This is a genomic window from Sphingobium sp. SA2 (assembly GCF_032227065.1).
Lineage (GTDB): Bacteria > Pseudomonadota > Alphaproteobacteria > Sphingomonadales > Sphingomonadaceae > Sphingobium.
In genome coordinates, this window is the sequence record NZ_JAPMXX010000006.1 from 900,001 (window position 1) to 1,124,503 (window position 224,503).

Here is a 224,503-nt window from a genome sequence, read left to right on the forward strand (position 1 = left end):
GAGCACGTGAAACTCTGTCTGAACATGGGGGGACCACCCTCCAAGCCTAAATACTCGTACATGACCGATAGTGAACCAGTACCGTGAGGGAAAGGTGAAAAGCACCCCGATGAGGGGAGTGAAACAGTACCTGAAACCGGATGCCTACAAGCAGTGGGAGGGTCCTTGAGACCTGACCGCGTACCTCTTGCATAATGGGTCTGTGACTTAGTGTATCAAGCAAGCTTAAGCCGTTAGGTGTAGGCGCAGCGAAAGCGAGTCTGAATAGGGCGACTTCAGTTTGATGCATTAGACCCGAAACCCGGCGATCTATGCATGACCAGGTTGAAGGTGCGGTAACACGCACTGGAGGACCGAACCGTTCAATGTTGAAAAATTGTCGGATGAGTTGTGCTTAGGGGTGAAAGGCCAATCAAGCCGGGAAATAGCTGGTTCTCCGCGAAATCTATTGAGGTAGAGCGTCGGATGATTGCCGTTGGGGGTAGAGCACTGGATGGTTGCGGGGGTCGCGAGATCTACCAACACTAACCAAACTCCGAATACCAACGAGTCTAGTCCGGCAGACAGACGGCGGGTGCTAAGGTCCGTCGTCAAAAGGGAAACAGCCCTAACCTACAGCTAAGGTCCCCAAGTCATCACTAAGTGGGAAAGCATGTGGGATTTCCAAAACAACCAGGAGGTTGGCTTAGAAGCAGCCATCCTTTAAAGAAAGCGTAACAGCTCACTGGTCTAAATAAGAGATCCTGCGGCGAAGATGTAACGGGGCTAAAGTGATGCACCGAAGCTTAGGGTGTGATCGTTTACGATCACGCGGTAGCGGAGCGTTCCGTAGGCCGTTGAAGCGATCTGGTAATGGGTCGTGGAGGTATCGGAAGTGCGAATGCAGACATGAGTAGCGATTAACAGTGTGAGATGCACTGTCGCCGAAATTCCAAGGGTTCCTGCTTAAAGCTAATCTGAGCAGGGTAAGCCGGCCCCTAAGACGAGCCCGAAGGGGGTAGTCGATGGGAACCACGTTAATATTCGTGGGCCTGGAGGTGTGTGACGGATGGTGTAAATGGTCTGGGCTTATTGGATTGCTCCAGGCTGTGAAATCGTCCCAGGAAATAGCCCCTCCGTATAGACCGTACCCTAAACCGACACAGGTGGAATGGTAGAGTATACCAAGGCGTTTGAGAGAAGTATCCTGAAGGAACTCGGCAAATTGCCTCCGTACCTTCGGAAGAAGGAGGCCCCATATAAGCGCAAGCTCTTATGGGGGGCACAGGCCAGGGGGTAGCGACTGTTTAGCAAAAACACAGGGCTCTGCTAAGTCGGCTTCAAGACGACGTATAGGGCCTGACGCCTGCCCGGTGCCTGAAGGTTAAGAGGAGGTGTGCAAGCACTGAATTGAAGCCCAGGTAAACGGCGGCCGTAACTATAACGGTCCTAAGGTAGCGAAATTCCTTGTCGGGTAAGTTCCGACCTGCACGAATGGCGTAACGACTTCCCCACTGTCTCCAGGATATGCTCAGCGAAATTGAATTCTCCGTGAAGATGCGGAGTACCCGCGGTTAGACGGAAAGACCCCGTGCACCTTTACTGCAACTTCAGAGTGGCATTAGGAAAGAGCTGTGTAGCATAGGTGGGAGGCTTTGAAGCATCGACGCCAGTTGATGTGGAGCCATAGGTGAAATACCACCCTGCTGTTTTCTGATGTCTAACCTCGTACCGTTATCCGGTACAGGGACCCTCTGTGGTGGGTAGTTTGACTGGGGCGGTCGCCTCCTAAAGAGTAACGGAGGCGCGCGATGGTGGGCTCAGGACGGTTGGAAACCGTCTGTTAGAGTGCAATGGCATAAGCCCGCCTGACTGCGAGACTGACAAGTCGAGCAGAGACGAAAGTCGGTCATAGTGATCCGGTGGTCCCTCGTGGAAGGGCCATCGCTCAACGGATAAAAGGTACGCCGGGGATAACAGGCTGATGATTCCCAAGAGCTCATATCGACGGAATCGTTTGGCACCTCGATGTCGGCTCATCACATCCTGGGGCTGGAGCAGGTCCCAAGGGTTTGGCTGTTCGCCAATTAAAGTGGTACGTGAGCTGGGTTCAGAACGTCGCGAGACAGTTTGGTCCCTATCTGCCGTGGGCGTCGAAATTTGAGAGGAGTTGACCCTAGTACGAGAGGACCGGGTTGAACATACCTCTGGTGTACCAGTCGTTCCGCCAGGAGCGCAGCTGGGTAGCTATGTATGGACGGGATAACCGCTGAAAGCATCTAAGCGGGAAGCCTCCCTCGAGATAAGATTTCATCGAGCCGTCGTAGACCACGACGTTGATAGGCTGGATGTGGAAGTGGAGTAATCCATGAAGCTAACCAGTCCTAATTGCTCTGTTCGCGCTTAAACGGTTCATTCGTGAATCGCAGAGTCCCACCATCAATGACAGCACTGGCAACAGGTAGCTTGAATGAGATGGCGTGGTTCTTAAGCCAGCCAGAAATCACGACACACGCAAAACACCGTGCACGGTATCGATTATAAACCCTGATTTTGCGCCAGCTTCATTGCTTGGTGACCATAGCGTCTGTGACCCACCCGATCCCATCCCGAACTCGGCCGTGAAACCAGTCTGCGCCGATGGTACTATTGCTCAAGCACTGGAAGAGTAGGGCGTCGCCAGGCATTGAAGCTCGCGCAAAATCAGCAAAAACCCATTCACATTGTCAAAAAAGGCGGCCCCAAAGCCGCCTTTTTTGCGTTACCCCAAAACCATGGGGCAACCAGTGTCGCGGGATGGAGCAGCCCGGTAGCTCGTCAGGCTCATAACCTGAAGGTCGTAGGTTCAAATCCTACTCCCGCAACCACACCAACGCACACAATACGCCCGCCCCTCAAAGGCGGGCTTTTTGTCGTCCAAACCACCTCACAACCCCAAACCAATCACCGATAGCTGACGGCCGTAATCCCCCTCACCGAGATGGCACGACCGCCGATAGCTGAAAAAACGATCAGCCTGGCTGTACGTATCCTCATCGAGCAGTTCGACCCGACCAACGCCTGCCGCCGCCACGCGCGCCGCAACATAGGCCGCAATGTCGAACTGGAGATGCCCCGCACGCCCTTCCGAAAAGAAACGCTCGTTCGCCCCGTCCTCCGCCTCGAACCGCAGCGCAAAGGCATCGGTCACTTCATAGGACGCACGGCCAATGCACGGCCCGATCGCCGCAACGATCGCGCCCCTGCCCGCGCCCAACGCCTCCATCGCCGCAATCGTCCGGTCGGTTACGCCGCCAATGGCGCCCTTCCATCCGGCATGCGCGGCCCCCACGACTCCCGCGTCAGGATCGGCAAACAGCACTGGCACGCAATCCGCGGTCAATATGCCCAGCAACAGCCCAGGCCTGTCGGTCACAAGCGCATCGGCTGCAGGCCGAGCGTCATCTGCTACCCCCGCGTCAACCGTCACTACGTCCGCCGAATGAACCTGATGCACCGTCATCAGCGTCGATCCCGGCAGAACGGCGTCGCGCACGAGATCGCGATTGCGCCGCACCAGGGCAGGATCATCCTCGGACCCAAGCCCGACATTCGCGCCGGCATAGAGCCCGGTCGAACAGCCGCCGCGCCGACCAGCGAAGCCGTGCGGCATGTCTGCCAAACTCCGCGCCCGGATCAATTCAACCACGCTGTTCCCCTTATTCACTGCCGACATTCATGTCATCGCCACGCAACATACTTGCGCGGGACGATTTAGGCGATAGTCTCCCCTATCAGAGCATAGGGGGACGGGGCCACCGACCGCCCAGGCAAGATATCGATAAAAGGGTTTCATTGATGATATTCGGGCGGGTAAAATCTCTCGACGCCATATTGGCGACGGCCGAGAAGAAATCGCTGCATCGGTCGCTGGGTGCATTCCAGCTGACGATGTTGGGCATCGGCGCCGTGATCGGCACCGGCATTTTCGTGCTGACGGCCGAAGCCGCGCAAAAGGCGGGACCGGGCATGATGCTCAGCTTCGTCATCGCTGGTTTCGTCTGCGCCGTGGCAGCGCTCTGCTATGCCGAAATGGCCGCCATGGTGCCGGTCTCCGGTTCCGCCTACACCTATAGCTATGCTGTCATGGGCGAGTTGATCGCCTGGATGGTTGGTTGGGCCTTGATCCTCGAATATGCCGTTGCGGCAGGCGCAGTATCGGTGGGCTGGTCCGGCTATGTCGTCGGCCTGATCGAACATACATTCGCGATGGATATCCCCGATCTCCTGACGCGCGGGCCCTTTGATGGCGGCATGGTCAACCTGCCTGCCATGCTGATCGCTGGCCTCGTCACCTGGCTGCTGGTCATCGGCACCAAGGAAAGCGCGTCGGTCAATGCCGTTCTGGTGCTGATCAAGGTCGCCGCACTGACCCTGTTCATCGTCCTGGCTCTGCCGGTCATGAACATGGAAAAATTCACCCCATTCGCCCCGCTTGGCTTCTCCGGCATATCGGCGGCGGCCGCGTCGATCTTCTTCGCCTATGTCGGTTTCGACGCCGTCTCTACCGCCGCAGAAGAAACCAAGAACCCGCAGCGCAACATGCCGATCGGCCTGATCGGCTCGCTCGCCATCTGCACCATCTTCTACATGTTGGTCGCCGCTGGCGTCATCGGCACGGTGGGCGCGCAGCCCGTCACCGAAGCAGGCATTCCGATCGCCCAGGGCGGCATCGCCCTTGCGCCCGGATCGACCGCCCTGTCGCAGCAATGCGCCGCCCTGGCCGCCGCTGGCACGGAAGCGGTCACCTGCTCGAAGGAAGCGCTCGCCTGGACCTTGCGTGAAATCGGTTGGCCGCAAATCGGCAACCTGCTCGGCCTGGCCGCCGGCCTCGCTTTGCCGTCCGTCATCCTGATGATGATGTTCGGCCAGACCCGCATCTTCTTCGTCATGAGCCGTGACGGCCTCTTGCCTGGAATGTTCTCGAAGGTTCACCCGACCTACAAGACGCCCTATGTCATCACGATCATGACCGGTGTCTTCGTGGCGCTGTTCGCGGCCTTCTTCCCGGTCGGCATATTGGCGGACATCTCCAACTCCGGCACACTCTTCGCCTTCGCCGCCGTGTCGATCGCGGTGATGATGCTGCGCCGGACCGACCCCAATCGTGCCCGCCCGTTCCGCACCCCGGCGATCCTGTTCACGGCGCCGGTAGCAATCGCAGGCTGCATGTATCTGTTCTGGAGCCTGGGCGTCGAAACCAAGCTGATGTTCGTTGGCTGGGCCACCCTCGGCCTCATCGTCTATTTCGCCTATAGCCGCAGCCGCAGTCATGTCGGACGCGGTAATGATGGGGATGTGCCGGAGCATGATGCGGGCATCCCGCCCCAACCCGTGCCGCCGCTACCCGGCGCGCATACGCCGGGTGGGCAGGACGCCTGATCGACCAACGAAAAGGGGCGGGAAACCGCCCCTTTTTTTATGCCTGTCCGTCCATGTGCTGTTGGCTTCAAAGATTCAATGCAGCGCCTTGAACTCGATGTCGCGCAGGCTGCTCATATTGGGCCGCGTGAACATCTTGCCGCGCTCGGCCCAGACGACGATCAGGAAGGACAGGCTGCCGAACACCAGCAGGCCCAGCGTCAGCGGCAAGGTGGTACCATTGAACGCCTGGCCGACGATCGTGCCCAGCGCGCTCGACAAGGCCGTCGTGAGGAATGCCTGAAAGGAGGAAGCGATGCCCGCGCCCCTGGAGAAGGGCTCCATCGAAATGGCGCTGAAATTGGACGCGGTGAAGGCGACCGTCATCATCGTCATCGCCTGCAGCACCATGAAGGTGACCAAGGTTTCACGCCCCGCCCAGATCACGCCGCTATGCACGAGGGCGATCAGGATGAAGATGATCAGCGCGCCTTGGCTCAGCCGCCGGGCACCGAACCGCGACACCAGGCGGCTGTTGATCAGGCTACCAACCCCCATTGATCCGGCAATCAGCGCGAAACCGATAGGGAAAAAGCCCTGCGCATCGAAAATGTCGAAGAAAATCTGCTGCACCGACAGGATGAAGCCGATCAGCCCACCCATCACCACGCCGCTGGCCAGCATATAGCCGATCGAACTGCGCGTCCGCATCACGGTGCCGACCGTGGTCCATAGCGTGCGCGGCGTGATCCGCATCCGGTTATCGGGGTGCAGCGTTTCAGGCATGCGGATCAGCATCCACAACAGGATCAGGCTCGCCTGGATCGCCAGTGCCCAGAAGATCCAGCGCCATGGCGCAATCCACAAGATCGCCTGACCGAAACTCGGCGCCATCACCGGGATCAGCATGAACACCGCAAAGATCAACGACATGACCCGCGCCATGGCGTCGCCCTTGAACCGGTCGCGCACGATGCCGACGGTGACGACTCGACTGGCGCCTGCAAAAAAGCCAGCGCAGGTGCGGCCGATGAGCAGCATGGTGAAACTCGGTGCCACCGCGCACGCGATCGATGCCATGATGAACAGCGCCATCGACCATCCCAACACGCTTTTGCGCCCGAATCGGTCGGACAGGACGCCGAACAGCAGGGAGCCAAGGCCCAACCCCAGAAAATAGAGGCTGATGATCAATTGCCGGTCGTTGGGCTGCGGGATCGCCAGATCGAGACTGATCGCGGGCAAAGCGGGCAGCATCGGGTCGGTCGACAGCGCGTTCATCGCCATCAGGCACGCGCACAGCAGCACGAACTCGCGGAAACCGATCTGCTTTTCGCCCGGCGTTGCGGGCTGGGGGGACGATTGGGCCATGGCATGGCTATGGGGATGAAGGCCAAACGACGCCACCCCTTATCTGTCTCTTCCTGACGCTCGCCTCCGGCCGCATTAACCCTACTACGCCCGGTTCCTTGGGCCATTCGCAGGAAATCACGCCGTAGGCATTAACCATTTTTTATCGGATGCTGGTCCAACCTGCCCGCAATGAAAAACCGCAGGGTCGATCCATTGAATTAGCTGGGCAAGGGGAAGAACATTATGGGCAATAGTAGCAAGAGCGCGCAGTTTCTGATGGAAAGCCGCCTGTCGCACGCGACGAGCGGATCGGCAGAAGCCTGTTTCGATCTGGGTGTCGCCTATAGCTGCGGCACTGGCGGCATGCCGGTCGACCTTGTCGAAGCCCATAAATGGTTCAACCTGGCCGCCCTGCGCGGCAGCGAGGAAGGCCAATCGATGCGCGCCGAAATCGCCGAAGAAATGACCGCGCGCCAGATTGCCGAAGCGCAGCGTCAGGCCCGCGCCTGGATGGTGACGACGCAGATCGGCGTCGCCTGACCGCTATCCCTTCCTGAACGGCGTCCGCTCTGCCAGCCATTGGCGATCCTGCTGCACGCCCGCCCGCTCTGCGGCCAGAAAATCCGCGACCGCGCGGCGGAAACCGGCATTGGGGATATGATGGGCCGACCAAGTGGGTTCCGGCGCATAGCCCCGCGCCAGCTTGTGCCCGCCCTGCGCACCTGCCTCGACGCGCTTCAGGCCGCGCGCGATGGCGATGTCGATCGCCTGATAATAGCAAAGCTCGAAATGCAGGTTGGGCACATCCTCGCTGCACCCCCAATAGCGGCCATAGAGCGCATCGCCGCCGATCAGGTTGAGCGCGCCCGCAATCGCCCGCCCCTCGCGCAACGCCAGCACCAGCAGCACCTTGTCGGCCATCGTTTCGCTCAGCAGCGAGAAGAAGGATCGCGTGAGATAGGGCGTCCCCCATTTGCGCGCGCCGGTATCCTGATAGAAATCCCAGAATATGTCCCAATGGGCTTCGGTGAGCGCACCGCCGGTCAGATGGACGATCTCCAGCCCCGCGACCGCCCGCGCCCGCTCCTTGCGGATATTCTTGCGCTTCTCGCTCGACAGGTCGGCCAGGAAATCGCCGAAATCACCATAGCCGCGATTGGTCCAATGAAACTGGCTGTCTTCGCGAATCAACCACCCCGCCGCTTCGAACAGCGGCAGCTGATCGGCCTCCACAAAGGTCGCATGCGCCGACGACAGACTGTTGCGTTCCACCAGCGTCTTGATCCCCGCGATCAACGCCGGGGCAAAGGCCTCGTCGCGCAGCAGCAACCGGGGGCCGGGCACGGGCGAGAAAGGCGCGGCGATCTGGATCTTGGGATAATAGCGTCCACCGGCCCGCTCCCAGGCATCGGCCCAGCCATGGTCGAACACATATTCGCCCTGGCTATGGCTTTTGCCATAGGCTGGCACGGCGGCGGCGATCCGCCCATCCGGTCCATCGATCACCAGTGGCAGGGGCTGCCACCCGGTCCCTTCCCCCACGCTGCCCGATCGTTCCAGCGCGGTCAGGAAATCCCAACTGACGAAGGGGTTGGCCGATCCGGCGCAGGCATCCCATTGGTCGCGCGGCAATTCGGCGACGCCCGCGGCGATGCGCGCCACCCACTCAGTCACGGGGCGTCTCGAAGATGATCTGGTCGGCATGCCGCGCCGCGCGCGCCTGCTCATCGTCGCTGCGCACCGTCCAGGTCAGCACGGGCCGCCCTTTGGCGCGGGCGTGGCTGGCAAAGGGGGAGGGGAGGTCACGAATATCACAGGCGAGAAAGTCGGGTTTCCCCAACCAAAGTGCAAGGGCGCGAGCGATCTTGCCCCGTATCATTCCGTTGCCCTGCTCAGTCACGACCAATCCGCGCACCACCTGCGGCAAATATTGTCTGAACCAGCGCAGCACCAGGGGATTGAAGGACATGATCGCCAAGGGGGCGTCGGTCCATGCGGCTATATCGCGCGCAACAGCCGCGCAGAGCGGCGCAACGGTACGCCCCTGCACCTTGATCTCGACCAACAGCGGCACGCCACTGCCGCACCGCTTCAGCAACGCCGCTAATCGGGGGATGCCACCGCTATCGGGCAAGGCCATAGCATCCAGATCGGCCGCATCCCGCGCGCCCAGACATCCCGCCACGCCGGTCATCCGCGCCAGCATCGCATCATGAAAGACAAAGGCGACGCCATCCCGGCTCGCCCGGACATCGCATTCGATGCCGCACCCGGCGGCGATGGCGGCGTCAAACGCCGCCATGCCATTTTCGCTGATGCCCGCCCCGTGCAGCCCGCGATGGGCAAAGGGGCGGGCGGTCAGCCAGGACAGCCGATCAGGCCGCCCGGACAAGGACGATCGCGTCGATTTCCACGACTGCGCCGAGCGGCAGCACCGGCACGCCCACGGCGCTGCGTGCATGCTTGCCCGCGTCGCCGAACACATCGACCATCAGTTCGGACGCGCCATTGGCGACCTTGGGCTGATCCGTGAAGGACGGCGCGCTGCTGATGAAGGCACCGAGCTTCACGACCCGCTCGACCCGGTCGAGGCTGCCGAGCGCTGCCTTCATCTGGGCGATCAGGTTGAGGCCACAGATACGCGCCGCGGCGACACCATAGTCGAGGTCGCGATCCTCGCCCAGCCGTCCGGTCATCAGGCCGTCGGGTGCCAGCGAAATCTGCCCGGAAATATGCAACATGCCGCCCGCTTCCACGCTCGACACATAGGCGGCGACCGGGGTGGCGGCCTGGGGCAGGGTGATGCCGAGTTCGGCAAGGCGGGCGTCGATGCTCATGATAGGGCTCCATCAGTGGGGATAAGGGGAAGGGGGGCCGGACCCTGGGCCAGCCGGTCCATGATCCAGGCTTCGGCCGCGACCCAATTGTCGATCCGGGCATGGGCATGGGGGGCGTCGGGCACGTCGGCGGCGATATCCGGCTCGCCGACAAAGTGCAGCCGCCACACGTCGGGCGCATGGCGCGCGACCGATTCATGATGTTCGGCCAGGTCGTCGATGAACAGCGCGACGCTGGGCGCACGCGCCGCCACGATGCGGGCGAGCGGGCGACCTTTCGGCCCGTTATTCCAGTGGACCGGCATGTCCAGGCCATAGGCGGCGAGCTGTTCGACCCGCTGGCGGTGATGGCGTTCGCCGATATTGGTCAACACCTCGATGTCGGCGACTTGCGCCAGTCGCCCCAATGCCTCGACCGCGCCCGCGATCGGCGATTGCCGATGCATCTCCGTATCGAAAAAGGCGATCAGCAATTGCCAGACATGCTCGCGCTCCAGCACGACACCGCTATCCTTGTGGCGCAGCGCCTCTGCAAAGCCACGTTCGCGCATGTCGAAATCGACCGCATGGGTCTCATCCAGCCAGGCGCGCAGCGGCACGACCATGTGCAACAGCACCTCGTCGCAATCGGTGATTATCAGGGGGCGGGTCATCGGCTCAAAATCTCCTGCGCCGCGATCAGCGCGGCGGGTGTGGTGTCGATCGCCTGGGCACAGGCGATCAGGTCCGGCTCATGATTGGCCAGAAAGGCGAGGATGGCGCCCATGATCGCCGGATCGCCCACGCCCGCGCGCAAGGTTTCCACGTCGATCCCGGTCAGCGCCAGCAACCGGTCTGCTCGCGATTCCTCTGCCAGCGTCCAGCCCAGCGCCATCAGCGCCAGCGTCATCGCGTCGTTAACGCTATCCTGCTTGCCATTCGGTTGGTCGGGTCGCATGGGTGTTTCTCTGCGGGGAAGTGGTGCCGTTAGCGCGCTTGCCGTGGGGTGATCGGTAAAAATCGTGGGTGACTGGTGGCAAAGCGCGTGCTCGTTGTCGAGGACAACGAACTCAATCTCAAACTTTTTTGCGATCTGCTGCGGGCGCATGACTATGACGTGCTGCCGCTGCGCGACGGGCGCAACGTCCTGGCACAGGCGCAGGCCTTCCTCCCCGACCTCGTCATCACCGACATTCATTTGCCGCATGTCAGCGGTCTGGATCTGATCATTTCCCTGAAAGCCGACGCGCGCCTCGCCGCTGTGCCGATCATGGCGGTGACCGCCTATGCCGGAAAGGGCGACGAGGACCGGATTCGCGCGGCGGGCGCGCAGGCCTATGTGTCCAAGCCGATCTCGGTGCTGCGTTTCATCGCGCAGGTCAGCGCGCTATTGTAACAAACGGGTCCGACACGTCGCTGTTTTGTCACACAAATTTCATCACCGCTACTTCGTCACGCCCCCGACACGTCATCCTTCTCTGCCAATTCCCTGGGTCAAGGGCGCGGCCGCCGGCCGACAGCCTGTCACAGCACAGGGGTAAATTCCTAATGTCTCATCTGACTGACGAAGCGCGCGCGCCTTTCCGCGACGCGCAGCCGACCATCGCCATGGGCGACAACAGCCTGGAGGCGATCGTCGCCGCCAATCCGGCCCGCCGCACGATCCTCAAGAACGGCCTGATGGGCCTGTCGATCCTGCCGATGCTGGGCACGCTGGCGGCCTGCGGCGATGACGACAATGATTCGGCGACGCCAACCCCGACGCCCACCCCGACCCCAACGCCCACCCCGACCGACAGCTACGCCATCACCTTCGCGGGTGTTGCCGCCAATCAGAATGACACCGTCACGGTGCCCACGGGCTACACCGTCGACGTGCTGCTGAAGGCTGGCGATTCGGTCGAAACCGGCACCCCCTATTCGGGCAATTTCCCCACGCCTGCCGATGCCGAGAAATGGGCTGGCGGCAACCATGACGGCATGGAATATTTCGAACTGTCCGGCACCGATGCTAACGCAGGCGGCCTGCTGGCGCTGAACCACGAATATCCCGACTTCAACATCCTGATGGGCGGCAGCTATGATGCCGCGACCGCAACCGCTGACCAGAAGGCGCTCGCTCTGTCGGCCGTCGGTATTTCGGTCGTTGAAATCGCCAAGGGCAGCGACGGCAAATGGTCGGTCAAGGCAGGCTCGCGCTTCAACAAGCGCTACACCGGCAATGACCTTTACCGCGTGAGCGGTCCTGCGTCTGGTCTGCTGTCGGGTCAGGTCAAGGGCATGTTAAACAACTGCGCGTCGGGCCGCACCCCCTGGGCCACCTACCTGACCTGCGAAGAAACCACCGACAATTATCTTGATCCGACCCAGCCCGAAAATGACTATGGCTGGATCGTCGAAATCGATCCCTATCAGGAACTGGCCGCCCCAACGAAGCGCACCGCGCTTGGTCGTTTCAGCCATGAAAACACGGCCTATATGGCCAATAGCGACAGCCGCGTCGCCATCTACATGGGCGACGATTCGACGCCGGGCTGCATCTATAAATTCATCCCCGACCGCGCCTTTTCCACGGCCAACCGGGCCAACAATGTCGACCTGCTGGACAATGGCACGCTCTATGTCGCGCGCTTCAACGCCGACGGTTCGGGTGAATGGCGCGCGCTGACCTGGGGCCAGAACGGCCTGGTCGTCGGCGCGTCTGACCCTGGCGACGTCAGCCAGTTTGCTACTCCCCCGGCCCCATCCACCGTCAATTTCGCCAATCAGGCGCAGGTGCTGGTCAACTGCCAGTCGGCGGCGCGCGTTGCGGGCGGTACGGTCATGGATCGTCCCGAATGGATCACCGTTGCCCCCGACAACAGCGCCGTCTTCGTCACGCTGACCAACAATAGCCGCCGTGTCACCACCGATGCCGCCAATCCGCGCGCGACCAATCGCCACGGCCATATCGTCAAGTTCAAGGAAGAGGGCAATTCGCCGCTCGCCATGAAGTTCACCTGGGAAATCTTCCTGCTGGCGGGCAGCCCGACCCTGGCCGAGGCCAATCTGAAGGGCGACATCAACGGCGATCCCTTCTCCAGCCCCGACGGCCTGCGCATCGACCCCCAGGGTCGCTTGTGGGTACAGACCGACGCCAGCACCAGCAGTTCGACGACATCGGTCTTCGGCAACAACGCGATGTATTATGTCGATCAGACCACGAAGAAGTCGACCCGCTTCCTGGTGGGGCCAACCGGTTGCGAAATCACCGGCCTCGCCTACACGCCGGACCTCAAGACCTTCTTCGTGAACATCCAGCATCCGACCGGCAATTGGCCGGTGGCCGGGCAGCAGCCACGCTCCTCGACCATCGTCGTGCGCCGCACCGACGCTAAGCCCGTCGGCAACTAAGATCGGACAAGCCCCTTCCCCTTCGGGGGGAGGGGCTATCGTATATGAAACGGATCTCACTTTTCTTCGTCATGCTGAACTTGTTTCAGCATCCATCGTGCCCCAAAAGCGGCGGCTCGTGAGGAGAAATGGACCCTGAGCCGCAGGCCAGCGCAGCTAAACAAGTTCAGGGTGACGACTTTGGATAGGTTGGGTGCCATATGCGATAGCCGCTGCCCGTCGAGGGTAGGGGCTTTAGACTGGGGGCCTATCGATTACGCCTTCTCCACTCGCTCACCAAACCAAACAGCAAAAGGCCCGTTCCCCTAAGGGACGGGCCTTTTGCTGTGTCGAAAACCGATCAGGCGTGCGGACGAAAAGCCCGCGACGGCTTACTTGATCTTGGCTTCCTTGAACTCGACATGCTTACGCACGACGGGGTCATATTTCTTGAAGCTGAACTTCTCGGTCTTGGTGCGCGGGTTCTTCTTGGTGACGTAGAAGAAGCCGGTGTCAGCCGTGCTGACGAGGCGAATCTTGACAGTTGCTGGCTTGGCCATGGCCCAAAATCCCTGGTCGAATCATGTAAAAGAAAAAGCGTCCCCCCAAGCGTGTCGAGGAGGGCTGCCCCGTTTCAGCGCCCGCCCTTGGGGCAGATTCGGGTTGATGTCAAGGCTGGGCCATGATCATCGGCCGCCGTCATGCCGGTTTACGCGGCCTTAACCCCATAAGCGCATGATCGCCATCGGGGCAAGAAGAGGGAAGGCTTCCCATGCGACATGATCCGATGCTGGCCATATTGGCGGACCTGATGCGCCGGGTCGACGGGATTGCGGGCGAACGCGGCCATGTGTCCGTGGTGCGCCTGCATGACGAAGTCGACCAGATCCGGCATATCGCTCGCGCCTTTCACCTCGATGCAGTCGAAGGGCTGGCGGGCACGCTCGAGTCGGCCCTCTCACTCCATGGCCTCGGCCCGGTGGTGCTGTCCTATCTCGACCTGATGCGCGACGCGATCGCGACGGAGAGGCCGGTCGCCACCATGATGCCGCCCGTCGCCCGCGCCACGCCGCCTATCGCGCTACGCGCCTGACCGCGCGCCGCTGATGGACGCCCTGCTGCTCGCCCTTCTCGGCTGCCTGCTCGGCGAAATCGGCGACAAGAGCCAGTTGCTCATTCTCGCGCTCGCGACGCGCTATGACCGCAATGGCGCAGTCATCGCCGGAATCATCGTCGCCGCGACCGCCAATGCGCTGATCTCCGCCTTTGCCGGGGCCTGGATCGGCCCGATGCTGGGCGCGGATGCCCGGCTGCTCTTCCTCGCGCTGTCGGTCCTGTTCCTGGGCGCCGGGCTGCTCTGGCGGGTCAAGATGCCCGACACGCTCACCGGCTGGCCGACCGGCGCGTTCCTGACGACCGCGCTTGGCCTTTTCATTCTAGGGTTCGGCGATGGTCCGCAATTTCTCATCCTGGGCATCGCCACCCGCACGGGCGACCCGGCGCTGGCCGCCATCGGCGGCGCGATCGGCGTCATCGCGGCGCTGGTGCCCGTTGTGCTGCTACGCGACGGCCTGCTGGCGTCCATCCCCGTGCGCCTCATTCGCGGCGCGGGGGCGGCGATCCTGCTGCTGACCGGCGGCATCATGGCGATTACGGCGCTCGGCCTTCTCTGATCGCTTTCTTTCATAAGGCTGATCGCGTTTTTTGGTGGCACCTTCTGGAGCGCCGATCATTATATGTTCGAAACCATTTCGCGAAACAGGAGCACATCCATGACAGCCCCCGATCTCAAGACCCCGACCGACCTTAAGAGCAACGAGACCAAGTCCGTCGCGCAGGCGCTGAACGGTGCGCTCGCGGACAGCTATGCGCTCTACCTCAAGACCAAGAATTTCCACTGGCACGTCTCCGGCCCGCATTTCCGCGACTATCATCTGATGTTCGACGAGCAGGCCGCCGAAATCCTGGCCACGACCGACCTGATCGCCGAGCGCGTGCGCAAGACCGGCAATGTCACCCTGCGCTCGATCGGCGACATTTCCCGGCATCAGAGCCTCAAGGACAATGACACCGATTTCGTCAGCCCGGCCGACATGCTCAAGGAATTGCGCGACGACAATCTGGCGCTGGTCGAAGCCTTCCGCGTCGTGAAGGCAGCGGCGGCGGAGGCAGGTGACAATGCCACCGAAGGCGTTGTCGATGACTGGACCGACCAAGCCGAACAGCGCGCCTGGTTCCTGTTCGAAGCAGGCCGCGGCGCGTAATAGCAGGCATATCGAAGCGCGCACGGGGCATGTCCCCTGCGCGTTTCGCCCTTATTCTTCGGTAATCGGCGCGATCGCGACGATCTCGACCGCATCCGCCTTGCCGGCAAAATCGACCGTCTCGCCAACGCCCGCGTCCATCATCGCGCGCGCCAGCGGCGAGGAGAAACTGATCCGCCCCTCGGCAGGATCAGCCTCGTCATCGCCCACGATCATGACACTCTTGTCCCGCCCATTCAGCCGATAGGTCACACGGCACCCAAAGCCCACCGCTTCGCCATCAGCCACCGGCTGCAATTGCGCCGTCGCCCGCCTTGTCCGCCAATAGCGCAACAGCCGCTTATGCTTCTTGGCGGCCTCTTCCTCCATGGTGCCGGTATCGACCGCCTCCAGCGTCGCCGCCATCTCCTGCGTCAGCCGCAGCCCCCGCGCCGTCACCCAATTGGGGCCGGGCGGCAGCGGCAGCTCGAACTTGGGCTCCATATGCTCATCATCGCCCTCACGGCGAAAGGCGACGCTCACGCCTCAATCCTCATCGAACAACCCGGCGAGTTGCTCCACCATGGTCCCGCCCAATTGCTCGGCGTCCATGATCGTCACCGCCCGCTTATAATAGCGCGTCACATCATGGCCGATGCCGATCGCGACCAGCTGCACCGGCGAGCGGTTCTCGATCCAGTCGATCACCTGGCGCAAATGCCGCTCCAGATAGGTGCCGCTATTGACCGACAGGGTCGAATCATCGACCGGCGCGCCATCCGAAATCACCATCAGGATGCGCCGTTCCTCCTGGCGCGCGATCAACCGGCTATGCGCCCACAACAGCGCCTCGCCGTCGATATTTTCCTTGAGCAACCCTTCGCGCATCATCAGGCCCAGATTCTTGCGCGCCCGCCGCCACGGATCATCCGCCTTCTTGTAGACGATATGGCGCAGATCGTTGAGCCGCCCCGGCATCGGCGGACGCCCGGCCGCCAGCCATTCCTCGCGCGCCTGCCCGCCCTTCCACGCCCGCGTGGTAAAGCCCAATATCTCGGTCTTGACCCCGCACCGCTCCAGCGTGCGCGCCATGATGTCGGCGCTGATCGCCGCGATGCTGATCGGCCGCCCGCGCATCGAACCTGAATTGTCGATCAGCAGCGTCACCACCGTATCGCGAAACTCGGTATCGCGCTCGATCTTGTAGGTCAGCGACCGCGTAGGATCGATGATGACCCGCGCCAGCCGCGCCGCGTCCAGCATCCCCTCGTCCTGATCGAAATCCCATGACCGCGACTGCTGCGCCATCAACCGCCGTTGCAGCCGGTTGGCGAGCTTCGTCACCGCCCCCTGCAAACTGACCAATTGCTGGTCGAGGAAGCCGCGCAACCGCACCAGTTCATCCTCGTCGCACAATTCGTCGGGCGTGACGATCTCGTCATGCTTGAGCGTATAGGCCTTGTAATCGAACCCCGGCGGCAGGTCGGACATGGGCCGATTGGGGCGGACCGGCATCATGCCTTCCTCGCCCATATCGTCCGCGCCCGCATCGCTGTCGGCCTCGAACTCGTCGCTATAGTCGGTCTCACCCTCTTCGGTGTCGCCGCCCTGATCCTCGGCGCGCGCCTCGGCATTCACATCGCTGTCGCCGGACTCGTCCTGCCCGCTATCGCCGTCCTCGGACTGATCCTCCTGATCCTCGCCCTCATCCTGCGCTTCGGGCTCGTCCAGATCGGGCGGCACATCGGCATCGATCAGTTGCAGATGTTCCAGCATCGCCGTGGTCAGCTTCTGGAACGCGCGCTGATCATCGATCGCCAGCGCCAGCGCATCCAGGTCATGCCCGGCCTTGTCCTCGATCCACTGATCGACCATCGCCACGCCCGCCGCGACATCCTTGGGGATCGCCTGTCCGGTCAGCCGTTCGCGCACCTTGAGCGCCAGCGCGGTGGACAAGGGCACCTCGTCCGCCGACCGCGCCCGGCGGATCGCATCGGATTTCAGCCGCATGTCGAGCGCATGGTTGAGGTTGGCACGCACCCCCGCCATCGCCCGCGACCCGATCGCCTCGACCCGTGCCTGCTCGACCGCATCGAACACCGCGCGCGCCACCGCCTCGCCCGGCGCTGAAGACCCGTGAATCTTCGCATTATGATAGCGCAGCTTCAGCGCATTGGCGTCGGCAAAACCCCGTGCCAGCGCCACCTGATCAGCGGGCAGATTCCGCCCCGGCGTCGGCACCTTGATCGCCTTGCCCGCCACATGCGGCGCATCGGCGGTAAAGCCCACCTCCACCTCGGCATCACGCGCAATCGACCGCGCCGTGCCCGACAGCACATCCTTGAAAGCATCGATGGGGGAGCGTTCGGTCATGGCAGATCCTTGAGCGCCGCGACGCAGGCTGCGCGAAGCGGCGGAAGGTCTCGCCGGATCGTCGTGAAAATATAGGTCGGATTGATGTCGTCATAGGCATGGCGAAGCATATTGCCCAGCCCACGGACGGCGCGCGCCGGAATGGTGGGGGCAATCTCCTGCATCCGCGCCTCGCCGATCTTCACAGTCGCTTCGATGATGTCGGTCAGCCTTTGCGACTCCCGCCTAGAAGACACGAAGGCGATCCCGGTCGATCTCAGCCTGAAACCGCGCCTTACGCGCAGGCTCGCTCACAAAATCGACGGCCACACCCAGCAGTTCGCGGACCCGCTCGCTGATCCCGGCCAATTCGAACAGGCCGATCCGCCCGTCATCCACCAGTCGCGCGGCAATATCGACGTCCGAATCCGGCCGCTGCTCGCCCCGCGCCGTCGATCCGAACAGCGACAGGCTCACTACGCCCATGGCGCGCAATTCGGCTTCATGGGCTTTCAACCGGGCAATGGCGGTGCTGCTGTCCATCATTCTTATATAGCCTCAAGCCATACCGGGAACCAGCGTCCCACCATCAGCCTTCCGGGTCGCCGGTGCGCGGCACGGCGATCGTCTCGATCTGCGTTTCTACGTCGCTCATCAACTTGTGGATCGGGCATTTCGCCGCGACCGCGATCAGTTTCTCATGCTGCTCGTCAGTCAACGGCCCGGTCAGCGCGATGCGCGTGGTCAGCTTATAGAGGCCCTTGCGCTCCTCGCTCGCATCGCGGATCACGCCGACATGGATGCCCTCGACCGGAATGGCATTGCGCTGCGCATACCATAGCATCGTCATCGCCTTGCAGGTGCCGAGCGCCGCATCATAGAGGTCATGCGGATCCGGGCCGTCATCCCCGCCATCGGGCGCGGCCATGTCGGCGACGATCTCATGCCCCCTGATGCTGATCTTGTGCGCGGTGCCGTCCGCTGCGATCCGCTCGACGACGATCATCAGGCGGCCCGACCGGCCACGCTTTCGGGCAGATCCTTGCCGAATACGCGCTGATAATATTCCGCCACCAGCGCCCGCTCCGCCTCGTCGCATTTGTTGAGGAAGCTCAGGCGGAAGGCGAAACCGACATTCTTGAAGATCAGCGCATTCTGCGCCCAGCTGATCACGGTGCGCGGCGACATCACCGTCGAAATATCGCCGTTGATGAAGCCCTGCCGCGTCAATTCGGCGACCTTGATCATATTCTCGACTTCCTTGCGGCCGCCCTCATGATCATATTCGCCGGACTTGGCCAACACCACCTGCGCCTCGGTCGCGGCGGGCAGATAGTTGAGCGCCACGACCAGGTTCCAGCGGTCCATCTGACCCTGGTTGATCTGCTGCGTGCCATGATAGAGGCCGGTCGTATCGCCCAGGCCCACCGTATTGGCGGTCGCGAACAGGCGGAAATAGGGGTTGGGCCGGATCACGCGATTCTGGTCGAGCAGCGTCATCTTGCCATCGGTTTCCAGCACGCGCTGGATCACGAACATCACGTCGGGGCGCCCCGCATCATATTCGTCGAACACCAAAGCGACCGGCCGCTGCAAGGCCCAGGGCAGCAGCCCTTCCTTGAACTCGGTCACCTGCTGCCCTTCTTTCAGGACGATGGCGTCGCGCCCGACCAGGTCGATACGGCTGATATGCGCGTCCAGGTTGATGCGGATGCACGGCCATTTCAGGCGCGCGGCGACCTGCTCGATATGGCTCGACTTGCCGGTGCCATGATAGCCCTGCACCATGACGCGGCGATTGAACGCAAAGCCCGCCAGGATCGCCAGCGTGGTGTCGGGATCGAACACATAAGCGGGGTCGAGGTCGGGCACGCGCTCGTCGGCCTGCGAAAAGGCCGGGATCTGCATGTCGACGTCGATGCCGAACATATCGCGCGCGTTCACAAACCGATCGGGGGCATCCAGCAGCGTTTCGGCGCGGGTATCGGGCTGGACGTTGGAAATATCGTTCATCGGGTCATCATCTTCCTGCGAGTCATGCCAGCCCTAACCGATCCAGGAAGGCTATGTCGAGACAATGGGGTCTGGACCTACGCGGATCAAGCGGCCCATTCGGCCAGATTGGCTTCCTGTCCGATCAACGCCAGCCCATGGGCGATGGAGGTCAGCTCGCCGCCGCTGGCAATCCGTTCCTCGCCAAAGCGCTTGCGGAAGATCGCGCGAATGGCCGGGATCAGCGACGATCCGCCGGTCAGGAACAGCCGATCGATCGCATCGGGCGTCACCCCCGCCTTGGCCAGCGCCGCGTCCACCGTCGCCTCGATCCGCGCAATATCGGGCGCGATCCACGCCTCGAAATCGCGCCGCTGCACCTGCTGCTCTATCTCCAACCCCCCGCCCGAAAAGCGGAACGTCGCGCTGTCCGCGTCGGACAAGGCGCGCTTGAGCGACCCCACCGCATCATAAAGCGGATAGCCCAGTTCCTTTTCGATCACGGTGATCATCCGGCCGATCGCCGCCGGGTCGGTCGCCGCCTTCTTCAGCCGCGCCAGTTCGTCCATCGTCCGCCGGTTGCGCATCAGCGCCAGCCGCGACCAGTCGGCGAAATCGGCGAAATGGCTGCGCGGTATCTCCAGCGTCTTGCCAAACGACTGATAACTGCCGCCCTTGCCCAGCATCGGCAGCACCAGATGGTCCATGATCCGATAATCGAACCGGTCGCCCGCTATGCCGATGCCCGCCGACCCCAGCGGCACGCAGCGTCGCGCGGCACCGGGGGCTTCGACCCGCACGATCGAAAAATCGCTGGTGCCGCCGCCGAAATCGGCGACCAATATCGTCGCGGGTTCGGTCAGGCGGCTGGCATAGCTGAACGCCGCGCCCAGCGGTTCATAGACATAATGGATGTCGGTGCCGAACCCGGCGAACATTGCGTCATAGCGTTTGCGCGCCAGCGCTTCGTCGGGACGCGATCCGGCATATTCGACAGGCCGCCCCACCACGATCCGCTCCGGCCGCGTCGCCAGCGCGCCACCTGCATGGCCGACCATCCGGTCCAGAAACATCGCGCCCAGTTCCTCGAACCGGAACCGCTTTTCAAACACATTGGCGGTTTCGAAGATCGGGCTGGCGGCCACTGACTTGAACGACTGGAGAAAACGGCTGTCTTCGGGATATTCCATATATTCGGCGATCGCCCACGGCCCCGCCTCATGCGCCAATCCGCCCTTAGCCCCTTCCTCATGCCAGAAGCACAAGGCCGATCGAAACACCGCCCCGGTCGCTTGATCGCCGACAAAGTCCACCAGATCGGACTGCTGGCCGGTCGCGATGGCAACGACGCTGTTGGTCGTGCCGAAATCTAGGCCCAGCGCGCGCGGCACATCCTGCATGATTCATCTCCGGGGAAGGGGGCTGCGCGCTATGACAGCCGCGCCGTGTGCCCGCAAGGCTAGCCTCTGTCCTACAAGGCCGCCGATCGCTATAAGCATAGAGTGTCGAGGCCAGAGGTGGCGTAATAAAATTATGAGACGGCGAACGAAAATATCGAAAACAGCGGGAAATATGCGAAGCTAAGCGAAAACCGCCGCCTTGCGCAAATGGGCATAGGCCTGGATCACGCCCTGCAACGCGCCCTCATGGCTGCGGTCGCCGCCATTATGGTCGGGGTGATAGCGGCGCAGCAACTGGGTATAGCGCGTCCGCAGCGCCTTGCGGTCGGTGTCGATGCCCAGCCCCATGACGCCCAAGGCCTTGCGATCCTCGGCCGACAGAAATTGGCCATCCTGCCGCACCTGCGCATCAGCACGCGCCTTGGCCATCCGTTCCTTGAACTTCGCGCCGATCGCATCAAGCGGATCGACGAAATCGGCCCATTTGGGCGAAGGACTATGCGCATTGGCGGAAAAGGCGCGCGTCTCCCGCTCCCACCCGGCATAGGGGCGCTGCGCCGCCGCGATCTCGTCGGGTGTCATGCCGGTGAAGAAATTATAGCCCTGGTTGAACGCCTTCACATGGTCGAGGCAGAACCAGCGCCAGCGCGGCCCCTCGTCGCCCGGCCGCGCGGCGCCTTCGGCCGGGGGCGCGCGGAACTCGCCGGGTTCCGGGCATCCGGGCGCCGCGCAGGGGCGGTCGCCTTCCACCCGGCCATGAAAGCGGTTGAAACGACGGTTCGAGAAAGGGTCGGTCGACAAACTTGTCCTGATGCATGACGCGGCAAAGCGTTTATATAGGGGCCATGACCCAGATTCTGAAAGGCCCCGTGGCCACCGAAATCGAAGCGCGGCTGCGCGACGCCCTGAACCCGCAACAGCTCGCCGTGATCGACGACAGCGAAAAGCATCGCGGCCATGCCGGGCATGACGGGTCGGGCGAAAGCCATTTCACCGTCGACATCGTCGCTGATCGCTTCGCCGGGCAAAGCCGCGTCGCGCGTCAGCGTCTCGTCAACACCGCGCTGGCCGATCTGCTGCGCGACAAGGTCCACGCGCTGGCGATCAAGGCCCGCGCCCCCGGAGAAGCCTGATGACCCTGGACGATCTCATCCTGCAAAGCATCGCGCCCACCACCCATAATCTGGGCGATTTCAAGGTCCACCGCTCGCTCCCGACCAAGGGACGCACGATGGTCGGCCCCTTCATCTTCTTCGACCAGGCTGGCCCGGCAAAGCTGGATGCAGGCCATGGCATCGACGTGCGCCCCCATCCGCACATCAACCTGTCGACCGTCACCTATATGTATGAAGGCGCCTTCCTCCACCGCGATTCGCTGGGCACCGAACAGCTGATCGAAGCAGGCGCGATCAACCTGATGACGGCAGGCAAGGGCATCGTCCATAGCGAACGCTCGCCCGACGACGAACGGGCCAAAGCCTCCAAATTGTCCGCGATCCAGACCTGGCTGGCTTTGCCCGACGCGCTGGAAGAAATGGACCCGGCCTTCGAGCATGTCAGCGAAGCCGGCTTGCCGGTGATCGAGGACGGGCTGGTCCGCGCCCGCGTCATCATGGGCTCGCTCTGGGGCGAAACCTCGCCGGTCACGACTTATGCGCAGACCATCTATGCCGACATCCAGCTTTCGCCCGGTGGCCGCATCCCGATCGACCCGTCGGCCGATGAACGCGCCATCTATGTCTCCGGCGGCGATGCCGCACTCGACGGCATGATGCTGACGCCACAGACGCTCTACGTCCTGCGCCCCGGCACCCGCGCCACGTTGATGAGCGTCGATGGCGGCCGCGTGATGCTGTGCGGCGGCGAAGCCTTCACCTCGCCCCGCCATGTCTGGTGGAATTTCGTCTCGTCCCGCCCCGACCGTTTGATGCAGGCGCGCGAAGACTGGGAAGCCCTCCGCTTCCCCCTCATCCCCGGCGACGATGTGGAGTTCATCCCGATCCCGCAAGGCCGACCCAAGACGGTCAGCTACCCCTGAAAACCTCGTCATCCCCGCGAAGGCGGGGACCCATCTCCCGACATCAAATCTGCCGATAGGTTAGGAGATGGATTGCCGCCTGCGCGGCAATGACGGTCTATGGTAGGACGGCCTTACTGCACAAAAGTCAGCGACAAATTCTCGGCATTTTTGGGAATGTCGATCCGGCTCTCATTGATCGACGCTTCTTCGCCCGGCTTCAACCGGGCCTTGTCCGCCTTGGTGGTCCAACTGAACACCAACCTATTCTGCCGGTCGCGCAACTGCACCAGCACCGGCGGCACCGGCAACGCCTGCGTCCCGCTGTTCACGATCCGCGCGCCAAAGGCGAAATATTCCTCGCCCGTCGGCAGCTTGCGCCGCTCGGCGGGTTTGGAAAGGTAGAATAGCAGGTCGGGATCGCCCTCTTCAGCGACCAGTCCCATGCTGACCGCCCATCCCGGCGGCCCGAAATAATAGAGCGCGCCGCCCGCCGCTGCCACGACCAGGGCAAAGGCGACGGCGGCATAGGTCCATAATTTCAGGACATTGCGGCGGCGCTTGACCGGCGTGGCAGGCGCGGGTTCGCTTTCCTCCGCCCGGCCGACGGGCGCACCGGCATAAATGTCGTCGAAGCGGTTGTTCGCTGGCGCCGAAGGCTCCGGCGCAACCGGCTCGGCGGCTTGCGTGTCTGGAACCGCCTCGACCGGCGGGGCCACGGGCGCTGGTTCCGGCGATGGCGGCACTGCCACCGGCGGCGGCGCGGCGTCCGCTGGCTCGTCCGCCCGTCCGGGCAGGATGGCAGGCTCCTGGAACCAGCTATGCTTGCAGGCGGCACATCGCACCTGGCGGCCATTCGGGCCGACGGCGCTGTCCGGCACGACATAGCGTGTCGCGCAATGGGGACATAGCAGGATCATGACGCTTCATAGGCATGGCAGGGACTCGCGCGCAAGCGGCAAGCATCGGGCACGTCACACCACTGTCATCCAGTCTCGCGACTCGCCCCTTTTCCCGGCGCGGGCTTTACGGCGACCTGCCCGCTGTGCCATGGCGGGGCCTCCGGGGAAGCAGGGAGCGCATGACGCGCCATCAATCTGACATGACGGCCATCGTCCAGTTCGAAAATGTCGGCCTGCGCTATGGTCTGGACAGTGAAACCCTGTCGGACGTCAGCTTTTCGCTGGCGGCCGGTGGATTTTATTTCCTGACCGGCGCGTCCGGCGCGGGCAAGACGTCGCTGCTCAAACTCCTCTATCTCGCCCAGCGGCCCAGCCGCGGCGTCATCCGCCTGTTCGGCGAAGATGTCGTCACCCTGCCGCGCACCCGCCTGCCCGGCTTCCGCCGTCGCATCGGCGTGGTGTTTCAGGATTTCCGCCTCGTCCCGCATCTGTCGGCCTATGACAATATCGCCCTCCCGCTCCGCGTGGCGGGGATGGAGGAGAAGGAGATCGACGCACCGGTCGCCGAAATGTTGAGCTGGGTCGGCCTTGGTAATCGCGGCCAGGCGCGCCCCGCCACCCTGTCGGGCGGAGAGCAGCAGCGGGTCGCCATCGCCCGCGCCGTGATCGGCCGTCCCGAAATCCTGGTCGCTGACGAACCGACCGGCAACGTCGATGCCGATATGGCGCGGCGGCTGCTGACCCTGTTCGAAGCGCTCAATCGCCTGGGCACCACCATCGTCGTCGCCACCCACGACCTCCCGCTGATGAGCCAGGTCACCGGCGCGCAGATGATGCGGCTGGACAAGGGGCGGCTTGCCGATCCCACCGGGTCGCTGCGCTATCCGGCCCGGTCCCGGCAGGCCGAATGAGCAGTTCGCGCGCCAGCCGCCGCGCCGCCGCCGCCGCGCGCCATCGCCTGCTGCCGGGCGGGCGGCTCGCCGGACCCATGCCGTGGATCATCGCCATCATGATGTTCCTGACCGTCCTGTCGGCCGCCGCCGGGCTGGCGCTGGGTGCAGCCGTCCAGGCGATGAGCGCGGACCTCGCCGGACGCGCCAGCGTGCAGGTAGTAGAGGCCGATGCCGCCGTGCGCGACCAGCTCGCCGCCCGCACGCTCCAGGCGTTGCGCCAGGCCAGCGAAGTGCGCGCCGCAACCCCGGTCGATCCCGCCGCGCTCGCCGACCAGTTGCGCCCTTGGCTGGGCGAGGATGCCGCCAGTGCCGACCTGCCGGTGCCCGCGCTCATCGATGTGACGCTCACCCCCGGCGCGACGGAGGCAAAGGTCGATCGGTTGCGCCGCCTGCTCGGCAGCATCGCGCCCAGCCTGCGGATCGAACCCCATGCGGCGTTCCTGCTCCCGCTCGCCGGACTGCTCACCGCGCTCGGCTGGCTGGCGGTCGGCGTCGTCGTGCTGATGACGGTCGCAACCGGCGCAGTCGTCGTGCTGGCGGCGCGCGCCGCGCATGACAGCCATCGCGGGACGATCGACGTGCTGCATCTGATGGGATCGACCGATGTGCAGATCGCCCGGCTGTTCCAATGGCGCATCGGCCTCGACGCGCTGTTGGGCGGCGTGCTCGGCTTCGCCTTTGCGGTTGCCACCCTTCTCGTCATCGGCCTGCGCCTCGATGCGACCGGCTCCGATCTGCTGGGGGCGGTGGCGCTCGACGGGACCGGCTGGGCGCTGCTCGCGCTGCTGCCGGTGGCGGGCGTGCTCCTCGCTGTCCTCACCGCGCGCTGGACCGTGCTGCGCGCGCTGGGCCGCGCGCTGTGATCGTCCGCCTGTTCGCCGTCAGCCTGCTGGGCTGGATGCTGGGCTTCATCTGGTTCGCGGTCCTGCTACCCCAGCCGCTCGACAGCCGCCCCACCGACGCGATCGTCGTCCTGACCGGCGGAGCGGGGCGGATCGACCGGGGCATCGCCTTGCTGGAAGCCGATACCGCCAAGCGGATGCTGATCTCCGGGGTCGACCGCTCCGTGCGTCCGGGCGAACTGGCCGCCGAATATGATACGCCCGAAGCGCTGTTCGCCTGCTGCATCACGCTTGGCCGCGAAGCGATCGACACCCGCTCCAACGCGATCGAGACCGCCCGCTGGCTGGAGCGGCGCGATTACAAGACCGTGCGGTTGATCACCACGGACTGGCATATGCGCCGCGCCGCGCTGGAGTTGCGGCAGGCGTTGCCGGAGCGGGTCGCGATCGTCTATGACGCGGTGCCCAGCCGCCCTAGCCTCACGATATTGGTGCGCGAATATAATAAATATCTGCTGCGGCGCGGGGCTGCGCTGCTCGGCATCTGACAAAGGCGCATATCTGCTCATGCTCACCGCGATCCGCTCGCTCGCCTTCACGCTGGTCTTCTATTCCGGCAGCCTGTTCTTCGTGCTGGCGGCCCTGCTGCTGGGGTCGTTCAGTACCGAGGCAGTGCTGCGGATCGGGACGGGGTGGAGCCGCTTCCATCGCCTGTGCGCGCATTGGCTGCTGGGGCAGAAGGTCAAGGTCGTCGGCGACCTGCCGCTTGGTCCCTATCTCTATATCGTCAAGCATGAATCGATGTTCGAAACGATCGACATGCTCTGCCTGTTCGATCGTCCGGCTGTCGTCGCCAAGCGGGAATTGCTCGACATTCCGCTGTGGGGCCGCGTCGCCCAGCGCTATGGCCTCATCCCCATCGAGCGTAGTGGCGGGGCGAGCGCCATGCGGGTGCTGCGCGCCGCCGCCCGCGACGCCAATGCGCAGGGGCGGGCGGTGTGCGTTTTCCCCGAAGGCACCCGCGTCCCCCATGGCGAAGCGCCACCGCTCAAGGCCGGTTTTGCGGGCCTCTATGTCCTGCTCGGCCTGCCGGTCGTGCCGATCGCGATCGACAGCGGCCGGGTGTCGCCGCGCGGCAAATTCCTCAAACGGTCGGGCACCATCACCTATAAGGTGGGGGAGATCGTCCCCACCGGCCTCGACCGGCGCGAAGCGGAAACCCGTGTCCACGCCGCGATCAACGCGCTGAACCCGCCATCCGCCTTGCCTCAGTGAGCGCGGCCGAAATCCGGCTTAGCGTCATCCTGCCCCTGTTCGATGATCGAACGGCGAATATCGCGGGTGTGGGTAAAGAGGTTGAAAAGCGCGTCGCCGTCATTCCAGCGGATCGCCCTTTGCAGCGCAGATAGATCCTCCGAAAAACGCTGCAGCATTTCCAGCACCGCATCCTTGTTCGCCAGGAACACGTCGCGCCACATGGTCGGGTCCGACGCCGCAATGCGGGTGAAGTCGCGAAAACCGCCGGCCGAATATTTGATCACTTCGGACTGGGTGACATTTTCCAAATCGCTCGCCGTCCCAACGATGGTGTAGGCGATTAGGTGGGGCAAATGGCTGGTCACCGCCAGCACCAGGTCATGATGTGCCGGGTCCATCAATTCGACGTCCGCGCCGATCCGCCGCCACAATTCGGCGACCCGCTCGACCGCGGCCGGATCGGCATCGGCGGGGGGCGTGACGATGCACCAGCGGCCCTTGAACAGCGTGGCGAAGCCCGCTTCCGGCCCGCTATTTTCGGTTCCCGCAACGGGATGCGCCGGGATGATCGTCCGCCCCGGCAGCGCCGCGGCAAGCTGCGCCAGCACGTCGGCCTTGCACGACCCCACATCGCTGACGATCGCATCGGCGGGCAGATCGTCGGCGATCTCGGTGGCGACCGCGCCCATCGCGCGGACGGGCACGCATAATATCACCAGATCCGCGTCGGTCACGGACGCCCCCGCCGTATCGGTCACATCGTCGCACAGGTCGATCCGCCGTGCGGTCTCGCGCACCTGCGGGTCGGCGTCATGGCCCGTCACCCGCACCGTGGGCATGTTCGCCCGGATCGCGCGGGCGAGCGAGGAGCCGATCAGCCCCAGGCCGATGATGGTGACGCGAGCGAAAGGCAGCATCCTATCAGGCCGCTTCCGCCATGGCGCGCAGCTTGGCGGCGACCGCGCGGGTCTGCGCCTTGGTGCCGATGGTGATGCGCAGGCCGTTGGGCAGCCCCTGGCCGGGCAGCCAGCGGGTCGCATAGCCTTCGTCCCACAACCCCTTCATCGCGGCTTCGGCGGTCAATTTGCCGTCGAACAGGATCAGCAGGAAATTGGTCTTGCTCGGCACGACGCGCAGGCCGTGGTTGGACAAGGCACCGACTTCGCCCGCCAGCCATTCGCGCCAACGCGCATTATGCGTGCGGCTCGATTCGACCCAGGCACTGTCGTTGATCGCGGCGATGGCGGCGGCCTGTCCCGCCGTCGTCACATTGAACGGCGCGCGGATGCGGTGGAGAATTTCGATGATCGCCGGGCAGGCATAGCCCCAGCCGATCCGCTCGGCCGCCAGGCCATAGATTTTCGAAAAGGTGCGCGTGACCAATATGTTGGTGGCATTCTTCGCCAGGTCCAGGCCGCCATCATCCTCGCCCGCGTCGAGATATTCGGCATAGGCCTGGTCCAGCACCAGCAATATGTCGGGGCGCAGGCCCGCATGCAGCCGGGCAATTTCTTCGCGGCCGGTCATCGTGCCGGTGGGGTTGTTGGGGTTGGCGAGGAACACGACCTTGGTCTTGTCGGTCACGGCAGCCAGCAGCGCGTCCACGTCGGTCGCATAGTCCTTGTCGGGCGCGATCACGGGCGTCGCGCCGACCCGGCGGGCCGCAATGTCGTAGACCGCAAAGCCATAGCGCACATAGAGGATTTCATCGCCCGGACCCGCATAGGCACTGGCCGCGATGTGCAGCAGTTCGTCGGAGCCTGTGCCATAGATGATCTGCGCCGGGTCCAACCCATGCACCGCGCCGATCGCCTCGCGCAACCGGGTCGCGGCGGGATCGGGATAGCTGGCAAGATCGGCGGTCGCCGCAACCAGCGCGGCCCGCGCGGCAGCGCCAGTGCCCAGCGGATTTTCATTGGCCGACAGCTTGATCAGCGGGCGGCCATCGTCGGCGGCGGATTTACCGGGGATATAGGGCGAAATGCCCAGGATCCAGTCCTTGGGAGCGGGATATGTCATGGCCGCGCTTTAACGCCTTCCGCGCCAAAGGCAAAGCGGCAGACCGCGCGGGGATTTGGGGTGTTTAGGGTCACAGGATGAAATTCACACCGTTGCAGGGTCGATTTTCGGGGCGGATTGGTCCGAATTGTACCGGGAAAGCCATGGCAAGGTCCGGGCGACGCGACACGGACGCGATAGCGACGCGCCATGCATGCGACACCGACGCGACGGGGGCGGGTCGGGGGTCGGTAGAAGGCGGTGTGGAACGGGTGGAGGACTGGCGCATCGCAGAGGATAGACCAGAGAAAATCCTACATTGGAAGGGGGTTGGTTGGGGACGGCGACTGGCCTTAAGGGTGTGGTGTCGAGGCGGGCAGTCGGCCTTTTTCGACCGTTGCGCTGGCCCACCCCCTGCCGATCTGCAGCGCGGTGGGTTTTTGGTATATCCGTTGACGACCAAAATCGGCCATACTTTCTCGATAGCGGACATCCATTCACCGCCATAAGATGGAACAATGCAGATCATCCTCATCTGGAATGCTGACGTTTAATGACAACTGCCGATCACCAATGGGGTTTGAGCAATCCGGGGCCTGACAGACTGATTGTCTGGCTTGAGCCGTGGTGTGACGAGTTCGAGGTTCCAGTTCGATCAACCATCACCTTGAAAACTTCCGGAGGATTTGAGGAAGGAAATCCGGGCGATATAGAATGGACCCCCGATAACCTCGTCATATGGGGAAACGGACGAACGTTGGAGGTGTTCATTGACGGCGTGCTTCAGGTATCTAGTTCTGCAGCCATTCCTATTCCGGACGGCTTGACCAAGCAAATGCTCAGCATCGTCTTTTCGGGTTATCCTGCTGCGCGTCTTGGAGGCGAGCCTTTCGACCCGGTCAAGTCGTCATCTTGGTAGCAGCGAGTTAGACGCCGTTTTGGCCTTTAGATCGTGTTGCCACGGGTCAGACGGATTGTCGGCGACAGCGGCTTCCTAATCCTGATCGCCGATCCTCGCGCCTATCGAGCACAGCCCGCCGGATAACTGCCTGTTCGGTTCTTCAGCGTAGAGCCGCCCAGCCCAGAACGACCAAGCTCCGACGCTTATCGTCTTGCTGGCACTTACTAATATTGGACGTTAGTGTGCAGCTATGCTGACGCGATACGAGCATCTAAGGGGAGCGACCTGCCACTTGGCAGCGCCCGCCGAGGAGCAACAGGCCTACTTGGACGACTTGCTGCTTCCGCTTGCCGTGGAAGGTGATTCGTCAGCCTATGAGTGTGATGAACTTGCCCTACAGTTTGAGGATTACTTCATCTCGGTGGAAAACATGCTGGGAGCGGGTGAACTTTCTGTCGAGCAAGTGGAAGCCCTTTACGCACTGAACGATGCTCTGGAAGGGTTAAGTGGCGAGAAACATGCTGACTTCTGGCAGCGCGATGCTCTACGATCCGATCCGAGGTCAGCCGACGTAAGGGCACTTGCTCAAGAAGCCATGAAACTATTGCCGCCGAGGATAGAGCGAGAGGCAGCTAACCCGTAATCCTCGCCTGAAAGCTGACAGTCCACCATCCACCCCTTTCCGTCATGCCATCATGCTTTCAAACTCACGCGGCGGCCCTCGCGGGCGGAGCGGTAGATGGCTTCGATGACTCGGAGGTCAGCCAGGCCCTCTTCGCCGGGCACGATGACGGGCGTGCCGTTCAGCACCGCTTGCGCGAGATGGTCGAGCTGGCCTGCAAATTGCGTTTTGGGCGATGGCGGCAGGGTGCGGTCGGTGACTTTGCCGTCCTTGCGGATGCGCATCGCATGGCCGCTATAAGGGGTGGCGGGTTCCATATCGATCCATCCCTGCGTCCCGATCACGCGATAGCTGTTATGCGCCGAGCTGTAGCTGGACACGCAGGTCGCCTCGATCCCCGACGGGAAGCGCAGCAGGAAGGTGATGCGGTCTTCCACGGTGCGGAAGCGCGGGTCGGTGCGGTCGGTCGATTCGATCGCCATGACGTCCACCGGCTCCTCACCGGTCAGATAGCGCACGGCATTGAGGCTGTAGATGCCGATATCCATCAATGATCCACCGCCCGACAGGGGCTTGTCCACCCGCCATTGGCCCGGCTGTATAGGGAAGCCATGTTCGGCGGTGATGATCCGCGTCGGCCCGACATGGCCGCCGCGCGCCAGTTCGATCGCCAGCTGATTATGGGGTTCGAAGCGCGATCGATAGCCGATCATCAGCTTCTTGCCCGCCGTTCGGCAGGCCGCGATCATCGCCTCGCATTCGGCGACCGATATCGCCATCGGCTTTTCGCACATCACATGCTTGCCCGCCCGCGCCGCGCGGATCGTATATTCGGCGTGCATGCTGTTGGGGAGGATCACGTAGACCGCGTCGATATCGGGATTGTCGGCGATACGGTCGAACGTCTCATAGCTGTAGTGATGCGTCTTGGGCACGCCATATTGCGCGCCATATTGTTCCAGCTTGGCCGGGGTGCCGCTGACCAAAGCGCTGATCCGGGCATGGTCGCATCCGGCGAAGGCGGGCATGATCTGCTTGGTGGCGTAAGAACCCAGCCCGACGATCGCATAGCCGAGCTTGCGGCCGGGCGTGGCCGCCAGCGCGGGCATGCCCGCCGCTGCAATGCCAAGGCCGACCCCGGCCATCAAGGTCCGTCGCGTCACGATGCCTTCGTCCGTCATGCTCATCTCCCAAGGGTCGGTTTGCCGATTTGCGTCAATAATAACCCATACAAATGGCAAAGCCCACCCTTTTGCTGATCAGTCCGGCCGAGAGTCGGCGCGATCGCGTGCCGGATAATCCTCCGGTGTTACCGTGCCGACATTTGGCCGATCCTCGACATCTTCCTGCGGCTTGCCGCCGTGGGTCCGGGGATCGGGATCGTCGTCATTGGGAATGACGTCGCCCATCGGACCCCGGCGGGGCATTTCTTCATCCTGGGCGGCGGCGGGATCGCGCCCGTTTTCATTGTTTGGCATGTCGGGTCTCCAATATGTTTCGGCTATTCGGTCGCGATGTTTGACGAAGGCGCAAAATCGGGTTTCAGGACGATCTTGGTCACTTCATTCTGATTGTCGTGAAACATCTTGTAGCCTTTGGGCGCGTCTTCCAGGCTCATGCGATGGGAGATCAGGAAGGTCGTGTCGATCTGGCCTTCGACGATCGCGTTGAGCAGCGCGGGCATATAATGTTGCACGCTGGTCTGGCCGGTCTTGAGCGTCAGCCCCTTTTCCATGAACGCGCCCAAGGGGAATTTATCGACGAAGCCGCCATAGACGGCGGGCATCGAGACGCGGCCGCCCTTGCGGCAGGCGTGGATCGCCTGGCGGATCGAATGGATGCGGTCGGTGCCCAGGAACAGGGACGCCTTGATCTGATCGACGACATTATCGACGAAGAAACCATGGGCTTCGAGGCCTACCGCGTCGATCACGGCATCGGGGCCGATGCCGCCGGTCATTTCCATCAGCGCTTCATAGGTTTTCGATTCCTCGAAATTGATCGTCTCGGCGCCGAAGCGTCTGGCCAGTTCCAGCCTGTGCGGGAAGTGATCGATGGCGATGACGCGATGCGCGCCCATGAGGAAAGCCGATTGCACCGCGAAAAGGCCGACCGGGCCGCAGCCCCAGACGGCGACGGTATCGCCGGGTTCGATGTCGGCATTTTCCGCCGCCTGCCATCCGGTGGGCAGGATGTCCGACAGGAACAGGACTTGCTCATCGGTGAGGCCGTCCGGCACGACGATCGGGCCGACGTCGCTGAACGGCACGCGGACATATTCGGCCTGGCCCCCGGCATAGCCGCCGGTCAGATGGCTGTAGCCGAACAGGCCGGACATGGGCTGGCCGTACATCTCCTGGCCGATGTCCTGATTGTCGGCCGGATTGCCATTGTCGCACGCGGAATATTGATGCTTGCCGCAATGATAGCAACTGCCACAGGCGATAGTGAAGGGGACGACGACGCGCTGGCCTTTCTTGAGCGTCGATCCGGGGCCGGTTTCGACCACTTCGCCCATGAATTCATGGCCGAGGATATCGCCCGCTTTCATGGTGGGGATATAGCCGTCATAGAGATGCAGGTCGGAGCCGCAGATGGCGGTGGACGTGATCTTGATGATCGCGTCGCGCGGGTTGAGGATTTCGGGATCGTCGACGGTATCGACGCGCACGTCATGTTTGCCGTGCCAAGTGAGCGCGCGCATCAGGCTTTCTCCTCTTGCAATTGCTTTTGGGTCCAGGCGGCCGTGGCGATTTCGCCGGTTTCCATCAGTTGTTTGAACCGGCGAAGGTCGCGCCGTGCCTGAATGGCGGGTTCGCGCTGGAACAATTTGGCGACGACCTTGCCGATGATGCCGGCGGGCGGGTCATAGGCGATCGTCGCGGTGACGATGGTGCCCCGGTCGCCCGCGTCGCGAAATTCGATGCGGCCGCTATTGGGGACGTCGGCGTCGTCGGTCGAGGCCCAGGCGATCAGTTCGCCTTCGCGCTTGTCGGTGATGACGGCATCCCACTCGACGGTCTTGCCCGCCGGTGCCTTGACCACCCAATGGGAGCGGGTGTCGGACAGCATGTCGATGCGTTCGACATTGTCCATGAAGGTGGGCAGGTTGGTGAGGTCCGCCCAATAGGCGAACAATTCGGCACGCGGGCGATTGATGGTGACCGTTCGGCCGAGCAGCGTGTCGCCTTTGGGTTGGGGCAGCGTATCCACCTCCTGCGCGCGCACCTCTTTGTCTTTGGAGGTTGTCGCGGGGGCGTCATCCTGTGCGATCGTCATGGCTGTTCTCCTGTCGTCATGTGCAGACGGGAAGGGGCCATCCGCCCGGACGGGCCGGGCGGACGGCGCGCGATCAGGCGTCTTCGGCCTCAAGATTGACCGAGGTTTCCGCGAGTTTGGTCATGAAGGCGTCGCTTGCGTAGATATCCTTGGTCGCGTCGCGCAGCTTCTTATTGTCGTCCTTGAGGCCGAGGGCCTTGGCGAAGGCGGCGGCGGTGCCGAACCCGGCGATGCCATAATGGGTCATGCGCTGATATTGCGCGATGATGAGGACATCGAGGACGGGGCCTTTGTCCGGCCCTTCTTCGATCACATGCTTGATCGCTTCGGCGGCGAGGCCTTCCATGCCCTTGCAATGGTCCTTGGAGACTTTCTCATCCTGCCCGGCGATCAATTCTTTCAGGATAGCCGTATGGCTGGCGATGCCGTCCTGGCTCTTCGTCAGCATGTCTTTCAACGAGGCGTCACTGGCTTTGGCGGTGATTTTCTTGATGACCTTGAGCATCTGGTCATTCGCGGACCAGAGGTCTTTCAGTTCGTCGATATAGACGTCTTGCAGGCTTTCAGGGGTCGACATCGCTGTTCTCCACATCGCCGGACGGCATGTCCAACATGGGCGTGGAGCGCGTGGGGGCGAAGCGCGGTTCCTGCAAAACCGCCCAACATGATCTGGATCAATGCGTTTGTTGCAGAGGGGATCGACGCTTTGGGCGCATCGATCGGGTAAACCGACCGGCTATGGGGGGGGTGGTGCGGTCGAGAAGACTCGAACTTCCACGGCCTTTCGGCCACAACGACCTCAACGTTGCGCGTCTACCAGTTCCGCCACGACCGCACACTCAAAGGGAAACCGGCAGGGCCGGCATCTGGTAGGCGGTGGCCATTAGCAAAGGCTTTTGCCCCATGCAACAACCTATCTGCATCTGCGTTATGATTGATGAGATTGGGTCGATATAATGATCGTGGGAAGGTGAGGCGCGCGATGCCAGGGCAATGGTGGATGATGTCGGGCATGACCCTGGCGGCATCGGTTGCGATGGGACTGGGGCTTGGAAGCTATGTCACCAGCCCGCAGAAAACAGCCGTTTCCGCCGAGGAATGGAGCCCAGACGAGGATAATTCCTATGTCGAGGCGGGACGTACCGCGTCGATGTTCGGAGACAGCGGCACAGGCGACCGGGGACCAGCGGTGATTCGCTGCACCGGTTGCGGCCCGACTTTGACGGAACGGCGCTTTGCCGCCGACATGGCGGGGATGGACAGTGATGGCCTGATCGAAGGCAGCAGCGACCCGTACGTACAGGACTATCTGGCACAGGACCATCCAGCGACCGATGACTCGCTGATGCACGATGCGGCATCGGAACAGCCGGTCAGCCATCCGCAATTGGATCGGTTGAGTCGGTCGAAAGTCGCTGTGGCCGACCCTATGGTGAAACCGGTGACGATATCACCAGAGGCGGTGGTGCAGCCGATCATCGTGCCGACGATCGACCACAACCACCCCTGACCGCTTACTCCGCAGCAACGACTTCCGCGGCCATGTCGCTGAGCGGGTGGGCGAGGCGCGTGATCATTTCCTTCGGGCACACCTGCCAGAAATAGCGACGCCAGCGATCCCAATCATCCAATATGGTATTCGACCATTTGCTGTCGGTCGACACCGCATGCTGGGCGATCAGCGCTTTCAGCTCGGCCTCCCAATGCGCGCTTTCCAGCCGCTGCCAGACGATGCCTTCGGGGTTGGCGCGCGACGGGAAGCTGCCATCTTCGTCGAGGATGAAGGCCATGCCGCCGGTCATGCCCGCGCCGAAATTGGCCCCGGTCTTGCCCAGAATGACCGCCGTGCCGCCGGTCATATATTCGCAGCCATTGGCACCGCAGCCTTCGACCACGACCTGCGCGCCCGAATTGCGGACAGCGAAGCGTTCACCGGCTTGCCCCGCCGCGAACAGCTTGCCGCTGGTCGCGCCATAGAGGACGGTATTGCCCAATATGGTGTTGTCCTTGCTCGTCAGCGGGCTGGAGACGGTCGTGCGCACGACGATGATGCCGCCCGACAGGCCCTTGCCGACATAGTCATTGGCGTCGCCAAATACTTCGAGCGTGATGCCCTTGCACAGAAACGCGCCCAACGACTGGCCCGCCGACCCGCGCAGCCGCACGGTCAGATGCCCGTCGGCCAGCGTCGACATGCCGAACTTGTCGGTCACCGCCGAGGAGAGCCGCGTGCCGACCGCGCGGTGCGTGTTGCGCACCGTATAGGTCAGCTGCATCTTCTCGCCACGCTCGAACACCGCCTTGGCATCGCGCATCATCTGCGCGTCCAGGCTGTCGGGCACGTCGTTGCGCCATTGGGTCAGCGAAAAACGGCGCTGGTCATCGGGGGCATCGACCTTGGCCAGGATCGGGTTGAGATCCAGATCATCGAGATGCTCGGCCCCGCGATTGACCTGCTTGAGCAACTCCGTCCGCCCGATCACTTCGTCCAGGCTGCGGAAGCCCAGCCGCGCCAGCACTTCGCGTACCTCTTCGGCGATGAAGGTCATCAGGTTGATGACCTTTTCGGGCGTCCCGGTGAATTTCTGCCGCAGCTTTTCATCCTGCACGCACACGCCCACGGGGCAGGTGTTGCTGTGGCATTGGCGCACCATGATGCAGCCCATCGCGACGAGGCTGAGCGTGCCGATGCCGAACTCTTCCGCACCCAGGATCGCCGCGATCACGATGTCGCGCCCGGTCTTGAGCCCGCCATCTGTGCGCAGCTTTACGCGGTGCCGCAACCCGTTGAGGGTCAACACCTGATTGGCTTCCGACAGGCCCATTTCCCAGGGCGTACCGGCATATTTGATGCTGGTCTGCGGGCTGGCACCTGTGCCGCCGACATGGCCCGCGATCAGGATGACGTCGGCATGCGCCTTCGCCACGCCCGCCGCGACCGTGCCGATGCCCGCCTGGCTCACCAGCTTGACGCAGACCCGCGCGCGCGGATTGATCATCTTGCAGTCGTAGATAAGCTGAGCCAGATCCTCGATCGAATAGATGTCGTGATGCGGCGGCGGCGAGATGAGCGTCACGCCGGGCGTCGAATGGCGCAGCTTGGCGATGAACTCGGTCACCTTGAAGCCGGGCAACTGCCCGCCTTCGCCGGGCTTGGCCCCTTGGGCGACCTTGATCTCGATTTCCTCGGCCGATGCCAGATATTCGGCATGGACGCCGAACCTACCGCTAGCGATCTGCTTGATCACCGAATTGGCGTTGTCGCCATTTTCATAGGGCTTGAAGCGGTTGGCATCCTCGCCGCCTTCGCCGGACACGGCCTTGGCCCCGATCCGGTTCATGGCGATGGCCAGCGTCTCATGCGCTTCGGGCGAGAGCGCGCCGAGCGACATGCCGGGCGTTACGAAGCGCTTGCGGATCTCGGTAGTGGCTTCCACCTCGTCGATCGGCACGGCTTCGCGGGCGAAATTGAACTCCATCAGGTCGCGCAGATAGACGGGCGGCAAATCGCGGACGCCGCGCGAAAATTGCAGATAGGTCGAATAGCTGTCGGTCCCGACCGCGGTCTGCAACAAGTGCATCAGCTGCGCCGAATAGGCATGCGCCTCGCCGCCGTCGCGCTGGCGGTAGAAGCCGCCGATCGGCAGGCGGACGACCGCGCTGTCGAAGGCTTTTTCGTGCCGCAGCATCGCGCTGTAGTGGAGCGAGGCATAGCCTTCGCCCGAAATCTTCGCCGGCATGCCGGGGAAGAGATCATTGACGAGCGCGCGCGAAAGCCCGACCGCTTCGAAATTATAGCCGCCACGATAGCTGCTGATGACCGCGATGCCCATTTTGGACATGATCTTGAGCAGGCCTTCGTTGATGGCCGTGCGATAGCGTTCGAAACAGGCGTCGAGCGAGAGGTCGCCGAATAGGCCGCGCGCATGGCGGTCGGCAATGCTGGCTTCGGCCAGATAGGCATTCACCGTGGTCGCGCCGACACCGATCAGCACGGCGAAATAATGGGTGTCGACCGCTTCGGCACAGCGCACGTTGATCGACGCATAGGAACGCAGCCCCTTGCGCACCAGATGGGTGTGGACCGCCGCCGCCGCCAGCACGCCTGCTATCGCGGCACGATCGGCATCGACATTTTCGTCGGTCAGGAAGATTTCGGTGCGGCCTTCGCGGACCGCCTGCTCGGCTTCCTCGCGGATGCGGGCGATCGCCGCGCGCAACTGCTCCTGCCCGCCGCTGGCGGGGAAGGTGCAGTCGATCTGCGCCACGGCCGGGCCGAAATGCGCCTTCAACCGCGCCCATTCGGCGCTGGTGAGCACTGGCGATTCCAGCACCAGCACATGGCTGTTCTGCGCATCCTGCTCCAAAATATTGTGCAGGTTGGAAAAGCGCGTTTTCAGGCTCATCACATGCCGTTCGCGCAGCGGGTCGATCGGGGGGTTGGTGACCTGACTGAAATTCTGGCGGAAGAAATGGCTGATCGTGCGCGGCTTGTCGGAAATGACGGCAAGCGGCGTGTCGTCGCCCATCGATCCGATGGCTTCCTTTGAATCCTCGACCATGGGGGCCAGGATCAGTTCCAGATCCTCCAGCGTCAGATTGGCCGCCACCTGCCGCCGCGTCAGTTCCGCCTTGTCCCAGCCGGGCAGGGCGGTCGGCGCGTCGGTCAGATCGCCGATCGCCATGAAATCCTTGATCAGCTCGCCATAGGGGCGCTCACCGGCGATGCGGTCCTTGATCGCGGCGTCGTCATACAGCTCGCCTTCCTGCAGGTCGATCGCGATCATCTGGCCCGGACCCATGCGGCCCTTGCGCACGATGGTCGTTTCGGGAACCACGACCATGCCGGTTTCGGACCCAACGATCAGCAGATTGTCGCCGGTCAGCGTGTAGCGCAGCGGGCGCAGCGCGTTGCGATCGACGCCTGCCACGACCCAGCGGCCGTCGGTCATCGCCAGCGCGGCGGGGCCGTCCCACGGCTCCATGACGGAGGCGAGATATTCATACATGTCGGCATGGGGCTTGGGCAGTTCGGCACTTTCGCTCTGCCAGGCTTCGGGCACCAGCATCAGCTTGGCGGTCGGCGCATCGCGGCCAGAGCGGCAGATCGCCTCGAACACGGCGTCGAGCGCAGCGGTGTCGGACGCGCCCGCCGGGATCACCGGCTTGATGTCCTCCGACTGCTCGCCAAAGGCGAGGCTCGCCATCTTGATCTCGTGGCTCTTCATCCAGTTCTTGTTGCCGCGGATCGTGTTGATCTCGCCATTATGGGCAAGCGTGCGGAACGGCTGGGCCAGCCACCATTGCGGGAAGGTGTTGGTCGAATAGCGCTGATGGAAGATCGCGACGCGGCTTTCGAACCGCTCATCCTGCAGGTCGGGATAGAAGACCGATAGCGATTCCGCGAGGAACAGCCCCTTGTAGATGATCGACCGGCACGACAGCGAACAGACGTAAAAGTCGTTGATCTGCGCCGCGATCACCTGCTTCTCGATCCGGCGGCGGATGAGGTACAGATCCTTTTCGAACTCGGCCTGGTCGCGCTCTTCGGGCATCGGCCCGGCGATCATGATCTGCTCGATTTCGGGGCGCGTGCGCTGCGCCTTCTCGCCGATGACGGATACGTCCACTGGCACCTGGCGCCAGCCATAGATGGTGTAGCCCGCGTCGATGATCTCGCTCTCGACGATGGTGCGGCAGGTTTCCTGCGCGGACAGATCCGTGCGCGGCAGGAAGATCATGCCGACGGCAAGGCGGTTGGGCAGTGGCTTGTGGCCGGAGTCCGCAATGGCGTCGTCAAAGAAGCGCACCGGCAGATCGACATGGATGCCCGCGCCATCGCCGGTTTTGCCATCGGCATCGACCGCGCCCCGATGCCACACGGCTTTCAGCGCATCGATCGCGGAGGCGACCACGCGGCGGCTGGGACGGCCATCAGTGGCGGCGACGAGGCCGACGCCGCAGGCATCGCCTTCCAGGTCGGGATGATACATGCCCTCGGCGGCGATCCGCGCGCGTTCTTCGGGGCTTGCCATGAAGGGAGTGTCAGTCATGATCGCCATCCTATTTTTCCGTTCGGTTCGAGCTTGTCGAGAACCCCCGCGCCTCGTTCTCGACAAGCTCGAACCGAACGGGCTGGGGTGGAATGAGGGGGCTTAGGCCGCGACGCTCTCGCGGGTTTTTGCCTTCGCCTTGAGATATTTGTGCATATGTTCGGTCACATCGCGGCCATCACGGATCGCCCACACCACCAGCGATGCGCCGCGCACGATGTCGCCCGCTGCGAACACGCCGTCCACGCTGGTCATCATCGTCTTGTGATCGACGCGCAGCGTGCCCCAGCGGGTGACCGACAGGTCGTCCGCGCCGAACAGCTTGGGCAGTTCTTCGGGATCGTAGCCCAGCGCCTTGATGACCAGGTCGGCCTCCAGCGTATGTTCGCTGCCGGGATCGGGTTCGGGTGCGCGGCGGCCGGAGGCGTCGGGGGCGCCAAGACGCATCTTGGTGACCTTGACGCCGGTCACATGATCGGTGCCTTCGAACGCGATCGGCGCGGTCAGCCAGACGAATTCGACGCCTTCTTCCTCGGCATTGGCGACTTCGCGCTGTGACCCTGGCATATTGTCGCGGTCGCGGCGATAGAGGCACTTCACCGACTTGGCCCCCTGGCGGATCGCGGTGCGGACGCAGTCCATCGCGGTGTCGCCACCGCCGATGACGACGACATTCTTGCCCGTCGCCAGCAGCGTGCCGTCTTCATGCTCCGGCACGGCATCGCCGAACCCGGCTTTGTTGGAGGCGGTGAGATAATCGAGCGCCTTGACCACGCCCGGCGCGCCGACACCCGGCGCGCGGATGTCGCGCGGCTTGTAGACGCCGGTCGCGATCAGGATCGCGTCATGCTTCTCGCGCAGGGCTTCGAGCGTCGCGTCGCGGCCGACTTCGAAATTCTCGTGAAAGACGATGCCGCCATCCTTCAACCGCTGGACGCGGCGCATGACGATGTCCTTTTCCAGCTTGAAGCCGGGGATGCCATAGGTCAGCAGGCCGCCAGCACGATCATGCCGGTCATAGACATGCACCTCATGCCCCGCCGCACAGAGATACTCCGCTGTGGTGAGACCCGCAGGCCCCGCACCGATGACGCCGATCGACTGGCCGGTGGGCTTGCCCGCGACCAAGGGTTCGACCCAGCCTTCCTTCCAGGCAGTGTCGGTGATGTATTTTTCGACCGAGCCGATGGTGACGGCGCCGTGCCCTGAAAATTCGATGACGCAATTGCCCTCGCACAAGCGATCCTGCGGGCAGATGCGGCCGCAGATTTCGGGCATGGTGCTGGTCAGGTTCGACAGTTCATAGGCTTCGCGCAGGCGGCCTTCGGCGGTCAGGCGCAGCCAGTCGGGGATATGGTTGTGCAGCGGGCAATGGGTCGAGCAATAAGGCACGCCGCATTGCGAACAGCGCGACGCCTGCTCCTCCGCCTTGTCGAGAATGAAGCTGCGGCTGATTTCCAGAAAATCATCGGCGCGGTCATCGGCTGCGCGCTTTTCCGGGTAGGCTTGTCCCTTGCCCACGAATTTCAGCATCGGATTGTCGGCCATCGCTCGCCCCTGACTAAAGTTTCAGCGGCGCGCATAGCATAAAAACCCGCGGAGTCACGCGGATTCTGGCATTTAGGACAGCAATGCTGACTATAAAATCGCAGTTAACTAGGTTAATTGCGAAATGATCGCAACAAACCGCATGATAAATAGACCGTTTCGGTCCTATCTTGCGCCCAGCCAGATTAGGGCCGCAATCCCGGCGATGATTCGATACCAGGCGAAGGGGGCGAAGCCATGTTTTGACACCAGCCCGACGAACCAGCGAATGACCAGCAAGGCGACGATGAACGAGACGACAAAGCCCAGCGCGATGCTGTCCCAGCCCACCGCGGCGCTGGTGATCCGGTCGCCCTTCTTGATCAGTTCCAGCGCAGTCGCGCCCAACATCGTCGGGATGGCGAGGAAAAAGCTGAACTCGGCCGCCGTGCGCCGTTCCACGCCCAGCATCAACGCGCCCATGATCGTCGCGCCCGACCGGCTGACGCCGGGCACCATCGCCAGGCACTGGATGAAGCCGATCGCCAGCACGCGCACCATGGGAATATCGGCGATGCCGTGAAAACGCTGGTCCTTGACCGCGCGCTCGATCAACAGGATCGCGATGCCGCCGACGATCAAGGCCCAGGCGACGACCTGCGGCGCGCCCAGCATGATCTCGATATAGTCATGCAGCGCCAGGCCGATGACGGCCGAGGGGATAAAGGCGATCAGCAGATTGCGCAGGAAGCGCCAGCTGACCGGCTCGCGCCGCAATAGTCCCATACCCACCGCCCAGAAGGTGCGCCAATAGAGTACCACCACCGCCAGGATCGCCCCCAGCTGGATCACGACGTTGAACATCGCCCAGGTCGCGGAATCATAGCCGAGCAATTCGCTGGCGAGGATAAGATGCCCGGTGGAGGACACCGGCAGAAACTCGGTCAGCCCCTCGACGATGCCGAGCAGGATGACGGTCAGATAATGCAGGTCCATGGGTAGGCAGGCTCCAGTTTGATCCTCCCCTGCAAGGGGAGGGGGACCGCCGCGAAGCGGCGGTGGAGGGGTGTCCTGCTATCGACAGGGTGACACCCCTCCGTCAGGGCTTCGCCCTGCCACCTCCCCTTGCAGGGGAGGATTTTGTGGGTTCAGGCGCTGGCGCGACCGGCGAAGCGGCCATGTTTGCGGTAGCGGACCATCCACTTGTCGGCGACGCCGTCCATCGGCGTGGCGACGACGCCGAGCGCGTCGAGTCCCTTGGCACCCTCTGCCACGACATTGTCACGGCCGAGCATCGCCAGTTGATCGCCGGTGATCGGGCCGCCCGGCAACATCGCCAGCATTTTGGCGACGCCGTTTGGCACCTCTACCAGCGCCTTCTCGCGGCCGACCGCCTTGGCGATCCACTGGTTGATCTCGCGCATGGTCCTGACCTGCGGGCCGCCCAGCTCATAGGTCTGACCACCATGGACGCCGGGCTGCTCCGCCGCATTGGCGATGGCGTGGGCGACATCGGCGACATAGACCGGCTGGAACTTCGTTGCCGCGCCGATCACCGGGATGACCGGCAGCATGCCGATGATTTCGGCAAAGCGGTTGAGGAACTGGTCTTCCGCGCCGAAGATGATCGACGGGCGGATGATGGTCGCGGTCGGGAAGGCCGCCTTGACCGCCGTTTCGCCCGCTGCCTTGGAGCGGCCATAGGCGGACGGGCTTTCCGGGTCCGCGCCGATCGCCGACATATGCACGAGCGCGGTGACGCCAGCGTCCGCCGCAGCCTGGGCGACATTGGCCGCGCCGCGATGGTGGAAGGCGTCGAAGTCGCCCTTCAATATGCCGACCAGGTTGATGACGACATCGCTGCCCGCGATGGCGCGCGCCACGCTGGCGGGGTTGCGGATGTCGGCGGCGATGAACTGGACCTGGCCAAGGCCCCCCAACGGTTTGACCCGCAGCGCCGTGGAGGGATCGCGCTGTGCGATCCGCACCCGCGCGCCGCGCGCCAACAGCGCCTGTGCCACCTGGCGACCGACAAAGCCGCCGCCGCCGAACACCGTTACCAGACTGTCTTTCATCACCTGTCCCACGTCCGTTCGAAAAGGAATATGCTGGCTTTTCCCTTGCCCCAGCCGCGCGGCGCTGACAACCGCTTAGCGCGTGTTTGGAAATGCGCAAAAGGGCGCATTTCGAAGTCCGCACCGGCCCTCACCCCCACCCGGCCACCCATATGATACTGCCGTTGGGTGGCCGGGTGGGGGCAAGGACCGGTGCGAACGCCTCACCCGATCCAGCCCTGAAGATCGGCGATCATCCATAGGCCAAGGATCAGGAACAGCAGCGCTGCGCCGACCTGGAGCGCGCGCATCGGGACTTTTTTCGCCAGCGCTTCGCCGAACAATACGGCCGGGACATTGGCGGCCATCATGCCCAGCGTCGTGCCCATCGTTACGGCAAGCAGATTGTCGAACCGTGCGCCGAGCGCGATCGTCGCCACCTGCGTCTTGTCGCCCATCTCGACCAGGAAGAAGGCGATCAGCGTGGTCATGAACACGCCTGCGCCCGATGGTGCCTTGAGTGGCGCATCTTCGTCGATCTTGTCCGGCACCAATGTCCAGGCGGCCATGGCGATGAAGCTGATCGCGACCGCATAGCGGAACCAGCCCTGCGTCAATATGCCAGCGATCGAATGGCCAAGCAGCGCGGCGAGGAAATGATTGGCCAGCGTCGCGAACAATATGCCCAGGATGATCGGCACCGGCTTGCGAAAGCGGGTGGCGAGCAGCATGGCGAGCAATTGCGTCTTGTCGCCCATTTCGGCGAGCGCGACGAGGGCGGAGGAGGTGAGCAGGGCTTCCATCAGGCATGTCCGGGGCCGGGCGGGGGTGAAGAACGCAATGCCATCGTCGCTCCCCGCCCGGCCGGGCATGGAACGTCGATGCCATTGGTCTCGCCTTACGCGGACATGTCCGCGTCCCTTATGCCATGACCTCTCGGCCAAATATGTTGACATAAGGCCCGTTCCGTAGCGCGGAACGGCTGGCTACTCCCCAGATGACGGGTCGTGCTTAGGTCAAAGACGCCATGGGCGCAAGACGCTCAGGGTTCGCCACGGCTTTGCTGCATCCGCCGCTCGGCAAACCATTGTTCCAGCATCTTGGCGGTGCAGCCGGTGGCGCCACTGGCCCCATTGACCGAGCAGCTGTTGGGCAGATTCTGCCGCTGGACGCTTTCCATGGTGGCGACCTGACTGCCCCAGCCGGGGCCGCCCGATACGGCGGGCTTTTCGCGCAGCTTCTTGGGGATGCGATAGCGCTCCGCCTCCGGCCTGCGCGCGCACACCACGATTTCGTCGCCTTCGCCTTGCGGGCAGGGATCATCGCCATAGACGAGCAGGTTGATGGTGCGTTCCGGTGGCGGTTCCGCCTGGGCGAAGGCCGGGGAAGATAGCAGCGGGGTCAGCAGCAGGCCGACCAGGGGAAGAACGACATGATGTCGCATGGGATCATATTCCTTCATGCCCCTGTAGGAACCGGGGGTGCCCAAATCCCCGGCTGGTCGGTTTTGAGACGCCGACCGATGCGTAAAACCGTCAGGGTTGCGTTGGACTATTGCTCTGTTGCTGTGCGGCCTTTTCCTCGGCCTTCACCCGTGCTTCGATCTCTTCGCTGTCCGCATCGATCGTCGACAGGCGCTTGGCGCGTTCGGCCTCGACCAGATCCTTCCAACTGGCATTGTCGAGCGCCTGACGCTCGGCCTTGGCGAGCCGGGCGAGTTGAGCAAAACAACCGGTCGCCCCGCCGCCGCCCGATGGTGAGCAGCTTTCCGTGCCGGAGCGTCCGACATATTCCATCGAGCGTACCCGTTCGCCCCAGGCCTGGTTGCTCGGCTTGTTGGGGTCGCCGCGGAGCGGTTCGGGGATGCGATAGCGTTCCGCTTCGCCCTTGCGCGCGCAGACAACGATTTCGTCGCCCTGACTGGGCGGGCAAGCATCCTCGCCATAGACGATGACGATATTGACCTTCTCATTGTTCGGGTCGGTTACGGCGGTTGGCGCGGTCGGCTGTTGCGCCATGGCGGGGACGGCGGCGGCCAGCAGCGCCAGGGCTGCGATCATCGGGGTCTTGGTCATTTGTCCGTCCTTTTCAGATGCGCTTCGACAGCGCGATGGCGGCCCGGCATCCCAGACGGATCGCGCCGGATAACAGGGGGTAGGCCGGTGCCTGTTCCGCGCCATGCGCCAGCGCGGCGTCACGATGCTCGACTTCCTCTGCCTGGAAATCCGCGATGGCCTCGGAGAGTTCCGCATCATCGGTGCCGATCTGCTCCAACTGCTCGGCATAATGGCGGTCGATCTCGGTTTCGATGGCCGCGGTACAGGCCATGGCGGCTTTCGGGCCGATCGCGGCAGTGACGGCACCAAGCGCGAAGCCCGCGACATTCCAGATCGGCGACAAGGCCGTGGGGCGCACGCCGCGCCGGGCGATCATGGCGTCGAACGTCGCGCGATGCCGTTCCTCCTGCGCCGCCATGCCCGCGATGATACGGGCATAGGGGTGGCGGTCGCCCATCACCGCCAACTGCCCGGCATAGATGCGGGTCGCGCCATATTCCCCTGCCTGGTCGACGCGCAGCATGGAGTCGCGCGCGCCATCGGGCAAGCGCTGGCCGGGGCGGGGAAAGTCGTTCGATCCGCTCATGCGTGACGTCCCTTATTGCTTAGCAGTGCCAAGATGGCGACCGCGCCACCCAGCGACAAGAGGCCATTATAGCCCGCGAGCGAGATGCCCAGCAGGCTCCATGGCGCAACGTCGCATCGCGTGATCGGCGTCGCCATGATCTGGGTCAATATGTCCGACGCGCTGCCGCCGGTCGGGGTGGTGGAGCAGGCGGTCAGCCCCTCCCACCAGCCATATTCGACGCCGGCATGAAACAGGCCGATGCCGCCGCTGATGGCGATCGCAATGGCGGCCAGTGCGGTGAAGGCCGCGCTGGTCTTCGGCGTTGCCTTCGTCGCGAAGGCCAACACAGCCAGCGGGATCGCCGCCATATGCGGATAACGCTGCCACCAGCACATTTCGCACGGGTGCAGACCGCCAATATATTGAGAGGCGTAGGCCCCGCCCAACAGGGCGACCGGCAGCAACAGCGCGAGGGCGCGGGCAAGGGGGAGTCTGCTCATCACCCCCACTTAGACACACCCGCACCTTTCGTCATGCTGAACTTGCGGGATAGGCATCGCCCAGCCAGGCGCGCGTTACTTCGCCCCCGGCTTGCGCGCCGCGACCTGCGCCTGGGCGATCGTCGCGCCTGGCGTGCTGGCAAGGCGCGCGATCGTTTTAAGCGCATAGTCGAGCTGGAAATCCTCGATGCCCTGCTTTTTCAGCTCCTCGGCCGTCATGGTGAAGCGCGGGTCGTCCTTCGCATCCTCTTCCAGCGCCTTGTCGTCGCTCTTGATCTCGTTGATCAGATGACGGCGCAGGTCGCTTTCGCGATATTTCGGCCGGTTCTTATAATCGGGGTCGGACAATTGCGGCACGCGGATGTCGGGCTGGATGCCCCCTTCCTGCACGCTGCGACCCGACGGGGTATAATAGCGCGCGGTGGTCAGTTTGAGCGCGCTGGTGTTGCTGAGCGGCAGCATTGTCTGCACGCTGCCTTTGCCGAAGCTGCGTTCGCCCATCACCAGGCCGCGATGTTGGTCTTGCAAGGCGCCTGCAACGATTTCGGAGGCGGAGGCCGAGCCTGCGTCCACCAACACGATCACCGGCAAGCCCTTGGCGTCGTCACCGGGCTTGGCATAATAGCGCTCGACATCGCCCTTGGCCCGGCCGCGTTGCGACACGATTTCGCCGCGTTCCAGGAAGATGTCGCTGACCGTCACGGCTTCGTCCAGCAGGCCGCCGGGATTGGAGCGCATGTCGAGGACATAGCCGGTGGGCTTGTGACCGAGCGATTTGTCGATGCTGCGGATCGCCTGGCGCACGTCGGCCCCGGTATTGGCCGAGAAGCTGACGATGTTGATGACGCCGATATTCTTCTTCACTTCCCATTTGACGGGCTTCAGCTGAATGATCTCGCGCGTCAGCGTCAGGTCGATCGGCTTGTCGCGACCCGCGCGCACGATGGTCAGCTTGAGCGCCGTGCCCGGTGCGCCGCGCATCTTGTCGACCGCCTCGTCCAGCGTGCCGCCATAGATGAGTTGCCCGTCGATATGGGTGATATAGTCGCCTGCCTTGATCCCCGCGCGCCAGGCCGGGGTGTCCTGCGTCGGTGCGATGACCTTGACCGCGCCATCTTCCTGCGTGACCGACAGGCCGAGGCCGCCATAGCTGCCCTCGGTCTGGGTGCGCAGATTCTGGAAATCGCGCGCATCGAGGAAGCTGCTGTGCGGATCGAGGCTGGCCAGCATCCCGTCGATCGCGCCCTTGATCAGCTTTTCGTCATCGACCTTCTCGACATAGTCGCTGCGGACCTTCTGGAACACGTCCATAAATTCATCGAGCGCCTTGTAGCTCGATGCTTCCCCCGCCGCGAAGGTCGCGGTGGCGGCAGGAATGAGCGCAAGCGCCCCAAGCGCAAGCGCGCCATGGAGGAAGGTCGATTTCATGGGCATCCTTGATTCCGGCATCATCGTCCCGTCATAAGCCGATTCGCGTCCCGACGCAAAAGCGCGCTTCGACCAATGTCGCGCAGTGTCGATGAGCGTCGGGTTAATGGGCAGATTTAGAAGAAGCGGCGGCGTGGTGGCAACTTGGCATCCGGGTCGCTGCCACCTAATTTGGCAAGGCACCGGGCATCATCCTGACTTTGTTGCACCGTTGGATCGCCCATGAGCCAGCCAAGGAAAAAGCGACATGCTTCATCTTCGGTTCGGAAGGATCGCAATCCTGACGGAATTCCCCGTTCAGCATAATATGTGATCCACATATCGATCAGCGGCAGATTGTCGGCCAAGCGGACCGGTTGTCTTTTTATGACGTAAGTTTCGGAAAGATCCCCATCTTTGCCAATAGCATAGGATGTCGGATCGATACCTGCGGCCTGCAGTGCCAATATGAGCTCAGAAAAAGTCATGACTTCACCCCAACCCCACTAGCGGCACGATGTCCACCGGACGGCCATTGCGGCGCAGTTCGATCGTCACCGTTGGGCGACCCTGGCCGGTGATGCCGACGGGGTCGCCCTGACGCACCGTATCGCCCACTTGCGCCGTCACGCGATGGAGGCCGGTGATCAGCGTGGTCCAGCCCTGACCATGGTCGATGATCAATATCTGGCCATAGCCGCGATAGGGTCCGGCAAAGGCAACACGTCCTGCGGTCGGCGCGACGGTCTGCGCGCCGGGTTGCGTCACGAGGCTGAGGCCGCGTGATCGCACGCCGCCGTCATTCACTTCTCCCATGCCGGTAACGAGTTGGCCGATGACGGGCAGGCGGTAGGGTGGGGGTCCACCTGTTGCGCGGACTGTTTCGGGCGCCGGTGCGCCGGTCTGATCCGGCCGGGCGGGGCGGATCAGCGGGCCGGGGAGGGCGGCGAGCCGTTCGCGCAGGTCGCCCGCATCCTCCAACCGGTCCATCAGGTCGACAATGTCGCGCGCCCGTTCGCCCAGCGCCAGCGCGCGTTCGCTCTCCAGCCCCGCATTGGCGCGATAGTCGCGCGCGGCGAGGCGCTTTTGCGTTTCCAGCGCGGCGAGTGCCGCCTGGCGTTCGCGGCGGTCGGCCTGCGCCTGGGTCAGCGCACTGGCGGCCTGCTGCGCGGTGGCGCGCAGCGCGCGGCTGCGGGCGAGTTCGGCGCGCAGCCCGGCTGTGCGTTGCTGGATGACCGGCAAGATCTGCCCCAGCACCGCGCGCATATGCACGGCGTCGGTCACCGATCCGGGCTGCACCAGCGCCAGCGCCATGGGGCGGCGGGCCATCATCTGCAGCGCGGCGGTCAGGCGCACCACCGGCTCCTGCCGAGCGGCCAGCCGCGCCGCCTGGGCTCGCTGCATCCGCGCGATGATGGCGATGCGGGCCTGCGCCGCCTGAATATCGGCTTCGGCCTGCTGGATGCGCGCGGCGGTGGCGGCGGCGCGACGGCGGGCCTGCTCGGCGTCGTCGCGCGCGACACTGGCCTGCTGCTCCAGCCGGGCGGAGCGATCGCGCGCTTCGTCCGACTGGCGGCGGGCGGCCTTGAGCGCGGCCTGTTCCTGCGCCAGCGTGGTGCCAGCCGTGCCGGGCAGGATGATCGCGGCATCATCGGCCGCGGGCAGGCGCGTGGCGGCCAGCGCCACAAGGGCGAGCAGCCCGCCGGTGATGATCGCCCCCCGTTTCACGCGGCTATCCTTCGCGATGATAGGGGTGGTTGGCAAGGATGGAGCAGGCGCGCCACAATTGTTCGGCCAGCATCGCGCGGGCCATCATATGCGGCCAGGTCATTGCGCCGAATGCGATCAGCAGGTCGGCATTGGCCCGTTCGGCGTCGTCGAAGCCATCAGCGGCACCGATCAGGAAGCGACATTCGCGGGTGCCCGCGTCGCGCCAGCCTTCCAGCCGTCGCGCGAATTCCATCGAGCCAAGCTGTCGCCCTTTTTCATCGAGCATCACCGTCACGGTGCCAGGTGCGGCAGGCGGCAGCTTGCCGCCCCGGTCGGGCATTTCGGTGATCTTGTGCGGCATGGTCAACCGCTTGGCATAGCGGTCGACCAGATCGGCTTCAGGGGAGCGCCCGATTTTCCCGCGCGCGATGATGTGGAGGAGCATGGCGCTCCTCCTAGCCCGTCATTACTCGGCTGTCGAAGGGTTCAGGCTGTCCCTGCAACCGGTGCATCGACAAAGCCCCACATGCGTTCCAGATTGTAGAAGCTGCGCACTTCGGGCTTGAAGAGATGGACGATCACGTCGCCCGCGTCGATCAGCACCCAGTCTGCGACCGGCAGCCCTTCGACCCGTGCCGAACGGCCGGTTTCCTTCTTGATCCGTTCGGCGAGATGCTGGGCGATCGCCGCGACCTGACGCGACGAACGGCCGCTGGCGATCACCATATAATCGGCGATGCTGCTCTTGCCTTCCAGGGGGATGGAGATGGTTTCCTGCGCCTGGTCGTCGTCGAGCGACTGCATGACGAGGGCGTGCAGGGCGGCCACGCTATCGGCCGATGCGGCCGTGTCGTTGGCGGGGTGGGGTCTGGTCAAAAAGGCTCCATTCTAGATCACTAACCGGCGCGTGAGCGGATCTCGCGCACACGATGTTTCATATTCGCGATGCCAGAGGGGGTCCGCCTGCCGAAGCAGGGTCGCCGATCTTGGATCAGGGCGAAAGCGCAAAAGCACGAGCGCCGGTGGTCTCCAATTCGTCCAGTCTGCACTCTGGCGCGGGGACCGGACGAAGCGCCGCAGCCAGCTCATGGCCGCAGAGCCATAGGCATCGCTATCATAGCCTGGACGGGCGATCACGGCAATGGGCATTTGCCGGGCGATGCCGCGCCAGTCGCGCCAATCGCCAAATTGCGCCAGATTATCGGCTCCCATCAGCCAGATGAAGCGGTTTTTGGGGTAGTGGCGGGTGACGGCGCGCAGCGTGTCGATGGTATAGCGGGTGCCAAGCTGCGCCTCGATCACGGTCGCGCGAATCGGCGCGCGGCGGGCGATCTGCCGGGCGTGGGCCAGCCGGGCGGGGAGGGGGGCCATGCCCGCGCGCGGCTTGAGGGGATTGCCAGGCGAAACGAGCCACCAGACTTCGTCCAGGCTAAGCGCCTTGGCCGCGAACAGCGATATGGCGCGATGGCCGCCATGGGCGGGATTGAAGGAGCCGCCCAGCAGGCCGATCTTTGTCATGGCTCTTGCCATGCCAGCCGGGAAGCGAGGGAGCAAGAGATGGGCAGCGCGCCTTAGCGGCTGAGCGCCGCCTTATGCGGCATGGGATAGGGGATGCGATCCAGTTTGGCGATGAGGTCGGCAAAGGGATGATCGGCTTCAACCTGTCTCGGCCGACGTGGCATGTCCGGTTCGACAGGCACCGCGCGCGACGGCGGCGCACGCCTAAAGATCAATCGCTTCCACATGGATAGTCTCCGACCCTTGTCTCTCAACCCTTACGGCTTTGATTTTCAAGGCTTCATACAGAGGAGACGCAGGCGGAGGCCGGTTGGTTCCGCAGCGCTATTCCGCAGCGTCGGACAGGGCGCGCAGGGCTTCGGGCGATGCGGGCTCGCGGACCAGCGCCTCGACCGGGCCAAGCTCGTCCAATTCCTTGCCGCCGGTCTCGATATTGAGGTCGCGCAGTTTACGGCCCGTCACCAGCACCCGACCCTCGAAACTGCCGACGAAGGCGTTATAATCCCCGACCGCGCCATGGAGCCGATTGCCGAGCTTCTTGAGCGATCCCGCGGCGGCGGCGAGGCGTTCATAAAGCTGCTTGCCCAATTCAGCGACTTCGCGCGCCTGATCCTGCAATTTCGCTTGCCGCCACTGGCTGGCGAGCGTTCGGGCGAGCGGCAGGAAGGTGGAAGGACCGCAGATGATGACGCGATTGCGCGCGGCGCGCTCCCACAGGTCCATGTCCGCTTCGAGGGCGGCGGTGACGAAATTGTCGCCCGGCACATACATGATGACGAAGTCTGGCGCCTTGTCGAACTGTTCCCAATAGGCCTTGCGTCCCAGCGCGTCGGCATGGGTCCGCATCGCGCGGGCATGGTCGGCCATATGGGCGTCGCGCAGCGCCGAATCGACCTGATCGACGGCGTTCAGATAGGCGACGAGCGAGCATTTGACGTCGACCACCATCTGCTGATCGCCGGGCAGGTTGATGATGAAGTCGGGGCGCAACCGGCCATCTTCGACCGTAACCGATACTTCCTCGCTGAAATCGACATGGGCGGACAGGCCGGCTGCCTCGATCAGATTCTTGAACTGCTGTTCGCCCCAGCGACCACGCGTCTTGGGCGCGGCACGCAGCGCGTTGACCAGCTTGGCGGTCTCTTCGCGCACCTGCCCCTGGCCGACATGCACCTGCTGCACCGCTTCGCGCAGCTCGGCATAGCTGCCGACACGGTCCTTTTCGACCCGCTGCAACCCCTCCTCATAGCGTTTGAGCGTGGTTTCGACGGGCGAGAGCAGGGTCTTCAATTGCGCCTCGCTCTTTTCGTTCGCCTGCGCAAAACGCTGGTCGGCACGGTCGAGAAACGTCTTTTGCGCTTCACCCAGCAGCTTGCCGCCAATCTCACTGAACTGGGCGGAAAGCTGCTCCTTGGCGTCCTTGAGCGCGGCGATCTGCGCTTCAAAGGCTTCGGCGCGCGCCTGCGTGTCGGACTGAAGTGCGGCCAGTTCGCGCAGCGCCGCCTCGCGCTCGGCCTGCGCGGCCTCGAAACGCTGCTGTGCGCTGGTCTGGATCGTGTCGAGGCGCTGCGCCGAGGCGACCTGCGCGGCGTCGAGCCGGGCAATCTGCGCATGGGCCTGCGCCACACGCTCCTGCTCCACCGCCAATTCGGCGATCGCCCCGTTACGTTGCGTGCTGGCCACCTCCAGCCGCGCGGCAAGGTCCGCCTTCTCGGCCACGAGCGGCGCCAGCATCCGCCCACGCAACAGCCACCCCGCCGCCAGCCCGACAAGCAATGCGACCAGAATCAGGAGGGCGGAAAGGCTGTCCATAAATTTCCCTTTTGCAGAACGAAAAGGGAACTTAGCGGGGGGAGGGGGTGGGGGCAAGGGGTGATGGGGAACGTCACGGCCAATTGACTTTGTGGTCAAATATGACTACCGGAAATCATGCCACGTCCGACCTTTCGAACTATCTCATGGATAAAGGCGGCGCGGAAGGATTTTGAATCGTTTCCACCGCGTGCCATCGATCGGGCATTGGATGCGCTGACGGTGGTTGCCGATGGTGGAGCGCCGGACATAGCCAAGCCACTCGCCGGACTGGGTGTGGGAGTCTGGGAATTGGCGATCAAGGAGCGCGGCGACGCCTATCGCGTCGTTTACGCTCTTCAACTGGGCGACGATATATGGGTGGTTCATGCCTTCCAGAAAAAATCGACCAGAGGGATTTCGACACCGCGTCATGAAATCGACCTGGTGCGTGAGCGCATAAAGCGATTGAAGGAAATGCTGGATGACTAAGGAAGCAGATGATTTCGGACTGGTGCGTGGCTCCGGTGACGTCTTCGCTGATTTTGACATGGCCGATGCAAGCCTTCGCCAATTTCGCGCCATCCTTGCCGCCGAAATCGTGAAGGCGCTTGATGCCGAACAGATGACGGTACGTGAAGCGGAAGCCCGCACAGGCATTGCGGCCGCCGACTTCTCGCGTCTGCGTCAGGTCAAGCTGGACCGTTTTACCATCGACCGCCTTATGCGAATACTCGACCGGCTGAATCAGGATGTGCGGGTGAAAATTTCCGTGGCACCTCGTGCGAAGACATCCAGGCGACCTCTGCCGTCGTCGGCTGCGGCTTAAAGTAGGCGCAACTTAACCGTGCGGAATCGAGAGGGGCAAGGCAGTTCATTCTGACAGCCTTGGTAAGAATATTTGTTCAAGAATGCAGCGCGCGTAGGCAAATCGCGCAGCCTTCGCCGCCCGAGCCATTCGCTACCAATGCTGAATATCGCCTCCCGCGCTTGCGCTTGGGAGATTTTCGGGCGTCCGTCCCCCGGACGGCCGCACTTTCCGAAAATCTTGGTCGGGACGAGAGGATTCGAACCTCCGACCCCCACACCCCCAGTGTGATGCGCTACCAGGCTGCGCTACGTCCCGACCGGAGGGCGCGCTTTAGAAGGGGTTTTGGGAAGTTGCAAGGGTTTCGATGCGACCATTCGCGCCCCATGTACGATTCCCTAATCATATTGCCTCCGCCCTTGCATCTGTGGTAGCCGCCCGGCCTTGATAGGCGGGCGCTGCCATGCGTTGCGCGGCCGACAGACACCAAGACGAAAGTCCCACCCATGTTCATATCGACAGCCTTTGCCCAGACCGCTGGCGGGGAAGCCTCCGGCGCCGGAATCCTGGTGCAGATGGCCCCGCTGGTCCTGATCTTCGTCGTCTTCTATTTTCTGCTGATCCGTCCGCAGCAAAAGAAGATGAAGGAGCATAAGGCCAAGATCGACGCGGTGAAGAAGGGCGACCAGGTCGTCACCGGCGGCGGCTTGATCGGCAAGGTCGTGCGCGTCGATGACATTTATGCCGACGTCGAACTGGCGCCGAACATGAAGGTCAAGGCGGTCAAGTCGACCCTGACCGACGTGATCGACCCGACCACTGCCAAGCCCGCGAACGACTGACCCTAACGATGCTCAATTTCTCGCGTGCGGCGGTGATCGCGATCATCCTGCCTCTGTTGATCGGCGTGCTGTGCGCGGTGCCGAGCTTCCTGCCCGATGCCGCCGTGGCCCGGCTGCCCGGCTTCATGCAGACGCGGGTGAATCTTGGCCTCGACCTGTCGGGCGGCAGTCACCTGCTGCTCGAAGCGTCAACCCAGGATGTCGCCAAGCAGCGGCTGGTCAATATGGAGGAGCAGGTTCGCACCGAACTGCGCCGGGCTGAGCCGCGCATCGCGATCGGCGATATCTCCAGCCGCGACGGGAAGCTGAGCTTCATGGTGCGCGATCCGGCGCAGGTGGATGCCGCCGTCGAGCGCATCCGCCCGCTGACGCAGGGCGCGGGGCTGACCGGCCAGCGGGATTTCGACGTGGCGGTGGTGAACAGCCAGACCGTGACGATCACCCCGACCAATGCGGGCATCGACAATGCGGTCAAGAGCGCGATGGAAGTCGCGACCGAGGTGATCCGCAAGCGCATCGACGAAATGGGCACGCGCGAACCAACGATCCAGCAGCAGGGCAGCAATCGCATCGTCGTGCAGGTGCCTGGCCTGCAAGATCCCAAGGCGCTCAAGGATCTGCTGGGCCAGACCGCCAAGCTGGAATTCAAGCTGGTCGATACGACCGCCAACCCGTCCGAAGTGGCGCAGGGCCGCGCGCCGGTGGGCAGCGAAGTATTGCCTTATCTCGATAATCCGTCGGGCGTGCCGCTGATCGCGGTCAAGCGCCAGGTGATGGTGTCGGGCGAGGATTTGACCGACGCGACGCAGGGCTATGACCAGAATAACCAGGCGATCGTCAACATCCGCTTCAACAGTTCAGGTGGCCGCAAATTCGGGCAGGTGACGTCGCAGAATGTCAATCGCCCGTTCGCGATCATTCTCGACGGCAAGGTGCTGTCGGCGCCCAATATCAACGAACCGATCCTGGGCGGCAGCGCGCAGATCAGCGGCAATTTCACGGTCGAAAGCGCCAACCAGCTGGCGATCGCGCTGCGGTCCGGCAAGCTGCCAGTCGCGCTGGCGGTGGTCGAGGAACGCACGGTCGGACCGGGCTTGGGCGCGGATTCGATTCGCGCGGGCCTGATCGCGTCGATCATCGCGGTGGTTGCCGTGGCGATCTTCATGTTCCTGAGCTATGGCCGCTTTGGCATGTATGCCAATCTGGCGGTCGCCATCAATGTCGCGGTCATCCTGGGCGTGATGGGCATATTGGGGGCGACGCTGACGCTGCCCGGCATTGCCGGGTTCGTGCTGACGATCGGCACCGCGGTCGACGCCAACGTGCTGATCTATGAACGGATTCGCGAAGAGCGGCGGCGTGGGCGCAATGTCGTCCAGGCAATCGAACATGGCTATAAGGAAGCCAGCCGCACCATTTTCGAGGCGAATGTGACCCATGCCATTGCGGGTGGGATCATGCTGGCGCTGGGGTCGGGGCCGGTCAAGGGCTTTGCCATCGTGCTGCTGATCGGCATCGCGACCAGCGTGTTCACCGCCGTTACCTTCACCCGCGTCATCGTCGCCAACTGGGTGCGCCGCACCCGGCCGACGGACATCCATATATGATCGAGGTGACACCCCTCCTTCCGTTCGCCCTGAGCTTGTCGAAGGGCACCACCGAGCATAGCGAGGTGTCTTCGCCTCCGCTCAGACAGGGGCTTCGACTTCGCTCAGCCCGAACGGTATTAGGTCTTAGCGCATGAAACTTCTAAAGCTCGTCCCCGACAATACGAATATCGGCTTCGTCGCGATGCGGAAGTGGGCGTTCGCGCTCACGGCCTTGCTGACGGTGCTGGCGGTCGGCGCTACGGCCTATAAGGGCCTCAACATGGGCGTCGATTTCGTCGGCGGCCTGATGATCGAAGCGAAATTCCCGCAAAATGTCGAAACCGACAAGGTGCGCGCGACCATCGCCTCGCTCAATGTCGGCGAAAGTTCGCTGCAGCAATTCGGCGATCCCAAGACGGTGCAGATCCGCCTGCCCCTGCCCGAACAGGGCGGGGCCGGGGCGGCCAATGCGGTGGTCGAAAAGACCCGCAATGCCATGACCGGGCAATTCCCCGGCGTCACCTTCTCCCGCTACGACACGGTGTCGGGCAAGGTGTCGGGCGAGCTGATCCAGAACGGCATATTGGCGGTCGTGCTTGCGATCCTGGGCATCGCGATCTTCAGCTGGTTCCGTTATGAATGGCAGTTCGGCGTGTCGACTTTCGTCGCGATCGTCCACGACGTGCTGATGACGCTCGGCTTCTTCGCGGTGACGCAGCTTGAGTTCGACCTTAATATCGTTGCCGCCGTGCTGACGATCGTGGGCTATTCGATCAACGACAAGATGGTGATCGACGACCGTATCCGCGAAAATATGCGCAAATATCGCAAGATGGACATGAAGGCGCTGATCGACCTGTCGGTCAATGAAACGCTGCCGCGCACGGTGATGACGTCGGTGACGATCATGCTCGCGCTCGGCGCGTTGCTGCTGTTCGGCGGCCATGTGCTGCGTGGCTTTACCGCGGCGATGATGCTCGGCATCATCGTCGGCACCTATTCGTCGGTCTATGTGTCGTCCTCGCTGCTGATCTCGCTGGGCCTCTCGCCCATGTCTTCGGAGAAGAAGGCGGCCAAGGCGAACCTTGCTTCGCAGGCCGAGCGGGTCGGGCCGCGCGATGACGGGGCCAAGCCCTGAGCGGCGAACGACGCACCGGGATAGAGCTGCGCCGCGACGATAGCGGGCAGGGGCCGATCGTCACCGGTTTTGCCGGGCGCGGTTTCCGGGTGCGTGACGATCTGTTTCCCAACGGCCTGTTGCTCAGCCCGGTGCGGGCGATGGCTTGGGACGATGCACCGACGGTCGATGCGCTGACGCTGGCGGCGCTGGGCGACCTGCTGGATGGGAATCCGCGTCCCGAATTCCTGTTGCTCGGCACGGGGACTGGACTGCGCCAGCCACCACGCGCCTTCGTGCGCGATCTGGAGGCCAAGGGGATCGGCGTGGAGGCGATGGACAGCCGCGCCGCAGCGCGCGCCTGGGGTGTGTTGCGGGCCGAGGAACGGTCGATTGTCGCGGCGCTGCTGCCGCTCTGAACCGCGCAGTTGCGGACATAAAAAAAGGGCCGCCCGGTGGGGCGGCCCTTTTTCGTTAGCGGGGGGTGTGAATCAGAAGTGAATCTTCACGCCCGCACGATAGCTTTGATAGCTGATGTCCTTGCGCCAGACCGTCGTATCGGCGGTCAGGTTGAGGTCTACAGAGCCAGCCCGGATGGTCAGGCCACCGCCGACTTCACCCCAATTCTTGTCCGATCCGCCCAGCGCGAAGGGCGCGAGGCTGCCGGTGCCACCCACAAGATTGGCCAGGAAGAAAGCGGGCTGGTCGTTGAACTCATGGACATAATTGGCGGTGAGATAGGGTTTGAACCCGCCCGTATTCGCCTTGACCGTCGCGCCCAGGCGACCCTGTGCGCTGCGGATCGCATGGCGCTTGATCACCAGCGCGGCATCGCCGCCATATTCGGACAGGTTGCCAGAGCTGATATAGGCACCACGCAGCGCCGCGCGGGGCACGATGCTGAACGCATCGCTGCCGAGTGCCTTGCTGAGGCCCAGCTCACCCGACAGCGCCAGTTCCTGGTCGCTGCCATAGAGGGTGTAGGGCGTGATGCCGACTGCGAAGGAGCGACGCGAGCGAGTCGCCATCGTACCCGCGCTGCCGACCGCATCCAGCTTCAGGCCACCCAGGTCGAACGCCCCATAGACCGTGCCCTGATAGAGGCGGGCGCGGCCCCAGTCATTGGCCCCCGTATTGCCCTTCAACTCGCTGAAGGAGGCAGCCAGGCCGATGACGCCGGTGTCGCCGAACGCCTTTTCGATGCCGGCGGCCATGTACCAGCCGTCGAACTGGTCGCGGCCAAGCGGTGTGGCGGTCCGCATCGGCGCGCTGTCGCCATCGATATAGCCGCCCGCCAGGAAGGCGCTGACGTCATCGGGCAACACGCCTTCGCGCGTCATCGTGTCGTTGCTGCCGCCCTGCGCCATGCCCAGGTCGATATTGTTGAGGCTGGCCGCGGCCAGTTGCAGCGGCTGGCCAGTCATGGTCAGCGTGCCGCCCATCGCCCCGCCATCGAGCTTCGTCAGGCGGTCACGATAGAAGCGGGCCATATTGTCGTTCAGCACTTCAGACATCGACGTCTTGAGCGTCTCGGTGCGCGGTGCCATCGCCTCGAAGGTCGCTTGGACCCCGGCCACACTCAGCAGATCGGCCTCGCCATAGAGATTGGCATAGTTGGCATAGAGCGGCCGGTTCTGGTCGAGCAGCTGGGCGAAGCTGGTCTGGTTGGGCGCGGCGCGGTTGACGACATCGGCATAGAGGCCCGCGTCGATCCGCACGCTGACACTGTTGGGGCCGTAGAATAGCACGGGCTTCAACACGGCCGACAGATTGGTCGGCGTCGCAAAGCTGCCATCCACGCCACCTTCGGCGGTCAGGAAGGTATAGCTGTTGCCATAGCGGATCTTGGTGCCGCTCGCTGCACCGAAGACGACGCGCCCGCCGACCGCGGCGATGCCGTCGATGGGATCACCAACCGCGAGCAGCGACGCATCGCCATCGGCCTGCGCCGCAGTGATCGCTGCAGCGGCCGAAGCCTGCTCCTGGCTACCGCCACCATCGCCGCCGCCATTGCCGGTATCGGGGATTTCGCCCTCGCCGTCGCCATCGGCTTCGACGAATTGCGTCGCCCGAACCGCCAGCAGGTCCGACACGCCATTGGCGCCAAGGTCGATCTGCAGCGTGCTACCCGATGAGAGCAGCGCATTGCCTTCGATACCAAGCGTGCCGATCGTGCCGACGCCGCCGGGCGCGATCGTGCCGAGGACGTTGGTGAAATAGGGCGCGCGGAGCGTTCCCTTGCCGGACAACAGCCCGGTCATCAGGAAATAGTCGCCCGGTGTTTCGACCGTGCCATCGATATTCACGACACCGGCAAGGTGGGCAATGTCCATCAGGCTGGTCAGCGATCCGGTGGCCGTGACATCGAGCGCGGCGCCTGCGCCCGAAATGGTGAAGCGATCGACCGTGGCGTCCATGTCCAGCGTCGTCTTGCCATTGGCGCTGAGCGTCACGTCATAATAGCGGCCGATCACCCCTTGCGACGCGAGCGGATCGATATTGTCGGGCACGAAGCTGGTCGCGCCGGGCAGGCCGTTGGCCAGCGTCGGCGTTGGCAGGACCGCGGCGCTGACTTCGCCTTCCTGCGCCTCGTGAATCGCGCCGGTCAGCAGCGTGGCGTTGTCGGCATTGGGGCTGCGCTCGGCAATCTCCACCTTGCCCTTATTGTTGCTGACGACGGTCGAGCCCGTGGTCGCGCCTGTCGTTTCCGCAACGACCGGTTCGCCATCGACGATCAGCGTGTCGGTGCCGACATCATAGCAGACATCGTCCGGCCCATCATTGGGCTGGTAGCAGATCTGACCGAATTTCTGCGTGCTGTCCTGGCCGAACGCGCCTGCGCCAGGCGAGGTGGGAATGCCGTTCACCAGTGCGCCATTGCTGTCGATCACCCGGTAATTGGGGTCGAGCGCGGTCACCCAATGGTCAGCATCGCTCCACAAGCCGTCGCCTGCCTTTGCGGTGGCGTAGCGATAGGGGTTGTTCTGCGCGATCCAGTCCCAGAATAGGTAGAGGGGCTGGTAGAAGGACGAGCCGCCATAGGAGCTTTGCGGCTGTTCGAGGAAATAGCGGCTGCCGCCCGACAGGACGCCGATGATCGTCTGTTCGTTGAACGCCTGGTCCAGGATCAGCGGACCTCCCGAATCGCCGCCAGCGGTGCTGCCTTCATTGGCGAGCGCATCATCCTTGAACAGGTTGAAGTCGAACGGATTTTCACGCTCCGGATCGTCGAAATCGGTGTGATAGAGATTTTGCGTATAGCCGCCGGGCGCCCCGAACAGGAAGGCGTCGATGTCATCGAGCGAGCCGAGCATCCCAAGGAAGTTTTCCGCCGTCTTGCGCCGGAAGTCGATCCCCAGATTATTGCCGGTCGTCCCGCTGCCGGTTCGGCCATAGCCAGTGATCGTCACATGATAGCCGGTGCCCGACGTCTCGCTGATCGCCGATGGCGCGGACAGGGCGGAAAAGAGCATCGTCCAGGTCGGCACGTCCGACGCGGGCGTGTCGAGCGTCGCCATCGCCACGTCGCCATAGAGGAAGCTCAACGCCGGTGGATCGAGCGAGTCGGGATGATAGGCGATATTGTTGACGTTATAGACGCTGAGTGACGTGTTGGTCTGAAAGCCGTTGCTCAGCCAGTCGATCAGGCCCGGACGGGCGTCGTTCTGGAAGGCGAAGGCGACCGGCACGCCGCCGTTGACGGTGCTATAGTCCGGCGTGTCGAGGTCGTTGACGCAGTGGGCGGCAAAGATGACCGTCCGCGGATTGATCAGCGAACCGGTGCAGACGAAACCATCGGCGCGGTACATGATGCCGACGCCATTGACGTCGCTGCCATCGATAATGTCGGACGGGCTTTTGCTGTCGTTGGGCACGACCGCGTGGGCCAGCGGCGCGAAGCCCAGAGCGGCGACCGCTGCGGATGCCAGAAGACTGGTACGACCGGCGCGCGCAAGTAAGCGCGCACCATTCTTACGAATGTGCATGATGTGAACTCCCCAAAGACCTGAAGGGAAGCTATGTCAGCAACAAGGTGAACACAATGCGGCAATTTGCGAAACTTTCCTTATGTTTCAAAAAGGTCACAGACTGTTGGGGTGCGCGCAAAAATCCGAAGTGGAATGGCGCAAATCCGGCATTTTCGGCATAGCGCTATTCGCCGACGCCTACGCGCTACTTCATGACAAAGGCCGTTAACTTTAACCTGGCGCAGCTTTTTGGCGCAGGACGGCCGTCCCTTGCACAACCGCGCTGATCCGCTTAAGCATGAGGGCAAGTTCCGGCTTCCCCACGAAGCTGGCGAAAAACAGAAGTGAGTTTCGGCATGGTGCAGCAAAGCCGCCCATCGCCGCAGAGTTCCGGTCCGACCGGCGGTTTTTCGGGCAAGCGTGTCCGATCCGGTCAGGGCAATGGGAGCAAGGCTGCGGCCATTCCTCCCCCGTCACCATCGCGGGGTCTTGCGCCGCATGGCGCGCGTGAGCGGCGATCCTATGCCGCGATCGACCTTGGCACCAATAATTGCCGCCTGCTGATCGCCAAGCCATCCGCCGATGGCTTCATTGTCGTCGATGCCTTTTCGCGGATCGTGCGGCTCGGCGAAGGGCTGGCATCGACCGGGCGGATCAGCGACGCCGCCATCGATCGCGCCATCGCCGCGCTCTCCGTCTGTGCCGACAAGCTGCGCCGCCGCCATGTGACGCTGGCGCGCTCGGTTGCGACCGAAGCCTGTCGCAGGGCGTCCAACGGCAATGACTTCATCCAGCGCGTCTATCGAGAAACCGGGATCGCACTCGACATCATCAGCGCGCAGGAAGAGGCGCGGCTGGCGGTGTTGGGCTGCCACGCGCTGCTGGAACCCGGCAATGGCCCGGCCCTGATCTTCGACATTGGCGGGGGATCAACCGAACTGGTGCTGGTCGATTCGAACGGATCGGCAGGGGCTCCCCGTATCGTAGATTGGGTGAGTGCGCCGTGGGGCGTGGTGTCGCTGACCGAAAGCGAAGCGTTCGACCATGGCGACCGCGAGGCGCGGCTGGCCGCCTATGACCGGATGCGCGCGCGGGTCAGCGAAGCCTTCGCGCCGCTGGCCCGCCGCTTGCCGCAAGGAGCGGAGGATATCCGCCTTCTCGGCACATCGGGGACGGTGACGACATTGGCGAGCGTGCATCTGAACTTGCCGCGCTATGACCGGCAGGTGATCGACGGGTTGATCGTGCCATGCGAATCGATGCGGTCGATTTCCGAGCGATTATCGACCATGACCCTGATGGAGCGGCAGAAGCTGCCCTGCATCGGCACCGAGCGGGCCGATCTGGTGGTGGCGGGGTGCGCCATATTGGAAGCGATCCTCGACATCTGGCCCGCCGAGCGGCTGGGCGTGGCGGATCGCGGCATTCGCGAAGGCATATTGCGCGGGCTGATGGACCGCGACGGGAGAGTGATGTGAGGGGCGCAGGCGTAGGCAAGGTGCGCGTCAAAAGCGCCAAGGGCAGGACCGCGCAGTCGGTTCGCTGGCTCGAACGCCATCTGAACGACCCCTATGTCCGCAAGGCGAAGGCGGAAGGCTGGCGCAGCCGTGCCGCGTTCAAGCTGATCGAACTGGACGAAAAATTCCATTTCGTGAAGGGATCGCGCGCGGTGGTCGATCTGGGCGTGGCACCGGGCGGCTGGTCGCAGGTCGTGCGCAAGCTAGCTCCGAAGGCCACCATCGTCGGCATTGACCTGCTGCCGGTCGATGCGATCGAGGGGGTGACCCTGTTCGAAATGGACTTCATGGACGACAAGGCGCCCGACCTGTTGCGCGAGGCGCTGGGCGATGCGCCCGACCTCATCATTTCCGACATGGCCGCCAATACGGTGGGCCATGCCCAGACCGATCATCTCCGCACGATGGGACTGGTCGAGGCGGCTGCTTGGTTTGCAGTCGAAAATCTGCGCAAGGGCGGGACGTTCGTCGCCAAGGTGTTTGCCGGCGGCACCGATGGGGAACTGCTGGTCCTGCTCAAGAAGAATTTCACGACGATCAAGCACGCAAAGCCGCCGGCCAGCCGCAAGGGCAGCGTGGAATGGTATGTCGTGGCGCAGGGGTTCAAGGGGCGACCTGATGAACCCGCGCGCGACCGGGCGGGCGATCCCGTAGCAGAATAGCCGCCGGAAGGCTGGCGGGCGGGATAGGAAGCGGGGGTCACTTGGTCGCAACGGTATCGACGGTCGCCTATCTGGGGCTGGAAGCGCGAGCCGTCGAGGTGCAGTGCCAGCTCGTCCCCGGCCTTCCCAATTTCATCGTCGTGGGATTGCCTGACAAGGCGGTGGCCGAAAGCCGCGAGCGGGTGCGCAATGCAATCGCCGCCATCGGCCTGTCGCTGCCGCCCAAGCGGATCACCGTCAACCTCTCGCCTGCTGACCTGCCCAAGGAAGGATCGCATTTCGATCTGCCGATCGCCCTCGCATTGCTGGGGGCGATGGGCGTGATCGATGCCGAAACGCTGTCGGGCTATTTGGTAGTCGGCGAACTGGGGCTGGACGGGCGCACCGCGCCATCGCCCGGCGTGCTGCTGGCGGCGCTGCATGCGGGCGGGCAGGATATGGGGCTGGTCTGCCCGGTCGCGCAGGGGGCCGAAGCTGCCTGGGCGGGGCAGGTCGAAGTCGTCGCCGCGCCCGATCTTTTAAGCCTGCTCAACCATTTCAAGGGCACGTCGGCGCTGTCGCCGCCCCAGCCGGGCGCGGTCGAGGCACCCGTGCGGACGCTGGACCTCAAACAGGTCAAGGGGCAGGAAGTCGCCAAGCGCGCGATCGAGATCGCGGCGGCGGGCGGGCATAATCTGCTGATGGTCGGGCCGCCGGGCGCGGGCAAATCGCTGATGGCCGGGTGCTTGCCAGGGATTTTGCCCGAACTCACCCCATCCGAGGTGCTGGAAACATCCATGGTCGCGAGCGTAGCCGGGACGCTAGATGGCGGGCGGATCAGCCGGGCGCGGCCTTTCCGCCACCCCCATCATAGCGCGTCTATGGCGGCGCTGGTCGGGGGCGGCTTGAAGGCGCGGCCGGGCGAGGTCAGCATGGCGCATCTGGGCGTCTTGTTCCTCGATGAATTGCCGGAATTTCAGCGGGCGGTGCTGGATTCGTTGCGCCAGCCGTTGGAAACCGGTGAAGTGACGGTCGCCCGCGCCAATGCGCATGTCACCTTCCCGGCGCGGGTGCAGTTGATCGCGGCGATGAATCCATGTCGCTGCGGCCATCTGGGCGATCCCGCCTTGGCCTGCTCCCGTGCGCCGCGTTGCGCCGCTGACTATCAGGCGAAAGTGTCGGGGCCGTTGCTCGACCGGATCGACCTGCATGTCGAGGTGCAGGCGGTGAGTGCTGCCGATCTGGTGCTGCCGCCCCCCGCCGAAGGATCGACCGAGGTCGCCGCGCGCGTCGCGGCGGCGCGCGATGTGCAGACGACGCGCTATGCCGGGACGAAAGTGCGGACCAATGCCGAAGTCGATGGCGACGCGCTGGAGGCTTTTGCAGGCCCGGACGAAGCGGGTCGGCAATTGCTGGCCCAGGCGGCCGCCGCGATGAAGCTGTCGGCGCGGGGCTATACCCGCGTGTTGCGCGTCGCCCGAACGATCGCCGATCTGGCCGGCGCCGAGCGGGTCGGGCGGGTGCATGTCGCCGAAGCGCTCAGCTACCGGCGCCGCGCGCCGGTGAATTGAGAAGGGCTCAGGGGATCGGCTGGACCGTCAGCAGCGTATAGAGACCGATGGCCGCACCGCTCGCGATGAAAGCGATCAGAAAGCGGCATATATCGGGCCAGAAATCGGGGCGTTCCATGTCGGTCGTCTCCTTCTCGGTGACGATGCGACGGATAAAATGGTGCCGAACCCGTATCCAGTGACAAATGACGTTAGGCGCCGTCGTTCGCGATCAGCTTGAGTTCGGCGGCAGGCGCATTGTCCTTATGCGCAAAATGGCCGTCGATCCGGCTGCCCGCCTCGATCGTGATGCGCTCATAACGAACATCACCGGTAATCCGCGCGCTGCGCTCGACCACCAGTTCCTCCGCCGTGATTGATCCATCGACAAGGCCTGCTAGGCGCGCGCTTTGCGCGGTGACATGACCGATGATGCGGCTCTCGGCCCCCTGGACCAGCGCGGCGCAGCTAATATCGCCTTCCACCACGCCATCGACATGTAGATCGACCGACGCGGTGACGTTGCCGCTTATCGTGACGTCGCCGCCGATCAGCGAGAAGGGGGTATTTTTAGCCCCGGTTGCCGACATCGGCGAAACGGGCCTTGGCGATTTGCTGGACTTGGAGAACATCCTGGGCAGCCTCCAGAAAACGGCGAGGGTTGATGGGCCGGTCATTTTGCCGGACCTCGAAATGGAGATGGGTGCCGGTCGAACGGCCGGTCGACCCCATGCCGCCGATCGTGTCGCCCCGCGCCACCGCCTGGCCTACCTTGGCGGCAAAGCGTGACAAATGGGCGTAACGAGTCATCAGGCCGTTGCCATGATCGACCTCGACCACATTGCCATAGCCCTGCCGCTGGCCGACATAGCGCACCTTGCCTGGCGCGGCCGCGACGATCGGCTGGCCATGACGGCCGGGGAAATCCATGCCGGCGTGGAAAGCGGCGTGGCCGTTGAACGGATCGCGGCGATAGCCGTAGGAACTGGTTTCCATCGGCGCCATGGTCGGCCTGCCCGACGGGATCGACAGCAGGCTGCGTTCCAGAAACTCCATTCGCGTTAGGGCATCGGCCAGATGTTCCAACTCGCCGGTCATGGCGCCCTTGCTGCCCTTCCACGGAACGAAGGGGCCACCCTGGGCGCGCGCGGCGGTGCGAGCGAGCTGGTCGGGGTTGAGGCCGAAGCTGCGAATCGCCGCCGCTGCCTTGTCCGCGCGACGTTCTACAGCAGCGGTCAGCAGCAGGGCGAAACGGCGCTGGCGCTCTTCCAGCCGCACGAGCGGCGCGGCTTCCGGGGCCATGCTGATCTTGGCGGTCAGCGTCTCCGCCTTGCCGGATGTGTCGGCGGCGGTCGGCGCGACCATGTCCGCGTCCTTGTCACCCTCGGCCCCGAAATGGGTCTTGTAGAGCGTGTCCATGAAGTCCTGCCGGGCTTCCAGATCCTGCGCCAATTCATCGACCGACTGGCGATAGCCTTCGACCTTGGTGGCGGCGGTCGCGATGGATTTGCTCTTGGCGGCCAGCGCTGCGCGCTCCTGCGTCACTGAGGCGCTGTCGGCGATCATCGCCAGCGTCATGCCGCCCCAGCCGACCAGCGCGATCGTCAGCAGGCTGAGCGTCGTGAGTTGCAGGCGGCGGGAAATCCTCAGGAACCGGACCTGGCCGCCCGATCGCAGGAAAATCTCCCGCTCTGGGCATAAGGCGGCAAGCCGTGCCCGGAGAGCGGCTGCCCTCGATTTTCGATGATGCGACAATGACGACCCCGTAGCTCTTTTCGAGTCGGGCCGATAGCAAAGCCGGGCCACCCGCGCGAATCCACCGTTACGTAGACGTGACGAGTCGAGTGATGCGCGCGACTAAATGATCCCTGCGATCGTTTGTTCCCTCATAAATGCGATTTTTTGAACTCGCGCCTTAGCCGAGATCGGCCTGCGCTGTCGTCGCGAGCAGGCGGGTGACGGCGGCGGCGGGTATGGCCGGGCTGAAATGATAGCCCTGCCCATAATGACATCCGCCCGCCCGCAGATAATCGACCTGGCGACTATTCTCGACCCCTTCCGCCACCGTGCGGATGCCCAGGCTGAAGGCGAGGTTGAGGACGGTGCGGACGATGGCGGCGTCATCCGGGTCGGTTTCCAGATCGCGCACGAAACGCTGGTCGATCTTGATGATGTCGATCGGAAACTGTTTGAGGTGGGAGAGAGAGGCATAGCCCGTCCCGAAATCATCGAGGGCGATGCTGACCCCGGCATCGCTCAGTCGGTTGAGGGCGCGCCCGACCCGTTCGGCGTTGCGGCCCAGAAAGACCGATTCGGTCACTTCCAGTTCCACCGTCGAAGGCGGCAGGCCTGCATCTGCCAGCCGTTGCAGCAGGCGATCGGCAAAGGCATCGTCGTTCAGGTCCGCGCCGGACCCGTTGAACGCAATGGGGCCGACCGTCACGCCCGTGTCGCGCCAGCGCACGCAATCGGCGATGATGCGGTCGATCATCATCATGGTGATCATGGGGCCAAGTTCAGGATGTTCGAAGGCGGACGCGATCTCGCCAGGCATGATGACCTTGCCGTCCGCGGTCGGGCAGCGAAACAGCGCTTCGAACCCGACGATCGCCCCGCTATCGAGCGCGATCTTGGGCTGATACCAGGGGCAGGGCCGTTCATGCGCCAGGATATGGCGTGCCCGGTCCAGCATCGCGGCCTCACGCTCCCAGCTTTCCAGCAATTCAGGACCGAACAGGGTTGCGCGGCCCCGCCCGCTATTCTTGGCATGATAGAGCGCGATGTCGGCATGTTTGACCAGGGCGGTGACATCGTCGCCATGGTCGGGGAACAGCGCGACGCCGATGCTCACCCGGCATTCCATCGGCCGCCCACGATAGCTGAGCGGGGCATGAAGATGCTCGGTGATACGCCGCAATATCGGCTGCACCGACTCGGCGTCGGGCAGGCGGGTCAGCAGCACGGCAAATTCATCCCCGCCCATGCGCGCCACCAGATCGCCGGGGCGCAGCGCATGCCGCAAGCGTCCGGCCACGGCGCACAGCAGGGCATCGCCAGCGTCATGACCGGCCGTATCATTGACGCGCTTGAACTCGTCCAGGTCGATCAACAGCACGGCCAGTTGCGCCCGCTTGGTCGGCGCAGCGGTCGCCTGCGTCACCGCTGCCATGAAATGCGCGCGGTTTGCCAGGCCCGTCAGCGCATCCGACATCGCCAGCCGTTCCAGATTCTGTTCGATTTCCTTGCGTTCGGTGATGTCGACCACGCTGGTCATGAAGCAGGCTTCATCGTCGATCACGATGGGCCGGGACGACAGCAAAGCATTGCGAATGGCACCATCACCACGGCGCAGACGGCATTCGAAATTATCGATCGCCTCCCCCTGTCGCAGCCGGGCGAACAGATCGTCGCGCACCGGCAAGTCGACATAGGTTTGCTCGACATTGGTCAGCGACACGGGGCCACCAGCCGCATGCGCTTCCAGCGCGGCGCGGTTGATCCGCACGATGCTGCCGTCATAGCGTGTCACCAGCAGCGGCAGGGGGACGGCCATGAACATATGTTCCAGCGTATCCCGGCTGTTGGCGAGCGCAGCCTGGGCTTCGCGCGCGGCGAGACCGGCCTTCCATTCCTTGCGCTGGAGCCGATTGCCGCGCGCGATCGCGATCCACATGCCGAAATGCAGCATCACCATCGCCAGGATCATGCCAGGCACGGTGGCCGACAGCGGGGCGGGCGCGAGATAGCCGATCAACAGCGCGATGCCGCAGGCCAGTCCGCCACCGACATTGCCGCGAAAGCTGGTCGGCACGACGAGGTAGAAGACCAGCGGAAGCATCACCAGCACGAAGACGGCGATGTCGCTACGCGAACTAACGAGGAAGGCGACACCGACGGCGATGACCGCCTGCCAGGCAAAGCAGATGCGTTCGACCGCGCGGAAACTGGTCATGCGATGGCTGACCGACAGGCAGGCCAGTGACCAGAGGATGACGACGATGCGCGCTGGCACCGCAACCCAGAAATGATCGGTTCCGGCAAAGCGCCAGTCGCTCATCAGGAACAGAGTATTGAGGACGGCCGATAGCGCGAACAGAATCTGGGCGTGCCCGCGCGATTCGCGCAAGCGCCCTTCCTGAAAGAGGCGTTCGCGGGCAGGGTCGCAAAATTCACCGGTATAGGGGGAGATGTCCGTCACATTTTGTCCATAGAAACACCATATTGGTGGTTGGCCCGAAAAATAGGCGCGACAGGGTTATCAAAACCCTAACCACGTCGGCGCGAGGCACGGAAAATCACGGGTGTAGCGCCGCCCTGTCGCGACGCTTGACCCTTTGCCCGCGCAGGGCTATAGGCCCGGCTGCCCAGCGACCTGTCGCGTCGAGACTCGTCTTTTCTCGCCATTGCTGGGTGCTATTAGAGCTGAACATTGCCGGGTGCTCTTGCGGCTCCAGGGGGGTTTTATGCCCACCGGGGCCTTTGCTGTTTGGATGACGTCTGTTTTCCAAGCGGCTCGCAACACGGGGATGCCACGGTAAAGTAACTGAAAAAGGTGAAGGGCTTCATGCCAACAATCAACCAGCTGGTCCGCAAGGGCCGCGAACCGCAGAAGGCCAAGTCCAAGGTCCCTGCCATGGATGCGAACCCGCAAAAGCGTGGCGTTTGCACCCGCGTCTACACGACGACTCCGAAGAAGCCGAACTCGGCGCTCCGCAAGGTGGCGAAGGTGCGTCTGGTCAACCAGCGCGAAGTCATCACCTACATCCCCGGTGAAGGCCATAACCTTCAGGAACATAGCGTTGTTCTGATCCGTGGCGGTCGTGTCCGCGATCTTCCCGGCGTGCGCTATCACGTTCTTCGCGGCGTTCTGGATACCCAGGGCGTCAAGGATCGTAAGCAGAGCCGTTCGAAGTACGGCGCGAAGCGTCCGAAGTAAGGGGAGACCAAGAATATGTCACGTCGTCGTCGCCCCGAAAAGCGCATCATCCTGCCCGATCCCAAATATGGCGATATCGTGCTGTCCAAGTTCATGAACTCGATCATGCAGGACGGTAAGAAAGCCGTTGCTGAGTCCATCGTCTATGGCGCTCTCGAAACTGTCGAGACCCGCGCCAAGAAGGACCCGATCGGCATGTTCCATGACGCGCTGAACAACATCAAGCCGGGCATCGAAGTTCGCAGCCGCCGCGTTGGCGGTGCGACCTATCAGGTTCCCGTCGAAGTGCGTCCCGAACGCTCGCAGGCGTTGGCCATCCGTTGGCTGATCACCGCCGCGCGCAACCGCAGCGAAACCACGATGGCCGCGCGCCTGTCGGGTGAGCTGATGGACGCCGCCAACAATCGCGGCAATGCCGTCAAGAAGCGCGAAGATACGCACCGGATGGCAGAAGCCAACCGTGCCTTCTCGCACTATCGCTGGTAACATACCGCTACTGGTAAAAGGCAGGCGGGCGTTTCCAATGTCCGCTTCGCTGTCCGGTTTCAAAAATTGGTCCGTTCGTCAGGGGTCTCTACCCATGGCGGACGGATTGGTTTAGGGGCCACCCAAGAACTCGAATCCCCAACCGCCGGTGCGCCGGCAACGGAGAAGCATCATGGCCCGCAGCCATCCGCTCGAACGCTATCGTAATTTTGGTATCATGGCGCATATTGACGCCGGCAAAACCACGACGACCGAGCGTATCCTTTACTACACCGGCAAGTCCTACAAGATCGGCGAAGTCCATGACGGCGCCGCCACGATGGACTGGATGGAACAGGAGCAGGAGCGTGGTATCACCATCACGTCGGCTGCGACCACCTGCATCTGGAACGACCACCGCCTGAACATCATCGACACCCCCGGCCACGTCGACTTCACCATCGAAGTCGAGCGTTCGCTGCGCGTGCTCGATGGCGCGGTCGCCGCGTTCGACGGCGTTGCGGGCGTTGAGCCGCAGTCGGAAACGGTGTGGCGTCAGGCGGACAAGTATAAGGTTCCGCGGATGTGCTTCATCAACAAGCTCGACCGTACCGGCGCCAATTTCTATTATTGCGTGCAGACGATCATCGATCGCCTGGGTGCCATCCCCGCCGTTCTGTATCTCCCCATCGGTGCGGAGAGCGAGTTCAAGGGTCTGGTCGATCTGGTCGAAAACCGTGCGATCATCTGGAAGGATGAGAATCTCGGCGCTGAATTCTCCTATGAGGAAATTCCCGACGACCTCGCCGACAAGGCTGCCGAATATCGCGAAAAGCTGATCGAACTGGCCGTCGAGCAGGACGACGAGGCGATGGAAGCCTATCTCGAAGGCAATCTGCCCGACGTTGCGACGCTCAAGAAGCTGATCCGCAAGGGCACGCTGGCCCAGTCGTTCGTCCCCGTGCTGTGTGGTTCGGCGTTCAAGAACAAGGGCGTTCAGCCCCTGCTCGACGCGGTTGTCGACTATCTGCCTTCGCCGCTCGACATCGAAGACGTACAGGGCATCAACCCCGACAACGACCAGCCCGACAGCCGTGCGACCGCAGATGATGCGCCGTTCGCTGGCCTGGCGTTCAAGATCATGAACGATCCGTTCGTCGGCTCGCTCACCTTCCTGCGCGTCTATTCCGGCACCCTGACCAAGGGCACCTATCTGAACTCGGTCAAGGACAAGAAGGAAAAGATCGGCCGCATGCTATTGATGCATGCCAACAGCCGTGAAGATATCGATGCAGCCTATGCCGGCGACATCGTTGCGCTGGCCGGCATGAAGGAAACCACCACCGGGGATACGCTGTGCGCCGAGCGCCAGCCGATCATCTTGGAGCGGATGGAATTCCCTGAGCCGGTCATCGAATTGTCGGTGGAACCCAAGACCAAGGCCGACCAGGAAAAGATGGGCGTCGCGCTCAACCGCCTGGCCGCCGAGGATCCGTCCTTCCGCGTTTCGACCGATCACGAATCGGGCCAGACCATCATCAAGGGCATGGGCGAGCTTCACCTCGAAATCCTGGTCGATCGCATGAAGCGTGAGTTCAAGGTCGAGGCGAATGTCGGTGCGCCGCAGGTGGCCTATCGCGAATATCTCAAGAAGGCCGTCGACGTCGACTATACCCATAAGAAGCAGTCGGGCGGCACCGGCCAGTTCGGCCGCATCAAGGTGAAGGTCACGCCGGGCGAGCGCGGTGCGGGCATCATCTTCAAGGATGAGATCAAGGGCGGTAATATTCCCAAGGAATATATCCCGGCGATCGAAAAGGGCATGCGCGAAACGGCCGCTACCGGCTCGCTCATCGGCTTCCCGATCATCGATTTCGAGATCAACCTGTATGACGGCGCCTATCATGACGTCGACTCGTCGGCTCTGGCGTTCGAAATCACTGGTCGCGCAGCGATGCGTGAAGTCGCGCAGAAGTCGGGCATCACGCTGCTCGAACCGATCATGAAGGTCGAAGTCGTCAGCCCCGAAGAATATCTGGGCGACGTGATCGGCGACATGAACAGCCGCCGTGGCCAGATCCAGGGCACCGACACCCGTGGTAATGCACAGGTCGTCGAAGCGATGGTCCCGCTGGCCAACATGTTCGGCTATGTGAACTCGCTGCGTTCGTTCACCCAGGGGCGTGCGAACTATTCGATGACCTTCTCGCACTATGATGAAGTGCCGCAGAATGTCGCGGACGAAGTCAAGGCGAAGATGGCCTGATGAATTTCCCCGGCCGAGCCGTGCAAGCGGCTCGGTTAGGGGCTGGTAATCTGCAAATTTGCTGCTATGGACGCGCCTTCGCGAGGCGCGGCCGAGCGGTCAGACCCAAGCTGATTTTGATTAGAAGGTAGGATAAAATGGCTAAGGCTAAGTTTGAGCGGAATAAGCCGCACTGCAACATCGGCACCATCGGTCACGTCGACCATGGCAAGACCTCGCTGACCGCAGCGATCACCAAGGTGCTGGCCGAAACCGGCGGCGCCACGTTCACCAGCTACGACAACATCGACAAGGCGCCCGAAGAGCGCGAGCGCGGCATCACCATTTCGACCGCGCACGTCGAATATGAAACCGAAGCGCGCCACTATGCGCACGTCGACTGCCCCGGTCACGCTGACTATGTGAAGAACATGATCACCGGTGCGGCGCAGATGGACGGCGCGATCCTGGTCGTGTCGGCCACCGACGGCCCGATGCCGCAGACCCGTGAGCACATCCTGCTCGCCAAGCAGGTCGGTGTTCCTCAGCTCGTCGTGTTCATGAACAAGGTCGATCTCGTTGACGACGCCGAAATTCTGGAACTGGTCGAGCTGGAAATCCGCGAGCTGCTGAGCAGCTATGATTTCGACGGCGACAACATCCCCGTCATCCCCGGTTCGGCTGTTGCCGCGCTGCAGGACAAGACCCCCGAAATCGGCCATGACGCCGTGCTGAAGCTGATGGCTGCCGTTGACAGCTGGATCCCGCAGCCTGAGCGTCCGATCGACAAGCCCTTCCTGATGCCGATCGAAGACGTGTTCTCGATCTCGGGTCGCGGCACCGTCGTCACCGGTCGCGTCGAAACCGGCATCGTCAAGGTTGGCGAAGAAGTCGAAATCGTCGGCATCCGCGACACCCGCAAGACCACGGTCACGGGCGTTGAAATGTTCCGCAAGCTGCTCGACGAAGGTCGTGCAGGCGACAATATCGGCGCACTGGTTCGTGGCGTTGGTCGTGAAGACGTCGAGCGTGGCCAGGTTCTGGCCAAGCCCGGTTCGGTCATGCCGCACACCGAGTTTGACGCTGAAGTGTACGTGCTGTCGAAGGAAGAGGGTGGCCGTCACACGCCGTTCTTCGCCAACTATCGCCCGCAGTTCTACTTCCGCACCACGGACGTCACCGGCGAAGTCATCCTGCCTGAGGGCACGGAAATGGTCATGCCTGGCGACAACGTGAAGCTCGGCGTCAAGCTGATCGCGCCCATCGCGATGGACCCAGGTCTGCGCTTTGCCATCCGTGAAGGCGGTCGTACCGTCGGCGCAGGGGTTGTCGGCACGATCTCGAAGTAATATAGGCACCGCAGCGGCGCGAATCGCCTGATTCGCGCCGCTCGGATTTTTACCGCCTCGGATCGTCTTTCTCCGGCTCTTGCGAGCTAGAAGGACAGATTAAGAGGCGGTTGTTTTTTGGCTCTTTCGCATCGGTACAGGAATATGGACAGCAACATCCGCATTCGCCTTAAGGCGTTCGATCATCGCGTGCTTGATCAGGCGACCGGCGACATCGCCGACACCGCACGCCGCACTGGCGCTCTCATCCGCGGTCCCATTCCCCTTCCGACGCGCATCGAAAAGTTCACGGTCAACCGTGGTCCGCACATCGACAAGAAGTCGCGCGAGCAGTTTGAGGTTCGCACCTACAAGCGTATGCTTGACATTGTGCAGCCGACGCCGCAGACGGTCGACGCGCTGATGAAGCTGGACCTGGCTGCCGGCGTGAACGTAGAAATCAAGCTGGCCTAAGGCGAGCAAGTCCCTGCCTTCTGTAACAAGTCGGCAGGGTATCGGGTATTCCGGGAAACCGGAAGCTCACACGACACAAGGGATACCGCACAGCGCCGGGCAACTGGCAAGTCTGTGGTTCTGGTCCCCCGTCGCTGGTCCCGAGAGGGGTTGGCATCCAACCCGGACGGGGTGATCTGCATATTTGGGTTGGCCGCTAGGGAATGATCCCGAGCGGTTTTTTTCGTTGGATACGCCCGCCGGCGTCAGTTTCTTTTAAGGCTTAGGCGGGCCTCTATTGGGAGTATGGATCATGCGCACTGGCGTGATCGCTAAGAAAGTCGGGATGACCCGCCTGTTCCAAGAGGACGGGCGTCACGTGCCGGTTACGGTTCTGGCCCTTGAAGGCAACCAGGTCGTGGCTCGCAAGGATGTGGACAGCGACGGCTATATTGCCGTGCAGCTGGGTGCCGGCGTAGCGAAGGTTAAGAATGTCGCCAAGCCGCAGCGCGGTCACTTCGCCAAGGCGGAAGTGGAGCCGAAGGCGCGTCTGGTAGAATTCCGTGTCGCCGAGGATGCACTCCTCGATGTCGGCGTGGAAATCGCCGCGGATCATTTCATCGACGGCCAGCTCGTCGATGTGTCGGGTCACACCCAGGGTAAGGGCTTTGCCGGCGCCATGAAGCGTTGGGGCTTCGGCGGTATGCGCGCCACCCACGGCGTGTCGATCAGTCACCGTGCCCATGGTTCGACGGGTAACCGTCAGGATCCAGGCCGCGTCTTCAAGAACAAGAAGATGGCCGGTCATATGGGTGATCGTGAACGCACGCAGCAGAACCTCGAAATCGTCCGCACGGACGTCGAGCGCGGTCTGCTGTTCGTCAAGGGCAGCGTGCCTGGTGCCAAGGGCACCTGGCTGACCGTCAAGGATGCCGTCAAGGTGCCCCGTCCGGCCGACGTTCCCTATCCCGCCAGCCTGAAAAAGGCTGACAACAGCAACGACAGCGCTCCCGCTGATACCCCGGCTGAAGAAGTCGCGGCAGTGGAAGCGACCGAAGGCCAGGAGGGCTAAACCATGAAGGTCAAGGTACAGACCCTCGACGCAGCGGAAGCTGGCGATCTGGAGCTGAACGATGCCGTATTCGGTGTCGAGCCCCGCGCCGACATCCTGCACCGTGTCGTCACCTGGCAGCTCGAAAAGCGTCGCGGTACGGCCCGTGGCACCCGCGAGCGTAGCGATGTTGCCCGCACGGGTAAGAAGTTCGGTCGCCAGAAGGGCGGCGGTACGGCTCGTCACGGCGATCGCCGCGCGCCTGTGTTCATCGGTGGTGGTAAAGCCCACGGTGCCCGCGTTCGTGACTTCAATCCCTCGCTGAACAAGAAGGTTCGCGCGCTGGGCCTGAAGATGGCGCTCTCGTCGAAGGTGAAGGACGGTTCGCTGTTCATCATCGACAGCCTCGACGTCGCCGAAGGTAAGACCAAGGCGCTGGTCGCCAATCTTGCCAAGCTGAACCTGACCAAGGTGCTGTTCATCGACGGCGACGCGGTCAACATCAGCTTCGCCAAGGCGTCGGCCAACATCATCGGCGTGGACTTGCTGCCGGCCGTCGGTGCCAATGTCTACGACATCCTGAAAGCCGACTCGCTGGTGCTCACCCGCGCCGCGGTCGAAAAGCTGGAGGCCCGTTTCAATGGCTAAAAAGCAAGCCGCAACGGTCGACAACCGTCATTATGACGTGGTTGTCGCCCCGCACATCACTGAGAAGTCGACTCTTCTCAGCGAATTCAACGCTGTGGTCTTCAAGGTGGCGGGCGATGCCTCCAAGCCTGAGATCAAGGCCGCTGTCGAAGCGATCTGGGGTGTCGACGTCAAGAGCGTGAATACGCTCGTGACGAAGGGCAAGACCAAGAAGTGGAAGGGCAAGCCCTACACCCGCTCCGACGTCAAGAAGGCGATCGTCCGCCTGGCCGAAGGCCAGTCGATCGACATCACCGAGGGAGTGCGCTAACTATGGCGCTGAAGCATTATAACCCGACGAGCCCCGCCCAGCGCGGCCTCATTCTGGTCGACAAGTCCAGCCTGCACAAGGGCAAGCCCGTCAAGGCGCTGACCGAAGGCAAGCGCAAGACCGGTGGCCGCAACAACAAGGGTCATGTGACCTCGCGCGGTATCGGCGGCGGTCACAAGCAGCGCTATCGTATCATCGATTTCAAGCGTCGCTTGTGGGATGTCGAAGGTACGGTCGAGCGTCTGGAATATGACCCCAACCGCACCGCGTTCATCGCTCTGGTCAACTATCCCGACGGTACGCAGGCTTATATCATCGCGCCGCAGCGCCTCGCTCCTGGTGACAAGGTCATCGCGGGCAAGAAGACCGACGTGAAGCCGGGCAACGCGATGGAACTGGGTCAGATGCCGGTCGGCACGATCATCCACAATATCGAGATGAAGCCGGGCAAGGGCGCACAGCTCTGCCGTTCGGCGGGCACCTATGCCCAGCTCGTTGGTCGTGATCGTGGCATGGTGATGATCCGCTTGTCTTCGGGTGAGCAGCGTTACATCCGTTCGGATTGCATGGGCACCATCGGCGCCGTCAGCAACCCCGACAATGGCAACACCAATCTCGCTAAGGCAGGCCGCAACCGTTGGAAGGGCATCCGCCCGCTGACGCGCGGTGTCGCCAAGAACCCGGTCGATCACCCTCATGGTGGTGGTGAAGGCCGGACCTCGGGCGGCCGTCATCCGGTTACGCCTTGGGGCAAGCCGACCAAGGGTGCCCGCACCCGTAACAACAAGTCGACCGACAAGATGATCATCCGGTCGCGTCACGCCAAGAAGAAGAGGTAATCCGCGATGGCTCGTTCCGTCTGGAAAGGTCCGTTCGTGGACCTCAGCCTTCTGAAGAAGGCAGAAACCGCGCAGGAAGCCGGTGGCCGTGCGCCGATCAAGACTTGGTCGCGTCGTTCCACCATCCTGCCCCAGTTCGTTGGCCTGACGTTCAGCGTCTATAACGGCCGCAAGCATGTTCCGGTGTCCGTGAACGAGGATATGGTGGGTCATAAGCTGGGCGAATTCGCCCCGACCCGCTTCTTCCCCGGCCACGCTGCCGACAAGAAGGGCAAGCGCTAATGAGCAAGGAAAAGGCTCCCCGTCGCGTCGCCGACAATGAGGCTCTGGCCGTCGGCACGCAGATCCGTGGTTCGGCCCAGAAGCTGAACCTGGTTGCCACGCTCATCCGCGGCCACAAGGTCGAGGACGCGCTGAACATCTTGGCTTTCTCCAAGAAGGCGATGGCAGTGGACGTGCGCAAGGTGCTGGCTTCGGCCATCGCCAACGCGGAAAACAACCATAATCTGGACGTCGACGCTCTGGTCGTGGCCGAAGCATCGGTAGGCAAGGCGTTCACGCTCAAGCGCTTCCATGCGCGTGGCCGTGGCAAGTCGACCCGGATCCTCAAGCCCTACAGCCGCGTGCGCATCGTCGTGCGTGAAGCTGGCGAAGAAGCGGAGGCGTAAGCACATGGGTCACAAGAGCAATCCGATCGGTCTGCGTCTTCAGATCAACCGCACCTGGGACAGCCGCTGGTACGCCGAAGGCGCGGACTATGGCCGCCTGCTGCTGGAAGATCTCAAGATCCGCCAGTTCATCATGAAGTCGCTGCCGCAGGCCGCGATTTCGAAGGTCGTCATCGAACGCCCTGCCAAGCTGTGCCGCGTGTCGGTCTATGCTGCCCGTCCCGGTGTCATCATCGGCAAGAAGGGCGCGGACATCGAAAAGCTGCGCAAGAAGCTGAGCGCGCTGACCACGTCCGACGTGTCGTTGAACATCGTCGAAATCCGCAAGCCGGAAGTCGATTCCAAGCTCGTCGCACAGGGTATCGCTGACCAGCTCGAACGCCGCGTGGCGTTCCGCCGCGCGATGAAGCGGGCTGTGCAGTCGGCGCTGCGTCTGGGTGCCGAAGGCATCAAGATCACCTGCGGCGGCCGTCTGGGCGGCGCAGAAATCGCGCGCGTCGAATGGTATCGCGAAGGTCGCGTTCCGCTGCACACGCTGCGCGCGAACGTCGACTATGCCGAAGCCACGGCGCACACCGCCTATGGCGTGTGCGGCATCAAGGTCTGGATCTTCAAGGGTGAGATTCTGGGCCATGATCCGATGGCCACCGACCGGCTCATGCTGGAGGCTCAGACCTCCGGTGTGCGTCCGGCGCGCTGAACATAAGGTAGGTATAGCGTCATGCTGCAACCGAAGAAAATGAAGTTCCGCAAGACCTTCAAGGGCCGGATCAAGGGCGATGCCAAGGGCGGTTCCGCTCTGAACTTCGGTTCCTATGGTCTCAAGGCCATGGAGCCTGAGCGGATCACCGCGCGCCAGATCGAAGCGGCTCGCCGCGCGATCACGCGTCACATCCGCCGTCAGGGCCGTTTGTGGATCCGCGTGTTCCCCGACGTGCCCGTGTCGAAGAAGCCGGCCGAAGTCCGACAGGGCAAGGGCAAGGGTTCGGTCGAATATTGGGCCGCCCGCGTCAAGCCGGGTCGCATCCTGTTCGAACTGGACGGCGTACCCGGTCCGCTCGCAGCAGAGGCCTTCTCGCGCGCCGCGATGAAGCTGCCCATCAAGACCAAGGTCGTTGCCCGCCTCGGCGACACCTCGCACCTGGAGGGTTAAGCCATGGCGAACGTTGCTGACCTTAAGACCAAGACGGACGACGAACTGTCGACCGAACTCAACAACCTGAAGCGCGAGCAGTTCAATCTGCGTTTCCAGGCGGCCACCAACCAGCTGGAAAAGCCCAGCCGCGTCAAGGAAGTCCGCCGGTCGATCGCGCAGATCAAAACTTTGCAGACCGAGCGTAACAGCTCGGCTGCGACCGCGAAGTAAAGGAAACACACGATGCCCAAGCGCGTGCTGACGGGAACGGTGGTTTCCGACAAGACCGACAAGACGGTGGTGGTTCGTGTAGAGCGCAAGGTTAAGCATGCGCTCTACGGCAAGATCATCCGCCGTTCGAAGAAATATCACGCCCATGACGAGGGCAATGTCTACAAGGAAGGCGAGACGGTCCGCATTGAGGAAACCGCCCCGATTTCCAAGCTCAAGACCTGGAAGGTCATCGAGCGCGTGGACACCCACAAGTCGCCGGAGGTTGCCGCCTAAAGGCGGAAACCCGGACTTTTAGGGTAGGCTCACTGATTCTTTGGGTCTTATTGCGACGCGGGGCTGGCCTTTTCGATCAGAAGGGGTTACAGGCCCGCGCTTCGCGTAGGACCCGACAGAGTCTTGGCACGAAATTCGGAACCGCTGGGCCAGACCTTTCTGGAGCGTCCCGGTAGGCCAAATAAGAAGGAACCGGATCCATGATCCAGATGCAATCCAATCTTGACGTCGCTGACAACAGCGGCGCCAAGCGCGTCCAGTGCATCAAGGTGCTGGGCGGCTCGAAGCGTCGCTTCGCGAGCGTAGGCGACATCATCGTCGTCTCGATCAAGGAAGCAGCGCCTCGCGGCAAGGTGAAGAAGGGTGACGTGCATCGTGCCGTCATCGTGCGTACCGCCAAGGACGTGCGTCGCGCTGATGGCAGCGTGATTCGCTTCGACGGCAACGCCGCTGTGCTTATCAACAAGAACGAGGAGCCGATCGGCACCCGTATCTTTGGCCCGGTCGTTCGCGAACTGCGCGCCAAGAAGCACATGAAGATCATCTCGCTCGCTCCTGAGGTGCTGTAATGAGCGCTGCCAAGATCAAGAAGGGCGACAAGATCGTCGTCCTGGCTGGCAAGGACAAGGGCCGTACCGGCGCTGTCCTGCAAGTGATGCCCAAGGCCGACAAGGTTCTTGTTGAAGGCATCAACGTGCATGCGAAGCATCGCAAGCCCGACCAGTCGAACCCGCAGGGTGGCATCGAGCGCAAGCCCGCGCCGCTCCACATTTCGAACGTGGCGGTCGCCGACAAGGATGGCAAGCCGACCCGCGTTCGTTTCGAGGATCGCGACGGCAAGAAGGTCCGTGTCGCCGTCAAGTCCGGTGAGGTGCTGTAATGGCCGATAAGTACATCCCGCGCTCCAAAGCGCTGTATGACGCCGAGATCGCCAAGGCGATGACCGAGAAATTCGGTTACAAGAACGTCATGGAAGTCCCCAAGATCGACAAGATCACGCTCAACATGGGCGTGGGCGAAGCGACCCAGGACAAGAAGAAGGTCACGCAGGCCGCCGAGGAAATGGAACTGATCGCTGGCCAGAAGCCGGTTATCACCAAGGCGAAGAAGTCGATCGCGCAGTTCAAGCTGCGTGAAGGCATGCCCATCGGTGCCAAGGTCACGCTGCGCCGCGAGCGCATGTATGAATTCCTGGACCGCATGATCAACGTGGCCCTGCCCCGCGTCCGCGATTTTCGTGGTCTCAATCCGAAGAGCTTCGATGGCCGTGGCAATTATGCCTTCGGTATCAAGGAGCAGATCATCTTCCCAGAGATCAGCTATGACCGTGTCGACAAGGTGCGCGGCATGGACATCATTGTGACCACCACGGCGAAGACGGACGATGAAGCGCGCGAATTGCTGCGCCTCTTCGGCTTCCCCTTCCCGCTCGAAGAGAAGCAGGCGGCCTGAATAAGGTCCCGCTTCTCTCCCAACGCTAAAGCTAAGGAAGAGAACTTAAGTCATGGCGAAACTGAGTTCGATCAACAAGAATGAGCGTCGCAAGAAGCTGGTTAAGAAATATGCCGGCCGATATGCAAAGCTCAAGGCGATCGCGAATGACAACGCGGCCGATGACAGCGATCGTCTGATCGCTCGTCTGAAGATGGCGGAAATTCCTCGCAACGGCAACCCGACCCGCGTGCGTAACCGCTGCGAACTGACGGGGCGCCCGCGCGCTTATTACCGCAAATTCCGGCTCTGCCGTATTCAGCTGCGCGATCTGGCCAATAAGGGCCTGATCCCCGGCGTCACCAAGTCGAGCTGGTAAGGATATCATCTCATGGCATTGACCGATCCCCTGGGTGATATGCTCACCCGCATCCGCAACGGGCAGCAGGCGAAGAAGGACAGCGTTATGTCCCCAGCGTCCAAGCTGCGCGCCCGCGTCCTCGACGTGCTCCAGCGCGAAGGCTATATTCGCGGCTATTCCGAGGAAGATCTCGGCAAGCACCCTGGCCTGCGCATCGAGCTGAAATATTTCGAAGGGCAGCCTGCTATCAAGCATGTCGCCCGCGTGTCCAAGCCTGGCCGCCGCGTCTATTCGGGTTCGAAAGAACTGCCGGTTATCCGCAACGGTCTTGGTATCACGATCGTCTCGACGCCCAAGGGTGTTCTGTCCGACGCGGAAGCGCGCGATCAGAATGTCGGCGGCGAAGTGCTGGCGGAGGTGTTCTAATGAGCCGCATCGGTAAAAAGCCGGTCGCGATCCCCAATGGGGTGACGGCGACCATCGAGGGCGGGCAGCTCTCGGTCAAGGGGCCCAAGGGCACCCTGGCCATGCCGCTGCGCGACGAGATCAGCTACACGCTGGAAGGCGAAGGCATTCTCGTTCAGCCGGCCAACAAGACCAAGGCTGCACGGGCATTCTGGGGCATGCAGCGCACGCTGATCCAGAACCTGGTCACCGGCGTGACGGAAGGCTTCACCAAGAAGCTGCTCATCACCGGCGTTGGCTACCGCGCGAACTCACAGGGCAAGAACCTGAAGCTGCAGCTTGGCTACAGCCATGACGTCGATTTTGCGATCCCCGACGGGATCGAGATCAAGACCCCGGATAATACCACGGTCGAGATCAGCGGCATGGACAAGCAGCAGGTCGGCCAGGTTGCCGCCGAAATCCGTCGCTGGCGCAAGCCTGAGCCTTATAAGGGCAAGGGCATCAAATATGCCGGCGAGTTCATCTTCCGCAAGGAAGGGAAGAAGAAGTAAGATGGCAAAGCTTTCCCTCTTCGCGCGGCGTCGTCGCCGTGTTCGCACCGCTCTTAAGGCTGTTTCGGGCACCCGCCCGCGCCTGAGCATCCACCGTTCGGGTCGTCACATCTACGCCCAGATCATCGATGACGCTGCCGGCACGACCGTCGCTGCGGCATCGACCCTGGACAAGGACGTGCGCGGCAAGACCGGCGCTACCTCGCAAGCCGCTGCCGATGTCGGCAAGCGCGTCGCCGCTGCGGCGACCGCTGCCGGTGTCACCCGCGTCGTGTTCGACCGTGGTGGCTTCCTGTTCCATGGCCGCGTGAAAGCGCTGGCCGATGCCGCCCGTGAGGGCGGGCTGGAGTTCTGATCATGGCTGACGAAAACACCACCGGCGAAGGCAATCAGCCCGCAGCCGTCTTGGCTCCTGAAGCGACGCCTCAGGAAGTCACCGAAAATCGTGGTCCCGGCCGTGGTCGTGGCAATCGTGGCGGCGGCGACCGCAACCGTAGCGATCGCGGCGGTGGCCGTGGTCGTCGTGACGATCGTCGCGGCGGTAACCGTGATGAAGATCAGGGCGAAGAACTGATCGAGAAGCTGGTCCACATCAATCGCGTCAGCAAGACGGTCAAGGGCGGCAAGCGCTTCGGCTTTGCGGCGCTGGTTGTGGTCGGCGACGGCAAGGGCCGGGCCGGTTTCGGCCATGGCAAGGCGCGCGAAGTGCCTGAAGCCATCAGCAAAGCGACCGCTGCTGCCAAGAAGGCAATGGTTCGCGTTCCGCTGAAGGAAGGCCGCACGCTGCATCATGATGGCCTTGGCCATTTCGGTGCGGGCAAGGTGACGCTGCGTTCGGCGCCTGCCGGTACGGGTATCATCGCCGGTGGCCCGATGCGCGCCGTGTTCGAAAGCCTCGGCGTCGCAGACGTCGTGACCAAGTCGAACGGCACGTCGAACCCTTATAACATGATCCGGGCGACCTTCGCGGCGCTGGGCGAACAGACGAGCCCCAAGTCGGTGGCGCAGCGTCGCGGCAAGAAGGTCGCCGACCTTCTGCATCGCGGTGGAGCCTCGGTCGAGGTTGCGCAGGCTGACGCCGAAGCGATTGTGGAGTAAGCGACATGGCAACAATCAAGATCAAGCAGATCGGTTCGCCGATCCGTCGCCCCGCCGACCAGAAGAAGATTCTGATCGGTCTGGGCCTTGGCAAGATGCATCGCGTGGTGGAACTGGAAGACACGGCGGAAGTCCGCGGTGCCATCAAGAAGCTGCCCCATATGGTGCAAGTGGTCGAGGGCTAAGCCCTTCGATCCGATGAAATGATGCGGGAGAGGGGGAAACCCCTCTTTCGTTTTTTTGACGGTCGGGCTATCGGCCCGGCCTCTTCAGGTTCCCACTGGGGACAGCGCGAACAAAGCGAAAGCGAGTGCACGATATGAAACTCAATGACATCCGTGATAATGATGGCGCCCGCAAGGGCCGTATGCGCGTCGGACGCGGCATCGGGTCGGGCAAGGGAAAGACCGCTGGCCGTGGCCAGAAGGGCGCCAAGGCGCGTTCGGGCGTTGCCATCAACGGCTTCGAAGGCGGCCAGATGCCGCTCCACATGCGCATCCCTAAGCGCGGCTTCAACAACATCTTCGCCAGCGATTTCGCGATCGTGAACCTGGGCGCGGTGCAGAAGGCGATCGACGCTGGCAAGCTGGACGCCAACGCGACCATCGACCATGCCGCGCTCAAGGCCGCTGCGCTTGCCCGTGGTGGCAAGGATGGCGTCCGTCTGCTCGCCAAGGGCGAACTGACCGCCAAGGTCAGCTTCCTCGTCTCCGGCGCATCGAAGGGTGCGTTGGAAGCCGTTGAAAAGGCCGGTGGCAAGGTCGAAGTGATCGAAGTCGTCGCGGCCGCCGACAAGGCGAAGGCCAAGAAGGGCACGGCGCTGGCCGCTGCCAAGGCTGCCCGGAAGGCGTAAGCCGCAGTCTCAGACTTGCAAGCACGGCCCCGCTGCCCGATATGGGTTGGCGGGGTCATGCGTATCGGGGGACTGTCTTTGCCACTTGGTATGGCAACTCCCCGTTCGACACGTTGAACCCGTCCCGCTAAGGGATGAGCGATTCCGCACCGGGGCTTGATGCCTCGGCAAGAGTGATTTGAAGGGCAGCCACCATGGCATCGAGAGCCGACCAGCTCGCATCCAATCTGAGCCTCGCGAAATTCAGCAAGGCCACCGACCTCAAGAAGCGCTTGTGGTTTACGCTCGGCGCATTGATCGTGTTCCGATTCCTCAGCTTCGTGCCGATGCCCGGCATCGATCCGACGGCTTTGGCCGGCGCGGTGCAGAATACGCGCGGCGGCGTTCTCGACATCTTCAACACCTTTTCGGGCGGTGCGCTGGAGCGTGCGAGCCTGATTGCGCTCGGCATCATGCCCTACATCACGGCGTCGATCGTGGTGCAGCTCGCGTCCTCGCTCTCGCCGAAGCTGGCGGCGATCAAGAAGGAAGGCGAAAGCGGCCGCAAGCGGCTCAACCAATATACCCGCTACGGCACGGTGTTCCTGGCTGCGGTGCAGGGCTATTTCGCGGCGGTCGGCTATGAGACGCAGGGCGCGGCCGTGGTCGATCCCGGCATGGTGTTCCGCGTGTCGGCGGTCGTGTCGCTGATCGGCGGCACCATGTTCCTGATGTGGCTGGGCGAGCAGATCACCTCGCGCGGCATCGGCAACGGCGTGTCGCTCATCATCATGGCGGGCATCGTCGCCCAGTTGCCGGTGACGTTGAGCAACCTGTTCAAGTCCGGCAGCGAAGGCACGATTTCGGGCCTGCTCATCTTCCTCGTGATGGTCATGGCGATTGGCCTCATCCTGCTGATCTGCTTCATGGAGCGGGCGCAGCGCCGGGTGCTGATCCAATATCCCAAGCGCCAGACCCGTCAGGGACTGATGCAGGCGGACCGCAGCCATTTGCCGCTCAAGGTCAACACCGCAGGCGTTATTCCGCCGATCTTCGCCTCGTCGCTGCTGCTGATGCCGCTTACCATCTCGCAGTTTGCGGGCCAGACGGTCGCGGGCGAAAGCCGGTGGGGCGATTTCGTCCTGACGCTCAACCAATATCTGTCGCATGGCAGCCCGGTCTATATGGGGCTTTATGGCCTGGGCATCGTCTTCTTCTGCTTCTTCTACACCGCCGTGGTGTTCAACCCGGAAGAAACGGCCGACAATCTCAAGCGCAATGGCGGCTTCATTCCCGGCATCCGTCCGGGTAAGAATACCGAACATTATCTGGACTATGTGCTGACGCGCATCACCGTGATCGGTGCCGCTTATCTGGCGTTCATCTGTCTGGTGCCGGAATTTGCCATCGCCCGGGCGGGAATTCCCTTCTACCTTGGTGGGACTAGCTTGTTGATCGTGGTCAATGTTACGGTCGATACCGTGACCCAGATTCAGAGCCACCTGCTCGCCCATCAATATGGCGATCTGATCAAGAAGGCGAAGCTCAAGGGCCGCCTGCGCTAAACGCGGCCCGGACGCTGGGCGCACAATAGGGGAGAATGCGCGCGATGAACATCATTCTGCTTGGCCCTCCGGGGGCCGGCAAGGGGACGCAGGCCAGTCGCCTGGTCGAGGACCGCGGCATGGTGCAACTGTCCACCGGCGACATGCTGCGCGCGGCCGTCAAGGCGGGCACGCCCGTCGGGCTGCAGGCCAAGGCTTTGATGGAAGCGGGTGCGCTCGTGCCCGACGATGTCGTGTCCGGCATCATCGGCGAAGCACTGGATGCGCTTGCCGCTGATACCGGCGTCATTTTCGACGGCTATCCGCGCACCGAAGCGCAGGCCCATTCGCTCGACGTCCTGCTCGATGGACGCGGTCGCTCACTCGATCATGTAATCGAACTGGACGTCAATGAGGATGCGCTGGTCGAACGGATCACCGGTCGCTTCACCTGTGCCAATTGCGGCGCGGGCTATCATGATGTCTTCAAGCTGCCCAAGGTCGAGGGCGAATGCGACAAGTGCCAGAGCCACGAGTTCAAGCGCCGTCCCGACGACAATGAGGAAACGGTGCGCACGCGCATGGCCGAATATCGCGCGAAGACCGCACCCATCCTGCCCATCTATGAAGCGCGCGCGATCGTGTCGCGCGTCGACGGCATGGCCGACATGGATGACGTGACCAGCGCCATCGCGGCGATTCTGGACGGCGACGCCGCCTGATATAGCGCGCTACGGAAAAGAAGGACCGACAGGGGCGGGTATGGCGTTGGCCATGCCTGCCCCTTTTGGCGTCATGGTGTCGATGACGAGGGGGTGGTGTACCATCCACCCATGACCGTTAAGCATATTTGCCTTAACGCAATGCGATGTAGCAAAAGACCAGCAACAAAAATCGGGTTTTCGCAGACCAATTAACCACGATCTTGCCAGATTTATGTCGCCTATGTTGCTATAGCGGGCTGTGGCTGGATCATCCCCCAAACGCGCACGGTTAACGGAACTGGATGCGCTGCGTGGCATAGGCGCGTTGTGCGTGTTGATCTTCCATTATTCCACGCGCTTCCACGAACTCTTCCCCCAGGCGTCGCATGTGCCGTTCAGCTTCCCCGGCGGCAATTATCGGGTGCTGCTGTTCTTCACCATTTCGGGATTTTCGATCTTCTTCACGCTCGATCGGATCGGGTCGGTCGGCGACTTCGTGGTCAATCGCTTCGCCCGGCTCTATCCCGCCTATCTGGTGGCGATGCTGGTGACGCTGTCGATCGAATATCTCGCCCATGCGACGCAGCTTCTGATCGGACCCGGCGCGATCCTCGCCAATTTCACCATGTTGCAGGGTTTTGCCTTCCTGCCCGAAGTGGATGGCGCCTATTGGACGTTGACGGTGGAGATCGCCTTCTACGCCTGCATGATCGGCCTGTGGAAATTCGCGGGTTTGAAGCATCTGGAGCCGCTGCTCCTGCTATGGCTGGGCGTCCGCTGGCTCTACGCCTTATGGCCCGACATGCCGGAGCGGATCATAATGCTGCTGGTGCTGCGCTATCTGCCCTTCTTCGTCATCGGCATGCTGTCCTACCGCGTCTGGGCGGGACGGCGCAGTTGGCGACAGCAGGCACCCTATGCCGCGCTGGCGCTGGCGTCGGTCGCGACGATGGAGACATGGGACGTGACCATCGTCGCCTGCGTCCTGCTCGCGGCCTTTGCGGCGCTGATCGCGGGGCGGCTGCACATATTGCGCATCCGCCCGCTCATCTGGCTCGGCGGGATCAGCTATTCCTTCTACCTGATCCACCAGCATGTCGGTTTCGTCGTCATGCTGGAACTGGCCAAGGCAGGCTATAGCCCCTGGATCGGCTTCTTCGCCGCCTTCGCGGTCGCATTGACACTCGGCACGCTAATCAACCGCGTGGTGGAGCGACCAGCCGGAGAAGCGATATTGGCCTGGTGGAAGCGGCGGCGTGCGCTCCAGCCAGCCGCCGTGCAACCGGCATGAAAAAGGCGGCGCTGGCTCATCCAGCGCCGCCTTTTCGGCTAACCCGTTCGAGTTACTGCGCGACGGGCGCGGCGGCCGCGGCGTTTTCGGGCAGGCCGCCCATCTGCGTCACCATCTTGGTATAGGCGTCCAGATAGGCCAGCACGATGACCTGGCCGATGTCGGTATTTTGATAACCGCCACCGCCGACCGCGGCCAGGCCGCCCATCCAGCCGAGGCCACCACCGCCGCCGAAGCTGAGGTCCGATTTTCGGAAATAGCCCTCTGCCATCACTTCTTCTTCGGTCGTGCGCGCGTTGACGACGGAGAGCATCACATTGGCCTCGCTTTTCTTGACCGAAATGCCGCCCAGCAAGGCTCCGCCGATGCGGCCGCCCAGCATCCCGCCCAACATGCCGCCCAGCGCGTTGCCGCCGCTATTCTTGTTGGTGGTGACGATATCGGGCTGGATGAAATAATCCGCCGCCTTCACCTGACCCCGGCCGAGGTTCGACCCAGCCTGCAACTCGCCGGAATCCGCCATGGCGCGTTCCAGATTGCGGCTGGCCATCGACCGGCCGCGATTGACCAGGCCGAAACAGCCCGATTGCTGCACGAACAATTTGATGATCGCTTCGGGGCTGCCCAGGCTCAATTCCCGCCACCACTGATTGTCCGGCTCGACGATCGCCGCCGTGCCGATGCGCTTGGTGCAGCGGGGAATTTCCATCTGTTTCTTGGTTTGTGCCTGGCGGCCGGACGACCCCTTGTCCTTGGCCATGGCTTGCGGGACGACCAGGGCAAGGCAGGCCGTCGCCGCGGTCAGCATTTTCAATAGACGCATTATCAGAACCCCGTTTGTTGCTTGCTTTGAAACTGTGCAGGCGACCCTGATATTTTGCGACCAGCCTATCACAGCCGCCTTGGCCTTCCAAGCATGGGTACGCAGGCGTAACACTCTTTGTCATCCATCACGCCGCCCCTCGTGATCCTACTGACAGCGCGTGCAATCGCTGCTATCGGGCGGCGATGACCGAGCTTTCGCATATCCGTAACTTTTCCATCATCGCCCATATCGACCATGGCAAGTCGACCCTGGCCGACCGTCTCATCCAACGCACCGGCGGCCTGACCGACCGCGAGATGAGCGCGCAAGTCCTTGATAATATGGATATCGAAAAGGAGCGCGGTATCACGATCAAGGCGCAGACGGTGCGCCTGGATTATGTCGCCAAGGATGGCCAGACCTATGAGCTGAACCTGATGGACACGCCGGGGCATGTCGACTTCGCTTATGAAGTCTCGCGCTCGCTGGCCGCATGCGAAGGTGCGTTGCTGGTCGTGGACGCGGCGCAGGGCGTGGAAGCGCAGACGCTGGCGAATGTCTATCAGTCGATCGAGCATGATCATGAGATCGTGCCGGTCCTCAACAAGATCGACCTGCCCGCCGCCGAACCGGAAAAGGTGCGCAAGGAAATCGAGGACGTGATCGGCCTCGATGCGTCCGAAGCGGTGTTGGCGAGCGCCAAGTCGGGCATCGGCATCGACGAAATCCTCGAAGCCATCGTCAAGAAAATCCCCCCGCCCAAGGGCGACCGCAACGCCCCGCTCGAAGCGATGCTGGTCGATAGCTGGTACGACCCTTATCTCGGCGTCGTCATCCTCGTCCGCGTCGTCAATGGCGTGATCAAGAAGGGCCAGGCGATCAAATTCATGATCGGCGGCACCGAACATCTGATCGACCGGGTGGGCTGCATGCGCCCCAAGATCGAGCAACTGCCCGAACTGGCGGCGGGCGAGATCGGCTTCATCACCGCGCAGATCAAGGAAATCGCGCAGACCCGCGTCGGCGACACCATCACCACGGTCAAGAATGGCGCGACCAAGCCGCTGCCGGGCTTCAAGGAAGTCCAGCCAGTGGTATTCTGCGGCCTGTTCCCCGTCGATGCCAACGACTTCGACAAGCTGCGCGACTCGATCAGCAAGTTGCGCCTCAACGACGCCAGCTTCTCCTTCGAAATGGAAAGCAGCGCGGCGCTCGGCTTCGGCTTCCGCTGCGGCTTCCTGGGGCTGCTCCATCTGGAGATCATTCAGGAGCGGTTGACGCGCGAATATGATCTCGACCTCATCACCACCGCCCCGTCGGTGGTGTACAAGATCCAGCTGACCTATGGCGCGGGCGAGATCGAGCTGCACAATCCCGCCGACATGCCCGACCCGACCAAGATCGACGAGATCGAGGAGCCGTGGATCGAGGCGATCATCTATTGCCCCGACGAATATCTCGGCTCGATCCTGAAGCTGTGCCAGGACCGGCGTGGCATCCAGAAGAACCTGACCTATGTCGGCGGCCGCGCGCAGGTGACCTATGAACTGCCGCTCAACGAAGTGGTGTTCGACTTTTACGATCGCTTGAAATCGATCAGCCGTGGCTATGCCAGTTTCGACTATCACCAGATCGGCTATCGGACGGGTGATCTGGTCAAGATGAGCATCATGGTCAATGCCGAACCCGTCGATGCGCTATCCATGATCGTCCATCGCGGCACCGCCGAATCGCGCGGTCGCGGCATGTGCGAACGGCTCAAGGATTTGATCCCCCGCCATTTGTTCAAGATCCCGATCCAGGCAGCGATCGGCGGCAAGGTGATAGCGCGCGAGACGATCGCGGCGATGCGTAAGGACGTGACCGCCAAATGCTATGGCGGCGACATCAGCCGCAAGAAGAAGCTGCTCGACAAGCAGAAGGAAGGCAAGAAGCGGATGCGCGAATATGGCAGCGTCCAAATCCCGCAGGAAGCCTTCATCGCCGCACTGCGCATGGGGGATGAGAATTGAGCGGGTCCGACGAAGACTATGTGTTCGACGAAGCGTCGGGCGAGTGGGTGCCTGCGTCGCAATTGACCGAGGCAGGCGATGCCGCCGACACGGTCGAAGTCCGCGACGCGGTGGGGAATTTGCTGGCCGATGGCGATCAGGTGACGCTGATCAAGGATTTGGTGGTCAAGGGGGCCGGGCAGACGCTCAAGCGCGGCACGCTGATCAAATCGATCCGCCTGACCGGCGACGCGCAGGAAATCGATTGCCGCCATGACGGGATCAAGGGCCTGGTGCTGCGCGCGGAGTTCGTGAAGAAGCGATGAGCGGCGCGCCTGTCCGTCCCGCCTCGCTGGCGCAGATGGTGCCGATCGCAGGGCAGGTGGCACGGATCGAGCGGGCGGCGGCGTTCCTGGCCAATGGCATGTCGCTCGGCCGTTGCCCGGATGCGGCCGATGACCGACGCCGCGCCATGCCCGCCAAGATGATCGGCAATGGCCTGCGCGAACTCGACTTGTTTCTGACCGACCTGATCGCCGAAGCGCGACGGATCGACCGGCTGGGGGCGGGGGCAGGGGATGATCCCGGCGTGCGGCCGAGCAGTCGCCTTTCCAGCGCAGCCGAGGCGTGGCATCGGGCGGGGCCGCAATTGGGACTGAAGGACGAGGGGCGCATGGTGCTGCGCGGCCTGCGCGCGGCGCAAAATCGTCTATGTTTCGGCCGGTTGCGCCGGGCCGACAGCGAAGCGTCGATGCAGCGGGCCTGCGCCGACTATGCGCGGTTGGCGGGCGATGTGCTGGCGGCGGTGCAGGCGCGCCGCTCAGGCGACGGCGGCGTAGCGGTCGCGGCTGGGTAACGTCACGTTCGGTAGGCTTTTGAAGCCGGGCCGGGCCAGCAGATAGCCCTGAATATAGCGCACCCCCATCTTGCACAGGGCGTCATATTCGCCGACCGTCTCGATCCCTTCGGCAATGACGATGATGCCCAGCGATTGGGCGATGCGCAGCACGCCCTCCACGATCATCCGGCGCGGCAGGCTGGTGTCGAGACCCCGGATCAGATCCATGTCGAGCTTGATATAGTCGGTCTGGAATTTGGCCAGCAGCCCCAGGCCCGCATGGCCCGCCCCGAAATCGTCGATTGCGGTGCCGAACCCCATTTTGCGGTAGGAATCGATGATGGTCCCGACATGGTCGGAATCGACCATCTCCTCATTTTCGGTGAATTCGAAGATCAGGCGCTCGGTCGGAAAGCCGGTCTTCTGCGCGGTCTTCAGGGTCAACTGGATGCAGGCCACGGGCGAATAGACGGCATTGGGCAGGAAATTGATCGACAGCTTCGCGTCAGTATCAAGAATGCCTGCCGCGACAGCGCCCTCGATCGCCGCCACGCGACATTGCTGGTCGAACGCATAGCGATTCTCCGGCGTGACTTCCGCCATGACCTCGCCTGCGCCTTCGCCATTGGGGCCGCGCACCAGTGCTTCGAACGCGAAAGGCCGTCCCGTCTGGATGTCGACAATGGGTTGGAAGGCCATTGCGATGTCGAATTGATGGGCTTGCGACCGGCAGCCCTGGCATCCTGTCTGCACCAAACGTCCTCCTACAACTGAAGGCGTAACCCGGCAGATGCTAACAGCCTGTAAACCCTGCAACTCGTGCGATCGCTTTTGCGACGGACCGAGTGGGAAGGGGGATATGGCCTATGTCAGCGTCAGGTCGCGCACCAATCGATCGGCGCGGCGGACCAGGGACTGGCATGACCCTTGAGGATCATGATCTCGCCCAGCGACACCTCGTCGCGGGTCAGTCTGCGCGCGGCAGGGTCGGCGTCGGTGGGGTCTGGCTTGGCGTCGAATCGGCCGCCGTTGAGAAGGGCGAGCAGGGCCATCCGGCCCCGCTGCGCTTTTTCCGCTTCTTCCGGGCAACGGGCACCATCTTCGGCGGGCACGCGGATGTCGGACAGGCGATAGCGGCGGCCTTCATAGGCGTAGCTGTTGGCGGTCAGCACGCAGGCCTCGCCGTTCGGGTCGTCGCAGGCGGTAAAGGACGCGCTGATGCTGGTGGGCGTGTCGACCGCTGCGCCGTTGCCGCCTCCCGGCAAAGCGTCCTTGAGCAGAAAAACGGCAAGCCCGGCGATGGCGAACGCGACGAGCAGCAGTCGCACCGGCACGATCCGGGCGGGCCGCTCCTGCTTCTCATGCAGCCAGCGGCGGTCCCTGTCCGGGCTGCGATCCTCGATATCGTACAGATTGCGTGCCATGGCCGCTCCTACCTTCCGACGCCCTCTAGCAGGATGCGGACGAATATTTGGTTAACCAAAGCATTGGCGCGGCGCTTGACGGCGCGGGGACGGCATGGTCAAACCGCGCCGGTTCACACGCAGGAGGCGGCATGAGCGACACCTGGCTGTATGACGAAAACCCCGCCATGTTTCGGGCGCATCCGCTGCTGTTCACGCTGCTGTTGCTATCGGTGGTTGGCATCCTGGTGATCGCTGTCTGGTGGGTCATGCACAAGGGCGAGCGGCTGGCCTTGTCGGAGCGCGAAGTGCTGCTCGAACGCGGGCTGCTGTCCAAGCAGCGGACCGAAGTGGCGCTGGGCAGCATCCGCAGCGTGCGGATCACCCAAAGCCTGGGCCAACGAATCTTCGACGTCGGCCATGTCGAGATGTTCAGTGCCGGTGACGTAGCGGAAATCGCGATCAAGAACATGCCGCGCCCCGGCCGTATCCGGGCGCTGGCGGCCGCCCGCAACCTCGACCTTTTGCCGCAACGCTAGGGCATATTGCACGCCGCGCTTGACTTGCGCGCAAATATTCCAACGATAGCAACCACAAGGGAGCCGCATCAGAGCATCCCCGCAGGCAGGATGGACGCCAGAAAGGACCGCCGGTCGCATCATGCGGCACGGCGCTCATAAAAGGGTGCTCTGCATGGTAGGCCTGCGCGTAATGCCTTCATTGCCGGATTTGACCGCCGAGCAGCGCGCGGACATCCGTCAGGCGTGCGGATTTGCCTGCGTGCGCTGCGGCGTCACCCTCTATAGCTATCTGGGATTGCCCGACGGGCCGGGTGCCACGCTGCTATGCCCGACCTGCCACGGCCTGGTCGAGGAAGGGCGGCTGACCCCGACCCAGGTCCATAGTTTCCATGCCAATCCCGTGGTGCGCCAGCGGCATTTCGCACGCGACCGGCTGCCCTTTTCCTCCGAATTGCCCCACTTGATCGTCGGCGGATCACGGGTGCTGCGCGATACCCCGATCCCGATCACGCTGGAGGGCGAACCGATCCTGATCTTCGCCCCGCCCCGCCGGATCAATGGCGCGACTCGGATCAGCGTGCGATTGGGCGGGCCGGATGGCGAGCCGGTGCAGGTGATCGACGGCAATGAATGGCTGCCGACCGATGGCAGCTGGCACTTCCTGCTGCGTGGTGATCGCTATTCGATGATGGCGGCGCGGGGCGACGGGCTTGCCGTGCTGCGCATCGTGACCCGCAACCGGATCGCGGTCGAGCATCTGCGCACGACGATCAAGGGGCGGCGGCTGGAAGTGACGCCCGACTGGCTGGAAATTGACGGCAAACGCTATATCGACCGGATCGGCAGCGGCACGCTCATCGGGCTGGAACTGTGATCGCGCTTTGACAGGCGAGCGCCCAACCGGCAGGGCGGGATCATGCAATTTGCCCATTTCGATATCGACCATTTCCTGCGCACCCATTGGCAGAAGACACCGGCCCTGATCCGCAATCCGTGGACGGCGTGGCGCAATCCGCTGGAGCCGGACGAACTGGCGGGCCTGGCCTGCGAGGAGGGCGTCGAATCGCGCCTCGTCATGGCCGCGGGCGACCGGCTGGCGATGGAGAGCGGGCCACTGCCCGAAACCCGCTTCGGCGATCTGGGGCGTGACCGCTGGACCTTGCTGGTGCAGGCGGTGGACCAGCATGTGCCCGACGTCGCGGCGCTGATCGACCCCTTCCGCTTCGTGCCCGACTGGCGGATCGATGATGTGATGGTCAGCTATGCCAGCGATGGCGGCGGCGTGGGCGCGCATTTCGATCAATATGACGTGTTTCTGGTGCAGGGCCTGGGCCGCAGGCGCTGGCGGGTCGGGCCGCGCTGCGACAGCGCGACGCCACTCTTGCCGCATGACGACCTGCGCCTGATCGCCGACTTCGAGGCGACCGACGAATGGGTGCTGGAACCGGGCGATATCCTCTATGTCCCGCCCTGCTTCGCGCATGATGGCGTCGCGGTAGGCGATGACTGCATGACCTATTCGATCGGCTTTCGCGCACCATCGCGCGCCGAACTGGTCGAACATTGGAGCGAACATCTGGTCGATGCCTTGCCCGACGAGGATCGCTATGCCGACCCGGATCTGGTGCGGCAGGACCATCCCGGCGAAATCGCCGCCTCGGCGATCGACCGGCTGCACGGGCTGGTGCTGGAAGCCCTGAGCGATCGGGCGACCTTCGCCCGCTGGTTCGGCGCCTATAGCAGCCAGCCCAAATATGCCGACACCGATTGGCAGCCCGAAGAACCCGCTGACGTCAACATGGCCCGCGCACTGATCGCGGCGCAGGTGCCGCTGTGCCGCAATCCCGCGAGCCGCTTCGCCTTCATGGCGCAGGCGGACGACGCCGTGTCCCTGTTCGTGGACGGGCAGAGTTTCGATTGCGTTGGCGATGGCGCGCTACTGGCGCGCGCCTTGTGCGGGCGGGGCGATCTGATGGTCGATCCCGCACTGGCCGGGTCCGACACGGCGCTGACACTGATCGCGGCGCTGATCGATCAGGGCAGCGTTGCCTTTGACGAGGGGGAATGACGACGATGACGCTGATCCTGTTCAACAAACCCTTCAATGTCCTGTGTCAGTTCACCCCGGAGCCGAACGGCCCGGAGCGCCCGACGCTCAAAGATTATATCGACGTGCCGGGCGTCTATCCCGCCGGGCGGCTGGACACGGACAGCGAAGGGCTGTTGCTGCTGACAGACGACGGGCGGTTGCAGGCGCGGATCGCCGACCCGCGTTTCAAAATGCCCAAAACCTATCTGGCACAGGTGGAGGGTGAACCCGACGAGGCGGCGCTCGACACGCTGCGGCGCGGCGTAACGCTCAAGGACGGGCGGACCTTGCCCGCCGAAGTCGAGCGGATCGATGACCCAGCGCTGTGGCCGCGCGACCCGCCGGTGCGGTTCCGCAAGACCGTCACCGATTGCTGGATCAGTCTGACCATCCGCGAGGGCAAAAACCGCCAGGTGCGGCGCATGACCGCGGCGGTGGGGCATCCGACGCTACGCCTGGTGCGCTGGCGGATCGGGGATTGGACGCTCGATGGCGTGGAACCGGGAACATGGCGCGACGCGGGCTGAGGCCAGCCCGCAAAGCCATCACCCGCAACGCGCCGAGGTGATCAACATCGCTTCGTCATAGCTGACCGTCAGCCGACCCGGACGAAAGTCCATCGTCATCGCCATGCCGGGGCCGCCCCAGCGCAAACTCTTTGCGCCCGATGCCCGGAGCAGGGCGGTGCCGGTTTCGGCGCTGGCCTTCTGGCCCGTAAAGCGGGCGAGACTGTCGTGGTTGCAGCCGCCATCGGCCGTGACGGGCGGGGTGGTCGCGCAAGCGGCGAGAGCAAGCGCGCTCGTAACGGACAGGATCTGGCGCATGATGTTTCTCTCCTTACCCAATTTCCACTCCCCGTTCGGGCTGAGCCTGTCGAAGCCCCGTACTTCTTTCCAGAGAAGGACAGCCCTTCGACAAGCTCAGGGCGAACGGCCGTCATTTACTCCGTCCGCGTCATCTTCAAACGCCCACCCTTGACCGCGAAGGCCAGCCGCCCTTCGACCAGATCCACCGCATCGCGACCGAATTGCTCGTAGCGCCAGCCTTCCAGGATCGACAGGCCATCGCGCACGCCCGCCGCCAGCGCCTCGATATCGTCGGACCGCGCCAGCAGGCGGGAGGCGACGTTGATGTCGCGCGAGCGGATCTTGAGCAGCAGCTTGAGCAGATCGGCGACCAGCGCGCCATCCTTGCCAAGGCCCGGACGGCGCGGTTCGCGGTCGGGCATCTCGTCTTTGCCGAGCGGCTGGTGCTTGGCGATCGCGTTCATCAACCGTGCGCCGATGTCATTGGTGCGCCAGGTGGCGGACAGGCCACGCACCTTGCCCAGATCCTCCTGCGTGCGCGGTGGATGGCTGGCAATGTCGGCCAGCGTCTCGTCCTTGACGATGCGGCCACGCGGCAGATTCTTGTCCTGCGCCTCAATCTCGCGCCAGGCGGCCAGCGCCTTCAACCGGCCCAGCACATCGGCTTTCTTGCTGGCGATGCGGACGCGCTTCCACGCGTCTTCGGGCAGGTTCTCATAGTTGGACGGGTCGCTGATCCGCTCCATTTCCTGGTCGAGCCAATCGCCGCGCCCGGTCTTGCGCAATTCTTCCAGCATCTTGGGGAATATCTGGATCAGGTAGGTGACGTCGCCGATCGCATAGTCGATCTGGCGCTTGTCGAGCGGACGGCGCGCCCAATCGGTAAAGCGCGCGCCTTTGTCGAGCTGCACGCCCATCCACGCTTCGACCAGATTGCCATAACCGATCTGTTCGCCAAGGCCGAGCGCCATCGCCGCGATCTGGGTATCGAACATCGGGTGCGGGGTCTTGCCGGTCAGATTGTGGACGATCTCGATATCCTGTCCGCCCGCATGAAAGACCTTCAGCACATCCTCATTCTCGCACATCAGGTCGAGCAGGGGTTTAAGGTCGATGCCCGGTGCCATCGGGTCGATCGCCGCGGCCTCATGCGGGTCGGCGACCTGCACCAGGCAGAGTTCGGGCCAATAGCTGTTTTCGCGCATGAATTCGGTATCGACCGCGATATAGGGGGATTTTGCGATACGGGCACAAAATGCGGCCAGGGTCTTGCTGTCGGTAATCAGCGGATGAATTTGCATATAGTCTTCGATCTTATTATGGGCAGGCCCGCTCCCTGGCGGGCTCGTCGCTAGTCGACGTTCCAGCCCATAACCCGGCTGCAACACTTTGTCATTTCCGTAAAACGAAGCTGAAAGAACCCAAACGCCATGCACGCCTATCGCACCCACACTTGCGGCGCCCTTCGTGAAGCCGATGTCGGCGCGACCGTCCGCCTGTCCGGCTGGGTCCATCGCAAGCGCGACCATGGCGGCGTGTTGTTCATCGATCTGCGCGACCATTATGGCATCAGCCAGGTGGTGGCGAAGGCCGACAGCGAAGCGTTGCATGTGCTGGAGGGGCTGCGGCTCGAATCGGTCGTGACGATCGACGGCACGGTCGTCGCGCGCGGTCCCGAAGCGACCAACCCCAAGATGGAAACCGGCGCGATCGAGATCGTCGCCGACAGCGTGGCCGTGCTGTCCACCGCCGCCGAACTGCCGCTGCCGGTGGCGGGCGAGCAGGATTATCCCGAAGATATCCGCCTGCGCTACCGCTTCCTCGACCTGCGGCGTGAAACGCTGCACGGCAATATCGTCAAGCGCACGAAGATCATTTCCGACATGCGCCGCCGCATGGAAGATGCAGGCTTCACCGAATATTCGACGCCCATCCTGACCGCATCCAGCCCTGAAGGCGCGCGCGACTTTTTGGTGCCCAGCCGCATTCACGCCGGCAAATTCTACGCCCTGCCGCAGGCACCGCAGCAATATAAGCAGCTGTTAATGGTCGCGGGCTTCGACCGCTATTTCCAGATCGCGCCTTGCTTCCGCGACGAAGACCCGCGCGCCGATCGGCTGCCCGGCGAATTCTACCAGCTCGATCTCGAAATGAGCTTCGTCACCCAGGAAGAAGTGTGGGACACGATGGAGCCGGTGATCGCCCAGATATTCGAGAAGTTCGCCGACGGCAAGCCGGTGACGCCCGCAGGCAGCTTCCGCCGTATTCCCCATACCGAGGCGCTGCTGAAATATGGCAGCGACAAGCCGGACCTCCGCAACCCGATCGAAATTACCGATGTGACCGAGCATTTCGTGGGTTCGGGCTTCGGCATCTTCGCCAGCCTAGTCGACAGCGGCAGCGTCATTCGCGCGATCCCGGCACCGGGCGCGGGCGCAGGCAGCCGCAAATTCTTCGACGAAATGAATAATTGGGCGCGCGGCGAAGGCTATTCGGGCCTTGGCTATATCAACATCAAGGATGGCATCCCCGGTGGCCCGATCGCCAAAAACCATGGCGAGGAAGCGACTGCGAAGCTGATCGCGGCGCTGGGTCTCGGCGCGAACGATGGCGTGTTCTTTGCCGCTGGCAAGGAATCGCAGGCGGCCAAGCTGGCGGGCCTCGCCCGGACCCGCGTGGGCGAAACGCTCGACCTCATCGACAAGGATCGGTTCGACCTGTGCTGGATCGTCGACTTCCCCTTCTACGAATATGATGAGGATACAAAGTCGGTCGACTTCGCGCACAATCCCTTCTCCATGCCGCAAGGCGGGCTGGACGCGCTCAACAATCAGGATCCGCTGACGATCAACGCCTATCAATATGATATGGTCTGCAACGGCTTCGAAATCGCATCAGGGTCGATCCGTAACCAGTCGCCTGAACTGATGGTCAAGGCGTTCGAGCTGGTCGGTCTGTCACAGCAGGATGTCGAGGAGCGCTTCGGCGGCCTCTATCGCGCCTTCCAGTACGGCGCGCCGCCGCATGGTGGCATGGCCGCTGGCGTCGATCGCATCGTGATGCTGCTGTGCGGCGCGCAGAATTTGCGCGAAATCACGCTGTTCCCGATGAACCAGCGCGCCGAAGACCTGCTGATGGGCGCGCCCAGCGCCGCCGAGTTCAAGCAGTTGCGCGAACTCCATGTCCGCGTGGTGGAGCCGCAGGCCAAGGGTTGACCCGGCATGGTCCTGCGCGGTTTTCAGGAGAAGAACATGAAGACCCGCAGGACGATGACCCGCCGCCCGCTGCTACCCCTCTGCGCGATCGGCCTGCTGCTCGGCCTGCTCAACTGGGCGCTGCAGGAGCCGTTGCCGGGTGAAGCTGCGCTGACGCGCGGCGTGCAGGCGCTGTTCGGGTATCAGCCCGGCTGGGCCAATGTCATGACCAAGAGCGCGACCGAGCCATGGATGTGGGCGATGACGCTGGCGGTCGCTATCCTGCTCCATATGCTGCACGGCGCGCGCATGGCGCTCGCCGTGCCAATCAGCTTTGCCCTGGCGATCGCGGCGGACGGCCTGCTGCGTTTCTACGTCCATTCACCCCGTCCGCTGGCTGCGTTGGTCGCGGTCGCCAAGCCCAGTTCATCCTCCGGCCTGGCCTCGACCTATGGATTGGTCACCGGGGCGACGATCGGCCTGTTGGCGATCGTCGCGCTGGCGGATCGGCGCGCCATGGTGCGGGCGATCGGCTGGATCGCGATCGGCTGGATGGTGGCGGGCTGGGCCGCGCGGGTGACGATGGGCGGGCATTGGACCAGCCAGTTGCTGGCCAGCTATGCGCTGTCGGCGGTCATGGCGCTGGGCGTCGTCAGGCTGCTGCGCCGGTGTTGAGCCTCGACAGCGTGCCCATGCAGCGTCATGATGGCGCTCATGACCATCACCCTGACCGACTATGAATCCGCACCGAAATTCGATGGCGATTATGATGCGACCCTCGCCGCCTTGCAGGAGCGGCTAGCCAAGATCCAGGTCGCGCACATCCTGCACAAGCGGCGCAGCGTCATCCTGCTGGAGGGCTGGGACGCGGCGGGCAAGGGCGGGATCATCAAGCGGATGTCCGCCGACTGGGATCCGCGCTTCTATCAGGTCCATCCCATCGCCGCGCCCAATGAAGTCGAGCGCGACCATCATTTCCTCTGGCGTTTCTGGACCCGGCTGCCCGCCAGCGGCAATATCGCGATCTTCGACCGCAGCTGGTATGGCCGGGTGCTGGTAGAACGAGTCGAGGGTTTTGCCAAAAAGGCCGACTGGAAACGCGGCTATGACGAGATCAACGCCTTCGAAAGGCAGCAGATCGACGCGGGCATGAACATGGTCAAATTGTTCGTCCACATCACCCAGGAAGCCCAGGACGAACAATTGGCGCAGCGGCTCGATACGCCGTGGAAGCGCTGGAAGACCGGGACCGACGATTATCGTAATCGCGCGCGCCGGGACGATTATCTCGACGCGATGCACGCGATGTTCAAGAAGACCGATACCAAGCATGCGCCCTGGCACGTCATCGACAATAATCATCGCAAGACCGGGCGGATCGCGGCGCTGACCTATGTCGCCGAGCGGCTGGAACAATTGGTGCCGATGGACTTTCCGGCGGCGGACCCGGCCGTGGTGAAATTGGCGGAACAGGCCTTTGGCTATGTTCCTGGAAAGTCGCAGTAAAATAGTGCAAATACAAGGGCTTGTAACATTATTGTCATAAATTCCTAACGGCCTGTTTACCAATGAGCGCTAACGCACGCCCATGCTTGCTGCGCGTCTTTCCCTGTCTGATACCAGTCCCGTCATAAGGCTGGGCCGTCCGCTCAGCGAGGCGGTCGATTGTTTTCAGGATGATTCCGGGCTGCGGCTGCTGCCGGTGCTGGATGAGGCCGACCGACCCGCTGGCGCGATCTACGAACGCGACATGCGGCGCATCCTGTTCAACCCCTTTGGCCATGCGCTGCTGCGCAATCCCAGTTTCGGCGGGCGATTGGACGATCATGTCCGGCCCTGTGCCACGGTCGAGCGCAGCGCGGCCGTCGAGCAGTTGGTCGATCTCTACGCCGCGCAGGGGGCCGGGTGCGAGGGGCTGATCCTGGTCGAGCGCGGGCGTTATGCCGGTGTGCTGGGCGGGCCGCTGCTGCTGCGCCTGACGGCCGAGCGCGACGCGCGGACGGCCCTGGCCCGCACCGAACGCGCGGAGCGGATCACGCGGGAAAGTACGGACTTCCGCGCCGATATCGGCGCGCTGATCGCGGACATGGTGGCGATGGCGGAGCAATTGTCGGTCCTGGCGGGACAAGTGTCGGATCGGGCGACCGGCGACCGCACCGATTCGGCGGCGATGGCGGTGGCGGCAGTGCAGACTGCCGACCGGCTGGCGGCGCTACAGAGCGGTGGCGCGGAACTCGGCCACTTATTCGCGGCGATGGAGGCCGAAGCGCGCGATGCGGGCGCGGCCATGCGCGAGGCGGCCGCGCGGAGCCGGTCGGGCCTGGCACAAAGCGCGGCACTACGTGACGAAGCCGACGGGATTGGCGAGGTCGCTGCGCTGATCGATGCCATTGCCGGCGCGACGGCGATGCTGGCGCTCAACGCAGGCATAGAGGCGGCGCGCGCGGGCGAGGCGGGGCAGGGCTTCGCCGTGGTCGCGCGCGAGGTCAAATCGCTCGCCGCGCAGACGCGCGCGGCAGCGGCGGGCATTGGCGAACGGATCGACCATATCCGCGCGGCCGTGGGCGATGTCGCTGCGGGCCACATGACGATCGACGATGCCATGACACGCGCCGACCGGCTGTCGACCGCCTTGTTCGATGCGATGGCGCGGCAGGGCGCGTTCACGCGCACGATCGCCGACAGCGTCGCTGAAGCCGGATCATCGAGTGACCATATCCGCGCGGGCGCGCAAGCGATCAGCGACAATGCGCTGGCCACGGCGCACGGCGCGCAGGAAATGCGCGCGGTAGCCCGGCGATTGGCGGACGAAGCGCACCGGCTGGAGGCGCGCGCTGGCGGTTTCATCGCTGAAATCCGCGCCGCCTGATAAAGCCACTGGCGCGCCGCGAAAATCGCGATAGGCTGTGCTTCCATAAAAAAGGAGAGGAAGCCATGCTCGTCATGTTCGTGGGGACGGACCGCACCGAAACTGCCGTCAACGCCACTCAGGTCACCTTCGTCTCATCCGTCAACGACGGCACCCGCATCCGCTTCGGCGAAGGCCGCAGCGTGACCGTGACCGAACCCATCGCCGAAGTGCTCGAAAGCCTCAACCGATCGCTGCGCCCGCACGAATAGGGACTACTTTAGGGGCGTCTGCCGGGCGCGGTGCCTGACGTCCCTCAATCCCGGCGGCTGGTCACGCGGCCGGTGCCGTCGCTGGTGATTTCGATCAGATGGGCGGTGTCATTGTCGCATCGCGCTTTCCAGCCCATCACGCCCTTGCGCACTTCGGTTCGAACCGATTGGCTTACCACCGGGCATGGTGCGCCCGATGCCCGGATCGCCCGTTCCAGCACGCCATTGCGCTGCGCGTCGTCCAGTTGGGCGACTTGCGCCGCAGCGCCTGTCTCCGGCGCGACCTGATTGTTCGCGGCGGCTGTCGGCGCGTCATTCCCGCCGCAAGCGGTAAGGCCCAAACCCACCACCATCATGATCATCATCCGCATGCCACTCTCTCCCATGTCGTTCTGGCTGCAAAACCATCGGTCGCGCGGATCAGTGCGTCCAATATGCCCGGTTCATTATACGCATGGCCTGCGCCTTCGATCATGTCGAAGCGCGCCTGCGGCCAGGCCCGGTGCAATGCCCAGGCGGTTTCGGCTGGGCAGGCCATGTCGTAGCGCCCCTGCACGATGACGCCGGGGATGCCCGCCAACTTGCCTGCGTCGCGCAGCAACTGGCCATCGTCCATCCAGCCGCCATGGACGAAATAATGATTTTCGATACGGGCAAAGGCCAGCGCGAAATCGTCCGCGTCATGCGCCGCTGAGAGCGCGGGGTCGGGCAACAGGCGGATCGTCTCGCCCTCCCACACGCTCCAGGCGCGGGCAGCGGCGATCTGCGCGGCGCGATCCGGTCCGGTCAAACGGCGATGATAGGCGTGGAGCAGGTCGCCCCGTTCCTCCGGCGGGATGGGAGCAATGAAGCGCTCCCATTTGTCGGGATAAATGCGGCTTGCACCATGCTGATAATACCAGTCGATTTCGCTGCGCCTAATGGTGAAAATGCCGCGGAGGATGAGTTCCGATACGCGCTCCCCATGCGCCTGTGCATAGGCGAGCGCCAGTGTCGATCCCCAGCTTCCGCCGAACACCAGCCATTGGTCGACGCCCATCATCGTGCGCAGCCGCTCGATATCGGCGACCAGATGCCAGGTGGTGTTGGCGTTGAGGTCCGCATGCGGTGTCGATCGGCCGCATCCCCGCTGGTCGAACAGCAGCACATCATAGCGTGCCGGATCGAACAGGCGCCGATGGTCGGGCGCGATGCCGCCACCCGGCCCGCCATGCAGGAAGACGGCCGGCTTCGCGCCGGGGGTGCCTACCCGTTCCCAATAGACAAGGTGGCCGTCGCCGACGTCGAGATGACCGGAGGCGAAGGGGGTGATCGGGGGATAGAGCGTTCGCATGGCGTTGCTTCTAGCAGCCCCGGCCTGGCTTCGCCATGTTCCACCTCGGCCAGCCCCGGTTCAGCCGCGCCATTACATGTTGCGACAAATTCGTCTGTCGGTTGCCAGAGTTCTGCGACAAGTGGCGGCTAATCGTTCATCAGCATCCGGTCTGATTTTTGGGGGTTTTCGTGCGGTTTTCCACGTCCATAGTGCTTGTTCCGTTCCTGCTGGGGACAGCGCCTGCCGCGCTGATGGCGCAGGAGGTGCCCGTCGGCGCGCCACCCGCCCAGATGGAGGATATAGAGGGCGAAGAGATAATCGTTACCGGCCAAGCCCCGCGCGGATCGGTGATCGGCAATATCGAACCGGAACAGACCCTATCGGCTGCCGATGTTCGGGCGCTGGGCGTTACGTCCATTTCCGAAATGATCAGCGAATTGTCGCCGCAGACCAATGGTTCGCCGGTGATTCTGCTCAATGGCAAGCGGATATCGAGCTTCTCGGAAATTCAGGACATTCCCTCCGAAGCGGTGGCGCGGGTCGAAATCCTGCCCGAACAGGTCGCGCTCTCCTATGGCTATGCGCCGACGCAGAAGGTCGTCAATGTCGTGCTGCGCGAGCGGTTCCGCGCCGAAACCGCCGAAGCGCGCGCGGGCGTTACGACGCAGGGCGGGCGGGAGAATGGCCAGGTCGAAGCCGGGATGCTGCGCATTCAGGGCGACAATCGCTTCACCCTTAATCTCAAATATAGCCGCGCTGCCGCGCTGCTGGAAAATGAGCGCGGCATCCTTCCGACTGCGCCCGGCCGCCCCTATTCGCTTGGCGGCAATGTCACCGCGCCAATTATTGGCGATGCCATAGACCCAGCGCTTTCGGCCCTGGCGGGGCAGAGCGTGACCGTGGCGAGCGTCCCCACTAGCGCAGCGTTCGGTGCCCCCAGCCTCAATGATTTCGTCGCAGGCGCGAACGTCACCGGCGTCAGCGACCTGACGCGCTATCTCAGCCTGAGCCCGGAAACGGAGAATTTCTCCGTCAACCCCACGCTGGCCCGCGCGCTGGGCGGCGTGACCGCCACGCTCAATGGACGACTGGAGCTTTCGGATAATGATTCGTTGCAGGGTCTGTCGGCCAACGCGCTGACGCTGCCGGGCGGCAGCCCCTTCTCTCCCTTCGCAGGCGATACGACGCTCCATCGCTATCTGGCACAGGCAGGCGCACTGGAGCAGCAGATACGCGGCACCACGGGGCATATCGGGCTGACGCTGAACGGTCAGTTGGGGCGCAGTTGGCAATGGTCCTTCACCGGCAATGGTGACCTGTCGATCACCCGCACCCGCACCGACCGTGGGGTGGATAGCGGTGCGATCCAGGCCGCGCTTGATGCGGGGGACTCCAGCGTCAATCCCTATGGCAGTTTCACCCCCGACCTGATCGCCACGCGCCTGTCCGACCGGGCGCGCGCGAAGAGCCAAGCGGTACAGGGCGATCTTTTGCTGAGCGGCACTTTGTTCGACCTGCCCGCTGGCGACGTGACCAGTTCGATCAGGATCGGTGCGTCCGCCAACGGCTTTGACAGCCGGTCGACCCGGTCGGGCGTCGAGAGCGAGACCCGCTACAGCCGGGAGATCGGCAGCGGTCAGTTGAGCCTGGACCTGCCGATCACCAGCCGATCGAGGGATGTGCTGGGCGCAGTTGGCGACATCAGCGTCAACCTGAATGCTGCCGCGCAGCATTATTCGGATTTCGGGACGCTTTCGACATTGGGCTATGGCCTGCGCTGGGAACCGGTGAAGGCGGTGCAGATATTGGCATCCGCCAATCAGGATCGGGCCGCGCCAACGGGTGCACAGATCACGGACCCGCTGATCGCCACGCCGAATGTCTCGGTCTTCGACTATGCAACCGGGCAGAGCGTGTTCGTCACCCAATTGTCAGGCGGCAGCGCCGCGCTGCGCGCAAGCGTGCGCGACCAGTTCCGCCTGTCGGCCAGGGTCAAGCCGTTCGAAAAGCCCAATCTGACGCTGACCGCCACCTATCTCAACAGCCGGACCAGCAACCCGGTCGCAGCCTTTCCTACGCCAACACCGGCGCTGGAAGCGGCCTTCCCGCAACGTTTCCTGCGCGATGCGGACGGCAGCCTGCTTCAGATCGACGCCCGACCGTTCAACTTCCTGCGGTCGCAGAGCGAACAATTGCGCTGGGGCTTTGACCTGTCGATTCCGATCAAGTCGCATGTCCAGAAGCTGGTGGAAGCGTGGCGCGCGTCGGGCGGCAAGCCCGAAGACCGGCCACCCGAATTGGCGGCCTTGTTCGGCAACCGACCGCAGCGCGCACCAGGGCAAGAGGGTGCCGACCGGCCGCGCGGAGAAAGGGGCGCGGGACAAGGCGGGCGCCCGTCCGGCCCACGCGGCGGCGGCTTTGGCGGCGGACGCGGCGGTGGCCAGGGCGGCGGACGGATCAGCGTCAGCCTCTATCACACCTGGCATCTGACCGAGAGTATCGACATTGCGCCCGGCGTGCCGCAACTCGACCTGCTGAACGGCGACGCGACCGGATCGGCTGGCGGTCAACCCCGGCATGAGATCGACGCGCGGATCGGCTATACCAATAACGGTATCGGGGCACGGCTGGGCATTGATTGGGAAAGCGGCACCCATGTCGATGGCGCGCTTGGTGGAGGATCACGGCTGAACTTCGGCAGCCTCGCTACCGCAAGCCTGCGTATCTTCGCTAATCTGGGGCAAATGCCGATGCTGGTGAAGGATATGCCGTTCCTGCGCGGGGCACGGGTGTCGATCGGCATCGACAATATCTTCAACCAGCGCCGCGAGGTCACCGATGCCACGGGCATGACCCCGCTGCGGTATCAGCCCGGCTATCTCGATCCACTGGGCCGCACCGTGTCTATCAGCATCCGCAAGCTGTTCTCTCCCAATTTTGGCGGCGGGAACAGGTCGCGTAGTTAAATTCTTGTTAGCCACGCCTAAAGCCCGTCGTTGCCCTGCCGTTATGACAGCTATCAAAGGTTCGGGAGACGACGGGATGAAGCCGATCAGGATTGTGGTTGTCGACGATTCGCTCACCATCAGGGCGATGATCGAGACGTTGCTGGAGCGCGACCGCCGGGTTCAGGTGGTCGGGATCGCCCGCAATGGCGAGGAAGCGATCGACATGATCCGGCTGGAAAAGCCCGATGTCGTGACCCTCGACATCGCCATGCCCGGCAAGGACGGCATGGCGATATTGGACGAGATCATGGACATGGACCCATGCCCGGTCATCATGCTGTCCAGCCTGATGCGCGAAGGCGCACCGATCGTCGCTGAAGCGATGGACCGGGGCGCCGCCGCCTGCTTCAACAAGGCGATGATCGTGCGCGAAGCCACGCGCTTCGTCACCCTGATCAAGGCCGTGGCGCGCGGCCTGGTGGAGATGGATGCGGAGCCAGTCGCGATTGCTGCCTGAACACAATATAAAAAGGGGGAAGAGGCCAATGGCTTCTTCCCCCTTTTTTTATGCGTCACGTATCAGCGCGCGGATGGTTTGGAACTGGCGAGTGCCATGGCGTTGGCGGCACCGCTGGCGGGCTGCACCGGCCTGTCTTTCCCCGAAATATAGTAGGCACTCAAAGTGGCGACGCCCAAGACGATCACCAAACCCAATATGGCGCGATTGCCTCTGCCGGACCTTTGTCCAGAGTTCGTCCGACCGTCATCATCACCTTTGCGCATATCTTATTCTCCATCGGGTGTATCCGTGGAGCATAATCACTACCGAACCCCGGTGTTCCTGCGCAAAATGGTGATATTTTGTTGCTGAACCAGTCCTTTAGTTACGCAATAAGCAGATCAGGACGCGAGCGTTTTGGGCGCATTACGCAAGGCACTCAGATCGATCATACCAGCAAATTCTACGCCCATTCGGTCGCCCTTCGACCATTTGGCGGTCGCATTGACCGATTGGCCTTCTGCCAACTCGATGGCGAACAAAGTGCCGGATGGCACATTCCATAGCCCTTCGATCAGCGCACCAGTGGCCGAGATGTTGCGGACCCGACCCGTGTAGACATGGCCTTGGTGGTGAATGGCCACGGTTCGCAACATGGTCTTGCGACTGGGCCGACTGGATTTAAAGCCGTCCATCGCCACGTTGGCGCCATGCGTGTCGTGGCTTGCCATGACATCGACGAAGGGCATGGGGCGGCCATAGATATAGCCTTGAACATGGCTACACCCCAATTGCCGGATCAGCGCAAGTTCGTCTTGCGTTTCCGCGCCTTCAGCGGTCGTATCCATCCCCAGCGCCTCCGCCAGGCTGACGATCGCCTTGATGATGGCGCTGTTGCGGCTGCCCTTGATGGCCGCGCCCCGCACGAAACTCTGGTCAATCTTGATCTTGTCGAACGGCGCCTTCTTCAGATAGCCGAGCGAGGAATAGCCCGTCCCGAAATCATCCAGCGCCAATCTTACACCCAATGCCTTCAATCGCGCGAACATGGCGTCGGTGCCATCATCGTCGTTCAAGAAGACGTTTTCGGTGATTTCAAGTTCGAGGCGTTCGGGAGCCAGTTGCGACGCGGCGAGCGCATTCATGACCGTGGACGGAAAGCCGATATTGGCAAATTGCGTCGGCGAAACGTTTACTGCAACGCGAATGCCATCGTCCCATTGCGCTGCGTCTCGACAGGCGGTGTGGATGACCCATTCACCGATCTGACTGATCATCCCGCTGTCTTCGGCGATGGGAATGAACAAGGCGGGCGAAATCGGCCCCCGCACGGGATGCGTCCAGCGCAACAGCGCCTCATATCCAGTGATCTGATCTGTCCGCAATGACACGACAGGTTGATAGGCCAGATGCAAGCCATCGCTGGCCAGCGCATGGCGAAGATCCTGTTCCAGGCGACGGCGATCTTCGGCGTCGGCATGCATTTCCGACGAATAGAAGCGATGCCTGCCTCGGCCGTCACCCTTCGCCGCATAGAGCGCAAGGTCGGCGTTGCGAATAAGCGCATCGGCCGTAACGCCATCCTGGGGCGCACAGGATATGCCGATGGATACGCCGATAACGACGGCATTGCCTTCGATCGAATAGGGCTGGGCCACCGCGTTGATGATGGTCTGGGCCAGAAGGGCCAATGCATCCCGGTCATGATGTCCAGGCAGCAATATCTTGAACTCGTCGCCCCCCTGACGCCCGACCAACCCCTTGTCGCCGACGGTGCGTTTAAGTCGCTGGCTGACCTGGCGCAGCAGCGCGTCTCCTGCAGGGTGGCCCAGCGTGTCATTGACCAGCTTGAACCGATCAAGGTCCAGCATCATCAACGCGCAATCGCCCGGTCGGCCCGGCCGCTCCGTGACCGCCTGCTCCAAGGAACTGAGCATCTGGATACGATTGGCAAGGCCGGTGAGGGAATCGAACTGGGCAAGGCGCGTCACTTCGGCCTGACTGCGGCGCATTTCCGTCAGATCCGTGCCGCTGCCGCGAAAGCCATGAAATTGCCCATATTCGTTGAACACCGGCTGGCCGGAGATCGACCACCATCGCTCTTCCTTCGCCATCGCCGCGCAGACCGAGAGGTCGGAAAAGCCAGTCCGCGCCGACAGATGAAAGCCCAGTGTGCGCTCCCCGTCGCCTTGCTGCCTGTCGCCCGGCCGGATGATTTCCGTCATCGGGCGGCCGATCAGCGCGCCTTCGCGCGCATCAAGCGTTTGCGCCAGCGTATCGGATATGTAGGTCAGGCATCCGTGCCGGTCGGTTTCCCAGAACCAGCCCCGCCCGGTGCGCTCATGCTCCAACAATAGTCGATCGGAACGCTGCGCGCGCAGGTCCTGCCTATGCCGTTCGATGGCGCAGTCCCGATCGACCGTGGCTTGCCGCACCGTCGCAACAGCCATCACGATCACGCAACACAACAGCATGCCGATGTGCGTGACACCGGCATGTTCCGTCACGGCCACCAGCAACAGGCCGAGAAAATAGCCGATCCCCAACAGACGCCTGTCGCCGAAAATACAGACAGCCAATAGAGCGACGGCCAATTCGGGGACTGCCAAAAGAAAAGCAGGTGCCGACGCCGCTGCGGGTGCCTGCCCTAGCCAGAGGCTGAAGCAGAGCCCCGACAAAAACACCATCGGCAACATCAGCCGATTCTGGACATGGGGCTTGACCGCTTGAAACGGCGCCTGGCGCGGGACGATCATCAAGACGCCGTCGACCAACAGCATGATAGCCAGGACTACGGCCTGCTCCCCGTCCCCTGCGTGATAAAAGGGGATATGCAGGAGGCTGACGATGCAGATCTTCGCCAGCAGGATCAACGGCCACAAGCGCGCGATCGGCGCGAACGCTCCCGAAATCCAGGATGCGGAAACCTCGGTTCCGCTTTCCGTCAGGCCCAGTGCGACCATCAAGGTCATCGGCCGCGAAGACGGATCAGACAAGGAAGCGCGCAATGGATTCATGCGCCCAATAATAGCGCCAAGTCGTTGACAGAGGCTTACTGCCCGACCCCTTGTAATCATAAGATTACATCATCGGGTCAGGCAGTAGCGCCCGCTACTCAGACACGCATCGGCATAAGGACATACAGGGCGGGACTGGCATCATTCTCGCGAATCAAGGTCGGTGCCGCGGCATCGGCCAGATGCAGTTCCACCAGATCGCTGTCGATCTGCCCCAATATGTCGAGCAGATAGCGCGCATTGAACCCGATATCGAAGCCCTCGCCCTGGAAGGCACCCGGCACTTCTTCGGCCGCCGTGCCGTTTTCCGGGCTGGTCACCGACAGGGTGATCTTGTCGCGGTCGAGGCTCATCTTGACCGCGCGGGTCTTTTCGGTCGCGATCGTCGCGACGCGATCGACACCTTCTTCGAAGCCGCGCGGGTCGATCTTGAGCAGCTTGTCATTCGCGGTCGGGATGACGCGGCTATAATCGGGGAAAGTGCCGTCGATCAGCTTGCTGGTCAGGATTGCACTGCCCAGCCCGAACCGGATCTTGCTCGCCGACAGCGCGATCTGGATCGAGCCATCGACTTCGTCGAGCAGCTTGCGCAGTTCGGCGATGCATTTGCGGGGAATGATGATGCCGGGCATACCGTCCGCGCCATCGGGGCGAGGCACGGTGATGCGGGCCAGGCGATGGCCGTCGGTCGCGGCGGCGCGCAAAACCGGCTGGCCGTCGTCGGCGACGTGGAAATAGATGCCGTTCAGATAATAGCGTGTCTCTTCGGTCGAGATCGCAAAGCGCGTCTTGTCGATGATCTGCTTCAACGTCTCGGCCGGCAGTTCGAAGCTGGTCGGCAGTTCGCCTTCGGCAATGACCGGAAAGTCGTCGCGCGGCAGGGTCGACAGGTTGAAGCGCGCGCGCCCGGCCTGGATCAGCATCTTGCCCTCGGCCGCCTGCAGCGAGACCTGGCTGCCTTCGGGCAGTTTGCGGGCGATGTCGAACAGCGTGTGCGCCGAAATGGTCGTCGCGCCGGGCTGCTCGACTTGTGCTGCGATACTGTCCACGATCTGGAGGTCGAGATCGGTCGCCATCAGCTTGATCGCGCCATCGGCCGATGCTTCGATCAACACGTTGGACAGGATGGGAATAGTGTTCCGGCGCTCGACCACCGACTGGACGTGGCTCAGGCTCTTGAGGAGCGTTGCGCGTTCGATGGTGGCCTTCATGTCCCTGATCTGTCCGTTTCTTTTTAAGCCGATAGCCAGGATTCGGTCGAATCCCGGCGACAATGATGGATGGTTCTTCATAACCGCTGTTGCGGCGTGGGCAAGCACTCGCTCACCCTTTCGCGCTGCATCGGGGTTGCAAATGGGGACAGGTTGGGCTTTGCCGTTCGCATGCGCGCTGCCTTTTTACTCCTTACGCCCCTGCTGTTGGCGACCGCACCGGCCATGGCGCGCGATTCTCTTGGAATATTCGACGGTTGGGGTGCCTTTCGTGACCCGGCGACGCCGCGTTGCTATGCCATCGCCCAATCGGTGATGCGCGGTGGACGGCGCGGCAAAGGCTTTGCCTCCGTCGGCACCTGGCCGCGTCAGCGGGTGCGCGGGCAGATTCATCTGCGCCTCAGCCGCGCCCGGTCGGACAAGGCGCCGGTGACGCTCAACGTGGGCGAGCGCCGATTCTCCCTGGTCGCGGGCAAGGTTGACGCCTGGGCCACCGACGCTCGCGGCGACGCGGCGATTATCGCGGCGATGCGATCGGCCAGCAGCATGAGCGTGCAAAGCATCGACGCGCAGGGCCGCGCCTTTGCCGACAGCTATGCCCTGCGCGGCGCGGCGACGGCGATCGATGCAGCGGCGCTGGGGTGCGCGAGGGTGCGATAGGCGCACGCTTTCACATTTTGTGAAAATCGACTACGGGCGCGGCTATGCAATCAGCCGCCAACCTTGTCATGCCGATTCCCGGCCTTATCGATCCTGTGCCCGTGCCCCGCGCCGTCACGCCCCGCGCGGATGGTCGCATCGACCTGCTGGGCCTGTCGCGCCCGCAGATCAAGTCCGTGCTGGAGGAGGCAGGGCTGGACGTGAAGGCGGCCAAATTGCGCGCCAAACAGCTGTTCCACTGGCTTTATCATCGCGGCGAGACCGATTTCGAGGCGATGACGGACCTTGCCAAGCCGATGCGCGGCTGGATGGCCGAGCGCTTCGTCGTCGGCCGCCCGGAGGTGGTGGAAGCGCAAGTCTCCAACGACGGCACCCGTAAATGGCTGCTGCGCTCGGACGACGGGCAGGATTATGAGATGGTGTTCATCCCCGATGCGGATCGGGGAACGCTGTGCGTGTCTAGCCAGGTTGGCTGCACGCTGAACTGCCGTTTCTGCCATACCGGCACGATGCGGCTGGTGCGCAATCTGACGCCGGGCGAGATTGTCGGCCAGGTCATGCTGGCCCGCGATGCGCTGGGCGAATGGCCCAAGGGCAATATGGGCAGCAGCATCGCAGTGCTGGACGACGAAGATGAGGATGCGCCGCAATATTCGCCCGATGGGCGGATGCTGACCAATATCGTGATGATGGGCATGGGCGAGCCGCTCTATAATTTCGAGCATGTCCGCGATGCGCTCAAAGTCGTGATGGACGGCGATGGCCTGGCCCTCTCGCGCCGCCGCATCACGCTCTCGACCAGCGGCGTCATCCCGATGATGGCGCGCGCGAGCGAGGAGATCGGCGTGAACCTCGCCGTCTCGCTCCATGCCGTGACCAAGGAAGTGCGCGACGAGCTGGTGCCGCTCAACAAGAAATATGGGATCGAGGAACTGCTCCAGGCCTGCGCCGACTATCCAAAGGCGAGCAATGCCCGGCGCATCACCTTTGAATATGTGATGATCCGCGACAAGAATGACAGCGACGAGGATGCCCGCGAACTGGTGCGGCTGTTGCGCAAATATAAGCTGCCCGCCAAGGTCAACCTGATCCCGTTCAATCCCTGGCCGGGCAGCGATTATGAATGTTCGACGCCCGATCGCATCCGCGCGTTCAGTTCCATCGTGTTCGAAGGCGGGATTTCCGCGCCGGTCCGCACCCCGCGCGGGCGCGATATCATGGCGGCCTGCGGCCAGTTGAAGTCGGCAAGCGAGAAGAAGAGCCGGGCCGAACTCGACCGGCTGGCAGCGGAGAAGCAAGCGGCGCTGGGATGAAGCGGAGCCGGTAACGTGCGCCCAGTAAGGCGCGAAACGATAGCCCCGCCCTGATCCGGCGGGGTTTTTCTTTGGGGGGACTGATGATGACGGATGACGAGATCGAACGGCTGGCGACGGGCTTTTGCGATTGCACCCTGCCCAAGGCCGCATGGACCCATGGCGCGCATTTCGCGACCGCGCTCTGGCTGATCCTGACGCGCGCCGACATCGACCCGGAACGCGACATGCCCGCGATGATCCGACGCTATAATGAGAGCGTGGGCGGGGTGAATAGCGACACGGGCGGCTATCATGAAACGATCACCCAGGCGTCGCTGCATATGACGCGTGCGCTGCTGGCCGCATTGCCGGCAGATGCGACGCCCGCAAGCGCCCTTGCCGCCCTGAGGGCGTCGCCGCTGGGGAACAAGGACTGGCTGTTCACTTACTGGTCGCGCGAGACGCTGATGGCCCCTGCGGCACGGCGCGCCTGGATCGAACCCGACATACAGCCGCTCCCCGCATAGAAAAAGGGCGGCCCTTTGCAGGACCGCCCTTCGTCATGTCAACGGATCCGCAAGGATCAGAAGCGGAAGCCGACGCCGACCATCGCGGCGTCACGGCCACCGATATTCTGCTCATATTCGGTGCGCTGATATTCGGCCGAGATGTAGGTCGACGGGGTCGCCGCGAATTCCAGACCACCACCGAAGCGGACGCCTTCCAGGCCAGCGCCGTCACCATCGACTTCGAAGCGCGTGGTGGCATAGCCGACCTTGCCGAACGCCAGGACGCGCGGCGTGGCGACGAAGCCAAGGCGCAGCGACGCGGCGAGATCGCGGCTGACGTCCAGGCCGAAATCGTCGACCGTGGTGTCGCCCAGGCTGACTTCGATGCCGCCGGTGACGCGGGGTGCCAGCGCCAGGTCGTAACCAGCGGTCACGCCATAAGCGAAGCCTTCTTCGCCGCCGATCTTGTCATAGCCCATGGTGACGCCAGCGCGCGGCCCGGTGAAGGGTGCAGCGTCCTGAGCGACGGCAGGGGTTGCAACAACGGCAGCAGCAATAGTTGCGAAAATCACAGTCTTCATAAATTCCTCGATATTATTATATCGCCTGACATAGTTTATCGTCAGGCTATTTGGTTCGACGCGAAGATTTCATGGCGCCATATGCGCCATGTTTATCCTATCCATGATTGCTTTTATTTTTAGCGATCATGAACGCGATCCGCATCGGCATCGCGTGATTGCCATCTAGGTGCGCCCTGTTGATTTGCAAAGGGGCTGGATTGTGAGTGGTCATGATTCTTGATTTATGTTGCAAAAGTGTGACATTGACAGCCATCGGACTGGGTGCCGACTGTCATACAGGCTCCGTGGATTTTCCCCGAAAAAGGCGTAAGGTTGCGCCAATGGATAGCCCCACTCCCACCGACGGCATCACCGTCAAGCGCCATCGGCTTTCGACCCGTTTGTGGCATTGGCTGAACGCCGCGCTGCTCTATGTCCTGTTCACCAGCGGCCTTGGCATCTTCAACGCCCATCCCCGCCTCTATTGGGGGCAGTATGGGGCGAATTTCGACCATGCCTGGCTGGAACTGGAGCGGTTTCCCGGCTGGATCACCTTGCCTGGCCTTTATAATCTGGCGATGTCGCGCCACTGGCATCTGACCGCTGCGCCGATCTTTGCCTTCGCACTGCTCTTCTACATGCTCTGGAGCCTTGCCAACCGGCATGTGACCCGCGACCTTGCGTTCCGCAGCGATGATCTGCGACCTCGGCACATCTGGCAGGATATCAAGGACCATGCCCGGCTGCGCTTCCCGACCGGGCAAGCGGCGTTGCGCTACAATGTCCTGCAGAAAGCCAGTTATGTCGGCGTGATCTTCATCCTGTTGCCGCTCGTCATTTTGACCGGGCTGACCATGGCACCGGGCATGAATGCGGCCTGGCCCTGGCTGGTCGACCTGTTTGGCGGTCGACAATCGGCGCGCTCGCTGCATTTCATCGCCGCCTTTGCGCTGGCCGCTTTCTTCATCGTCCATATCCTGATGGTCATCCTGGCCGGACCGATCAACGAAGTGCGATCCATGATTACCGGGCGATACCGGGTGCCGGAGGAACGACCATGATCCTGACCCGCCGCATGGCGCTGCTCGGCGCTGGCGCGATGCTCACCGGCTGCGACCGACTGGCCAGCCATGACAGCGTGCGAAAGGCACTTTTCTCGGCCGAAAATTTCCATCGCTGGGCGCAGCGCAGCCTGATGGCCCGCGACGCGCTGGCGCAGGAATTCAGCCCTGACCAGATTTCGCCGATTTTCCGCGCCAATGGCACCGCCAATCCCAATACGCCCGCCTATAAGGCGTTGTGGCGCAATGGCTTTGCCGATTGGCGGCTGGCGGTAACCGGCCTTGTCGAACGGCCGCTATCCCTGTCCCTCGCTCAGCTGCGCACCCTCCCCCATCGCGAGCAGATTACCCGTCACGACTGCGTCGAGGGATGGAGCGCGATCGGCAAATGGCGTGGCGTACCGCTGCGCACGATATTGGAGGGCGCACGGCTGCGCGATAGCGCGCGCTATCTCGTGTTCCGATGCGCCGACGACATGGGCGGCGGACGGCCCTATTATGAAAGCATCGACCTGATCGACGCCTTCCATCCCCAGACCATCCTGGCCTTTGCGCTCAATGACGCGCCCCTGACCGTCGCCAATGGTGCCCCGGTTCGGCTGCGCGTCGAACGGCAGCTTGGCTATAAACAGGCCAAATATCTAATGGGGATAGAGGCGGTGGCGACGCTGGACGGGATCGGCAAGGGCAAGGGCGGCTTCTGGGAGGATGTCGCGGGCTACGACTGGTATGCGGGTATTTGACGCAAGCTGTCCGGGGTGACAAGGTAACGGCATGAGACTGTTCGAGCGGGTGTTGGGGCGACTGGTCACACGGGGCCAGCTAACGGTAACTTATGCAAATGGACGACGCTTTGTCGTTGGACAGCCCGATCCTGCATTTCCCGATCTGGCGTTGCGATTTCACGATGGCCGCGTCCCCTTCGACATCGTTCGCGATCCCCGGTTGGGGATGGCCGAAGCCTGGATCGACGGCCGCATCGCCATCGAAGGCGGCGGCATCCTGGAATTCATATCCCTGATCCGGGCCAACACCCCTTGGGAAAGTGGCCGGTCGATCGACGCCAAGACGCTGCTGGCGCGCAGCATGGGCAGCGTGCGCCAGAAGCTGTGGCGCGCCAATCACAAGGCGCGTTCGAAGGCGAACGTCGCGCATCATTACGACCTGTCGGGCGCGCTCTATGCGCTCTTCCTCGACCGGGACCGCCAATATAGCTGTGCCTATTTCCCCGATGGCGACAATGAAGCCGGCATCAGCCTGGAACAGGCGCAGGAGGACAAGAAGGCGCATATCGCGGCCAAATTGCGGCTCGAACCGGGGATGAAGGTGCTCGACATCGGCTGCGGCTGGGGCGGGATGGCGCTGTATCTGCACCGTACCTGCGGCGTCGACGTGACCGGTATCACCTTGTCGGAGGAACAGCTCAAGGTCGCACGGCAAAGGGCAATGGATGCAGGCGTCGCCGATCATGTCCGCTTCGAACTGATCGACTATCGTGACATGACGGGCGCGTTCGACCGGATCGTGTCCGTTGGCATGTTCGAGCATGTCGGCACGGCCCATTATCGCAGTTTCTTCAGCAAGTGCCGCGACCTGTTGACCCCGGAAGGCGTTATGCTGGTCCACACGATCGGGCGGATGGGCGGCCCCGGCGTCACCGACGCCTTCACCCAGAAATATATCTTCCCTGGCGGCTACATCCCCGCCTTGTCGGAAATGATCGCGGGCAGCGAAGGCACGCGGTTGATGGTGACCGATGTTGAGGTGTTGCGGCTCCATTATGGGCTGACCATCCGCCAATGGTATAAGCGGACCATGGCGCATCGCGCCGAGATCGTTGCACTGTATGACGAGCGCTTCTTCCGGCTGTGGACCTTCTACCTTGCCGGGGCAGCCACGGTGTTCGAGCATGGTGGCATGGTGAATTATCAGGTCCAATATGCGCGCGACCGACGCGCACTACCCATCACCCGCGACTATATGCTGGAGGCCGAGGCTGCGCTGGCCGGACGCTGAACGCTGCCTGACAAGGCCATTCGCTGACGGTTCAGCCGACGGGCGCCATTCTCCCCGTCATGCCCCGCCCACCCTGCGGGGTGGATAAGGAGAGACATGAACATTTTATGGAAGGGCGCGGCTGCGGTGAGCCTCGCCATCGCAGGGATTGCCGCGGCAGCCCCCGCGCAGGCGCAATATCATGGCGGCTATCGCGACGGATGGCGGGGCGATCGTGATCGCGGATGGGACAACCGCCGTTGGGACAATCGTCGCTGGGACGGGCGCAGGGATGGACGGCGCTGGGATGGCCGCCGCCACTGGCGCGGCGACCGAGGCTATTACCGGGCCGCCTATCGCCCGCGCTGCTGGACGCAATGGCGTTATGACTATTATCGCGATCGCAACGTCCGCGTTCGCGTCTGTCGCTGACGGGCCTGCCCCAGCCAGTCGGTCAGGCTGATCGGCGGGTTGGGGCAGTTGACGGGTTGGCGGGCAAAAGGCTAGGCGCAGCCCAGCCAAATCCAAGGAACCGCATCATGAGCGATACGCCCCCCGACCATCTGTCCACCAATCCCAAAAGCCCCCATTTCAACATGGAGGTGCTGCAGCGTGGCATCGGCATCCGGTTCAAGGGTCGCGAGCGCAAGGATGTCGAGGAATATTCGATTTCCGAGGGCTGGATTCGCGTCGCTGCGGGCAAGACCCGCGATCGCAATGGCAATCCGCTGACGATCAAGCTGACCGGGCCGGTCGAAGCCTGGTTCGAAAATCCGGCTGAAGGCGCCGACGAAGACAAGCCTGCCGACGCGGAATAAGCGTCATGCACAGGCGCGCGTCGGTTCGCGCGCCTGTCGTCAATTCAGGACGGACTGGCGTTTGACGTCCGCAATGATCGCGCTCAGCGTCCGCTGCGATGGCGTTGCGTCCGCATAGCTGACCACGCGCAAATCCGCCTCCAGACGCGGGGCCGCTTTCCGGGCGACCTTGGCCGGGGCGGCAGGTGCCTGCGCGACCATGATGCCGCCATGGGGTGCGGGCGCGCGATGCGGCCGACGCCTATCCCACATATCCGCGTCGATTTTGGCAAAGCGCACGCTGCTGCCCAAGGCGGGGTCAGGCGTGAAATCATGCAATTTCGCTTTGGCCGGATAGATGAAGCCGAAGGTCGGGTTGGTGCGCGCGCCCATTTGCGCGGTCGGGCTGTGCCAGACGCGCACCTGGCTCCAGTCGCCGCCGTCCGACACGTCGATGGCCAACACATCTTCCTCGATCGCGCCGGGCACGGACCAGTTGGCGTGGCGGATCAGCACGCGCCGATCGTCCAGCACGCGACTGACCACCGCGACATGGCCCAGCATCATCGGGCCATGCGGCCGGAACGCCAGAACCGCGCCCTTTTTGGGCTTGGCACCGCGTTTATACTGTTGGCTGGCCTGGTCCCACCAGGTCAGCGCATCCCCGCGAATATCCACGCCCGACACGATGCGCGCATAAGGCACGCATTGCAGCACCGCCGCGCTCCACAAGGGCGCAGCCGTCAGACCGGACGCCAGCAATGCTGCCGCCCGGACAAGTCCTCGAATCATTTATGCGATCCCGAAACCCAAGAATCGCCCCACCAAGGACGACCCTAGATCGCGACTATTTATGAAGAGGTTAAAGGATCAGAATGCCGCGCGGGGCGCGCCGCCGCTGGCCGCTGCCGATGCGATCTGCACCGGCTGATCAATGGTCCGGGCCGGCTGGGCATAGATGAAGCCGCGCGCCGCATTGGAGCGCAGGCCCAGATTGCCGATCGGGCCATACCATACGCGTACATCGGTCCAATCATTGTTGGCCGATACGTCGATGGCGCGAACATTGCGCTCGATACCGCCACGATAGGACCAGTTGGCATGGGTCAGCAGCACTTCGCGCTCATTGACCACCTTGCTGACCATCGCGACATGGCCGACCGGCATGGACCGGCTGGCGGCGAAGGCGAGGACAGCGCCGACGCGCGGTTCATGGCCACGGGCATAGCGGCCTTCCGCCTGGTTCCACCAAGTATGCGCGTTGCCGTAAAGGTCGATGCCGGACGCCTGACGGGCAAAGGGAACGCATTGCAGCACTCCGGCCGTCGCAGGCGTAACGATCAGGGAAGAGAACGCAAGAAGAGCAGCGGCGAAAACCGCGCGAAAACTACCGATCATGCGAATGCGACCCCGACTTGGCTTTTAGGCTTTTGCCCCGATGGCTGCTTTAGGCCAGACGCCGGACGTGATGGAAAGCACCGGGCGACGAGTCGTTGCGACGACGCGTTATGTCGCGGAACAAAAGAGATGGCCCGCCGTTACCATCAATCGAGTCGCCGCCGTCAAATCGTTGAAAAGCGACGATTCCGTCCCGGTCATCCAGACCTGCCCCCCGGTTGCGGCCAATCGGTCGAACAAGGCGGCTCGCCGCGACGGGTCGAGATGCGCCGCCACTTCGTCGAGCAGCAGGACCGGCGGTTGCCCGCGATCGGCCGCCACCAATGCGGCATGGGCGAGCAAGATGGACAGCAGCAATGCCTTTTGCTCGCCGGTCGAACACAGCGCGGCTGGCTGCGCCTTGGCAATATGAGTGACAGCCAGATCATGGCGATGGGGCCCGGCCAGGGTCCGTCCTGCCGCAGCATCGCGTCGTCGATCCCGCCCCAGCCGAACCGCCAAAGGCTCGTCGCAGGCACCCTCTTCTTGCTCGATCAGGACGGACGGACGGGCAAATGGCGCGTCAGGCTGGTCGGCCAGCACCATGTTCAGGCGCATGACCAGATCGGCGCGCGCTTGCGCCAGCGCGGTGCCATGCTCGTCCATCTGCGCCTCCAGCGCAGTCAGCCAAACGGGGTCTGCACGGCGGGGGTCGACCAGCAGCCGGTTGCGCGCGCGCATCGCCGCGTCATAGCGGGCGCTGTGTGCAGCATGGCCGGGGTGCAGCGCCAGCGTCAGCCGATCCAGAAAGCGCCGCCGCCCGCCCGGACTGTCGAGAAACAGCCGGTCCATAGCCGGGGTCAGCCAGACGATCGCCAGATGATCGGCCAGCGCATTCGCCGACGACGCCACCCCGCCGATCCGCACCTGTCGCCGGTCGGGCGTGGCAGCCGATACGCCCGTGCCCAGCACAACCCCGTCCACCTCCGCCGCGACGCCAAAGCCGCCCGCTCCATCCTGCCGCGTCATCGCCCGCAGGGCCGCGCCGCGCAGCCCGCGCCCCGGTGCCAGCATCGACACGGCTTCCAATATATTGGTCTTGCCCGCGCCATTGTCGCCGGTCAGCAGGATGAAAGGATGATCGGGCAGGATCAGCGCATCCGCATGGTTGCGGAAATCGCTCAAGGTCAGGCGGCCGATCATTGTGCGGCTGTAGCGGGCAACAGCCTGTCGGGGAAGCGCTTAGCAGCGTTTGCGCGTGGCAGACGCCCCGTCATTGACGATGGTGAGCCTTTGCCCGTCGTCTGCAAGGGCGAACGACATGGTGCGGGTCCAACTTTGTCCCTCGCCGGTAAAGGCTGCTGTGACCGACAAACGCCCGTCCTCCCCCGGCGTGGCCTTTTGCACAGTGCCGACGCTTTCATGGAAGACCAACTGGTCCGGCAGAATATTCAATTCCATATCCGCCGCCCGGTCGCCGCATCGATCATTGATGCCGGTCCAGCGTCCGTGCAGAGCCGCCGGGATCGGTCCGGCCATGTCGGCGTCGGCAGCAGTCGCGTTGGATGCCATTTCGACCGGCGACGCTGCGTTCGTTGGGGGCGAGCTGTCCTGCTCCGGCTTTTCGGTGCGGTCGCTGATATTCGCCGTCACCGACGGCGACGCGTCCGGTGAGTCCGCTGCCTTGTCGCAGGCGGCAAGCGCGATCGGGAGAAGGATGGCAAGGGCAAGGCGCATGACCACAGGAACAGGCGAGTTGCGCGGTGGTTCCTTCGATAGCGCCATTCCCCAATGGCCGACTTGCGCCCGGCTGTCATTGCCGTCATCACCAAGCCTTGCGAAGATCAGCGCGATGTCGGCCGTTTCGCCGACATTCATGATCAACGAGGCATTGCGATCATTTACAAGGGAGCGAGCGGCTCCCGTCGCCTGACTGATGGAGCCCAACCGATGAAGCGCCTGACTTTCCTTCTTGCCACCGTCGCTGCCCTGACCGCATCGACCAGCGCCATGGCCGCCCTGGCCGTCGGCGCCAAGGCCCCCGAATTCACCACGCGCGGGGCGATGGCGGGCAAGACCTTCACGCTGACCCTGTCGCACCAGTTGAAGCGTGGGCCGGTCGTCCTCTATTTCTTCCCCAAGGCGTTCACGCCGGGCTGTTCGGCCGAAGCGCGCGAATTTGCCGACAATATCGACAAGTTCAAGGCAGCGGGTGCGACGGTGATCGGCATGTCGGCCGATCCGGTCGATGATCTGGTCGCTTTCTCCACCAAGGAATGCGCGGGCAAGTTCGCGGTCGCCTCCGCCGGGCCGGGCATCGTTTCGGGCTATGACGTGGCGCTCAAAATGCGTCCGGGCATGACCGATCGTACCTCTTATGTCATCGCGCCATCAGGGCGGATCGCCTTCGTGCATTCCGAAATGAGCTATGCCAATCATGTGAAAACCACGCTTGCCGCGGTCGAAGCGATGAAGCAGAAATAAGAGCGCGTTATCGCTGGCGGGACAGAAAATCGCCGCCAGCGATCAGCGGCAAATCCGTTACCGGCAGGGCGTAGGCATAGGCCCAGGCGACGATGGGGCCGTCCGGTCCCCACACGCTCAGTTTTTCGCGGCGATATTCGTGCGGCTGCGGATAGGTGGCGGCGCATTCCTCATATGCATCAAGCCAGGCAAGCGTCGCCGCAGGATCAGACAGCGCGAGCAGGTCGCCAATGACCTGCCCCTCCGGCCCCGGCAGGAAAGCGGGATAATCCCCCACTCGGTAAAGCCGTCCTTGGGCAAAAGCGCGACCGATATATTGAGTCGCCCCTTGCAACCGCCGCGCCATCGGCCCGTCAAAGCCCCGTCGCAACGTGCCATAGACAAAGAGTGGCGGATGGATCACGCGCATGCCCCGCAAAAATTCCTAACCAGCAGGAATTTTCGCCAATAGGCGGAATTTTTGACATGTGTGCACTCGACTGCGACGGCGGAAAACCCCGCATTTCTCAAAGAAATCAAAACTGGCACGGCTTCTGCATTCCCTGAAAGCATCAAGGCCGGATGGTCCGGCCACCAGACAAACAGGGAGTTTTCATCATGTCCACCACCCGTTTCCAGCATGTCGCCGTTGCGTTCACCGGTGCCATCCTCGTCGCCAGCCTGTTCATCAGCGCGGCGGTGCCGGTCCTGCCGATCGCCTGATCGCACGCCACCCCAGCCTCTCCAGATCGACTTGAAAGCCAAAGGCATGAACAACAGTTTCACCCTCGACCGTCGCAATGGCAAGATCATGGGCGTATGTGCGGGCCTGTCCAACCGCAGCGGCCTGGATGTGACATTGATCCGCGTCGCCGTCGTCCTGCTGACGCTTTGTGCGCTCGGACCCATCGGCGTTGTGGCTTATCTGCTCGCAGGATGGCTTGCCGAAGATTGATGTCGCCGCAAATCATTGCAGCAAAGCGTATGGCATGCAGACAGTAAAAAGGCCGCTCCGGTTATACCGGAAGCGGCCTTTTCGCATCCCGTAATGTCGGGATCAAGGTTGAGCGCAAAGCGCGCTCAGGCATAAAGCACCGAGTAGAAGGTCAGCATCTGTGCGCCGACGGCTACGATCAGTGCAGCGCCTTGAAAAGCCTGCCGCATGGTCATGTCCTTTGTTTGGGTATCATCTATCCCCCGTCTTGGGGTTGCGGGTCTATGCGCCTGTCATGATTATGTAACAATCGCAAAGCGCGGCATACCGATTGCACTAAATGCAACAGTGCTGTTACCCCAAAGTCGCAATCAGCGCCTTGGCCGCAGCAGGGTTGCGCTCTTTGGCACCGCCGATGACAAACGCATAGACGTCCCCCTGTTTGATCAGCGTCCGCGCCTGGTCCGTCCAATCGCCAATGTCTGCGTTGGAATAGCCAGTCGTCTCTTCCGCCTGGGTCCGCATCAGCCGCAGATAGGAAAAGCCGACATCATATCCCCGAATTGCCGGATAGCTGTCATGATCGGCCAGCACGACTGCCACGCCCGCATCCCACGCCATCTCCAGAAAAGCAGGATCGTCGAAACTTTCGTGCCGCACCTCGACCGCATGGCGCAATGCGATGCCATCGACGCTGGCAGGCAACAGGCGCAGGAACGCGCCGAAGTCGTCGGGATCGAACCGCTTGGTCGGCATGAATTGCCACAAGATCGGACCCAGCCGATCGCCCAGCTCGACAATGCCCTGTTTCGTGAATTTCGCGATCGAGTCTCCCGCTTCGGCCAGCACTTTACGATTGGTGCAGTAGCGCGATGCCTTGACCGCGAACTGGAACCCGTCGGGCACGGCCTTCGCCCAGCTCGCGAAAGTTGCGGGCTTTTGACTGCTATAATAGGTCGCATTGATCTCAGTGGCAGTCAGATGCGCCCCGACATAGGCCAGTTCGTCTTTCTGCCGCAGCCCGGCGGGATAGAAATTGTCACGCCATGGCGCATAGACCCAGCCGCCAATGCCCACCCTGATCCGACCTGCCATATCGCGATTCTCCTGCCGCAATGCTGATCGCTTTCGCCGATCAGAGCCAATGGAAAAAGCGGTTGGCACATTTTGCGAATAGTTCTTAGCTGGGTCGCAACAAGGAGCATCCCCATGTCGCTGGACCTCATCAAGACGGGCACATATCTCAGTATCCACCTCACGGTCGGTTTTACCGTCGCCTATCTCATGACCGGATCAGTAGCGCTGGCGGGTGGCATTGCGCTGGTCGAACCGGTAATCAATGCCGTCGCCTTCTTCTTTCATGAAAAGGCGTGGAAGAAGATACAGGCCCGGCCGCCGCGCGAAGGATATCCGGCGTCGCGACACGATCAAGCTGCCTTCGCCTGATCGCTACCTTGCAGGCTTCCGTAGCCTGCCGATCAACCAGGGCTTGACCCCGCCGGTAGGCTTGGCCTTGCCGTCGAGACGTTTAGCATGGCGGATGACAATCGGCTTGACGATCATTTGCCCCCGCATCGGCCCAGTCCCGCAGCAGGTCGGGACAGCGAGAATTTTCTTCACCACGTCCATCCCTGCGACAACATGGCCAAAGGCCGCATAGCCGATATAGCCCGGCCGTGCGTCCATGGTGGGGGTCGGGCCGATGGTGATGAAGAAATTACCCATTGCCGAATTGGGCCGGTTGGGCCGCGCCATGGACAGCGTCGCGTCAAGATGGCGGATGCCCGTCTGGGTCGTCGGCTCATGTACCACCGGCGGCAAGGACCGCCGCGCATCGCTGTCGATCCCGCCCTGGATCAACCCCATCGTCGGCGCGGATTTGCGTCGCGCAGCGCGGTAGAAGGTGACGCCGTCAAACCGACCATCATCCACATAGGTCAGGAAATTGGTCGCCGTGCGCGGCGCGCGCTTCTGATCCACCGCGACGATGATCGTCCCCACCGACGTCTCGATCGCGACGCGGGTGTAGCCGGGCGTCGGCCGGTTGGTCGGTGCAGCAGTAGCAAGGCCAGAAGAGAGCGCCAGAGCAAGTGCAAGGATATGGAATAACGATAGGCGGACGATCATAGCGTCCGGCCTATCGCTCCCACACCCGACTGGCAACGCCAGCAGGGTGTATTTGGCCGTATCGCGTCAACCGATCACGAAATCTGCATTGGTCAACGCCAACCCGGCAGCCAATTGCGCGAACAGCACCGACCCGCCCGCCGCATTGCCATTGGCATCATAATAGAGGTTGCCGGTAGCATTATCATACATGATCCGGTCACTGGCATCGAGCGCAACCGCGCCGAGACGGAAAGCGCCTGCCGCGAGTTGGCCGGCGGCTCCCGCCGCCGAAAATATCGATGAGGCCAATGAAATCACATCATCCGTCACATGGAAATCAGTAATAACATCGACATTGCCGGCACCAAGCGCCGTATCGAATACGAACATATCTTGGCCTGCGCCACCGGTTAGCATGTCGTTCCCGCCATTGCCTTCAAGGCGATCATTGCCGCCGCCGCCGCTTAGGGCATTATTGCCACTGTTCCCATTTATAGCATTGTCAACGCTATTGCCTGTGCCACCGATATTCGCAATACCGGTGAGGTTCAGTGTTTCCACAAAAGTACCGGCCAGAGTATAGCTGACTGAGGCATTGATAACATCGGTTCCGCCGATATTGGTTTCGATTACGACATCGCTGATATTATCAACGATATAGACATCATCTCCCAATCCTCCCGTCATCTTGTCAGCGCCAGCGCCGCCATTTAGCAAATTATTTCCACCATTGCCCGTAAGGATGTTTGCCAGATTATTCCCGATAGCATTGATATTTCCAGTCCCCGTCAACCTCAGATTCTCAACGTAGATACCTGCAAGACTGAAATCGACGGATGCGTCGATGCGATCGGCACCGCCTCCATTAAATTCGACGATGATGTCACCAGCGTTGTCCACGACATAGACGTCATTCCCATCGCCTCCCGTCATGATGTCGGCACCTATGCCGCCATTTATGACGTCATGCCCGGCAGTGCCCGTAATGGTGTTGGCTAGGGCATTGCCGTTCAGGGTCTGGCCAGTCGATCCCGTCGCCGTGAGCGTTTCGACATGATCGGCCAAGATGTAATTCGTGAGCGCTGTGCGCACTTCGTCATTGCCCTCTCCACCAAGCTCAATCACTTCTTCACTGACATGGTCAACGACATAAATATCATTGCCTTTGCCGCCGATCATTACATCGGCACCAATACCGCCATTGAGGGTATCGTTGCCATCGCCCCCGGTCATACGGTTGGCTACCGTATTGCCAATTAGGGTTTGGCCATTGTTAGTGGTCGCGGTCAGCTTTTCTACATTTACACCTAAAGTATAGGTAGAAAGACCGGTTCTGACTTCATCAGTCCCAGAATTAGCTGCTTCCGTGACAATGTCACCAGCATGATCAACGATATAAATATCGTTACCTATGCCACCGACCATCGTGTCAATGCCGGATCCCCCGTCGAGAGTATCGTTGCCGGCACCGCCATTGAGGGCGTCGTTCCCTGTACCGCCGCTCAACACATTATTATTGCCATTGCCAATCAACATATTGGCCAGGCTATTGCCGCTACCGTTAATGGCTGCTGTGCCCGTAAGGGTCAAGCTTTCGACATAAATACCCACCAGTGAATAGCTCACCGATGCATTGACGGTATCATTACCGCCATTGTTAGCCTCGACGATCGTGTCGCCTGCATCATTGACATAGTAGAGATCATCGCCCGCGCCGCCGACCATCATGTCGGCACCGCCGCCGCCATTGAGGATGTCGGCGCTGCCCGTACCCGTGATCCGATTGGCGAGGCTATTGCCAATCAGTGTTTGCCCTGCGCTGCGTGTGCCGGTCAGATTTTCGACATGCGCGCCCAGCGTATAGGACGCCAGGTTGGTGCGCACCTCGTCAACGCCCTCATCGGCCGCTTCGTTGACCATGTCATTGACGCTCGTGACGATATAGATGTCGTTGCCGAGGCCGCCTGCCATATCATCCGCGCCGACGCCGCCGTCTATGGTGTCGTTGCCTTCGCCACCCAGGATGATGTCGTTGCCGTCACCACCGTCGATACTATCGTCGCCAGCGTCCCCATAGAGGCGATCATCGTCGGCTCCACCTGACAGGCTGTCGTTGCCTGCGCCGCCGAAAATCTGGTCAAGGCCAGCGCCGCCAAACAGGCTGTCATTCCCGGCACCACCGAAGATCTGGTCATCGCCTGCATCGCCTTGGACGGTGTCGGCCCCGTCGCCACCATCCAGCCGATCCTCGCCGTCTCCGCCTGCCAAGCTGTCATTGCCGCCGCCACCGAGCAATATATTATTGGCGGACGATCCTCTCAGCACGTCATTATAGGCAGACCCCGTGATATTCTCGAAATTGGTGACCGTATCCGTTCCGGCTCCTCCGGTGATCTGCGCACCTGTGAGCGCGAGAGAAAGTGTGACCCCGGCCGTAGCACTGGTATAGCGCAACGTATCGACGCCATCGCGGCCGTCCATGACGTCATTGCCTGCACCGCCCTCGATGACGTTGTCCGTGCTATTCCCGGTCAGCACGTCGTTGAATGCGGAGCCGATAATACCCTCGACACTGGAAAGCGTATCCGTGCCGATATTGCCGCCAAGCGCGAATATGCTGTTGGCGGACAAATCAATGGTCAGTGCGACATTACTGCCGACATAGCTGGCGATATCATAGCCGCTGCCACCGTCCAGCATGTCATTGCCTTCGCCGCCGAGCAACAGATCATCGCCTTCGCCGCCATAGAGCCAGTCAGCGCCTGCTCCGCCAATCAGGGTGTCGGCACCACCGTCTCCATAAACCGTGTCGTTCCCGTCACCGCCGTCGAGGCTGTCATCGCCCAGACCGCCGAAGATCTGGTCATTGTCCGCGCCGCCAAAGACTTGGTCGTTGCCATCCTGTGCATAGAGCGTATCGGCACCGAACTCGCCATGCAGTTGGTCGCTGCCTGCTCCGCCATAAATGGTGTCGGCATCATCACCACCATGGACGATGTCATTGCCATCGTCACCATAGATGGTGTCGGTCCCGGCGCCGCTGGTTATAGCATCATCACCAGCGCCGCCGACGATATAGTCATTGCCTTGACCACCAGAGATGGTGTCGTTGCCATTGCCGCCATGCAGTTCGTCGTTACCACCATTGCCGACAATCAGGTCGTCGCCATCGACACCATAATAGATATTGGCTTCGTCCGTGTCGATAAACTCATTCGCCTGCGGCGTGCCGACGATCCGGCGGAAGGGGTTATCGACGAAGTCCGTCAGTTGGATGTCGGCAATGGTGCCGGGTGCGAACTCGACCACATAGTCCGAGCCGCTCAGCGTCAGGTCGCGGTCGCTGTCGATGATCAGCACCGTCTTTGCGCTGCCGCCTGTGCCAACCCGGCTCCACCACACCTGGACAAAGCCCGTGCCAAGGTCCGCCCCCGGCAAAGGCGCGCCATCATAATAGAGCGCCGACGACAATTCGCCCCGGAACACCAGCGGCACATTGGTGTAGCCATAGGTACCGTTGATATAGGGATCGAACTCTAGCTTCAGCTTGTCGCCCTCGACCCGGCTGAAATCGGTAATGACATGGGGTGCCGCCAAACTGCCAGGCGCATTGCCCGCAGCTCCAAGGCGAAACACATCAGCGCCCGTGCCACCCGTGGCTGTATCCCGTGCATTGACTTCTGTGCCGACATAGACCGCATCATCACCTGCACCACCGTTGACGATATTGATGCCGCCGTCGCCGCGTACGGCGTCATTGCCTGCGCCACCCTGGACTGTGTCATTGCCATCGCTACCGCGAACGTCATCATTGCCATCACCGCCATCGAGCGTATCGGCGCCTGCAAAACCCACAATATAATCGGCACCAGCGCCGCCACTGACACCATCATTGCCCTCGCCACCATAGAGCGTGTCGTTGCCCGCGCCGCCGGTCAGCTGGTCATTGCCGATGCCACCGTCCAGATAGCTACCCGACGTGCCTGCGGTCATCACATCGTCGCCAGCCTCGCCATACAGCGAGTCAGACCCCGCGCCGCCTGACATCACATCATCGCCAGCGCCACCATAGAGCGTGTCGTTGCCCGCATCGCCATACAGCGTGTCGTTCCCGGCATCGCCATACAGCGTGTCATTGTCGTTGCCGCCGTAGAGGCTGTCGGCATCGTCCCCGCCATAGAGAATGTCATTGCCGTCTTCGCCATGAAGCGTGTCGATGCCTGCGCCACCGGCGATCGTATCGCTGCCGCCATCGCCCCACAGGCTATCATTGCCCAGCAGCCCATAGATGAAATTATTGCTGGCATCGCCATGATGGCTGTCGTCCCCGGCCGTCCCGGCATAGGTGCGGAAGGGGTTATCGACGAAGTCCGTCAGTTGGATGTCGGCAATGGTGCCGGGTGCGAACTCGACCACATAGTCCGAGCCGCTCAGCGTCAGGTCGCGGTCGCTGTCGATGATCAGCACCGTCTTTGCGCTGCCGCCTGTGCCAACCCGGCTCCACCACACCTGGACAAAGCCCGTGCCAAGGTCCGCCCCCGGCAAAGGCGCGCCATCATAATAGAGCGCCGACGACAATTCGCCCCGGAACACCAGCGGCACATTGGTGTAGCCATAGGTACCGTTGATATAGGGATCGAACTCTAGCTTCAGCTTGTCGCCCTCGACCCGGCTGAAATCGGTAATGACATGGGGTGCCGCCAAACTGCCAGGCGCATTGCCCGCAGCTCCAAGGCGAAACACATCAGCGCCCGTGCCACCCGTGGCTGTATCCCGTGCATTGACTTCTGTGCCGACATAGACCGCATCATCACCTGCACCACCGTTGACGATATTGATGCCGCCGTCGCCGCGTACGGCGTCATTGCCTGCGCCACCCTGGACTGTGTCATTGCCATCGCTACCGCGAACGTCATCATTGCCATCACCGCCATCGAGCGTATCGGCGCCTGCAAAACCCACAATATAATCGGCACCAGCGCCGCCACTGACACCATCATTGCCCTCGCCACCATAGAGCGTGTCGTTGCCCGCGCCGCCGGTCAGCTGGTCATTGCCGATGCCACCGTCCAGATAGCTACCCGACGTGCCTGCGGTCATCACATCGTCGCCAGCCTCGCCATACAGCGAGTCAGACCCCGCGCCGCCTGACATCACATCATCGCCAGCGCCACCATAGAGCGTGTCGTTGCCCGCATCGCCATACAGCGTGTCGTTCCCGGCATCGCCATACAGCGTGTCATTGTCGTTGCCGCCGTAGAGGCTGTCGGCATCGTCCCCGCCATAGAGAATGTCATTGCCGTCTTCGCCATGAAGCGTGTCGATGCCTGCGCCACCGGCGATCGTATCGCTGCCGCCATCGCCCCACAGGCTATCATTGCCCAGCAGCCCATAGATGAAATTATTGCTGGCATCGCCATGATGGCTGTCGTCCCCGGCCGTCCCGGCATAGGTGCGGAAGGGGTTATCGACGAAGTCCGTCAGTTGGATGTCGGCAATGGTGCCGGGTGCGAACTCGACCACATAGTCCGAGCCGCTCAGCGTCAGGTCGCGGTCGCTGTCGATGATCAGCACCGTCTTTGCGCTGCCGCCTGTGCCAACCCGGCTCCACCACACCTGGACAAAGCCCGTGCCAAGGTCCGCCCCCGGCAAAGGCGCGCCATCATAATAGAGCGCCGACGACAATTCGCCCCGGAACACCAGCGGCACATTGGTGTAGCCATAGGTACCGTTGATATAGGGATCGAACTCTAGCTTCAGCTTGTCGCCCTCGACCCGGCTGAAATCGGTAATGACATGGGGTGCCGCCAAACTGCCAGGCGCATTGCCCGCAGCTCCAAGGCGAAACACATCAGCGCCCGTGCCACCCGTGGCTGTATCCCGTGCATTGACTTCTGTGCCGACATAGACCGCATCATCACCTGCACCACCGTTGACGATATTGATGCCGCCGTCGCCGCGTACGGCGTCATTGCCTGCGCCACCCTGGACTGTGTCATTGCCATCGCTACCGCGAACGTCATCATTGCCATCACCGCCATCGAGCGTATCGGCGCCTGCAAAACCCACAATATAATCGGCACCAGCGCCGCCACTGACACCATCATTGCCCTCGCCACCATAGAGCGTGTCGTTGCCCGCGCCGCCGGTCAGCTGGTCATTGCCGATGCCACCGTCCAGATAGCTACCCGACGTGCCTGCGGTCATCACATCGTCGCCAGCCTCGCCATACAGCGAGTCAGACCCCGCGCCGCCTGACATCACATCATCGCCAGCGCCACCATAGAGCGTGTCGTTGCCCGCATCGCCATACAGCGTGTCGTTCCCGGCATCGCCATACAGCGTGTCATTGTCGTTGCCGCCCCGTAGCACGTCGGCACCATCGCCCCCGTAGAGCGTGTCGTTTCCGTCCCCGCCCCGCATCGTGTCATTGCCGCCAAGGCCATAAGCGATAATGTTTCCGGCGCTTGCCAGGAGCGAGTCCCCGCCGACAGTTCCGCGCCAGATCGGGAAGCTGTCGGTGAAATCCTCCTGCGTCAGCGATGTTATGCCGTTGATATAGGTGTAGATATCGAGTTCGGAAAACTGACCGTTGTCATCGACATCGACCCATAGTTCGACACGATTGTTGACGGTATCATGCTTCCACGACACGTCCGCAAAGCCATCGCCGACCAGTTCGGCGGGCAACTGCACGCCCGACGCGCCACCGCCAATGACGAAGGTGAAGTTGATCGGAGTCGCGTTGAACGCGATGCCCCGGCCATAGGCGTAGGAAGGCAGGTCGATCTTGTCGCCGCCGGCCACGCCAGCGCCTTCGAAATCGGTAATGGTATCGATGGTGGAAGGCGAGGAATCCGAACGCGGCGTGTTGTAGGTCAGCGTGAAGATATCATTGCCTGCCCCGCCGGTCAGCATGTCCCCATCCAGGCCACCGATGATCTGGTCGTTGCCAGCGCCACCGACCAGCATATCCTGGCCCAGCCCCCCGTTGATCACATCATCGCCGCTGCCGCCGGTAATGATATCATCGCCTGCGCCGCCGGTGATGATCATGGCATTGGTCGCCGCAGTCGCATTCAGGTGCAGGAAATCGGTTTGCAGTTGTGATCCCGCGTCGATCCATCGCACGTCAGTCATGGCATGCAATGTCAGACGCACTTGCCCCGAACCGATCGAAAAACGCTCGACCCCGCGCACCGTATCAGCGTCGAAGAGGATGGAATTGGCGTAGATGCCCGATATCGACAATATGTCGACGTCACTGCCGGTACCGCCATTGATGCGGTCGGCGGCATTCAGCGATGACCCTATAACGATGTAGTCGGCGCCATTGCCCCCATCGACAATGTCGTTGCCGACGCCGGTGATGATCTCATCATTACCATCGCCGCCGTTCAATATGTCGTTGCCGACGCCACCGTCGATCAGATCATCGCCGCTATCGCCGTTGATCGTGTCATTGCCATCCTCACCATAGAGGGAATCATCGCCCAAGCCGCCGGAAATGACATCATCGCCGCCGCCGCCGTAAATTTCATCAGGGTCGGTCGTGCCAGTGAGCGTATTCGGCAGATTGTCGCCAATAATAGTCGCCATCATTCCCTCCTGCACCTCGATCGAGCAATGTCGCCGTCGAGTTAACCCCATCTATAAAAACGGAGTGGGGATAGCGCAGGAAAAGACCAAAACTATAGCATGGATTGGACATAATCAATGTGTTGGCGGGGCTTCCCGCGCACCGCGCGATTGCCATCGGCTTCCGCAAGCCAATGACAGAACACAAAGATCATGCCTCTCCCCAGTCGAGGGAAGGTCACATCTTCTCCTCGATGCGCAGGCTGATCAGGCCGCCCGCGCCTTGAGCAATTTGTCGATCGTCAGGGGATAATCGCGGATGCGGATGCCGGTTGCGTTGTAGATGGCGTTCGCCACCGCTGCGCCAGCCCCGCAAATACCCAATTCGCCAACACCCTTGGCCTTCATCGGCGAACTTTTGTCGTCCAGTTCTTCGATGAACAGCACGTCTTGTTCGGGGATGTCCGCGTGGACCGGCACCAGATATTCGGCCATGTCGTGATTGACGAAGAAACCGAAGCGGGTGTCGACGTCCAGCGCCTCCATCAGCGCCGATCCCGCCCCCATGGTCATCGCGCCGATGACCTGGCTGCGCGCGGATTTGGGATTGAGGATGCGCCCGGCGGCGAACGCGCCGCCCATGCGGCGGATACGCACTTCGGCCGTGTCGATATCGACGCCGACTTCGCAGAAATGCGCGCCGAAGGTCGCCTGCGCATAGCGTTTGTCGAGATCGCCGAACTCGATACTGTCCTCGGCCCACACACCCTCGCGTCCGGCGAGCGCTGCCAGCGTCTGGGACTTGTTCTCGTGACGGACCAGGCCCTCCTCGAACTCTGCCTGATCGACAGGATAGCCCGCCTTTTCCGCAAGTTTGGCGCGCAACGCCATGGCGGCGGCATAGACGCCCGCCGTCGAACTGTTCGCGCCCCATTGCCCGCCAGACCCGGCGGACACAGGGAAGCGGCTATCGCCCAACCGTACGGTGACGGCTTCCAATGGCACGCCCATCATCTCGGCCGCCGTTTGGGCGATGATCGTATAGCTGCCAGTGCCAATGTCAGTCATATCGGTTTCGACGATCACCTGCCCCTTGGCATCGACGCCGATCCGCGCGCCTGACTTGCCGACCAGATTGTTGCGGAAGGCCGAGGCGACGCCCATGCCGACCATCCAGCGTCCATCGCGCACTTGTCCTGGCTTTGCCTGACGCTTGTTCCAGCCGAAACGCTCGGCCCCGGCGCGCATGCACTCCACCAGCTTGCGGCTGGAGAAGGGCCGCTGCGTGCCTGCTTCAGGATCATATTGCACATCATTGCGGATGCGTAGTTCGACCGGATCGACGCCGCAGGCTTCGGCCAGTTCATCCATCGCGACCTCCAGCGCGAGCAGGCCGACCGCTTCGCCCGGCGCGCGCATCGCATTGCCTTCGGGCAGATGGAGCGTCGCCAGCCGGTGTGCGGTCATCCGATTGGCACCACGATAGAGCAGCCGCGTCTGCTGCGCCGCCGTTTCCGGCCCGCCGCCGGGCAGGTCGCCCGACCAGACTTCATGGCCGATCGCGTCGATCACGCCATCCTTGTCCGCGCCGATGCGGATGCGCTGGATCGTCGCCGGGCGATGGGTGGTGTTGTTGGGGATCTGGTGCCGCGCGAGCGCCACCTTGACCGGACGTCCGACCTGCCTTGCCCCCAACGCCGCCAGCAGCGCATCGGCGCGCAAGAACAGCTTGGCCCCGAAGCCGCCGCCGATATAGGGCGACACCAGCCGGACATTCGCCTTAGGGATGCCCAATGTCTTGGCAACATCGCCCACGGTCCATGCGATCATCTGGTTGGACGTCCACAGCGTCAGCTTGTCGCCATTCCACGCCGCGGTGGAGGCATGTGGCTCCAGCATTGCGTGGCTATGGTCGGGGGTGGAGTAATTCTGATCGACCTTGACCGCCGCCTTGGCGAACGCGCCGTCGAAATCGCCGACCGCCGTATCGGGTGACCCGCCAAAGCCGCCTTCGGGTGGCTTGACGGCATTGGCCCGCTCGGCGGTCAGGTCGAACTTCCCGCCTTCGCTGGTGTAGTCAATCCGCACCAGCTTGGCCGCGTCGCGCGCATTTTCGAGGCTGTCGGCGATGACCAGCGCAACCGCCTGATCATAATGGTCGATCTGCGGCCCACCCAGCAGGGGCGCGGTATTCATGCTGCCCTTGCCGAGTTTTCCGGCATTGGCGTGCGTGACGATGCCCAGAACGCCGGGCGCGGCTTCGGCCGCGCGCAGGTCCATGGCGGCGATGCGCCCCTTGGCAATGCCCGACCCGATCATCCAGCCATAGGCGGCATTGGGCGCGGCGTCGTGCCGTTCATAGGCATAGGGGGCGGTGCCGGTCACCTTCGCGGCGCCATCGATCCGGTCATGGGCCTTGCCCACGACCCGGCCCTTGTCGATCGGGTTCAACCCGGCGGGCGTATCGAACTTCATGCCCGTGCCTCCTTCTGCCGATAGAGCGACGTCAGCGTCTGTTCGACCAGCTTTTTCTTGAAATCATTATGATGCGTCGTGCGTGCGCCCGCCAGCGCGGCCTCCGCCACAGCCTTAGCGCCGGACCCGGCCGCTGCATCCGCATCAACCGTACGCCAAGGCTTTGCGCCAATGCCGCCAAAGGCAAAGCGCGACGCGCCATTCTTGCCGAACACCGCCGCCACCGACACCAGCGCGAAAGCATAGGAGGACCGATCGCGCACCTTGCGATAGACATGGGTACCGCCGATCGGCTTGGGCAGGGTGACCGACGTGATGATCTCCCCGGCTTTCAGCGCCGTTTCGACATGGGGCGTGTCGCCGGGCAGCAAGTGAAAGTCCGCGATCGGGATCGACCGGGCCGCGCCATCCGCCCCCACCGTATCCACCGTCGCGTCCAGCAGCCGCATCGCTACCGCCATGTCGCTCGGATGCTGGGCGATACAGGCATCGCTCACGCCCAAAATGGCGAGGTTGCGGCTCATACCCTGCAACGCGCCGCAGCCGCTGCCCGGCTTGCGCTTGTTGCAGGGCATGCGCGTGTCATAGAAATAGGGGCAGCGGGTGCGTTGCAGCAGATTGCCCGCCGTGGTCGCCTTGTTGCGTAACTGCCCGGATGCGCCCGACAGCAAGGCGCGGCTCAGCACGCCATAATCGCGCCGCACCACCTTGTCGGCGGCCAGATCGGTATTGCGCACCAGCGCACCGATGCGCAGCCCGCCATCGGCCGTCTTCTCTATCTGATCGAGCTTCAGCGGATTGACGTCGATCAGATGCGTGGGCGTCTCGATCTGAAGTTTCATCAGGTCGAGCAGGTTGGTGCCGCCGGCAATGAAGCGCGCGCCCTGGGTCGAGGCCGCCATCTTCGCCGCCTCCTGCGCGCTGGTCGCGCGGCTATAGGTAAAGGGCTTCATGCCTTGGCTCCCCCGGCCACGTCGTTCATGGCGGCGATGATGTTGGGATAGGCGGCGCAGCGGCAGATATTGCCGCTCATCCGCTCGCGCAGCTCGGCATCGGTCAGCGCCACCTTGTCCAAATCGTCGGTGACATGGCTGGGGATACCCGCCTCGATTTCTTCCAGCACGGCGACGGCGGAGCAAATCTGGCCCGGCGTGCAATAGCCGCATTGATAGCCGTCATGAGTGATGAAGGCGCGCTGCATCGGGTGCAGCTTGTCGGGTGTGCCCAGCCCCTCGATCGTAGTGATCGCCTCGCCATCATGCATGACAGCGAGCGTCAGGCAGCTATTGATGCGTCGCCCTTCCACGATGACCGTGCAAGCGCCGCACTGGCCATGGTCGCACCCTTTCTTGGTGCCGGTGAGGTGCAGATGCTCGCGCAGCGCGTCGAGCAGGCTGGTGCGCGGATCGAGCTGCAAATGCGCTTCGCGGCCATTGACGGTCAATTCCACCGGGATCATCGGGGTTCCTTCGCGAGAGGAAGCGGCGGCGGGCTGTGCCGCCTGCGCGCTGGAAAGAAATGGCGTGGCCGCTGCAATGGTCGTTCCACCGCGCAACATGCCCCGGCGGGTGATCTGGTCGGACGGCATGGCGGTCCCTTTCTTCTGCTATCGGCTGTCATACGAAGGGCGGCGGCAAATGATCCCTGCCGATGCAGGAAATATGATCGACAAGCCGCAGCGACGCAAGCGCACCTAATGACAGTGCGGCAGGACCGGCGCGATAGCCGGACAGCGAGTCGGACAATGGTTTCATATTTTTGCGCTGGGGCGCGCGGGGTGGCCGAGGGCGGCGAACGGGCAAAAGTGGCAGAAAACCAGGCTTTCCCGCACTTGCAGCAAGGAATTTCATATTTGTGCAATTCTCCCCTTGCCGATCCTCAAAAGCGCTGCTAGTTCCCCGCCACCCGCCGAGAGGGACACATCCTCCGGCCGCCAGAGCGGGCGTAGCTCAGGGGTAGAGCACAACCTTGCCAAGGTTGGGGTCGAGGGTTCGAATCCCTTCGCCCGCTCCAGAATTCATCGATATATCAATGGGTTCTGGGGCACGAAGCTATCGGAAAGTTGGAGACAAGGCGACTTACGCTGGCCGTTGTCTCCACCAAATTTATAACCGTGGCGGATTTTCGGGTTGGGTGGCGTAGCTATTCGCCCTTTGCATTTAACAATCTACGCAAATTCACACAGATGGGCATTGAGTTTCTTTGCTGCTTCATGAGAGGCGAAAACCGGACTTTGGTCGGCGGCTGAACGGCAACTATCATGTCTCACTCCTCGTGCTATGTCGTGAAGCAGACGAGCAGCTATTCGAGGTTAGCGGGCGGCAGAACAACAGGAAATCGACCACTATGTGTCGAAACTCCGGTTCATATTTGTTCAGACGCCTCAGAGTGCACAGTGGGCAATCCCACATGACCGTCACGCAATCACTGGAATGGCCCACTTTACGCGCGGGGCATCGGATAAGCAGACCAGGAAAATCTTGATTCGTGAAAAGCATCATCGGTGGTGGATCGAGCGATCGCAGGTCGAAGCCTATGCCCTAGGGTCGGCTCTTGATGTCAATCGCGGGGGGTGGCTGCATATCGGCACTCTGTCACGCAGCCTTGACCTACTTGTCCTGGGCAGGGGCGCAACTGTTACCACGCTGATCTGGGAAGATCGCGCGCGCAGCGACCCGTGTCAGGAACTCATACGCGGCATCGGCCCAAATTTCGTCGTCGCGTTGTTGATGGATGGACCCATCTTCGCGGCAGATGGTCGGCACGCTATAGGACGGTGCTGGCGGACGATCCGAAATCCTCAGTACTGACGATAACGTCCATGAGGCTGATTCAACGATCCAGCGAAACCGGAGCCTTTGCGCCCGCGAATTAGATTGCTCTGCTCCAGGACGATAGTAACCGACCGATTGAGGCCGCCTGCCTTGCTGTGATGTGAGCGCGTAAGGGACGTCCATAAGGACGTCGTTATGGACGTCCTGAGCCAAAGCGAGGGACGGCGGTGGAGATATTGGGCCGGGAACGGCGTCGTCGGTGGAGCAACGCGGAGAAGCTCGAGATCGTCGCCGCTGTGGGAATGAACGGAGAGACGTTGGCGCGCGTCGCGCGGCGCTACGATGTGTCGCGAAGCCAGATCTATCAATGGCGCCATCTGTTCAGGAAGCGAGGGTTGCTGCCTGCGGCGGACGAACCGACCTTTTTGCCGGTTGATATCGGGGCGCCCATGCTGAGCGCGGAGCCCGTGGTCGATGACCGGGTGGTGGCCTCGCCCTTGATCATCGAGCTGTGTCTGGCGCAAGGACGGCGGCTTCGCTTCGATGCCGACATCGAGGCTACTGCCTTGACCCGGCTCATCAGGTCGGTGGAAGCTGCATGATCGGACCGGGCACCGGCGTAAGGGTCTATCTCGCCTGCGGCTGTTGAGTTGCACTGAGAAGTGACCCGGGATTTTCATTGAGAAGTGACCCGGGTGGGCGAGGTTGATGTGCTGCCTGCGACGAGCAGGGTCAAGCGGGTGATTTGTCCTTTCTGGGTTTTGGGGCGGCGGAACTGGCCCTAAAGCGGAAGCTGTCATTGCCGGTTTCAAGGATGTGGCAATGATGCGTGAGGCGATCCAGCAGGGCGGTGGTCATTTTCGCATCGCCAAAGATACTGGACCACTCGCTGAAGCTCAGGTTGGTGGTGATAACAACGCTGGTCCGCTCATAGAGTTTGCTGAGCAGATGGAACAGCATGGCCCCGCCTGAAGGGCTGAAGGGTAGATATCCCAGCTCATCAAGGATGACGAGGTCGAGGCGCAACAGACGCTCGGCCAACTGGCCCGCCCTGTTTGCGGCCTTTTCCTGCTCCAACGCATTGACCAGATCGACGGTAGAGAAGAAGCGGATCTTTTTGCGGTGATGCTCAACCGCCTGGACGCCCAAAGCCGTCGCGATGTGGCTTTTGCCGGTGCCTGGTCCGCCGATCAGTACGACGTTGTCGGCGCTATCCATAAAGTCACCACGATGAAGTTGACGCACGAGCGCCTCGTTGACCTCACTGACGGCAAAGTCGAAGCCTGCCAGATCCTTGTAGGCCGGGAACCGGGCTGCCTTGATCTGGTAAGCAATGGACCTGACCTCGCGCTCGGCCATTTCCGCTTTGAGAAGCTGGGAGAGGATCGGAACGGCAGCGTCAAAGGCTGGCGCGCCCTGCTCGATCAGATCGCCGGCGGCTTGCGCCATGCCATACATTTTGAGGCCGCGTAGCATGACAACCACAGCGGCGCTGGCGGGATCATGACGCATGGCGTAACGTCCTCAGCGTGTCGTAGCGTTCGACATCGGCCACAGGCTCCTGGGCGAGGCGCAGGGCTTGCGGGGCATCGATTGGGGATGCCGGTGGAGCCTTGCCATCGATCAGGCGGTGCAGAACATTGAGGATGTGGGTTTTGGTCGGCACCCCGGCTTCAAGGGCCAGTTCGACTGCGCTGAGTACAGCCTGCTCATTATGCTGTAGAACGAGGGCGAGGATTTCGACCATCTCCCTGTCACCACCAAGCCGTTTGAGCAGATGCCCCTGCAGTTGCCGGAAGGCTTCGGGCATTTCCAGGAATGGCGCTCCATTGCGCAAAGCGCCAGGCTTGCGCTGAACAACTGCCAGATAGTGCCGCCAGTCATAGATCGTCTGCCCCGGCTTCTGGTGAGAGCGGTCGATAATTCGGTTGTGCTCGCACAAGATTTGCCCCTCGGCCGCGATAACCAACCGATCGGGATAGACCCGCAGGCTCACTGGCCGGTTCGCAAAGGAAGCAGGCACGCTATAGCGATTGCGCTCGAACGCGATCAGGCAGGTGGGCGACACGCGCTTGGTATGCTCGACAAAGCCATCGAAGGCCCTTCCCATCGGCATCAGGCTGATAATCTCAGCGGCGTGCACATCGGCAACTGTGCCGGGCAGGACGCCATGCTGGATTTCTCCCCATTGTGCGATGCACCGCTCTTCCAACCAGGCATTGAGGGCATCAAGATCCGGGAAGCTGGGCATTGGCTGCCATAACCGCCGACGCGCATCCTGAACGTTTTTCTCGACCTGGCCTTTCTCCCAGCCTGAGGCCGGATTGCAAAAATCCGTCTCGAACAGGTAGTGACTGGCCATGGCAGCGAACCGCGCATTGACCTGCCGGATTTTACCCTTGCCGATCCGGTCTACAGCCGTCTTCATATTGTCGAATATACCACGCTGCGGCACGCCGCCCAGCACCCGGAATGCATGCGTCAGCGCATCGAACAACATCTCGTGGGTTTGAAGCAGGTAGGCTCGCGTAATGAACGCCCGACTGTGGGAGAGCTTGGTATGGGCCACCTGCAGCTTGACAGGTCGGCCATTCAGAAGGGCATAATCCTCACTCCAATCGAACTGGAAGGCCTCACCGGGCTGGAAGATCAGCGGTACGAATGTACCGCGCCCGCTGGTTTGCTTTTCATATTGGCGTTCGGTCTTCCACGCTCGGGCGAAGGCGGCAACACGGCCATATGACCCCTCGTAGCCCAGCATAACCAGATCAGCATATAGCTGCTTGGCTGTTCGCTTCTGCTTGCGCGACTTGCCGGATTCCACCCGCAGCCACGTCGTCAATTTTTCTGCAAACTGATCAAGCTTGCTCGGCCGTTTGGGAACCTTGAACGTCGGCTCCACCGCGTCATCGCGCAGATATTTGCGGATCGTGTTGCGCGATAATCCAGTCCGCCGCCTGATCTCGCGAATGGGGATGCCTTGCCGAAAATGCCAGCGGCGGATCACACTGAGTAAGTCCATGTCGATCACTCCGATGCCTCCTGACTGTCAGCCAGGGGCTAGGAAAACATGGGTCAATTCTCAGTGAAAACTTATAACCCTTCCGGGTCACTTCTCAGTGCAACTCAACACTGCGAGGACTGCGGGCATTGGCGGATCGCCTATAACAGCTGTCTTATGGGTAGATCCAGTAATGGTGAGCTGGCAGCGACCTGGTCGCTCCTTCGCCCATTTCGCCGCCAGCCCCGCTCACCATTACGTGGTGCTCTTCAGCAGCGCCATCAGCTTGTCGGTCGGTTGGAATGTCCCACGACGCAGATGTGGCGGCACGATCGCTTCCATTGCTTCGAGCTTTTCGGTTGGATCGCCGCGCGTATAGACTTCGGTGGTCGTCATCGTAGCATGGCCCAGCCACAGTGATACTTTCCGGATGTCTTGGGTCGCCTGCAGGATGATCATCGCGCAGGTGTGCCTGAGCACATGAGGCGAGACGCGCTTCTTCGCGAGCCCAGGCTGTTGACGGGTAGCGGCCGCGGCGTGCTGCTTGAGTAGATAGGCGAAGCCCCATCGGCTCAAAGGTTCACCGCGCGCACTGATGAACACTTCGGGTGCCGCAACCTTTCCGCGAATGGCGAGCCATGCGCGCAGTGCCGTGGCTGCCGGCTTCCACAGCGGCAGAGCTCGTTCCCGCCGTCCCTTGCCAACAACGCGTATGCTCATCGACGACATGTCGATATTGTCGATCGTCAGACCCGTCAGTTCCGAGACGCGCAACCCTGCACACACGGCCACATACAGCATCGCTCGGTCGCGGATACCGTCGCGCGTTGCCGGGTCTGGGGCGTCGAGAAGCGCCTGCAGTTCCTCGCGTCGTAGATAGGGAACGAGACGCGTGTCCGTCTTCTTGAACGGAATAGCAAGAACGCGACGGACCTGATCGAGGGCCGCCGGCTGCCGGTATTCGAGGAAGCGGAAGAAGGACTTGATGGCCGCCAAGCGAACGTTTCGCGTCACGGCGGCGTTGTGGCGCTCATCCTCGAGATGCTCGAGGAAGGCGCTGACCAAGCCGGGGTCGATCTGCTCCAGCATCAACCTGGATGGTCTGGTCTTGAACCTTGCAGCCGCGAACTCGAACAGCAGCTGGAAACTCTGAGCATAAGAATCGCAGGTGTGTCGGCTGGCGCCACGTTGATGGACGAGTGTTTCGCGCAGGAACGCTTCGATGAGGGGAGCGATTGGTGTCATGCTCGTTTCCCCTCAGACATGAACGCATCGCCGGCCATGGCGATGTCGCGCACGAGGTCGGCGGTTGCCTCCAGATACCAGTAGGTGGCGTAGATGTTGACGTGCCCCATGTACGTTGCGAGCGCGACCATATGCGCACCGCACCCATTTCGGCCCGTCGGACTGTCTTGTAGTGCCCGCACCGCGAATGTGTGCCGCAGATCGTGCAGCCGCGGGCGGCGCGCCGACGATGGTCGGATGCCAGCTTTGCCGACCAGCCTGTCAAAGGTCTCTTTGACTGCGATGTATCGAAGTGGCTGGCCATGTGCATCGGCGAACACAGGATCATCTCCCGAGCCGGGTCCCCGGCGCTGCAGGTAGCGTTGCAAGCCTGCCGCCGCCGTATCGTGCAGGGGCACAAGACGGGTCTTCCGGAACTTGGTCTCGCGGATCAGCAAACCGTCGCTCGATATGTCGGCGAACGTGAGCTTGAGGGCTTCGGAGATGCGCAGCCCCGTGGCCGCGAGTAGGGCTATCAAGGTCGCATAAGTCAGCGGGCGCAGGCATCCTTGAGGTCGAAGCTGGCCAGCGGTTTCGATCAGGCGAGCGATCTCCGTGCGCGAGTAAATGTGCGGCGGCCGGCGCGTTTTGCGGGCGCCGAAGTGATTGCCCGGGGGCAACTCGTGCCGCAAGTCTTCGATGCGGATATGGCGTGCGAAGCGGCAGACAGCTTTCAGCCGAGCGTCGCGCTGTGCAATTGACGGTCCCAGTGCAGCCCAATCGATGGCTGTTTGCGTTTGAACATACGCGTGTCCGCGCTCAGCCGCGAAGCCGGCGAAGCTTTTGAGCAGATACTCGGCATTCGACATCGCAAAGCCTGTGGCACGGCGCAGTGAAGCGCCCCGGGTTTTCAGGAGGCAGTTTTCATTTGGCTATGCAGCCATATCGAGGTTCTCGAGGGCTGCATAGTAATTGTCTTCGGCCTCAGCGGGCGGGATGTGCCCGATAGGGCCGAAGAGCCGGTGATTATTGTACCAATCGACCCAGCGCAGCGTTGCCATTTCCACGGCCGAAACGCTTGGCCATGATCGCTGCCGCCAGATGACCTCGGCCTTGTAAAGGCCGTTGATCGTCTCGGCTAAGGCGTTGTCGTAGGAATCACCTACGCTACCGACCGAGGGGACGAGTTTGGCCTCGGCCAAGCGCTGGGTATAGTTCATCGCAAGATATTGAACTCCCCTATCGCTATGGTGGATCAGTCCATCATCGGGATCTGGCCTGCGGGCATGAATCGCCTGCTCCAGGGCATCCAGAACGAAGCTGGCAGTGGCTGACGTGCTGACCTTCCATCCGACAATCCGCCGGGCAAAAGCATCAATCACGAAGGCGACATAGACGAAGCCTGCCCAAGTATGCACGTAGGTGAAATCGACGACCCACAGGGCGTTTGGCCGGCTGACGCGAAATGCCCGATTGACCTTGTCCAGCGGACACGGCGCCTTCGGGTTGCTGATGGTGGTGATCGTCTTCTTCCCACGACGGACGCCTGCCAGCCCCATGGCGCGCATTAATCGTTCCACCGTGCATTTCGCCACCATGATGCCTTCACGCCGCATCTGGTGCCAGACCTTGCGTGCGCCATAGAGACCGAAGCTGGCCTCATGGACCCGCTTGATCTGCTCCCTGATCTCGTCATCACGCTGCGCACGTGCTGGACGCCTGCCGGGATCGGCACTACGCGCGGCGTGTTCATGGTAGGAGGATGGGGCGATTGCCAGTTCCCGGCAGATCGGCTCGATACCCAAATCCTCGCGATGGACGTCGATGAACGCCATCATCATCTCCCGGGGCGGTCGAGCTCCGCCATCGCAAAATACGCAGATGCCTTGCGCAAAATCTCGTTGGCCCGGCGTAGTTCCTTCACTTCGCGCTCCAGCAATCTCAGGCGTTCCCGGTCATCCGCCGCCAGCGCCGCTGGCCCCGCTCGTCGGCTCGCCTCCTCGCGGCACCACCGGCGCAGCGTCTCCAGCGAGCAGCCGATCTTCGCCGCGATCGACTTCATCACTTCCCATTCCGAGCCGTACTCGGCCCGCTGCTCCACCACCATACGAACCGCCCGCTCGCGGACTTCAGGTGAAAATTTGTTGGTTGTCTTGCTCATAACGGATGCTCCTTCTCACAAGTTGGAGCCTCCTGGAAACCCGGGGCGCTTCACAGCGCGAGATAGGTCTCGATGGTCTTCAACATCAGAGCACCTCCGGCCATGGCTGCGCCACCTGCTTCAGAAGCGCGACATCGGCTTTGGCGTAGTGGGCCGTCGTGTCGATGCCACTATGTCGGAGGACCAGGCCGATCTTGTCGAGCGGTACCCCGTGGCGCAGCATCTCTGTTGCCGCGGTGTGCCGCAGGACGTGCGCCCCCTTGAACGGTGTCACGAGCCCAGCCCGCTTCATGATGCGCCTGACCACCGATGAGACGGCGTCACCGTTCAGGAACGGGCGAGTGGGCGCGATCGTGCTCAGGAACACCCGATCACTTCGGCAAAAAGACGGTCGGCATTCGAGGTAGGCCGCGACCGCATCCCCGACGTCCTGGGGCAGCGGCAAGCGAACTTCATGGCGCGACTTGCCCGTAACCCGCAGCGAACCGGCCTGCCACTCGATATCGATGAGGCGGAGCTGTGCCACGTCGCCAGCCCGAAGTCCGAGGCGAGCCAACAGCAGTACAATGGCGCGATCCCGCCTGCGCGCGCCGGCGTCTCCATCGCAGGCGGCAATCAAGCGGCTGACCTGTTCGCCCGATAGATATCGCGGCATCTCGGCAAGCTGCCAATGCGCGTAGGCCGGAACGGCATTGTCGAGGCCGGTCAGGCAGTGCCCTTGCATCGCGACGTAGCGTAAGAACGCCCGCAGGCTCGTGGTCATCTTCTCGATAGTGCCGCGCCCGCATGTGCTCACGCGCGTCATGAAATAGCAGCGAATATCGGCGGGACACCAATGTGTCGGGTCCGCTCCAAGTGCTGCCATAAAACCGATCGCATTGCGCGCGTATAGCCCGATGGTCGCATCAGATGCCCCGCGATGCTTGCTAAGCCATGCTTTAAAGCCCGCGACCAACTGCGGTTCAGCAGGGCGCATCGCGGCGACTGCGGGCTTGCACACGCCTATTTTCTCGAGGTGCCGACGAAAGAGCCTCGCACCGTAGATGGTGTGATGGTTACGGCGCCCTCCCTTGGCGCGCGGACATCGGCAAGTCCTCAAATGCTGTTCGAACGCTGCTAAATCGATGTCGCTCACGCTGGCATCGCGCCCTGCCATCGCGTGGCCGACGTGAGATGCTGCCCGCAGATAGCGTACCGCCGTATCGGGTCCATAGCCCTGCCGTTCGAGCGCCCCGGCAAAGCCATCTAGAAATGGTCCGCACGGCCCGCTGCGCAGATGCTCCAGCGTCTTCGACGCAGAAAAGTAGATCTCCAACATGTTTGTCCTCGCTCGTATCGGCCATCCGAGGCCGAGCAGACGGGGCACCACCGGCGCCATGTTATGAAGAGTGAAAATCGACGATTCACGGGAAAATATTGGCGGTGCAGTCGCCAGCTCCCCATTACTGGATCTGCCCATAAGGCAGGTAATGGGCGTTCCACATTACTTGTCGTAACCGGCACTGCCCAAAGTGCCAGGGCGCGGCCGCGCGCACCTGGCTGGCAGAGCGCGAAGCCGACCTTTTGCCGGTCGGATACTTCCACGTCGTCTTCACGCTACCGGTGGAAATCGCCAGCGTCGCTTTCCAGAACAAGGCGGTGGTCTATGATCTGCTGTTCAAGGTAGCGTCGGAGACTATGCTGACGATCGCGGCCGATCCCAGGCATCTAGGCGCCAGGATCGGGATCACCGCCGTGCTCCACACATGTTGGAGTGGACGACCCCCAGCGGCATCGAATGTGCCAGAATGAGTTGTCAACGCTCAAACAAGGGAGCCGCCCGTGGAACAGCTTATCAGAATCGGAATGGATACGTCGAAGAGTGTTTTTCAGCTTCATGGAGTGAATGCGGCCGAGGAGGTCGTTCTTCGTCGCAAGCTGCGTCGGAAGGACATGGTGACGTTCTTCGAAAAACTGCCGCCGACCGTCGTGGCGATCGAGGCGTGCGGTGCCTCGCATCACTGGGCGCGCCTGCTCACCTCATTCGGTCACGAGGTGAAGCTGATAGCCGCACAGCTGGTTAAGCCGTACGTCAAGCGTGGGAAGAATGACGCAGCCGACGCCGAGGCCCTGTGCGAAGCAATGAGCCGACCGACTATGCGGTTTGTGCCAGTAAAGACGGCCGATCAGCAGGCCGTGTTGATGCTGATGGGTGTGCGTGACCGGTTGATCCGCAACCAGACGCAGCTCTCGAACGCTATCCGCGGCTTTGCTGCAGAGTTCGGGCTGACGGCCGCCCGGGGTATCGATCATCTCGGTCGATTGCTTGATCAGCTGCAAGCCGACAACAGCCTTCCTTCATTGGCCCGCGAATTGTTCGCGGCCCACGCGGAAGAATATAAGCAGCTTCAGGCAAAAATCGCGGAGGTCGATGCCAAGCTGGCAGCCTGGCAGAAAACTGAGCCTCACTGCAATCGCCTAGCGAAGATCCCCGGTATCGCAGCGATCGGCGCCGCATTGCTCGTGATGAAGACGCCGGCACCAGAGAGGTTTGCCTCAGGGCGCCAGTTCGCTGCCTGGATCGGCCTGACACCGAAAGATCACTCCACCGCCGGCAAAGTCAGGCATGGCGGCATCACCCGCGCAGGCGATGAAGGGTTGCGCAGCGTCCTGGTGGCGGGCGCCACAGCGGTCGTCAGGCACGTCGCCGCGGGCACCAGCAAAAATGCCTTCGCGCCTTGGGTGGAACAGTTGCTCAAGCGCAAGGCTCCCAAACTCGTCGCCGTTGCTCTCGCCAACAAGATGGCTCGCATAGCCTGGAAGCTGATGGTTACCGGCCAAAGCTACGCCGGCAAGACTGCACCGGTCGAGATAGCCGTCGCCGCATAGAGGTCAGCCAACGCGGGGAGCAAAGAGATGCAACCGCGCTGAGCCGATGCCCGAACTTGCAAGGAAAAAGCAGATGGTGTGATCGATCGATCCCGACGTAGGAAAATCCGGTAGCCCCAATGGCCTTCGAGGTCGCACACTTGGCTGGAACCGACGTCGCGGAAACCATCTTGGCCAGCGTTCACTCGAGCGCGCAAAAAGGCCGGACATATGGAAGCAAGCGATCTGATCAAATTAATGCCCAAGAAAGACCTTGTAAGAGGGGGTCGTCCACATATGGGGCTCGGCCCTTACGCACCATCCCCACGTCCATATGGTGGTGCCGGGTGGCGGCATCGCACTCGACGGGACGCGATGGATATCGACGCGCCCTGCCTTCCTTTTGCCGGTGCGTGTCCTAGGCAAGCTGTTTCGCCGTCTGTTCCTGACCCGGCTGATCCAGCTTTATGACGTCGGCAAGCTCACTTTCTTCGGATCGCTCGCATCACTTACCGAACGGCGCGCCTTCCTGCGTCATCTGGCGCCGGTCCGGAAGACGCGATGGGTGGTCTATGCAAAGGCGCCCTTTGCGGGCCCTGAAGCGGTGCTCGCCTATCTGTCCCGCTATACCCACCGGATCGCCATCTCGAACCGCCGGTTGATCAGCTTCGACGAGAAGGGCGTCACGCTGCGCTACAAAGATTACCGTCGCGATGGACCCGAACGCCAAAGCATTATGACACTCGCGACCGACGAGTTTATCCGGCGGTTCATGTCGCACGTCCTGCCTCGTGGCTTCCATCGTATCCGGCATTACGGTCTGCTGGCCAGCTCATCGCGCAAAGCCAACCTCGCGCGTGCTCGCGCGTTGCTCGAGGTAGCTGCGCCGCCTGACGAGGCGATCCTCGAAGAGCCCGTCGATCTGCGACCACCATGCCCTTGCTGCGGCGGGCATATGATCATCATCGAGACCTTCGAACGCTGGCGACAGCCGCGGGCACCGCCGGACATCCTGATGCCGATCCCGGAGATTACGTCATGAACCGGCATGAACTGCTCCATATCCCTCCTGTCAAAGCGTCGTGGCAGGAAATCACGGCGCTTGCGCTGGAAGCGATCCATGACGCCGCTCACAACCAGAATGATGGCAGCACGCACCGATTATGCTGCCCGCCCCGGACAAAATGCCGACCGCCTGGTTCCCGTCCATCGCACCCTACCGGCGATTGTGCCAGTCCGCGAAACGGCGCCGACCCGAAATCCCCATAGCCTATCGCCTGAGGCCCCGCGGGTCGTACATGTGAGACTTTCGTACGCCTGCCGGCGGCCGAAACCCTTCGACTTTCTTGCCGTTCCCGGCGGATCTCTCGAACGGCAGGTCCCGTCAGAAGCCGACATTCAACGTTTCCGCGACGGCAAGGCGAAACGATGGATGGAACGTCAATGAACCCCTAGATCGGGGCGGCTTCTTGCCGAGCCGCAATATTTATCATAGCTTCTGGCATTAATTTGCAGTATATTGCGTATCGGTTTCCAATACATGCAATGAAGGGGGTATTCATATGCGTGATATCGTGCCCGCAATCACGATCAGCTTGCGTGAACTACCCAAAAGACTCGTTATATCATGCGATGGCGAAACCGTGTCGATTAGCAACGAAGACGATGAGACCGGCATTACCGAAATCACCACGACCCGATTGCAGAATGTCTTCAAATCAAAATTCGCCGGTGATGCATTCGAAATGCTCGTCACCGAATCGGTTGGCAAGACCTTCAAGATCACTCGATCGGCCAATGATGTATCGGTAACAATCGACGACATTGCCGTCAACTTCGGCGGCAACAATGACGCCAGCGTTGTTCTTGAGCCGGGCCTGCATTTACTCGTCGCCTTCATACGCGGCATGCCCGGTGCCAAGGGCAGCGTGGAGGTCGACGGCATCGGCACCGCTGAAATGGAAATCGCCCACGGCACCAATAGCGATTTCGCAACCATCAAGATTCGCGCCTGAAGGAGGGATGTCGATGAAGATACGCCCCGCCCTCACCGTGCTGCTTTTGGCTACAACCACGCTGCCGGCCGCGGCGCAACCCGCCGATCTTGCCGCGCTGCAGGCCCGGCTCGCTGCCCTGGAAAAGGAAGCCGCGGCGATTTCGGCGCAACTGCGCGCACTCCAAGCGGCAGCCCCGGCTCCCGAGACGACGACCGCCCGCCCGCCGCAGGTCATCGCCGGCCCCGGCAGGACATCCGCCGACCTCAACCGCGAGATCGCCGAATCCACGCTGATCAGCGAAGATGGCGGCGCCCAAAGCCGCATCGGCGCCGCACTTCCCGACAGCCCGTTGGCAACCAGCAGGGGTGACGCTGCGCGCTTCCTGCTCTCCGCCAGCAGCGATGACACCACGGTTACGCTGCAACTGTCGCGGACCCGTGCCCGAAGCACCGAAGCCAAGCTACTGGCGGGTTATACCGGTAACCGGCTGATCGAGGACACCTTCACGTTCAACGCGTCGGCCAATCTGGGGTCGAACAACCTCGATGGTAAGCGCAAGAGCGGCTTCAGCCGGCTCGACAGCCTCGCCGATGGGCAGAAATTCACCCTGCGCTGGTCACAGATGCGCAGCCGCATTCCCGATGTCAGCAGCGGACGCTTCGCCGAGATCAATGCCGTTGCGCTGAAAAAATGCCAGAATGACGAGGATAATCTGAAAGCGGCAGCGGCCGCCGTCGCTGCAGCGGCAAAGGACTCGGCTACCGCCGGCAGCGTGACGATCGAGAGCTTTCTGGTGAAGGCTTGCGACACGATCGCCGACAGCAAATACTATGCTAAGTATCTCGACGGAAGGGACAATCGCGAACGCCAATTGCTGTTCGATCGCCTGCTGCTTCGAAAAAGCTTTTCGTATGGCTTCGAAGCCAGCCTTGGCTACAATGAATTCAGCTATTTCGATGTCGCCACGTCCGCTGTGACTAACCCGCTCAGCTTCGCCAAGACCGATCTGAGCCGCGTTGGTTGGGAAGTCGGCGGCTATGCTTCGGTCTTCCCTCTGCCGCAAAGCGCGATCAGCCTGCGCGGTCGGTATCAGGATTCGTTCAAGGCGACCGATACCCTCACCGTATGCCCGCCCTTCCCGACCGGTGCGACCAGCGTGCAATGCACGACCGGCGCCTTTGCTGTCCCCAAGCAAACCGAAAAACTGCTGCTCGCCACCGAATTCCGCTTTTGGGGTGGCAGCGGCAAGGGGTTGATCGGCCGCTGGGCGGTGGCGCCGTCGATCACCGTTGATGCTCTCACCGATGATTATGAGGTCGATGTGCCCGTGTTCCTCGTCGGCAATGCCGATGGCAAACTGACCGGCGGGGTACGATTTGGCTATTCCAACAATGACGATGCGGTTTTCGGCGTCTTCATCGGATCGGCCTTCGATCTGTTCAAATAGGGGAAACCTGATGGCCGCACCAGCCGCCGTCAGACGCGGGTCTGCCCTGCTCAACTCCCGCCTCGATAGATAGGTACCCATCAAGGCAGAATTGCTTATACGGTAATTGCATTGCGCGGGAAGTCTGGCGCGGACGTGAGCGACTAAACTGCGCCGGCTTCGCCGGAGGCGTTAGCTCACAGAGTCTGCTATTCTCCGAAGCGGTCATCCGTAAGCAACGATAGGAACGACGACAACTGGTCGTAGGCCGCCAGGCGCAGTCAGGCGACCGTGCCGGAGCGAATCAGTTTGCTCGCCCCCGCCAGCCTGATGGCCTCAGCGCTTCTCCGTAAGGCGACGGATCCACCTTCTGTAAGATTAAAGCGATCCGACGCCGAAGGCTCCTTGATCGCCTAGGTTGAAACGGTTTGCTCTGGCAGGGCATCAATCAGGTCGAAGGAGAAGCATACGTTCGGAAATCGATATTCACACATAATCGTCGATAGTGATTGAAATTCATAGCCAGTGATCCATATTCGCAGTTGGTCTAAACCGCAGTAAGCGGTTTTCACGGGATCGTTTATGGGTGAGTGGCCTTCGCAAGCAGTGATGGATTTTCGCGGACGACGCTTGCCTGAGCCCGCGATCCCGCAGGGCTATGCTGCGCTCATAGCGAGATATGATCTGTCGCTGCCCCTGCCGCCGCACCTTGCTGCCATCGCCAAGCGCCATCATCCCGCCTCAACCGACGACTGGACGCTCCTGACGCCGAGACATTTTCCCGACGCGACTCTCGCGGGTCAGTTGGTGTTTGCCCTCAAATGGGAGGGTGTCGACCTTAGCGTTCTTGCACGCCTCTTTGCCACCATCGGCGCGCAGACCATAAGTGACTTCATTCTCGCGACGCCGACGGGCGCGTTCGCCCGTCGTATCTGGTTCCTCTACGAATGGATCACCGGCGAGGCGCTCGATCTTCCCGACCCCGGCAAGGTCAAGACCGTTCCGATCATCGACGACAAGCTACAGTTCGCGTTGGCGAAAGGCCGGGTATCCTCGCGCCACAAGGTCATCGACAACCTCCCTGGAACGCCTGCCTTCTGTCCGATGGTCCGGCGTACCAATACCCTCGAAACCGTCGCAGCCAAGCAGCTCGATCAACTCGCCCGCGCCGAGATTGGCAGGGTCCGTGGCGACGTCATCGCCCGGGCTGCCGCCTTTCTCCTTCTCAATGATTCCAAATCATCCTTCGCCATCGAGGGCGAACGCCCCTCCGGAACACGCGCGGCCCGCTGGGGGCAGGCAATCGCGCAGGCAGGGACGCACCCGCTCACGATCGCCGAGTTCGAACGCCTTCAGCGCATCGTCATCGGCGAGGATACCCGCTTTGTCCGGCTCGGCCTACGAACCGAGGGCGGCTTCGTCGGCGTCCATGATCGCGAGACAGGGGAACCGCTGCCCGAACACATCAGCGCCCGCCATGAAGACATCGAAAGCCTGCTGACGGGTCTTGTCGCTTATGCCGAACGGACCTTGGATGGTGGTCTTGATGCCGTCGTAGCCGCGGCCGCCATGGCCTTTGGCTTCGTCTACATCCACCCCTTTGTGGACGGGAACGGCCGCATCCATCGCTGGCTGATCCACCACGCGCTGGCCTCGGCTCACTATAATCCGACGGGGCTCGTGTTTCCGATCAGCGCCGCGATCCTGCGTCAGCTCGACGGCTATCGCTCCGTTCTCGAGACTTATTCGCGTCCCCTCCTTCCTGAGATCGAATGGCAGCGAACCAAGGAAGGCAATGTCGAGGTGCTCAACCAGACGATCGACTTCTACCGCTATTTCGATGCCACCGCGCATGCCGAGTTTCTCTATGCGTGCGTGGAACAGACCATCGTAGAAGACCTTCCGCGCGAGGTCCGCTTCCTACAAGCATTCGACCAGTTCAGCGATGCTGTGCAGGAGATCGTCGATATGCCTGCGGCCCGTATCGAGCTGCTGCAGAAGTTCCTTGAGCAAAATGCCGGCCGCTTCTCCCAGCGGGCGCGGACGCGAGAGTTTAGTGCTCTGACCGAGGAGGAATCCAGCCAGATCGAGCAACTCTACGCAGATGCGTTCGGAGAGGGCGAATGACGGTTTCCCTCGTCGACCAACGCCGCTTGGCGATCGAAATTATCGCCACGCTCGTGAACATCAAACGTACCGCCGCAGACCAGCTCTTGCGGCGTGCGAATGTCCCGGAACCCCTGATCGGTCGCTTTCTGAGTGACCGCGATCCGGCAACCGGCACAAAGCTGTCGAAACGCGTGGCGGGCGCGATGGTGCTCGACGCACTTGCCGCCGAAGGTTGCGAGGCCGAGGTCATCGACGCGCTCATCAGCATTGCCGCCAATTGGGATGCCTACCATCTCGCTGCCGACGAATATCAGGCCCGCGCTACGGTTCAGAAAGCGCGCGAGGTCCAACCTGAGCTTGCTGGCCAGCGCGAACAGGAAGACGCGGCCAGACAGGCGCGCGATCGCGCCGCATCTGCGGCTGCCGAGCGCGCGCGGAAGGTGACGCTTGGCCAGCAAAGCGCGCTGCTCCTAGGCCAGTTTGATCATGCCATGGCGGGCGATGACGCCCACGGACGCGGCTATCTTCTCCAGGATCTCCTCAATCGCCTGTTCGACCTCCACGAGTTTCCGGTCCATCGGGCCTTTCAGCGAAACGCAGGTGCTGAACAGATCGATGGCGCCTTCGAAATGGATGGGTGGCACTATCTCGTCGAATGTCGCTGGCGAAAGCAACCTGCCGATTCGCGCGATCTCGACGGGTTGGTCGGTCAGGTCGGCCGATCCGGCCGCCAGTCCATGGGGGTATTCCTTTCGATCAACGGGTGGTCGGAGCATGTCGTGCCAATGCTCCTGCAGAGCCGCGACAAATGCATCATCCTGATGGACGGCTATGATTTGCGATCCGCGCTGTCGCAGCAGATCGCTCTGCGCACCCTGGTTCAGGCGAAGATTCGCGCGCTAAACTTGAAGGCGACTCCCTTCCTATCGGCTCGGGAGTGCATGTAGGGTACCAGCCCCATGTCAGAACTGAGTCGTGCATCGATGTCGACCACCGCCACTACCGGTGGTGCTTTCCTAACTTCTGGCAGCGCCATCCAGATAGTCCGACCAGGCCTGCATCATCGCTACTCGCTCATCCCAATATTCTCCGCGCGCATAAGCGCGCCTAACCGCGTCCGCCTCTGCGTGCGCCAACTGGCGTTCGATTGCATCGGGATGCCACTTGCCCATCTCGTTGAGCAATGTGCTCGCCATGGCTCGAAAGCCGTGACTCGTCATTTCATCGCCTGAATAGCCCAACCGTCGAAGAGCGCCGTTCAGCGCATTTTTGGACATGGGCCGCTTTATGGACTGGAAGCCGGGAAAAACATACTTACCCGTCCCGGTGACCTCCTTGATGGAAGACAGAATGGTAAGGGATTGCCGCGACAGCGGAACGCGATGTGGGCGCCGCATCTTCATTTTTTCCGCCGGGATCGACCATAACGCCTTGTCAAAATCGATCTCCAACCATTCAGCATGGCGCAATTCACCAGGACGGACAAAAACATGCGGAGCCAGCCGCAAGGCGGCTCTCGTGACCGCATGACCGTCAAAACCATCAATCGCACGCATCAGCGGCCCCACCTGCTGGTTGTTGGTGATCGCAGCCAGATGCTTTACCCTTGGTGTCGTCAGAGCGTCGCGAAGATTGGCGGAGAGATCATGCTCAGCCCTTCCCGTTGCGATCGCGTAACGAAATACTCTGCCGCAGACGCTCCTAAGTCGCCTGGCAGTTTCATGTCGGCCTCGCCCTTCGACCTCCCGCAAGACAGCAAGGAGTTCCATACTCGTGATCTCGCTCATCTTGCGATCGCCCAGGCTGGGATAAGCAAATTCGAGAAGCCACTTGATCTTGCCGATGGTGACATCCCCAAGTCCTTCCCGTTCTCGCTTGGCGAGCCACTCCTCGGCAACGGTGCGAAAACCAGTGGTCGCCTCAAAGGCTTCCAGGGCTTCAATTTCCTTTCGCGTTGCGGTGGGATCCGAGCCGGCCGCCAAGAGCTTGCGGGCTTCATCTCTTTTCTCACGCGCCTCCGCCAAGGTGATCAATGGGAAGACGCCCATCGCCACCGTCTTGGCTTTGCCATCGAAGCGATAATTCATGCGCCAGTAGCGACCGCCTTGGGGCGTCACCAACAGATAGAGACCATGCCCGTCCGCGAGCTTGTAGGGCTTGTCTCTCGGCTTTGCCTTGGACAATGCGAGGGATGAAAGTGCCATGAGGGTATCTCCTGCGGCCTTGTTGGCCGATACCCGCAAAGATACCCCCAGCTACCCTGAATTCCCAAATCCACCAGCGGAAACCGATGGACGACAGACACAAAAAAACCGCTGAATTCAGCGGTTTTTTCGATCTCTACGGACTTCTCCGGAAGAACAAATGGTGCCCAGAAGAGGACTCGAACCTCCACGACCTTGCGATCGCCAGCACCTGAAGCTGGTGCGTCTACCAATTCCGCCATCTGGGCACGGGGTAGGAGCGCGCAACTAGCCGCTGCCTCCAAAGCTGTCAACGCATGTTGCGGATTATTTCATGCCTCTTTGCAAAATCGCGCGCCGGGGGGTGGACGGGTGCGCCGGTGGAGCGGATGACGGCGTCATGACCCAATCCGATTCCACCCCTATCACCCTGCTCGCCCGCCCCGATGGACTGCGTCTCGCCTGCCGCCCGCGGGCGGGGGCGGGGCCGACCATCCTCTTCCTGCCGGGCTATATGTCCGACATGGAGGGCAGCAAGGCAGTCGCGCTCGATCAATGGGCGGCGCGCCAGGGGCGCGCCATGGTGCGGATGGACTATGCGGGCAACGGGTCGAGCGAAGGGCGTTTTGTCGATGGCACGCTGGCCAGTTGGCGCGACGATGTGCTGCTGGTGATGGATCGCCTGATCGAGGGACCGGTCCTGCTCGTGGGATCGTCGATGGGCGGCTGGCTCGCGCTACTGGTAGCGCTGGCCCGGCCCGACCGGGTCATGGGGATTGTCGGCATCGCGGCCGCGCCCGACTTCACCGAATGGGGTTTTACCGATGCCGACAAGGCGTTGCTGGCGACCGAGGGGCGGATCGAGGAGCCGTCCGCTTATAGCGACGATCCTTATGTCACGACGCTGGCCTTTTGGCAGTCGGGTCAGGCGTTGCGGCTATTGGAGGGCGAGATCGGCATCGATTGCGCGGTGCGGCTGCTCCACGGCCAGCAGGACAAGGATGTGCCCTGGTATGTAGCGGTGAAGGCGGCCGCACGTTTGCGTTCATCGGATGTGCAGACGCTGCTGATTAAGGACGGCGACCATCGCCTTTCCCGCGACGGCGACATCGCCTTGTTGATCCGCACCGTCGCCAGCCTGTTGGACAGCCATTGATGCCGCTCTTGCCCCTGATGCTGTTGGCCCAGGCCTATGATCCTGAGATCGAGGCCGTGATGAATCGCAGCCGCAAAGAGAAGCAGGAAGCCGCCGCCAGCGTCGCCGCTGCGCCGCTGCCCAGCACGCCCGCGCGGGAGGACGGCAAAATTCCCGTGCCCGCGAAATTCGCTGCGCCTTTCCAGGCCTGTCTCGACCAAGCGCTTGAAGATCCCACCGCCGGGGTCGCCTTTGCCGAAAAATGGCGGATCGACGGCGGGGGCTTCTATGCGCGCCACTGCATGGGCTTTGCCTTCGCGCGCGCCGAACGCTGGTCGCCCGCGATCATCGCCTTTCAGCAGGCTGCGGAAGAGGCTGAACGGAGCGGCGAGATGGTGCAAAGCGCGCGGCTGTGGGCGCAGGCGGGCAATGCCGCGCTCGCCAGCGGGGATGCCGCCAAGGCGCGCGGAGATTTCGATGCGGCCTTAGCGCGCGGTCTACCCGACGGGCTGGAAAAGGGCGAGGTGCATCTCGATCGGGCGCGGGCCTTGGTCGCACTGGGCGAGACGGAGGCTGCGCGCGATTCGATCGATGTGGCGCTGACCCAGGCACCCAAAGACCCGCTCGGCTGGCTGTTGTCGGCAACGCTGGCGCGCCGGTCCGGCGAAATGAGTCTGGCCCAAGCGCATATCGCGCGCGCCGTGCAGCTCTCGCCCGACGATGCGTCGGTGGCGCTGGAGGAGGGCAATATCGCGATCCTGACCGATCATGAGGATATCGCCCGATCCGCCTGGCAGCGGGCTGTGCGCCTGGCGCCGGACGCCGCAGCGGGCAAGGCGGCGGCGGATAATCTGTCCCGTTTACCTGTAGCCAAGCCTGCGGGCTAAGGCCGTCCAGCAAGACTTTGTCACGGAACCGCTTTCCGGTTCGGTCCGTTCGCATGGGTATAGCGGGACCACCGAAACGGAGATGAGATGATGACCCCCAATGTGAAGAATATCGCTGCGATCGGCCTGTTGCTCGCAGGCGCGATGGCGACCACGGCCTGTTCGCGCGGCGCGACGGCGGGCGGATTGATCGGCGGCACCGGCGGCGCAGTCGTCGGCAGCGCGACCGGCCTCGGCACGACCGAAGGCGCGATTATCGGTGGCGCGGCGGGCGCCGTGATTGGCGACGACCGCCGCGATTAAGGCCCGCTATTTCAGGTAGAAGTCGACGGTCGTGACGACGCGCACTTTCTTATAGGGCGTGTCGCTCGACCCGTCGCCGCCTTCGCCATCGCGCGCGTCGATCGAGAAATAGCCCTGCGTGGCGCTCTTGATCCCGCCGACGCCGGAAGCTGCATCCTTCGCGAATTGTTCGGCGGCGGCGCGGGCGTCCTTGGTCGCGGCGGCCACCATTTGCGGCTTGACGTCGTTCAGCTTGGTGAAGCTGTAGCGCATGCCCGACCCTTCCTGCAGCGTGACGCCCCGCCGGACGAGGTCGAACTGCTGCGCGACGGCGCGCTGGGCGCGGGCAATGTCGGTCGTGCGCAACAACATCCGCTGTGTCACGGTGATATTGTTGACGCCATTGTTGAGATATTGGTTCACGCCGGCGCCAGTCGGGGTCAGTTCCGCAGGCTTGAAGCCGAGGTCCGTGAAATAGGCCTGCAATTCCTTGGTATTATTGTCGATTTCCGCGCGCACGGTCGGCAGGTCGAAGCCAGTCGCCGAATAGCTGATCGACCAAGTGGCGAGGTCCGCCGTGACATCCTTTTCCGCCAGGCCGCGCACCGTGACCGAGCGATCCGCCGCCTTGGCGCGCCGCAGTCCGTCTCCCAGAAGATAGCCGCCGCCAACGACCCCCAACGCCAGCAGCGCGGCGCTGCCCAACATTATCTTGTCCCGCATGTCCCATGTCATATGCTTGCCTCTTCCCTGCGTTGATGCGCGACCTTATCTTGGGAGCATTCTTGCCCTCCCCCAGATGAACCGTTGCTTTATAGCGACGAATGGAGAAAGACTTGCCCAAATTCTTGCATAGCATGATCCGCGTCCGTGACGTCGAAAAGACGATCGCCTTTTTCGACCTGCTGGGATTGAAAGAGGTCAAGCGATTCGACAGCGAACAGGGGCGCTTCACGCTCGTCTATCTCGCCGCGCCGGGGGATGAAGATGCGCAGGTCGAACTGACCTATAACTGGCCGCCGGAGGATGGCAGCCCGGCCGAAATCTATGATGGCGGGCGCAATTTCGGCCATATCGCCTATCAGGTCGAGAATATCTATGAGACGTGCCAGCGCTTCCTGGATGCGGGCGTGACCATCAACCGCCCGCCGCGGGACGGGCATATGGCCTTCGTCCGCACGCCCGATGGTATTTCGGTCGAATTGCTGCAGGATGGGCGGCTCGACCCGGCCGAACCTTGGGTATCGATGCCCAATGTCGGGCAATGGTAAGCCCGATGCTGGAGGTGGTCCGCATCCCGGTTCTATCGGACAATTATGTCTGGCTGCTCCATGACCCCAGGAGCCAAGAGACGGTCGTGATCGACCCGGCCGTGGCCGATCCGGTGCTGGAGGCGGCGGCCGCGCGGGGATGGAACATCGGCCAGATCTGGAACACCCATTGGCATGGCGACCATGTCGGCGGCAATGCGGCGATCAAGGCTGCGACCGGCTGCGTCATCACCGGACCCGCGGCCGAAGCGGAGAAGATCGCGACGCTCGATCGCCTGGTCGGTGAAGGCGATAGCGTGCGTATCGGCGATCATGTCGCGACCGTGATGGCGGTCCCGGCCCATACGGCGGGGCATATCGCCTATCATCTCGCCGCCGCGCAGATGGCCTTTGTCGGCGATACGCTGTTCGCCATGGGCTGCGGCCGATTGTTCGAGGGGACAGCGGCGCAGATGTTCGCCAATCTGCAACGGCTCGCGAACTTGCCGGAGGATACGGCCGTCTATTGCGCGCATGAATATACGCTCTCTAACGGCCGGTTCGCGCTGACGGTGGAGCCGGACAATGCGGCGCTGGTCGAGCGGGTTGCAGCCGTCGAAGCGCTGCGGGCGCGGGACGAAGCGACGGTGCCGACGACGATCGGGCTGGAGCGCGCGACCAATATCTTCATGCGCGCGCGCGACGTGGCGCAATTGACCGAACGCCGCGCGGCAAAGGACGCGGCCTGACGGTTTTTGCGCTATGGTGCCGTCGTCAGGGTAAAGATCGACAAGGGAGAGTCGCGATGCGCGCATGGATAGGGATGATACCGCTCCTGTTGGCGGGCTGCACCGGCAGCTATACGCCCACACCGCTGACGCAGAAGCAGGCGGCCAAGCTGGAGAAGGCTTTGGAAGGCAAGGTGGCCGGTGAAAAACAAGGCTGCATCAACCGCGAACCACGGACCAATCTGACCGTCATCAGCAATAATGTGCTGCTGTATCGGGTGAGCAACCGGCTGATCTACAAGAATGAATTGATCGGCAGCTGCAGTGGCCTCGTCTATGGCGACACGTTGATCGTGCGCAGCTTCGGCTCGCAACTGTGCCGTGGCGACATGACCACGACCGCCAATCTACAGACCGGGATGACCAGTGGCGCCTGCGCGCTAGGCGACTTCATCCCCTATCGCGCGCCGGGTAAATAATCCGGTTCCGCCTTCTGGCTGCATCGGACTATTCGAACAGGCTTATTGGCCTAGATCGCAACCGGCTCTGACCGATCGATAGCACCACTATCTAGCAGTGGCGCGACATCCATGTCCTGCGCGCCCAGAATGACGCTCAATTTCTCCAGCGAGGCGAGGATCATCGCCTGTTCCCAGGCGGCGAGCGACGCGAAGCGGTCAGTGAATTGGGACTGCAGCAAGTCGGGCGCGCAGGCCAGTGCATCCCGTCCCGCCGCCGTTGCATGGAGCATGATCTGGCGCTTGTCGCGATCGCTGCGTTCGCGCGTTACCAAGCCCGATAGCACGAGCCGATCGACGACATTGGTGATCGTCGCCTGACTGAATTTCAAAGCCGCCGCAATGGCGCTCGGCGTCGCCTGATCGCGCGCCGCGATTTCGCGCAGCACCAGCATCTGGGAGGGCGTCAGCCCTGTAGTCGTCGCCAGCTTGCGACTGCCGATTTCGGTCGCGCGCAGAATGCGACGAAGCGCCTGGAGAGTGGGGTTCGAAAGGTCGGATTCCATGGCTGATAGCTATCCGTTTGCGCAGTGCCATGCCAATGTCATTTTCCTTTATATAATGAAGGATAATGCAAGGCCGAAACGGCGGACAGAGAAGTCATTGCGGCCAAAGGGTTGAAAATTTCGCGTTCATATGTATATATTGCGCCGCAGCAACAGAGGCGAAGGGATTCGCCCAGATAGTTAAATACTTTGGGAGGCTAATCATATTTGATCGTGAAACCGATGCGACGGTCCTGTCGCCACGGAATTTTGCGTCCCATGAGAATGAGACTGGACGAGTTATGAATTTCCGCATGCCGGTGGCGCAGGACGGCCCTGCCATCACCGCGCTGATCGCCGCCTGCCCGCCACTCGATGGCAATTCGGCCTATTGCAACCTGCTGCAATGCACGCATTTCGCCGATAGCTGCATCGTCGCCGAACGCGACGGCCAGATCGTCGGCTGGGTATCGGGCTATCGCCTGCCCGCCGACCCCGGTCGCTTCTTCATATGGCAGGTCGCCGTCGCTGCGGAGGCTCGCGGCGAAAAGCTGGCGCAGCGCATGATCGCCGCCTTGCTGGACCGCCCGTCGGCTACCGGCGTCACGCACCTGATCACCACGGTAACCCCGGACAATGCAGCCTCCTGGGCACTGTTCGCAGGAATCGCCCGGCGTCTAGGCGCTGAGTTGACCAAAGCCCCGCTGTTCGAGCGAGACGCTCATTTCGCCGGCGCGCATGAAACCGAGTGGCAAGCGACGATCGGTCCCTTCGCCCTCTCTTCCAAAGCCAGCCAATAGATATTCGGAGACTTTCCCCCATGACAATGACCCCCAAACCGACCCAGATCATTCCCGATACCGGCATTTACGAGCGCCGGGAATCGATCGTCCGCAGCTATGCCCGGTCGATGCCGCGCCAGTTCCATCGCGCCGAAAATGTGTGGATGCACGATAATCAGGGGGGGCGTTATCTCGATTTTCTATCGGGCTGCTCGACGCTGAATTACGGGCATAACCATCCGATCCTCAAGCAGGCGCTGCTCGACTATATCATGGCCGACGGGATTACTCATGGGCTGGACCTGCATACCGATGCCAAGGCGGCCTTTCTGGAAACTTTCGAGGAGGTGATCCTCCAGCCGCGCAAGCTGAATTATCGCGCGATGTTCACTGGCCCAACCGGCACCAATGCGGTGGAAGCCGCGATCAAACTGGCGCGCAAGATTACCGGCCGCGAAATGGTGATCGCCTTCACCAACGGCTTCCACGGCATGACGTTGGGCGCGCTGGCCTGCACCGGCAATGCCGCCAAGCGCGGTGGTGCGGGCGTGCCGCTCAGCCATGTCAGCCACGAACCCTATGACGGCTATCACGGCCCCGACGTCGATACCGCCGACCTTCTGGAACAGCGGCTTTCCGACCCTTCCAGCGGCCTGGATGCACCCGCCGCCATCCTGGTGGAAACCGTACAGGGCGAAGGCGGCCTCAACGCAGCCTCACCGGCCTGGCTGCGCAAGATTGCCGCAATCGCCAAGCGGCATGGTGCCCTGTTGATCGTGGATGATATTCAAGCCGGCTGCGGCCGCACCGGTGGCTTTTTCAGCTTCGAGGATATGGGTTTCACGCCCGACATCGTCACGCTGGCCAAGTCGCTGTCTGGCATGGGCCTGCCCTTTGCGCTCACGCTGTTCCGCGCCGAACTCGACCAATGGTCGCCCGGCGAGCATAATGGCACCTTCCGCGGCAACAATCATGCCTTCGTCACGGCGACGGCCGCCCTGCGCCATTTCTGGAGCAATGACAGCTTCGCCGCCGATGTGCGCCGTCGCGGCGCGTTGCTGGAAAGTCGCCTCGACAAGATGGCCCGCGAACATGGGCTGACCACGCGCGGGCGCGGCATGATGCGCGGCATCGACGTCGGGTCGGGCGAGATTGCGTCCGTCATTACCGCCGCCTGCTTCGCGCGCGGCCTCATCATCGAAACGAGCGGCCCCCATGACGAAATCGTCAAGGTGCTCGCCCCGCTCATCATCGACGACGCCGTCCTTTCGGCCGGTCTCGACATACTGGAAACCAGCGTGCGCGAGACGCTTGCCGCCGCCTTTGGCGTGGCGGCGGAATAAGGAGATATCGCATGATCGTCCGTAAACTGACCGACATTCGCAAGTCCGACCATAACGTCAAATCCGACGGCTGGGAAAGCGCCCGCCTGCTGCTCAAGGATGATGGCATGGGTTTCTCATACCATGTCACCACCATGTACGCCGGCAAGGAGCTGAAGATGCATTATCAAAATCATCTCGAAGCCGTGCTGGTGCTCAAGGGCAAGGGCACGATCGAGGATTTGGGCACGGGGGAAACCCACCAGTTGGCCGCAGGTACCATGTATGCGCTCAACGATCATGATCGCCATATCGTGCGCCCCGAAACGGACATCCTGACCGTCTGCGTCTTCAACCCGCCGGTTACCGGCCGCGAAGTGCATGACGAGAATGGCGCCTATCCCGCAGAGGCCGACATGGTCCGCACGGCCGAACTGACGTCTTGAAATCATAAAGAAAGGGGGAGTCCCATGACAGACATCTACCCATCCCGCCAAATGGCGGAACCGCAATTCCTGCCCCGTCTCGATCCGGTCGTCCATAGTGACTGGAGCGAGGCGGCACCGCTCTCGAAAGCGCAGGCCGCGCAGTTCGAGCGCGACGGCTATCTGGTGCTGGAGGATATCTTCTCCGCGCAGGAAGTCGCCTTCCTGCAACAGGAGGCTGGTTCCCTGCTGGCCGATCCCGATGCGCTCGATAGCGACACCGTGATCACCGAACCGGGTGGCGGCGAAATCCGCTCGATCTTCGAAATTCACAGCCAGAGCCGCGTCATGCACCGGCTGGCGGCCGACGCCCGGCTCGCCGACGTCGCCCGCTTCCTGTTGAATGACGAAGTATATCTTCACCAGTCCCGCCTGAACTACAAGCCGGGGTTCCAGGGCAAGGAATTCTACTGGCATTCGGATTTCGAGACCTGGCATGTGGAAGACGGGATGCCGCGCATGCGCGCCCTGTCCATGTCGGTTCTGCTGGCGGACAACACGCCCCATAACGGCCCGTTGATGCTGATCCCCGGATCGCACCGCAGCTTTTTGACCTGCGTGGGTGAAACGCCCGACGACCATTATAAAATGTCGCTCAAGAAGCAGGAATATGGCGTCCCCGACGAGGACAGCCTGGCCGACCTTGCGCACAAGCATGGTATCGTTGCGCCGACAGGCAAGCCGGGAACGGTCATCCTGTTCGATTGCAATCTGATGCACGGATCAAACGGCAATATCACGCCCTTTCCCCGCGCGAACGCCTTCATGGTCTATAATGCCATGTCCAATCAGCTGGTCACGCCCTTCGGCCCCGCGACGCCGCGCCCATCCTTCATCGCGGCACGAGAGGCGGAAGCGATCAGGGTCCGTCATGGGGATCTGGTTGCGGAGGTGATGGCATGAGCGGCCTGCATAGCGTCGAGAAGATCGGCGGCACATCCATGGCGGCCACGGCCAGCCTGTTCGACAATGTCCTGATCGCGGGACGCAGCGGTGACGATCTCTACAACCGCATCTTCGTCGTATCCGCTTATGCGGGCATGACCGACCTGTTGCTGGAGCATAAGAAATCCGGCGTACCGGGCGTCTATGGCCGCTTCATCGCCGATGATGGCGCGGACGGCTGGCTGGAGGCGATGGCCAAGGTGCGCGAGGCGATGCATGATCGCAATGGCGAGATGTTCGCGCGCACCGCCAGCCTGGAGGAGGCGAACGCCTTTGTCGATCTGCGGATCGCGGCGGTGCAGGATTGCCTTGCGGATCTCGGCCGGTTGCGCAGCCATGGGCGCTTCTGCGTCAAGGAACAGTTGCTGACGGTACGCGAATTGCTGGCGGGGCTCGGCGAGGCGCATAGCGCGCACAGCACTGCGCTGTTGCTGCGCGATCGCGGGATCAACGCGGCATTCGTCGATCTGACGCTGTGGGACCAGGATGATTTGCGCAGCCTGGACGAGCGGATCGTGGAAGCGCTGGAGCCTATCGACCTGCGCGATACGATGCCGATCGTCACGGGCTATGCCGGATGCCGCGAAGGCATGGTGCGGCGCTATGCGCGGGGCTATTCGGAAATGACCTTCTCGCGGATCGCCGTGCTGACCCATGCGCGCGAAGCGATCATTCACAAGGAATTTCACCTGTCGAGCGCTGACCCCCGCCTGGTCGGGGAGGCCGCCGCGCGCAAGATCGGCCGCACCAATTATGACGTGGCCGATCAACTCGCCAATCTGGGTATGGAGGCGATCCATCCCCGCGCGGGCCGTGGGCTGCGCCAGACCAGCATCCCGCTACGCGTCCGCAACACGTTCGATCGCGAAGATGAAGGGACGCTGATCTGCGGCGATTATGTGTCCGACACGCCACGCGTCGAAATCATCACCGGTGTGCGATCGATGCAGGCGCTCCAGTTCTTCGAGCAGGATATGGTCGGGGAGAAGGGCTATGATGCCGCGATCCTCGATGCGCTGACGCGCCATGGTGCATGGATCGTCAGCAAATCTTCCAACGCCAATACGATCACCCACTATCTGTCGATCGACGCGGCGACGGTGAAGCGGATCATGGCCGACCTGCAATCGCTCTATCCCGATGCCGCCATCTCCGCACAGCCTGTGGCCATGGTGTCGGTGATCGGCAGCGACATATCGCGGCCAGGACTGGTGCCCGATGCGCTCGATGCACTGGCGGCCGCCGATATCGACATGGTCGCGATGCAGCATCAGATCCGCAATGTGGACATCCAGTTCATCATCGATTGCGCGAATTTCGATACGGCCGTGCGTGTCCTGCACCAGCGGCTGATCGAGGATGTGGCCGATCAGAGCGAAGGGCGTCAGGCGGCCTAAGCCGCCGCTTTCCGTATGCTGTCATCGATACTCCCGGTTCGCAGCCTGCTGGCCGCCATCTTCATGCTGATGGCGGGCAGCGGCTTTCTGTCCACCCTGATCAGCCTGCGGCTGGAACGGGGGGGCAGTGGCACGCTGATGATCGGCGCGGTGGCGACCGCCTATTTCGCCGGGCTGACCGTTGGCGCGCTGCGCGCCGCGCCTGTCGTACAGCGAGTCGGACATATCCGCGCCTTTGCCGCCTTCGTGTCGCTGCTGTCGGCCAGCACGCTGGCTTATGCACTGTTCCAGAATGTGCTGTTCTGGGCATCGTTGCGGTTCATCGACGGGCTGTGCGTGGCGGGCGTGTTCATATGCCTGGAAAGCTGGCTGAACGAGCGGGCGGAACCGGACACGCGGGGCAGCATTTTGGCGGGCTATATGATCGCCCTCTATTCGGGGCAGGCGCTGGGGCAATTTCTGCTCAATTTCGGCCGCACCCCGTCCATTCCTTTCCTGATCGCCTCCATCCTCATTTCGCTGGCGGTCATCCCGGTCGTCCTCACCCGCATCGCCGCGCCGCTACCGGGGCAGAATGCCCCTTGTACGATGCGGCAACTCTATGCTTCGTCGCCGCTAGGTTTCGTCGGCGCGATGACGACGGGATTGATGCTCGGCGCTTTCTACGGCCTCGCCGCCGTGCATGTCCGACGGCTGGGACTGGACCTGTCCCAGACTGCCAGTTTCATGAGCATCGTCATTTTGGGCGGGGTTGCACTGCAATGGCCGCTGGGGCGGCTGTCGGATCGGTTCGATCGCCGCCGGGTTATCGTCACCAGCTTCGGCGCGACCATGGCCGTTTGCCTTGCGCTGACCATGGTCGATGGTATCGGCCTGCCCTTGCTGACGCTGGGGGGCCTGTTTGGTGGCCTCAGCTTCGCGCTCTATCCGCTTTGCGTCGCCCATACCAATGACCGGCTGGACCCGGCGGCCCGCGTCGCGGCCAGCGGCGCACTGGTGCTGCTCTATTCGATCGGCGCGGCATTGGGACCGACCGGCGCGGCGGCGGCGATGACGCTGTTCGGTGCGAGCGGGCTGTTCCTCTTCATCGCCGCCGTTGCGGGTGGCACGCTGGTCTTTGGCCTCTGGCGTCAGGCATCGTCCCTGCCAGTTCCGGGCGACGACCAGCAAAGCTATCAGATCCTGCCCCGCACCACGCCCGTGGCCGCGATGCTCGATCCCCATGCCCCGGAACAGAGTGCGCCCGACGAAGGCGAACCGGCCGACCGATCGCCGCTCCCCCTTTCAGGATAGATCCATGCCCGCGCCCCATCCTACTGCCCCGCTCCAGCCTGCCGTCGATCGGACCACTTTGCGCCGGGCGATCGGTGCGTCCGCCATGGGCAATGCGACCGAATGGTTCGACTATGGCATCTATGCCTATGGCGTGACCTATATCTCCGCCGCGCTGTTTCCCGGCAACACGGAGGAGGCGGTGCTGTTCGCGCTGGCGACCTTCGCCATTTCCTTCCTGGTGCGCCCGCTGGGTGGCCTCTTCTGGGGACCGCTGGGTGACCGGATGGGGCGCAAGTCCGTATTGGCGCTCACCATATTGATGATGTCGGGTGCGACGGTGTGCGTCGGCCTGATCCCCGATTATGCGACGATCGGCTTTTGGGCACCGACGCTGTTGATCCTGTTGCGGATGGTGCAGGGATTTTCCACCGGCGGCGAATATGGCGGTGCGGCGACCTTCATGGCCGAATATGCCCCCGACGACAAACGCGGCTTTTGCGGCAGTTTCCTGGAGTTCGGGACATTGGCGGGCTTCTCGCTGGGCGCGCTGCTGATGCTTGGCTTCTCGCTGTTGCTGGGCGACGCCACCATGTATGATTGGGGCTGGCGCGTCCCCTTCATGGTGGCCGGTCCCATGGGTCTGGTCGGCATGTATCTGCGATCGAAGATGGAGGACACGCCGGTCTTTCTGGAGGCCGAACAAGCCGCGCAGGGAGCCAAGGTCGCTTCGCCGACGCTGGGCGCGCTCATCACCGGCCATTGGCGCACCCTGCTGGTGATGGGCGGGCTGGTCACCGCGCTGAACATCGTCAACTATACGCTGCTCAGCTACATGCCGACCTATCTGCAGCGGCGGCTGGGCCTGTCCGCCAATGAGGCGTTGATCGTGCCTATCATCGGCATGATGTTCATGATGGTGCTGCTGCCCTTCGCCGGGGCGCTGTCCGACCGGGTCGGCCGCAAGCCGCTGTGGCGCTTCTCGCTCATCGGCCTGTTCCTGCTGGTGGTGCCCGCCTATTTGCTGATGGCGACGGGTTTCGTCGGGGCGGTGGTCGGCTTTGCCCTGCTGGGCCTGCTCTATGTGCCGCAACTTGCGACTATATCGGCGACCTTCCCCGCCTTGTTCCCGACGTCCGTCCGCTTTGCGGGCTTCGCCATTGCCTATAATGTCGCGACGTCCATTTTCGGGGGCACGGCACCTGCCATCGGCAGTAGCCTCATTGGCCTCACCGGCAACGAACTCATGCCCGCCTTCTACATGATGCTGGCCTGTGTCGTGGGACTGATCGCGCTGCGCTTCATGCCGGAAACCGCTGGCCAGTCGCTGCGGGATGGGGAACGAGCACGGATAGCATGATCAAGCCATACAACCCCGATGCCATGGCTTGGCGACTTAAAGCGACAGTGGCTGGCGGATTATGCGGCGGTTTTTTACATTGTGGAGCGGGTCGATTAGCCGCTGGTAGAGGGTGAAGAGATATTCCACCCGTTCGCGGTCGGACCCGAAGGGCGCCTTGCGATAGAGTCGGTCGATCGCGAGATCGAGGTCATGATGCGCCTTGCGCACTTGCGCGGGCATGGTGCCGGGGTCGTAGAGATCGGCCAGGGTCGATGTTGCGTTGCGTGGGAGGGCGCGGGCGTCGAGGACGGCTTGGGCGAGGGTTTCGATCCTGGTGCGCTGGGCTGGAATGGCATCGGGCCAAGGGAAGCAGTTATAATTTAGGCCAATGGCATATTGAAAGTCGCTCTTGAGGCGGCCGCCGATGTGCATCGTCCATGCCATGTGCATGTGGCTGGTCAGGACACCGAAATGCCACAGCGTCGCATCGGGCAGGATGCGTAACTTGTTACTCGGAATGGTCGGCGGTTCCAGCCAGCCGATCGGGATATAGTCGCGCCGTTCCGAACTGACTTCGGGAATGGCGAGGAAAGGCTGGGTCGGGATGACGGTGACGTGAAACGCCGATGGCGTATCGGCCAGCGCCAGCGAGGACCGGCCGGGCGTCTTCTTGCTTTCTTCCGCTTTGCCTAGCGCCGCGATCTCGCCGCGCCGATAGGCCGTCACTTGGCGCAGCCTTTGCCGGACTGTGGGAAGCTGGCGAATATCCGCCGGGGCGGCATCCTGTAGCGCCAAGATCCACCGTTCGCCGCCGTTGAGATATTCCTGCGCGCCGACATAGGGGCGCAGGAAGGGTGCGGCGTCGGGCTCCTGCGCCAGCAGCTTCGCCCGCGCGTCGGCGTCGAAGATCAGATAGCCGCCATCGATCGGCTTGGACCCGATGACGATGCGCGGTGCGCCGTTGATCGGTCGGCTCTCCTCCCGCACCACCAGATGGCGGTCGGCGTCGCGGGCGTCGAACAGATAGGCGGTCAGCGCGCTATGGCGGGTTTCGGTCGGCTCGCCCTTCGCGTCCGCATAGCTGAACAGCCGCTTTTGCGCGGGTTCGTCGCGGCGCTGGGCGAGGCCGATGATGACGCAATGGACCGCCGCCCGGCCGGGCCAGACGAAGGTGCGGTGGGCGAAGGCGATTTCGAGGCCTGCGCGGAAGATCAGCGGCCAGAGCTGCGCCACCTGTTCGCCCTGCACGATCGAGTTGGTGGAGACGAAGGCAATGCGCGCGTCGCCGCCCGCGACATAGCGGGCGGCCTTGAGGAACCAGGCAGCGACATAGTCGAGTGTGCCGCCGCTGCCGGGTAGGGCGGCGAGACGGCGGACCTGCGCGCGCTGCGCCTCGCTTTGATATTTCGCGCCGACAAAGGGCGGGTTACCGAAGACGAAGGTGCAGTCCTGCGCCGGGACGACCTGATTCCAATCCAGTTCCAGCGCGTCGCCATGGTGGATGCCGGGTGCCTTCACCAGCGGGATGCGGGCATAATGCTGGCCGAAATCCTCGGCCAGGCGGGTGTTGGCGATATGGTCAGTCATCCACAGCGCCACCTGCGCGATCATGGCGGGAAACTCGTCGATTTCGATGCCGAAGAAATGATCGACATCCAGTTTCGAGAGCGCCGCGACATCCATCACCAGTTCGACCCGGCCGTCGATGGTGAGCAATTCGCGCAATATGTCGCGTTCCAGTTCGCGCAGCTCGCGATAGGCGACGACCAGGAAATTGCCAGCGCCACAGGCCGGGTCGAGGAACGCCATCGTCCCCAGCCGCTGATGCAGCGCGCGCAACGCGCGCTCGCGGCCCGATTTGAGCGCGCTGGCACGGGCGAAGTCGGCGCGCAGATCGTCCAGGAACAGCGGTTCGATGACCTTGAGGATCGCCTGTTCGGGCGTGTAATGCGCGCCCTGCTTGCGCCGGGTCACCGTGTCGATAACGCTTTCGAACAGCGAGCCGAAAATGGCGGGCGACACGTCGCCCCAGTTGAACAGGCTGGCGTCGAGCAGCATCGTGCGCATCGCGGCGTCGAAACTGGGCATGGCGATGCGTTCGCGGAACAGTTCGCCGTTGATGTAAGGAAAGTCGGCGAGATCGGCGTCGAGGCTCTGCTGTCGCCGGTCGGGCGGGGTGTCGAGCGTCTGGAACAGTTCGCCGAGCCAGCGGCCAAGGTCGCGACCATCGGCGCGGGTGCGCCGTTCGAGGAAGGTGAGGAACTGGTCCTTACGCTCGAAAATGCCGGTATCGTCGGCAAAGAGGATGAAGAGCAGCCGGACGAGCAGCCGTTCCAGATCATGGCCGATATAGCCATCGGCCGCGAGCGCATTGTGCAGGCGGCCCATCAGTTCCGACGCCTGACGATTGACCGGCGACTGGTTGCGGAACAGGCGCGGCTGAACGCCGATGATGAAGCCGAAGGCTTCGACATGGCATTTGAGGTCGGTGAGCGGGAAGCGCCATTCGCGGCGGGTTTCCAGGTCGACCAGTTCGAAACGCTGGAAATCGCACACCATCATGTGGCGGGGGCGCTGCACGTCGGGCAGCCAGTCATAATAATCGAGCGCCTGGGCCATGGCGCGGTCGAGGTGGCGGCCCGCGCTTTTCTGTTCGACGATCAGCGTGCCGGGCCAGAACAGGTCGATGAAGCCACTCGACCGCGCGGGATCGAGCGATTTGACCCGCTGTTCGTAGACGGCGACCTGCTTGCGCGGCACGCCGAAGATGCCGAAAAATTCGTCGTAGAAGCTGTGGGTCTGGCCCTTTTCATAGCCCTTGCCCTGCCATTCGGCGGCGAAATGGGCTGCGTTCGTGCGAATTTCCGGCCAGCTGAGCCGCATCCCTGCCCTCCCCCCATGATGAGGGAGACGGGGTGGATGGAGGGGCGATCCGCGCCAAGCGGACCCTGGACCATTATGGCGCTGGTCCGATATGGCGCAAAATTATGGGCCGGATCAGGCCGGATTTCCGTCCATTATGGTCGCGTCACCCCATGCGGATCAGGCGGCGCGGACGGCCTCGATCGGGGCCAGTATGGCGCGGTTACGCCCCGCGCGCTTGGCCTGGTAGAGCGCGGCGTCGGCGGCCGACAGCCAGGCCTCGCTCGACATGCGCCCCGCCCCGATCGTCGCGACGCCGAAGCTGGCGGTGACATGCAGCGGAGGATTGTTGGTGATCTCGAACCGCTCGATCGCTGAACGTATCCGGTTGGCGACGGCCAGTGCATCGGCCTCCTGCGCTTCGGGTAGCAACAGGCCGAATTCCTCGCCGCCGATCCGGCCGAACGCATCGCTGGGACGGGACAGGCCTTTGCAGAGTGCCGCGACCGCTTCGATTACGCGGTCGCCCGCCGGATGGCCATGGCGGTCGTTGATCTGCTTGAAATGGTCGATGTCGAGCAGGACCAGTGCGGCGGGGCGGCGGTGGCGGGTGAAGAGCGCGATCCGCTTGTCGAGTTCGGCGATGAAGGCGCGCCGGGTCAGCGCCCCGCTCAGATGGTCGCGCTCGGCCAGCAGCCGCAATTCCATCTGCTCCACGACGATGGGGGCAAGGCCCTTGAGCACTTCCATCTGTTCGGGCGAAAAGGTGCGGGGCCGGGTGTCGATGGCGCAGAGCGACCCCAGATTATGGCCATCGGGCGTGCGCAACTGCACCCCGGCATAGCTGCGGATGCCCGGCTCTCCGGTTACCAGCGGATTGTCGCAAAAGCGCGGATCGGCCTGCGCATCGGTGATGACGAGCGGTTCGTCCTGGCGGATGGCATGGTCGCAAAAGGCCATGCTGCGCGCGGTTTCGGAAATGTCGAGGCCAGTGATCGACTTGAACCATTGGCGTTCGGTGTCGATCAGCGACACGGCCGAAATGGGCACATCGAACAAGGTCCGCACCAGATCGGTCACCTTGTCGAAGGCACCTTCGGCCGGGGTGTCCAAAATCCCATAGCGGCGCAGCGCCGCTATCCGGGCGGGTTCATCGATAGGTATGGCACAGGGCATTTCACGGTATCCGGTTATCATAGTATGCCTTGCCGCTTCGGGCATGGCGGGGAAATCCGGCGTGGTCTGGCCACCCCCCTTGGCCGACCGATGCGCCAGAGTGGGCCTGGGTTCTGAACAAAGGGTTAAAACAGGCGCGGAGCGGCAAGGGATATCGCGCGTTCGAGCCTGTCTTTCGCCGTGCGTATATTGTAGCAGCATAGCGGCCCGCCGGACAGGGCCGTTACCCCAATAATGCCGCTTCAGCCGGGCCGAGCCCCAAAATCACGCCGGGTTATGGTCTTTCAGGAAGGCATCGAGCTTTTCCAGAAACTCCAGCCTATCGGCCTCGCGCGAGAAGTGATGATCGGCCAGCGGCTGTTCGACATAGAGATAGTCGCGGCCCTGGACCTTCCCGGCGGCCTTGAGCTTTTCCGCCATTTCGCGCGACTGGCTTACCTGGACACGGCGGTCCTTCTTGCCATGCATCAACAGGATGGGCGTGGCGAATTGTCCGGCGAAGTGGATCGGCGAGACGGCGGCGAAATCGGGGGCCTGCTCCTTCATCCAATCCTTGCGCGTGCTATGATAGAGGAAGCGCTGGTCATAACGCATCATGGCGGCAAGGTCGGAGACGCCCGCATAGGACACGGCGCAGCGATATTTGGCGGGGTCACGCTGGGCTGCGCGCATCGCGGCATAGCCGCCATAGGATGCGCCGACCATGCAGACGCGCTTGGGATCGGCAATACCCTGCTGCACCGCCCAATCGACCGCGTCGTTGAGGTCGTCCTGCATGGCCAGGCCCCATTGTCCCTCGCCCTTTTCGGCGAAGGCTCTGCCATAGCCCGACGAGCCGCGATAATTGGGTTGCAGCACGGCATAGCCGCGCCACGCCAGAAACTGGACCCACCAGTCCCACTCCTCCGCATCGCGGGCGAAAGGGCCGCCATGGGGCATCAGGATGAACGGCAGGTTTTTCGCGTCCCGTCCGGCCGGAACCGTCAGCACGGCGGCAATCTCCAGCCCGTCGCGCGCCTTGTAGCGGATGGTCTTGACCGGGGCGAGGCGGGTCTTGGTGGTGAAGCGGTCGCTCACCCTGGACAGGATGCTCATGGCGCCTGCCGCCGTATCGTAATAATAATAGGCACCGGGTTGATCCGGCGTGCCGACATGCACGACCATGCGCTGGCCGTCCCGGCTGGTGGAAATGATGCGCGCGCGCCGCTCACCGACCGCCTTGTCGATATCCGCTTGAATCTTGGCCAGATTGGCGTCGAACCAATGAACCGCAGGCGCGTCGCCGGTGTAGCGCACCCCGGCAAGGCCGGTCCCGGCGGCATCCTCGGTTATCCCGCCCAGATCGAAACCCGGCGCCGAAAATATCTTGCGCCCCAGTTCGAGCGTGGCGAGATCCAGTTCGTAGAGCGCATCGGTGCCTTCGCGATCATCGCTGGCGATCGCCTTGGCGGGGTCGGCGGTGAAGAGCAGCGGCACCACCAGCGATTCATCGCGGCGGCGATCGGCGCGGTCGACGACGCGGAAATTGGCCCGCCCATCGGGGCGGTAGAGCAGCTTGCCCGTGCGGCTACTGTCATTATAGCCCACCCCCATGCGCACCGCACCGGTGGCGTCGGCATACCAGTTTCGCACATGCTGGCGGGAGGCAATGACGCTGCGCATCTTCCCCGTGCCGACATCGACCTCGTCGACCTTCGGCCAGAAGCCGGGGTCGTTGGAGAAGATCGACGTCTGGTAGGCGAGGAGGATGCGCGGCGTGCCATCGCGCGCGATCCAGATGACGTCATCGGCATTTTGCGCCGCGGCCGATTTGGCGAGCATATTGATCTTGCTGCCGTCGCGCTTCACGCTGGCGACGCGGCTGACATACCAGGGCATGCCCTGAACATTGCTTTCCGCGCCGATGCCCGCGATCAGCCAGTCGTCATTGACCCATTGCCACCAATTGAGATCATTGTCGCCCAGGGCCAGCGAACGGACGCGGTTAGGGCCGTCATGCACATCGGCGATCACCAGCAATTGCTCACCGTTGACCGCGACCCGGCTGGCGATGTGCAAGCCGTCGGGCGAGAGGGCAGGTTGCTCCATCAGCGGCAGGGCAGCGAAGTCCTTGACCGTCCAGGTCGGCGCACTGTCGGGGGCCGGGGATTGGGCGGATACCGGCAACGCCAGAAACAGCGCGCTGCCCATCAGCGACGTAAGAACAGCCTTCATCGATTTCCCCCCAGACAGATCGACCCCGCCCCAGGGAATAGGGCGAGGTCGACGCGCCGTCATCTGCTTTTTTGGGGGATGATCATGTGGTTGCGATGATCCGCTGCGACGCCCTGCTTGCCCCCGCATCCGTCACAGGTGTATACGTCGTCAGTATCAAGGCGAGGGCGTGATGGCAAAGAATGCAGTGTTCACCATGAAGCTGGAAGCCGATTTGCGCGCCGAGTTCATGGCCGAAGCCGAGGCCAGCCATCGGCCAGCCTCTCAGGTTGTTCGCGAGTTGATGCGGGACTTTATTCAGCAGCAGCAGGCGCGGCGTGACTATCACGATTTTCTCCAGCGCAAGGTCGATACAGCCCGCGCTTCGGCGCAGGAGGGGCAGGGGCGCTCGAATGAGGCTGTCGATGCTGACTTTGCCGCCCGCCGGTCGCGGTTGCTCGATCAGGCGTGAATATCGTCTGGACGTCGGAGGCGGAGCGGGACCGCGCGGCGATCTTTGACTATCTTGCTGTGCGTGACCCGGCTGCTGCGGTGAGATTGGATGGCCTATTCAGCCAAGCCGTTGCCCAGCTTGCGGACTTTCCCATGCTTGGTCATGTGGTGGAGGTTGCGGGCACGCGCGAACTGACCCCGCATCGCAGCTACCGCATCATCTACGAAGTCATGGACGAAACGGTGTGGATACTCGTCCTGATCCACACGGCGCGGCAATGGCCGCCGGAACATCCATGAGGTGAATAGCCCGCCCGGATCGCGCCGGGCGGGCCATGTCTTCAATTACGCCCCATGCGCCAGCGCGGCGAGCAGCAGCAGGGCGACGATATTGGTGATCTTGATCATCGGGTTGACCGCTGGCCCAGCGGTATCCTTGTAGGGATCTCCTACCGTGTCGCCGGTCACGGCCGCCTTATGGGCTTCGCTGCCCTTGCCGCCATGATGGCCATCCTCGATATATTTCTTCGCATTGTCCCATGCGCCGCCGCCCGATGTCATCGACAGGGCGACGAACAGGCCGGAGACGATGACGCCCAGCAACAGCGCGCCGAGCGCGGCAAAGCCGTTGGACACGCCTGCAACCGCCGAGATGGCGAAATAGACCACGATCGGCGCCAGCACCGGCAACAGGCTGGGGACGATCATTTCCTTGATCGCGGCCTTCGTCACCAGATCGACGGTGCGGGCATAGTCGGGCTTGCTGGTGCCATCCATGATGCCCTTATTTTCGGCAAATTGCGCGCGGACATCCTTGACCACATCGCCCGCCGCGCGGCCCACCGCGGTCATGCCCATTGCCCCGAACAGATAGGGCAGCAGCGCGCCGAGCAGAAGGCCGACGATGACATAGGGGTTGGACAGGCTGAAATCGACCGGCCCGGTGAGGCCGAGCGCGCTGTTATAATATTTCAAATCCTCGGTATAGGCGCCGAACAGCACGAGCGCGGCAAGGCCCGCAGAGCCGATGGCATAGCCCTTCGTCACCGCCTTGGTCGTGTTGCCCACCGCGTCCAGGGCGTCGGTTTTGACCCGCACGCTATCGTCGAGATGCGCCATTTCGGCGATGCCGCCCGCATTGTCGGTCACTGGGCCGTAAGCGTCCAATGCGACGACCATGCCCGCCAGCGCCAGCATGGCGGTCGCGGCGAAGGCGATGCCGATGAGGCCCGCCAGTTGATGCGCGACGATGATGCCGATGACGATCACCAATGTCGGCAGGGCAGTGGATTCCAGGCTGATCGCCAGACCTTGGATGACGTTGGTGCCATGGCCGGTTTCCGACGCCTTGGCGATGGAGCGGACCGGGCGATAATTGGTGCCGGTATAATATTCGGTGATGACCACCAGCAGCCCGGTGACGGCGAGGCCCACCATCATCGACCAGAATAGCGCCATGCCGGTATAACCGCCCACGCCATCCAGGTCCGCGCCGAACACGGCGTTCATGTCGCCCAGCGTGCGCCAGGTGACATAATAGATGGCCGGGATGGAGAGCAGAGCGGTGGTCCAGAAGCCCTTGTAGAGCGCGCCCATGATCGACTGGCTGGAGCCGAGCCGCACCATATAGGTGCCGATGATCGAGGTGATGATGCACACGCCGCCCACAATCAGCGGCAGCGCCATCAGGTTGAGCAGCACTGCATTGTCGAGGCCGGTGACGAGCAGCGCGGTCAGCACCATGGTCGCGCCGATGGTGACGACATAGGTTTCGAACAGGTCGGCGGCCATGCCAGCGCAGTCACCGACATTGTCGCCGACATTGTCGGCGATGACGGCGGGGTTGCGCGGGTCATCCTCGGGGATGCCGGCCTCGACCTTGCCGACGAGGTCCGCGCCAACATCGGCGGCCTTGGTGAAGATGCCGCCGCCCAGACGCGCGAAGATGGAAATGAGCGATGCGCCAAAGGCCAGCGCGACGAGGCTGTCGATGACGAGGCGATCGTCGGGCGCGTAACCCGAAGGGCCGATCAGATACCAGAAGAAGACGCTGATCGCGAGCAAAGCCAGGCCCGCCACGAGCATGCCGGTGATCGCGCCCGCGCGGAACGCCACCGTCAGCCCGCTTTGCAACGTGCCGCGACAGGCTTCGGCCGTGCGGACATTGGCGCGCACCGAAATGTTCATGCCGATGAACCCCGCCGCCCCCGACAGGATCGCACCGATCAGGAAGGCGAGGGCGGATGTGATGCCCAGAAAGAGCAGGACCAGCGTGGCCACGACCACGCCGACGATGGCGATGGTGGTATATTGGCGGCCAAGATAGGCCCGCGCCCCCTCCTGAATCGCGCCCGCGATCTGCTGCATGGTGGCGTTGCCTGCGGGCGCATTTAGCACCTGTCGGCTGGTGAACAGGCCATAGAGGATGGCCAACAGGCCACACCCTATGGCGATATAGACGATCTGCATGCTTGTTCCTCTCCCCCTGTTATGGCTGTCATCGGCCGCTCCGCAGGGAATGACGGGCGAACGAAAGGCGCAGGGGCGGGAGGCCGGGCGGGTTGGGTCCGGCATCGATCACCGCGTCAATCAGCAGTGGGCACACGCACATAAGCGGTCCAAACGGGCTGAGAATAGGGTGAAGCGAAGCTACAGGGTGGAGGGCGTGCGTCAAGCGGGTTGGCGCAGAAACTGTCTAAACGTCATCCGTTCGTTTCGAGCGCAGTCGAGAAACGATTACGCGGCGTTTCTCGACGTAGTTTATCCAGAGCGCCTGCCGCAGGCGGGCAGTCGAAGGGCTCGAAACGAACGGACCTTCTCAGCCTATCCATGCTCCCAGCCGAGCCGGTCGGGCAGCGGCACGATGGCACCGTCGATCATCAGGGTGAGGCCCGCGCCCGCGCTGATACGCCCGACCGGAATGGCCCTCACGGGGGGAGCCAGCCCACGCGGCAGGGTGAAGAGCAGTTCATAATCATCGCCCGCGCGCGCGGCGGCGATCTGGACGGCGGTGCTAGCCCCGCGCGCCTTTTCCAGCGCCGGGGAAAGGGGAATATGGTCGATGGTGATCGCGACACCGCTGGCCTGGCCCATGCGCTGGGCGTCGATCAACAGCCCGTCCGACAGGTCCATCATGGCGCTGGCGTGGGGGGCGAGCAGCGCGCCTTCGGCCAGGCGCGGGCGCGGGCGGCGATAGGCATCGACCAGCGGGCCGGACGCGGCCGGATCGGTACGGGCGAGGTCGAGGCCAATGCCCGCTTCGCCGACTGGGCCGGTGACATAGAGGATGTCGCCCGGCTGGGCGCCGTTGCGCGTCGGGATGGGGCCGGTTGCCTCCCCGATGGCGGTGAGGCTGTAGCTCCGCGCGCTGGCGGGCGGCATGGCGACAGTATCGCCGCCGAGCAGCGGCATGGCATGACGATCGAGCGCTTCGCCCAGCCCCGCGATAAAGGCTGCGTCCCATGCTTCGTCGCCCGACAGCGCATAGTTGAGCAGGCAGCCGACCGGCCGCGCGCCCTTCGCCGCCAGGTCGGACAGGTTCACCGCCGCGAGTTTCCAGCCGATATCGGCGGGCGGATCGGTGGGGAGGTAATGGACGCCCTCGACCATCGTGTCGCTGGTCAGGATCAGGCGGGTGTCGCCAACCGGCAGGATCGCGACATCATCCATCAACCCTTGCGCGGCGGGATCATTCGCCAACAGGCGCAGCAGGGTGAGGAAGCGGGATTCGGCGGACATGGCGGGAGTCTAACCTTCTCACCACCAATCCGAAATGCTTTCCTCCGTTCGTTTCGAGCCCTTCGACTGCCCGCCTGCGGCAGGCGCTCTGGATAAACTACGTCGAGAAACGCCGCGCGCAGGTTTCTCGACTTCGCTCGAAACGAACGGAGGGCGGTGCTTACGCCCGCACATCCTTGGCCACGCCATCAAGCAGGCCGTTGACGAAGCCCGATTCGCGCTTGTCGTAAAATGCGTGGGCGACATCGACATATTCGCTGATGACCGTGCCGGTGCCGACATCGGCGCGGGCGAGCAGTTCATAGGTGCCTGCGCGCAATATCTGGCGCATCGGCTTGTCGAGCCGGTAAAGGCTCCAGCCGCTCGACAGGCGGGCGGCGATCAGTGCGTCGATCTCGTCGCGACGCTTGTCCACACCGGACACGACATCGTCGAAAAACGATTGTTCGGCCGGGGCATAGGTCACATCCTCGATCGTCGCGCCGAGGCGGTGGGTGTGAAATTCATGCAGCAGGATGTGGAGCGGCGTGCCCTCCATTTCGAGCTGGTAGAGCGCTTGGACCGCGGCAAGGCGCGCGGCGGAGCGGGATTTGGATCGTTCGTTCATCGGATGCCCCCTACGCCTGTGTTACTTCAGGCGCAACGCCACGGATGCGGCATGGGCGGGCAAGCCTTCCGCCTCCGCCAGCGCAACCGCCGCCGGGCCGATCGCGCCGATCGCGGCGGCATCGAGGCTCAGGAAGCTGGTGCGCTTCATGAAGTCGAGCACGGACAGGCCCGATGAGAAGCGCGCACGGCGGCCGGTGGGCAGGACGTGGTTCGGCCCGGCGACATAATCGCCGACCGCTTCGGGCGTCATCCGGCCAAGGAACACCGAACCAGCATGGCGCACCTTGGCGAACAGCGCGTCAGGATCGTCCACCGCCAGTTCGAGATGTTCGGCAGCCAGCCGGTTAACCAGCGGCATCGCCTCTTCGAAATCGCGCACGACGATGATCGCGCCATTGGCTTCCCAGCTTGTGGTCGCGACGGCCTGAGTCGAGAGTAGCGGCAGGCGGCGCTGCACGGCTTGCTCGACCGCATCGGCAAAGGCGGCATCGTCGGTGAAGAGGATCGACTGGCTGGTAGGGTCATGTTCGGACTGGCTGAGCAGGTCGGCGGCGATCCAGTCGGGATCATTCTTGGCGTCGGCGACGACCAGGATTTCCGATGGGCCGGCTACCATGTCGATGCCGACCACGCCGTATAACTGGCGCTTGGCTTCGGCGACCCAGGCATTGCCGGGGCCGGTGATGACATCCACCGGTGCGATCCGGTCGGTGCCATAGGCGAGTGCGGCGACGGCCTGCGCCCCGCCGACGCGCCAGATTTCCTCGATCCCCGCAATCTGGGCGGCGGCCAGCACCAGCGGGTTGATCTCGCCATTCGGCGTCGGCGTCACCATCGCGATGCGGCTGACGCCCGCGACCTTGGCAGGAATGACATTCATCAGCAGCGAGCTGGGATAGGCGGCGCGACCGCCGGGAACGTATAGGCCCGCCGCATCCACTGCGCTCCAACGCGCGCCCAGGCGCACACCCGCGCTGTCCACGCCATCGCTGTCCACGGGGCGCTGCTTTTCATGATAGGTGGTGATGCGCGCGGCCGCGAGTTCGAGCGCGTCGCGCAGGGTGGTGGAAATGCCGTCGAGCGCGGCGCGGCATTCGGCCTGCGTCACGGCCCAGCCGCTGACATTCAGGTCGTGCCGGTCGAAGCGCTGCGTATAGTCCGCCAGCGCCGCATCGCCCCCTGTGCGCACGGCTTTGAGGATCGCGGTGACATCGCGCGAGACATCTTCATCAGCCTCGCGGCGCGCATCGACCAAAGTGGTGAAGGCGGCGGCGAAGTCGGGCGAGGTGGTGGTAAGGCGTTGGGTCATGATAAGTAAAATCCTCCCCGGCACGGGGAGGGGGACCGCTTGCGAAGCAAGTGGTGGAGGGGGATTGCCCCTCGCCCATGCATCGGCGCTTTGGTCCGGTCGCCCGCCCCCTCCGTCAGGGCTTCGCCCTGCCACCTCCCCGTGCCGGGGAGGATTATATTTTGTTCAAGCCGCATCCCGCACCCCTACGGCGCGACGAAACGCCTCGACCATCGGCGCCAATTCCGCCGAGCGCATCTTGAAGGCCGCACGGTTGACGATCAGGCGGGCGGAGATCGGCATGATGATATCGGTTTCAACCAGTCCATTGGCCTTCAGCGTCGCACCTGACGAGACGAGATCGACGATGCGGCGCGATAACCCCAGCGAAGGCGCCAGTTCCATCGCGCCATTGAGCTTCACACATTCCGCCTGCAGCCCGCGCGCTTCATAATATTTGCGCGTCAGGTGCGGATATTTGGTCGCGACGCGGACATGGCTGATCGCCGCTTCATCTTCGTCGGCAGCGTCGGCGGGCTGGGCGACCGACAGGCGGCAATGGCCGATGTCGAGGTCCACCGGCGCGTAAAGTTCGGAATAGTCGAACTCTTCCACCACGTCCGATCCGACGATGCCGATCTGCGCCGCGCCATGGGCGACGAACGTGGCGACGTCGAACGCGCGCACGCGGATGATCGACACGTCGGGGCGATTGGTTGCAAAGCGCAGCGCCCGGCTTTTCTTGTCATGAAACTCCGCCTCCGGCGCGATACCGGCTTTGGCGAGCAAGGGCAGCGCTTCATCGAGGATGCGGCCCTTGGGAATGGCGAAGGTGAGGGTGCGAGTCATGACGCGCGGGCCTTAGCCGGGCGCGGGGGACAGGGCAAGGATTTGGGGGGGGCATACTCCTTCTCCCTTGAGGGAGAAGGATATGGAGCCTTACCGAACGGAGTGAGGTTAGGCGGAGTTGGATGAGGGTGGCGGTGCGCTATCGTTAGGGCGGTACACCCTCACCCAGCTACGACTAAGGCAGCAAGCTGCCAAGTCTACGCATCCCTCTCCCTCAAGGGAGAGGGTTATAGAGCCTCCACCATCGCACTCTGCGTGCTCGCGATCCAGCCGCCGCCCAGCACATGGTCGCCGTCATAGAGCACCGCCGCCTGGCCCGGCGCGACGCCATATTCCGGGGCGTCAAACTGCAATTGCCCGTCCACCAGCCGCGCGGGCACGGGTTTCGCCATCGATCGTACCTTGGCGGTCAGCGGCCCGGCAAAATCACGACCCAGCCAGTTGATGTCGCTCAATGTCGCGCCCGATACCGCCAGGGCTGCCTTTGGCCCCACGATCACGCGCTTGGCCGCCGCATCCAGGCGGATGACGTAGAGCGGGTCGGGCTGGCCGCCAATCTCCAGCCCCTTACGCTGGCCCACGGTGTAATGGATCATGCCTTTGTGCCGACCCAGCACCCGGCCATCGATATGGACGATGTCGCCACCCTCATCCGCATCGGGGCGCAGCTTGCGCACGATCTTGGCATAATCGCCGTCGGGCACGAAGCAGATGTCCTGACTGTCGGGCTTCAATGCCACCGCCAACCCGAGTTCCGCGGCGATTTCGCGGACCATCGGCTTGGGCAATCCGCCGAGCGGAAAGCGCAGATAGTCGAGCTGCGCCTGTGTCGTGGCGAAGAGGAAATAGCTCTGGTCGCGCGCCGGGTCGGCGGCGCGGTGCAGTTCCGCGCCGTTTGGCCCTTCCACCCGGCGGACATAATGGCCGGTGGCGAGGCAATCGGCGCCCAGATCGCGTGCGATCTGGAACAGATCGGTGAACTTCACCCCCATGTTGCACTTCACGCAAGGGATGGGGGTGCGCCCGGCCATATATTCGTCGGCAAAGTCGGCGATCACCGACTCGCGAAAGCGGCTTTCATAATCGAACACATAATGGGCGATGCCGATGCGGTCGGCGACAGCGCGCGCGTCGCGTATGTCTTGGCCCGCGCAGCAACTACCCGTTCGTCCTACCGCCGCGCCATGATCATAAAGTTGCAGTGTCACGCCAATGACTTCCGCGCCCGTTTTCGCGGCCAGCGCAGCAACGACGGAGGAATCCACGCCGCCGGACATGGCAACGACGATGCGCCGCGCGTCGAGCGGCTGGGCTAGCTGAAATTCTGGCTGCATGGCCGCGCCTATACGCTCCACGCGGCTGCCATGCCAGTGGCGAGTGATGCGATAGCCCGCCCCGCTATGCGACGAAGCGTTGGTTCGAGTTTACGGACCCTTATCCATTGCCACCTAGAAAGAGGGCATGGACCTTAGTTTCCTTCGGGCAAGCGGGCTTAAGCCCGTCCATGCCAGAGCCCTCGACCGACCGCGCATGCCGGTCTGGCCGTTCCTGCGAGCCGCTTGCGCGGCTGCACAGGCGGCCAGTCCTACGGCGCAGGCGGTTGCGGGCGTCCTGCGGGGGCAGGGCGAAGAGGAAGACTGGGTTCAGGAACTGGCGGCAGTGTTTGCGCCACGTTCCGGCGGCATGATCGAGGCCGTTCGTCTCGCGGGAAGTTTCAATCCACTCGTCGCGAGCCGTCTAGCTGGGGGGCAAGGAAGATGAAGATGGCGTTTACCGTGGCGCTTTAGTCGATGTTCAGGGCTGAAGCGCAAAAAGGATAACGCTGTTGGATTTTGCAACACCAAATGCCGCAAGTTGAGGGTTAAGAATGATCGAGAACCAGAAAATCAGGCCTGCCCAGGTCGTCGGGCCGCTCGGAGAACCCCTGACGCTGGATAGCCTGCCGCCTGCGGATACGACGCGATGGGTGGTGCGGCGCAAGGCCGAGGTGGTCGCGGCCGTCAATGGCGGCCTGCTGACCGTCGATGAAGCGTGCGCGCGCTATAATCTGACGCTGGAGGAATTTGCCGGCTGGCAGCGCGCCGTCGACCGGTCGGGCATGCACGGGCTGCGCGTCACGCGCATCCAATATTATAAGTCTCTCTATGAGCGGCAGCAGAAATATTGAATTCGCGCCAGCTGGCGTGACGGGATTGGCAGGGGCCGTCGGAGCATCGCTTCGGCAGCCCTTTTTGCATCCCGTTGCGGGCGCGTCCTAACGACGCAAAGCCGCGATGGTTGCAGGGGCGGAATCATTTTTGTGCGATGGAACGAGATGCTCTGTCCCCCGTTCAATGATTACCCAACCCGCAGGGGGCGTGGTTCAAGGAGATTATCATGGGCATCATTCTGTGGCTTATCATCGGTGGCGTCGTTGGCTGGCTGGCCAGCATGGTCATGCGCACTGACGCGCAGCAGGGCATCCTGCTGAACATCGTCGTCGGCATCGTCGGCGCTTTCATCGGCGGTATGATTTTCAGCGGCGGTTCGATCAACGACGGTGTGACGCTCTACAGCTTCCTCGTGTCGCTGGTCGGTGCGATCATTCTGCTGGCGATCATCAACCTGGTCCGTCGCGGTTCGGTGCGCTAACGCGCCCAACCCGACCTTCCGATCAAAAGGGCTGCGCTTCATCCGAAGCGCGGCCCTTTTTTCATGACTGCGGGTGCTGCGGCTATCGCTTGGCCGCCAAGAAACGATACACGATCAATATGGCGATCGCGCCCAGCACGGCGGCGATGAAGCCGGCGCTTTGTCCCGGCGCATAAAGGCCCGCCAGCCTGCCCATGAAGCCGGCCAGCAGCGCCCCGGCGATGCCCAGCAACATCGTCACGATGCAGCCGCCGGGGTCGCGCCCCGGCATGATCAGCTTCGCAAGTGCCCCGGCCAGCAGGCCGATGACGATCCATCCCAACAAGTCCATGGCGCGCTCCTCTCCCCGTACCCCGCGTCGATATAGCGCCACAGTCCGGTTCGCTTGGCAATATGCTAAGCAGGCGTAACGAACCGACATCCGCGATCCACCGTCCCGTGCCGATACATTATCGCTTTGCCCTCGCGCCCGACCCCGTGATATTGGGGGTTGAGGCAGGTGCTATATTCATATAACACAGTCGCTGGATGGCGAAGGCCGGAAAGATGGAATCGGCATGAATTACGAAACCCAGGTCTTGCGCGACTCGACGGTTGTCCTTGGCGACGACGACTCACGCAACGGACGCAAGAAGCTGTTGATCGTGGGCGGCGTGGTCGCGCTGATACTGATTGCGGTGGCGATATGGATGTCCATGCGCGGCGGCGATGCAGCTGCGCCTGCGCCAAGCGCGCAGGTGCCGGTGGTAACGGTAACAAGTCCCGGCCAATCGACCGTCGCCCGCACCGTCACGGCAACAGGATCGCTCGCCGCGCGCGTCGAAATGCCGGTTGGCGTGATCGGCGAGGGCGGCATGGTCAGCCGCGTGCTGGTACAGCCGGGCGATTGGGTGCGCGCAGGCCAGCCGCTCGCCATCATCGAACGTTCGGTCCAGGTCGAACAGGTCCGCTCGCTCGCGGCCCAAGTCGAAGTGGCGCGCGCCGATGCGAAACTGGCGCAGGCGCAGCTCGATCGCGCCAAGGCGCTGGTCGGGCGCGGGTTCATCAGCGCGGCCGACATCGATCAACGCACGGCGACACGGGATGCGGCGCAAGCGCGCGTCAATGTCGCAGTCGCACAATTGGCCGAACAGCGCGCCCGCACCGGACGCCTCGACATTCGTGCGCCCGCCAAGGGCCTGATCCTGACCCGTGCGGTCGAACCGGGCCAGATCGTCGGTTCGGGCAGCGGCGTGCTGTTCCGCATGGCCAAGGATGGCGAGATGGAATTGCAGGCGCAGGTGGCCGAGGGCGACCTTGCGACGCTGCGCCCCGGTAACAGTGCGGTGGTGACGCCGATCGGCGGCAAGGATCAGTTCGCCGGACGGGTGTGGCAGGTGTCCCCTGTGGTCGATCCGACCGCGCGGCAGGGCATTGCCCGCGTCGCCATTCCTTATAATCCTGCGATCCGGCCCGGCGGTTTTGCCGCGGTGACGATCACCAGCGGATCGGGGACCGCGCCGCTGCTGCCGGAATCGGCGGTACAGAGCGATCCCAAGGGCAATTATGTCTATGTCATCAATGCCAAGAATATGGTCGAGCGGCGTGACGTGACCGTTGGCCAGGTGTCCGATGCGGGCGTCGCGGTAACCAGCGGCATCACGGGCACGGAAAAGATCGTGACATCGGCCGGCGCCTTCCTGACACCGGGGCAGAAGGTCAAGCCGGAAGCGATCAAGGGCAGTTAGGGCTGGCGGGGCCGCGTCGCGGCCTGCGCTGGATGGATTTGGAAGGGACGGCGATCCGTCCGGCGAGGGAAAGCCCGTCATGAGTTTTCGCAATATATCCGCTTGGGCGATCCGCAACCCGGTGACGCCATTGGTGATGTTCGCCGCCCTGTTGCTGGCGGGGATCGTCAGTTTCACGCGGATGGACGTCAACAATAATCCCGACATCAGCTTCCCGGCGGTCAGCGTGGTTGTCAGCCAGCCGGGCGCTGCCCCGACCGAGTTGGAAACGCAGGTCACCCAGCGGATCGAGGCGGCGGTCCGCGGCATCAGCGGCGTCGACGAAATCACCTCCTTCGCCTCCGAAGGCCAGTCGCTGACCAACGTCCAGTTCCAGATCGGCACGCCCGTCGATCGCGCCGTCAACGACGTGAAGAATGCGGTGGACCAGATCCGCAGCGACCTGCCCGACGGCATATTGGAACCACAGGTTACCCGCATCGACATTGATGGCGGGCCGATCGCCTATTTCAGCGCCGAAGCGACCGACATGACGCTGGAGGAACTGTCCTGGTATGTCGACAATACGGTCGCCAAGCGGCTGTTGTCGGTCAGCGGCATGGCGGCAGTCAATCGCGGCGGCGGCGTCAGCCGGGAAATCCGCGTCATCCTGGACCCCGCCAAATTGCAGGCGTTCGGCATCACGGCTGCACAGGTCAACCAGCAGCTGAACCAGGTCAATCTGAACGCGGCGGGCGGCCGCACCGAAATCGCCGGGGCCGAACAATCGATCCGCGTGCTGGGCAATGCCCGCAATGCGCGTGACCTGGGCGCGACCCAGATCGCGATCACCGGCGGCCGCACCGTCAAGCTGGCCGACATTGCCGACGTGCGCGACATGTATGCCGAACAGCGCAACCTGGCGCTGATGAACGGGCGGCAGGTCACCAGTTTCAGCCTGGAAAAGGCCAAGGGCGCGTCAGACGTCACCGTCTATGACGACGCGATGGTCGAACTGGACAAGCTGCGCAAGGAAAACCCCAAGGTTGCCTACAAGCAGCTCTATACCAGCGTCGATTACACCAAGGACCAATATCATTCGGCCATGGCCGCGATGATCGAGGGCGCGGTGCTGGCGGTCGTCATCGTCTTCCTGTTCCTGCGCGATTGGCGCGCGACGATGATATCCGCTTTGGCGATCCCGCTCTCGGCGATCCCGACCTTCTGGTTCATGGACATGATGGGCTTCACGCTCAACGGCATCTCGCTGCTGGCGCTCAGCCTGGTTGCGGGCGTGCTGGTCGATGACGCGATCGTGGAGATCGAGAATATCGTGCGCCATATGCGCATGGGCAAAAGCGCCTATCAGGCGTCGATCGATGCGGCCGACGAGATCGGCCTTGCCGTGTTGGCGACCACCATGGCGATCGTCGCGGTGTTCCTGCCGGTTGCCTTGATGCCGGGTATTTCGGGGCAGTTCTTCATTCAGTTCGGCATGACCGTCGTGGTCGCGGTGCTGATGAGCCTGGCTGTCGCGCGCCTGATCACGCCGATGATCGCGGCCTATTTCCTCAAAGCCCATGGCGAGGCAAGCCATGGCGAAGGCTGGCTGATGGACCGCTATATGAGCGTGCTGCGCTGGTCGCTCGACGAGCGCCGGGCCATCGCGCACCGCGCGCGCGGTGGCTGGCGGCGGTTCACCGCGATTTTCCTGGATCATCGGATGTGGACCGTCGGCTTTGGCGCGCTGGCCTTCATCGCGACCATCATCGCCTTCGCGACGCTGCCCATGACCTTCCAGCCCACGACCAACACCGATTTCAGCCAGGTGAAGATCGAAACCGTACCGGGCAGCACTCTGGCGCAGACGACGGCGATTACCCGCAAGGTCGCCGACATGCTGGCGGCCGATACGAAGGTGGTCGATGCCGCCTTTGCCGATATCGAAACCACCAATGCCGACATCTTCCTGACGCTCAAGAAGGACCGGCCGATGACGTCGGTCGAATGGGAGCGCAAGATTGCGCCCAAGTTCCAGACGATCGCCGACGCACGGGTGAATTTCCAGTCGCAGTCGGGCGGCGGCTTTGGCCGCGACATCATCATGATGTTCGGGTCCGACGATCCCGTGAAACTGGAGCAGGTCGCAAACCAGTTGGTCGCGGAAATGGCCCGCATCCCCGAATTGCGCGCGCCGCGCGTCCAGGGCGACATGCAGCGGCCTGAGATCATCATCAAGCCCCGGCTCGACCTGGCGGCCAGCCTGGGCGTGACCACGGCTGCACTCAGCCAGTCGATCCGTATCGCGACGATCGGCGACATCGATCAGAATAGCGCGAAATTCTCGCTGGCCGATCGCCAGATTCCGATCCGCGTGGCGATTGCGGAGGATAGCCGCAAGGATCTCGGCACGATCGAAAATATGCCCGTGCCCACCGTCAATGGCGGATCGGTGCCGCTCAAGGTGGTGGCCGACATCACCTTCGGCGCGGGGCCGACGCAGATCCGCCGCTATAACCAGATCCGTCGCATCGTCGTCGGGGCCGACATGGCACCGGGCGTCGTGACCAGTGAGGCGACCAAGAAGATCAACGCCCTGCCGCTGATGAAGGCGATCAACGAAGGCCGTATCCAGGGCGTGCAAAAGATCGACGCCGGCGATGCCAAGTGGCAGGCGGAAATGCTGGTCAATTTTGCCATCGCCGTAGCGTCGGGCATCCTGCTCGTGCTGGCGGTGCTGACGCTGCTCTACAAGCGGATCATGCCGCCCTTCGTCAATCTCGGCTCGCTATTGCTCGCGCCGCTGGGCGGGGCGCTTGCCCTGCATGTCGCAGGACAGCCCCTGTCGATGCCGGTGTTCATCGGCCTGCTGATGCTGCTGGGCATCGTCGCCAAAAACTCGATCCTCGTCATCGACTTCGCGCTGGAGGAAATGGACAAGGGCGTGCCCAAGTTCGAGGCGATCGTGGACGCCGGGCATAAGCGCGCCCAGCCGATCGTCATGACGACGGTGGCGATGGTGGCGGGCATGGTGCCGACCGCGCTGTCGCTGTCGGGCGATGGCGCCTGGCGCGCGCCGATGGGCATCACTGTGATCGGCGGCTTGTTGCTGTCGACCGTGCTGACGCTGGTGATCGTGCCCGCGACCTTCAGCCTGGCCGTCGCGCTCGAAAGCTGGGTCGGGCCGCGCCTTGGCCGGGGGCTGCTGACCTACAAGCCGGGCGATGACAAGGGAGTCGCCCTGCCTGCGGAATAGCCGGATGGATTAGGGCTTTGCCTGAACGAAACGGCGGCGTAACCGTTAAGCAGCCATGACATTGCTCCGCGCCTCCCGGTCGACCGGTGACACCCTGCCCAATCCCGCATGGCGCATGCGGATCTTCGCTACCGCGATGCTGCTGGTCATGGCGGCGATATTCATCGCGGCGCGGGCCACTGTCCATATCCATCCCGCCATCGGTTTCGTGCAGGCCTTTGCCGAAGCCGCGATGGTGGGCGGCCTGGCCGACTGGTTCGCAGTCACCGCGCTGTTTCGCCATCCGCTCGGCCTGCCCATCCCCCACACCGCGATCATCCCGCGCAACAAGGACCGGATCGGCGAGACGCTGGCGGTCTTCCTGCGCGACAATTTTCTCACGCCCGCCGTCGTCGCACGACGGATGCGGACGATGGACGTGGCGTCGGCGACAGGCCGCTTCCTCGCCAGTCCCTCGGCGGGTGACGGGCGGCTGCGCGCCGGTGCGTCGCGCCTGATCGCCGATATGCTCGAAGCGCTGGACCAGGAACGGCTGGGCGGCATGGTCAAGGGCGCGATCGGCCAGCGACTGCGCGGCATAAATGTCGGCCCGCTGATCGGCCAGGCGATCGAGGCGGCGATGCGGGATGGTCGCCACACCCCGGTCATGGACGGCATCATCCACTGGGCTGATAAAACGCTGGAAGCCAATGACCATCTGATCCGCCAGATGGTGCATGACAAGGCGGGCAAAGTGCTGCGCTGGACCGGGCTGGACGAAAATCTGGCCAATGCGATCATCGACGGCCTGCGCCGGATGCTCGCCGAAATGGCCGCTGATCCCGGTCATGAGTTGCGCCTGAAAGCGGAGGAGGGCATGGCGAAACTGGCCTTCGACCTGCAATTCGACCTGGAAACACAGGCCAAGGCGGCGAAGATCCGCGACGAGATACTCGACAATCCCGCCATGCAGCGCTGGATCGACGGGCTGTGGGAACAGGCGCGCGGCGGCCTGTTGCGCGCGGTGCGTGATCCCGGCAGGGCGATGGCCGGGCGGCTGGGCGAAGCGCTGCGCCAATTGGGCGGCACCTTGCAGGAGGATGCGCGGCTGCGGCTGGTTATCAACCGCTTCGTGCGGCGTGCAGCGGTGGGCGCGACCGCGACCTATGGCGATGCGATCGTGCGGCTGGTCAGCGACACGGTGCGCGGCTGGGATGCGGGCACCATTACCAACCGGCTGGAAGGCGCGGTCGGCCGAGACCTGCAATATATCCGCATCAACGGCACACTGGTCGGTGGCCTCGTTGGGCTGATCCTGCATGCCATTGACGTGGCGCTTTAACCCTCCTCGACAACCTTTCCAGTGACTCGATAAAATGATGTTGCAACATATCATAGAAGTATGATGTAACATGTCATGATCCGTCCAAAGGCGGGCGGTGTGGAGAGGAGTCGAGCGATGCGCAAATTGGCGATTCAAGCGACGGGCAACCAACGGACAGAGGCGGGAGTAGCGGCGCCATCAGGCTACCAGGGCGGCAAGGGGTCGCCGTTCGGCATCGGTGGCGCAATTGCGGTTCATGTGTTGGCAATCGGCGTCTGGCTGATGATCCCGCAGGAGATGATCGACGAGGTGTTCACGCCGCCGCCGCTGATCACCACCAACGTTCCGCTGCTTGATCCGCCCCCGTCCGAACAGACCGAGCCGACGACCACGGAGCGGATACCGACCCGACCGACAGAGCAGCGCCCGACCACAGTCGATCCGATCGTGCCGTCGAGCGGAGGCGATTCCGTCCTGACCGGCAGCACCGCGTCGGGCGAGGGCATCGACCCCGGCCCCACCATCGTCCTGCCGCCCGCCGACCCGCCACGCGAGCCGGTGATGGTGGAAGCGGCGATCGATCCGCGCGCGCTGTCCGCATTCCAGCCCGACTATCCCGGCGCGATGATCCGGCAAGGGATGGAAGGCAGCGTGACCGTGCGGGTGACGATCAACGCGCAAGGCCGCGTGACCGACATTGCCCGCATTGCTGCCAGCGACGAGAGTTTCTGGCGTGCGACGGAACGGCACGCGCTGCGCAAATGGCGGTTCCGCCCCGCGACCCGCGATGGCGTGGCGGTGGCGACGACCAAAATATTGACCGTGCGGTTCACGTTGACTGACCGGTAAGCCTACGGCTTCCGCCCTGTCCGTTGGGCAGGGCGGACCTTATCCATTTGCGCCAGCTGCGACGGACCCTTTTGCATCCTGGCGCAGGCTGGCCTATATGGACGATATGGCGATTTTTCCCCGTCCCGTTTCCCCCAAAAGAGCAGCCAATGATCTGTGGGGTTATTTTCGCGAAAGCCGGCCCCATAAATGGCCGTTGCTGGGCCTGTCGGCTGCGATCACCTATGTCATCATCTGGGCGTTCATCGTCGATGGCAACACCAATACGATGCCGACGCGCAACAAGATCATCTATGTCAAAAGCTGGGACGCCAACCGATCCGACGCGGCCGTGATCCTGCAGCAGAAGATGGACATCGCCCGCTATGAAGTGGCGCTCTCGCGCAGCCAGAAGGACATGCAGAAGGTCGCCGACATGGTCGGGATCGAATGGCGCGAGGACGCCGAGCGCAACAGCGCCAAGCGCAAGGAAGCGCTGACGCGGATCAACGCAATGCTGGACGAACGACTCGCCAAGGCCAAGCAGGCCGAAGGGGCGCAACAGCCCTGAGCGCATCGATGCCGATAGCCGACCCGGCCACCGACCGGCGCTTCATGGCCGCCGCCATCGCGCTGTCGCGGCGCGGACGCGGGCTTTCCACCCCCAATCCCAATGTCGGCTGCATCATCGTGCGGGACGGCCGGGTCGTGGGGCGTGGCTGGACGCAAAAGGGCGGGCGACCCCATGCCGAGGCGCAGGCGCTGGAACAGGCGCTCGACCGGGCGCATGGCGCTTGCTGTTATGTGACGCTGGAACCCTGTTTTCATCTGTCCCCGCGCGGCCCGCGCTGCGCTGACCTGCTGGCACGCGCCGGCGTGGCGCGCGTGGTGATCGCGCTGCGCGATCCCGATCCGCGCACCGACGGGCAGGGGGCGGCCTGGCTGCGCGAACGGGGCATCGCGGTCGAGATGGGCCTGATGGCAGAGGATGCCGCCCGCGCCATGGCGGGGTTCGTTTTGGGCCAGACGCTGGGGCGGCCGCATGTCACGCTCAAGCTCGGCCTCTCGCTCGACGGGCAAATCGCACTGGCCGATGGCGCCAGCCGCTGGATCACCGGACCGCAAGCCCGCGCCCACGCGCATATGGAACGCGCGCGGCATGACGCGATTTTGGTCGGCGGCGGCACGCTGCGGGCCGATGCACCGCGGCTCGATGTGCGGATCGCCGGGCTGGAAAACCGCAGCCCGCGCCGCATTCTGCTGAGTCGGGGCGAAGCGCCCGACGGCTGGGAACGGATCGGCAGCCCGGAAGAGATAGCGACGCTCGACCGGGTCGATCATCTGTTGGTCGAGGGCGGCGCGGCGACGGCGGCGGCCTTTTTGCGCGCGGACCTGGTCGATCGGCTGCTGCTCTATCGCGCGCCGATCCTCATCGGCAATGGCTTTGCTGGCATCGGCGACATCGGACTGACCGACTTGAGCGAGGCGCATGGCCGCTGGCGGCTGATCGACGAGCGGCGGTTGGGGGCCGACGGACTTGAGGTTTACGAGGCGGTTCGGAGCGCTTAGAGGCCGAGGCACAGGCCTCAACAGATGGATCAGGACGCATGTTCACCGGCATCATCACCGACATCGGCACCATCCGCAGCGCGGAGCAGCGCGGCGACCTGCGGCTGGTCATCGGTAGCGGCTATGCGATGGACGGCGTGGCGATCGGCGCGTCGATCGCCTGTTCGGGCGCGTGCCTGACGGTGGTGGAAAAGGGTGCGGACTGGTTCGCGGTCGACCTGTCGGCCGAAACGGTAGCGCGCACCGCGCCCGGTCTGTGGAACGAAGGCGCGCGCCTCAACCTCGAACGCGCGCTCAAGGTCGGTGACGAACTGGGCGGGCATATCGTCACGGGCCATGTGGACGGCGTCGGGCATCTGGTGTCGGCCACACCCGAAGGCGATTCGGTGCGTCTGATCATCGCCGCGCCTGCCTCTTTGGCAACGGCGCTTGCGGCCAAGGGATCGATCACGCTCGACGGCATTTCGCTGACCGTGAACAGTGTCGAGGACCAGGCCGATGGCAGCGTCCATTTCGGCCTCAACATCATCCCCCACACCGCTGCGGCCACCACGCTCAATGCGCTGCCGGAAGGGCGCGCCTTCAATCTGGAGATCGACGTGCTGGCGCGCTATCTCGACCGGATGATGAGCCTTCGCAATCGTGCAATGTGATTGCGGCTTGTAATTATCACATTGCAATGTGATATACGGCTCCAGTCCTTTCCGGGCAGGAGTCGTTTTCATGTCGTCCGCACTTCTCGATACCGTTCGCCGCCTCGTCACAGACGGCGGCATGTCCCGTTCCGGCCTGGCGCGCGCCGCTGGTCTGCACGCCAATTCCCTGCGCAAGCTGGGCGAGGGCGACTGGAATCCGACCGCCGACACGTTGGGCAAGCTGGAAGCCTATTTGTTGAAGCGCGAGGGCGGCACCGCGCTCGCCTCGCCGGAAGAGATCATCAACGAAGCCCGCAATGGCCGCATGTTCATCCTGGTCGATGACGAGGATCGCGAAAATGAGGGCGACCTGGTCATTCCCGCGCAAATGGCAACGCCCGACGCGATCAATTTCATGGCCACCCATGGCCGCGGCCTCATCTGCCTGGCGCTGACCAAGGCGCGGGTCGAGGAACTGGGCCTCGGCCTCATGAGCCGCAACAATGGCACCCGCCACGAAACTGCCTTCACCGTATCGATCGAGGCGCGCGAAGGCGTGACCACCGGCATCAGCGCGGCCGACCGCGCGCGCACCGTATCGGTCGCGATCGACGGGTCGAAGGGCAAGGCAGACATCGTGACGCCGGGCCATGTCTTTCCGCTGGTGGCCAAGGATGGCGGCGTGCTGGTCCGCACCGGCCATACCGAAGCGGCCGTGGACGTCGCCCGTCTGGCGGGCCTGAACCCATCGGGCGTCATCTGCGAAGTGATGAAGGACGATGGCACCATGGCGCGCCTGGATGACCTCATTCCCTTCGCCCAGAAGCACAAGATGAAGATCGGCACGATCCGCGACCTCATCGCCTATCGCCGCCGTCATGACCATATCGTCGAACGCCGTGCGGAAACGACCTTTGAGAGCCAATGGGGCGGCGACTGGAAGGCGATCAGCTTTTATAACAAGGCGACGCAGACCGAACAGCTGGCCCTTCAGAAGGGGCATGTGACGCCCGATCAGCCGACGCTGGTACGGATGCACCAGTTTTCGCCGCTGACCGACACGTTCGGACAGCAGGGGCCACGCGCGGGAATGCTGGCCCGCTCGATGAAAATCATCGGCGAAGAAGGCGCAGGCATCATCGTGGTGCTGCGCGGCGACGAACCGGACATGCTGACCCGCATGTTGCAACATCATGCCGGCATCGCGCAGGGCGACATGGACGAACTGCGCAACTATGGTGCGGGCGCGCAGATATTGGCCGAACTTGGGGTGCATGACATGATCCTGCTGACCAACAGCAATCATAGCCTGATCGCGCTTGACGGCTATGACCTGGCCGTGGTTGGGCAACGTCCGATCGAGCTGTAAAGGATTTATCATGGCCAAATTCCTGATCGTCGAAGCGCGCTTCTACGACTATCTCAACGACCTGCTGATCGAGGGGGCGACCGCCGCGCTCGATGAGGAGGGGCATAAATATGAGGTGGTGACCGTGCCGGGCGCGCTGGAGATTCCAGGCGCAGTGGCGCTGGCGGCGGAAACCGGGCGCTATGACGGCTTCATCGCCATCGGCGTGGTGATCCGTGGCGAAACCTATCATTTCGAAGTGGTGTCGAACGAAAGCGCGCGCGGCCTTATGGCCTTGTCGATGGACGGTATCCCGATCGGCAACGGCATATTGACGGTCGAAAATGAGGCGCAGGCCCTGACCCGCGCCAAGATGACGGAAAAGGACAAGGGCGGCGAGGCCGCCAAGGCGGCGATCGCCATGCTCGGCCTGCGCCAGAAGTTCGCGATCTAAATTCGCGCTATAAAAATATGATAGTCGGCCGGAGGGGGAGACGGTCCGGCCGACTATCGACCCGATCAGGCGGTGGGAGCGACCGCCTCCAGCGTCGGGTAGTCGGTATAGCCAGCCTCGCCCGGACCATACCAGGTCGTCATAGGCTGTGGCGGGGTCAGCGGCGCATCGTCGCGCAGACGCTCGACCAGATCGGGGTTGGCCATGAAAGGACGGCCAAAGCTGATCGCATCGGCAAGGCCGCTGTCGAGATCGGCCTGCGCGCGCGCCTTGTCATAATCGCTGTTCAGGATCAGCGGCCCCTTGAAATGCTGGCGGATCAGCGGCGACTGGCGCGGCACCTCGGTCGCGCCGAAGGTGCCGTTCGGACCCGGTTCGCGCAGTTCGAGCGAGGCGATGCCGATCGCGTTCAGCACATCGGCGGCATGGGCGAATAGTGTCGCAGGATCGCTATCGTCCACGCCCTGGCTGTCGCCATTGGGTGACAGGCGCACCGAAACCTTGTCCGCCCCGATCGCATCGACCACCGCTTGGGTGACTTCACGCAGCAGGCGGACGCGGTTTTCGACGCTGCCACCATAATCATCGTCGCGGAAATTGGCATTGTCGCGCAGGAACTGGTCGATCAGATAGCCATTGGCGGCATGGATCTGCACGCCGTCGAACCCGGCGCGAATCGCATTATGCGCAGCCCGGACATAGGTTTCGATCAGCGCGGGAATTTCCTCCACGGCCAGCGGCCGGGCGGTTTCGAACGGTGCCTTGCCTTCATATGTATGCGCGTCGCCCGCCGTCGCCGTGGCGCTGGACGATACCGGCTGTTCGCCAGTGACGCTCGAATGAACCTGCCGCCCCATATGCCATAACTGGGCGATGATGCGCCCGCCTGCGTCATGCACGGCCTGCGTCACGGGCTGCCAGGCGGTGACCTGCTCGTCGGACCAGAGGCCGGGCGCATAGGGCCAGCCAAGACCCTGGCGCGAAACGCCGGTCGCCTCGCTGATGATCAGGCCCGCGCCTGCGCGCTGGCGATAATAGTCCACCATGATCGGGGTGGGCACATGGTCGCGGGTGGCGCGGCCACGCGTCAGCGGCGCCATCAGGATGCGGTTGGGCGCGTCGATCGTGCCGATCTGGATAGGGTCGAACAGGCTGGTCATGGAATCTCCCGAACTTTCAAAGTTGCAATTTGCAACGGGACTTGGGCGCCAAAGCCAGCTAGGGAGCCGCGATGCCCAGTTCAACCCCCGCACCCCCGATGGACATACCGCGCCTGGCCTTTCCGGCGCTGATCCTGGCCAACATCATGTTGTCGCTCGGCCCGGTCCTGGTGCGGCTGGCCGATGTCGGGCCAGTTGCGGCGGCCTTCTGGCGGTTGACGCTGGCGTTACCCGTCCTGCTGCTGCTGGCGATCCCGCGGCTCACCCGTACCCCGCCCACGCGGCGCGAATGGGGCGTGATGCTGCTGGCGGGCGTGGTGTTTGCGGGCGACCTTGCGGCCTGGCATCTGGGCATCATTCATACCAAGGTCGCCAATGCGACGCTCTTCGGCAATATGAGCGCGTTGCTGCTCCCCGCCTGGGCGCTGCTGGTGCTGCGTCAGCGGCCGACGCGGATCCAGGCGATCGCGCTGCTGCTGGCGGGCGCGGGCGCGCTGATATTGATGGGGGGCAGCTATGACCTGTCGCCGGTCAACCTGCGCGGCGATCTGCTCTGCCTGCTCGCGGGCATCCTCTACACCGCCTATATCCTGATCATCCAGCGTGCGCGGGGCCGCCTCGACAGTTGGTCGGTGCTGGCGGTATCGAGCGTCGCCAGCGCGCCGACCCTGCTGCTCTGCGCGCTGTGGCTGGGCGAGCGGATCATGCCCGGCAACTGGAGCCCGCTGCTGATCCTGGCCATGTCGAGCCAGTTGATCGGGCAGGGGCTGCTTACCTATGCGATCGGCTGGTTTTCGCCGCTGATCTTGGGGTTGAGCCTGTTGCTGCAACCCGCCGTCTCGGTGCTACTGGGCTGGCTGATGTTCGGCGAATGGCTCAGCATCACCGACATGGTCGGAACGGTTGCGGTTGGGGTGGCGCTGGTGCTTGTGCGACTGCCCACCCGCTCCTAGATTGCGGTCATGACCCAGGACATGACCCTCGACGAGATCCGCGACCTTCTGGCCCCCGTGCTGGCTCGCCACGCCGCCTTCGACGGCTGGCGTAAGGAAGCCGTGATGATGGCAGCGGCGGAAAAGGGCGTCGATGCCGATATCGCCGCGCTCGCCTTCGCCGATGGCCCGGTCGACATGATCGACGCCTGGTTCGCCAGCATCGATGCGGCCATGCTGGATGCGCTGCCGCCCGAAACGCTTGACGCGCTGTCGATCCGCAAGAAAATCATCGCGCTGGTCGAAGCGCGGCTGGCCCTGGTCGCGCCCGATCGGGAAGCGCTGCGCCGTGCGCTGGCGATCCTCGCCATGCCGACCAACACTGCGCGCGCCGCCCGGCTGGGCTGGCGCGCCGCCGATGCCATGTGGCGTGCGGCGGGCGACACCAGCACGGACCTGGCCCATTATACCAAGCGGATGACGCTGGCTGGCGTCTATGCCGCCACGCTGCTGGTGTTCGTCGATGACGCCAGCGAAGGCCATGCCGACAGCCGCGCTTTTCTCGCCCGGCGGATCGAAGGCGTGATGCGCTTTGAAAAGCTCAAGGCGAAGATCAAGGGCGTCGGCGGCGGCGAACGGCTTAGCCTCGCGCGCTTCGTCGGGCGGCTGCGCTACCCCGCGATCTGACGCAGACGCGATTCGCGCTGGCCTTTCCCAATCGGTATTGATAGTCACTCGCAGCAATCATGCTGAGAGTATCCCTTACCGTGCGCCTGACCGACCTGCCGCTGCGCCAGCCCGCTTATGTTGAACTGATCGACTGGTCCGCTCTGTCCCCCTCCGAAGGCCAGCGCCTGCGCGAATTCGGCCTGTGCGAAGGCGCGAGCGTCGAAGCGCTGCACCGGGGCGGCATTTTCGGGCGCGGGCCGATTGCCTGCAAGGTCGGTCGCATGACGATCGCCATGCGCCGCAGCCATGCCGCCGCCGTCACGGTCCGCACTGGCCCTGACAGTCTCGATCAGGACCGCGCCGCATGAGCGCGCTGCCCCTGGTCGCGCTGGTCGGCAATCCCAATGCGGGTAAGAGCGCGCTATTCAATGCGCTCACCGGCGCGCGGCAAAAGCTCGGCAATTATCCCGGCGTCACCGTGGAGCGCAAGGCGGGCCGCCTGTCGCTGAGCGATGGCCGCCCGATCGAACTGGTCGACCTGCCCGGCACCTACAGCCTTGATCCCGGCAGCCCCGACGAGCAAGTGACCCGCGATGTCGTGATGGGCAAGCAGGTGGGCGAAAAACGCCCCGACGCGCTGGTCATCGTGGTCGATGCCGCCAATCTCGACAATCATCTGCGGTTTGCGCTGGAACTGATCGCGCTTGGCCTGCCGACGATCGTGGCGCTGAACATGGTCGATCTCGCCACCCGCGACGGGCTGGAACTGGACGCCGCGACCCTGTCGCGCGAACTGGGCGTACCGGTGATCGCCACCGTCGCGGTGCGCAAGCGCGGCCTCGATCATCTGCGCGAAGCCCTGGGCGAGATGCTGGGCGAAGGCCGCGCGGTGCGCGCCGCCGCGCCCGACCGCGATTTCGACGCGCTGCGTGCCGAAGCGCGACGCATCGCGCGCGCCGGTATCGTGCGCGAAACCCCGTCGCGCCGTCTGACGGCGGCGGTCGATCGGGTCGCACTGCATCCCGTCTTCGGCCTGTTGCTGTTGCTTGGCCTGCTGTTCGTCATGTTCCAGGCGGTCTATGCCTGGTCCGAAGCGCCGATCGCGATGATCGAGGGGGTGGCCGAAGCCGCCGCCAGCACCGTGCGCGACACGCTGCCCGATGGCATCATCCGCTCCTTCCTGGTCGATGGCGTCATCAACGGCGTCGGTTCCGTGGTGGTGTTCCTGCCGCAGATTCTCATCCTCTTCTTCTTCATCCTGATGCTGGAGGCGACCGGCTATATGGTCCGCGCCGCCTTCCTGATGGATGGCATCATGGCCAGGGTCGGCCTGTCGGGCCGGGCGTTCATTCCCCTGCTCTCCTCCTTCGCCTGCGCGATTCCCGGCATCATGGCGACGCGGACGATCGCCGATCCGCGCGATCGGCTGACGACGATCCTCATCGCGCCACTCATGACCTGCTCGGCGCGCTTGCCGGTCTATGCCGTCATCATCGGGGCCTTCATCCCCGCGCGCGACGTGCTGCCGGGCGTGGGCTTGCAGGGCTTCGTCCTCTTCTGCCTGTACGTCGCGGGCATCGTCGGCGCGATGCTGGTGGCGCTGATCCTGCGGATGACCGTGACCAAGGGCGCAAGCGGCGGCTTCCTGATGGAAATGCCCAAATATCAGTGGCCGAGCGCGCAGGACATCCTGCTCGGCCTGTGGCAGCGGGCCATGACCTTCCTCAAGCGCGCAGGCACGATCATTTTCGCTTCTACCGTGATCCTCTGGCTGTTGCTGACCTTCCCCAAAGTCCCCGATGGCAGTCCGGTCAGTCAGGTCGATTATTCCGTTGCCGGGCGTATCGCCAATGGCCTGACCGTCGTGTTGGAGCCGATCGGCTTCAACCGCGACATTTCGCTGGCGCTCATCCCGGCCATGGCGGCGCGCGAAGTGGCGGTGTCGGCCCTCGCCACCGTCTATTCGATCGACGCGGGCGATGACGAGGCACTGCTGGAAAAAAGCCTGGGCGACCGGCTCAAGGACCAGTGGCCGCTGCCCACCGCGCTCGCCTTCCTCGCCTGGTTCATCTTCGCGCCGCAATGTATTTCGACGATCGCCGTCACGCGGCGGGAAACCAATGGCTGGAAATGGCCCATGTTCATGGTCGGCTATTTGTTTGCGCTCGCCTATGTCGCGGCGGGCGTCACTTACTGGACGGCGACCGCAGCGGGACTATAAGGGGCCGCTTTCAAGGCATTCGGAGGAATCATGGCAGGGTCTGTCAACAAGGTCATTCTGGTCGGCAATCTGGGCGCGGACCCGGAGGTCAAGAGCTTCCAGAATGGCGGCAAGGTGTGCAACCTGCGCATCGCCACATCCGAAAGCTGGAAGGACCGGATGACCGGCGAGAAGAAGGAGCGTACCGAATGGCACACGGTCGCGATCTTCTCCGAAGGGCTGGTCGGCGTGGCCGAACGCTTCCTGCGCAAGGGCAGCAAAGTCTATATCGAAGGCCAACTCCGTACCCGCAAATGGCAGGACCAGTCGGGTAACGACCGCTATTCGACCGAAGTCGTGTTGCAGGGTCTGGGCTCGGTCCTCACCATGCTGGACGGCGCGCCGGGCGGCGGCGGTCAGGGTGGCGGCTATGGCGGCGGCGGTGGCGGCCGCGCGCAGCAGGGCGTGAGCGACTGGGGCGGCGGATCGAGCGGCTATGGCGGCGGCGATGCCGACGACTTTGGCGGTGGCCAGGGCGGCGGCTTTGGTGGCGGTCGCGCTTCGGGTGGCGCAGCGAGCGGCAGCCGCGGCGGCGCAGGCAGCCCCAATTTCGACAATGACCTGGACGACGAAGTGCCGTTCTGACTAGCACTAGAGCATGATGACTTTAAGTCGCATCACTCCGTTCGCCCTGAGTAGGGGCTGAGCTTGTCGAAGACCCGTATCGAAGGGTCGGCTGCGCTTACATCCTTCGATACGCCATTTCGACTTCGCTCAATGGCTACTCAGGACGAACGGTTTTGAGTAAAGTCATCACGCTCTAAAAAATCCTCCCCTGTAAGGGGAGGTGGCAGGGCATAGCTCTGACGGAGGGGTGTAACCCTATCGAGACGGCGACACCCCTCCGTCTGGCTTCGCCAGCCACCTCCCCCACAGGAGGATGATCTCTTTTTAGCCCCGCGCCAGTTCGGCCGCAGCAAAAGCGCGAATATGCGCGCCCATATCCTCACGCTCCAGTGCCAGCACCAGATTAGCCTCGACATAGCCTGCCTTCGACCCGCAATCGAATCGGCGGCCGTCAAAGGTCACGCCATGGAAGGGCTGCTGCCCGATCAGCGAAGCCATGGCATCGGTCAGCTGGATTTCGCCGCCAGCCCCCTTTTCCTGCGTTTCGAGGATCTTCATCACGTCGGGCTGCAGGATATAGCGGCCAGGCAGGATGAGATTGGAGGGCGCGGTGCCGAGCGCAGGCTTTTCGACCAGCCCCTTGACCTCCGTCAGCACGCCATCGCGCGCACCCGGATCGATCACGCCATAGCTCGGCGTCTGTTCCATCGGAATTTCAAGCGCGCAGACCAGATTGCCGCCGACCTGTTCATAGGCATCGACCATCTGCTTCATGCAGCCGTGGCCCGGCGCGCCCTTCATGAACTCGTCGGGCAGCAGGATGGCGAAGGGTTCGTCGCCGATGATGTCGCGCGCGCACCAGATCGCATGGCCTAGCCCCAGCGGCTCCTGCTGGCGCAGGAACACGGCATTGCCCGGCAGCAACCGCGTCCCGTCAAGCGCCGACAAATCCTTGCCGCGCTCGCGCTGCGTCGCCTCCGTCTCATAGGCGATGTCGAAATAATCCTCGATCGCGCCCTTACCGCGCCCGGTGACGAAGATCATCTGCTCGATCCCTGCCTCCAAGGCTTCGTCCACCGCATATTGGATCAGCGGACGATCGACGACCGGCAGCAATTCCTTGGGCACCGCCTTGGTCGCGGGCAGGAAGCGGGTGCCAAGTCCCGCAACGGGGAAAATGGCTTTGCGGATAGGTTTGTTGGACATGCTACTCCATTCTCGCTGCAACGCGGGATGGAGCAAGGCATCGCCATCCCCGTCGCAAAGGTCAAGCCTTACGACAGGACCATAACGCCTTTGATAGAGTGATGTTCATCCAGCGCGGCTATTATACCGCCAGAAGTCGCTGGGCGAGATGATCGAGCGAGCCGATCTCGATTTCGAGTTGATCCAGCGACACATGAATCTGGGTATTACGCCCGTCGCGGCAGGTAAAGCCACCCTCGGCCGGTTGCTGAAAGCCATTGATGATGAGCGAACGGAACCGGTCGATCCGCTGCATGTCGCGCTCGATTGCGGAGATTTCGGTCAGCGCGCTGGCATTGCGCCGGTCGCGCATCGCGACCATCGTGCGCAATTCGGTCATTAGCTTGGCCATGCTCGGTCGCGTGCGTGCGCCCACAGTGCGGATGTCGCCCATCGCCTCGCGCAGCAGGCCGATCTTGGCCTCCAGGCTTTGTTCGAGCATAGTCCAGGCACAGACCAGTCGCCCCACCGCGCAGAGCAGGGCGGCATCCTGCGGCGCATAATCCGAAACCGGCTTCATCGTCATATCGGAAACTAACTGTAACCCCACGCCCCGCACTCCTTTGTCCAATTCCTGCACAGGAGGCGGGACAAAAGACCAGAGCCGGACATGTGTCCGCTCGCATCATGGGCACGGGCCAGCGGCAGCCGTGCAAAAAGGGCGGCGAGCGGAGGAAAGGCGCTAAGCCTCAAAAATCAATCGCAATTCCCTTCCGCTCCCAATCGCCATAGCGCACCGGGCTCATCTCCTCGGTATGGCGCGTAGGGGCGTCGATCGGGTCGGGCTGCGGCACGGGGGGGCTTTTCGAAAGGTGCGCGGGGGCCTGCACATGCGCCGGGCGCTTGCCGTTGAAACTTCCCATGATCCTGCTGCCTCTCGATTGCGGCGCTGCCGGAGCAACCCCATATTCATCTGCAATGATCTATCTGGGCTGCGACGGAGGCAAGTGCAAGTGAACGGGTTGAAGACCACCATGTTGCTGGCGGCGCTGACGGCGCTGTTCATGGGGCTGGGCTATATGCTGGGCGGCAGCGGCGGGGCGATCATCGCGCTGCTGGTTGCGGCGGGGATGAACCTCGTCACCTTCTGGAACGCCGACAAGATCGTGCTGTCGATGCACAATGCCCGCGAAGTGGATGCCAGCAGCGCGCCCGAATTTTACGGGCTGGTGCGCGACCTGGCGCAGCGGGCCGGACTACCGATGCCGCGCGTCTATCTGATCGACCAGCCCGCGCCCAATGCCTTCGCTACCGGGCGCGATCCCGATCATGCCGCCGTTGCCGCGACCACTGGCCTGCTCGCGATGCTGAACCGCGATGAAGTGGCGGGCGTGATGGCGCATGAACTGGCGCATGTGCAAAATCGCGATACCTTGATCATGACGATGGTGGCGACGATCGCGGGGGCCATTTCGATGCTCGCCAATTTCGGCCTGTTCTTCCGCAGCGGCGACAGCCAAAATGGCCATGGCAATATGATCGCGACCATCCTGGCCGTGATTGTCGCGCCCTTCGCCGCGATGATCGTGCAAATGGCGATTAGCCGCCATCGCGAATATGGCGCGGACGCAGGCGGCGCTAAAATCAGCGGCAATCCCCGTGCGCTCGCCTCCGCACTCGCCAAGATTGCGGGCCAGGCCGAACGCATCCCCAATCCGGTGGTGCAGCGCAATCCGGCGGCCGCCCAGCTTTATATCGTGCCGACCCATGTCAGCGAACTTTTCTCCACCCACCCCGCGACCCAAAAGCGCATTGCCGCGCTTGAGGATATGGCCGCGCACATGGGCGCCCCTGCGCTGCGCCCGTCACCGCGCGTCTCGGCCCTGTCGCCCGTCACCGCGCGCCCACGCCGCCGCAGTGCCCTCGATCCGCACGGGCGGGATTAGTCTGCGCCAATCAAGCGTGTCTTTTCGGACGTTTCCGCCTAGGGACCGTCCATGGTCCGTAAATCACATCCCCATCCCGACACTGTCCCCGGCCTTCCCGCCCGCCGCGCCGCGCTCCGGCTGCTCGATGCGGTGCTGCGGCGGGGCGATCCGCTCGAACTGGCGCTGCACGGCGCGGCGCAGGGATTGCCCCCCGCCGATCGTGCGCTGGTTCATGCCATCGCCGCCGAAACGCTGCGCCATCTGCCCGATCTCGACGCGCTGATCGACGGCGCGACACAGCAGGTTCTGCCGCCCGATGCCAAGGCGCGGATGGTGCTGCGCATTGCTTTGGTCCAGACGCTGGCGCTCGACACGCCGCCCCATGCCGCAATCGCCACGGCGCTGCCGCTGGTCGACGGCGGCCCGCGCAAGCTGGTCCATGGCGTGTTCGGCACCGTGACGCGCGCTGCGCCGACGCTGCCCGTGCCCCCCACGCTACCCGCCGAGGTCGCCGCCCGCTGGGACGCGCAGTGGGGCGCGGCGATGGTCGAGGCGGCGGCCCGCGCCTATGCCATCCGGCCGCCCGTGGACATCAGCCTGCGCGACGCGGCGGAAACCGCGCGCTGGACCGAAGAACTGGGCGGCACCAGCCTCGCCCCCGGCCATGTCCGCTTGCCCGATGGCGTTCCCATTCCCGAATTGCCCGGCTTTGCCGAGGGTGCCTGGTGGGTGCAGGACATCGCCGCCTCCTGCGCCGCGCGGTTGCTGGGGCAAGGGGCAGGGCGCAGCGCGCTCGACCTGTGCGCCGCACCGGGCGGCAAGACGATGCAGTTGGCAGCAGCAGGCTGGCATGTCATGGCGCTCGACCAGTCCGCGAAGCGACTAGAAAGGCTGACCGAAAACCTCACGCGCACCGGCCTTGTCGCCCAAGTCGCCCAGGCCGATCTGCGCACATGGCAGCCCGATGCGCCGGTCGATGCGATCCTGCTCGACGCGCCCTGCACCGCGACCGGCATCTATCGCCGCCACCCCGACGTGCTGCACCGCATCGGCGCACGCCAGATCGAGGAGCTGGCGACATTACAAGGCGACCTGCTCGCCCGCGCCGCCGAATGGGTCAAGCCGGGCGGGCGCATCATCTACGCCACCTGTTCGCTGGAACAGGCGGAGGGGGAGGATCAGATCGCCCGCTTCCTCGCTGCGCGATCCGATTTCGCGATCGATCCGGTGCAGCCCGGCGAATTGCCCGACGGCTTTGCCCCGACATCGGGCGGCTGGCTGCGCACCTTGCCCGATACGCTGTCCGATCGCGGCGGCGCGGACGGATTTTTCATTGTACGGCTTGCCAGAGCGGCGAACTAACTCTTAACCATTAAACAGTTACGTTGCAGCCCGCCCTCATAGAAAAGGTGCATCTTGAGACCGATCGAGCCTCTGCCCCTGCATCATAGCTGGCCGCTGTTCGACCTGCATGACTATCTGGCGCCGGTTGCGCTCGACCCGTCGCTGGCGCGCAACGACGTCGCCCTGGCCGAACGGGGCCTCGGCCTATGGCATTGCGATCTGGCGAACGAAACGCTGAGCTGGACGGCGGGCGTCTATGACATGTTCGGGCTGGAACGGCATAGCGTCGTACCGCGAACCTTGTCCGTCTCGCTGTACGCATCGGAATCGCGGGAAGCGATGGAACGGTTGCGCAGCTATGCCATCCGCCACAAGCGCGGTTTCACGCTCGACGTTGATATCCATCAGGCCGACGGGATGGGCCAATGTGCCCTGCGCCTGATCGCGGCCCCCTTGCTGGACGAAGCGGGCGAAGTCACCGCCCTGCATGGCGTCAAGCAACTACTGCCGCCCGGCGCGCCTTGCTCGCGCCGCCTCGACCCGACCGTCTTCGTGATGCTCTAGGCGCACCGCACAAACTATCGCCTCATCGCCAAATCCCCGTTGCCCTGAGTCCAAGCCGTAGCTAAGGCAACCGGTTAATGACCCGGCCCATTCTCATCTCTCCGTCCATCCTCTCCGCCGACTTCGCCCGCCTGGGCGAGGAGGTTCGCGCTATCGATGCGGCGGGCTGCGATTGGGTGCATATCGACGTCATGGACGGGCATTTCGTGCCCAACATCACGATCGGTCCCGCCGTCGTGAAGGCGCTGCGCCCGCACAGCGCCAAGCCATTCGACGTCCATCTGATGATCTCGCCGGTCGACCAATATCTCGACGCTTTTGCGCAGGCGGGCGCGGACATCATCACTGTTCATCCCGAAGCCGGGCCGCATATCCACCGCTCGATCCAGCATATCAAGTCGCTGGGCGTGCAGGCGGGCGTGGTTCTGAACCCCGGTACGCCTGCCAAGATGCTCGATTATCTGATCGACGATGTCGACCTCATCCTGGTGATGAGCGTCAATCCAGGCTTCGGCGGGCAGAGCTTCATCATGAACCAGCTGCGCAAGATCGAGGCGATCCGCAAGATGATCGACAAGTCGGGCCGCGACATCCGCCTGCAGGTCGATGGTGGTATTGACCTTACCACCGCGCCGATGGCGATCGCCGCGGGAGCCGACGTGCTGGTCGCGGGCACCGCTACCTTCCGGGGCGGGCCGGACGCCTACGCCGACAATATTCGGAAGCTGCGGGGCGGGTGAACGACGCGCGGCGCATCTCCCCCGCTTCCACCGGGCAAGCGGCCGATCCCGTGGCCACGGACGATGGAATAGAACAGGGCAAGCGCCTCATCCGCGTCGCGGATGACAAAGGGCTGTCGCTGGCGCAGCGGATCGCCAATCATTTCTACCTGCTTAGCTGGAAGACGCCGATCCACGGTCGCAAGCTGCGCGGCAAATATCCGCTCAAGCTGCTGGCCGTGCCCGACGACGATATTCCCGGCGATGCGCGGGCGGGGCAGGCACTCCGCGCGGGCTATTTCCTGTTTCGCGGCCGCAAGCAGATTATCGACACGGTCGATTTCGCCCGGCTCGACCTTGGCCCCGCCTTTGCCGACCATATCCACAGTTTCCGCTGGCTGCGCGACCTTGCCAGCACGGCGACCCGCGAGCAGGCCGCGCCGATCGCCGAAGGGGTGATGCGGCGCTGGCTGGCGGCCCATGCCGAAACGCCGAGCGAACCGGCCTGGCGCGCCGACAATGCGGGCTGGCGGCTGCTGTTCTGGACCGCCCATGCGCCGCTGATCCTGTCATCGAGCGACCTTGTCTATCGCTCGCTGGTTCTCAACTGCATTGCCCGCACCGCCCGGCATCTCGACCGCATTGCCGACAAGGCCGCGATGGGCCTGCCGCGCATCGTCGCCTGGAGCGCTATCGTCGCGGCCTCGATGCTGATCCCCGGCGGCGCGTCCCGCAAGATTTTCGGCGAGGCGGGCCTCAAGCGCGCGATCGAGAGCAGCTTCCACCCCGATGGCGGCATCGTGTCGCGATCACCCTTGGCGCAGGTCGAGGCGGTGATGGCGCTTGCCATGCTGCGTGCGGTCTATGACGTCCGCCGCGAAACGATACCTGCCTTTCTGGACGAAGGCCTTGGCCGCGCGGTTCCGGCGCTGCTGGGCCTGATCCATGGCGATGGCGGGTTGGGGAGCTGGCAGGGTGCAGGCGCGATCGATCCTGTCACCGTCAACGCCGTGGTGCAGGCCAGCCGCGTGCGCAGCCGCCCGCTGCGGCAGGCGCGCGACTGGGGCTATCAACGTATTGCGGCAGGCACGACCGTTGTGCAGGTCGATGCCGCGCCGCCGCCGGTTGCCCGGCTCGCCGAAGCCGGTTGCGCGTCTACAGGCGCGATCGAAATCAGCGACGGCCCGCATCGGCTGGTCGTCAATTGCGGCGGCGCGGGGCTGGAGGGGGCGTGGATTCCTGCCGACCTCGCGCAAGGGCTGCGCACCACCGCCGCGCACAGCACGCTGGTGCTGGATGATTGCAACAGCACCGCGCTCTTGCCCGACGGCACGCTCGGCAAGGGCGTGACCGAGGTGGAATTGAACCGGCAGGAGCTGGACAATGGCAGCCGGGTCGACCTGTCGCATGATGGCTATGTCCGGCGGCTCGGCTATATCCACCGCCGCCTGCTGCTGGTCAGTGGCGACGGCAAGGAAATACGGGGCGAGGATATGCTGACCCCGGCCGAACGGCGGCGCAAGCCGTCGAAACTGCCCGTCATGCTGCGCTTCCATCTTGCGCCCGGCGTCGAGCCGACGCTGACCGCCGACAGCCAGGGGGCGCTGCTGCGCGTCGATATGGGGGCACTCTGGCAGTTCCGCACCGGCACCGGCGTGCTGAGCGTCGAGGAAAGCCTGTGGGTCGATGCCGATGGTCGCCCCCATCCGACGCGCCAGCTGGTGGTCACCAGCGAAGCGCTGCCGGGCGGGTCAAGCATCGGTTGGCTGTTCAAACGGTCAGGCTAAGCGCAGCCGAATCACTCTCGCCAGCTTGTGTTGATCCGGTCGATCACGCGCACCATCGCCTGAAAATCGGGCACGCCTGGCCCCACCGGCAATTGAATCCCCGACAGGTCGCGCTGATGCACCGCGATCACCTCCGGCGCGATCTCCATCGGTGTGCCCGCCGCACCAGCGGCCACCTGGATCTCGCAGGCGCGCTGGAGCGACCAATGTTTCAAAAAGGCTTCGGGCAGGGTGGAGGCCATGACCAGCGTGCCATGGTTGCGCAGCATCATCACCCGCTTGTCCCCCAGATTGGCGACCAGCCGTTCGTCTTCTTCGGGGCGAATCGTGATGCCTTCGAAATCATGATAGGCGATCTGCCCGGTAAAGGCTGCGGCGTAGAAGCTGATCGGCCGCAGCCCTTCACGGGTCGCGCTGACCGCCATCCCCGCCGTCGTGTGGGTATGAATGATGCAATGGGCGTCGGGCAGATAGCGGTGGAACACGCTATGCTGAGTGAAGCCCGCGCGATTGACCGGATAGGGGCTGCCATCCAGCACCGTGCCATTGATGTCGATCTTGACGAGGTTGGATGCGCAAACCTCGCCATAACCCAGCCCGAACGGGTTGATTAGGAAGGCATGATCCTCCCCCGGCACGCGCAATGTGATGTGGTTGTAGATCAGTTCCGACCAGCCCATATGCTCGAAAATGCGGTAGCAGGCGGCAAGCTGCTGGCGCGCTTCCCATTCGGCGGTGGACATGTCGGTGCGTGTTGCGGCGCTGGCCATGGGCGATCCTCTCTTATAGTCTTGCGCGATACCATCGACCTTTCCGGCATGGGAGTCGAGACTCTGCATGCTTAAGGGTTGATGTGCCGCGACTCTACTGGTAGGGCGCGCTCCACACGGCGTAGGGTGACCTGCGACGACTCATTGGCTTTGCTATTCGGTCGGGCTGTCGGGACGGATCATAGAATCCCGGCGAACCGCTCGTTTTCGATTGGAGATAGACGGACTTATGCAGATCATCGTTCGCGACAATAATGTCGACCAGGCCCTCCGCGCGCTCAAGAAGAAGCTGCAGCGTGAAGGCGTGTATCGCGAAATGAAGCTGCGTCGTCACTACGAGAAGCCCTCGGAAAAGCGTGCCCGTGAAAAGGCCGCCGCTGTCCGTCGTGCGCGCAAGATGGACCGCAAGCGCGCCGAACGCGACGGCGCGAAGTAAGCGTCGTTCGGGGCGGCACGCGCCGTCCCGCTTTCCTGCTGCTATCCCGCCCCTAATTGCGAGACTTGTCGCCATGTCCACGACAGCTGTTCCCCTTCGTTCGATTGCCAAGGGGTCGCTGACGCGTCTCTGGATCGGTGTTGCTGCCATAGCGCTGGCGGCAGGCGGTCTCGCTTGGGCGGGCCAGCAGCATGTCGAATCGACGCCCTCGGCGTTCCTGGCGGACAATGCCGATGCCGAAGGCGTGGTGACGACCGAATCGGGTCTGCAGTATAAGGTCCTGACCGAAGGCACCGGCCCCAGCCCGACCACCGCCGACGTAGCGCTGGTGGGCTATAAGGGCACGTTGCTCGACGGCACCGTGTTCGACGAAAATCCGCAGGCACCGATGCCCGTCGATGGCGTCGTGCCCGGCTTCTCCGAAGGCCTGCAGAAGATGAAGAAGGGCGGCAAATACCGCCTCTGGATTCCGGCAGAACTGGGCTATGGCGATCAGGCCGCTGGCCCGATCCCGGCCGGGTCCGTGCTGGTGTTCGACGTCGAACTGCACGACTTCAAGTCCCGCGCCGAAATCATGCAGATGCAGCAGATGATGCAGCAACAGCAGGGTGGAGCCCCAGGCGCAGCGCCCCAGCCGATGCCGGGCAACTGACCGCCAAAGCCAAATGAGATTTGAAAAAGGGGCCAATGATCGGCCCCTTTTTTATGCCTTCGGCATGGCGGCGTCACCCCGGATAGCGAATCGTCATCACCTCATATTCCTTTTCGCCCGATGGCAGGATGACGCGCCGCACATCGCCGATGGCGGCACCGCGCAGGGCGCGGGCGATGGGGGAGGACCAGCCGATGCGCCCCGCATCGACGTCGGTTTCGTCATTGCCGACCAGTGTGACGGTGCGGTGGGCGTCATCCTCGTCGACGATGGTGACGGTCGCGCCGAAATAGACGCGGCTCTGGTCGGGCTGCTGGCGCGCATCGACGACCTTGGCGTCCTTCATCTTCTTCGACAGGCGCTTCAACTGCCCATCAATCTCGCGCATCCGCTTGCGGCCATAGAGATAGTCGCCATTCTCGGACCGGTCGCCATTGCCCGCCGCCCAACTCACCACTTCGACTACCGCCGGGCGCTCCACGCCCAACAGATGGTCATATTCCGCGCGTAATTTCGCAAAGCCTTCAGGCGAGATATAGTTGGGATAGGGGATGGTCATTAACTGACCTTATCGCGTGTCACGGGCTTTACGCAATTTTGTTCACGCGGAGGCGCGGGGACGCGGAGAAGAATAGGCGGCCTTCCCCTTTCTTCTCCGCGTCTCCGCGTCTCCGCGTGAACCATTCAGCCCGGTGTCTGCTTGCCGAGATAGCGGCTCAATACCGCGCTGGTCCCCCGGAACCGCGCCCGCTCCGGGTTCATCGCTTCATAGACCACGGCATTTTCCAGCACCCGCTGCACATAATTGCGGGTCTCGAAAATGGGGATTTGCTCGATCCAGCGCAGCATGTCGGCGCCGGGCATACGCGGATCGCCATTGGCGCGGATCCATTTGTTCACATTGCCCGGTCCGGCATTATAGGCCGCAACGGCCAGCGGATAGGCCCCGCCATAATAATCGAGCATCCGCTGAAAATAGCCCGAACCCAGCATGATATTATAGCTGGGGTCGTTGAGCGAGGCGGGGTTGTAGCCCATGCCCATCTTGCCCGCCTGCTCGCGCGCCGTGCCCGGCATCAGCTGCATCAGGCCGCGGGCACCCGCATGGCTGACGATCTGCTTGTCGAACTGGCTTTCCTGCCGGGCGATGGCGTGGATCATGGTCCAGCTATGCTGCGCTTGCGGTGGCACGGGCACGCGCGGGAAGGCGGTGGACCCATAGCCCGTCAGACCGCTCGACACCGCACGACGGCCGACCATGACGCTCATGTCGGGGCGACCGATATTCTGCGCCAGTTGCCCGGCCAGGATATGATCGACATCATTGTCGGCGCTGTTGGCGATGGCGCGGGCAAAGACGCCCTGGTCCTGCCAATAGCCCATCTGCCCCAGCGCCTTGACCGCGCGGACCACCGAGCGGGATTCGAAAGCAGCGCGGTCCGCGGCGGAAATCTGCACCGGCCGTTCGGCTGCTGGCGGCGGCGGGATCGGACGGCCCAGCCGTTCGAGCGACAATTGCCCGTAAAATTGATCGGGATAGATGCCCGCTTGGCCGAAATAATTGTTGGCGGTGGCGGGGTCGCCCGCCTGGAGCGCGGCACGCCCCGCCCAATAATAGCCTTTCGACTTTGTCTGCGGCGATTTGGCCGCCTCGGCATAGCGGCGGAACATCGTCATCGCGTCGGTCGGGCGATTGAGATTGTAGAAGGCCGTCGTACCCGCCAGCCACGCCAAGCTGGTATAATCGTCGCGCACGCCCAGCGCCTGGTCGCTCACATCGATGCCGGGCGGCACCGCGTCATCGATCTTGCTGGCGATGCCATAGGCAAAGCTCCACTGGCTGTCATTGGCGGCGGCGCGCGCCTGACCCAGCAGCACTTCGTAGAATTTCTCGGCGTCGGTCGGACGATAGGTCAGCGACGGGCGGTTCGCCAGATATTGGCGCGCCGCCACCCAATTGCCGGTGTCGCGCAGCCAGGCGGCCTTGTCGGCGACGAAGCCCGCATCGCTGGCCCCGACCGGCTCGGCTGCCTGCATCAGCATGGCCGCGTCGCTGCTCTTGCGGCGAAAGGCGATGCGCGCCTGATAGACCGGGCGGCGGGCCGGGCTGACATAGGCCAATATCCGCTCCGCGCCGCTGACATCATTGCCCCACAGCAATTTGTCGGCCCGCAGATCATGGTCGGCCGCGGTCAGGCTGGTGCCGAACAACGACAGCAACCGCGCTTCGTCGGCCGCACTCAGCGATCCACCGATCCAGGCATTGCGCGCCGCGACGCGCGCTTCGTCCATCCGCCCGACCTGCATCAAGGCGGTCGCGTTGCGGGCATGGCCGACCGCCGTGCGTGCCGGGAAGCGCGCGAAGAAGGCCGTCACCTGGCGCGGATCATAGCTGTCGGGATTGATCCCGGTTTCGGCCAAGCGCCGCATCCGGTCCTCGCCCGGCCAGCCGGGGTTGGTGGTGATGAAACTGGCATAGGTGGAAAAGCCCAGGCCATCGCTCTGCTGCAGCGCGCGCCACTGGTTGATCGTCGCGGTGATGGCGCCATCGCTCGGCTGGCCGATGCGACCGGCGACCTGGCTCCAGGGGCTGGGACCGCTGTCGGCCTTGGGCAGCGGCTGCACCACGGCACCCGGCGGAAAGGGCGATGGCGCGGGCGGCTGTCCCTCGGTCTGGGCGCTGGCGCCGGCGGTGAACAGCAAAAGGGCAATAAGGGGCATGCGAATCAGGGTACTTTCGACAGGAGGGGGCGTCGACATGCTGGACATAATCGCAATTGCATCCTTATCAGGCCCTGAATGACGCGCTATAGCGCGCCGCTTGCCCGATCATGCCCCGGCCGCCCGGAGAATTGAAGGAGTTAAATCATGTTTTCCGGCTCAATTCCGGCTCTGGTGACCCCGTTTCGCGACGGACGGGTGGATGAGGAAGCGTTTCGCGCGCTGGTCGACTGGCAGATTGCGGAAGGATCGAGCGCGCTCGTACCCTGCGGCACCACCGGCGAAAGCGCAACCATGACGGTCGAGGAGCATAATCGCGTCATCGCGATCTGCGTCGATCAGGCGGCAGGCCGCGTGCCGGTAATCGCCGGCTGCGGCTCGAACGACACGCGCATCGCGCTGGAGCATATGTATGCCGCGCAAGGGGCAGGGGCCGACGCCGCGCTGGTAGTCGCGCCTTATTATAACAAGCCCAATCAGGATGGCGTCTATCAGCATTTCGCTTATCTCGCCGAACGCTGCGCCCTGCCTATCATCCTCTATAATGTGCCCAGCCGCACCATCACCGACATCGGCGTGCCGGTGATCCATCGCCTGTCGGAGGAATTTCAGACGATCGTGGGCATCAAGGACGCGACCGGCAATCTCGGCCGCGTCACCGCGCAGCGGCTCGCCTGCCGCCCGGATTTCTGCCAATTGTCGGGCAATGACGAAACCGCGCTGGGCTTCAACGCCATGGGCGGCAAGGGGTGCATTTCCGTCACCGCCAATGTCGCGCCGCGCCTATGCGCCGATTTTCAGGCCGCCTGCGCCGCGCATGACTGGGATGGTGCCTTGGCGCTGCAGGATCGTCTCTATCCCTTGCATGATGCCTTGTTCAGCGATTCTTCACCTGGCCCGGTCAAATATGCGCTCACGCGCGTTCGGCCCGACATGCCCGGCGACGTCCGCCTGCCGATCACCTGGCCGTCGGAATCGAGCCGGTCGGCGGTCGATCGCGCGCTGGAGATTGCGGGACTGGTTTAAGGATTTGGTTATTGCCTGTGCATACCCCATCTTCCGTTCGTCCTGAGTAGGCATTGAGCTTGTCGAAATGCCGTATCGAAGGACTGAGTGGCGTGCCGATGCTTCGATACGGAGCTTCGCCTTCGCTCAGCCCCTACTCAGCACGAACGGCAGTTTAGATATTTGGTGTTAGATTAATTTATGGCCCGCCCGCGTCCCGTCACTTTCGACAAGAAGAAGATCGTCGCCGAAAACCGGCGCGCACGGTTCGATTATTTTATCGAGGATGTGTTCGAGGCGGGCATCGCGCTGCAAGGCACCGAGGTGAAGGCGCTGCGCGGCGGCGAGGGCAATATCGCCGAAAGCTATGCTGAGGTGAAGGGTAACCAGGTGTTTCTGGTGAACAGCAACATCCCCGAATATAGCCATGGTAACCGCGAAAATCACGAACCCAAGCGGCCCCGCAAGCTGCTGCTGCACGAACGCGAGATCGAAAAAATGCACAGCGCCGTGTCGCGCAAGGGCATGACGCTGGTCCCGCTGATGGTCTATTTCAACAGTCAGGGCCGCGCCAAGATCGAACTGGCGCTGGCCAAGGGCAAGCAGACCCACGACAAGCGCGAGACGATCAAGGACCGCGACTGGAAGCGCGACCAGCAGCGCATCATGCGGGACAAGGGCTGATGGACAATCGCTTCAGCCGCTGGTGGCACGCCAACGCCCCGACCCGCGAGTCGCTGGAGCATAACAAGTTTCTGGCTCCGGTCGCGCATCGGGTGCTGGAACCCTCGCTGTGGCGCTTCACCCGTCGGTCTGTGCCGCGCGGGGTCGCGTTGGGATTGCTGGTCGGCATCTTCCTGCTGATCCCCGGCATCCAGATTGCCGGGGCCGCACTGCTGGCGCTGCCGTTCCGCGCGAATATCCCGGTCGCGGCCGCCATGACCTTCCTGTCCAACCCCGCGACGACGCCGCTCATCCTGTGGCTGTCGGTCTATATCGGCAACTGGATGCTGGGCCGCAGCGCCGATGCATCGGGCTTCATGGCGCTGGTCGATGAGCATGCCACGATCGGCCAATGGACCGCTTGGCTGGTGTCGGAAGCGGCACCTGCAATGCTCTTGGGGCTGGCGATCATATCGGTGGTGGCGGCGATCGTCGGCTATGTCGTGGCCGACTGGTTCTGGCGCCATCGCATGGGCCGCAAGTGGCAGGCGCGCAAATTGAGGATTGGCAAGGTCCACGAAAGCAGCGCAAGGGAAGAAATCGCGCCGGTCTGAACCGGGGCGATAGGGAACCAATGCTGGTGCAAGGGGAAGGCCGATCATGGCCGCGCGGCTGAACAAGGATGGAGAAGCATGGCTGACGCAGCCATCTTCGCGCCTCGCGCTGCCGCTGTTGCTGCTGGCGGCCGCGCTTTCGGCCGCGCTGGTTTTCTACGCGATCGGTGACGCCGCGCTGGCCGCCGGGTTCGCGGCGACCCTGCTGGTCATTGCCGCACTGATGGCCTGGGCGCGCCGCCTCTACCCGGCGCATGTCGTGGCGGGCGAAGCCACCCCCGACTGGACCGTGGCCCGCGCCGCGGCCGACGCGTCCAGCATGGCGATCGCGGTCACGGATCGGGCCGGGCGGCTGGTCTGCGCCAGCGACCTGTTCGGCCAATGGTTTCCCGGCTACCCCACTCCGCCCGGTGTCACCGGCGAAGCGGCACTGACCGAGAGCCTGTCGCTGGCCTCGCGCGCTGCCTGGCGCGATGGCGAAGCGCGGGTCGAGGGGGTGGCGCAGGGCGGACTTCGGCTTGATGTCGATATCGCCCGCACGGGCCGCGCGGAGGATTATCTGCTCTGGCGCTTCACCCCTGTCCGCCAGCCGAGCGCGCTGGATGATGTCCACCGGCTGCTGACCGGGGAGGCGGGCCGTCAATTGGGCGAAGCGGGCGTGATGGCGGTGATGATCGGTGGCGAAGGCCGCATCCGCGCCGCCAACGGTGCCTTTCTGCTCCGGGCAGCCGGACGGATCGATGCCAATATCATCGGCCGCGATTTCGCCGCGCATATGCGGGTCGACGACAAGTCGCGATTGTTCCTGGCCCGCGAGGAGCAAGGCGGGCTGCCGCTCCGCTTGCTGCAGGTGCCGTTGAAGCGCGCGATCCAGGCCAATGGCGCGCAGGGCTCGGCGCAGGACGGCCCGATGCTGCTGCTGCTGATCGACGAACCGGCCGGTGGCGGCGGCACGTCGGCGCTCTCCTATATCGAAACTTTGCTCTCGCTGCTGCCCTTTGGCCTTGCCATGGCGGATCGCGACGGACGCGTGCTGTTCGTCAACAATGCCTTTGCGCGCGTGGTGGGCCTCAAGCCCGGCGAAACGCCCAGCTATCCCGGCGATCTGGTGGTGCGGGAAGATCAGGCCGCCGTCGCCGACGCGGTGCGGCGCTTTGCTGTCGGCCCGCAAATGTCGGGCGACATCGCCGTGCGGATGCGCGACCAGCCCGATGAGCCGGTCGCGCTCAGCCTCGCGGGCGTGCGCGGCTTGGGCGAAGCGGCGGTGCTGCTCAGCCTCAAGGACAATAGCGAAGAGAGCAAGCTCAAGCGGCAGGTGGCGCAGGCGACCAAGATGCAGGCGATCGGCCAGCTGGCGGGCGGCGTCGCGCATGATTTCAACAATATCCTGACCGCGATCATCGGCCATTGCGACCTGATGCTGATGCGCCACGCGCCGGGCGACAGCGATTATGACGATCTTCAGCAGATCAAGTCGAACAGCAACCGCGCCGCGGGCCTGACCCGGCAATTGCTCGCCTTCTCGCGTCAGCAGACGTTGCGCCCGCAAATCCTGCAATTGCCCGATATCGTCGCCGACGTGTCCAACCTCTTGAAACGCCTGCTTGGCGAAAATGTGAAGCTGGAGGTCAATCATGGCCGTAACCTCGGCGCGGTGCGTGCCGACCCCGGCCAGATGGAGCAGGTGATCGTCAACCTGGCGGTCAACGCCCGCGATGCCATGCCCGAAGGCGGCACGCTCAATATCCAGACCTATGCCGTGCCCGCGATCAAGGTGCGGGAAATGCGCCAGCAGATCTTGCCCGCCGGCGACTATAGCGCGCTGCGCGTGTCGGACACGGGGCTTGGCATCCCGCCCGACATATTGGCCAAGATTTTCGAGCCCTTCTTCACCACCAAGGAACTAGGCAAGGGCACCGGCCTTGGCCTTTCCACCGTCTATGGCATCGTCAAGCAATCGGGCGGCTATATCTTCGCGGAATCGGAAATGGGGCGCGGGGCGAGCTTCGTCATCTATCTGCCGGTCTATGCCGGCGCCGATGCGCAGGAGGTCGCGCCGGTCAAGGCGCCGGTCAAGCGCAGCGAGACATGGGGCACCGGCACGATCCTGCTGGTGGAGGACGAAGACATGGTCCGCGCCGTCGCCGAACGCGCGCTGACTCGGCAGGGCTATACCGTGCTGACCGCCAATGACGGCGAACAGGGGCTCGAAGTGCTGGCGAATACCGACAGGATCGACCTGCTCATTTCGGATGTGGTCATGCCCAATATGGACGGCCCCTCGATGGTCGCCCGCGCCCGGCGCGCCCGGCCTGACCTGCCGGTCTTGTTCATGTCCGGCTATGCCGAGGAGCAATTGCGCAAATCGATCGACATCGCCAATGTCGCCTTCCTGCCCAAACCCTTTTCCGTCAGTCAGCTGGCGGAGGCCGCGCGCGACGCGATGGCGGTCAGGTCGCCGATCGATTGAGCTTGCGTTGGATCAAAGCAATTATGCTGGGCAAGCCTGCGGCGATACGGTAGCGGACGAGCATCGCAAACAGGGGACTGCCACGCATGACTGAAGGCAAAAGCATTTTGATCGTCGAAGATGAAGCGATGATCGGGATGATGCTGGAAGATTATCTCGACGCATTGGGCTATCGACTGCATGCGGTCGCGGCGAGCGTCGATGAAGCCTGCGCCTATGCGCGCGACGGTGGTTTCGACGCGGCGCTGGTCGATTGTAATCTTCATGGCGAAAAAAGCTGGCCGGTTGCCGACCTGTTGGCGCAACAGTCGATTCCCTTCGTCTTTGCGACCGGCGGCATGGCCGACGATCTGCCGCCGGTGCATGCCGACCGACCGACATTGGCCAAGCCCTTTACCATCGGCGCGGTCGAACGGGCGCTCGGCAAGATATTCGCGGCCTGATAGGAAATTTCCGTTCTCCCCTTGTTCTGGTAGAACAAAAGAGATACATCATGACCAAGACGCCGACCGAGTCGGCGGCTCCGCTTGACAGGAGATTGGCTCATGACCGCAATGCTATCCCTCATCGATTCCAAGAAGAACGGGACTATGGACAGACAGAAAGCATTGGACGCGGCGCTGGCCCAGATCGACCGCGCCTTCGGCAAGGGCAGCGCGATGAAGCTGGGGTCGCGCGAGAAACTGGAGATCGAGGCGATCTCGACCGGCTCGCTCGGACTCGACATCGCACTTGGCATTGGCGGCCTGCCCAAGGGGCGGATCATCGAGATTTACGGCCCGGAAAGTTCGGGCAAGACGACGCTGGCGCTGCACGCCATCGCCGAAGCGCAGAAGATCGGTGGCACGGCCGCATTCGTCGATGCCGAACATGCGCTTGATCCGGGCTATGCCAAGAAGCTGGGCGTCAACATCGACGAACTGATCGTGTCGCAGCCCGATACGGGTGAGCAGGCGCTCGAAATCGTCGATACGCTGGTGCGCTCCAACGCCATCGACATTCTGGTGATCGATTCGGTCGCGGCGCTGGTGCCGCGCGCGGAAATCGAAGGCGAGATGGGCGACAGCCATGTCGGCCTGCAGGCGCGCCTCATGTCCCAGGCGTTGCGCAAGCTGACCGGCTCGATCTCGCGCTCCAAATGTATGGTCATCTTCATCAACCAGGTGCGGATGAAAATCGGCGTGATGTACGGCAACCCGGAAACCACGACGGGCGGCAACGCGCTCAAATTCTACGCCTCGGTTCGCCTCGACATCCGTCGCACCGGCCAGATCAAGGATCGCGACGATATCGTCGGCAACGCGACCCGCGTGAAGGTGGTCAAGAACAAGGTCGCGCCGCCGTTCAAACAGGTCGAATTCGACATCATGTATGGCGAAGGCATTTCCAAGATCGGCGAAATTCTCGACCTTGGCGTCAAGGCCGGGATCGTCGAGAAGTCGGGTGCCTGGTTCTCCTATGATTCGATCCGCATCGGCCAAGGCCGCGAAAATTCCAAGACCTTCCTCAAGGGCAATCCCGAACTGGCCGACAAGCTGGAAAAGGCAATCCGCAGCAAGACTGAAGCGGTGGCCGAAGCCCTGATGACCGGACCCGAAGCGGATGACGACGACGAATAAGGGCTGCCCTCCTCGTCCGGCCGGATCAGCCGGACGAGACAGCCTGGCTCGTTCGCGCTTTCGCTTCACGCACTGAAAAGGCCCGTCCCGTGGTGGGGCGGGCCTTTTACCGTGATCGGCGAGGCGGGGGCGGTCCGCGTTCCGATAGGATCAGCCGGGCGCAAGATTATGTCGAAATGTACGGGAAAAGTGCGAAGTTAAGCGCCCGCCACCATCTCCCTTGCCTTGTGCCTGCGGCTTCGCAATGCTGCTTTTGGAGCATGCGGACCCGGACTCCCTATCCGCGCGTTTGGCGCATATTCCCTGACAGAAAGGCATCCCATGCGCGTCGCGATCGAAGCGATACTGGACTATGATTTCGCCCAGCCAACCGACGTGCTCCTGGCGGTGGAGGCCGCCGCGATGCCCGACCAGCGCATCGTCGAACAGTCCCACATCATCCAGAATGCCGGGCCTTTGACCAACAAGATCGGCGGCAATGGCATTGGCCGTCGCACCTGGACCCGCACCGGCACCGGCCGGATGGTCAGCACGTTCCGCGCGACCGTGGACGTGGAGCGGCCGACCGTCGATCTCGCCACCCTCAACAAAAGCCCGTTGCCCAGCCTGCCCGAAGAGGTGCTGCCCTTCATCTGGCCGAGCCGCTATTGCGAAGCCGACCGGTTCGTCAGTTTCGTCTGCGGCCATTTCCCCGATCTGGAGGGCGGCGCCTTGGTGCAGGCGCTGGTCCAATGGGTGAACGAGAATCTGGTCTATGTCTCCGGCAGTTCCGACGCCACCACCACGGCCGCCGACACCTTCGTCGCCCAGCAAGGCGTCTGCCGCGACTTCGCCCATCTGACCGCCGCCCTCATCCGCTCGCGCGACATTCCCGCGCGGCTGGTGTCGGTCTACGCGCTTGGCCTTGAACCGCCGGACTTTCATGCCGTGGTCGAAGTCTGGCTCGACGGCGCTTGGCATCTGGTCGACTCGACGGGCCTTGCGCCGGTCGAAACCATGGTCCGCATCGCGGTCGGGCGCGACGCCACCGACATTGCCTTCATGACCATCTTCGGCGGCGGTCAGATGAACGCCCAATCGATCAGCGTCACGCAGGTCGACGCCGAATAATCGTCCGATGGGGCGGCGCGGCCGTCGCCCCATTCCACTCCAATCATCGCTCCTGCATTGACAGTGAGCCCGCTTGCCCTGAAAAAGAACATAAAGGGAACAAGTGGAATGGCCGAGTCGATTCACAGCCTCGCCGCGCTCAAGCGGCATATCGCCACGCTGGACCGCGCGCCGGCTGCGGAGGCCTCGCCGCGCTTTACCTGTGGCCCGGCGGGGATGGACGCCGCGCTGGGTGGCGGACTGGCGCAAGGCCGCGTGCATGAGATTTTCGCCAGCGTCGAAGAGGAAGGGGCCGCCGCTGGCCTCGCCCTGCTCTGGATGCGCCAGGCCGGAAGCGACGCGCCCTTATTGTGGCTACGCAGTGCGACGGCGGTGCGGGTGGCGGGCGCACCTTATGGTCCGGGTCTGGCGGCGCTGGGGCTGGACCCGCAACGGTTGCTGATCGGCATGATGGCCGACGACGCGATGCTGCTGCGCGCCGCTGTGGATGCGCTGCGCTGTCCGGCTTTGGGGGCGCTGCTCATCGATCTGCGCGGCCCTGCGCCCTTGCTCGACCTGACCGCCAGCCGCCGACTGGCGCTGGCGGCGGAGACATCGGGCGTGACTGCGCTGCTGCTGCGGATCGGCGGTGATCCGGTGCCCAGTGCGGCCGAAACGCGCTGGCGCGTGGCGGCGGCCCCCTCCGCCCCGCTGCCGGGCCAGGCACCGGGCCAAAGCGCCTTCGACGTCACCTTGCTGCGCCGCCGGGCAGGGCCGGACGGGATGGCATGGCGACTATATTGGGACAGCAACAGGGGCGAATTTGGAGACGCGGCAGATGAACGCCATGACGATGACGACATCCGCGACGCGCCGCTATCTGGCGCTGCATTTTCCCTTCCTGGCGCTGGACCGTCTGCGGGTCGCGCGGCCTGACCAATGGGCGACCGGCGGCAATGGCCCGGCGGTCATCGTCGAACCCGTGCGCGGCGCAATGCGGCTGGCGAGCGTCGATGCCGACGGGCTGGCGATCGGCTTGCTGCCGGCCATGACCCTGGCCGACGCACGCGCGCGCGAACCGGACCTGCGTGTGTTCGATGCCCAGCCTCATGCCGATCAGGATTGGCTCGAACGGCTGTGCGATGGCTGCGGGCGCTACACCCCCAATGCTGCGCTCGACGGTCCCGACGGGCTGATGCTGGATATCAGCGGCTGCGATCATCTATGGGGTGGGGAAGAGGCGCTGGCGCGTGACGCAGCCGACCGGCTGGAGCGCTATGGCATGCGCGTGCGTCATGCGATCGCCGCCAGTCCCGAAGCGGCCCACGCACTCGCCCGTTTCCCCGTGCCCCCTGCGCCCGACGAAGCGGCGACGATCCGCCGCCTGCCTGTGGAAGCGTTGCGGCTGGAGGATGAAAGCGCGGTGGCGCTGCGCCGCGCGGGCCTTCGGACGGTGGGCGATCTTGCGGCCCGCCCCGCTGCGACACTCGCTGCGCGCTTCGGGGCGGAAGCGGTCGATGCGCTCCATGCACTGTTGGGACTGGGGCACCGCCCGCTCGCGCCCCGCCGTGCCCGCCCCGCCATCCGCATCGACCGCCGTTTTGCCGAACCGATCGGCAGCACCGCCTATGCGCTCAAGCGGCTGGAGGAGATGGCCACGGAAGCCGGCGAGCAACTGGCCGAACGCGGGCAGGGGGGGCGTCGGTTCGAAGCGGTCTTTTTCCGCAGCGATGGCCTCGCCTTCCCGCTGCGCGTCGAAACCGGCCTGCCCGTGCGCGATGCCCCGTCCATCCTGCGGCTGATGCGCGAGCGGATCGACGCCCTGTCCGATCCCATAGATCCTGGCTTCGGCTTCGATATGCTGCGCCTCACCGTGCCGCTGGCCGAGCCGATGGCCGCAACTCAATTGGCGCTGGAAGGCGGCGAAGCGCGCAAGGGCGAAAGCGTGGCGGCGCTGGTCGATCGGCTGTCGATCCGGGCCGGGCGCGGGCGCATCCAGCGGCTGGTGCCGCGCGACAGCCATATTCCCGAACAAGCGCAACTGGCGCTGCCCGCCGTAGAAGTCCGCGCGCCCGCCGACTGGGGACCGGTCGGCGAACCGGGCGACCCGCCGTTGCGCCCGATCCATTTGTTCGATCCGCCCCAGTCGATCGACGTGGTCGCTGGGGTGCCCGACGGCCCGCCCCATCGCTTCCGCTGGCGGCGCGCCTTGCATGATGTGGTCCGCTTCGAAGGCCCCGAACGGATCGCGCCTGAATGGTGGCGCGCGAAGGATGGCGCGATCGAGGGGGACAGCATCGGCAAGACGCGCGATTATTATCGGGTCGAGGATGCACGCGGCCGCCGCTACTGGCTGTTCCGCCACGGCCTCTATGGCGCGGAGACGCCTGACCCAGGCTGGTATCTCCACGGCCTGTTCGCATGAGCAGCCGCCGCAAAGGACCGGACCCAGCCAAACCCAAATCGGCCGACCGGCGCGAACTGGATCAGTTCGCAGCAAAGCATGCGGCTGGAAGGCGGGTGGAGGAGCATCGACCTCTGGACAAGGGGGGACCAGATTTCGCCGAACTGGTGGCGATGAGCCATTATAGTTTCCTTCATGGTGCATCGCATCCCGCCGACTTGGTCGGACAGGCGATCCATCTCCGCCTCAAGGCGATCGGTATTGCCGACAGGAACAGCGTGGCCGGTGTCGTTCGCGCGTATGTCGCGCTGCGTGAGGCACCGGACAAGGCACGCGCCGCGCTGTTGAAAGCGCGGGAGGAGAAGGGCGAACCCGCCCTACTGACGTCCCAGGAAGAAGCAGCGTGTGAAACCGACCTGCGGCTGATCGTTGGCGCGCGGTTGGTGTTCGTCGATGGCACGCCGGACATCATCGCCTATCCAACGACCCGCCTGGGATGGGGACGGCTGACCCGATTGCTGACCAAGGGGAATATCCGGGCGGTCAAGGGCGACTGCATTCTGCGGTTTGGCGATTTGCTCGTGCATCTTGAAGATATGCTGTTGATCGTCCTGCCCTTTTCTACCGGGCAAGCGCAGCAGGCCCATCGCGCACCCCCTGTCTATGCGGCCGACGAAGAAGAAGAAGAGACGCCTGCCGGGCATTTGCGCCTGGTGCCGCCTGCTTCCCCACCGACATGGCAACAGGTAGCGCAACGATTGCAGGAAAAGGCACCCGGCCGGGTCTGGCTTGGTCTGTCCATGCGCTACGAAGGCCGCGATGCCCGCCATATGGCGATGATGCAAGCTGTCGCCAGGGAATTGGGGGTGCCGCTGATCGCGACGAACGACATACTCTATGCCGCCGAAACCGCACGTCCCGTGCAGGATGTCCTGACCTGCATCCGGACGGGTACGACCCTCAGAACGGCGGGTCGCCTATTGCACGCCAATGCCGAACGGTTTCTGAAACCGCCTGCGGAAATGGCGCGGCTCTTTGCCGCCTGCCCCGATGCGATTGCCGAAACGATCCGGTTCATCGCCCGCATCGATTTCAAGCTTAACGACCTTCAATATGAATATCCGCATGAGCCGGTTCCCTCCGGCTGGTCACCGGACGATTGGTTGGAGGATATGGTGCGGCGGCGAGCGAAACGGCATTATGGTCGGGCGTTGCCGCAAAAAGTCAGGGCGTTGATCGGCCAGGAACTGCGGCTGATCCGTATCCAGAAATATGCTTATTATTTCCTGACCGTCCATGACCTCGTCCGGTTCGCCCGCACCCGAAATCCCCCCATATTATGCCAGGGGCGGGGATCGGCGGCCAATTCCATCGTCTGCTTCCTGCTGGGCGTCACATCGGTCGATCCGATGAAGCATGACTTGCTTTTTTCCCGTTTCGTGTCGGAAGAGCGCGACGAGCCGCCCGACATCGACGTCGATTTCGAACATGAGCGGCGCGAGGAAGTGATGCAATATATCTATCGCCGCTATGGCCGCGAACGGGCGGGCATCGCCGCGACCGTCATCCATTATCGATCCCGCAGCGCGCTACGCGAAGTGGTCAAGGTGCTAGGCCTCAGCGAAGACGTGGCGATGCGCTTGTCGGCGACGATATGGGGCAGCCATTCCGGTGATCTGGGCGAAGCGCGGATTATCGATGCTGGCTTCGCCCTCGACAATCCGGAGGTCGTGCGGCTGCGGGGGCTAGTCGAGCAACTGATAAAAGCACCTTTCCCGCGCCACCTGTCGCAGCATGCTGGCGGTTTCGTGCTGACGCAGAATCGGTTGGACGAAACCGTGCCGATCCACAATGCCGCCATGCCCGACCGCAGTTTCATCGAGTGGGACAAGGATGACATTGATGCGCTGGGCTTGATGAAGGTCGATGTGCTGGCGCTTGGGATGCTCAGTTGCATCCGCAAGGCTTATCAACTGATGCGCTGTCACGGGCTGGGGGATCACGACCTGACGGTCGATATCAATTCCGATGATGCATCCGTTTACGATATGCTGTGCAAGGGCGACAGCGTCGGCGTATTTCAGGTGGAGAGCCGCGCCCAGATCAACATGCTGCCCCGCCTACGCCCCCGCAATCTTTACGATCTGACGGTTCAGGTCGCGATCGTGCGGCCTGGACCAATCGAAGGAGATATGGTCCACCCCTATCTGCGGCGGCGCTGT

At 63.1% G+C, this 224,503-nt stretch carries 225 protein-coding genes, 5 tRNA genes, 2 rRNA genes, 2 pseudogenes, 1 riboswitch and 1 other annotated feature (2 of these 236 running past the window's edge); of the genes and pseudogenes, 139 read left to right on the top strand and 95 right to left on the bottom strand.

The window, feature by feature from the left end:
* From OVY48_RS11970 to OVY48_RS11980, 3 genes are all read left to right on the top strand, one after another.
* A 23S ribosomal RNA gene (locus tag OVY48_RS11970) occupies window positions 1-2,386 on the top strand; it begins 410 nt to the left of the window's first position.
* A gap of 163 nt (window positions 2,387-2,549) precedes the next feature.
* A 5S ribosomal RNA gene (gene rrf, locus OVY48_RS11975) occupies window positions 2,550-2,664 on the top strand.
* Between the two features lie 105 nt (window positions 2,665-2,769).
* Window positions 2,770-2,846 (top strand) — tRNA-Met (locus OVY48_RS11980).
* Between the two features lie 59 nt (window positions 2,847-2,905).
* On the opposite strand, the gene pgeF is transcribed toward OVY48_RS11980, so the two are convergent.
* Window positions 2,906-3,667, bottom strand: coding sequence for a peptidoglycan editing factor PgeF (gene pgeF, locus OVY48_RS11985; RefSeq protein WP_313923000.1), 762 nt, complete (start codon window positions 3,665-3,667; stop codon window positions 2,906-2,908).
* Between the two features lie 149 nt (window positions 3,668-3,816).
* Here pgeF and OVY48_RS11990 point away from each other — a divergent pair, with 149 nt between their 5' ends.
* Complete coding sequence (locus OVY48_RS11990; RefSeq protein ID WP_313923001.1) at window positions 3,817-5,400, top strand: amino acid permease; 1,584 nt, start codon at window positions 3,817-3,819, stop codon at window positions 5,398-5,400.
* Between the two features lie 75 nt (window positions 5,401-5,475).
* On the opposite strand, the gene OVY48_RS11995 is transcribed toward OVY48_RS11990, so the two are convergent.
* Window positions 5,476-6,750, bottom strand: coding sequence for a multidrug effflux MFS transporter (locus OVY48_RS11995; RefSeq protein WP_313923002.1), 1,275 nt, complete (start codon window positions 6,748-6,750; stop codon window positions 5,476-5,478).
* A gap of 225 nt (window positions 6,751-6,975) precedes the next feature.
* Between OVY48_RS11995 and OVY48_RS12000 the strand changes: the two genes are divergently transcribed.
* Window positions 6,976-7,272 (top strand): SEL1-like repeat protein, encoded by a 297-nt coding sequence (locus tag OVY48_RS12000; RefSeq protein WP_037477232.1) that lies wholly within the window; start codon window positions 6,976-6,978, stop codon window positions 7,270-7,272.
* A gap of 3 nt (window positions 7,273-7,275) precedes the next feature.
* On the opposite strand, the gene OVY48_RS12005 is transcribed toward OVY48_RS12000, so the two are convergent.
* The 5 genes from OVY48_RS12005 to OVY48_RS12025 are packed head-to-tail and all read right to left on the bottom strand — an operon-like array spanning window position 7,276 to window position 10,506.
* A complete protein-coding gene (locus OVY48_RS12005) occupies window positions 7,276-8,406 on the bottom strand; it encodes a GNAT family N-acetyltransferase (protein ID WP_313923003.1) in 1,131 nt (376 codons plus the stop codon).
* Window positions 8,399-9,124 carry a glycerophosphodiester phosphodiesterase family protein gene (locus tag OVY48_RS12010; RefSeq protein ID WP_313923004.1) on the bottom strand — a complete coding sequence of 242 codons (726 nt, stop codon included), beginning with the start codon at window positions 9,122-9,124 and terminating at the stop codon, window positions 8,399-8,401. The genes OVY48_RS12005 and OVY48_RS12010 overlap by 8 nt, the downstream gene beginning before the upstream one ends.
* Window positions 9,108-9,569, bottom strand: a complete 462-nt coding sequence (locus OVY48_RS12015) for a RidA family protein (RefSeq protein WP_096062232.1) — start codon at window positions 9,567-9,569, stop codon at window positions 9,108-9,110. Before OVY48_RS12015 ends, OVY48_RS12010 begins: the two co-directional genes overlap by 17 nt.
* Window positions 9,566-10,222, bottom strand: a complete 657-nt coding sequence (locus OVY48_RS12020) for an HAD family hydrolase (RefSeq protein ID WP_313923005.1) — start codon at window positions 10,220-10,222, stop codon at window positions 9,566-9,568. The genes OVY48_RS12015 and OVY48_RS12020 overlap by 4 nt, the downstream gene beginning before the upstream one ends.
* A complete protein-coding gene (locus OVY48_RS12025; RefSeq protein ID WP_313923006.1) occupies window positions 10,219-10,506 on the bottom strand; it encodes a DUF3572 domain-containing protein in 288 nt (95 codons plus the stop codon). The genes OVY48_RS12020 and OVY48_RS12025 overlap by 4 nt, the downstream gene beginning before the upstream one ends.
* 75 nt (window positions 10,507-10,581) lie before the next feature.
* On the opposite strand from OVY48_RS12025, the gene OVY48_RS12030 reads away from it, so the two are divergent.
* Both OVY48_RS12030 and OVY48_RS12035 read left to right on the top strand, forming a co-directional pair.
* Entirely contained in the window at window positions 10,582-10,944 is a 363-nt protein-coding gene (locus tag OVY48_RS12030) for a response regulator (protein WP_313923007.1), read from the top strand.
* 152 nt (window positions 10,945-11,096) lie between these two features.
* The gene (locus OVY48_RS12035) at window positions 11,097-12,941 is read left to right on the top strand and encodes a PhoX family phosphatase (RefSeq protein WP_313923008.1); all 1,845 of its coding nucleotides are present in this window, start codon (window positions 11,097-11,099) and stop codon (window positions 12,939-12,941) included.
* Window positions 12,942-13,312: 371 nt separating this feature from the next.
* Here OVY48_RS12035 and rpmG read toward each other — a convergent pair whose 3' ends face one another.
* Window positions 13,313-13,480, bottom strand: a complete 168-nt coding sequence (rpmG, locus tag OVY48_RS12040; protein ID WP_037472289.1) for a 50S ribosomal protein L33 — start codon at window positions 13,478-13,480, stop codon at window positions 13,313-13,315.
* 212 nt (window positions 13,481-13,692) lie between these two features.
* Between rpmG and OVY48_RS12045 the strand changes: the two genes are divergently transcribed.
* The 3 genes from OVY48_RS12045 to OVY48_RS12055 all read left to right on the top strand — a co-directional run bounded on the left by OVY48_RS12045 (window position 13,693) and on the right by OVY48_RS12055 (window position 15,184).
* Window positions 13,693-14,013, top strand: a complete 321-nt coding sequence (locus OVY48_RS12045) for a hypothetical protein (RefSeq protein ID WP_069065578.1) — start codon at window positions 13,693-13,695, stop codon at window positions 14,011-14,013.
* Between the two features lie 13 nt (window positions 14,014-14,026).
* Window positions 14,027-14,593 carry a TMEM165/GDT1 family protein gene (locus OVY48_RS12050; protein WP_313923009.1) on the top strand — a complete coding sequence of 189 codons (567 nt, stop codon included), beginning with the start codon at window positions 14,027-14,029 and terminating at the stop codon, window positions 14,591-14,593.
* Window positions 14,594-14,692: 99 nt separating this feature from the next.
* Window positions 14,693-15,184: a DNA starvation/stationary phase protection protein gene (locus OVY48_RS12055; RefSeq protein ID WP_313923011.1), complete on the top strand. Its 492-nt coding sequence runs from the start codon at window positions 14,693-14,695 to the stop codon at window positions 15,182-15,184.
* A gap of 51 nt (window positions 15,185-15,235) precedes the next feature.
* Here OVY48_RS12055 and OVY48_RS12060 read toward each other — a convergent pair whose 3' ends face one another.
* The 8 genes from OVY48_RS12060 to OVY48_RS12095 form a co-directional block, all read right to left on the bottom strand.
* Complete coding sequence (locus tag OVY48_RS12060) at window positions 15,236-15,706, bottom strand: GreA/GreB family elongation factor (RefSeq protein ID WP_313923012.1); 471 nt, start codon at window positions 15,704-15,706, stop codon at window positions 15,236-15,238.
* Window positions 15,707-15,709: 3 nt separating this feature from the next.
* A complete protein-coding gene (gene cobT / locus OVY48_RS12065; RefSeq protein ID WP_310226896.1) occupies window positions 15,710-17,536 on the bottom strand; it encodes a cobaltochelatase subunit CobT in 1,827 nt (608 codons plus the stop codon).
* Entirely contained in the window at window positions 17,533-17,772 is a 240-nt protein-coding gene (locus OVY48_RS12070) for a DUF86 domain-containing protein (RefSeq protein WP_313923013.1), read from the bottom strand. Before OVY48_RS12070 ends, cobT begins: the two co-directional genes overlap by 4 nt.
* Window positions 17,762-18,061, bottom strand: coding sequence for a nucleotidyltransferase domain-containing protein (locus OVY48_RS12075; RefSeq protein WP_313923014.1), 300 nt, complete (start codon window positions 18,059-18,061; stop codon window positions 17,762-17,764). The genes OVY48_RS12070 and OVY48_RS12075 overlap by 11 nt, the downstream gene beginning before the upstream one ends.
* Window positions 18,062-18,104: 43 nt before the next feature.
* Window positions 18,105-18,521: an OsmC family protein gene (locus OVY48_RS12080; protein WP_313923015.1), complete on the bottom strand. Its 417-nt coding sequence runs from the start codon at window positions 18,519-18,521 to the stop codon at window positions 18,105-18,107.
* Complete coding sequence (gene cobS, locus OVY48_RS12085) at window positions 18,521-19,528, bottom strand: cobaltochelatase subunit CobS (protein WP_037472772.1); 1,008 nt, start codon at window positions 19,526-19,528, stop codon at window positions 18,521-18,523. The genes OVY48_RS12080 and cobS overlap by 1 nt, the downstream gene beginning before the upstream one ends.
* A gap of 86 nt (window positions 19,529-19,614) precedes the next feature.
* Window positions 19,615-20,907 (bottom strand): Hsp70 family protein, encoded by a 1,293-nt coding sequence (locus tag OVY48_RS12090; RefSeq protein ID WP_313923017.1) that lies wholly within the window; start codon window positions 20,905-20,907, stop codon window positions 19,615-19,617.
* A 180-nt stretch (window positions 20,908-21,087) separates the two neighbouring features.
* Window positions 21,088-21,708, bottom strand: a complete 621-nt coding sequence (locus tag OVY48_RS12095) for a molecular chaperone DnaJ (protein ID WP_313923018.1) — start codon at window positions 21,706-21,708, stop codon at window positions 21,088-21,090.
* Window positions 21,709-21,752: 44 nt separating this feature from the next.
* On the opposite strand from OVY48_RS12095, the gene OVY48_RS12100 reads away from it, so the two are divergent.
* Both OVY48_RS12100 and OVY48_RS12105 read left to right on the top strand, forming a co-directional pair.
* On the top strand, window positions 21,753-22,040 hold the full coding sequence (locus tag OVY48_RS12100) for a BolA family protein (protein WP_313923020.1): 288 nt from the start codon (window positions 21,753-21,755) through the stop codon (window positions 22,038-22,040).
* The gene (locus OVY48_RS12105) at window positions 22,040-22,945 is read left to right on the top strand and encodes a pirin family protein (protein WP_313923021.1); all 906 of its coding nucleotides are present in this window, start codon (window positions 22,040-22,042) and stop codon (window positions 22,943-22,945) included. The genes OVY48_RS12100 and OVY48_RS12105 overlap by 1 nt, the downstream gene beginning before the upstream one ends.
* Window positions 22,946-23,058: 113 nt before the next feature.
* On the opposite strand, the gene OVY48_RS12110 is transcribed toward OVY48_RS12105, so the two are convergent.
* Complete coding sequence (locus OVY48_RS12110) at window positions 23,059-23,844, bottom strand: MJ0042-type zinc finger domain-containing protein (protein ID WP_313923022.1); 786 nt, start codon at window positions 23,842-23,844, stop codon at window positions 23,059-23,061.
* 182 nt (window positions 23,845-24,026) lie between these two features.
* Between OVY48_RS12110 and ftsE the strand changes: the two genes are divergently transcribed.
* Genes ftsE through OVY48_RS12130 form a run of 4 tightly spaced genes read left to right on the top strand, consistent with a single transcriptional unit; the run spans window position 24,027 to window position 26,896 of the window.
* Window positions 24,027-24,737, top strand: a complete 711-nt coding sequence (gene ftsE / locus OVY48_RS12115; RefSeq protein WP_313924765.1) for a cell division ATP-binding protein FtsE — start codon at window positions 24,027-24,029, stop codon at window positions 24,735-24,737.
* Window positions 24,734-25,642, top strand: coding sequence for an FtsX-like permease family protein (locus tag OVY48_RS12120; RefSeq protein ID WP_313923023.1), 909 nt, complete (start codon window positions 24,734-24,736; stop codon window positions 25,640-25,642). The genes ftsE and OVY48_RS12120 overlap by 4 nt, the downstream gene beginning before the upstream one ends.
* Window positions 25,639-26,169 (top strand): YdcF family protein, encoded by a 531-nt coding sequence (locus OVY48_RS12125; protein WP_313923024.1) that lies wholly within the window; start codon window positions 25,639-25,641, stop codon window positions 26,167-26,169. The genes OVY48_RS12120 and OVY48_RS12125 overlap by 4 nt, the downstream gene beginning before the upstream one ends.
* 19 nt (window positions 26,170-26,188) lie before the next feature.
* Entirely contained in the window at window positions 26,189-26,896 is a 708-nt protein-coding gene (locus OVY48_RS12130; RefSeq protein ID WP_313923025.1) for a lysophospholipid acyltransferase family protein, read from the top strand.
* On the opposite strand, the gene OVY48_RS12135 is transcribed toward OVY48_RS12130, so the two are convergent.
* Both OVY48_RS12135 and hisC read right to left on the bottom strand, forming a co-directional pair.
* Window positions 26,890-27,795 (bottom strand): prephenate/arogenate dehydrogenase family protein, encoded by a 906-nt coding sequence (locus OVY48_RS12135; RefSeq protein ID WP_313923026.1) that lies wholly within the window; start codon window positions 27,793-27,795, stop codon window positions 26,890-26,892. The genes OVY48_RS12130 and OVY48_RS12135 overlap by 7 nt on opposite strands.
* A gap of 4 nt (window positions 27,796-27,799) precedes the next feature.
* Window positions 27,800-28,897 carry a histidinol-phosphate transaminase gene (gene hisC, locus OVY48_RS12140; protein ID WP_313923027.1) on the bottom strand — a complete coding sequence of 366 codons (1,098 nt, stop codon included), beginning with the start codon at window positions 28,895-28,897 and terminating at the stop codon, window positions 27,800-27,802.
* 532 nt (window positions 28,898-29,429) lie between these two features.
* On the opposite strand from hisC, the gene OVY48_RS12145 reads away from it, so the two are divergent.
* Complete coding sequence (locus tag OVY48_RS12145; protein ID WP_313923029.1) at window positions 29,430-29,795, top strand: hypothetical protein; 366 nt, start codon at window positions 29,430-29,432, stop codon at window positions 29,793-29,795.
* Window positions 29,796-30,102: 307 nt separating this feature from the next.
* Entirely contained in the window at window positions 30,103-30,420 is a 318-nt protein-coding gene (locus tag OVY48_RS12150) for a hypothetical protein (protein ID WP_313923030.1), read from the top strand.
* Between the two features lie 50 nt (window positions 30,421-30,470).
* Here the strand turns inward: OVY48_RS12150 and OVY48_RS12155 are convergent, their stop codons facing one another.
* The 6 genes from OVY48_RS12155 to OVY48_RS12180 form a co-directional block, all read right to left on the bottom strand.
* Window positions 30,471-31,580, bottom strand: a complete 1,110-nt coding sequence (locus OVY48_RS12155) for a Gfo/Idh/MocA family oxidoreductase (protein ID WP_313923031.1) — start codon at window positions 31,578-31,580, stop codon at window positions 30,471-30,473.
* Between the two features lie 78 nt (window positions 31,581-31,658).
* Window positions 31,659-31,877 (bottom strand): hypothetical protein, encoded by a 219-nt coding sequence (locus OVY48_RS12160; RefSeq protein WP_313923032.1) that lies wholly within the window; start codon window positions 31,875-31,877, stop codon window positions 31,659-31,661.
* Window positions 31,878-31,900: 23 nt separating this feature from the next.
* Window positions 31,901-33,103, bottom strand: coding sequence for a zinc-dependent alcohol dehydrogenase (locus OVY48_RS12165; RefSeq protein ID WP_313923033.1), 1,203 nt, complete (start codon window positions 33,101-33,103; stop codon window positions 31,901-31,903).
* A complete protein-coding gene (locus tag OVY48_RS12170; RefSeq protein WP_313923034.1) occupies window positions 33,103-33,678 on the bottom strand; it encodes an SRPBCC family protein in 576 nt (191 codons plus the stop codon). The genes OVY48_RS12165 and OVY48_RS12170 overlap by 1 nt, the downstream gene beginning before the upstream one ends.
* 73 nt (window positions 33,679-33,751) lie before the next feature.
* The gene (locus tag OVY48_RS12175; protein ID WP_313923035.1) at window positions 33,752-34,255 is read right to left on the bottom strand and encodes a ferritin-like domain-containing protein; all 504 of its coding nucleotides are present in this window, start codon (window positions 34,253-34,255) and stop codon (window positions 33,752-33,754) included.
* A gap of 171 nt (window positions 34,256-34,426) precedes the next feature.
* Window positions 34,427-34,513, bottom strand: a tRNA-Leu gene (locus OVY48_RS12180).
* Between the two features lie 147 nt (window positions 34,514-34,660).
* Between OVY48_RS12180 and OVY48_RS12185 the strand changes: the two genes are divergently transcribed.
* The gene (locus OVY48_RS12185; protein ID WP_313923036.1) at window positions 34,661-35,188 is read left to right on the top strand and encodes a hypothetical protein; all 528 of its coding nucleotides are present in this window, start codon (window positions 34,661-34,663) and stop codon (window positions 35,186-35,188) included.
* A 4-nt stretch (window positions 35,189-35,192) separates the two neighbouring features.
* Here the strand turns inward: OVY48_RS12185 and gltB are convergent, their stop codons facing one another.
* The 17 genes from gltB to rmuC all read right to left on the bottom strand — a co-directional run bounded on the left by gltB (window position 35,193) and on the right by rmuC (window position 52,884).
* Complete coding sequence (gene gltB, locus OVY48_RS12190) at window positions 35,193-39,731, bottom strand: glutamate synthase large subunit (RefSeq protein ID WP_313923037.1); 4,539 nt, start codon at window positions 39,729-39,731, stop codon at window positions 35,193-35,195.
* Between the two features lie 102 nt (window positions 39,732-39,833).
* Window positions 39,834-41,279, bottom strand: coding sequence for an NAD(P)-dependent oxidoreductase (locus OVY48_RS12195; protein ID WP_313923038.1), 1,446 nt, complete (start codon window positions 41,277-41,279; stop codon window positions 39,834-39,836).
* Window positions 41,280-41,444: 165 nt separating this feature from the next.
* Window positions 41,445-42,254 carry an undecaprenyl-diphosphate phosphatase gene (locus tag OVY48_RS12200; protein ID WP_096062317.1) on the bottom strand — a complete coding sequence of 270 codons (810 nt, stop codon included), beginning with the start codon at window positions 42,252-42,254 and terminating at the stop codon, window positions 41,445-41,447.
* A gap of 152 nt (window positions 42,255-42,406) precedes the next feature.
* On the bottom strand, window positions 42,407-43,333 hold the full coding sequence (locus OVY48_RS12205; protein ID WP_313923039.1) for a complex I NDUFA9 subunit family protein: 927 nt from the start codon (window positions 43,331-43,333) through the stop codon (window positions 42,407-42,409).
* Window positions 43,334-43,536: 203 nt separating this feature from the next.
* Window positions 43,537-44,115 carry a TMEM165/GDT1 family protein gene (locus OVY48_RS12210; RefSeq protein WP_313923040.1) on the bottom strand — a complete coding sequence of 193 codons (579 nt, stop codon included), beginning with the start codon at window positions 44,113-44,115 and terminating at the stop codon, window positions 43,537-43,539.
* Between the two features lie 18 nt (window positions 44,116-44,133).
* Window positions 44,134-44,320: riboswitch (yybP-ykoY riboswitch) on the bottom strand.
* A gap of 34 nt (window positions 44,321-44,354) precedes the next feature.
* Complete coding sequence (locus OVY48_RS12215; RefSeq protein ID WP_313923041.1) at window positions 44,355-44,756, bottom strand: hypothetical protein; 402 nt, start codon at window positions 44,754-44,756, stop codon at window positions 44,355-44,357.
* Between the two features lie 91 nt (window positions 44,757-44,847).
* Window positions 44,848-45,387 carry a hypothetical protein gene (locus OVY48_RS12220; protein ID WP_313923042.1) on the bottom strand — a complete coding sequence of 180 codons (540 nt, stop codon included), beginning with the start codon at window positions 45,385-45,387 and terminating at the stop codon, window positions 44,848-44,850.
* 13 nt (window positions 45,388-45,400) lie between these two features.
* On the bottom strand, window positions 45,401-45,955 hold the full coding sequence (locus tag OVY48_RS12225) for a demethoxyubiquinone hydroxylase family protein (RefSeq protein ID WP_069065551.1): 555 nt from the start codon (window positions 45,953-45,955) through the stop codon (window positions 45,401-45,403).
* A complete protein-coding gene (locus tag OVY48_RS12230) occupies window positions 45,952-46,437 on the bottom strand; it encodes a disulfide bond formation protein B (protein WP_313923043.1) in 486 nt (161 codons plus the stop codon). Before OVY48_RS12230 ends, OVY48_RS12225 begins: the two co-directional genes overlap by 4 nt.
* A 75-nt stretch (window positions 46,438-46,512) precedes the next feature.
* Window positions 46,513-47,865, bottom strand: a complete 1,353-nt coding sequence (locus tag OVY48_RS12235; protein WP_313923044.1) for a S41 family peptidase — start codon at window positions 47,863-47,865, stop codon at window positions 46,513-46,515.
* 116 nt (window positions 47,866-47,981) lie between these two features.
* The gene (locus tag OVY48_RS12240) at window positions 47,982-48,332 is read right to left on the bottom strand and encodes a hypothetical protein (protein WP_313923045.1); all 351 of its coding nucleotides are present in this window, start codon (window positions 48,330-48,332) and stop codon (window positions 47,982-47,984) included.
* Window positions 48,333-48,336: 4 nt separating this feature from the next.
* A complete protein-coding gene (locus OVY48_RS12245; RefSeq protein ID WP_313923047.1) occupies window positions 48,337-49,572 on the bottom strand; it encodes a peptidoglycan DD-metalloendopeptidase family protein in 1,236 nt (411 codons plus the stop codon).
* Between the two features lie 4 nt (window positions 49,573-49,576).
* On the bottom strand, window positions 49,577-49,999 hold the full coding sequence (locus OVY48_RS12250) for a 23S rRNA (pseudouridine(1915)-N(3))-methyltransferase RlmH (RefSeq protein ID WP_313923048.1): 423 nt from the start codon (window positions 49,997-49,999) through the stop codon (window positions 49,577-49,579).
* Between the two features lie 41 nt (window positions 50,000-50,040).
* Window positions 50,041-50,430, bottom strand: a complete 390-nt coding sequence (rsfS, locus tag OVY48_RS12255) for a ribosome silencing factor (RefSeq protein WP_037475965.1) — start codon at window positions 50,428-50,430, stop codon at window positions 50,041-50,043.
* A gap of 12 nt (window positions 50,431-50,442) precedes the next feature.
* Window positions 50,443-51,072, bottom strand: a complete 630-nt coding sequence (locus OVY48_RS12260; RefSeq protein WP_313923049.1) for a nicotinate-nucleotide adenylyltransferase — start codon at window positions 51,070-51,072, stop codon at window positions 50,443-50,445.
* A 53-nt stretch (window positions 51,073-51,125) separates the two neighbouring features.
* Complete coding sequence (locus OVY48_RS12265) at window positions 51,126-51,299, bottom strand: hypothetical protein (RefSeq protein WP_313923050.1); 174 nt, start codon at window positions 51,297-51,299, stop codon at window positions 51,126-51,128.
* Window positions 51,300-51,396: 97 nt separating this feature from the next.
* The gene (gene rmuC / locus OVY48_RS12270) at window positions 51,397-52,884 is read right to left on the bottom strand and encodes a DNA recombination protein RmuC (RefSeq protein ID WP_313923051.1); all 1,488 of its coding nucleotides are present in this window, start codon (window positions 52,882-52,884) and stop codon (window positions 51,397-51,399) included.
* Window positions 52,885-53,001: 117 nt separating this feature from the next.
* Here rmuC and OVY48_RS12275 point away from each other — a divergent pair, with 117 nt between their 5' ends.
* Window positions 53,002-53,355 (top strand): type II toxin-antitoxin system RelE/ParE family toxin, encoded by a 354-nt coding sequence (locus OVY48_RS12275; protein ID WP_313923052.1) that lies wholly within the window; start codon window positions 53,002-53,004, stop codon window positions 53,353-53,355.
* Window positions 53,348-53,692: a helix-turn-helix transcriptional regulator gene (locus OVY48_RS12280; RefSeq protein ID WP_313923053.1), complete on the top strand. Its 345-nt coding sequence runs from the start codon at window positions 53,348-53,350 to the stop codon at window positions 53,690-53,692. Before OVY48_RS12275 ends, OVY48_RS12280 begins: the two co-directional genes overlap by 8 nt.
* Before the next feature lie 220 nt (window positions 53,693-53,912).
* Here the strand turns inward: OVY48_RS12280 and OVY48_RS12285 are convergent.
* Window positions 53,913-53,989, bottom strand: a tRNA-Pro gene (locus OVY48_RS12285).
* A gap of 188 nt (window positions 53,990-54,177) precedes the next feature.
* On the opposite strand from OVY48_RS12285, the gene yajC reads away from it, so the two are divergent.
* The 4 genes from yajC to OVY48_RS12305 all read left to right on the top strand — a co-directional run bounded on the left by yajC (window position 54,178) and on the right by OVY48_RS12305 (window position 57,638).
* The gene (gene yajC, locus OVY48_RS12290; protein WP_037472426.1) at window positions 54,178-54,513 is read left to right on the top strand and encodes a preprotein translocase subunit YajC; all 336 of its coding nucleotides are present in this window, start codon (window positions 54,178-54,180) and stop codon (window positions 54,511-54,513) included.
* A gap of 8 nt (window positions 54,514-54,521) precedes the next feature.
* Window positions 54,522-56,120 (top strand): protein translocase subunit SecD, encoded by a 1,599-nt coding sequence (secD, locus tag OVY48_RS12295; protein WP_313923054.1) that lies wholly within the window; start codon window positions 54,522-54,524, stop codon window positions 56,118-56,120.
* A 133-nt stretch (window positions 56,121-56,253) separates the two neighbouring features.
* Complete coding sequence (gene secF / locus OVY48_RS12300; protein ID WP_313923055.1) at window positions 56,254-57,240, top strand: protein translocase subunit SecF; 987 nt, start codon at window positions 56,254-56,256, stop codon at window positions 57,238-57,240.
* A 56-nt stretch (window positions 57,241-57,296) separates the two neighbouring features.
* The gene (locus OVY48_RS12305) at window positions 57,297-57,638 is read left to right on the top strand and encodes an Mth938-like domain-containing protein (RefSeq protein WP_313924766.1); all 342 of its coding nucleotides are present in this window, start codon (window positions 57,297-57,299) and stop codon (window positions 57,636-57,638) included.
* Between the two features lie 72 nt (window positions 57,639-57,710).
* Here the strand turns inward: OVY48_RS12305 and OVY48_RS12310 are convergent, their stop codons facing one another.
* Window positions 57,711-61,205 (bottom strand): autotransporter domain-containing protein, encoded by a 3,495-nt coding sequence (locus OVY48_RS12310; protein ID WP_313923056.1) that lies wholly within the window; start codon window positions 61,203-61,205, stop codon window positions 57,711-57,713.
* Window positions 61,206-61,543: 338 nt separating this feature from the next.
* Here OVY48_RS12310 and OVY48_RS12315 point away from each other — a divergent pair, with 338 nt between their 5' ends.
* Genes OVY48_RS12315 through OVY48_RS12325 form a run of 3 tightly spaced genes read left to right on the top strand, consistent with a single transcriptional unit; the run spans window position 61,544 to window position 64,916 of the window.
* Window positions 61,544-62,665 carry a Ppx/GppA phosphatase family protein gene (locus OVY48_RS12315; RefSeq protein WP_313923057.1) on the top strand — a complete coding sequence of 374 codons (1,122 nt, stop codon included), beginning with the start codon at window positions 61,544-61,546 and terminating at the stop codon, window positions 62,663-62,665.
* Window positions 62,662-63,366, top strand: a complete 705-nt coding sequence (locus tag OVY48_RS12320; RefSeq protein WP_313923058.1) for an RlmE family RNA methyltransferase — start codon at window positions 62,662-62,664, stop codon at window positions 63,364-63,366. Before OVY48_RS12315 ends, OVY48_RS12320 begins: the two co-directional genes overlap by 4 nt.
* A 41-nt stretch (window positions 63,367-63,407) precedes the next feature.
* Window positions 63,408-64,916 (top strand): YifB family Mg chelatase-like AAA ATPase, encoded by a 1,509-nt coding sequence (locus tag OVY48_RS12325; protein ID WP_313923059.1) that lies wholly within the window; start codon window positions 63,408-63,410, stop codon window positions 64,914-64,916.
* A gap of 191 nt (window positions 64,917-65,107) precedes the next feature.
* Here the strand turns inward: OVY48_RS12325 and OVY48_RS12330 are convergent, their stop codons facing one another.
* From OVY48_RS12330 to OVY48_RS12340, 3 genes are all read right to left on the bottom strand, one after another.
* Complete coding sequence (locus OVY48_RS12330; RefSeq protein ID WP_313923060.1) at window positions 65,108-65,485, bottom strand: polymer-forming cytoskeletal protein; 378 nt, start codon at window positions 65,483-65,485, stop codon at window positions 65,108-65,110.
* The gene (locus OVY48_RS12335; protein ID WP_313924767.1) at window positions 65,466-66,578 is read right to left on the bottom strand and encodes a M23 family metallopeptidase; all 1,113 of its coding nucleotides are present in this window, start codon (window positions 66,576-66,578) and stop codon (window positions 65,466-65,468) included. Before OVY48_RS12335 ends, OVY48_RS12330 begins: the two co-directional genes overlap by 20 nt.
* A 232-nt stretch (window positions 66,579-66,810) precedes the next feature.
* Entirely contained in the window at window positions 66,811-69,093 is a 2,283-nt protein-coding gene (locus OVY48_RS12340) for an EAL domain-containing protein (protein WP_313923062.1), read from the bottom strand.
* A 366-nt stretch (window positions 69,094-69,459) separates the two neighbouring features.
* Between OVY48_RS12340 and rpsL the strand changes: the two genes are divergently transcribed.
* The 28 genes from rpsL (at window position 69,460) to OVY48_RS12480 (ending at window position 87,700) form a co-directional block, all read left to right on the top strand.
* Window positions 69,460-69,831 (top strand): 30S ribosomal protein S12, encoded by a 372-nt coding sequence (gene rpsL / locus OVY48_RS12345; RefSeq protein WP_026002556.1) that lies wholly within the window; start codon window positions 69,460-69,462, stop codon window positions 69,829-69,831.
* 15 nt (window positions 69,832-69,846) lie between these two features.
* On the top strand, window positions 69,847-70,317 hold the full coding sequence (rpsG, locus tag OVY48_RS12350) for a 30S ribosomal protein S7 (protein ID WP_037472408.1): 471 nt from the start codon (window positions 69,847-69,849) through the stop codon (window positions 70,315-70,317).
* 172 nt (window positions 70,318-70,489) lie between these two features.
* Entirely contained in the window at window positions 70,490-72,562 is a 2,073-nt protein-coding gene (gene fusA, locus OVY48_RS12355; protein ID WP_037472406.1) for an elongation factor G, read from the top strand.
* Window positions 72,563-72,699: 137 nt separating this feature from the next.
* Window positions 72,700-73,890 (top strand): elongation factor Tu, encoded by a 1,191-nt coding sequence (gene tuf / locus OVY48_RS12360; protein ID WP_037472405.1) that lies wholly within the window; start codon window positions 72,700-72,702, stop codon window positions 73,888-73,890.
* 144 nt (window positions 73,891-74,034) lie between these two features.
* Window positions 74,035-74,343: a 30S ribosomal protein S10 gene (gene rpsJ, locus OVY48_RS12365; protein ID WP_007686587.1), complete on the top strand. Its 309-nt coding sequence runs from the start codon at window positions 74,035-74,037 to the stop codon at window positions 74,341-74,343.
* 292 nt (window positions 74,344-74,635) lie between these two features.
* Window positions 74,636-75,394 (top strand): 50S ribosomal protein L3, encoded by a 759-nt coding sequence (rplC, locus tag OVY48_RS12370; RefSeq protein ID WP_037472404.1) that lies wholly within the window; start codon window positions 74,636-74,638, stop codon window positions 75,392-75,394.
* A 3-nt stretch (window positions 75,395-75,397) separates the two neighbouring features.
* On the top strand, window positions 75,398-76,021 hold the full coding sequence (gene rplD / locus OVY48_RS12375; RefSeq protein WP_037472402.1) for a 50S ribosomal protein L4: 624 nt from the start codon (window positions 75,398-75,400) through the stop codon (window positions 76,019-76,021).
* Window positions 76,014-76,331, top strand: coding sequence for a 50S ribosomal protein L23 (locus OVY48_RS12380; protein ID WP_037472401.1), 318 nt, complete (start codon window positions 76,014-76,016; stop codon window positions 76,329-76,331). Before rplD ends, OVY48_RS12380 begins: the two co-directional genes overlap by 8 nt.
* A 2-nt stretch (window positions 76,332-76,333) precedes the next feature.
* On the top strand, window positions 76,334-77,170 hold the full coding sequence (rplB, locus tag OVY48_RS12385; RefSeq protein WP_069065535.1) for a 50S ribosomal protein L2: 837 nt from the start codon (window positions 76,334-76,336) through the stop codon (window positions 77,168-77,170).
* 6 nt (window positions 77,171-77,176) lie between these two features.
* On the top strand, window positions 77,177-77,452 hold the full coding sequence (gene rpsS, locus OVY48_RS12390) for a 30S ribosomal protein S19 (RefSeq protein ID WP_037472398.1): 276 nt from the start codon (window positions 77,177-77,179) through the stop codon (window positions 77,450-77,452).
* Window positions 77,452-77,838 carry a 50S ribosomal protein L22 gene (gene rplV, locus OVY48_RS12395; protein WP_043152133.1) on the top strand — a complete coding sequence of 129 codons (387 nt, stop codon included), beginning with the start codon at window positions 77,452-77,454 and terminating at the stop codon, window positions 77,836-77,838. Before rpsS ends, rplV begins: the two co-directional genes overlap by 1 nt.
* A gap of 4 nt (window positions 77,839-77,842) precedes the next feature.
* Entirely contained in the window at window positions 77,843-78,538 is a 696-nt protein-coding gene (rpsC, locus tag OVY48_RS12400) for a 30S ribosomal protein S3 (protein WP_037472395.1), read from the top strand.
* A gap of 21 nt (window positions 78,539-78,559) precedes the next feature.
* Window positions 78,560-78,991, top strand: a complete 432-nt coding sequence (gene rplP / locus OVY48_RS12405) for a 50S ribosomal protein L16 (RefSeq protein ID WP_037472393.1) — start codon at window positions 78,560-78,562, stop codon at window positions 78,989-78,991.
* A gap of 3 nt (window positions 78,992-78,994) precedes the next feature.
* Complete coding sequence (rpmC, locus tag OVY48_RS12410) at window positions 78,995-79,204, top strand: 50S ribosomal protein L29 (RefSeq protein WP_037472392.1); 210 nt, start codon at window positions 78,995-78,997, stop codon at window positions 79,202-79,204.
* Between the two features lie 12 nt (window positions 79,205-79,216).
* Window positions 79,217-79,480, top strand: coding sequence for a 30S ribosomal protein S17 (gene rpsQ, locus OVY48_RS12415; RefSeq protein WP_037472391.1), 264 nt, complete (start codon window positions 79,217-79,219; stop codon window positions 79,478-79,480).
* Between the two features lie 200 nt (window positions 79,481-79,680).
* Window positions 79,681-80,049 (top strand): 50S ribosomal protein L14, encoded by a 369-nt coding sequence (gene rplN, locus OVY48_RS12420; protein ID WP_007686569.1) that lies wholly within the window; start codon window positions 79,681-79,683, stop codon window positions 80,047-80,049.
* Window positions 80,049-80,360, top strand: a complete 312-nt coding sequence (gene rplX / locus OVY48_RS12425) for a 50S ribosomal protein L24 (RefSeq protein ID WP_069065534.1) — start codon at window positions 80,049-80,051, stop codon at window positions 80,358-80,360. The genes rplN and rplX overlap by 1 nt, the downstream gene beginning before the upstream one ends.
* Window positions 80,360-80,932 (top strand): 50S ribosomal protein L5, encoded by a 573-nt coding sequence (gene rplE / locus OVY48_RS12430; RefSeq protein ID WP_037472389.1) that lies wholly within the window; start codon window positions 80,360-80,362, stop codon window positions 80,930-80,932. Before rplX ends, rplE begins: the two co-directional genes overlap by 1 nt.
* 52 nt (window positions 80,933-80,984) lie before the next feature.
* Window positions 80,985-81,290, top strand: a complete 306-nt coding sequence (gene rpsN, locus OVY48_RS12435) for a 30S ribosomal protein S14 (protein ID WP_037472388.1) — start codon at window positions 80,985-80,987, stop codon at window positions 81,288-81,290.
* A 12-nt stretch (window positions 81,291-81,302) separates the two neighbouring features.
* Window positions 81,303-81,698, top strand: coding sequence for a 30S ribosomal protein S8 (gene rpsH / locus OVY48_RS12440; protein ID WP_037472387.1), 396 nt, complete (start codon window positions 81,303-81,305; stop codon window positions 81,696-81,698).
* Entirely contained in the window at window positions 81,698-82,231 is a 534-nt protein-coding gene (gene rplF, locus OVY48_RS12445; protein ID WP_037472386.1) for a 50S ribosomal protein L6, read from the top strand. The genes rpsH and rplF overlap by 1 nt, the downstream gene beginning before the upstream one ends.
* A 1-nt stretch (window position 82,232) precedes the next feature.
* Window positions 82,233-82,586: a 50S ribosomal protein L18 gene (gene rplR / locus OVY48_RS12450; protein ID WP_037472385.1), complete on the top strand. Its 354-nt coding sequence runs from the start codon at window positions 82,233-82,235 to the stop codon at window positions 82,584-82,586.
* 2 nt (window positions 82,587-82,588) lie between these two features.
* Window positions 82,589-83,329: a 30S ribosomal protein S5 gene (rpsE, locus tag OVY48_RS12455; protein ID WP_069065533.1), complete on the top strand. Its 741-nt coding sequence runs from the start codon at window positions 82,589-82,591 to the stop codon at window positions 83,327-83,329.
* A gap of 5 nt (window positions 83,330-83,334) precedes the next feature.
* Window positions 83,335-83,514 (top strand): 50S ribosomal protein L30, encoded by a 180-nt coding sequence (gene rpmD, locus OVY48_RS12460; RefSeq protein WP_037472383.1) that lies wholly within the window; start codon window positions 83,335-83,337, stop codon window positions 83,512-83,514.
* 134 nt (window positions 83,515-83,648) lie between these two features.
* Complete coding sequence (gene rplO / locus OVY48_RS12465) at window positions 83,649-84,182, top strand: 50S ribosomal protein L15 (RefSeq protein ID WP_037472382.1); 534 nt, start codon at window positions 83,649-83,651, stop codon at window positions 84,180-84,182.
* 194 nt (window positions 84,183-84,376) lie between these two features.
* Window positions 84,377-85,726, top strand: coding sequence for a preprotein translocase subunit SecY (secY, locus tag OVY48_RS12470; protein WP_037472381.1), 1,350 nt, complete (start codon window positions 84,377-84,379; stop codon window positions 85,724-85,726).
* Window positions 85,727-85,770: 44 nt separating this feature from the next.
* Complete coding sequence (locus OVY48_RS12475) at window positions 85,771-86,427, top strand: adenylate kinase (RefSeq protein WP_037472553.1); 657 nt, start codon at window positions 85,771-85,773, stop codon at window positions 86,425-86,427.
* 280 nt (window positions 86,428-86,707) lie between these two features.
* Entirely contained in the window at window positions 86,708-87,700 is a 993-nt protein-coding gene (locus tag OVY48_RS12480; protein ID WP_409593677.1) for an acyltransferase family protein, read from the top strand.
* Between the two features lie 52 nt (window positions 87,701-87,752).
* Here the strand turns inward: OVY48_RS12480 and OVY48_RS12485 are convergent, their stop codons facing one another.
* Window positions 87,753-88,523 (bottom strand): CsgG/HfaB family protein, encoded by a 771-nt coding sequence (locus OVY48_RS12485; protein ID WP_069065532.1) that lies wholly within the window; start codon window positions 88,521-88,523, stop codon window positions 87,753-87,755.
* Between the two features lie 185 nt (window positions 88,524-88,708).
* Here OVY48_RS12485 and lepA point away from each other — a divergent pair, with 185 nt between their 5' ends.
* Genes lepA through OVY48_RS12500 form a run of 3 tightly spaced genes read left to right on the top strand, consistent with a single transcriptional unit; the run spans window position 88,709 to window position 91,352 of the window.
* On the top strand, window positions 88,709-90,517 hold the full coding sequence (gene lepA / locus OVY48_RS12490) for a translation elongation factor 4 (RefSeq protein ID WP_069065531.1): 1,809 nt from the start codon (window positions 88,709-88,711) through the stop codon (window positions 90,515-90,517).
* Window positions 90,514-90,822 (top strand): alkylphosphonate utilization protein, encoded by a 309-nt coding sequence (locus OVY48_RS12495; RefSeq protein WP_313923069.1) that lies wholly within the window; start codon window positions 90,514-90,516, stop codon window positions 90,820-90,822. Before lepA ends, OVY48_RS12495 begins: the two co-directional genes overlap by 4 nt.
* Window positions 90,819-91,352, top strand: coding sequence for a hypothetical protein (locus OVY48_RS12500; protein ID WP_255245630.1), 534 nt, complete (start codon window positions 90,819-90,821; stop codon window positions 91,350-91,352). The genes OVY48_RS12495 and OVY48_RS12500 overlap by 4 nt, the downstream gene beginning before the upstream one ends.
* Here the strand turns inward: OVY48_RS12500 and OVY48_RS12505 are convergent.
* On the bottom strand, window positions 91,317-92,087 hold the full coding sequence (locus tag OVY48_RS12505) for an EAL domain-containing protein (RefSeq protein ID WP_313923070.1): 771 nt from the start codon (window positions 92,085-92,087) through the stop codon (window positions 91,317-91,319). The two genes, OVY48_RS12500 and OVY48_RS12505, sit on opposite strands and share 36 nt — an antisense overlap.
* A 122-nt stretch (window positions 92,088-92,209) precedes the next feature.
* Window positions 92,210-92,758 carry a nuclease gene (locus OVY48_RS12510; protein WP_313923071.1) on the bottom strand — a complete coding sequence of 183 codons (549 nt, stop codon included), beginning with the start codon at window positions 92,756-92,758 and terminating at the stop codon, window positions 92,210-92,212.
* A 131-nt stretch (window positions 92,759-92,889) separates the two neighbouring features.
* Between OVY48_RS12510 and OVY48_RS12515 the strand changes: the two genes are divergently transcribed.
* From OVY48_RS12515 to OVY48_RS12530, 4 genes are all read left to right on the top strand, one after another.
* Window positions 92,890-93,276, top strand: a complete 387-nt coding sequence (locus tag OVY48_RS12515; RefSeq protein WP_037472367.1) for a PH domain-containing protein — start codon at window positions 92,890-92,892, stop codon at window positions 93,274-93,276.
* 172 nt (window positions 93,277-93,448) lie between these two features.
* Complete coding sequence (locus tag OVY48_RS12520; RefSeq protein ID WP_313924768.1) at window positions 93,449-94,132, top strand: hypothetical protein; 684 nt, start codon at window positions 93,449-93,451, stop codon at window positions 94,130-94,132.
* 42 nt (window positions 94,133-94,174) lie between these two features.
* Window positions 94,175-95,326 (top strand): cupin domain-containing protein, encoded by a 1,152-nt coding sequence (locus OVY48_RS12525; RefSeq protein ID WP_313923072.1) that lies wholly within the window; start codon window positions 94,175-94,177, stop codon window positions 95,324-95,326.
* Between the two features lie 5 nt (window positions 95,327-95,331).
* The gene (locus OVY48_RS12530; RefSeq protein ID WP_310226690.1) at window positions 95,332-95,874 is read left to right on the top strand and encodes a pseudouridine synthase; all 543 of its coding nucleotides are present in this window, start codon (window positions 95,332-95,334) and stop codon (window positions 95,872-95,874) included.
* An 18-nt stretch (window positions 95,875-95,892) separates the two neighbouring features.
* Here the strand turns inward: OVY48_RS12530 and OVY48_RS12535 are convergent, their stop codons facing one another.
* Both OVY48_RS12535 and rnd read right to left on the bottom strand, forming a co-directional pair.
* The gene (locus OVY48_RS12535; RefSeq protein ID WP_313923074.1) at window positions 95,893-96,171 is read right to left on the bottom strand and encodes an I78 family peptidase inhibitor; all 279 of its coding nucleotides are present in this window, start codon (window positions 96,169-96,171) and stop codon (window positions 95,893-95,895) included.
* A 116-nt stretch (window positions 96,172-96,287) separates the two neighbouring features.
* Window positions 96,288-97,454, bottom strand: coding sequence for a ribonuclease D (gene rnd / locus OVY48_RS12540; protein ID WP_313923075.1), 1,167 nt, complete (start codon window positions 97,452-97,454; stop codon window positions 96,288-96,290).
* A 129-nt stretch (window positions 97,455-97,583) separates the two neighbouring features.
* Between rnd and aspS the strand changes: the two genes are divergently transcribed.
* The 5 genes from aspS (at window position 97,584) to OVY48_RS12565 (ending at window position 102,467) form a co-directional block, all read left to right on the top strand.
* Window positions 97,584-99,368, top strand: a complete 1,785-nt coding sequence (aspS, locus tag OVY48_RS12545; protein WP_313923076.1) for an aspartate--tRNA ligase — start codon at window positions 97,584-97,586, stop codon at window positions 99,366-99,368.
* Window positions 99,369-99,404: 36 nt separating this feature from the next.
* Window positions 99,405-100,022, top strand: a complete 618-nt coding sequence (locus OVY48_RS12550; RefSeq protein WP_313923077.1) for a hypothetical protein — start codon at window positions 99,405-99,407, stop codon at window positions 100,020-100,022.
* A 39-nt stretch (window positions 100,023-100,061) separates the two neighbouring features.
* Window positions 100,062-100,853 carry a polyphosphate kinase gene (locus tag OVY48_RS12555; RefSeq protein WP_313923078.1) on the top strand — a complete coding sequence of 264 codons (792 nt, stop codon included), beginning with the start codon at window positions 100,062-100,064 and terminating at the stop codon, window positions 100,851-100,853.
* 82 nt (window positions 100,854-100,935) lie between these two features.
* Complete coding sequence (locus tag OVY48_RS12560; protein ID WP_069065518.1) at window positions 100,936-102,216, top strand: methyl-accepting chemotaxis protein; 1,281 nt, start codon at window positions 100,936-100,938, stop codon at window positions 102,214-102,216.
* Window positions 102,217-102,281: 65 nt separating this feature from the next.
* Window positions 102,282-102,467, top strand: coding sequence for a hypothetical protein (locus OVY48_RS12565; protein WP_037473899.1), 186 nt, complete (start codon window positions 102,282-102,284; stop codon window positions 102,465-102,467).
* A 44-nt stretch (window positions 102,468-102,511) separates the two neighbouring features.
* Here the strand turns inward: OVY48_RS12565 and OVY48_RS12570 are convergent, their stop codons facing one another.
* A complete protein-coding gene (locus tag OVY48_RS12570; RefSeq protein ID WP_409593216.1) occupies window positions 102,512-102,838 on the bottom strand; it encodes a hypothetical protein in 327 nt (108 codons plus the stop codon).
* Window positions 102,829-103,800, bottom strand: a complete 972-nt coding sequence (gene pip / locus OVY48_RS12575) for a prolyl aminopeptidase (protein WP_313923079.1) — start codon at window positions 103,798-103,800, stop codon at window positions 102,829-102,831. The genes OVY48_RS12570 and pip overlap by 10 nt, the downstream gene beginning before the upstream one ends.
* Before the next feature lie 170 nt (window positions 103,801-103,970).
* Here pip and OVY48_RS12580 point away from each other — a divergent pair, with 170 nt between their 5' ends.
* Window positions 103,971-106,748 carry a TonB-dependent receptor gene (locus tag OVY48_RS12580; protein ID WP_313923080.1) on the top strand — a complete coding sequence of 926 codons (2,778 nt, stop codon included), beginning with the start codon at window positions 103,971-103,973 and terminating at the stop codon, window positions 106,746-106,748.
* 76 nt (window positions 106,749-106,824) lie between these two features.
* Entirely contained in the window at window positions 106,825-107,247 is a 423-nt protein-coding gene (locus OVY48_RS12585) for a response regulator (RefSeq protein WP_313923081.1), read from the top strand.
* A gap of 383 nt (window positions 107,248-107,630) precedes the next feature.
* On the opposite strand, the gene OVY48_RS12590 is transcribed toward OVY48_RS12585, so the two are convergent.
* The gene (locus OVY48_RS12590; protein WP_409593679.1) at window positions 107,631-110,141 is read right to left on the bottom strand and encodes an EAL domain-containing protein; all 2,511 of its coding nucleotides are present in this window, start codon (window positions 110,139-110,141) and stop codon (window positions 107,631-107,633) included.
* Between OVY48_RS12590 and OVY48_RS12595 the strand changes: the two genes are divergently transcribed.
* Complete coding sequence (locus OVY48_RS12595; RefSeq protein WP_255245821.1) at window positions 110,077-110,274, top strand: hypothetical protein; 198 nt, start codon at window positions 110,077-110,079, stop codon at window positions 110,272-110,274. The genes OVY48_RS12590 and OVY48_RS12595 overlap by 65 nt on opposite strands.
* 70 nt (window positions 110,275-110,344) lie before the next feature.
* On the opposite strand, the gene dnaN is transcribed toward OVY48_RS12595, so the two are convergent.
* Window positions 110,345-111,457, bottom strand: coding sequence for a DNA polymerase III subunit beta (gene dnaN, locus OVY48_RS12600; RefSeq protein ID WP_037473891.1), 1,113 nt, complete (start codon window positions 111,455-111,457; stop codon window positions 110,345-110,347).
* 171 nt (window positions 111,458-111,628) lie between these two features.
* Between dnaN and OVY48_RS12605 the strand changes: the two genes are divergently transcribed.
* The 3 genes from OVY48_RS12605 to OVY48_RS12615 all read left to right on the top strand — a co-directional run bounded on the left by OVY48_RS12605 (window position 111,629) and on the right by OVY48_RS12615 (window position 113,939).
* Entirely contained in the window at window positions 111,629-112,117 is a 489-nt protein-coding gene (locus OVY48_RS12605; protein WP_313923083.1) for a hypothetical protein, read from the top strand.
* Window positions 112,118-112,161: 44 nt separating this feature from the next.
* On the top strand, window positions 112,162-113,430 hold the full coding sequence (rlmN, locus tag OVY48_RS12610) for a 23S rRNA (adenine(2503)-C(2))-methyltransferase RlmN (RefSeq protein WP_313923084.1): 1,269 nt from the start codon (window positions 112,162-112,164) through the stop codon (window positions 113,428-113,430).
* An 86-nt stretch (window positions 113,431-113,516) separates the two neighbouring features.
* Window positions 113,517-113,939: a hypothetical protein gene (locus OVY48_RS12615; protein ID WP_313924770.1), complete on the top strand. Its 423-nt coding sequence runs from the start codon at window positions 113,517-113,519 to the stop codon at window positions 113,937-113,939.
* A 56-nt stretch (window positions 113,940-113,995) separates the two neighbouring features.
* Here the strand turns inward: OVY48_RS12615 and OVY48_RS12620 are convergent, their stop codons facing one another.
* Window positions 113,996-114,502, bottom strand: coding sequence for an outer membrane protein (locus tag OVY48_RS12620; RefSeq protein ID WP_313923085.1), 507 nt, complete (start codon window positions 114,500-114,502; stop codon window positions 113,996-113,998).
* Window positions 114,503-114,825: 323 nt separating this feature from the next.
* On the opposite strand from OVY48_RS12620, the gene OVY48_RS12625 reads away from it, so the two are divergent.
* The 5 genes from OVY48_RS12625 to OVY48_RS12645 all read left to right on the top strand — a co-directional run bounded on the left by OVY48_RS12625 (window position 114,826) and on the right by OVY48_RS12645 (window position 118,358).
* Window positions 114,826-115,545, top strand: coding sequence for a cytochrome b/b6 domain-containing protein (locus OVY48_RS12625; protein ID WP_313923086.1), 720 nt, complete (start codon window positions 114,826-114,828; stop codon window positions 115,543-115,545).
* Window positions 115,542-116,288 carry a molybdopterin-binding protein gene (locus OVY48_RS12630; protein ID WP_313923087.1) on the top strand — a complete coding sequence of 249 codons (747 nt, stop codon included), beginning with the start codon at window positions 115,542-115,544 and terminating at the stop codon, window positions 116,286-116,288. The genes OVY48_RS12625 and OVY48_RS12630 overlap by 4 nt, the downstream gene beginning before the upstream one ends.
* Before the next feature lie 31 nt (window positions 116,289-116,319).
* Entirely contained in the window at window positions 116,320-117,561 is a 1,242-nt protein-coding gene (locus tag OVY48_RS12635) for an SAM-dependent methyltransferase (RefSeq protein ID WP_096063652.1), read from the top strand.
* 96 nt (window positions 117,562-117,657) lie between these two features.
* Window positions 117,658-117,972, top strand: a complete 315-nt coding sequence (locus tag OVY48_RS12640) for a hypothetical protein (RefSeq protein WP_069065508.1) — start codon at window positions 117,658-117,660, stop codon at window positions 117,970-117,972.
* Between the two features lie 107 nt (window positions 117,973-118,079).
* Window positions 118,080-118,358, top strand: coding sequence for a DUF3297 family protein (locus OVY48_RS12645; RefSeq protein WP_313923088.1), 279 nt, complete (start codon window positions 118,080-118,082; stop codon window positions 118,356-118,358).
* A 39-nt stretch (window positions 118,359-118,397) separates the two neighbouring features.
* Here the strand turns inward: OVY48_RS12645 and OVY48_RS12650 are convergent, their stop codons facing one another.
* From OVY48_RS12650 to OVY48_RS12665, 4 genes are all read right to left on the bottom strand, one after another.
* A complete protein-coding gene (locus tag OVY48_RS12650; RefSeq protein ID WP_313923089.1) occupies window positions 118,398-119,129 on the bottom strand; it encodes a CHAP domain-containing protein in 732 nt (243 codons plus the stop codon).
* A 78-nt stretch (window positions 119,130-119,207) separates the two neighbouring features.
* Window positions 119,208-119,735, bottom strand: a complete 528-nt coding sequence (locus tag OVY48_RS12655) for a CHAP domain-containing protein (protein WP_313923090.1) — start codon at window positions 119,733-119,735, stop codon at window positions 119,208-119,210.
* Window positions 119,736-119,843: 108 nt separating this feature from the next.
* Entirely contained in the window at window positions 119,844-120,917 is a 1,074-nt protein-coding gene (recF, locus tag OVY48_RS12660; protein ID WP_313923091.1) for a DNA replication/repair protein RecF, read from the bottom strand.
* 39 nt (window positions 120,918-120,956) lie between these two features.
* Window positions 120,957-121,592 carry a hypothetical protein gene (locus tag OVY48_RS12665; RefSeq protein ID WP_313923092.1) on the bottom strand — a complete coding sequence of 212 codons (636 nt, stop codon included), beginning with the start codon at window positions 121,590-121,592 and terminating at the stop codon, window positions 120,957-120,959.
* A gap of 72 nt (window positions 121,593-121,664) precedes the next feature.
* Between OVY48_RS12665 and OVY48_RS12670 the strand changes: the two genes are divergently transcribed.
* On the top strand, window positions 121,665-122,198 hold the full coding sequence (locus OVY48_RS12670) for a peroxiredoxin (RefSeq protein WP_037478836.1): 534 nt from the start codon (window positions 121,665-121,667) through the stop codon (window positions 122,196-122,198).
* A gap of 7 nt (window positions 122,199-122,205) precedes the next feature.
* Here OVY48_RS12670 and OVY48_RS12675 read toward each other — a convergent pair whose 3' ends face one another.
* Complete coding sequence (locus OVY48_RS12675; protein ID WP_313923093.1) at window positions 122,206-122,607, bottom strand: gamma-glutamylcyclotransferase family protein; 402 nt, start codon at window positions 122,605-122,607, stop codon at window positions 122,206-122,208.
* A 339-nt stretch (window positions 122,608-122,946) separates the two neighbouring features.
* Here OVY48_RS12675 and OVY48_RS12680 point away from each other — a divergent pair, with 339 nt between their 5' ends.
* Window positions 122,947-123,132 carry a PspC domain-containing protein gene (locus OVY48_RS12680; RefSeq protein ID WP_313923094.1) on the top strand — a complete coding sequence of 62 codons (186 nt, stop codon included), beginning with the start codon at window positions 122,947-122,949 and terminating at the stop codon, window positions 123,130-123,132.
* 333 nt (window positions 123,133-123,465) lie between these two features.
* Here the strand turns inward: OVY48_RS12680 and OVY48_RS12685 are convergent, their stop codons facing one another.
* Window positions 123,466-124,206, bottom strand: a complete 741-nt coding sequence (locus tag OVY48_RS12685) for a DUF72 domain-containing protein (RefSeq protein ID WP_313923095.1) — start codon at window positions 124,204-124,206, stop codon at window positions 123,466-123,468.
* A 114-nt stretch (window positions 124,207-124,320) separates the two neighbouring features.
* Between OVY48_RS12685 and OVY48_RS12690 the strand changes: the two genes are divergently transcribed.
* Window positions 124,321-124,557 carry a DUF2061 domain-containing protein gene (locus OVY48_RS12690; RefSeq protein WP_037476696.1) on the top strand — a complete coding sequence of 79 codons (237 nt, stop codon included), beginning with the start codon at window positions 124,321-124,323 and terminating at the stop codon, window positions 124,555-124,557.
* A gap of 3 nt (window positions 124,558-124,560) precedes the next feature.
* Here the strand turns inward: OVY48_RS12690 and OVY48_RS12695 are convergent, their stop codons facing one another.
* The 5 genes from OVY48_RS12695 to paoA all read right to left on the bottom strand — a co-directional run bounded on the left by OVY48_RS12695 (window position 124,561) and on the right by paoA (window position 136,861).
* The gene (locus tag OVY48_RS12695) at window positions 124,561-125,238 is read right to left on the bottom strand and encodes a peptidylprolyl isomerase (protein ID WP_313923096.1); all 678 of its coding nucleotides are present in this window, start codon (window positions 125,236-125,238) and stop codon (window positions 124,561-124,563) included.
* 66 nt (window positions 125,239-125,304) lie between these two features.
* Window positions 125,305-132,822, bottom strand: coding sequence for a calcium-binding protein (locus OVY48_RS12700; protein ID WP_313923097.1), 7,518 nt, complete (start codon window positions 132,820-132,822; stop codon window positions 125,305-125,307).
* Window positions 132,823-133,065: 243 nt separating this feature from the next.
* The gene (gene paoC, locus OVY48_RS12705) at window positions 133,066-135,273 is read right to left on the bottom strand and encodes an aldehyde oxidoreductase molybdenum-binding subunit PaoC (RefSeq protein ID WP_313923098.1); all 2,208 of its coding nucleotides are present in this window, start codon (window positions 135,271-135,273) and stop codon (window positions 133,066-133,068) included.
* On the bottom strand, window positions 135,270-136,226 hold the full coding sequence (locus OVY48_RS12710) for an FAD binding domain-containing protein (protein WP_069065498.1): 957 nt from the start codon (window positions 136,224-136,226) through the stop codon (window positions 135,270-135,272). Before OVY48_RS12710 ends, paoC begins: the two co-directional genes overlap by 4 nt.
* Window positions 136,223-136,861, bottom strand: coding sequence for an aldehyde dehydrogenase iron-sulfur subunit PaoA (gene paoA, locus OVY48_RS12715; protein WP_096061672.1), 639 nt, complete (start codon window positions 136,859-136,861; stop codon window positions 136,223-136,225). Before paoA ends, OVY48_RS12710 begins: the two co-directional genes overlap by 4 nt.
* A gap of 350 nt (window positions 136,862-137,211) precedes the next feature.
* Here paoA and OVY48_RS12720 point away from each other — a divergent pair.
* Window positions 137,212-137,286 (top strand) — tRNA-Gly (locus tag OVY48_RS12720).
* 988 nt (window positions 137,287-138,274) lie between these two features.
* Window positions 138,275-138,649 carry an IS66-like element accessory protein TnpA gene (gene tnpA / locus OVY48_RS12725; protein ID WP_096064159.1) on the top strand — a complete coding sequence of 125 codons (375 nt, stop codon included), beginning with the start codon at window positions 138,275-138,277 and terminating at the stop codon, window positions 138,647-138,649.
* Window positions 138,650-138,779: 130 nt separating this feature from the next.
* Here tnpA and istB read toward each other — a convergent pair whose 3' ends face one another.
* From istB to OVY48_RS12755, 6 genes are all read right to left on the bottom strand, one after another.
* Window positions 138,780-139,559, bottom strand: coding sequence for an IS21-like element ISRsp3 family helper ATPase IstB (gene istB / locus OVY48_RS12730; RefSeq protein ID WP_313922336.1), 780 nt, complete (start codon window positions 139,557-139,559; stop codon window positions 138,780-138,782).
* Window positions 139,549-141,069, bottom strand: coding sequence for an IS21 family transposase (gene istA / locus OVY48_RS12735; protein WP_313922344.1), 1,521 nt, complete (start codon window positions 141,067-141,069; stop codon window positions 139,549-139,551). Before istA ends, istB begins: the two co-directional genes overlap by 11 nt.
* Before the next feature lie 234 nt (window positions 141,070-141,303).
* Window positions 141,304-142,293 carry a tyrosine-type recombinase/integrase gene (locus tag OVY48_RS12740; RefSeq protein ID WP_313923099.1) on the bottom strand — a complete coding sequence of 330 codons (990 nt, stop codon included), beginning with the start codon at window positions 142,291-142,293 and terminating at the stop codon, window positions 141,304-141,306.
* Window positions 142,290-143,141, bottom strand: a complete 852-nt coding sequence (locus OVY48_RS12745; RefSeq protein WP_313923100.1) for a tyrosine-type recombinase/integrase — start codon at window positions 143,139-143,141, stop codon at window positions 142,290-142,292. The genes OVY48_RS12740 and OVY48_RS12745 overlap by 4 nt, the downstream gene beginning before the upstream one ends.
* A 63-nt stretch (window positions 143,142-143,204) precedes the next feature.
* Window positions 143,205-144,433, bottom strand: a protein-coding gene (locus tag OVY48_RS12750; RefSeq protein WP_096064161.1) for an IS3 family transposase whose coding sequence is annotated in 2 segments (ribosomal slippage) — window positions 143,205-144,145 and window positions 144,145-144,433 — 1,230 coding nt in all. Because the reading frame shifts where the segments join, the coding sequence is not laid out codon by codon here.
* Window positions 144,038-144,152, bottom strand: a sequence feature (AL1L pseudoknot). Its footprint overlaps the gene before it by 115 nt.
* An 85-nt stretch (window positions 144,434-144,518) precedes the next feature.
* On the bottom strand, window positions 144,519-145,751 hold the full coding sequence (locus OVY48_RS12755) for a tyrosine-type recombinase/integrase (protein WP_313922041.1): 1,233 nt from the start codon (window positions 145,749-145,751) through the stop codon (window positions 144,519-144,521).
* A 167-nt stretch (window positions 145,752-145,918) separates the two neighbouring features.
* Here OVY48_RS12755 and OVY48_RS12760 point away from each other — a divergent pair.
* The 7 genes and pseudogenes from OVY48_RS12760 to OVY48_RS12790 form a co-directional block, all read left to right on the top strand.
* Window positions 145,919-146,179: pseudogene (locus tag OVY48_RS12760) on the top strand (transposase zinc-binding domain-containing protein); the annotation flags it as partial.
* A 75-nt stretch (window positions 146,180-146,254) separates the two neighbouring features.
* On the top strand, window positions 146,255-147,301 hold the full coding sequence (locus OVY48_RS12765; protein ID WP_066521554.1) for an IS110 family transposase: 1,047 nt from the start codon (window positions 146,255-146,257) through the stop codon (window positions 147,299-147,301).
* A 265-nt stretch (window positions 147,302-147,566) separates the two neighbouring features.
* Window positions 147,567-148,322, top strand: a pseudogene (locus OVY48_RS12770) (transposase); the annotation flags it as partial.
* Window positions 148,323-148,842: 520 nt separating this feature from the next.
* Window positions 148,843-149,295 (top strand): hypothetical protein, encoded by a 453-nt coding sequence (locus OVY48_RS12775; RefSeq protein WP_313923101.1) that lies wholly within the window; start codon window positions 148,843-148,845, stop codon window positions 149,293-149,295.
* Between the two features lie 13 nt (window positions 149,296-149,308).
* Window positions 149,309-150,724 carry a hypothetical protein gene (locus OVY48_RS12780; RefSeq protein WP_313923102.1) on the top strand — a complete coding sequence of 472 codons (1,416 nt, stop codon included), beginning with the start codon at window positions 149,309-149,311 and terminating at the stop codon, window positions 150,722-150,724.
* A 786-nt stretch (window positions 150,725-151,510) separates the two neighbouring features.
* A complete protein-coding gene (locus OVY48_RS12785; protein ID WP_313923103.1) occupies window positions 151,511-152,830 on the top strand; it encodes a Fic family protein in 1,320 nt (439 codons plus the stop codon).
* The gene (locus OVY48_RS12790) at window positions 152,827-153,759 is read left to right on the top strand and encodes a hypothetical protein (protein ID WP_313923104.1); all 933 of its coding nucleotides are present in this window, start codon (window positions 152,827-152,829) and stop codon (window positions 153,757-153,759) included. Before OVY48_RS12785 ends, OVY48_RS12790 begins: the two co-directional genes overlap by 4 nt.
* A gap of 69 nt (window positions 153,760-153,828) precedes the next feature.
* On the opposite strand, the gene OVY48_RS12795 is transcribed toward OVY48_RS12790, so the two are convergent.
* Window positions 153,829-155,016: a tyrosine-type recombinase/integrase gene (locus OVY48_RS12795; RefSeq protein ID WP_313923105.1), complete on the bottom strand. Its 1,188-nt coding sequence runs from the start codon at window positions 155,014-155,016 to the stop codon at window positions 153,829-153,831.
* Between the two features lie 161 nt (window positions 155,017-155,177).
* Window positions 155,178-155,264, bottom strand: a tRNA-Leu gene (locus tag OVY48_RS12800).
* 131 nt (window positions 155,265-155,395) lie between these two features.
* On the opposite strand from OVY48_RS12800, the gene OVY48_RS12805 reads away from it, so the two are divergent.
* The 3 genes from OVY48_RS12805 to OVY48_RS12815 all read left to right on the top strand — a co-directional run bounded on the left by OVY48_RS12805 (window position 155,396) and on the right by OVY48_RS12815 (window position 157,320).
* Window positions 155,396-156,151 carry an alpha/beta hydrolase gene (locus OVY48_RS12805; RefSeq protein WP_313923106.1) on the top strand — a complete coding sequence of 252 codons (756 nt, stop codon included), beginning with the start codon at window positions 155,396-155,398 and terminating at the stop codon, window positions 156,149-156,151.
* A complete protein-coding gene (locus tag OVY48_RS12810; RefSeq protein WP_069065472.1) occupies window positions 156,151-157,017 on the top strand; it encodes a tetratricopeptide repeat protein in 867 nt (288 codons plus the stop codon). The genes OVY48_RS12805 and OVY48_RS12810 overlap by 1 nt, the downstream gene beginning before the upstream one ends.
* Window positions 157,018-157,104: 87 nt before the next feature.
* Window positions 157,105-157,320, top strand: a complete 216-nt coding sequence (locus OVY48_RS12815) for a hypothetical protein (protein ID WP_409593226.1) — start codon at window positions 157,105-157,107, stop codon at window positions 157,318-157,320.
* 6 nt (window positions 157,321-157,326) lie between these two features.
* Here OVY48_RS12815 and OVY48_RS12820 read toward each other — a convergent pair whose 3' ends face one another.
* Window positions 157,327-158,034, bottom strand: a complete 708-nt coding sequence (locus tag OVY48_RS12820; RefSeq protein WP_313923107.1) for an SIMPL domain-containing protein — start codon at window positions 158,032-158,034, stop codon at window positions 157,327-157,329.
* A 101-nt stretch (window positions 158,035-158,135) separates the two neighbouring features.
* Between OVY48_RS12820 and OVY48_RS12825 the strand changes: the two genes are divergently transcribed.
* The 3 genes from OVY48_RS12825 to OVY48_RS12835 are packed head-to-tail and all read left to right on the top strand — an operon-like array spanning window position 158,136 to window position 159,756.
* Window positions 158,136-158,570, top strand: a complete 435-nt coding sequence (locus OVY48_RS12825; protein WP_313923108.1) for a VOC family protein — start codon at window positions 158,136-158,138, stop codon at window positions 158,568-158,570.
* 5 nt (window positions 158,571-158,575) lie between these two features.
* Window positions 158,576-159,298, top strand: coding sequence for a hydroxyacylglutathione hydrolase (gloB, locus tag OVY48_RS12830; RefSeq protein ID WP_313923109.1), 723 nt, complete (start codon window positions 158,576-158,578; stop codon window positions 159,296-159,298).
* Window positions 159,299-159,354: 56 nt separating this feature from the next.
* Window positions 159,355-159,756, top strand: coding sequence for a hypothetical protein (locus OVY48_RS12835; RefSeq protein WP_037472115.1), 402 nt, complete (start codon window positions 159,355-159,357; stop codon window positions 159,754-159,756).
* Window positions 159,757-159,806: 50 nt separating this feature from the next.
* On the opposite strand, the gene OVY48_RS12840 is transcribed toward OVY48_RS12835, so the two are convergent.
* Window positions 159,807-160,301: a MarR family transcriptional regulator gene (locus tag OVY48_RS12840; RefSeq protein ID WP_313923110.1), complete on the bottom strand. Its 495-nt coding sequence runs from the start codon at window positions 160,299-160,301 to the stop codon at window positions 159,807-159,809.
* 281 nt (window positions 160,302-160,582) lie between these two features.
* Here OVY48_RS12840 and ectA point away from each other — a divergent pair, with 281 nt between their 5' ends.
* From ectA to OVY48_RS12875, 7 genes are read left to right on the top strand one after another with little or no spacing between them, the layout of a single operon-like run.
* A complete protein-coding gene (ectA, locus tag OVY48_RS12845) occupies window positions 160,583-161,080 on the top strand; it encodes a diaminobutyrate acetyltransferase (RefSeq protein ID WP_069065470.1) in 498 nt (165 codons plus the stop codon).
* A gap of 20 nt (window positions 161,081-161,100) precedes the next feature.
* Window positions 161,101-162,405 carry a diaminobutyrate--2-oxoglutarate transaminase gene (ectB, locus tag OVY48_RS12850; protein ID WP_313923111.1) on the top strand — a complete coding sequence of 435 codons (1,305 nt, stop codon included), beginning with the start codon at window positions 161,101-161,103 and terminating at the stop codon, window positions 162,403-162,405.
* Window positions 162,406-162,416: 11 nt separating this feature from the next.
* Entirely contained in the window at window positions 162,417-162,830 is a 414-nt protein-coding gene (locus OVY48_RS12855) for an ectoine synthase (RefSeq protein ID WP_310220956.1), read from the top strand.
* A 24-nt stretch (window positions 162,831-162,854) separates the two neighbouring features.
* Entirely contained in the window at window positions 162,855-163,772 is a 918-nt protein-coding gene (gene thpD / locus OVY48_RS12860) for an ectoine hydroxylase (RefSeq protein WP_313923112.1), read from the top strand.
* Entirely contained in the window at window positions 163,769-165,211 is a 1,443-nt protein-coding gene (locus OVY48_RS12865) for an aspartate kinase (RefSeq protein ID WP_313923113.1), read from the top strand. The genes thpD and OVY48_RS12865 overlap by 4 nt, the downstream gene beginning before the upstream one ends.
* A gap of 15 nt (window positions 165,212-165,226) precedes the next feature.
* A complete protein-coding gene (locus OVY48_RS12870) occupies window positions 165,227-166,504 on the top strand; it encodes an MFS transporter (RefSeq protein ID WP_069065465.1) in 1,278 nt (425 codons plus the stop codon).
* A 4-nt stretch (window positions 166,505-166,508) separates the two neighbouring features.
* On the top strand, window positions 166,509-167,843 hold the full coding sequence (locus tag OVY48_RS12875; protein WP_069065464.1) for an MFS transporter: 1,335 nt from the start codon (window positions 166,509-166,511) through the stop codon (window positions 167,841-167,843).
* A 36-nt stretch (window positions 167,844-167,879) separates the two neighbouring features.
* Here the strand turns inward: OVY48_RS12875 and OVY48_RS12880 are convergent, their stop codons facing one another.
* The 3 genes from OVY48_RS12880 to OVY48_RS12890 all read right to left on the bottom strand — a co-directional run bounded on the left by OVY48_RS12880 (window position 167,880) and on the right by OVY48_RS12890 (window position 174,077).
* Entirely contained in the window at window positions 167,880-170,708 is a 2,829-nt protein-coding gene (locus tag OVY48_RS12880) for a DNA methyltransferase (protein WP_313923114.1), read from the bottom strand.
* 159 nt (window positions 170,709-170,867) lie between these two features.
* Window positions 170,868-171,863: a sensor domain-containing diguanylate cyclase gene (locus OVY48_RS12885; RefSeq protein WP_313923115.1), complete on the bottom strand. Its 996-nt coding sequence runs from the start codon at window positions 171,861-171,863 to the stop codon at window positions 170,868-170,870.
* A 264-nt stretch (window positions 171,864-172,127) separates the two neighbouring features.
* On the bottom strand, window positions 172,128-174,077 hold the full coding sequence (locus OVY48_RS12890; protein ID WP_313923116.1) for a S9 family peptidase: 1,950 nt from the start codon (window positions 174,075-174,077) through the stop codon (window positions 172,128-172,130).
* Between the two features lie 172 nt (window positions 174,078-174,249).
* On the opposite strand from OVY48_RS12890, the gene OVY48_RS12895 reads away from it, so the two are divergent.
* Entirely contained in the window at window positions 174,250-174,528 is a 279-nt protein-coding gene (locus OVY48_RS12895) for an antitoxin of toxin-antitoxin stability system (protein WP_313923117.1), read from the top strand.
* Window positions 174,525-174,809, top strand: a complete 285-nt coding sequence (locus tag OVY48_RS12900) for a type II toxin-antitoxin system RelE/ParE family toxin (protein ID WP_313923118.1) — start codon at window positions 174,525-174,527, stop codon at window positions 174,807-174,809. Before OVY48_RS12895 ends, OVY48_RS12900 begins: the two co-directional genes overlap by 4 nt.
* Before the next feature lie 45 nt (window positions 174,810-174,854).
* Here the strand turns inward: OVY48_RS12900 and OVY48_RS12905 are convergent, their stop codons facing one another.
* The 6 genes from OVY48_RS12905 to mnmA form a co-directional block, all read right to left on the bottom strand.
* Window positions 174,855-176,978, bottom strand: a complete 2,124-nt coding sequence (locus tag OVY48_RS12905) for a sodium-translocating pyrophosphatase (RefSeq protein ID WP_313923119.1) — start codon at window positions 176,976-176,978, stop codon at window positions 174,855-174,857.
* Between the two features lie 354 nt (window positions 176,979-177,332).
* Window positions 177,333-178,247 carry a thiamine-phosphate kinase gene (gene thiL, locus OVY48_RS12910; protein WP_313923120.1) on the bottom strand — a complete coding sequence of 305 codons (915 nt, stop codon included), beginning with the start codon at window positions 178,245-178,247 and terminating at the stop codon, window positions 177,333-177,335.
* 160 nt (window positions 178,248-178,407) lie between these two features.
* On the bottom strand, window positions 178,408-178,854 hold the full coding sequence (nusB, locus tag OVY48_RS12915) for a transcription antitermination factor NusB (RefSeq protein WP_313923121.1): 447 nt from the start codon (window positions 178,852-178,854) through the stop codon (window positions 178,408-178,410).
* A gap of 21 nt (window positions 178,855-178,875) precedes the next feature.
* Complete coding sequence (gene hisD, locus OVY48_RS12920; RefSeq protein WP_313923122.1) at window positions 178,876-180,165, bottom strand: histidinol dehydrogenase; 1,290 nt, start codon at window positions 180,163-180,165, stop codon at window positions 178,876-178,878.
* Between the two features lie 165 nt (window positions 180,166-180,330).
* Window positions 180,331-180,993: an ATP phosphoribosyltransferase gene (gene hisG / locus OVY48_RS12925; RefSeq protein ID WP_313923123.1), complete on the bottom strand. Its 663-nt coding sequence runs from the start codon at window positions 180,991-180,993 to the stop codon at window positions 180,331-180,333.
* 227 nt (window positions 180,994-181,220) lie between these two features.
* A complete protein-coding gene (mnmA, locus tag OVY48_RS12930; RefSeq protein ID WP_313923124.1) occupies window positions 181,221-182,327 on the bottom strand; it encodes a tRNA 2-thiouridine(34) synthase MnmA in 1,107 nt (368 codons plus the stop codon).
* A 533-nt stretch (window positions 182,328-182,860) separates the two neighbouring features.
* On the opposite strand from mnmA, the gene OVY48_RS12935 reads away from it, so the two are divergent.
* Together OVY48_RS12935 and OVY48_RS12940 are read left to right on the top strand one after the other, a co-directional pair.
* On the top strand, window positions 182,861-183,160 hold the full coding sequence (locus OVY48_RS12935; protein WP_037476500.1) for a DUF1153 domain-containing protein: 300 nt from the start codon (window positions 182,861-182,863) through the stop codon (window positions 183,158-183,160).
* Between the two features lie 209 nt (window positions 183,161-183,369).
* Window positions 183,370-183,624 carry a GlsB/YeaQ/YmgE family stress response membrane protein gene (locus tag OVY48_RS12940; protein WP_313923125.1) on the top strand — a complete coding sequence of 85 codons (255 nt, stop codon included), beginning with the start codon at window positions 183,370-183,372 and terminating at the stop codon, window positions 183,622-183,624.
* Between the two features lie 82 nt (window positions 183,625-183,706).
* Here OVY48_RS12940 and OVY48_RS12945 read toward each other — a convergent pair whose 3' ends face one another.
* Window positions 183,707-183,955 carry a GlsB/YeaQ/YmgE family stress response membrane protein gene (locus OVY48_RS12945; protein ID WP_037476498.1) on the bottom strand — a complete coding sequence of 83 codons (249 nt, stop codon included), beginning with the start codon at window positions 183,953-183,955 and terminating at the stop codon, window positions 183,707-183,709.
* Between the two features lie 226 nt (window positions 183,956-184,181).
* Between OVY48_RS12945 and OVY48_RS12950 the strand changes: the two genes are divergently transcribed.
* The 9 genes from OVY48_RS12950 (at window position 184,182) to ribH (ending at window position 194,723) form a co-directional block, all read left to right on the top strand.
* A complete protein-coding gene (locus OVY48_RS12950) occupies window positions 184,182-185,351 on the top strand; it encodes an efflux RND transporter periplasmic adaptor subunit (protein WP_313923126.1) in 1,170 nt (389 codons plus the stop codon).
* Between the two features lie 79 nt (window positions 185,352-185,430).
* Window positions 185,431-188,586 carry an efflux RND transporter permease subunit gene (locus OVY48_RS12955; protein WP_313923127.1) on the top strand — a complete coding sequence of 1,052 codons (3,156 nt, stop codon included), beginning with the start codon at window positions 185,431-185,433 and terminating at the stop codon, window positions 188,584-188,586.
* 55 nt (window positions 188,587-188,641) lie between these two features.
* The gene (locus tag OVY48_RS12960) at window positions 188,642-189,907 is read left to right on the top strand and encodes a DUF445 domain-containing protein (protein WP_313923128.1); all 1,266 of its coding nucleotides are present in this window, start codon (window positions 188,642-188,644) and stop codon (window positions 189,905-189,907) included.
* Between the two features lie 117 nt (window positions 189,908-190,024).
* Entirely contained in the window at window positions 190,025-190,738 is a 714-nt protein-coding gene (locus OVY48_RS12965; protein ID WP_313923129.1) for a TonB family protein, read from the top strand.
* A gap of 106 nt (window positions 190,739-190,844) precedes the next feature.
* Window positions 190,845-191,288, top strand: coding sequence for a hypothetical protein (locus OVY48_RS12970; RefSeq protein WP_313923130.1), 444 nt, complete (start codon window positions 190,845-190,847; stop codon window positions 191,286-191,288).
* 8 nt (window positions 191,289-191,296) lie between these two features.
* Window positions 191,297-192,286, top strand: coding sequence for a bifunctional diaminohydroxyphosphoribosylaminopyrimidine deaminase/5-amino-6-(5-phosphoribosylamino)uracil reductase RibD (gene ribD / locus OVY48_RS12975; protein ID WP_313923131.1), 990 nt, complete (start codon window positions 191,297-191,299; stop codon window positions 192,284-192,286).
* A gap of 38 nt (window positions 192,287-192,324) precedes the next feature.
* Entirely contained in the window at window positions 192,325-192,939 is a 615-nt protein-coding gene (locus tag OVY48_RS12980; protein WP_313923132.1) for a riboflavin synthase, read from the top strand.
* A gap of 70 nt (window positions 192,940-193,009) precedes the next feature.
* Window positions 193,010-194,290 (top strand): 3,4-dihydroxy-2-butanone-4-phosphate synthase, encoded by a 1,281-nt coding sequence (ribB, locus tag OVY48_RS12985; protein ID WP_313923133.1) that lies wholly within the window; start codon window positions 193,010-193,012, stop codon window positions 194,288-194,290.
* Between the two features lie 10 nt (window positions 194,291-194,300).
* On the top strand, window positions 194,301-194,723 hold the full coding sequence (gene ribH, locus OVY48_RS12990; protein ID WP_313923134.1) for a 6,7-dimethyl-8-ribityllumazine synthase: 423 nt from the start codon (window positions 194,301-194,303) through the stop codon (window positions 194,721-194,723).
* A 65-nt stretch (window positions 194,724-194,788) separates the two neighbouring features.
* On the opposite strand, the gene OVY48_RS12995 is transcribed toward ribH, so the two are convergent.
* On the bottom strand, window positions 194,789-195,883 hold the full coding sequence (locus OVY48_RS12995; RefSeq protein ID WP_313923135.1) for an alkene reductase: 1,095 nt from the start codon (window positions 195,881-195,883) through the stop codon (window positions 194,789-194,791).
* A 71-nt stretch (window positions 195,884-195,954) separates the two neighbouring features.
* Between OVY48_RS12995 and OVY48_RS13000 the strand changes: the two genes are divergently transcribed.
* From OVY48_RS13000 to ssb, 5 genes are all read left to right on the top strand, one after another.
* Window positions 195,955-196,836: a DMT family transporter gene (locus OVY48_RS13000; RefSeq protein WP_313923136.1), complete on the top strand. Its 882-nt coding sequence runs from the start codon at window positions 195,955-195,957 to the stop codon at window positions 196,834-196,836.
* Window positions 196,837-196,857: 21 nt separating this feature from the next.
* On the top strand, window positions 196,858-197,502 hold the full coding sequence (locus tag OVY48_RS13005) for a COQ9 family protein (RefSeq protein WP_409593681.1): 645 nt from the start codon (window positions 196,858-196,860) through the stop codon (window positions 197,500-197,502).
* 80 nt (window positions 197,503-197,582) lie between these two features.
* The gene (locus OVY48_RS13010) at window positions 197,583-197,852 is read left to right on the top strand and encodes a FeoA family protein (protein WP_313924772.1); all 270 of its coding nucleotides are present in this window, start codon (window positions 197,583-197,585) and stop codon (window positions 197,850-197,852) included.
* Window positions 197,849-199,705, top strand: coding sequence for a ferrous iron transporter B (locus OVY48_RS13015; RefSeq protein ID WP_313923138.1), 1,857 nt, complete (start codon window positions 197,849-197,851; stop codon window positions 199,703-199,705). Before OVY48_RS13010 ends, OVY48_RS13015 begins: the two co-directional genes overlap by 4 nt.
* A gap of 30 nt (window positions 199,706-199,735) precedes the next feature.
* Window positions 199,736-200,329 (top strand): single-stranded DNA-binding protein, encoded by a 594-nt coding sequence (ssb, locus tag OVY48_RS13020; RefSeq protein WP_313923139.1) that lies wholly within the window; start codon window positions 199,736-199,738, stop codon window positions 200,327-200,329.
* A gap of 306 nt (window positions 200,330-200,635) precedes the next feature.
* On the opposite strand, the gene OVY48_RS13025 is transcribed toward ssb, so the two are convergent.
* From OVY48_RS13025 to OVY48_RS13035, 3 genes are all read right to left on the bottom strand, one after another.
* Complete coding sequence (locus OVY48_RS13025) at window positions 200,636-201,517, bottom strand: UTP--glucose-1-phosphate uridylyltransferase (RefSeq protein ID WP_069065442.1); 882 nt, start codon at window positions 201,515-201,517, stop codon at window positions 200,636-200,638.
* A 121-nt stretch (window positions 201,518-201,638) separates the two neighbouring features.
* Complete coding sequence (locus tag OVY48_RS13030; RefSeq protein WP_037477155.1) at window positions 201,639-202,082, bottom strand: hypothetical protein; 444 nt, start codon at window positions 202,080-202,082, stop codon at window positions 201,639-201,641.
* A gap of 163 nt (window positions 202,083-202,245) precedes the next feature.
* Window positions 202,246-202,419: a DUF1674 domain-containing protein gene (locus OVY48_RS13035; protein WP_069065441.1), complete on the bottom strand. Its 174-nt coding sequence runs from the start codon at window positions 202,417-202,419 to the stop codon at window positions 202,246-202,248.
* A gap of 90 nt (window positions 202,420-202,509) precedes the next feature.
* Here OVY48_RS13035 and htpX point away from each other — a divergent pair, with 90 nt between their 5' ends.
* The 5 genes from htpX to OVY48_RS13060 all read left to right on the top strand — a co-directional run bounded on the left by htpX (window position 202,510) and on the right by OVY48_RS13060 (window position 207,838).
* On the top strand, window positions 202,510-203,442 hold the full coding sequence (htpX, locus tag OVY48_RS13040; protein WP_313923140.1) for a zinc metalloprotease HtpX: 933 nt from the start codon (window positions 202,510-202,512) through the stop codon (window positions 203,440-203,442).
* A 51-nt stretch (window positions 203,443-203,493) separates the two neighbouring features.
* Entirely contained in the window at window positions 203,494-204,786 is a 1,293-nt protein-coding gene (locus tag OVY48_RS13045; protein WP_313923141.1) for a transcription antitermination factor NusB, read from the top strand.
* A gap of 54 nt (window positions 204,787-204,840) precedes the next feature.
* A complete protein-coding gene (locus tag OVY48_RS13050; protein WP_313923142.1) occupies window positions 204,841-205,332 on the top strand; it encodes a diguanylate cyclase in 492 nt (163 codons plus the stop codon).
* 77 nt (window positions 205,333-205,409) lie between these two features.
* Window positions 205,410-206,072: a ribulose-phosphate 3-epimerase gene (gene rpe, locus OVY48_RS13055; RefSeq protein ID WP_069065437.1), complete on the top strand. Its 663-nt coding sequence runs from the start codon at window positions 205,410-205,412 to the stop codon at window positions 206,070-206,072.
* On the top strand, window positions 206,069-207,838 hold the full coding sequence (locus tag OVY48_RS13060) for a heparinase II/III family protein (protein WP_069065436.1): 1,770 nt from the start codon (window positions 206,069-206,071) through the stop codon (window positions 207,836-207,838). Before rpe ends, OVY48_RS13060 begins: the two co-directional genes overlap by 4 nt.
* An 11-nt stretch (window positions 207,839-207,849) precedes the next feature.
* Here the strand turns inward: OVY48_RS13060 and OVY48_RS13065 are convergent, their stop codons facing one another.
* Window positions 207,850-208,608 carry a class II aldolase/adducin family protein gene (locus OVY48_RS13065; RefSeq protein WP_313923143.1) on the bottom strand — a complete coding sequence of 253 codons (759 nt, stop codon included), beginning with the start codon at window positions 208,606-208,608 and terminating at the stop codon, window positions 207,850-207,852.
* Window positions 208,609-208,837: 229 nt separating this feature from the next.
* On the opposite strand from OVY48_RS13065, the gene rpsU reads away from it, so the two are divergent.
* Together rpsU and OVY48_RS13075 are read left to right on the top strand one after the other, a co-directional pair.
* Window positions 208,838-209,044, top strand: coding sequence for a 30S ribosomal protein S21 (gene rpsU / locus OVY48_RS13070; RefSeq protein ID WP_006957190.1), 207 nt, complete (start codon window positions 208,838-208,840; stop codon window positions 209,042-209,044).
* Window positions 209,045-209,117: 73 nt separating this feature from the next.
* The gene (locus OVY48_RS13075) at window positions 209,118-209,696 is read left to right on the top strand and encodes an FKBP-type peptidyl-prolyl cis-trans isomerase (RefSeq protein WP_037477641.1); all 579 of its coding nucleotides are present in this window, start codon (window positions 209,118-209,120) and stop codon (window positions 209,694-209,696) included.
* Window positions 209,697-209,769: 73 nt separating this feature from the next.
* Here OVY48_RS13075 and greB read toward each other — a convergent pair whose 3' ends face one another.
* Together greB and OVY48_RS13085 are read right to left on the bottom strand one after the other, a co-directional pair.
* The gene (gene greB / locus OVY48_RS13080) at window positions 209,770-210,255 is read right to left on the bottom strand and encodes a transcription elongation factor GreB (RefSeq protein WP_313923144.1); all 486 of its coding nucleotides are present in this window, start codon (window positions 210,253-210,255) and stop codon (window positions 209,770-209,772) included.
* 125 nt (window positions 210,256-210,380) lie between these two features.
* A complete protein-coding gene (locus OVY48_RS13085; protein WP_313923145.1) occupies window positions 210,381-212,465 on the bottom strand; it encodes a lytic transglycosylase domain-containing protein in 2,085 nt (694 codons plus the stop codon).
* 99 nt (window positions 212,466-212,564) lie between these two features.
* On the opposite strand from OVY48_RS13085, the gene dapA reads away from it, so the two are divergent.
* From dapA to OVY48_RS13135, 10 genes are all read left to right on the top strand, one after another.
* Complete coding sequence (gene dapA / locus OVY48_RS13090; protein ID WP_096061651.1) at window positions 212,565-213,443, top strand: 4-hydroxy-tetrahydrodipicolinate synthase; 879 nt, start codon at window positions 212,565-212,567, stop codon at window positions 213,441-213,443.
* A gap of 180 nt (window positions 213,444-213,623) precedes the next feature.
* Window positions 213,624-214,106, top strand: a complete 483-nt coding sequence (gene smpB, locus OVY48_RS13095) for an SsrA-binding protein SmpB (protein ID WP_037477634.1) — start codon at window positions 213,624-213,626, stop codon at window positions 214,104-214,106.
* Complete coding sequence (locus OVY48_RS13100) at window positions 214,106-214,699, top strand: DUF2062 domain-containing protein (RefSeq protein ID WP_313923146.1); 594 nt, start codon at window positions 214,106-214,108, stop codon at window positions 214,697-214,699. The genes smpB and OVY48_RS13100 overlap by 1 nt, the downstream gene beginning before the upstream one ends.
* A gap of 46 nt (window positions 214,700-214,745) precedes the next feature.
* Window positions 214,746-217,169, top strand: coding sequence for a response regulator (locus OVY48_RS13105; RefSeq protein ID WP_096061653.1), 2,424 nt, complete (start codon window positions 214,746-214,748; stop codon window positions 217,167-217,169).
* Window positions 217,170-217,255: 86 nt separating this feature from the next.
* Window positions 217,256-217,612: a response regulator gene (locus OVY48_RS13110; protein WP_069065430.1), complete on the top strand. Its 357-nt coding sequence runs from the start codon at window positions 217,256-217,258 to the stop codon at window positions 217,610-217,612.
* Between the two features lie 102 nt (window positions 217,613-217,714).
* Window positions 217,715-218,788, top strand: coding sequence for a recombinase RecA (gene recA, locus OVY48_RS13115; RefSeq protein ID WP_069065429.1), 1,074 nt, complete (start codon window positions 217,715-217,717; stop codon window positions 218,786-218,788).
* Between the two features lie 321 nt (window positions 218,789-219,109).
* The gene (locus OVY48_RS13120) at window positions 219,110-219,898 is read left to right on the top strand and encodes a transglutaminase family protein (protein WP_313923147.1); all 789 of its coding nucleotides are present in this window, start codon (window positions 219,110-219,112) and stop codon (window positions 219,896-219,898) included.
* Between the two features lie 108 nt (window positions 219,899-220,006).
* The gene (locus tag OVY48_RS13125; protein WP_313923148.1) at window positions 220,007-220,813 is read left to right on the top strand and encodes a hypothetical protein; all 807 of its coding nucleotides are present in this window, start codon (window positions 220,007-220,009) and stop codon (window positions 220,811-220,813) included.
* Complete coding sequence (locus OVY48_RS13130) at window positions 220,725-222,302, top strand: DNA polymerase Y family protein (RefSeq protein WP_313924773.1); 1,578 nt, start codon at window positions 220,725-220,727, stop codon at window positions 222,300-222,302. The genes OVY48_RS13125 and OVY48_RS13130 overlap by 89 nt, the downstream gene beginning before the upstream one ends.
* Window positions 222,299-224,503, top strand: the 5' portion of a protein-coding gene (locus OVY48_RS13135; RefSeq protein ID WP_313923149.1) for an error-prone DNA polymerase. The gene runs 1,374 nt beyond the window's last position; 2,205 of the gene's 3,579 nt are visible here — the first part of the coding sequence; it begins with the start codon at window positions 222,299-222,301; its stop codon lies off the right edge, out of view. Before OVY48_RS13130 ends, OVY48_RS13135 begins: the two co-directional genes overlap by 4 nt.

What these genes read in the sequence shown, in the direction of transcription:
- OVY48_RS12560 (WP_069065518.1), top strand. Translation starts at nt 100,936, where the DNA reads ATGCTTGCTGCGCGTCTTTCCCTGTCTGATACCAGTCCCGTCATAAGG.
- rpsL (WP_026002556.1), top strand. Translation starts at nt 69,460, where the DNA reads ATGCCAACAATCAACCAGCTGGTCCGCAAGGGCCGCGAACCGCAGAAG.
- rpsU (WP_006957190.1), top strand. Translation starts at nt 208,838, where the DNA reads ATGCAGATCATCGTTCGCGACAATAATGTCGACCAGGCCCTCCGCGCG.
- secF (WP_313923055.1), top strand. Translation starts at nt 56,254, where the DNA reads ATGAAACTTCTAAAGCTCGTCCCCGACAATACGAATATCGGCTTCGTC.
- OVY48_RS12265 (WP_313923050.1), bottom strand. Translation starts at nt 51,299, where the DNA reads ATGTGGAAGCGATTGATCTTTAGGCGTGCGCCGCCGTCGCGCGCGGTG.
- OVY48_RS12665 (WP_313923092.1), bottom strand. Translation starts at nt 121,592, where the DNA reads ATGAATGTCGGCGAAACGGCCGACATCGCGCTGATCTTCGCAAGGCTT.
- OVY48_RS12805 (WP_313923106.1), top strand. Translation starts at nt 155,396, where the DNA reads ATGACCCAATCCGATTCCACCCCTATCACCCTGCTCGCCCGCCCCGAT.
- OVY48_RS12240 (WP_313923045.1), bottom strand. Translation starts at nt 48,332, where the DNA reads ATGACTTTTTCTGAGCTCATATTGGCACTGCAGGCCGCAGGTATCGAT.
- rplB (WP_069065535.1), top strand. Translation starts at nt 76,334, where the DNA reads ATGGCGCTGAAGCATTATAACCCGACGAGCCCCGCCCAGCGCGGCCTC.
- rplX (WP_069065534.1), top strand. Translation starts at nt 80,049, where the DNA reads ATGAGCGCTGCCAAGATCAAGAAGGGCGACAAGATCGTCGTCCTGGCT.
- paoC (WP_313923098.1), bottom strand. Translation starts at nt 135,273, where the DNA reads ATGAAGTTCGATACGCCCGCCGGGTTGAACCCGATCGACAAGGGCCGG.
- fusA (WP_037472406.1), top strand. Translation starts at nt 70,490, where the DNA reads ATGGCCCGCAGCCATCCGCTCGAACGCTATCGTAATTTTGGTATCATG.
- rpmG (WP_037472289.1), bottom strand. Translation starts at nt 13,480, where the DNA reads ATGGCCAAGCCAGCAACTGTCAAGATTCGCCTCGTCAGCACGGCTGAC.
- ftsE (WP_313924765.1), top strand. Translation starts at nt 24,027, where the DNA reads ATGACGGCCATCGTCCAGTTCGAAAATGTCGGCCTGCGCTATGGTCTG.
- OVY48_RS13045 (WP_313923141.1), top strand. Translation starts at nt 203,494, where the DNA reads ATGGTCCGTAAATCACATCCCCATCCCGACACTGTCCCCGGCCTTCCC.
- OVY48_RS12950 (WP_313923126.1), top strand. Translation starts at nt 184,182, where the DNA reads ATGAATTACGAAACCCAGGTCTTGCGCGACTCGACGGTTGTCCTTGGC.
- OVY48_RS12310 (WP_313923056.1), bottom strand. Translation starts at nt 61,205, where the DNA reads ATGCACATTCGTAAGAATGGTGCGCGCTTACTTGCGCGCGCCGGTCGT.
- OVY48_RS13065 (WP_313923143.1), bottom strand. Translation starts at nt 208,608, where the DNA reads ATGGCCAGCGCCGCAACACGCACCGACATGTCCACCGCCGAATGGGAA.
- OVY48_RS12895 (WP_313923117.1), top strand. Translation starts at nt 174,250, where the DNA reads ATGGCAAAGAATGCAGTGTTCACCATGAAGCTGGAAGCCGATTTGCGC.
- ectA (WP_069065470.1), top strand. Translation starts at nt 160,583, where the DNA reads ATGAATTTCCGCATGCCGGTGGCGCAGGACGGCCCTGCCATCACCGCG.
- OVY48_RS12330 (WP_313923060.1), bottom strand. Translation starts at nt 65,485, where the DNA reads ATGTCGGCAACCGGGGCTAAAAATACCCCCTTCTCGCTGATCGGCGGC.
- OVY48_RS13000 (WP_313923136.1), top strand. Translation starts at nt 195,955, where the DNA reads ATGCCCAGTTCAACCCCCGCACCCCCGATGGACATACCGCGCCTGGCC.
- rpsG (WP_037472408.1), top strand. Translation starts at nt 69,847, where the DNA reads ATGTCACGTCGTCGTCGCCCCGAAAAGCGCATCATCCTGCCCGATCCC.
- OVY48_RS12165 (WP_313923033.1), bottom strand. Translation starts at nt 33,103, where the DNA reads ATGCGCGCGCTCACTTGGCACGGCAAACATGACGTGCGCGTCGATACC.
- OVY48_RS13100 (WP_313923146.1), top strand. Translation starts at nt 214,106, where the DNA reads ATGGACAATCGCTTCAGCCGCTGGTGGCACGCCAACGCCCCGACCCGC.
- rplE (WP_037472389.1), top strand. Translation starts at nt 80,360, where the DNA reads ATGGCCGATAAGTACATCCCGCGCTCCAAAGCGCTGTATGACGCCGAG.
- OVY48_RS12055 (WP_313923011.1), top strand. Translation starts at nt 14,693, where the DNA reads ATGACAGCCCCCGATCTCAAGACCCCGACCGACCTTAAGAGCAACGAG.
- OVY48_RS12740 (WP_313923099.1), bottom strand. Translation starts at nt 142,293, where the DNA reads ATGACACCAATCGCTCCCCTCATCGAAGCGTTCCTGCGCGAAACACTC.
- aspS (WP_313923076.1), top strand. Translation starts at nt 97,584, where the DNA reads ATGCACGCCTATCGCACCCACACTTGCGGCGCCCTTCGTGAAGCCGAT.
- OVY48_RS12680 (WP_313923094.1), top strand. Translation starts at nt 122,947, where the DNA reads ATGAACAACAGTTTCACCCTCGACCGTCGCAATGGCAAGATCATGGGC.
- pip (WP_313923079.1), bottom strand. Translation starts at nt 103,800, where the DNA reads ATGCGAACGCTCTATCCCCCGATCACCCCCTTCGCCTCCGGTCATCTC.
- OVY48_RS12550 (WP_313923077.1), top strand. Translation starts at nt 99,405, where the DNA reads ATGAAGACCCGCAGGACGATGACCCGCCGCCCGCTGCTACCCCTCTGC.
- OVY48_RS12530 (WP_310226690.1), top strand. Translation starts at nt 95,332, where the DNA reads ATGACGCTGATCCTGTTCAACAAACCCTTCAATGTCCTGTGTCAGTTC.
- hisG (WP_313923123.1), bottom strand. Translation starts at nt 180,993, where the DNA reads ATGACTCGCACCCTCACCTTCGCCATTCCCAAGGGCCGCATCCTCGAT.
- OVY48_RS12075 (WP_313923014.1), bottom strand. Translation starts at nt 18,061, where the DNA reads ATGATGGACAGCAGCACCGCCATTGCCCGGTTGAAAGCCCATGAAGCC.
- OVY48_RS12585 (WP_313923081.1), top strand. Translation starts at nt 106,825, where the DNA reads ATGAAGCCGATCAGGATTGTGGTTGTCGACGATTCGCTCACCATCAGG.
- OVY48_RS12685 (WP_313923095.1), bottom strand. Translation starts at nt 124,206, where the DNA reads ATGGCAGGTCGGATCAGGGTGGGCATTGGCGGCTGGGTCTATGCGCCA.
- OVY48_RS12215 (WP_313923041.1), bottom strand. Translation starts at nt 44,756, where the DNA reads ATGCGACATCATGTCGTTCTTCCCCTGGTCGGCCTGCTGCTGACCCCG.
- OVY48_RS12625 (WP_313923086.1), top strand. Translation starts at nt 114,826, where the DNA reads ATGGATAGCCCCACTCCCACCGACGGCATCACCGTCAAGCGCCATCGG.
- OVY48_RS12880 (WP_313923114.1), bottom strand. Translation starts at nt 170,708, where the DNA reads ATGCGGCTCAGCTGGCCGGAAATTCGCACGAACGCAGCCCATTTCGCC.
- OVY48_RS12130 (WP_313923025.1), top strand. Translation starts at nt 26,189, where the DNA reads ATGCTCACCGCGATCCGCTCGCTCGCCTTCACGCTGGTCTTCTATTCC.
- rpmD (WP_037472383.1), top strand. Translation starts at nt 83,335, where the DNA reads ATGGCAACAATCAAGATCAAGCAGATCGGTTCGCCGATCCGTCGCCCC.
- greB (WP_313923144.1), bottom strand. Translation starts at nt 210,255, where the DNA reads ATGACCATCCCCTATCCCAACTATATCTCGCCTGAAGGCTTTGCGAAA.
- OVY48_RS12655 (WP_313923090.1), bottom strand. Translation starts at nt 119,735, where the DNA reads ATGATCGGTAGTTTTCGCGCGGTTTTCGCCGCTGCTCTTCTTGCGTTC.
- OVY48_RS12230 (WP_313923043.1), bottom strand. Translation starts at nt 46,437, where the DNA reads ATGAGCAGACTCCCCCTTGCCCGCGCCCTCGCGCTGTTGCTGCCGGTC.
- OVY48_RS12650 (WP_313923089.1), bottom strand. Translation starts at nt 119,129, where the DNA reads ATGATTCGAGGACTTGTCCGGGCGGCAGCATTGCTGGCGTCCGGTCTG.
- OVY48_RS12955 (WP_313923127.1), top strand. Translation starts at nt 185,431, where the DNA reads ATGAGTTTTCGCAATATATCCGCTTGGGCGATCCGCAACCCGGTGACG.
- OVY48_RS12645 (WP_313923088.1), top strand. Translation starts at nt 118,080, where the DNA reads ATGAGCGATACGCCCCCCGACCATCTGTCCACCAATCCCAAAAGCCCC.
- OVY48_RS12570 (WP_409593216.1), bottom strand. Translation starts at nt 102,838, where the DNA reads ATGCGGATGATGATCATGATGGTGGTGGGTTTGGGCCTTACCGCTTGC.
- OVY48_RS12135 (WP_313923026.1), bottom strand. Translation starts at nt 27,795, where the DNA reads ATGCTGCCTTTCGCTCGCGTCACCATCATCGGCCTGGGGCTGATCGGC.
- OVY48_RS12745 (WP_313923100.1), bottom strand. Translation starts at nt 143,141, where the DNA reads ATGTCGAATGCCGAGTATCTGCTCAAAAGCTTCGCCGGCTTCGCGGCT.
- OVY48_RS12160 (WP_313923032.1), bottom strand. Translation starts at nt 31,877, where the DNA reads ATGCCAAACAATGAAAACGGGCGCGATCCCGCCGCCGCCCAGGATGAA.
- yajC (WP_037472426.1), top strand. Translation starts at nt 54,178, where the DNA reads ATGTTCATATCGACAGCCTTTGCCCAGACCGCTGGCGGGGAAGCCTCC.
- hisC (WP_313923027.1), bottom strand. Translation starts at nt 28,897, where the DNA reads ATGACATATCCCGCTCCCAAGGACTGGATCCTGGGCATTTCGCCCTAT.
- OVY48_RS12605 (WP_313923083.1), top strand. Translation starts at nt 111,629, where the DNA reads ATGCGCGCTGCCTTTTTACTCCTTACGCCCCTGCTGTTGGCGACCGCA.
- OVY48_RS12170 (WP_313923034.1), bottom strand. Translation starts at nt 33,678, where the DNA reads ATGACGATCGCACAGGATGACGCCCCCGCGACAACCTCCAAAGACAAA.
- mnmA (WP_313923124.1), bottom strand. Translation starts at nt 182,327, where the DNA reads ATGCAGCCAGAATTTCAGCTAGCCCAGCCGCTCGACGCGCGGCGCATC.
- OVY48_RS12100 (WP_313923020.1), top strand. Translation starts at nt 21,753, where the DNA reads ATGACCCAGATTCTGAAAGGCCCCGTGGCCACCGAAATCGAAGCGCGG.
- OVY48_RS12195 (WP_313923038.1), bottom strand. Translation starts at nt 41,279, where the DNA reads ATGGCCGACAATCCGATGCTGAAATTCGTGGGCAAGGGACAAGCCTAC.
- OVY48_RS12220 (WP_313923042.1), bottom strand. Translation starts at nt 45,387, where the DNA reads ATGACCAAGACCCCGATGATCGCAGCCCTGGCGCTGCTGGCCGCCGCC.
- OVY48_RS12045 (WP_069065578.1), top strand. Translation starts at nt 13,693, where the DNA reads ATGCGACATGATCCGATGCTGGCCATATTGGCGGACCTGATGCGCCGG.
- OVY48_RS13025 (WP_069065442.1), bottom strand. Translation starts at nt 201,517, where the DNA reads ATGTCCAACAAACCTATCCGCAAAGCCATTTTCCCCGTTGCGGGACTT.
- rpsH (WP_037472387.1), top strand. Translation starts at nt 81,303, where the DNA reads ATGGCATTGACCGATCCCCTGGGTGATATGCTCACCCGCATCCGCAAC.
- OVY48_RS12110 (WP_313923022.1), bottom strand. Translation starts at nt 23,844, where the DNA reads ATGATCCTGCTATGTCCCCATTGCGCGACACGCTATGTCGTGCCGGAC.
- OVY48_RS12780 (WP_313923102.1), top strand. Translation starts at nt 149,309, where the DNA reads ATGAAGATACGCCCCGCCCTCACCGTGCTGCTTTTGGCTACAACCACG.
- OVY48_RS12820 (WP_313923107.1), bottom strand. Translation starts at nt 158,034, where the DNA reads ATGACATGGGACATGCGGGACAAGATAATGTTGGGCAGCGCCGCGCTG.
- OVY48_RS12855 (WP_310220956.1), top strand. Translation starts at nt 162,417, where the DNA reads ATGATCGTCCGTAAACTGACCGACATTCGCAAGTCCGACCATAACGTC.
- OVY48_RS12635 (WP_096063652.1), top strand. Translation starts at nt 116,320, where the DNA reads ATGAGACTGTTCGAGCGGGTGTTGGGGCGACTGGTCACACGGGGCCAG.
- OVY48_RS12080 (WP_313923015.1), bottom strand. Translation starts at nt 18,521, where the DNA reads ATGATCGTCGTCGAGCGGATCGCAGCGGACGGCACCGCGCACAAGATC.
- secY (WP_037472381.1), top strand. Translation starts at nt 84,377, where the DNA reads ATGGCATCGAGAGCCGACCAGCTCGCATCCAATCTGAGCCTCGCGAAA.
- OVY48_RS12690 (WP_037476696.1), top strand. Translation starts at nt 124,321, where the DNA reads ATGTCGCTGGACCTCATCAAGACGGGCACATATCTCAGTATCCACCTC.
- rplP (WP_037472393.1), top strand. Translation starts at nt 78,560, where the DNA reads ATGCTGCAACCGAAGAAAATGAAGTTCCGCAAGACCTTCAAGGGCCGG.
- OVY48_RS12000 (WP_037477232.1), top strand. Translation starts at nt 6,976, where the DNA reads ATGGGCAATAGTAGCAAGAGCGCGCAGTTTCTGATGGAAAGCCGCCTG.
- OVY48_RS12565 (WP_037473899.1), top strand. Translation starts at nt 102,282, where the DNA reads ATGCTCGTCATGTTCGTGGGGACGGACCGCACCGAAACTGCCGTCAAC.
- OVY48_RS13075 (WP_037477641.1), top strand. Translation starts at nt 209,118, where the DNA reads ATGTCCACGACAGCTGTTCCCCTTCGTTCGATTGCCAAGGGGTCGCTG.
- rlmN (WP_313923084.1), top strand. Translation starts at nt 112,162, where the DNA reads ATGCAATCAGCCGCCAACCTTGTCATGCCGATTCCCGGCCTTATCGAT.
- OVY48_RS12865 (WP_313923113.1), top strand. Translation starts at nt 163,769, where the DNA reads ATGAGCGGCCTGCATAGCGTCGAGAAGATCGGCGGCACATCCATGGCG.
- OVY48_RS12145 (WP_313923029.1), top strand. Translation starts at nt 29,430, where the DNA reads ATGACAACTGCCGATCACCAATGGGGTTTGAGCAATCCGGGGCCTGAC.
- OVY48_RS12905 (WP_313923119.1), bottom strand. Translation starts at nt 176,978, where the DNA reads ATGCAGATCGTCTATATCGCCATAGGGTGTGGCCTGTTGGCCATCCTC.
- OVY48_RS12695 (WP_313923096.1), bottom strand. Translation starts at nt 125,238, where the DNA reads ATGATCGTCCGCCTATCGTTATTCCATATCCTTGCACTTGCTCTGGCG.
- OVY48_RS13105 (WP_096061653.1), top strand. Translation starts at nt 214,746, where the DNA reads ATGGCCGCGCGGCTGAACAAGGATGGAGAAGCATGGCTGACGCAGCCA.
- OVY48_RS13125 (WP_313923148.1), top strand. Translation starts at nt 220,007, where the DNA reads ATGGCCGAGTCGATTCACAGCCTCGCCGCGCTCAAGCGGCATATCGCC.
- OVY48_RS12700 (WP_313923097.1), bottom strand. Translation starts at nt 132,822, where the DNA reads ATGATGGCGACTATTATTGGCGACAATCTGCCGAATACGCTCACTGGC.
- OVY48_RS12250 (WP_313923048.1), bottom strand. Translation starts at nt 49,999, where the DNA reads ATGCTCCTCCACATCATCGCGCGCGGGAAAATCGGGCGCTCCCCTGAA.
- OVY48_RS12210 (WP_313923040.1), bottom strand. Translation starts at nt 44,115, where the DNA reads ATGGAAGCCCTGCTCACCTCCTCCGCCCTCGTCGCGCTCGCCGAAATG.
- OVY48_RS12870 (WP_069065465.1), top strand. Translation starts at nt 165,227, where the DNA reads ATGCTGTCATCGATACTCCCGGTTCGCAGCCTGCTGGCCGCCATCTTC.
- OVY48_RS12995 (WP_313923135.1), bottom strand. Translation starts at nt 195,883, where the DNA reads ATGACCAGCCTGTTCGACCCTATCCAGATCGGCACGATCGACGCGCCC.
- OVY48_RS12205 (WP_313923039.1), bottom strand. Translation starts at nt 43,333, where the DNA reads ATGAAAGACAGTCTGGTAACGGTGTTCGGCGGCGGCGGCTTTGTCGGT.
- OVY48_RS11995 (WP_313923002.1), bottom strand. Translation starts at nt 6,750, where the DNA reads ATGGCCCAATCGTCCCCCCAGCCCGCAACGCCGGGCGAAAAGCAGATC.
- OVY48_RS12885 (WP_313923115.1), bottom strand. Translation starts at nt 171,863, where the DNA reads ATGCCCTGTGCCATACCTATCGATGAACCCGCCCGGATAGCGGCGCTG.
- OVY48_RS12890 (WP_313923116.1), bottom strand. Translation starts at nt 174,077, where the DNA reads ATGAAGGCTGTTCTTACGTCGCTGATGGGCAGCGCGCTGTTTCTGGCG.
- OVY48_RS12935 (WP_037476500.1), top strand. Translation starts at nt 182,861, where the DNA reads ATGATCGAGAACCAGAAAATCAGGCCTGCCCAGGTCGTCGGGCCGCTC.
- rplR (WP_037472385.1), top strand. Translation starts at nt 82,233, where the DNA reads ATGGCAAAGCTTTCCCTCTTCGCGCGGCGTCGTCGCCGTGTTCGCACC.
- rpsJ (WP_007686587.1), top strand. Translation starts at nt 74,035, where the DNA reads ATGGACAGCAACATCCGCATTCGCCTTAAGGCGTTCGATCATCGCGTG.
- OVY48_RS12775 (WP_313923101.1), top strand. Translation starts at nt 148,843, where the DNA reads ATGCGTGATATCGTGCCCGCAATCACGATCAGCTTGCGTGAACTACCC.
- nusB (WP_313923121.1), bottom strand. Translation starts at nt 178,854, where the DNA reads ATGAACGAACGATCCAAATCCCGCTCCGCCGCGCGCCTTGCCGCGGTC.
- OVY48_RS12795 (WP_313923105.1), bottom strand. Translation starts at nt 155,016, where the DNA reads ATGGCACTTTCATCCCTCGCATTGTCCAAGGCAAAGCCGAGAGACAAG.
- OVY48_RS13005 (WP_409593681.1), top strand. Translation starts at nt 196,858, where the DNA reads ATGACCCTCGACGAGATCCGCGACCTTCTGGCCCCCGTGCTGGCTCGC.
- recA (WP_069065429.1), top strand. Translation starts at nt 217,715, where the DNA reads ATGACCGCAATGCTATCCCTCATCGATTCCAAGAAGAACGGGACTATG.
- OVY48_RS12755 (WP_313922041.1), bottom strand. Translation starts at nt 145,751, where the DNA reads ATGTTGGAGATCTACTTTTCTGCGTCGAAGACGCTGGAGCATCTGCGC.
- recF (WP_313923091.1), bottom strand. Translation starts at nt 120,917, where the DNA reads ATGATCGGCCGCCTGACCTTGAGCGATTTCCGCAACCATGCGGATGCG.
- rplN (WP_007686569.1), top strand. Translation starts at nt 79,681, where the DNA reads ATGATCCAGATGCAATCCAATCTTGACGTCGCTGACAACAGCGGCGCC.
- OVY48_RS12980 (WP_313923132.1), top strand. Translation starts at nt 192,325, where the DNA reads ATGTTCACCGGCATCATCACCGACATCGGCACCATCCGCAGCGCGGAG.
- rplD (WP_037472402.1), top strand. Translation starts at nt 75,398, where the DNA reads ATGAAGGTCAAGGTACAGACCCTCGACGCAGCGGAAGCTGGCGATCTG.
- OVY48_RS13130 (WP_313924773.1), top strand. Translation starts at nt 220,725, where the DNA reads ATGACGATGACGACATCCGCGACGCGCCGCTATCTGGCGCTGCATTTT.
- OVY48_RS12615 (WP_313924770.1), top strand. Translation starts at nt 113,517, where the DNA reads ATGACGGATGACGAGATCGAACGGCTGGCGACGGGCTTTTGCGATTGC.
- ribD (WP_313923131.1), top strand. Translation starts at nt 191,297, where the DNA reads ATGCCGATAGCCGACCCGGCCACCGACCGGCGCTTCATGGCCGCCGCC.
- OVY48_RS12835 (WP_037472115.1), top strand. Translation starts at nt 159,355, where the DNA reads ATGCGCGCATGGATAGGGATGATACCGCTCCTGTTGGCGGGCTGCACC.
- OVY48_RS12790 (WP_313923104.1), top strand. Translation starts at nt 152,827, where the DNA reads ATGACGGTTTCCCTCGTCGACCAACGCCGCTTGGCGATCGAAATTATC.
- OVY48_RS12235 (WP_313923044.1), bottom strand. Translation starts at nt 47,865, where the DNA reads ATGAAATCGACCTTCCTCCATGGCGCGCTTGCGCTTGGGGCGCTTGCG.
- rpe (WP_069065437.1), top strand. Translation starts at nt 205,410, where the DNA reads ATGACCCGGCCCATTCTCATCTCTCCGTCCATCCTCTCCGCCGACTTC.
- hisD (WP_313923122.1), bottom strand. Translation starts at nt 180,165, where the DNA reads ATGACCCAACGCCTTACCACCACCTCGCCCGACTTCGCCGCCGCCTTC.
- OVY48_RS12875 (WP_069065464.1), top strand. Translation starts at nt 166,509, where the DNA reads ATGCCCGCGCCCCATCCTACTGCCCCGCTCCAGCCTGCCGTCGATCGG.
- OVY48_RS12595 (WP_255245821.1), top strand. Translation starts at nt 110,077, where the DNA reads ATGCAGATCTTCGCCAGCAGGATCAACGGCCACAAGCGCGCGATCGGC.
- secD (WP_313923054.1), top strand. Translation starts at nt 54,522, where the DNA reads ATGCTCAATTTCTCGCGTGCGGCGGTGATCGCGATCATCCTGCCTCTG.
- OVY48_RS12380 (WP_037472401.1), top strand. Translation starts at nt 76,014, where the DNA reads ATGGCTAAAAAGCAAGCCGCAACGGTCGACAACCGTCATTATGACGTG.
- thpD (WP_313923112.1), top strand. Translation starts at nt 162,855, where the DNA reads ATGACAGACATCTACCCATCCCGCCAAATGGCGGAACCGCAATTCCTG.
- OVY48_RS12260 (WP_313923049.1), bottom strand. Translation starts at nt 51,072, where the DNA reads ATGACAAAGATCGGCCTGCTGGGCGGCTCCTTCAATCCCGCCCATGGC.
- rplC (WP_037472404.1), top strand. Translation starts at nt 74,636, where the DNA reads ATGCGCACTGGCGTGATCGCTAAGAAAGTCGGGATGACCCGCCTGTTC.
- OVY48_RS12485 (WP_069065532.1), bottom strand. Translation starts at nt 88,523, where the DNA reads ATGCGTCTATTGAAAATGCTGACCGCGGCGACGGCCTGCCTTGCCCTG.
- OVY48_RS12815 (WP_409593226.1), top strand. Translation starts at nt 157,105, where the DNA reads ATGATGACCCCCAATGTGAAGAATATCGCTGCGATCGGCCTGTTGCTC.
- cobS (WP_037472772.1), bottom strand. Translation starts at nt 19,528, where the DNA reads ATGAACGATATTTCCAACGTCCAGCCCGATACCCGCGCCGAAACGCTG.
- dnaN (WP_037473891.1), bottom strand. Translation starts at nt 111,457, where the DNA reads ATGAAGGCCACCATCGAACGCGCAACGCTCCTCAAGAGCCTGAGCCAC.
- OVY48_RS12810 (WP_069065472.1), top strand. Translation starts at nt 156,151, where the DNA reads ATGCCGCTCTTGCCCCTGATGCTGTTGGCCCAGGCCTATGATCCTGAG.
- smpB (WP_037477634.1), top strand. Translation starts at nt 213,624, where the DNA reads ATGGCCCGCCCGCGTCCCGTCACTTTCGACAAGAAGAAGATCGTCGCC.
- OVY48_RS13120 (WP_313923147.1), top strand. Translation starts at nt 219,110, where the DNA reads ATGCGCGTCGCGATCGAAGCGATACTGGACTATGATTTCGCCCAGCCA.
- gltB (WP_313923037.1), bottom strand. Translation starts at nt 39,731, where the DNA reads ATGACTGACACTCCCTTCATGGCAAGCCCCGAAGAACGCGCGCGGATC.
- gloB (WP_313923109.1), top strand. Translation starts at nt 158,576, where the DNA reads ATGCTGGAGGTGGTCCGCATCCCGGTTCTATCGGACAATTATGTCTGG.
- OVY48_RS12185 (WP_313923036.1), top strand. Translation starts at nt 34,661, where the DNA reads ATGCCAGGGCAATGGTGGATGATGTCGGGCATGACCCTGGCGGCATCG.
- OVY48_RS12280 (WP_313923053.1), top strand. Translation starts at nt 53,348, where the DNA reads ATGACTAAGGAAGCAGATGATTTCGGACTGGTGCGTGGCTCCGGTGAC.
- rplO (WP_037472382.1), top strand. Translation starts at nt 83,649, where the DNA reads ATGAAACTCAATGACATCCGTGATAATGATGGCGCCCGCAAGGGCCGT.
- OVY48_RS12315 (WP_313923057.1), top strand. Translation starts at nt 61,544, where the DNA reads ATGGTGCAGCAAAGCCGCCCATCGCCGCAGAGTTCCGGTCCGACCGGC.
- OVY48_RS12710 (WP_069065498.1), bottom strand. Translation starts at nt 136,226, where the DNA reads ATGAAGCCCTTTACCTATAGCCGCGCGACCAGCGCGCAGGAGGCGGCG.
- rpsQ (WP_037472391.1), top strand. Translation starts at nt 79,217, where the DNA reads ATGCCCAAGCGCGTGCTGACGGGAACGGTGGTTTCCGACAAGACCGAC.
- OVY48_RS12015 (WP_096062232.1), bottom strand. Translation starts at nt 9,569, where the DNA reads ATGAGCATCGACGCCCGCCTTGCCGAACTCGGCATCACCCTGCCCCAG.
- OVY48_RS12120 (WP_313923023.1), top strand. Translation starts at nt 24,734, where the DNA reads ATGAGCAGTTCGCGCGCCAGCCGCCGCGCCGCCGCCGCCGCGCGCCAT.
- thiL (WP_313923120.1), bottom strand. Translation starts at nt 178,247, where the DNA reads ATGTCCGCCGAATCCCGCTTCCTCACCCTGCTGCGCCTGTTGGCGAAT.
- rmuC (WP_313923051.1), bottom strand. Translation starts at nt 52,884, where the DNA reads ATGGACAGCCTTTCCGCCCTCCTGATTCTGGTCGCATTGCTTGTCGGG.
- OVY48_RS12105 (WP_313923021.1), top strand. Translation starts at nt 22,040, where the DNA reads ATGACCCTGGACGATCTCATCCTGCAAAGCATCGCGCCCACCACCCAT.
- OVY48_RS12515 (WP_037472367.1), top strand. Translation starts at nt 92,890, where the DNA reads ATGAGCGACACCTGGCTGTATGACGAAAACCCCGCCATGTTTCGGGCG.
- tuf (WP_037472405.1), top strand. Translation starts at nt 72,700, where the DNA reads ATGGCTAAGGCTAAGTTTGAGCGGAATAAGCCGCACTGCAACATCGGC.
- OVY48_RS12155 (WP_313923031.1), bottom strand. Translation starts at nt 31,580, where the DNA reads ATGACGGACGAAGGCATCGTGACGCGACGGACCTTGATGGCCGGGGTC.
- OVY48_RS12555 (WP_313923078.1), top strand. Translation starts at nt 100,062, where the DNA reads ATGACCATCACCCTGACCGACTATGAATCCGCACCGAAATTCGATGGC.
- rpsN (WP_037472388.1), top strand. Translation starts at nt 80,985, where the DNA reads ATGGCGAAACTGAGTTCGATCAACAAGAATGAGCGTCGCAAGAAGCTG.
- OVY48_RS12510 (WP_313923071.1), bottom strand. Translation starts at nt 92,758, where the DNA reads ATGGCACGCAATCTGTACGATATCGAGGATCGCAGCCCGGACAGGGAC.
- OVY48_RS12945 (WP_037476498.1), bottom strand. Translation starts at nt 183,955, where the DNA reads ATGGACTTGTTGGGATGGATCGTCATCGGCCTGCTGGCCGGGGCACTT.
- ssb (WP_313923139.1), top strand. Translation starts at nt 199,736, where the DNA reads ATGGCAGGGTCTGTCAACAAGGTCATTCTGGTCGGCAATCTGGGCGCG.
- rpmC (WP_037472392.1), top strand. Translation starts at nt 78,995, where the DNA reads ATGGCGAACGTTGCTGACCTTAAGACCAAGACGGACGACGAACTGTCG.
- OVY48_RS12025 (WP_313923006.1), bottom strand. Translation starts at nt 10,506, where the DNA reads ATGCGACCCGACCAACCGAATGGCAAGCAGGATAGCGTTAACGACGCG.
- OVY48_RS12090 (WP_313923017.1), bottom strand. Translation starts at nt 20,907, where the DNA reads ATGCAGGATGTGCCGCGCGCGCTGGGCCTAGATTTCGGCACGACCAAC.
- istA (WP_313922344.1), bottom strand. Translation starts at nt 141,069, where the DNA reads ATGGACTTACTCAGTGTGATCCGCCGCTGGCATTTTCGGCAAGGCATC.
- OVY48_RS12640 (WP_069065508.1), top strand. Translation starts at nt 117,658, where the DNA reads ATGAACATTTTATGGAAGGGCGCGGCTGCGGTGAGCCTCGCCATCGCA.
- OVY48_RS12840 (WP_313923110.1), bottom strand. Translation starts at nt 160,301, where the DNA reads ATGGAATCCGACCTTTCGAACCCCACTCTCCAGGCGCTTCGTCGCATT.
- OVY48_RS12520 (WP_313924768.1), top strand. Translation starts at nt 93,449, where the DNA reads ATGCCTTCATTGCCGGATTTGACCGCCGAGCAGCGCGCGGACATCCGT.
- OVY48_RS11990 (WP_313923001.1), top strand. Translation starts at nt 3,817, where the DNA reads ATGATATTCGGGCGGGTAAAATCTCTCGACGCCATATTGGCGACGGCC.
- ribB (WP_313923133.1), top strand. Translation starts at nt 193,010, where the DNA reads ATGTCGTCCGCACTTCTCGATACCGTTCGCCGCCTCGTCACAGACGGC.
- OVY48_RS13030 (WP_037477155.1), bottom strand. Translation starts at nt 202,082, where the DNA reads ATGACGATGAAGCCGGTTTCGGATTATGCGCCGCAGGATGCCGCCCTG.
- paoA (WP_096061672.1), bottom strand. Translation starts at nt 136,861, where the DNA reads ATGCCGTCCGACCAGATCACCCGCCGGGGCATGTTGCGCGGTGGAACG.
- OVY48_RS12940 (WP_313923125.1), top strand. Translation starts at nt 183,370, where the DNA reads ATGGGCATCATTCTGTGGCTTATCATCGGTGGCGTCGTTGGCTGGCTG.
- rpsC (WP_037472395.1), top strand. Translation starts at nt 77,843, where the DNA reads ATGGGTCACAAGAGCAATCCGATCGGTCTGCGTCTTCAGATCAACCGC.
- OVY48_RS12035 (WP_313923008.1), top strand. Translation starts at nt 11,097, where the DNA reads ATGTCTCATCTGACTGACGAAGCGCGCGCGCCTTTCCGCGACGCGCAG.
- dapA (WP_096061651.1), top strand. Translation starts at nt 212,565, where the DNA reads ATGTTTTCCGGCTCAATTCCGGCTCTGGTGACCCCGTTTCGCGACGGA.
- rplF (WP_037472386.1), top strand. Translation starts at nt 81,698, where the DNA reads ATGAGCCGCATCGGTAAAAAGCCGGTCGCGATCCCCAATGGGGTGACG.
- ribH (WP_313923134.1), top strand. Translation starts at nt 194,301, where the DNA reads ATGGCCAAATTCCTGATCGTCGAAGCGCGCTTCTACGACTATCTCAAC.
- OVY48_RS12275 (WP_313923052.1), top strand. Translation starts at nt 53,002, where the DNA reads ATGCCACGTCCGACCTTTCGAACTATCTCATGGATAAAGGCGGCGCGG.
- istB (WP_313922336.1), bottom strand. Translation starts at nt 139,559, where the DNA reads ATGCGTCATGATCCCGCCAGCGCCGCTGTGGTTGTCATGCTACGCGGC.
- OVY48_RS12965 (WP_313923129.1), top strand. Translation starts at nt 190,025, where the DNA reads ATGCGCAAATTGGCGATTCAAGCGACGGGCAACCAACGGACAGAGGCG.
- OVY48_RS12970 (WP_313923130.1), top strand. Translation starts at nt 190,845, where the DNA reads ATGGCGATTTTTCCCCGTCCCGTTTCCCCCAAAAGAGCAGCCAATGAT.
- OVY48_RS13085 (WP_313923145.1), bottom strand. Translation starts at nt 212,465, where the DNA reads ATGTCCAGCATGTCGACGCCCCCTCCTGTCGAAAGTACCCTGATTCGC.
- rplV (WP_043152133.1), top strand. Translation starts at nt 77,452, where the DNA reads ATGAGCAAGGAAAAGGCTCCCCGTCGCGTCGCCGACAATGAGGCTCTG.
- OVY48_RS13015 (WP_313923138.1), top strand. Translation starts at nt 197,849, where the DNA reads ATGAGCGCGCTGCCCCTGGTCGCGCTGGTCGGCAATCCCAATGCGGGT.
- rpsS (WP_037472398.1), top strand. Translation starts at nt 77,177, where the DNA reads ATGGCTCGTTCCGTCTGGAAAGGTCCGTTCGTGGACCTCAGCCTTCTG.
- OVY48_RS12225 (WP_069065551.1), bottom strand. Translation starts at nt 45,955, where the DNA reads ATGAGCGGATCGAACGACTTTCCCCGCCCCGGCCAGCGCTTGCCCGAT.
- OVY48_RS12535 (WP_313923074.1), bottom strand. Translation starts at nt 96,171, where the DNA reads ATGCGCCAGATCCTGTCCGTTACGAGCGCGCTTGCTCTCGCCGCTTGC.
- rnd (WP_313923075.1), bottom strand. Translation starts at nt 97,454, where the DNA reads ATGCAAATTCATCCGCTGATTACCGACAGCAAGACCCTGGCCGCATTT.
- OVY48_RS12200 (WP_096062317.1), bottom strand. Translation starts at nt 42,254, where the DNA reads ATGGACCTGCATTATCTGACCGTCATCCTGCTCGGCATCGTCGAGGGG.
- OVY48_RS12675 (WP_313923093.1), bottom strand. Translation starts at nt 122,607, where the DNA reads ATGCGCGTGATCCATCCGCCACTCTTTGTCTATGGCACGTTGCGACGG.
- OVY48_RS13110 (WP_069065430.1), top strand. Translation starts at nt 217,256, where the DNA reads ATGACTGAAGGCAAAAGCATTTTGATCGTCGAAGATGAAGCGATGATC.
- OVY48_RS12960 (WP_313923128.1), top strand. Translation starts at nt 188,642, where the DNA reads ATGACATTGCTCCGCGCCTCCCGGTCGACCGGTGACACCCTGCCCAAT.
- OVY48_RS12620 (WP_313923085.1), bottom strand. Translation starts at nt 114,502, where the DNA reads ATGAAGACTGTGATTTTCGCAACTATTGCTGCTGCCGTTGTTGCAACC.
- OVY48_RS12050 (WP_313923009.1), top strand. Translation starts at nt 14,027, where the DNA reads ATGGACGCCCTGCTGCTCGCCCTTCTCGGCTGCCTGCTCGGCGAAATC.
- OVY48_RS12525 (WP_313923072.1), top strand. Translation starts at nt 94,175, where the DNA reads ATGCAATTTGCCCATTTCGATATCGACCATTTCCTGCGCACCCATTGG.
- OVY48_RS12175 (WP_313923035.1), bottom strand. Translation starts at nt 34,255, where the DNA reads ATGTCGACCCCTGAAAGCCTGCAAGACGTCTATATCGACGAACTGAAA.
- OVY48_RS12630 (WP_313923087.1), top strand. Translation starts at nt 115,542, where the DNA reads ATGATCCTGACCCGCCGCATGGCGCTGCTCGGCGCTGGCGCGATGCTC.
- ectB (WP_313923111.1), top strand. Translation starts at nt 161,101, where the DNA reads ATGACAATGACCCCCAAACCGACCCAGATCATTCCCGATACCGGCATT.
- rpsE (WP_069065533.1), top strand. Translation starts at nt 82,589, where the DNA reads ATGGCTGACGAAAACACCACCGGCGAAGGCAATCAGCCCGCAGCCGTC.
- lepA (WP_069065531.1), top strand. Translation starts at nt 88,709, where the DNA reads ATGACCGAGCTTTCGCATATCCGTAACTTTTCCATCATCGCCCATATC.
- OVY48_RS13035 (WP_069065441.1), bottom strand. Translation starts at nt 202,419, where the DNA reads ATGGGAAGTTTCAACGGCAAGCGCCCGGCGCATGTGCAGGCCCCCGCG.
- OVY48_RS12020 (WP_313923005.1), bottom strand. Translation starts at nt 10,222, where the DNA reads ATGACCCGCCCCCTGATAATCACCGATTGCGACGAGGTGCTGTTGCAC.
- cobT (WP_310226896.1), bottom strand. Translation starts at nt 17,536, where the DNA reads ATGACCGAACGCTCCCCCATCGATGCTTTCAAGGATGTGCTGTCGGGC.
- OVY48_RS12475 (WP_037472553.1), top strand. Translation starts at nt 85,771, where the DNA reads ATGAACATCATTCTGCTTGGCCCTCCGGGGGCCGGCAAGGGGACGCAG.
- OVY48_RS12670 (WP_037478836.1), top strand. Translation starts at nt 121,665, where the DNA reads ATGAAGCGCCTGACTTTCCTTCTTGCCACCGTCGCTGCCCTGACCGCA.
- OVY48_RS12500 (WP_255245630.1), top strand. Translation starts at nt 90,819, where the DNA reads ATGAGCGGCGCGCCTGTCCGTCCCGCCTCGCTGGCGCAGATGGTGCCG.